General features: G+C 66.7%; 207 protein-coding genes and 3 pseudogenes (1 of these 210 cut by a window edge). 118 read left to right on the top strand and 92 right to left on the bottom strand.

What is annotated here, in order from left to right; all coding sequences use genetic code 11:
• Positions 1-3: 3 nt before the first annotated feature.
• Entirely contained in the window at positions 4-2,181 is a 2,178-nt protein-coding gene (gene purL / locus HL658_RS03730; protein WP_180280818.1) for a phosphoribosylformylglycinamidine synthase subunit PurL, read from the top strand.
• A gap of 245 nt (positions 2,182-2,426) precedes the next feature.
• Here the strand turns inward: purL and HL658_RS03725 are convergent, their stop codons facing one another.
• Complete coding sequence (locus HL658_RS03725) at positions 2,427-3,176, bottom strand: hypothetical protein (RefSeq protein ID WP_180280521.1); 750 nt, start codon at positions 3,174-3,176, stop codon at positions 2,427-2,429.
• A gap of 291 nt (positions 3,177-3,467) precedes the next feature.
• Between HL658_RS03725 and HL658_RS03720 the strand changes: the two genes are divergently transcribed.
• From HL658_RS03720 to rarD, 5 genes are all read left to right on the top strand, one after another.
• A complete protein-coding gene (locus tag HL658_RS03720; RefSeq protein WP_180280520.1) occupies positions 3,468-3,707 on the top strand; it encodes a BolA/IbaG family iron-sulfur metabolism protein in 240 nt (79 codons plus the stop codon).
• A 36-nt stretch (positions 3,708-3,743) separates the two neighbouring features.
• The gene (gene grxD / locus HL658_RS03715) at positions 3,744-4,076 is read left to right on the top strand and encodes a Grx4 family monothiol glutaredoxin (protein WP_180280519.1); all 333 of its coding nucleotides are present in this window, start codon (positions 3,744-3,746) and stop codon (positions 4,074-4,076) included.
• A gap of 141 nt (positions 4,077-4,217) precedes the next feature.
• Positions 4,218-4,355: a hypothetical protein gene (locus tag HL658_RS03710; RefSeq protein ID WP_180280518.1), complete on the top strand. Its 138-nt coding sequence runs from the start codon at positions 4,218-4,220 to the stop codon at positions 4,353-4,355.
• A gap of 28 nt (positions 4,356-4,383) precedes the next feature.
• Positions 4,384-4,818, top strand: a complete 435-nt coding sequence (locus HL658_RS03705; RefSeq protein WP_180280517.1) for a hypothetical protein — start codon at positions 4,384-4,386, stop codon at positions 4,816-4,818.
• A gap of 95 nt (positions 4,819-4,913) precedes the next feature.
• On the top strand, positions 4,914-5,852 hold the full coding sequence (gene rarD, locus HL658_RS03700; protein ID WP_180280516.1) for an EamA family transporter RarD: 939 nt from the start codon (positions 4,914-4,916) through the stop codon (positions 5,850-5,852).
• Positions 5,853-5,894: 42 nt separating this feature from the next.
• On the opposite strand, the gene HL658_RS03695 is transcribed toward rarD, so the two are convergent.
• Together HL658_RS03695 and HL658_RS03690 are read right to left on the bottom strand one after the other, a co-directional pair.
• Positions 5,895-6,707, bottom strand: a complete 813-nt coding sequence (locus HL658_RS03695; RefSeq protein WP_180280515.1) for a superantigen-like protein SSL4 — start codon at positions 6,705-6,707, stop codon at positions 5,895-5,897.
• 144 nt (positions 6,708-6,851) lie between these two features.
• Positions 6,852-7,481: a TetR/AcrR family transcriptional regulator gene (locus HL658_RS03690; protein WP_343054993.1), complete on the bottom strand. Its 630-nt coding sequence runs from the start codon at positions 7,479-7,481 to the stop codon at positions 6,852-6,854.
• Between the two features lie 142 nt (positions 7,482-7,623).
• Between HL658_RS03690 and HL658_RS03685 the strand changes: the two genes are divergently transcribed.
• On the top strand, positions 7,624-8,742 hold the full coding sequence (locus HL658_RS03685) for an alkene reductase (RefSeq protein ID WP_180280514.1): 1,119 nt from the start codon (positions 7,624-7,626) through the stop codon (positions 8,740-8,742).
• 28 nt (positions 8,743-8,770) lie between these two features.
• Here the strand turns inward: HL658_RS03685 and HL658_RS03680 are convergent, their stop codons facing one another.
• Entirely contained in the window at positions 8,771-10,942 is a 2,172-nt protein-coding gene (locus HL658_RS03680; RefSeq protein WP_180280513.1) for a sensor histidine kinase, read from the bottom strand.
• Between the two features lie 245 nt (positions 10,943-11,187).
• Entirely contained in the window at positions 11,188-12,519 is a 1,332-nt protein-coding gene (locus HL658_RS03675) for an ATP-binding response regulator (protein WP_246337257.1), read from the bottom strand.
• A 224-nt stretch (positions 12,520-12,743) separates the two neighbouring features.
• Here HL658_RS03675 and HL658_RS03670 point away from each other — a divergent pair, with 224 nt between their 5' ends.
• The 3 genes from HL658_RS03670 to HL658_RS03660 are packed head-to-tail and all read left to right on the top strand — an operon-like array spanning position 12,744 to position 15,653.
• On the top strand, positions 12,744-13,247 hold the full coding sequence (locus HL658_RS03670; protein WP_180280511.1) for an MmcB family DNA repair protein: 504 nt from the start codon (positions 12,744-12,746) through the stop codon (positions 13,245-13,247).
• An 18-nt stretch (positions 13,248-13,265) separates the two neighbouring features.
• On the top strand, positions 13,266-13,742 hold the full coding sequence (locus HL658_RS03665; RefSeq protein ID WP_180280510.1) for a GNAT family N-acetyltransferase: 477 nt from the start codon (positions 13,266-13,268) through the stop codon (positions 13,740-13,742).
• 33 nt (positions 13,743-13,775) lie between these two features.
• Positions 13,776-15,653 (top strand): response regulator, encoded by a 1,878-nt coding sequence (locus HL658_RS03660; protein WP_180280509.1) that lies wholly within the window; start codon positions 13,776-13,778, stop codon positions 15,651-15,653.
• Positions 15,654-15,675: 22 nt separating this feature from the next.
• On the opposite strand, the gene HL658_RS03655 is transcribed toward HL658_RS03660, so the two are convergent.
• Positions 15,676-16,965 (bottom strand): D-alanyl-D-alanine carboxypeptidase, encoded by a 1,290-nt coding sequence (locus tag HL658_RS03655; protein WP_180280508.1) that lies wholly within the window; start codon positions 16,963-16,965, stop codon positions 15,676-15,678.
• A gap of 227 nt (positions 16,966-17,192) precedes the next feature.
• Here HL658_RS03655 and HL658_RS03650 point away from each other — a divergent pair, with 227 nt between their 5' ends.
• Positions 17,193-17,930 (top strand): hypothetical protein, encoded by a 738-nt coding sequence (locus tag HL658_RS03650; RefSeq protein ID WP_246337256.1) that lies wholly within the window; start codon positions 17,193-17,195, stop codon positions 17,928-17,930.
• Here HL658_RS03650 and HL658_RS03645 read toward each other — a convergent pair.
• Complete coding sequence (locus tag HL658_RS03645) at positions 17,911-18,672, bottom strand: proteasome-type protease (RefSeq protein WP_180280507.1); 762 nt, start codon at positions 18,670-18,672, stop codon at positions 17,911-17,913. The two genes, HL658_RS03650 and HL658_RS03645, sit on opposite strands and share 20 nt — an antisense overlap.
• 311 nt (positions 18,673-18,983) lie before the next feature.
• Here HL658_RS03645 and HL658_RS03640 point away from each other — a divergent pair, with 311 nt between their 5' ends.
• From HL658_RS03640 to clpA, 5 genes are all read left to right on the top strand, one after another.
• Complete coding sequence (locus HL658_RS03640) at positions 18,984-19,517, top strand: phasin family protein (RefSeq protein WP_180280506.1); 534 nt, start codon at positions 18,984-18,986, stop codon at positions 19,515-19,517.
• 299 nt (positions 19,518-19,816) lie between these two features.
• Positions 19,817-20,293, top strand: coding sequence for a phasin family protein (locus HL658_RS03635; RefSeq protein ID WP_180280505.1), 477 nt, complete (start codon positions 19,817-19,819; stop codon positions 20,291-20,293).
• Positions 20,294-20,518: 225 nt separating this feature from the next.
• The gene (locus HL658_RS03630) at positions 20,519-22,210 is read left to right on the top strand and encodes a methyl-accepting chemotaxis protein (protein ID WP_180280504.1); all 1,692 of its coding nucleotides are present in this window, start codon (positions 20,519-20,521) and stop codon (positions 22,208-22,210) included.
• A gap of 318 nt (positions 22,211-22,528) precedes the next feature.
• Positions 22,529-22,855, top strand: a complete 327-nt coding sequence (gene clpS, locus HL658_RS03625; RefSeq protein ID WP_180280503.1) for an ATP-dependent Clp protease adapter ClpS — start codon at positions 22,529-22,531, stop codon at positions 22,853-22,855.
• A 9-nt stretch (positions 22,856-22,864) separates the two neighbouring features.
• Positions 22,865-25,186, top strand: coding sequence for an ATP-dependent Clp protease ATP-binding subunit ClpA (gene clpA / locus HL658_RS03620; RefSeq protein WP_180280502.1), 2,322 nt, complete (start codon positions 22,865-22,867; stop codon positions 25,184-25,186).
• A gap of 161 nt (positions 25,187-25,347) precedes the next feature.
• Here clpA and HL658_RS03615 read toward each other — a convergent pair whose 3' ends face one another.
• The 3 genes from HL658_RS03615 to HL658_RS03605 all read right to left on the bottom strand — a co-directional run bounded on the left by HL658_RS03615 (position 25,348) and on the right by HL658_RS03605 (position 28,434).
• The gene (locus HL658_RS03615; protein ID WP_246337298.1) at positions 25,348-26,529 is read right to left on the bottom strand and encodes a pentapeptide repeat-containing protein; all 1,182 of its coding nucleotides are present in this window, start codon (positions 26,527-26,529) and stop codon (positions 25,348-25,350) included.
• Positions 26,530-26,723: 194 nt separating this feature from the next.
• Positions 26,724-27,896, bottom strand: a complete 1,173-nt coding sequence (locus tag HL658_RS03610; protein ID WP_180280500.1) for a GNAT family N-acetyltransferase — start codon at positions 27,894-27,896, stop codon at positions 26,724-26,726.
• 70 nt (positions 27,897-27,966) lie between these two features.
• The gene (locus tag HL658_RS03605) at positions 27,967-28,434 is read right to left on the bottom strand and encodes a RidA family protein (RefSeq protein WP_180280499.1); all 468 of its coding nucleotides are present in this window, start codon (positions 28,432-28,434) and stop codon (positions 27,967-27,969) included.
• Between the two features lie 326 nt (positions 28,435-28,760).
• On the opposite strand from HL658_RS03605, the gene HL658_RS03600 reads away from it, so the two are divergent.
• Positions 28,761-30,626, top strand: coding sequence for a flagellin N-terminal helical domain-containing protein (locus HL658_RS03600; RefSeq protein WP_180280498.1), 1,866 nt, complete (start codon positions 28,761-28,763; stop codon positions 30,624-30,626).
• 81 nt (positions 30,627-30,707) lie between these two features.
• On the opposite strand, the gene HL658_RS03595 is transcribed toward HL658_RS03600, so the two are convergent.
• A complete protein-coding gene (locus HL658_RS03595; protein WP_180280497.1) occupies positions 30,708-30,878 on the bottom strand; it encodes a hypothetical protein in 171 nt (56 codons plus the stop codon).
• A gap of 1,670 nt (positions 30,879-32,548) precedes the next feature.
• Here HL658_RS03595 and HL658_RS03590 point away from each other — a divergent pair.
• From HL658_RS03590 to HL658_RS03565, 6 genes are all read left to right on the top strand, one after another.
• The gene (locus HL658_RS03590; protein WP_180280496.1) at positions 32,549-33,049 is read left to right on the top strand and encodes a hypothetical protein; all 501 of its coding nucleotides are present in this window, start codon (positions 32,549-32,551) and stop codon (positions 33,047-33,049) included.
• A 239-nt stretch (positions 33,050-33,288) separates the two neighbouring features.
• The gene (locus HL658_RS03585) at positions 33,289-33,603 is read left to right on the top strand and encodes a hypothetical protein (protein ID WP_180280495.1); all 315 of its coding nucleotides are present in this window, start codon (positions 33,289-33,291) and stop codon (positions 33,601-33,603) included.
• Positions 33,604-34,315: 712 nt separating this feature from the next.
• Positions 34,316-34,954, top strand: a complete 639-nt coding sequence (locus tag HL658_RS03580; RefSeq protein ID WP_180280494.1) for a hypothetical protein — start codon at positions 34,316-34,318, stop codon at positions 34,952-34,954.
• A 946-nt stretch (positions 34,955-35,900) separates the two neighbouring features.
• Positions 35,901-38,735 (top strand): DEAD/DEAH box helicase, encoded by a 2,835-nt coding sequence (locus tag HL658_RS03575; RefSeq protein ID WP_180280493.1) that lies wholly within the window; start codon positions 35,901-35,903, stop codon positions 38,733-38,735.
• Between the two features lie 345 nt (positions 38,736-39,080).
• Complete coding sequence (locus HL658_RS03570; RefSeq protein WP_180280492.1) at positions 39,081-39,503, top strand: hypothetical protein; 423 nt, start codon at positions 39,081-39,083, stop codon at positions 39,501-39,503.
• Between the two features lie 171 nt (positions 39,504-39,674).
• Positions 39,675-40,037: a helix-turn-helix transcriptional regulator gene (locus HL658_RS03565; RefSeq protein ID WP_180280491.1), complete on the top strand. Its 363-nt coding sequence runs from the start codon at positions 39,675-39,677 to the stop codon at positions 40,035-40,037.
• A 115-nt stretch (positions 40,038-40,152) separates the two neighbouring features.
• Here the strand turns inward: HL658_RS03565 and HL658_RS03560 are convergent, their stop codons facing one another.
• On the bottom strand, positions 40,153-40,986 hold the full coding sequence (locus HL658_RS03560) for a phage Gp37/Gp68 family protein (RefSeq protein WP_180280490.1): 834 nt from the start codon (positions 40,984-40,986) through the stop codon (positions 40,153-40,155).
• An 860-nt stretch (positions 40,987-41,846) separates the two neighbouring features.
• On the opposite strand from HL658_RS03560, the gene HL658_RS03555 reads away from it, so the two are divergent.
• The gene (locus tag HL658_RS03555) at positions 41,847-44,225 is read left to right on the top strand and encodes a flagellin N-terminal helical domain-containing protein (protein ID WP_180280489.1); all 2,379 of its coding nucleotides are present in this window, start codon (positions 41,847-41,849) and stop codon (positions 44,223-44,225) included.
• 868 nt (positions 44,226-45,093) lie between these two features.
• On the opposite strand, the gene HL658_RS03550 is transcribed toward HL658_RS03555, so the two are convergent.
• Both HL658_RS03550 and HL658_RS38140 read right to left on the bottom strand, forming a co-directional pair.
• Entirely contained in the window at positions 45,094-45,465 is a 372-nt protein-coding gene (locus HL658_RS03550) for a hypothetical protein (RefSeq protein WP_180280488.1), read from the bottom strand.
• A 1-nt stretch (position 45,466) separates the two neighbouring features.
• Positions 45,467-45,655 (bottom strand): hypothetical protein, encoded by a 189-nt coding sequence (locus HL658_RS38140; protein ID WP_425485316.1) that lies wholly within the window; start codon positions 45,653-45,655, stop codon positions 45,467-45,469.
• Positions 45,656-46,509: 854 nt separating this feature from the next.
• On the opposite strand from HL658_RS38140, the gene HL658_RS03545 reads away from it, so the two are divergent.
• A complete protein-coding gene (locus tag HL658_RS03545) occupies positions 46,510-46,938 on the top strand; it encodes a hypothetical protein (RefSeq protein ID WP_211109642.1) in 429 nt (142 codons plus the stop codon).
• A 16-nt stretch (positions 46,939-46,954) separates the two neighbouring features.
• Here HL658_RS03545 and HL658_RS03540 read toward each other — a convergent pair whose 3' ends face one another.
• From HL658_RS03540 to HL658_RS03525, 4 genes are read right to left on the bottom strand one after another with little or no spacing between them, the layout of a single operon-like run.
• The gene (locus HL658_RS03540; RefSeq protein ID WP_180280486.1) at positions 46,955-47,887 is read right to left on the bottom strand and encodes a hypothetical protein; all 933 of its coding nucleotides are present in this window, start codon (positions 47,885-47,887) and stop codon (positions 46,955-46,957) included.
• Positions 47,884-49,128 (bottom strand): MBL fold metallo-hydrolase, encoded by a 1,245-nt coding sequence (locus tag HL658_RS03535; protein WP_180280485.1) that lies wholly within the window; start codon positions 49,126-49,128, stop codon positions 47,884-47,886. Before HL658_RS03535 ends, HL658_RS03540 begins: the two co-directional genes overlap by 4 nt.
• Entirely contained in the window at positions 49,125-49,907 is a 783-nt protein-coding gene (locus HL658_RS03530) for a uracil-DNA glycosylase family protein (RefSeq protein WP_180280484.1), read from the bottom strand. Before HL658_RS03530 ends, HL658_RS03535 begins: the two co-directional genes overlap by 4 nt.
• Positions 49,904-50,629 carry a hypothetical protein gene (locus HL658_RS03525; protein ID WP_180280483.1) on the bottom strand — a complete coding sequence of 242 codons (726 nt, stop codon included), beginning with the start codon at positions 50,627-50,629 and terminating at the stop codon, positions 49,904-49,906. Before HL658_RS03525 ends, HL658_RS03530 begins: the two co-directional genes overlap by 4 nt.
• Before the next feature lie 237 nt (positions 50,630-50,866).
• On the opposite strand from HL658_RS03525, the gene HL658_RS03520 reads away from it, so the two are divergent.
• Positions 50,867-51,199, top strand: a complete 333-nt coding sequence (locus HL658_RS03520; RefSeq protein WP_180280482.1) for a hypothetical protein — start codon at positions 50,867-50,869, stop codon at positions 51,197-51,199.
• A gap of 128 nt (positions 51,200-51,327) precedes the next feature.
• On the opposite strand, the gene HL658_RS03515 is transcribed toward HL658_RS03520, so the two are convergent.
• Positions 51,328-52,425 carry a BrxR family helix-turn-helix transcriptional regulator gene (locus HL658_RS03515; RefSeq protein WP_180280481.1) on the bottom strand — a complete coding sequence of 366 codons (1,098 nt, stop codon included), beginning with the start codon at positions 52,423-52,425 and terminating at the stop codon, positions 51,328-51,330.
• Between the two features lie 392 nt (positions 52,426-52,817).
• Here HL658_RS03515 and HL658_RS03510 point away from each other — a divergent pair, with 392 nt between their 5' ends.
• Together HL658_RS03510 and HL658_RS03505 are read left to right on the top strand one after the other, a co-directional pair.
• Positions 52,818-53,615 carry a hypothetical protein gene (locus tag HL658_RS03510; RefSeq protein ID WP_180280480.1) on the top strand — a complete coding sequence of 266 codons (798 nt, stop codon included), beginning with the start codon at positions 52,818-52,820 and terminating at the stop codon, positions 53,613-53,615.
• 501 nt (positions 53,616-54,116) lie between these two features.
• On the top strand, positions 54,117-54,290 hold the full coding sequence (locus HL658_RS03505) for a hypothetical protein (protein ID WP_180280479.1): 174 nt from the start codon (positions 54,117-54,119) through the stop codon (positions 54,288-54,290).
• Between the two features lie 366 nt (positions 54,291-54,656).
• Here HL658_RS03505 and HL658_RS03500 read toward each other — a convergent pair whose 3' ends face one another.
• Positions 54,657-55,229, bottom strand: coding sequence for a recombinase family protein (locus HL658_RS03500; protein WP_180280478.1), 573 nt, complete (start codon positions 55,227-55,229; stop codon positions 54,657-54,659).
• Positions 55,230-55,527: 298 nt separating this feature from the next.
• Between HL658_RS03500 and HL658_RS03495 the strand changes: the two genes are divergently transcribed.
• Complete coding sequence (locus HL658_RS03495; protein ID WP_180280477.1) at positions 55,528-56,859, top strand: ATP-binding protein; 1,332 nt, start codon at positions 55,528-55,530, stop codon at positions 56,857-56,859.
• 149 nt (positions 56,860-57,008) lie between these two features.
• A complete protein-coding gene (locus HL658_RS03490) occupies positions 57,009-57,524 on the top strand; it encodes a hypothetical protein (protein ID WP_180280476.1) in 516 nt (171 codons plus the stop codon).
• A gap of 60 nt (positions 57,525-57,584) precedes the next feature.
• Here HL658_RS03490 and HL658_RS03485 read toward each other — a convergent pair whose 3' ends face one another.
• The 7 genes from HL658_RS03485 to HL658_RS03455 all read right to left on the bottom strand — a co-directional run bounded on the left by HL658_RS03485 (position 57,585) and on the right by HL658_RS03455 (position 66,642).
• Positions 57,585-58,325, bottom strand: coding sequence for a M48 family metallopeptidase (locus tag HL658_RS03485; RefSeq protein WP_180280475.1), 741 nt, complete (start codon positions 58,323-58,325; stop codon positions 57,585-57,587).
• 4 nt (positions 58,326-58,329) lie between these two features.
• A complete protein-coding gene (locus tag HL658_RS03480) occupies positions 58,330-61,374 on the bottom strand; it encodes an HsdR family type I site-specific deoxyribonuclease (protein WP_180280474.1) in 3,045 nt (1,014 codons plus the stop codon).
• A 24-nt stretch (positions 61,375-61,398) separates the two neighbouring features.
• Positions 61,399-62,622, bottom strand: coding sequence for a restriction endonuclease subunit S (locus HL658_RS03475; RefSeq protein WP_180280473.1), 1,224 nt, complete (start codon positions 62,620-62,622; stop codon positions 61,399-61,401).
• The gene (locus HL658_RS03470) at positions 62,612-64,102 is read right to left on the bottom strand and encodes a type I restriction-modification system subunit M (RefSeq protein ID WP_180280472.1); all 1,491 of its coding nucleotides are present in this window, start codon (positions 64,100-64,102) and stop codon (positions 62,612-62,614) included. Before HL658_RS03470 ends, HL658_RS03475 begins: the two co-directional genes overlap by 11 nt.
• 109 nt (positions 64,103-64,211) lie before the next feature.
• Positions 64,212-64,673 carry an IS1096 element passenger TnpR family protein gene (locus HL658_RS03465; protein ID WP_180280471.1) on the bottom strand — a complete coding sequence of 154 codons (462 nt, stop codon included), beginning with the start codon at positions 64,671-64,673 and terminating at the stop codon, positions 64,212-64,214.
• Between the two features lie 36 nt (positions 64,674-64,709).
• Positions 64,710-65,585: a hypothetical protein gene (locus HL658_RS03460; RefSeq protein WP_180280470.1), complete on the bottom strand. Its 876-nt coding sequence runs from the start codon at positions 65,583-65,585 to the stop codon at positions 64,710-64,712.
• A gap of 31 nt (positions 65,586-65,616) precedes the next feature.
• Positions 65,617-66,642 (bottom strand): DMT family transporter, encoded by a 1,026-nt coding sequence (locus tag HL658_RS03455; protein WP_425485313.1) that lies wholly within the window; start codon positions 66,640-66,642, stop codon positions 65,617-65,619.
• A 226-nt stretch (positions 66,643-66,868) separates the two neighbouring features.
• On the opposite strand from HL658_RS03455, the gene HL658_RS03450 reads away from it, so the two are divergent.
• The 5 genes from HL658_RS03450 (at position 66,869) to HL658_RS03430 (ending at position 69,310) form a co-directional block, all read left to right on the top strand.
• Positions 66,869-67,024 carry a hypothetical protein gene (locus HL658_RS03450; RefSeq protein WP_180280468.1) on the top strand — a complete coding sequence of 52 codons (156 nt, stop codon included), beginning with the start codon at positions 66,869-66,871 and terminating at the stop codon, positions 67,022-67,024.
• A 147-nt stretch (positions 67,025-67,171) separates the two neighbouring features.
• The gene (locus HL658_RS03445; protein WP_180280467.1) at positions 67,172-67,372 is read left to right on the top strand and encodes a hypothetical protein; all 201 of its coding nucleotides are present in this window, start codon (positions 67,172-67,174) and stop codon (positions 67,370-67,372) included.
• A gap of 44 nt (positions 67,373-67,416) precedes the next feature.
• Complete coding sequence (locus HL658_RS03440; RefSeq protein ID WP_180280466.1) at positions 67,417-68,295, top strand: MvdC/MvdD family ATP grasp protein; 879 nt, start codon at positions 67,417-67,419, stop codon at positions 68,293-68,295.
• Positions 68,296-68,383: 88 nt separating this feature from the next.
• On the top strand, positions 68,384-68,998 hold the full coding sequence (locus HL658_RS03435; RefSeq protein ID WP_180280465.1) for a recombinase family protein: 615 nt from the start codon (positions 68,384-68,386) through the stop codon (positions 68,996-68,998).
• An 81-nt stretch (positions 68,999-69,079) separates the two neighbouring features.
• The gene (locus HL658_RS03430; protein WP_180280464.1) at positions 69,080-69,310 is read left to right on the top strand and encodes a hypothetical protein; all 231 of its coding nucleotides are present in this window, start codon (positions 69,080-69,082) and stop codon (positions 69,308-69,310) included.
• A 259-nt stretch (positions 69,311-69,569) separates the two neighbouring features.
• Here HL658_RS03430 and HL658_RS03425 read toward each other — a convergent pair whose 3' ends face one another.
• Positions 69,570-71,102: a VapE domain-containing protein gene (locus HL658_RS03425; protein ID WP_180280463.1), complete on the bottom strand. Its 1,533-nt coding sequence runs from the start codon at positions 71,100-71,102 to the stop codon at positions 69,570-69,572.
• A 244-nt stretch (positions 71,103-71,346) separates the two neighbouring features.
• Here HL658_RS03425 and HL658_RS37940 point away from each other — a divergent pair, with 244 nt between their 5' ends.
• Positions 71,347-71,913 carry a DUF6538 domain-containing protein gene (locus HL658_RS37940; RefSeq protein ID WP_343054991.1) on the top strand — a complete coding sequence of 189 codons (567 nt, stop codon included), beginning with the start codon at positions 71,347-71,349 and terminating at the stop codon, positions 71,911-71,913.
• A gap of 17 nt (positions 71,914-71,930) precedes the next feature.
• Here HL658_RS37940 and HL658_RS03415 read toward each other — a convergent pair whose 3' ends face one another.
• The 6 genes and pseudogenes from HL658_RS03415 to HL658_RS03390 all read right to left on the bottom strand — a co-directional run bounded on the left by HL658_RS03415 (position 71,931) and on the right by HL658_RS03390 (position 78,678).
• Complete coding sequence (locus HL658_RS03415; RefSeq protein ID WP_211109641.1) at positions 71,931-73,070, bottom strand: nucleotidyltransferase family protein; 1,140 nt, start codon at positions 73,068-73,070, stop codon at positions 71,931-71,933.
• A 341-nt stretch (positions 73,071-73,411) separates the two neighbouring features.
• Positions 73,412-74,545: a hypothetical protein gene (locus HL658_RS03410; RefSeq protein WP_180280461.1), complete on the bottom strand. Its 1,134-nt coding sequence runs from the start codon at positions 74,543-74,545 to the stop codon at positions 73,412-73,414.
• Between the two features lie 8 nt (positions 74,546-74,553).
• The gene (locus tag HL658_RS03405; RefSeq protein WP_180280460.1) at positions 74,554-75,234 is read right to left on the bottom strand and encodes a hypothetical protein; all 681 of its coding nucleotides are present in this window, start codon (positions 75,232-75,234) and stop codon (positions 74,554-74,556) included.
• Positions 75,235-75,557: 323 nt separating this feature from the next.
• Positions 75,558-75,662 (bottom strand): annotated as a pseudogene (locus HL658_RS03400) (transposase); the annotation flags it as partial.
• 112 nt (positions 75,663-75,774) lie between these two features.
• On the bottom strand, positions 75,775-76,947 hold the full coding sequence (locus HL658_RS03395) for a tyrosine-type recombinase/integrase (protein ID WP_180280459.1): 1,173 nt from the start codon (positions 76,945-76,947) through the stop codon (positions 75,775-75,777).
• A gap of 183 nt (positions 76,948-77,130) precedes the next feature.
• Positions 77,131-78,678 carry a S10 family peptidase gene (locus tag HL658_RS03390; protein WP_180280458.1) on the bottom strand — a complete coding sequence of 516 codons (1,548 nt, stop codon included), beginning with the start codon at positions 78,676-78,678 and terminating at the stop codon, positions 77,131-77,133.
• 106 nt (positions 78,679-78,784) lie between these two features.
• Between HL658_RS03390 and guaD the strand changes: the two genes are divergently transcribed.
• Positions 78,785-80,134, top strand: coding sequence for a guanine deaminase (gene guaD / locus HL658_RS03385; protein ID WP_180280457.1), 1,350 nt, complete (start codon positions 78,785-78,787; stop codon positions 80,132-80,134).
• A gap of 16 nt (positions 80,135-80,150) precedes the next feature.
• Here the strand turns inward: guaD and HL658_RS03380 are convergent, their stop codons facing one another.
• From HL658_RS03380 to HL658_RS03365, 4 genes are read right to left on the bottom strand one after another with little or no spacing between them, the layout of a single operon-like run.
• Positions 80,151-80,621, bottom strand: coding sequence for a DUF3833 family protein (locus HL658_RS03380; protein ID WP_246337255.1), 471 nt, complete (start codon positions 80,619-80,621; stop codon positions 80,151-80,153).
• An 11-nt stretch (positions 80,622-80,632) separates the two neighbouring features.
• Positions 80,633-81,868: an SAM-dependent methyltransferase gene (locus HL658_RS03375; protein WP_180280455.1), complete on the bottom strand. Its 1,236-nt coding sequence runs from the start codon at positions 81,866-81,868 to the stop codon at positions 80,633-80,635.
• Positions 81,865-82,659 (bottom strand): DUF1365 domain-containing protein, encoded by a 795-nt coding sequence (locus HL658_RS03370; protein ID WP_180280814.1) that lies wholly within the window; start codon positions 82,657-82,659, stop codon positions 81,865-81,867. The genes HL658_RS03375 and HL658_RS03370 overlap by 4 nt, the downstream gene beginning before the upstream one ends.
• Positions 82,659-84,026, bottom strand: a complete 1,368-nt coding sequence (locus HL658_RS03365; RefSeq protein ID WP_180280454.1) for an NAD(P)/FAD-dependent oxidoreductase — start codon at positions 84,024-84,026, stop codon at positions 82,659-82,661. Before HL658_RS03365 ends, HL658_RS03370 begins: the two co-directional genes overlap by 1 nt.
• 148 nt (positions 84,027-84,174) lie before the next feature.
• Here HL658_RS03365 and HL658_RS03360 point away from each other — a divergent pair, with 148 nt between their 5' ends.
• Positions 84,175-84,828, top strand: a complete 654-nt coding sequence (locus HL658_RS03360) for a ChrR family anti-sigma-E factor (RefSeq protein ID WP_180280453.1) — start codon at positions 84,175-84,177, stop codon at positions 84,826-84,828.
• 64 nt (positions 84,829-84,892) lie between these two features.
• Positions 84,893-86,101 carry a winged helix-turn-helix domain-containing protein gene (locus tag HL658_RS03355; protein ID WP_196242059.1) on the top strand — a complete coding sequence of 403 codons (1,209 nt, stop codon included), beginning with the start codon at positions 84,893-84,895 and terminating at the stop codon, positions 86,099-86,101.
• 30 nt (positions 86,102-86,131) lie between these two features.
• Here HL658_RS03355 and HL658_RS03350 read toward each other — a convergent pair whose 3' ends face one another.
• From HL658_RS03350 to HL658_RS03325, 6 genes are all read right to left on the bottom strand, one after another.
• Positions 86,132-87,754, bottom strand: a complete 1,623-nt coding sequence (locus HL658_RS03350; RefSeq protein ID WP_343054990.1) for a long-chain-fatty-acid--CoA ligase — start codon at positions 87,752-87,754, stop codon at positions 86,132-86,134.
• Positions 87,755-87,824: 70 nt separating this feature from the next.
• A complete protein-coding gene (locus HL658_RS03345; RefSeq protein ID WP_180280451.1) occupies positions 87,825-88,010 on the bottom strand; it encodes a DUF2783 domain-containing protein in 186 nt (61 codons plus the stop codon).
• Complete coding sequence (locus HL658_RS03340; protein WP_180280450.1) at positions 88,007-89,677, bottom strand: FAD-dependent oxidoreductase; 1,671 nt, start codon at positions 89,675-89,677, stop codon at positions 88,007-88,009. Before HL658_RS03340 ends, HL658_RS03345 begins: the two co-directional genes overlap by 4 nt.
• A 64-nt stretch (positions 89,678-89,741) precedes the next feature.
• Entirely contained in the window at positions 89,742-90,692 is a 951-nt protein-coding gene (locus HL658_RS03335; RefSeq protein ID WP_180280449.1) for an MBL fold metallo-hydrolase, read from the bottom strand.
• 24 nt (positions 90,693-90,716) lie between these two features.
• Positions 90,717-91,736 carry a fumarylacetoacetate hydrolase family protein gene (locus HL658_RS03330; RefSeq protein WP_180280448.1) on the bottom strand — a complete coding sequence of 340 codons (1,020 nt, stop codon included), beginning with the start codon at positions 91,734-91,736 and terminating at the stop codon, positions 90,717-90,719.
• Positions 91,737-91,764: 28 nt separating this feature from the next.
• The gene (locus tag HL658_RS03325; protein WP_343054989.1) at positions 91,765-92,907 is read right to left on the bottom strand and encodes a homogentisate 1,2-dioxygenase; all 1,143 of its coding nucleotides are present in this window, start codon (positions 92,905-92,907) and stop codon (positions 91,765-91,767) included.
• Between the two features lie 124 nt (positions 92,908-93,031).
• On the opposite strand from HL658_RS03325, the gene HL658_RS03320 reads away from it, so the two are divergent.
• From HL658_RS03320 to maiA, 5 genes are all read left to right on the top strand, one after another.
• On the top strand, positions 93,032-93,535 hold the full coding sequence (locus tag HL658_RS03320; protein ID WP_180280447.1) for a MarR family winged helix-turn-helix transcriptional regulator: 504 nt from the start codon (positions 93,032-93,034) through the stop codon (positions 93,533-93,535).
• 164 nt (positions 93,536-93,699) lie between these two features.
• Positions 93,700-94,755, top strand: a complete 1,056-nt coding sequence (locus HL658_RS03315) for a TRAP transporter substrate-binding protein (protein ID WP_180280446.1) — start codon at positions 93,700-93,702, stop codon at positions 94,753-94,755.
• Positions 94,752-95,276, top strand: a complete 525-nt coding sequence (locus HL658_RS03310) for a TRAP transporter small permease (RefSeq protein WP_180280445.1) — start codon at positions 94,752-94,754, stop codon at positions 95,274-95,276. Before HL658_RS03315 ends, HL658_RS03310 begins: the two co-directional genes overlap by 4 nt.
• Positions 95,277-95,295: 19 nt before the next feature.
• Entirely contained in the window at positions 95,296-96,603 is a 1,308-nt protein-coding gene (locus HL658_RS03305) for a TRAP transporter large permease (protein WP_180280444.1), read from the top strand.
• A gap of 10 nt (positions 96,604-96,613) precedes the next feature.
• Positions 96,614-97,252, top strand: a complete 639-nt coding sequence (maiA, locus tag HL658_RS03300; RefSeq protein WP_180280443.1) for a maleylacetoacetate isomerase — start codon at positions 96,614-96,616, stop codon at positions 97,250-97,252.
• Between the two features lie 10 nt (positions 97,253-97,262).
• Here the strand turns inward: maiA and HL658_RS03295 are convergent, their stop codons facing one another.
• From HL658_RS03295 to HL658_RS03275, 5 genes are all read right to left on the bottom strand, one after another.
• Entirely contained in the window at positions 97,263-98,567 is a 1,305-nt protein-coding gene (locus HL658_RS03295) for a GGDEF domain-containing response regulator (RefSeq protein WP_180280442.1), read from the bottom strand.
• A gap of 24 nt (positions 98,568-98,591) precedes the next feature.
• A complete protein-coding gene (locus HL658_RS03290) occupies positions 98,592-99,035 on the bottom strand; it encodes a response regulator (protein ID WP_180280441.1) in 444 nt (147 codons plus the stop codon).
• Entirely contained in the window at positions 99,032-100,675 is a 1,644-nt protein-coding gene (locus tag HL658_RS03285; RefSeq protein WP_180280440.1) for a sensor histidine kinase, read from the bottom strand. Before HL658_RS03285 ends, HL658_RS03290 begins: the two co-directional genes overlap by 4 nt.
• Positions 100,672-103,743, bottom strand: coding sequence for a PAS domain-containing protein (locus tag HL658_RS03280; protein ID WP_180280439.1), 3,072 nt, complete (start codon positions 103,741-103,743; stop codon positions 100,672-100,674). Before HL658_RS03280 ends, HL658_RS03285 begins: the two co-directional genes overlap by 4 nt.
• 159 nt (positions 103,744-103,902) lie before the next feature.
• Entirely contained in the window at positions 103,903-104,421 is a 519-nt protein-coding gene (locus tag HL658_RS03275) for a GNAT family N-acetyltransferase (RefSeq protein ID WP_180280438.1), read from the bottom strand.
• Between the two features lie 96 nt (positions 104,422-104,517).
• On the opposite strand from HL658_RS03275, the gene cysQ reads away from it, so the two are divergent.
• From cysQ to treZ, 5 genes are all read left to right on the top strand, one after another.
• Complete coding sequence (gene cysQ, locus HL658_RS03270) at positions 104,518-105,303, top strand: 3'(2'),5'-bisphosphate nucleotidase CysQ (protein ID WP_246337254.1); 786 nt, start codon at positions 104,518-104,520, stop codon at positions 105,301-105,303.
• A 16-nt stretch (positions 105,304-105,319) separates the two neighbouring features.
• Positions 105,320-106,120, top strand: a complete 801-nt coding sequence (locus HL658_RS03265; protein ID WP_180280437.1) for a ferritin-like domain-containing protein — start codon at positions 105,320-105,322, stop codon at positions 106,118-106,120.
• Positions 106,121-106,221: 101 nt separating this feature from the next.
• On the top strand, positions 106,222-106,611 hold the full coding sequence (locus HL658_RS03260) for a hypothetical protein (RefSeq protein ID WP_180280436.1): 390 nt from the start codon (positions 106,222-106,224) through the stop codon (positions 106,609-106,611).
• Between the two features lie 98 nt (positions 106,612-106,709).
• The gene (locus tag HL658_RS03255; protein WP_180280435.1) at positions 106,710-106,919 is read left to right on the top strand and encodes a hypothetical protein; all 210 of its coding nucleotides are present in this window, start codon (positions 106,710-106,712) and stop codon (positions 106,917-106,919) included.
• Positions 106,920-107,084: 165 nt separating this feature from the next.
• Complete coding sequence (gene treZ / locus HL658_RS03250) at positions 107,085-112,649, top strand: malto-oligosyltrehalose trehalohydrolase (RefSeq protein ID WP_343054988.1); 5,565 nt, start codon at positions 107,085-107,087, stop codon at positions 112,647-112,649.
• Here treZ and HL658_RS03245 read toward each other — a convergent pair.
• The 3 genes from HL658_RS03245 to HL658_RS03235 all read right to left on the bottom strand — a co-directional run bounded on the left by HL658_RS03245 (position 112,609) and on the right by HL658_RS03235 (position 116,074).
• Positions 112,609-114,087, bottom strand: coding sequence for a DUF294 nucleotidyltransferase-like domain-containing protein (locus tag HL658_RS03245; RefSeq protein ID WP_180280434.1), 1,479 nt, complete (start codon positions 114,085-114,087; stop codon positions 112,609-112,611). The genes treZ and HL658_RS03245 overlap by 41 nt on opposite strands.
• Positions 114,088-114,108: 21 nt before the next feature.
• Entirely contained in the window at positions 114,109-115,377 is a 1,269-nt protein-coding gene (locus HL658_RS03240; protein ID WP_180280433.1) for a PAS domain-containing protein, read from the bottom strand.
• 67 nt (positions 115,378-115,444) lie between these two features.
• The gene (locus HL658_RS03235) at positions 115,445-116,074 is read right to left on the bottom strand and encodes a hypothetical protein (protein WP_180280432.1); all 630 of its coding nucleotides are present in this window, start codon (positions 116,072-116,074) and stop codon (positions 115,445-115,447) included.
• Positions 116,075-116,306: 232 nt separating this feature from the next.
• Here HL658_RS03235 and HL658_RS03230 point away from each other — a divergent pair, with 232 nt between their 5' ends.
• From HL658_RS03230 to HL658_RS03205, 6 genes are all read left to right on the top strand, one after another.
• A complete protein-coding gene (locus HL658_RS03230; protein WP_180280431.1) occupies positions 116,307-116,576 on the top strand; it encodes a DUF4212 domain-containing protein in 270 nt (89 codons plus the stop codon).
• Between the two features lie 13 nt (positions 116,577-116,589).
• The gene (locus HL658_RS03225) at positions 116,590-118,449 is read left to right on the top strand and encodes a sodium:solute symporter family protein (protein WP_180280430.1); all 1,860 of its coding nucleotides are present in this window, start codon (positions 116,590-116,592) and stop codon (positions 118,447-118,449) included.
• A gap of 89 nt (positions 118,450-118,538) precedes the next feature.
• Positions 118,539-118,868, top strand: a complete 330-nt coding sequence (locus tag HL658_RS03220) for a hypothetical protein (protein WP_180280429.1) — start codon at positions 118,539-118,541, stop codon at positions 118,866-118,868.
• Position 118,869: 1 nt separating this feature from the next.
• Positions 118,870-119,187 (top strand): hypothetical protein, encoded by a 318-nt coding sequence (locus HL658_RS03215; RefSeq protein ID WP_180280428.1) that lies wholly within the window; start codon positions 118,870-118,872, stop codon positions 119,185-119,187.
• Positions 119,188-119,252: 65 nt separating this feature from the next.
• The gene (locus tag HL658_RS03210) at positions 119,253-119,618 is read left to right on the top strand and encodes a hypothetical protein (RefSeq protein WP_180280427.1); all 366 of its coding nucleotides are present in this window, start codon (positions 119,253-119,255) and stop codon (positions 119,616-119,618) included.
• 226 nt (positions 119,619-119,844) lie between these two features.
• Positions 119,845-120,312, top strand: a complete 468-nt coding sequence (locus HL658_RS03205) for a pilus assembly protein TadG-related protein (RefSeq protein WP_180280426.1) — start codon at positions 119,845-119,847, stop codon at positions 120,310-120,312.
• A 9-nt stretch (positions 120,313-120,321) separates the two neighbouring features.
• Here the strand turns inward: HL658_RS03205 and HL658_RS03200 are convergent, their stop codons facing one another.
• The 3 genes from HL658_RS03200 to HL658_RS03190 form a co-directional block, all read right to left on the bottom strand.
• On the bottom strand, positions 120,322-121,455 hold the full coding sequence (locus HL658_RS03200; RefSeq protein ID WP_180280425.1) for a carboxylate-amine ligase: 1,134 nt from the start codon (positions 121,453-121,455) through the stop codon (positions 120,322-120,324).
• A gap of 26 nt (positions 121,456-121,481) precedes the next feature.
• A complete protein-coding gene (locus tag HL658_RS03195) occupies positions 121,482-122,240 on the bottom strand; it encodes an N-formylglutamate amidohydrolase (protein ID WP_343054987.1) in 759 nt (252 codons plus the stop codon).
• A 483-nt stretch (positions 122,241-122,723) separates the two neighbouring features.
• A complete protein-coding gene (locus HL658_RS03190; RefSeq protein ID WP_180280423.1) occupies positions 122,724-123,938 on the bottom strand; it encodes a YoaK family protein in 1,215 nt (404 codons plus the stop codon).
• Between the two features lie 189 nt (positions 123,939-124,127).
• Between HL658_RS03190 and HL658_RS03185 the strand changes: the two genes are divergently transcribed.
• The 4 genes from HL658_RS03185 to pyk all read left to right on the top strand — a co-directional run bounded on the left by HL658_RS03185 (position 124,128) and on the right by pyk (position 127,941).
• Positions 124,128-124,553, top strand: a complete 426-nt coding sequence (locus HL658_RS03185) for a hypothetical protein (RefSeq protein WP_180280422.1) — start codon at positions 124,128-124,130, stop codon at positions 124,551-124,553.
• A gap of 45 nt (positions 124,554-124,598) precedes the next feature.
• A complete protein-coding gene (locus tag HL658_RS03180; RefSeq protein WP_180280421.1) occupies positions 124,599-125,519 on the top strand; it encodes a DMT family transporter in 921 nt (306 codons plus the stop codon).
• A gap of 124 nt (positions 125,520-125,643) precedes the next feature.
• On the top strand, positions 125,644-126,369 hold the full coding sequence (locus HL658_RS03175) for a FadR/GntR family transcriptional regulator (protein ID WP_343054986.1): 726 nt from the start codon (positions 125,644-125,646) through the stop codon (positions 126,367-126,369).
• Between the two features lie 129 nt (positions 126,370-126,498).
• On the top strand, positions 126,499-127,941 hold the full coding sequence (gene pyk, locus HL658_RS03170) for a pyruvate kinase (RefSeq protein WP_180280419.1): 1,443 nt from the start codon (positions 126,499-126,501) through the stop codon (positions 127,939-127,941).
• A 49-nt stretch (positions 127,942-127,990) separates the two neighbouring features.
• On the opposite strand, the gene HL658_RS03165 is transcribed toward pyk, so the two are convergent.
• Entirely contained in the window at positions 127,991-128,539 is a 549-nt protein-coding gene (locus HL658_RS03165; RefSeq protein ID WP_180280418.1) for a tetratricopeptide repeat protein, read from the bottom strand.
• Positions 128,540-128,754: 215 nt separating this feature from the next.
• Between HL658_RS03165 and HL658_RS03160 the strand changes: the two genes are divergently transcribed.
• On the top strand, positions 128,755-129,519 hold the full coding sequence (locus tag HL658_RS03160) for a histidine phosphatase family protein (RefSeq protein ID WP_180280417.1): 765 nt from the start codon (positions 128,755-128,757) through the stop codon (positions 129,517-129,519).
• An 8-nt stretch (positions 129,520-129,527) separates the two neighbouring features.
• Positions 129,528-130,442 (top strand): NAD(P)H-hydrate dehydratase, encoded by a 915-nt coding sequence (locus HL658_RS03155; protein ID WP_246337252.1) that lies wholly within the window; start codon positions 129,528-129,530, stop codon positions 130,440-130,442.
• On the opposite strand, the gene HL658_RS03150 is transcribed toward HL658_RS03155, so the two are convergent.
• Positions 130,420-132,216 carry an FHA domain-containing protein gene (locus HL658_RS03150; protein WP_246337251.1) on the bottom strand — a complete coding sequence of 599 codons (1,797 nt, stop codon included), beginning with the start codon at positions 132,214-132,216 and terminating at the stop codon, positions 130,420-130,422. The genes HL658_RS03155 and HL658_RS03150 overlap by 23 nt on opposite strands.
• Positions 132,217-132,369: 153 nt before the next feature.
• On the opposite strand from HL658_RS03150, the gene dacB reads away from it, so the two are divergent.
• From dacB to HL658_RS03130, 4 genes are all read left to right on the top strand, one after another.
• Positions 132,370-133,779 (top strand): D-alanyl-D-alanine carboxypeptidase/D-alanyl-D-alanine endopeptidase, encoded by a 1,410-nt coding sequence (gene dacB / locus HL658_RS03145; protein ID WP_180280414.1) that lies wholly within the window; start codon positions 132,370-132,372, stop codon positions 133,777-133,779.
• 94 nt (positions 133,780-133,873) lie between these two features.
• Complete coding sequence (locus HL658_RS03140) at positions 133,874-134,485, top strand: chemotaxis protein (protein ID WP_246337250.1); 612 nt, start codon at positions 133,874-133,876, stop codon at positions 134,483-134,485.
• Between the two features lie 28 nt (positions 134,486-134,513).
• Positions 134,514-135,290 carry a class I SAM-dependent methyltransferase gene (locus HL658_RS37610; protein WP_180280412.1) on the top strand — a complete coding sequence of 259 codons (777 nt, stop codon included), beginning with the start codon at positions 134,514-134,516 and terminating at the stop codon, positions 135,288-135,290.
• A 3-nt stretch (positions 135,291-135,293) separates the two neighbouring features.
• Complete coding sequence (locus HL658_RS03130) at positions 135,294-136,277, top strand: endonuclease/exonuclease/phosphatase family protein (protein WP_180280411.1); 984 nt, start codon at positions 135,294-135,296, stop codon at positions 136,275-136,277.
• A gap of 21 nt (positions 136,278-136,298) precedes the next feature.
• Here the strand turns inward: HL658_RS03130 and HL658_RS03125 are convergent, their stop codons facing one another.
• From HL658_RS03125 to HL658_RS03115, 3 genes are all read right to left on the bottom strand, one after another.
• The gene (locus tag HL658_RS03125) at positions 136,299-137,276 is read right to left on the bottom strand and encodes an anti-sigma factor family protein (RefSeq protein WP_180280410.1); all 978 of its coding nucleotides are present in this window, start codon (positions 137,274-137,276) and stop codon (positions 136,299-136,301) included.
• Positions 137,276-137,815 carry a sigma-70 family RNA polymerase sigma factor gene (locus HL658_RS03120; protein WP_425485312.1) on the bottom strand — a complete coding sequence of 180 codons (540 nt, stop codon included), beginning with the start codon at positions 137,813-137,815 and terminating at the stop codon, positions 137,276-137,278. The genes HL658_RS03125 and HL658_RS03120 overlap by 1 nt, the downstream gene beginning before the upstream one ends.
• 236 nt (positions 137,816-138,051) lie before the next feature.
• Positions 138,052-139,980: a propionyl-CoA synthetase gene (locus HL658_RS03115; RefSeq protein ID WP_180280409.1), complete on the bottom strand. Its 1,929-nt coding sequence runs from the start codon at positions 139,978-139,980 to the stop codon at positions 138,052-138,054.
• Between the two features lie 210 nt (positions 139,981-140,190).
• Here HL658_RS03115 and HL658_RS03110 point away from each other — a divergent pair, with 210 nt between their 5' ends.
• Positions 140,191-140,742, top strand: a complete 552-nt coding sequence (locus HL658_RS03110; protein WP_180280408.1) for a Uma2 family endonuclease — start codon at positions 140,191-140,193, stop codon at positions 140,740-140,742.
• Positions 140,743-140,745: 3 nt separating this feature from the next.
• Here HL658_RS03110 and HL658_RS03105 read toward each other — a convergent pair whose 3' ends face one another.
• Positions 140,746-141,471, bottom strand: coding sequence for a transporter substrate-binding domain-containing protein (locus HL658_RS03105; protein ID WP_180280407.1), 726 nt, complete (start codon positions 141,469-141,471; stop codon positions 140,746-140,748).
• Positions 141,472-141,586: 115 nt separating this feature from the next.
• Here HL658_RS03105 and HL658_RS03100 point away from each other — a divergent pair, with 115 nt between their 5' ends.
• The gene (locus HL658_RS03100) at positions 141,587-143,236 is read left to right on the top strand and encodes an acyl-CoA synthetase (protein WP_180280406.1); all 1,650 of its coding nucleotides are present in this window, start codon (positions 141,587-141,589) and stop codon (positions 143,234-143,236) included.
• Positions 143,237-143,255: 19 nt separating this feature from the next.
• Here HL658_RS03100 and HL658_RS03095 read toward each other — a convergent pair whose 3' ends face one another.
• From HL658_RS03095 to HL658_RS03075, 5 genes are read right to left on the bottom strand one after another with little or no spacing between them, the layout of a single operon-like run.
• Entirely contained in the window at positions 143,256-143,756 is a 501-nt protein-coding gene (locus HL658_RS03095) for a DUF934 domain-containing protein (protein ID WP_180280405.1), read from the bottom strand.
• Positions 143,740-145,425 (bottom strand): nitrite/sulfite reductase, encoded by a 1,686-nt coding sequence (locus tag HL658_RS03090; RefSeq protein WP_180280404.1) that lies wholly within the window; start codon positions 145,423-145,425, stop codon positions 143,740-143,742. The genes HL658_RS03095 and HL658_RS03090 overlap by 17 nt, the downstream gene beginning before the upstream one ends.
• 29 nt (positions 145,426-145,454) lie before the next feature.
• Positions 145,455-145,763, bottom strand: a complete 309-nt coding sequence (locus tag HL658_RS03085) for a DUF2849 domain-containing protein (protein WP_180280403.1) — start codon at positions 145,761-145,763, stop codon at positions 145,455-145,457.
• A 32-nt stretch (positions 145,764-145,795) separates the two neighbouring features.
• Positions 145,796-146,632, bottom strand: coding sequence for a uroporphyrinogen-III C-methyltransferase (cobA, locus tag HL658_RS03080; RefSeq protein ID WP_180280402.1), 837 nt, complete (start codon positions 146,630-146,632; stop codon positions 145,796-145,798).
• Positions 146,629-147,186 carry a precorrin-2 dehydrogenase/sirohydrochlorin ferrochelatase family protein gene (locus HL658_RS03075; RefSeq protein ID WP_180280401.1) on the bottom strand — a complete coding sequence of 186 codons (558 nt, stop codon included), beginning with the start codon at positions 147,184-147,186 and terminating at the stop codon, positions 146,629-146,631. The genes cobA and HL658_RS03075 overlap by 4 nt, the downstream gene beginning before the upstream one ends.
• A 218-nt stretch (positions 147,187-147,404) precedes the next feature.
• Here HL658_RS03075 and HL658_RS03070 point away from each other — a divergent pair, with 218 nt between their 5' ends.
• The 7 genes from HL658_RS03070 (at position 147,405) to HL658_RS03040 (ending at position 154,758) form a co-directional block, all read left to right on the top strand.
• Positions 147,405-148,136 (top strand): phosphoadenylyl-sulfate reductase, encoded by a 732-nt coding sequence (locus HL658_RS03070; protein ID WP_180280400.1) that lies wholly within the window; start codon positions 147,405-147,407, stop codon positions 148,134-148,136.
• On the top strand, positions 148,133-148,927 hold the full coding sequence (gene cysD, locus HL658_RS03065) for a sulfate adenylyltransferase subunit CysD (RefSeq protein ID WP_180280399.1): 795 nt from the start codon (positions 148,133-148,135) through the stop codon (positions 148,925-148,927). The genes HL658_RS03070 and cysD overlap by 4 nt, the downstream gene beginning before the upstream one ends.
• Before the next feature lies 1 nt (position 148,928).
• Positions 148,929-150,797: an adenylyl-sulfate kinase gene (gene cysC / locus HL658_RS03060; RefSeq protein ID WP_180280398.1), complete on the top strand. Its 1,869-nt coding sequence runs from the start codon at positions 148,929-148,931 to the stop codon at positions 150,795-150,797.
• Positions 150,798-150,978: 181 nt separating this feature from the next.
• Positions 150,979-151,995 (top strand): sulfate ABC transporter substrate-binding protein, encoded by a 1,017-nt coding sequence (locus HL658_RS03055; protein WP_180280397.1) that lies wholly within the window; start codon positions 150,979-150,981, stop codon positions 151,993-151,995.
• A 42-nt stretch (positions 151,996-152,037) separates the two neighbouring features.
• Positions 152,038-152,877 carry a sulfate ABC transporter permease subunit CysT gene (gene cysT / locus HL658_RS03050; protein ID WP_180280396.1) on the top strand — a complete coding sequence of 280 codons (840 nt, stop codon included), beginning with the start codon at positions 152,038-152,040 and terminating at the stop codon, positions 152,875-152,877.
• The gene (gene cysW / locus HL658_RS03045; RefSeq protein ID WP_180280395.1) at positions 152,867-153,712 is read left to right on the top strand and encodes a sulfate ABC transporter permease subunit CysW; all 846 of its coding nucleotides are present in this window, start codon (positions 152,867-152,869) and stop codon (positions 153,710-153,712) included. The genes cysT and cysW overlap by 11 nt, the downstream gene beginning before the upstream one ends.
• A 17-nt stretch (positions 153,713-153,729) precedes the next feature.
• Positions 153,730-154,758: a sulfate/molybdate ABC transporter ATP-binding protein gene (locus HL658_RS03040; protein ID WP_180280394.1), complete on the top strand. Its 1,029-nt coding sequence runs from the start codon at positions 153,730-153,732 to the stop codon at positions 154,756-154,758.
• 77 nt (positions 154,759-154,835) lie between these two features.
• Here the strand turns inward: HL658_RS03040 and HL658_RS03035 are convergent, their stop codons facing one another.
• Positions 154,836-155,930 carry a LysR family transcriptional regulator gene (locus tag HL658_RS03035; RefSeq protein WP_343054985.1) on the bottom strand — a complete coding sequence of 365 codons (1,095 nt, stop codon included), beginning with the start codon at positions 155,928-155,930 and terminating at the stop codon, positions 154,836-154,838.
• On the opposite strand from HL658_RS03035, the gene HL658_RS03030 reads away from it, so the two are divergent.
• Positions 155,917-156,909 (top strand): MBL fold metallo-hydrolase, encoded by a 993-nt coding sequence (locus tag HL658_RS03030; RefSeq protein WP_180280393.1) that lies wholly within the window; start codon positions 155,917-155,919, stop codon positions 156,907-156,909. The two genes, HL658_RS03035 and HL658_RS03030, sit on opposite strands and share 14 nt — an antisense overlap.
• 127 nt (positions 156,910-157,036) lie before the next feature.
• Here HL658_RS03030 and fghA read toward each other — a convergent pair whose 3' ends face one another.
• The 3 genes from fghA to HL658_RS37605 form a co-directional block, all read right to left on the bottom strand.
• Positions 157,037-157,891 carry an S-formylglutathione hydrolase gene (gene fghA, locus HL658_RS03025; RefSeq protein WP_281378653.1) on the bottom strand — a complete coding sequence of 285 codons (855 nt, stop codon included), beginning with the start codon at positions 157,889-157,891 and terminating at the stop codon, positions 157,037-157,039.
• Positions 157,891-159,000, bottom strand: coding sequence for an S-(hydroxymethyl)glutathione dehydrogenase/class III alcohol dehydrogenase (locus HL658_RS03020; protein WP_180280392.1), 1,110 nt, complete (start codon positions 158,998-159,000; stop codon positions 157,891-157,893). The genes fghA and HL658_RS03020 overlap by 1 nt, the downstream gene beginning before the upstream one ends.
• Before the next feature lie 115 nt (positions 159,001-159,115).
• On the bottom strand, positions 159,116-160,579 hold the full coding sequence (locus HL658_RS37605) for a methyl-accepting chemotaxis protein (RefSeq protein WP_180280391.1): 1,464 nt from the start codon (positions 160,577-160,579) through the stop codon (positions 159,116-159,118).
• Positions 160,580-160,899: 320 nt separating this feature from the next.
• Here HL658_RS37605 and rodA point away from each other — a divergent pair.
• Positions 160,900-162,057: pseudogene (gene rodA, locus HL658_RS03010) on the top strand (rod shape-determining protein RodA); the annotation flags it as partial.
• Between the two features lie 32 nt (positions 162,058-162,089).
• On the opposite strand, the gene HL658_RS03005 reads toward rodA, so the two are convergent.
• Entirely contained in the window at positions 162,090-162,980 is an 891-nt protein-coding gene (locus HL658_RS03005; RefSeq protein ID WP_180280390.1) for a prephenate/arogenate dehydrogenase family protein, read from the bottom strand.
• A 176-nt stretch (positions 162,981-163,156) separates the two neighbouring features.
• Between HL658_RS03005 and HL658_RS03000 the strand changes: the two genes are divergently transcribed.
• Positions 163,157-164,353, top strand: coding sequence for a JmjC domain-containing protein (locus HL658_RS03000; RefSeq protein WP_180280389.1), 1,197 nt, complete (start codon positions 163,157-163,159; stop codon positions 164,351-164,353).
• Positions 164,354-164,370: 17 nt separating this feature from the next.
• Here the strand turns inward: HL658_RS03000 and hisC are convergent, their stop codons facing one another.
• The gene (gene hisC, locus HL658_RS02995; protein ID WP_180280388.1) at positions 164,371-165,462 is read right to left on the bottom strand and encodes a histidinol-phosphate transaminase; all 1,092 of its coding nucleotides are present in this window, start codon (positions 165,460-165,462) and stop codon (positions 164,371-164,373) included.
• Between the two features lie 39 nt (positions 165,463-165,501).
• A complete protein-coding gene (locus HL658_RS02990) occupies positions 165,502-166,377 on the bottom strand; it encodes a chorismate mutase (protein ID WP_180280387.1) in 876 nt (291 codons plus the stop codon).
• A 211-nt stretch (positions 166,378-166,588) separates the two neighbouring features.
• Here HL658_RS02990 and HL658_RS02985 point away from each other — a divergent pair, with 211 nt between their 5' ends.
• Entirely contained in the window at positions 166,589-167,035 is a 447-nt protein-coding gene (locus tag HL658_RS02985) for a PRC-barrel domain-containing protein (RefSeq protein ID WP_180280386.1), read from the top strand.
• A gap of 22 nt (positions 167,036-167,057) precedes the next feature.
• Here the strand turns inward: HL658_RS02985 and HL658_RS02980 are convergent, their stop codons facing one another.
• Positions 167,058-167,828, bottom strand: a complete 771-nt coding sequence (locus HL658_RS02980) for a class I SAM-dependent methyltransferase (protein WP_180280385.1) — start codon at positions 167,826-167,828, stop codon at positions 167,058-167,060.
• Positions 167,829-167,873: 45 nt separating this feature from the next.
• On the opposite strand from HL658_RS02980, the gene gloB reads away from it, so the two are divergent.
• The 3 genes from gloB to HL658_RS02965 all read left to right on the top strand — a co-directional run bounded on the left by gloB (position 167,874) and on the right by HL658_RS02965 (position 169,808).
• On the top strand, positions 167,874-168,638 hold the full coding sequence (gene gloB, locus HL658_RS02975) for a hydroxyacylglutathione hydrolase (RefSeq protein WP_180280384.1): 765 nt from the start codon (positions 167,874-167,876) through the stop codon (positions 168,636-168,638).
• A 116-nt stretch (positions 168,639-168,754) separates the two neighbouring features.
• On the top strand, positions 168,755-169,357 hold the full coding sequence (locus HL658_RS02970; RefSeq protein ID WP_180280383.1) for a glutathione S-transferase C-terminal domain-containing protein: 603 nt from the start codon (positions 168,755-168,757) through the stop codon (positions 169,355-169,357).
• Between the two features lie 16 nt (positions 169,358-169,373).
• Positions 169,374-169,808, top strand: a complete 435-nt coding sequence (locus tag HL658_RS02965) for a cupin domain-containing protein (RefSeq protein ID WP_180280382.1) — start codon at positions 169,374-169,376, stop codon at positions 169,806-169,808.
• Between the two features lie 3 nt (positions 169,809-169,811).
• Here HL658_RS02965 and HL658_RS02960 read toward each other — a convergent pair whose 3' ends face one another.
• Genes HL658_RS02960 through HL658_RS02945 form a run of 4 tightly spaced genes read right to left on the bottom strand, consistent with a single transcriptional unit; the run spans position 169,812 to position 174,525 of the window.
• Positions 169,812-171,560, bottom strand: coding sequence for an ABC transporter ATP-binding protein/permease (locus HL658_RS02960; RefSeq protein WP_180280381.1), 1,749 nt, complete (start codon positions 171,558-171,560; stop codon positions 169,812-169,814).
• A 52-nt stretch (positions 171,561-171,612) separates the two neighbouring features.
• A complete protein-coding gene (yddG, locus tag HL658_RS02955; RefSeq protein WP_180280380.1) occupies positions 171,613-172,521 on the bottom strand; it encodes an aromatic amino acid exporter YddG in 909 nt (302 codons plus the stop codon).
• Between the two features lie 59 nt (positions 172,522-172,580).
• The gene (locus tag HL658_RS02950) at positions 172,581-173,696 is read right to left on the bottom strand and encodes a Kelch repeat-containing protein (protein WP_180280379.1); all 1,116 of its coding nucleotides are present in this window, start codon (positions 173,694-173,696) and stop codon (positions 172,581-172,583) included.
• 52 nt (positions 173,697-173,748) lie between these two features.
• The gene (locus HL658_RS02945; RefSeq protein ID WP_180280378.1) at positions 173,749-174,525 is read right to left on the bottom strand and encodes an FCD domain-containing protein; all 777 of its coding nucleotides are present in this window, start codon (positions 174,523-174,525) and stop codon (positions 173,749-173,751) included.
• A gap of 219 nt (positions 174,526-174,744) precedes the next feature.
• On the opposite strand from HL658_RS02945, the gene HL658_RS02940 reads away from it, so the two are divergent.
• From HL658_RS02940 to HL658_RS02925, 4 genes are all read left to right on the top strand, one after another.
• Entirely contained in the window at positions 174,745-176,424 is a 1,680-nt protein-coding gene (locus HL658_RS02940; protein ID WP_180280377.1) for an L-lactate permease, read from the top strand.
• Positions 176,425-176,503: 79 nt separating this feature from the next.
• The gene (locus HL658_RS02935; protein WP_180280376.1) at positions 176,504-177,247 is read left to right on the top strand and encodes a (Fe-S)-binding protein; all 744 of its coding nucleotides are present in this window, start codon (positions 176,504-176,506) and stop codon (positions 177,245-177,247) included.
• Complete coding sequence (locus HL658_RS02930; protein ID WP_180280375.1) at positions 177,240-178,676, top strand: LutB/LldF family L-lactate oxidation iron-sulfur protein; 1,437 nt, start codon at positions 177,240-177,242, stop codon at positions 178,674-178,676. Before HL658_RS02935 ends, HL658_RS02930 begins: the two co-directional genes overlap by 8 nt.
• Positions 178,669-179,325 carry a LutC/YkgG family protein gene (locus tag HL658_RS02925; RefSeq protein ID WP_180280374.1) on the top strand — a complete coding sequence of 219 codons (657 nt, stop codon included), beginning with the start codon at positions 178,669-178,671 and terminating at the stop codon, positions 179,323-179,325. Before HL658_RS02930 ends, HL658_RS02925 begins: the two co-directional genes overlap by 8 nt.
• A 4-nt stretch (positions 179,326-179,329) precedes the next feature.
• Here HL658_RS02925 and HL658_RS36850 read toward each other — a convergent pair whose 3' ends face one another.
• Complete coding sequence (locus HL658_RS36850; RefSeq protein ID WP_246337248.1) at positions 179,330-181,381, bottom strand: methyl-accepting chemotaxis protein; 2,052 nt, start codon at positions 181,379-181,381, stop codon at positions 179,330-179,332.
• A 607-nt stretch (positions 181,382-181,988) separates the two neighbouring features.
• Positions 181,989-182,507, bottom strand: a complete 519-nt coding sequence (locus HL658_RS02915) for a hypothetical protein (RefSeq protein WP_180280373.1) — start codon at positions 182,505-182,507, stop codon at positions 181,989-181,991.
• Positions 182,508-182,704: 197 nt separating this feature from the next.
• Here HL658_RS02915 and HL658_RS02910 point away from each other — a divergent pair, with 197 nt between their 5' ends.
• The 5 genes from HL658_RS02910 to HL658_RS02890 all read left to right on the top strand — a co-directional run bounded on the left by HL658_RS02910 (position 182,705) and on the right by HL658_RS02890 (position 187,223).
• Positions 182,705-183,814 (top strand): hypothetical protein, encoded by a 1,110-nt coding sequence (locus HL658_RS02910; RefSeq protein ID WP_180280372.1) that lies wholly within the window; start codon positions 182,705-182,707, stop codon positions 183,812-183,814.
• Between the two features lie 98 nt (positions 183,815-183,912).
• On the top strand, positions 183,913-185,010 hold the full coding sequence (locus HL658_RS02905) for a CaiB/BaiF CoA transferase family protein (RefSeq protein WP_180280371.1): 1,098 nt from the start codon (positions 183,913-183,915) through the stop codon (positions 185,008-185,010).
• Between the two features lie 55 nt (positions 185,011-185,065).
• The gene (locus tag HL658_RS02900) at positions 185,066-185,557 is read left to right on the top strand and encodes a thioesterase family protein (protein ID WP_180280370.1); all 492 of its coding nucleotides are present in this window, start codon (positions 185,066-185,068) and stop codon (positions 185,555-185,557) included.
• Positions 185,558-185,606: 49 nt separating this feature from the next.
• The gene (locus tag HL658_RS02895; protein ID WP_180280369.1) at positions 185,607-186,104 is read left to right on the top strand and encodes a pentapeptide repeat-containing protein; all 498 of its coding nucleotides are present in this window, start codon (positions 185,607-185,609) and stop codon (positions 186,102-186,104) included.
• 93 nt (positions 186,105-186,197) lie between these two features.
• Positions 186,198-187,223 carry a diguanylate cyclase gene (locus tag HL658_RS02890; RefSeq protein WP_180280368.1) on the top strand — a complete coding sequence of 342 codons (1,026 nt, stop codon included), beginning with the start codon at positions 186,198-186,200 and terminating at the stop codon, positions 187,221-187,223.
• 5 nt (positions 187,224-187,228) lie between these two features.
• Here HL658_RS02890 and HL658_RS02885 read toward each other — a convergent pair whose 3' ends face one another.
• Positions 187,229-187,408: a hypothetical protein gene (locus HL658_RS02885; protein WP_180280367.1), complete on the bottom strand. Its 180-nt coding sequence runs from the start codon at positions 187,406-187,408 to the stop codon at positions 187,229-187,231.
• 270 nt (positions 187,409-187,678) lie between these two features.
• On the opposite strand from HL658_RS02885, the gene HL658_RS02880 reads away from it, so the two are divergent.
• From HL658_RS02880 to HL658_RS02865, 4 genes are all read left to right on the top strand, one after another.
• Positions 187,679-189,673, top strand: coding sequence for a PhoX family protein (locus tag HL658_RS02880; protein ID WP_246337247.1), 1,995 nt, complete (start codon positions 187,679-187,681; stop codon positions 189,671-189,673).
• A 113-nt stretch (positions 189,674-189,786) separates the two neighbouring features.
• Positions 189,787-190,275: a Fur family transcriptional regulator gene (locus HL658_RS02875; RefSeq protein ID WP_180280366.1), complete on the top strand. Its 489-nt coding sequence runs from the start codon at positions 189,787-189,789 to the stop codon at positions 190,273-190,275.
• The gene (locus HL658_RS02870; protein WP_180280365.1) at positions 190,272-191,459 is read left to right on the top strand and encodes a CobW family GTP-binding protein; all 1,188 of its coding nucleotides are present in this window, start codon (positions 190,272-190,274) and stop codon (positions 191,457-191,459) included. Before HL658_RS02875 ends, HL658_RS02870 begins: the two co-directional genes overlap by 4 nt.
• Before the next feature lie 77 nt (positions 191,460-191,536).
• Positions 191,537-192,238, top strand: coding sequence for a hypothetical protein (locus HL658_RS02865; protein ID WP_180280364.1), 702 nt, complete (start codon positions 191,537-191,539; stop codon positions 192,236-192,238).
• 45 nt (positions 192,239-192,283) lie between these two features.
• On the opposite strand, the gene dksA is transcribed toward HL658_RS02865, so the two are convergent.
• Together dksA and HL658_RS02855 are read right to left on the bottom strand one after the other, a co-directional pair.
• A complete protein-coding gene (gene dksA / locus HL658_RS02860) occupies positions 192,284-192,700 on the bottom strand; it encodes an RNA polymerase-binding protein DksA (protein ID WP_180280363.1) in 417 nt (138 codons plus the stop codon).
• A gap of 147 nt (positions 192,701-192,847) precedes the next feature.
• Entirely contained in the window at positions 192,848-193,264 is a 417-nt protein-coding gene (locus HL658_RS02855) for a flagellar assembly protein FliX (protein ID WP_180280362.1), read from the bottom strand.
• Positions 193,265-193,517: 253 nt separating this feature from the next.
• Between HL658_RS02855 and HL658_RS02850 the strand changes: the two genes are divergently transcribed.
• The 7 genes from HL658_RS02850 (at position 193,518) to HL658_RS02820 (ending at position 199,378) form a co-directional block, all read left to right on the top strand.
• Positions 193,518-194,651 (top strand): flagellar basal body P-ring protein FlgI, encoded by a 1,134-nt coding sequence (locus HL658_RS02850; protein ID WP_180280361.1) that lies wholly within the window; start codon positions 193,518-193,520, stop codon positions 194,649-194,651.
• Complete coding sequence (locus HL658_RS02845; RefSeq protein ID WP_180280360.1) at positions 194,651-195,016, top strand: rod-binding protein; 366 nt, start codon at positions 194,651-194,653, stop codon at positions 195,014-195,016. The genes HL658_RS02850 and HL658_RS02845 overlap by 1 nt, the downstream gene beginning before the upstream one ends.
• Positions 195,009-195,527, top strand: a complete 519-nt coding sequence (locus tag HL658_RS02840; RefSeq protein WP_180280359.1) for a flagellar basal-body protein — start codon at positions 195,009-195,011, stop codon at positions 195,525-195,527. Before HL658_RS02845 ends, HL658_RS02840 begins: the two co-directional genes overlap by 8 nt.
• A gap of 37 nt (positions 195,528-195,564) precedes the next feature.
• Positions 195,565-197,568 carry a flagellar hook-length control protein FliK gene (locus HL658_RS02835; RefSeq protein WP_180280358.1) on the top strand — a complete coding sequence of 668 codons (2,004 nt, stop codon included), beginning with the start codon at positions 195,565-195,567 and terminating at the stop codon, positions 197,566-197,568.
• A gap of 30 nt (positions 197,569-197,598) precedes the next feature.
• Positions 197,599-198,345 carry a flagellar hook assembly protein FlgD gene (locus HL658_RS02830; RefSeq protein WP_180280357.1) on the top strand — a complete coding sequence of 249 codons (747 nt, stop codon included), beginning with the start codon at positions 197,599-197,601 and terminating at the stop codon, positions 198,343-198,345.
• Positions 198,346-198,489: 144 nt separating this feature from the next.
• Positions 198,490-198,822 carry a CtrA inhibitor SciP gene (sciP, locus tag HL658_RS02825; RefSeq protein ID WP_180280356.1) on the top strand — a complete coding sequence of 111 codons (333 nt, stop codon included), beginning with the start codon at positions 198,490-198,492 and terminating at the stop codon, positions 198,820-198,822.
• A gap of 106 nt (positions 198,823-198,928) precedes the next feature.
• Positions 198,929-199,378 carry a MaoC family dehydratase gene (locus HL658_RS02820; RefSeq protein WP_180280355.1) on the top strand — a complete coding sequence of 150 codons (450 nt, stop codon included), beginning with the start codon at positions 198,929-198,931 and terminating at the stop codon, positions 199,376-199,378.
• Between the two features lie 5 nt (positions 199,379-199,383).
• Here HL658_RS02820 and HL658_RS02815 read toward each other — a convergent pair whose 3' ends face one another.
• Positions 199,384-199,911 (bottom strand): hypothetical protein, encoded by a 528-nt coding sequence (locus tag HL658_RS02815; protein ID WP_180280354.1) that lies wholly within the window; start codon positions 199,909-199,911, stop codon positions 199,384-199,386.
• A 394-nt stretch (positions 199,912-200,305) separates the two neighbouring features.
• Here HL658_RS02815 and HL658_RS02810 point away from each other — a divergent pair, with 394 nt between their 5' ends.
• Positions 200,306-200,956, top strand: coding sequence for a TetR/AcrR family transcriptional regulator (locus HL658_RS02810; RefSeq protein ID WP_180280353.1), 651 nt, complete (start codon positions 200,306-200,308; stop codon positions 200,954-200,956).
• Here HL658_RS02810 and mmsB read toward each other — a convergent pair.
• Positions 200,928-201,836: pseudogene (mmsB, locus tag HL658_RS02805) on the bottom strand (3-hydroxyisobutyrate dehydrogenase); the annotation flags it as partial. The gene HL658_RS02810 and the pseudogene mmsB overlap by 29 nt on opposite strands.
• 54 nt (positions 201,837-201,890) lie before the next feature.
• Positions 201,891-203,390, bottom strand: a complete 1,500-nt coding sequence (locus HL658_RS02800) for a CoA-acylating methylmalonate-semialdehyde dehydrogenase (protein ID WP_180280351.1) — start codon at positions 203,388-203,390, stop codon at positions 201,891-201,893.
• Between the two features lie 96 nt (positions 203,391-203,486).
• Here HL658_RS02800 and HL658_RS02795 point away from each other — a divergent pair, with 96 nt between their 5' ends.
• Both HL658_RS02795 and HL658_RS02790 read left to right on the top strand, forming a co-directional pair.
• Positions 203,487-204,404, top strand: coding sequence for a LysR family transcriptional regulator (locus HL658_RS02795; protein ID WP_180280350.1), 918 nt, complete (start codon positions 203,487-203,489; stop codon positions 204,402-204,404).
• 103 nt (positions 204,405-204,507) lie between these two features.
• Positions 204,508-204,858: a hypothetical protein gene (locus tag HL658_RS02790; protein WP_180280349.1), complete on the top strand. Its 351-nt coding sequence runs from the start codon at positions 204,508-204,510 to the stop codon at positions 204,856-204,858.
• 473 nt (positions 204,859-205,331) lie between these two features.
• On the opposite strand, the gene HL658_RS02785 is transcribed toward HL658_RS02790, so the two are convergent.
• Both HL658_RS02785 and HL658_RS02780 read right to left on the bottom strand, forming a co-directional pair.
• Entirely contained in the window at positions 205,332-206,009 is a 678-nt protein-coding gene (locus tag HL658_RS02785) for a LuxR C-terminal-related transcriptional regulator (RefSeq protein WP_180280348.1), read from the bottom strand.
• A gap of 223 nt (positions 206,010-206,232) precedes the next feature.
• Positions 206,233-210,747, bottom strand: a complete 4,515-nt coding sequence (locus HL658_RS02780; protein WP_343054984.1) for a chemotaxis protein CheB — start codon at positions 210,745-210,747, stop codon at positions 206,233-206,235.
• 609 nt (positions 210,748-211,356) lie between these two features.
• Between HL658_RS02780 and HL658_RS02775 the strand changes: the two genes are divergently transcribed.
• Positions 211,357-211,572 carry a hypothetical protein gene (locus tag HL658_RS02775; protein ID WP_180280346.1) on the top strand — a complete coding sequence of 72 codons (216 nt, stop codon included), beginning with the start codon at positions 211,357-211,359 and terminating at the stop codon, positions 211,570-211,572.
• 99 nt (positions 211,573-211,671) lie between these two features.
• Here HL658_RS02775 and trhA read toward each other — a convergent pair whose 3' ends face one another.
• Together trhA and HL658_RS02765 are read right to left on the bottom strand one after the other, a co-directional pair.
• A complete protein-coding gene (trhA, locus tag HL658_RS02770) occupies positions 211,672-212,352 on the bottom strand; it encodes a PAQR family membrane homeostasis protein TrhA (protein ID WP_180280345.1) in 681 nt (226 codons plus the stop codon).
• Positions 212,349-213,554, bottom strand: a complete 1,206-nt coding sequence (locus HL658_RS02765) for a histidine kinase dimerization/phosphoacceptor domain -containing protein (RefSeq protein ID WP_180280344.1) — start codon at positions 213,552-213,554, stop codon at positions 212,349-212,351. The genes trhA and HL658_RS02765 overlap by 4 nt, the downstream gene beginning before the upstream one ends.
• 356 nt (positions 213,555-213,910) lie before the next feature.
• On the opposite strand from HL658_RS02765, the gene HL658_RS02760 reads away from it, so the two are divergent.
• The 11 genes from HL658_RS02760 (at position 213,911) to HL658_RS02710 (ending at position 223,304) form a co-directional block, all read left to right on the top strand.
• Positions 213,911-214,537 carry an alpha/beta fold hydrolase gene (locus HL658_RS02760; protein WP_180280343.1) on the top strand — a complete coding sequence of 209 codons (627 nt, stop codon included), beginning with the start codon at positions 213,911-213,913 and terminating at the stop codon, positions 214,535-214,537.
• Between the two features lie 132 nt (positions 214,538-214,669).
• Positions 214,670-215,716, top strand: coding sequence for a zinc-binding metallopeptidase family protein (locus HL658_RS02755; RefSeq protein ID WP_180280342.1), 1,047 nt, complete (start codon positions 214,670-214,672; stop codon positions 215,714-215,716).
• Positions 215,717-215,738: 22 nt separating this feature from the next.
• Positions 215,739-217,568 (top strand): cation:proton antiporter domain-containing protein, encoded by a 1,830-nt coding sequence (locus tag HL658_RS02750; protein WP_180280341.1) that lies wholly within the window; start codon positions 215,739-215,741, stop codon positions 217,566-217,568.
• A gap of 510 nt (positions 217,569-218,078) precedes the next feature.
• Positions 218,079-218,234, top strand: a complete 156-nt coding sequence (locus HL658_RS02745; protein ID WP_180280340.1) for a hypothetical protein — start codon at positions 218,079-218,081, stop codon at positions 218,232-218,234.
• Between the two features lie 321 nt (positions 218,235-218,555).
• Positions 218,556-220,343, top strand: coding sequence for an SLC13 family permease (locus HL658_RS02740; RefSeq protein WP_343054983.1), 1,788 nt, complete (start codon positions 218,556-218,558; stop codon positions 220,341-220,343).
• A 220-nt stretch (positions 220,344-220,563) separates the two neighbouring features.
• Positions 220,564-220,815: a hypothetical protein gene (locus HL658_RS02735; RefSeq protein ID WP_246337246.1), complete on the top strand. Its 252-nt coding sequence runs from the start codon at positions 220,564-220,566 to the stop codon at positions 220,813-220,815.
• Positions 220,812-220,958, top strand: a complete 147-nt coding sequence (locus HL658_RS02730) for a hypothetical protein (protein WP_180280338.1) — start codon at positions 220,812-220,814, stop codon at positions 220,956-220,958. The genes HL658_RS02735 and HL658_RS02730 overlap by 4 nt, the downstream gene beginning before the upstream one ends.
• 51 nt (positions 220,959-221,009) lie before the next feature.
• Positions 221,010-221,210 (top strand): hypothetical protein, encoded by a 201-nt coding sequence (locus HL658_RS02725; RefSeq protein WP_180280337.1) that lies wholly within the window; start codon positions 221,010-221,012, stop codon positions 221,208-221,210.
• 274 nt (positions 221,211-221,484) lie between these two features.
• Complete coding sequence (locus HL658_RS02720) at positions 221,485-222,078, top strand: hypothetical protein (RefSeq protein WP_180280336.1); 594 nt, start codon at positions 221,485-221,487, stop codon at positions 222,076-222,078.
• Positions 222,079-222,147: 69 nt separating this feature from the next.
• On the top strand, positions 222,148-222,549 hold the full coding sequence (locus HL658_RS02715) for a YsnF/AvaK domain-containing protein (protein ID WP_343054982.1): 402 nt from the start codon (positions 222,148-222,150) through the stop codon (positions 222,547-222,549).
• Between the two features lie 35 nt (positions 222,550-222,584).
• Positions 222,585-223,304, top strand: coding sequence for a YsnF/AvaK domain-containing protein (locus HL658_RS02710; protein ID WP_180280335.1), 720 nt, complete (start codon positions 222,585-222,587; stop codon positions 223,302-223,304).
• A gap of 322 nt (positions 223,305-223,626) precedes the next feature.
• Here HL658_RS02710 and HL658_RS02705 read toward each other — a convergent pair whose 3' ends face one another.
• Complete coding sequence (locus tag HL658_RS02705) at positions 223,627-225,006, bottom strand: sensor histidine kinase (protein WP_180280334.1); 1,380 nt, start codon at positions 225,004-225,006, stop codon at positions 223,627-223,629.
• A gap of 2 nt (positions 225,007-225,008) precedes the next feature.
• Positions 225,009-225,668, bottom strand: a complete 660-nt coding sequence (locus HL658_RS02700; protein ID WP_180280333.1) for a response regulator transcription factor — start codon at positions 225,666-225,668, stop codon at positions 225,009-225,011.
• Between the two features lie 202 nt (positions 225,669-225,870).
• Between HL658_RS02700 and HL658_RS02695 the strand changes: the two genes are divergently transcribed.
• Entirely contained in the window at positions 225,871-226,650 is a 780-nt protein-coding gene (locus HL658_RS02695) for a MipA/OmpV family protein (RefSeq protein ID WP_180280332.1), read from the top strand.
• 31 nt (positions 226,651-226,681) lie between these two features.
• Positions 226,682-227,571 carry the 5' portion of an efflux RND transporter periplasmic adaptor subunit gene (locus tag HL658_RS02690; protein WP_211109639.1) on the top strand. The gene runs 277 nt beyond the window's last position, so 890 of the gene's 1,167 nt are visible here — the first part of the coding sequence; the start codon lies at positions 226,682-226,684; the stop codon falls past the right edge of the window.

Raw genomic sequence — 227,571 nt, 5'->3', positions numbered from 1 at the left:
GAAATGGCCGCCGAGCACGGCCTGTCGCCCGCCGAATACCAGCGGGTGCTGGAGATCCTCGGCCGCACCCCGACCTTCACGGAGCTGGGCATCGTCTCCGTCATGTGGTCGGAGCACTGCTCCTACAAGTCGTCCAAGGTCTGGCTGTCGAAGCTGCCGACCAAGGGTCCGCGCGTCATCTGCGGCCCCGGCGAGAACGCCGGCGTGGTCGATTTCGGCGACGGCGACGCCATCATCTTCAAGATGGAAAGCCACAACCACCCCTCCTTCATCGAGCCCTACCAGGGTGCGGCGACGGGGGTGGGCGGCATCCTGCGCGACGTGTTCACCATGGGCGCCCGGCCCATCGCCAACATGAACGCGCTGCGCTTCGGCGACCCGTCGCACCCGAAGACCCGGCATCTGGTGGCCGGCGTGGTGGCGGGCATCGGCGGTTACGGCAACTGCGTCGGCGTGCCGACGGTGGGCGGGGAGACCAACTTCCACCCCGCCTACAACGGCAACATCCTGGTCAACGCCATGACCGTGGGCGTGGCGAAGGCCGACCGCATCTTCTATTCGGCGGCGGCCGGCGTCGGCAACCCGGTGGTCTATGTCGGCTCCAAGACCGGGCGCGACGGCATCCATGGCGCCACCATGGCATCCGCCGAGTTCTCCGAGGACAGCGAGGAGAAGCGCCCGACCGTGCAGGTCGGCGACCCCTTCACCGAGAAGCTGCTGATCGAGGCGTGCCTGGAGCTGATGGCGACCGAGGCCATCGTGGCGATCCAGGACATGGGTGCGGCCGGCCTCACCTCCTCCTCGGTGGAGATGGCGGGCAAGGGCGGGCTCGGCATCCTGCTGGAGCTGGACGACGTGCCGATGCGCGAGACCGGCATGACCCCCTACGAGGTCATGCTGTCCGAAAGCCAGGAGCGCATGCTGATCGTGCTGAAGCCCGGCCACGAGGACGAGGCGCGCGCGATCTTCGAGAAGTGGGAGCTGGACTTCGCCGTCATCGGCCGGCTGACCGACGATGGCAAGCTGACCATCACCATGCACGGGCAGACCTGGTGCGACATGCCCATCGCCCCGGTCTCCAGCGCGTCCCCCGTCTACGAGCGCCCGTGGGAGCCGACCCCGCCGCGGGCCGAGCTGCCGGCCGATGTGCTGGCCGGCTGGGACGGCGACGTGGCGGCGGCGCTGACCAAGCTCGTCTCCTGCCCCGACCAGGCGTCCAAGCGCTGGCTGTGGGAGCAGTATGACAGCCTCGTCGGCGGCGACACCCGCTTCATGTCGGGTCAGGCCGACGCCGGCGTGGTGCGGCTTCCCGGCCAGGGCCGGAAGGGCGTGGCGGTCACCACCGACTGCACCCCGCGCTACTGCCTCGCCGACCCCGTGCGCGGCGGTGCCCAGGCGGTGGCGGAGGCGTGGCGCAACCTGACCGCCGTCGGCGCCCTGCCCATCGCCGTGACCGACAACATGAACTTCGGCAACCCCGAGAAGCCGCGGATCATGGGCCAGTTCGTCGGCGCCATCCAGGGCATGGCGGAAGCCTGCACCGCACTCGACTTCCCCGTCGTGTCCGGCAACGTCTCGCTCTACAACGAGACCAACGGCGAGGCCATCCTGCCCACCCCCGCCATCGGCGCGGTCGGGCTGCTGGACGATGTGATGACCGCCGTGGGACTGGCCTTCCGGGCGGAGGGCGAGTCGATCCTCTTGGTGGGCGACACCGCCGGGCATCTCGGCCAGTCCCTGTTCCTGCGCGAAATCCTCGGCCGCGAGGAGGGTCCGCCGCCGCCCGTCGATCTGGCGGTGGAGCGGCGCAATGGCGACTTCGTGCGCGGCCTGATCAAGGACGGCCTGCTCACCGCCTGCCACGACGTCTCCGACGGCGGGCTGCTGGTGGCGCTCGCCGACATGGCGATGGCCGGCGGCATCGGCGCCCACCTGCCGGGCCTGGACGGCCGCGACGCCGGCTTCCTCTTCGGCGAGGACCAGGGCCGCTATGTGCTGGTGCTGAAGCCGGAAAACGCCGCGACGGTCCAGAGCCGCGCCGCCGAGGCCGGCGTGCCGGTGACGCCGCTGGGCACGACGCGGGACACCGCGCTGACCGCCGACGGGCCGGGTGCCATCTCCGTGGAGGGGCTGCGCCGGGCGAACGAGGCATGGCTGCCGGGGTATATGAGCGGGAAGTGACCGGGTACCGCGGCATAGCAAATTCATTTTCTCCAGGGAAAATGAATTTGCTATAGTCCGGCCATGCGATCGTCTCCCTCGCAGAGCGCGCTGCGCTACCCCGTGAATGCCGATCACAGCAATTCAGGCAACGTGCGTCTGATGCGGGGGCTGTTTCGGCGTGACGCGGATGGCTGGACAACGGCGGCGCCTACCACCGCTCTGCCACGGACGTTTTGACGGTCATCGGTCCAGATGACTCAGCTTCACACCAAAATAAGTTGATTAGTTTCAAGCTGCGGCGCATCTTTGCGTGCAAGCGCAAGTCTTTTCTCAGAGTTGTTTCCTGCGGACGAACCAAAGTCATCGCCCGAATCAACCTGATGCAAGTAAGCGTCCGAGTAAAATTGAAGCGCTTTACCGAGTTGAAGCTTAATCCAGCGCTCTTCTGCTGAAAAATCATCCGATGAATAAGCGCGATCCTTATAGCAATCCAGCACGAGAATTTTTCTATTCTCAATAATATCTGATCTGACAAAATGCTTCAAGAAGCAAAGCAATACTCTCACTGCGTTGGTGCAAAGCGGCGGAGACTTGCGAAAATAGGCATAGAGCAATATCTCTTCATTGTCTTTCGCAAGTAGCGCATGAGGAACGACTTTTACGTTGATCCCATTAGTAGAAATTATAAAATCTGAAGCAGCATACTCTCGCTTATACCAGCCACACTCGCTGAGTTTTATCATGTAATTCGAGCAATTTTTCAGAGCCCCCGCCTCTCCATGACTGCGAACAATTGCAAACAGTTGCTCTGCTGTATCCAGCAAAGACACATTGGGATCGAATGCGAGTTCAATTAGACGCTGAATGAAGCTTCTTTTTGCTTGCGTTTGACTTGCCCTAAAAACTGAACGGGAAAATCGCTTGTGAGCGGCTGCTATCATCTGCCGATCGCTGAGCGGTGCAGAGCTAACAAGCTCAGACCAAGATACGAGATCAGATACCGAATCACCCATGCCGGCCTCCTAACGCTCGGTTGAAGATAGCGGCGCCAGATAGGCTTGTCAAGATTTTGGGTCGAAATTTTGGTAAACCACAAGGGATAGCCGAAGCCCCTTACCTTGGGTCAGCGCGCCTCTTCGTGCCCATATGTCGGCCACCGACGAGATATGGCCATAGAAGGCAAAGGCACGAGCAGATTACGATCAAGGTTCCTGCGCCCCGACCCCCACCACCCCTCGTGACAAACCGACCCCGCCCCCCTAAGTTATGGCGAACGAGGTCTGTGAAGCGTGGGGGATTCCGGCATGGCGATGGATGCGGCGGTCATCGAGAAGCTGATCAGGGAGGGCATCCCCGAAGCGGTGGTGCGGATCGAGGATCTGCGGGGGGATGGCGACCACTACGCGGCCTATGTCGAATCCCCGGCCTTCGCGGGCAAGTCGCGGGTGCAGCAGCACCAGATGGTGTACGCCGCACTCCAGGGTAAGATGGGCGGCGAACTGCACGCGCTGGCGCTGACCACCGCGGCGCCCAAGACCGCCTGAACCAAGACCACATCAGACGAGAAGGTTGGACGAGACATGGATCAGAACGTCGCCGAGCGCATCAAGCAGGACATCGGCCAGAACGACGTCGTGCTCTACATGAAGGGCACGCCCGTCTTCCCGCAGTGCGGCTTCTCCGCCGCCGTCGTCCAGGTGCTGAGCCACCTGGGCGTGAAGTTCAAGGGGGTGGACGTGCTGGCCGACCCGGGCATCCGCCAGGGCATCAAGGACTTCTCGCAGTGGCCGACCATCCCGCAGCTCTACGTGAAGGGTGAGTTCATCGGCGGCTGCGACATCGTGCGCGAGATGTACGAGTCCGGCGAACTGCAGCAGCTCTTCCAGGACAAGGGCGTGCAGAACGCGGCTTGAACGGCCGCCCGCAAGGGTCCGGCCAGCGAAAAGGGGGCGCCTCCGCGATGGGGGCGCCCCCTTTTCCGTTGGGGGGGAACCCCTTCCCCTGCCCTCCTGTTCGAAAGGCCGAAGTCATCAACCGGAGGGATGGAGGAAGGCATGGCGGTCCAGCATTTCGCACCGCGCCGGATGGGCGTCTACGAGGGCGGCGGCACCATGCGGTCGCAGTCCACCACGGTGATCGGGGTGGTCGCGGCGGTCATCGTGGTCGCGCTGATCGCGGTCCTGGTCATCTGAGGCCCCATCGCACAGAAGGGAGGAAACCATGGCGCGCAAGACCATCGTGGCGCTCTACGACACGCAGGCGCAGGCGGAAGCCGCCTGGCAGGCTCTGCGGGACGATGCGGTCAGCGACAGCAACCTGGAGGTCATCACGTCCGGCGGCTATGGCGCCGCCAGCGGGCACGGCGACCTGCAACCCAACCTGATCGGCTGGGGTGTTCCGCAGGCGGACGCCGATGCCTACGCCGCTGCGGTGCAGCAGGGCGGCGCGCTGCTCGTCGCCTCCTTCACCGACAGCGCGTCGGTGGAGCGCGCGGCGAACCTGCTGCGCAATGGTCGGCCTCTCGACGACGCCATGGTCGGCACGGGCCTGTCGGGCGCCGCCACCGCCATGCGGCAGGCCAATGTGGAGCCGGCACCGCGTCCCCATGCGACGCCGGTCGAGCCGGAGCCGCATCGCGTCCCGCCGCGCGAGTGAACGGTCGCGGGTGAAGAACGGCCATTCGCCGCGCGCACTGCGGGCATGCCCCGCGGATGCTCGCGGCGTCCGCGGCGCCGTGTTAGACGGCGTGCATGACCTCAGCCACCGCCACCTCCCCACGCAGCCCCCAGGTCGCCGGCTTCATCGCGGCGCTGGGCGCTTTCCTCGTCTGGGGTGTCGTCAATCCGCTCTACTTCAAGGCCGTGTCCTTTGTGGACCCGGTCGAGATCATGGCCCACCGGATCGTGTGGACGGTGGTCCTGCTCGGCGGGATCGTGCTGGTGACGCAGGGCTTCGGGGCAATTGTGCGCGCGGTCGGCAGTTGGCGCCGGCTCGGCATCCTGGCCGTGACGACGGTCCTGATCACCATCAACTGGAGCGTCTTCATCTACGCCGTGGTGAACAACCAGCTCGTCGCATCGAGCCTCGGCTACTACATCAACCCGCTTTTGAACGTCGTGCTGGGGGTGGCCTTCCTCGGCGAACGGCTGAGCCGGCGGCAATCGGCCGCGGTGGCGCTGGCGGCCGTCGGCGTGCTGAGCCTGATCGTGCTGCATGGCTCGCTGCCCTGGATCAGCCTGATCCTGCCCCTGTCCTTCGGGCTCTACGGGCTGATTCGCAAGAAAGCCACGATCGATCCGGTGATCGGGCTGCTGGTGGAGACGGCGCTGATCTTCCCGGTGTGTCTGGGCTATCTGCTGTGGCTGGGGTCGGATGGAATTTTCGCGACCGGCGGGCTCGGCACCGATCTGCTGCTGATGCTGTCCGGCCCGATCACCGGGGTTCCCATGGTGCTGTTCGTCTACAGCGCGCAGCGGCTGAACCTGTCGACCGTGGGCTTGCTCCAATACATCGGCCCGACCGGCCAGCTCCTGATGGGGGTTCTGCTGTTCGGCGAGAGCTTCACCACGGGGCATGCCATCGCCTTCGCCTGCATCTGGGTGGCGCTGGTGCTGTACAGCGCCGACACGCTGTCGCTGCACCGGGCCGACCAGCGCCGGCGGCGCGTGGCGGAGACGGCCAGCGAGTAGCGATCGTCAGCGACCATCAGCCCGCAATCTGACGGCGGTGCACTACGGCGTTGTGATGGTGATCCTGACCGACGGGTTCGCCGGGTCTCCGCTTTGTGTGACCGTGACGTTTGGCTTCGTCGGATTCTGACCCTGTTTGACAGTGACGTTTGGCTTTGTTGAATCCGGATTTCTGCTTGTCGTGGAGGTCGGATTCGTCGGGCGTGAATTTTGGTTCGTCGTCAAGAGCGCCAGACGCCCATCAACAGCCTCCAATTGTATCCGAATCACGTCTTTCGGAATAATGACTGTCGTGAAATTACCTTTACGGGAATAAAATCTTACAGCATATCCGGAATTTTGCCTATCTCTCAGAACTGAGTCCTTTACTTCAGCTCCAAATACTTCATATTGATACACAGTATTTGATGACGAATCGCACTTTCTTTCAGACTGAAAGATTTTGACGAATTGAAGATTGTTTCTATCTTCGTCAACCGCTTGAAACCAATTGCGCAGCGAACATCCCCTATATTCATTGAAAACATAGATCTGATGCGTCGGGCTACCTCCGCTTCTGTTAATCCAGCTTCTAATCATGGCAGCATTATCATCAAGTATAGCATCATAGTCTTCATAAAGGAATTTCGGACCCTCAAACGTCAGATGATTTTGAAACGGATCGTCGATGACTTTAACACTGGCGACTGTGGGAGCGCCGCCCCAACGCGATCCCAGCACGTAACCCTGTTTGGGCGGCGTCACGCATCCGGCCAACGCAAGGCTTGCGCAAAGCGCGATAATTGCCTTTTTCACTGCAATCCTCCGTCGCATCACGACCGTCTGCACGCCCTTGCAATCAAGGGCGATGCGCACGGCTCAACCGCTGCTAACGGCGATCGCACTGCGTTTATTCCGTAACCTGATAAAAATGACGCTATACCGTCGAAGAAATCCACCATGCCGTGCGGTGGCCGCCGATCCCGGTTGCCGATGGACCAAACCGGATCGGCCAACACCCTACCCGCGCGGCGCCAGCCCGCGAACCAGCGTGCGGACGAGGCTGCGCACGATGGGGCACAGCTTTTCCGGGTCCTTGCCGAACACCACCTGATCGACGAACCCCAGCCCGAAGCCCAGCGTGGCGATGCCGGCGGCGACGTTGGGCAGGTCGGCGCCGGGGTCGATGGCGCCCTGGTCGCGCAGCGCCTCCAGCCGGCCGAGCAGGCAGGGGATGCGGCTTTCCTGCAACGTGCGCGCCATCTCCGCCGCGATGTCGGCGTCAAGCAGCGCGCGGCCCAGCATCACCTTGGTGAAGTCGCGGCATTTCCAGGTGTGCTTGAGCTGGTGGTGCAGGAAGGCATCGAGATCGGCCTCCAGATTGCCGGTGGTCGGCGGCAGCGTGCAGCCGTGCGCCGTCTCCTCGCAGCCGAACCGTTCCACGACCGCCAGCAGAAGCCCGCTCTTGCCGCCGAAATAGCGCTGGATGAGCTGCTCGTTCACGCCCGCCCGCGCCGCCACGTCGCGCGTCGTGGCCGCGTCGAAGCCACGCTCGGCGAACACCATCTTGGCGGCGTCCAACAGGGCGGTCTCGGTCGCGGCGCGGTCGCGCCGGCGGGCCTGCGGTTCGATGTGGAGCGGCTCCGACACTGGACTTCCTCTCTGGCGCGGGGGCGGCGGTCCGGCGTGCCCCGCGTGCTTCGAAGATAAGGACGCGGACTGCCTCTTGACAAGTGGGCGTGGCTTCGTAAGTATGTACCCACATACATACATGGTCCGCCACACCACGGCAATGGAGCACACGGTGAGCACTCCCGACCTCTTCACCCCCGTCCGGCTCGGCCGTTTCGACCTGCCGAACCGCATCGTCATGGCGCCGATGACGCGCAGCCGCGCCGGTGCCGGCAATGTGCCGACGCCGCTGATGGCGACCTATTACGGCCAGCGCGCGACGGCCGGGCTGATCATCACCGAGGCGACGCAGGTCCGCGCCGACGCGCAGGGCTACCCCGACACCCCGGGCATCCACACCAACGAGCAGGCCGCCGGCTGGCGCCGGGTCGCCGACGCGGTGCACGAGCGCGGCGGGCGCATCTTCACTCAGATCTGGCACACCGGCCGCGTCTCCCACCCGCTGTTCCAGCCGGACGGCGGGCTGCCGGTGGCCCCTTCCGCGATCCCGCTGGCCGGGCAGGTCTACACGCACGAGGGCATGAAGGATTACGTCGTCCCCCGCGCCCTCGACGCGGAGGAGATTCCCGGCATCGTCCGCGCCTTCGCCGAGGCGGCCCGCCGCGCGGTGTTCGACGCCGGGCTGGACGGGGTGGAGATCCACGGCGCCAACGGCTACCTGATCGACCAGTTCCTGCGCGACGGCACCAACCAGCGCACCGACGGCTATGGCGGTTCGATCGCCAACCGCGCGCGCTTCCTGTTCGAGGTGACGGAGGCGGTGGCGGCCGCCATCGGCGCCGACCGCGTCGGCGTCCGCCTGTCGCCCACGGGCACCTTCAACAGCATGAGCGACAGCGACCCGCTCGCCACCTTCAGCCACGCGACGGAGGGGCTGAACCGCTTCGGGCTCGCCTACCTGCACATCATCGAGGGGCTGCCCGGCTCCGCCATGGCGAAGCCGGAGGATGCGCCGGCGGTGGCGCCAGCCTTGCGCCGCCTGTTCAACGGGCTGTTCATGATCAACGGCGGCTACGACCGGGCCACCGGCGACGCGGCGCTGGCCGAGAGGGCGGCCGACCTCGTCTCCTACGGCGCACCCTTCATCGCCAACCCCGACCTCCCTGCCCGCTTCCGCCAGGGCGCGCCGCTGGCGGTCGGCGACCGGGCGAGCTTCTACGGCGGCACGGAGGTCGGCTACACCGATTATCCGGCGCTCGACAGCGCGCTGGTCGCCTGACCAAGGACCGGAACCGGGCGAGGCGGCGCTATGTCTCCTCGTCCGGGTCGGCGAAGGGAACGGAGATGGCGAACATCGTTCCGCGCCCGACCCGCGAACGGACGACCACCGGGTGGTCCAGGATCTCCGACATGCGGCGGACGATGGCCAGCCCCAGGCCCAGCCCGACACCGCTGTCGCGGCGGTCCGTCTCGCCGCGATAGAATTCCTCGAAGATGCGCTCCAGCTGCTCCGTCGCGATGCCCGGCCCGGTGTCGATCACCTCGATGCGCAGTCGCCCCGCGCGCCGCCGGCAGCCCAGCAGGATTCCCCCGGCGCGGGTGTAACGCAGCGCGTTGACCAGCAGATTGCGGATCATCCGCTCCAGCAGCACCGGATCGCTGCGCACCGTTGCGGAAGTGACGGCCAGCCGGAAGGACAGGCCGCGGCTGTTCGCCTGGGCCCCGAATTCATTGCCGAGCCGGTCGATCAGGTTCTGGATGGGAAAAGCCGCCGGCTTCGGCTGGACGCTGCCGATCTCCAGCGTCGAGATGTCCAGGAGCGTGGCCAGCAGCGCGTTGCCGGCGGTCAGCGCTTCCCCCAGCTTGCCGGCGATCTCCCGCTGTTTCGGATCGCTCAGGGTCTCGGTAAGGATGTGGTGGAACAGGCTCATCGCCTGGAAGGGCTGGCGCAGGTCATGGCTGGCCGCCGCCAGGAAGCGGGACTTGGCGAAACTGGCGCGTTCCGCCGCGGCGCGGGCATCGGCCAGCGCCTCCCGGGTCCGCCAGAGCTCCGTGATGTCCATCGCCGCGCAGGTGACGCCGACGATCTCGCCATTGTCCTGGCGCAAGGGTTCGATGACGACGTCGAAGGCCCGCTCGGTGCCGAGGACACTGAGCCGCACCTGTTGCCGGCTGCCCAGACCCGTCTCTATCACCCGCCGCATGATGCGGTCCAGAACGGCGGCGTCCTGCGGCGGAAACAGGTCGCCGTTGCCGCGGCCCACCACATCGTCGCTCCATCGCATCGCCGGTGGATCGTAGTGCCAAGTGTAGCGCAGATCGCGATCCAGACTGGCCAGCACGACGCGCGCGTGACGAAGCGCCAGATGGATGCGCTCCTCGCTGGTGCGGAGCGCACGCGCCATGGCGGCGCGTGTCGATGCCTCGGTCCGGTAACGGGCCTTGTCCCGCCGCTCACGCCAGAGATGGCCCGCCATCAGGCTGGTGAAGGTGAGACCGATCGCCAGCACCGCGGACGGCGGCGCGACGGACGCGGACAGCCGCGTGCCCATGGAGCGCTGCACGAAGACACCCCATTGCCGATCGCCGACCTCGATCGAGTGCAGCCACCGCTCCGCCCCCAGGATCACCGCCTCGTCCGCCACGTCCGCCGCGCCGTGAACGGCCAGAAGCCTGCGTCCTGGCGGAGCGGACATGTCGAGCAGGCCCAGCGTGCCGACATTCCACGGGATCCGCCCGAACGCCGCCGCGGCGATCCGATCCGGCCACGCGGCCAGAACCATGATGCCGCGCACACCGTCGCAGGCTGAACGCTCCGACGATGCACCGCTCATCAAGGTCGTCTGGATGTCGGCGCGCTCCTCCATGGCCGCATGGACCGGCGCCAGAAGGACGACGCTGCGGCGGTCGGCCGGTGGTTCGGACGGACCCGCGGGGACCTCCACCAGTTCCCCGGTGACGATCCGGCCGGTCCGGCAGGCACGCTCGACCAGCTTGGGAAGTTCAGGGACACGCAGCGACGGGCCGGACAATGCCGCCCACCGGGGCAGGCCTCCCTGCGCCGCTTGAACATCATGGCTTATGATGCCGGACAGAGGTCGCTCATCGGCATGCGGTTCGGCGGGCGGTGCCGAGGCGAGCAGGTGCTGCGCGTCCTCCCGGTCGAGCCAGTCCATGCCGCGCAATCCGGCCAGCCGCTGCAGCAGGGGACCGGCATGTTCGAACGTCTCCACGGCACCGATGCGCGGCCGGGTGGCCAGATGCAGGCGCACCGCGTCCAACACCATCTCGTAGCGGTCGAGCTCATGGCGGATCTCGCGAGCATAGCCGGCGGCGGTCTGCTCGAGCCTCACATCCGTTGCGGTGTCCGTGACATTGAACAGCACCGCAGCCATCAGGATGGACAAGGCCGCGCCCGTTCCCACAAGCACGGCAGTCGCGAAACGGTCGGTGACCCCGCTGAGCACCCGCATCGCCATTCACTGCGCCTCTGTCCATTGTCGACATGATCCATGGCACGTACGGCAGGGTACACAGGCACCATTCAAGATTCCACAGGCGACTTTGAAATATTTTAACAATGCCACTAAAGTTTGACGATCGCTCGTCAATCCAACGACAAAGACTAGAACTCGCGATCTTTAACGGATTGATTTAAAAATTTCAATTTCCTACAATTTTGAAACAAGGATGGGAGCGCCAGTCCTGGCGTGGCACGCGGGATCTACACAGACAGCGTGGTCCGCCCGAGCAGGCGCGCCACCAAGGCCCGCAAGGCCAGCGGCGGGAAGGGCTTGTGCAGGATCGGGTAGCCGGACAGGCGCGCCTCGCGCAGCCGGATCGGGTCCGTTTCCCCCGTCAGGATCAGGCCGGGTACGTCCGTGCCCAGGCTGCGGGATATCTGCCGGATGGCAACGATGCCGTTCGCCGCCCCCTTCAGCCGGAGATCGGCGATGATGAGGTCCGGTGCGGCTTCGGCGCCGTTCAACCGTTCCGTCGCCTGATCGAAGGAGTCCGCGCCGGTCGTGACGCACCCCCATTGCCGCAGGAGCGTGTCGAGAGCTTCGAGGACCAGCCGGTCGTCTTCGATGATCAGGACATTCGCCCGCCCGACATACAGGTCGGCACCGCCGGACTCCGGCGCGATCTGCGTCGATGATCCGGTGTCGGCGACGCCGGGAAGCGTGATCGAGAAAACGGTGCCCTGCCCGGTCACAGACCGCACATCCAGCCTGTGCCCCAGACGGCGCGACAGGCCGGCCGCCAGGATCAGGCCGAGCCCCAGCCCGTCGCCGAACATGGGGACCGGCTGTGACAGCGCTTGGCGAAGCGCGGTCAGCCGCTCGGGGTCGAGCCCGCCGGCGGTGTCCCAGACCTCGATCCGGAGGGTTCCGGCCGACCGTCGGCAGCCGAGGATGACGCGCCCCTCTCCCGTGTGACGCAGGGCGTTCTCCAGCAACGCCGAGAGGATGCGCTCGAGCAGCGTCGGATCGGTGCGGACCAGGGTCGAGCTCGGCAGCACGGAAAAGCGCAGCCCCCGCGACTGGAACCGCGGGGAGAAATCGAGCGCCAGCCGCATGAGCACGCCGTTGACCGCGTGCAGCCCGACCTCCGTCTCCAGCAGACCGGCTTGAAGACGGGCCAGGTCCAGATGGCCGTCGATCTTCGCGCGCATCGATTGCAACGCCGCCGTCGCGGATGTCAGCAGGTCGCGGGCATCGCGGTCGCGCACCCGGTCGTCGAGCACGCCCATAAGGAGCGACAGCGCCGCCAGCGGTTGCCTCAGGTCGTGGCTCGCGGCGGCGAACAACCGGCCCGACGGCACCGGCGCCGGCCGTCCGGACTGGAACGCGCATACGGAGCCGCCGTCGGCGAGTGCCGTCTCGGCGACCACATGCCGATCGAACAGGGTGGCAAACGCCGCCCGCGGCATGCCGCGGACCAGTCCGGCGGGCGCCCCCTCGAGCCGCGGCACCTCGGCCGACCAGGACAGCAGGGTCCCGTCCCGATCGAAGACCAGCACAGCCCCCCACCCCACGTCATCGTTCGCAGTCAACGCCATCCCCAGATCGGCGGGCACCAGGTCGCGACAAGGGTATGCCGTTCCGCCATCGAATCAATTCGGCTTTCGGGCAGAGCCCGCCGGGCGGGGATGGGACGGCGGGCGGCATCGGAGAACGCGATTCCACTTGGCAGGCTTGCGACGGCGGTCCATTGTCGTAGGATCAAACCATGAACGACGCTGCCCCGTGAACGACGCTGCCCATGAACGACGCTGCGATGACCGAAATCGACACGGACCGGACCGCCGATGCGGCGATCGGTGCAGACGACCAGCCGCCGCCAGCCGGCGCGCCGGTAATCACCCGCGGTGTGCGGCGCGGGTTGGCCGAACGCGGGTTCGCCAGCCTGATGGAATTCAGCCTGCCGTGCAGCCGGCGCGCCGACGTGCTCGCCTTCGATCCGGCGGGAACCCTGATCATCGTCGAGGTGAAGAGCTCCGTCACCGATTTCCGCACCGACCGCAAATGGCCGGAATACCGGGACTGGTGCGATGCCTTCTATTTCGCGGTTGACGACCGATTCCCGACGGAGCTGATCCCCGACGACTGCGGCCTGATGGTTGCCGATGCCTTCGGAGCCGCGGTGCTGCGCGAGGCGCCGGTCGAACGGCTGGCCGCGGCCCGCCGCAAGAGCCTGATCCAGCGCGCGGCCCTGGTCGCCGCCGGCCGGCTGCACCGGATCGAGGACCCGCTGTTCACCGCCTCCGTGCCGAACTCCTGAACCGCCGAGGACAGCGCCGTGCACAGCCGCTGGTACCGTTTCGACGAACTCACCGCCGCAGCGCTCTATGAGATCCTGGCTTTCCGGCAGGGGATTCTGGTGGTGGAGCAGGCGTCGGCCTATCCCGATCTCGACTTCGTGGATCTGCGGGCGCTGCACCTGCTGGTGACCGACAGTCCCGAAGGACGGCTGGTCGGCTATCTGCGGACCATGGCACCGGCCGAAGCCGGCGGGCCCGCGTCCTTCGGCCGCATCGTGGTGGCGGCGGAGGCGCGCGGCCGCGGTCTCGGGGCGACGCTGGTGGCCGCGGCGCTCGACCGTCTGGAGCGGGAGCACCCGGCGGCCGAGGTGGTGATCGGCGCCCAGGCGCATCTGCGGGACTTCTACGGCCGCTTCGGTTTCACGCCGGAAGGCGCTCCCTACGACGACGGCGGCATCGAGCATATCCATATGCGCCTGCGGCACCCCTGGAACCGGACGGCGTTGACGCGGTAAGCAGTGCCGCCACGCAACGAACCGCCACGCCCGATGACCGCGACCGACCACACGGACATGACCGGAGAGGGGGGAGACGTCGGGTCGCCCTGGCCGCCGGGGCGACGGTTGACCGCGGTCGTGGGGGCCGCGCTCGTCGCCGGCCTTCTGGCGGGCGGTGCCACCGGACTGGCCGGGGTGGCCGGTTGGGCCATCGCGGACGGGAATGGCGGGACCGAGCCCATCCACAGCACGACGGGCGAACTCGCGGACGTCTCCGGACAGCTTGCCACCAGCATCGCGCTTTACGCCGCCGCCGGTCCATCCGGACGGGACCCGGCCCGCGCGCGTCTGGAACTGGACGCGGCCCGTATCGCCGCGCTTCTGTCACGGTTGCCACCGGACGGTTCCGACAGCACGACGGCCGCCACCATGCGCCGGCTGCTGGCGGGAATCGGCGCGGAGATCGAGGATTTGCGCCGGCTCGTCGCCCGCCACGACGAGGAGGTCCGGGCCCTGGACGCGATTGCCCGTCAGGTGCGGGAACGTCATCGGCTGTTCGAACGGAGCCTTGCCCTGCCGGGTGATGCGGCACGAGCCACACTGCCCGGTGATGACGCGGACGGCACCCGCCGGCACGAGGCGCGGAACGATCTGGACGAAACCGGGGACGAGTTGGCCTCCCATCTCTACGCGGCGCTTGCGACCGGCGATGCAGCCGATCTGGCCAAGCACCGCTCGGAGGCCGGCAGACTGGCCGATCGACTGCGTCGGACGCTGGAGTCCGAGCGCGTCGATGAAACGACGGTGCGGCGGATGGACGCCGCCCGACGGCTCGCGGCCCTGGGGGTGGACACGGACAACGTTTTCGAGCGCCGGGAGGCCCTGGCCGACCTGGCGGCCGCGGCCCTGGCCGCCGCGCACGGCGCCCGAGACCGCGCGGACGCGTTGGGTGCGCTGGCCCGGGCCACGTCGAACGGAGATACGCCGGGCTTTCGGCCGGTCGCCCCCGCGCTCGTCGCGGCGGCGCTGGCGTCCGGGCTGGTGACCGCCTTGGCCCTCGCCGCGTCTCTGCAATCGACCGGCGCCCGGCCGCCCAGGCCACCCACGGCAGCATCGGAGGGCGGCAACGCTCCAGTGCCGGCCGGAACGCTGCCGCCGCTGCGCATCGTGGTGGCGGACGACGAGCCGCTGAACCGGATGGTGGCCGCGGCGCTGCTCGGCCGGAACGGCCACAGCGTCACACTGGCCGAGGATGGGGCGGCGGCCGTCGAGAGCGTGGTGCGCGAGCCGGCCGACCTTGTGATCATGGATCTGCGCATGCCGAGGCTGGACGGGATCGGCGCGACGCGCGCGATCCGCGCGCTGCCGGACCCGCGGCGCGCTGGCACGCGTATCGTCGTGCTGACGGCAAGCGCCATTCCCGATGACGCGCGGGACGCCGAGGCGGCCGGGGCCGACGCGGTGCTGCCGAAGCCGCTGCGCTGGGACACTCTGGAGCCGCTGCTCCGCCGGCTGTTCACCAACGACGCCTCACCGCCGGAGCCTGCGCACGAGCCGGTCGCAGCCCCCGCCGGGGCGACCGACGTCGACGAGACCGCCATCCGCCAGATGCGGGAGATGCTGCCGGCGGAGCGGGTGAACGCCCTGATCGGAACGACGGAAGCCGCGCTGGCGGCACACCATGCGGCGCTGATGGCCGCCTGGACATCCGGCAACCGGGAGGAGGTGTCGGCGCTGGCGCACCGCATCGCGGGCGTGGCGGGTGTCTATGGCTGCACCGCCTTGCGCGCCGCGGCGCAAGCGGTGGAACAGGCCATCGACCGGGGAATCGAAGACCCTTCCGACCTCATCCGGACGGTGGACGGGAAGACCGGTCCCGCCCTCGCCTATCTCCGCTCGTTGCTCCCCGGTGGCCCGGAACGCGGTTGACCGCCCCCGGCCGGCTTTCGGCTCACAAACCTTCGCTGGGTGACACCGGCACGCAGCGAAGGCCGGCGCGGCGCAGCCGATCGCAGAGCGACCGCGCCACCTTCTCCTCCATCCCGACGAAGCGGGCGCGGTAGACGGTGCCCTTGCGGGTCGGCACCTGGGTGATTTCGCTCTTCACGCCGCGCGGCACTTTGCGCGACGCGTCGCTCAACGCCTTCTGGCCGGAGGCCTTGCTGGAGAAGGCGCCGACCTGGATGCCCCACTCCGCATCGTCGGCCGGCGGCGGCACGACCGCGGCGGCGAGCTGGCCGATCCCCCGCGCCGGGGCCGGCTTACGGTCGGGCTGCGCCGCTGGAATGCTCTTCGAGACCGCCGCGACGGTGACCGGCCGTTCGGTCGGCTCGGCACGCGCCACGACCGGAGCATCCGGATCGCTGCGGCGACCGCGCGAGAAGGCGTCGTCGAGCAGGGCGGCCATCCGGTTGTCGCGGGCCACCGCCGACTTGCCGCCCATGACCACGGCGACCAGCCGCCGCCCGTCGCGCACCGCCGATCCCACCAGATTGAAGCCGGAGGCGTTGATGTAGCCGGTCTTGATCCCGTCCATGCCGTCGTAGCGGCTCATCAGACGGTTGTGGTTGGGCAGGTTGCGGCCGCCGTAGGCGAAGGAGCGGCGGCTGAAGTAGGGGTAGTATTTCGGATGATCCTGCACCAGCGCCCGGCCCAGCATGGCAAAATCGCGGGCGGTGGTGACCTGTTCGTCGTTGGGCAGGCCCGACGCGTTGCGGAAGACGGTGCTGCGCATGCCGAGCTGGCGCGCCCGCCGCGTCATCATCTCGGCGAACTGCGACTCGGTGCCGCCGATCGCCTCCGCCAGCACCACGGCGGCGTCGTTGGCGGACTTGGTGACCAGCCCGAGGATCGCATGCTCGACGGCGAGCGTCTGGCCGACGCGCACACCGAGCTTGGTGGGGGCCATGCTCTCCGCGAAGGAGGAGACCGGCAACCGCTGGTCCAGGGTCAGCTTGCCGCTGTCCAGCGCCTCGAAGGTGAGGTAGAGCGTCATCATCTTGGTGAGCGACGCCGGATGGCGGATATCGTCGGCGTTGTCCTGGTGCAGGACCTCGCCCGTTCGCGCGTCCATCACGAAGGCGGCGTACTTCTCCGCCAGCGCGGGCACGGCGCCCAGGGTCAGCATACCGGCGAACAGGGCCGCCGCCACCTTCCGCGGGGCGGTGGAGGAGCTGCCGGCCCATGCCGAAAAGGCGTAGCCCAACAGACGTACGAACGCGACCCGCGGCGTAACGGTCATGATGCCCCCGGAAAAGACGACGTGCGCTCAATGAGGTCGATGGTAAATACCAATCGAATCAGTGTCTACCGGGAATTCGTTAATTTCTTGCTTCCGTTCCGGCCCGCAGGCTGTGACGAAATTGGGCTACCCCCCTGCCCTCCCCGCGCTTGCGGCGTTGACAAGAAGCGCCACATCCTGTGGGAAAGCGGGACTGTGGCAGGCCTCGGGACAGGACGGAGCGCCGGATGTCGATCGTTCGGTACGGGTGGGCGCTGATGGCGTGTGCCGCGCTCGCGGCGTGTGCATCCGCGGGGCCTGCGGGCAACCCGGTGGAGCGCAAGCTGACCTGGTTCAGCTATCTGAATGGCGACGACCTGAGGGTCGCCTGCGCGCAGGATGGGCCGGACCGCTTCCGCATGGTGTTCAATGCGGACTACAACGAGCACGTCCGCACCTACGACGTGACCGGCGATCCGGACGGCGGGGCCAGCGTGGCGGCGCGGGTGATCAAGGCTCCGGACCTCGCCCGCGTCGATCTGGCCGACCCCGTCGGCGCCTGGAAGGGGGACGAGGCACAGACCCGGCTCTCGCCCACCCAGTACGCCATGCTGGTGATCCGGCTGTACGAGAGCGGGGCGTTCCAGATGCTTCCGGAGCGGCTGCGCCTGCCATCCAACAGCTTCTACTGGCTGGTCAGCGGGTGCCGCGACGGGCAGTGGTTCTTCACCGCCTACCCCTACCCGTCCGACCGCTTCGCCGATATCCGCTTCGCGGAGCCGCTCGGCGCGATGGACCCGACAGGCGTCGCTCCGCCGCGCCTGCCATCCCCCGCCGACGCGCCGCGGAGCCTGCCGCCCGGCAGCCGCCAGCAGGACGGCGGCGTGTTCTTCGAGATCGAGGTGTCCGGCAAGGGGCTGGTGGGACCGCACCTCACGCTCGGCCCCTGGCCCTTCGCCGGCTGGTTCACACCGCGGAACCCTTAAGGTCGCGCGCGGGGATTGGGTTCTCGATCAGCGGATCGACCCACGGCCCGTCCGGCATGCGCCGGGCGAGTTCCGTGATGTTGCGGTTCCACCACTGGCGCTGCTCGACCAGATCGTCATAGTCGAAGTTCGCCATGCGCCAGGTGCGGCCGACCGGGTAGTAGGACACCATGTCGATGGGATAGCCGACGTCGGTGGACGAGAAACGCGTGCTGTCGAAGGACAGATAGGCGATCTTGGCCGCCGTCTGCATGTCGGTGTCGAACTTCAGCGCCCGGTCGAGGATCGGCTTGCCATAGGCGGTGGCCCCGATCGACAGGTAGGGCGTGCGCTCGTCCACCTCGATCCAGTTCCCCTCCGGATAGACCAGGAACATGTAGGGTTCCGGATCCTCGGCGAGCTGGCCGCCGATGATGGCGTGCAGGTTGAAGTGCAGCTTGGACGCCTCCAGCGACTCCCGGTCCTCGGTGGCGACCTGACGCAGGCACGCGGTGAAGGCCGTCACCGCGTCCAGCATCGTGCTGTAGACCTCGCCGCGGCGGCGGGCCATGTCGCGGCGCAGGTACGCCAGCGTCTTGTCGCGGACGCTGCGCAGGCCGGAGTTCATGATGAAGAAGCGGTCCCCGCCGGTCCCCATCATGGTCACCTTGCGCGCCGACGAAAGCTGCGAGCCGCTGGTGATGCGACCGTCCGACAGGCCGATGAGCCCGTCGCGGATCTTGATACCGAGGCAGTAGGTCATGAGCGCAATGGTTCCTGAAGATGATGCCGCCGCAGACGCGGCATTTTGCCGCACCCCCGGGGAGGCGGGCGAGCCGGTCGCGCGTGACTTGGCCAGATCCGCGGTAAAGCTTCCGTTAAGGCCGGACCTGATTGACGCGCATCGATTGTGTGCAGCGCAGCGAAGTTCGCTTGACTCCAGGTCTCCTTGCTCATAATTTGCTCATGTTGCAATGCAACAACGGCTTCGCTGGCGAGCCCGGCCGAGGCCCATGAAATCTGTGCATGCGGCTGCCGTCCGGCAGCCCGCCAACGAGGATGGGACGCGAAGACATGACCACCACCACCGCGAAGCCGAAACTCGCCGCCGCCAAGGTGATCGAGGACGCCACCGTGCAGGCGAAGGCCAACATCGAGAGCATCGTCCAGGCCAGCCAGGAGCAGGCCAAGAAGCACTTCGAGCAGACCATGGCCGCCACCAAGGACCAGGTGGAGAAGACCTCGGCCCAGGTGCTGAAGGGCTATGACGAGATGACCGCGCTGGCGAAGGAGAACGTCGACGCCGTGGTCCAGTCCGGCACCATCGTTGCCAAGGGCGTCGAGGAGATCGGCAAGGAAGTGGTCGCCTACAGCCAGGCGTCCTTCGACAAGTCGGTCGCCACCGGCAAGGCGCTGCTGTCGGCCAAGAGCCTGCGCGAGGTGGTGGACCTGCAGAACGACTACGCCAAGTCCTGCTTCGACGCCTTCGTCGCCGAGGCGAACCGCCTGTCGGAGATGTCCGTGAAGGTCGCCAACGAGGCGTTCGCCCCGCTGAGCGCCCGCGTGAACGTGGCCGTCGATAAGCTGTCGAAGCCGATCGCCGCCTGAGCGGCCACTCCGTTCCGGTGTGCCGCACACGGCCCGGTCCCTCCGCCATGGGGGGCCGGGCCGTTGCTGTTCCGGGCAGCGGGTGATCGATGCACGCCTTATTGTGCACTGCACAAAAAGCCTGTTGACGACGCCCGGCGCAATGCCTATAAATGCTCATGTTGCACCGCAGCATGGCTGGACCGGTTCCGATCGGAAAGGTTCCGCTGAATGCCGCGAGGCGCAAGCGCCGCGACCGATCGCCACTGGAACGGGATCGGCGCGCCGTCCCCGAAGACCGGAAACGCGAGGATCCCGACATGTCCGACAAGTTCGCCGCCGCCGCCAAGTCCATGGAAGACGCCGTCGCCCAGGCCAAGACCCAGATCGAGGGCTTGGTGAAGGCCCAGCAGGAGCAGTTCGAGAAGGCCTCGGCCCAGGTGCTGAAGAGCTACGACGAGATGACCGCGCTGGCGAAGGAGAATGTCGACGCCGTGGTCCAGTCCGGCACCATCGTCGCCAAGGGCGCCGAACAGGCCGGCAAGCAGGTTGCCGCCTTCACCCAGTCGTCCTTCGAGAAGAGCGTCGCCAGCAGCAAGGCGCTGTTCGCGGTGAAGTCGCTCAACGAGCTGATCGAGCTGCAGAGCGCCTACGCCAAGCAGACGCTCGACACCATCGTCGCCGAGAGCACCAAGCTCCAGGAGCTGTCGCTGAAGATCACGACCGACGCGATCGCCCCGATCAACGCCCGCGTCAACGCGACCGTCAGCGCGCTGTCGAAGCCGCTGGCCGCCTGACCGGCGCCGCAGCGCTGACGGACCCGAAGGGCCCGGCGGGATATCCCGCCGGGCCCTTTGCCGTTTCCGGAACCGGTCGCACACAATTATCTAAGATTGTTTTCTATGCATCGCTTGACAGAGCGGTGTCATGGATCGCAATTTTCCCGCATAGGAGGAATTTCTCCCACAACCACGGCCAACGAGCGCTGCTCGGCTTGACCACGCATCCGTATGGAGAAACAAATGAACGTTCTTGCGCGCTTTGGAATAGGTGCCAAGATCTACTCCGTCGTGGTTCTGCTCGGCGCGGTCACGGTCGGAATGCTGTGGTACATGAACGGGGTGCTGAGCTCGGTCGATACGAAATACTCCGCACTGATCGATCAAGACGTGCAGTTTTCCATCAAGTTGGAGCGGATGCGGGGCGATACCGCCAATCTCGGCCGTCAGGTGAACAACGTCCTGCTCCTGGCCGATCCGGCCGGGTTGCCGGCGCTGGTCAAGGCGATCTCCGACATCCAGTCCAGCATCGCCGTGACCGAAAAGGCGGTCGGCCGCTTGGCCATGCCGGAGCACAGGACCACGATCACCCGTATGAGCGACATGTTCGCGAAGATCAGGGAGGTCATGCCACGTGTCTACGCCGCAAAGGAGCGGGGCAACCATGACGAGGCTGCCGCGATCTACAGAGAGGACGGCCGCCCCTTGGTGGTCGGGGTTTTCGACATTGCCGCCAAACTGTCCGACGAGGTGAATGCCGACGTCGAGACAGCGTCGAAGGACGTGTCGGAAGCGACGAGGCAGGCGGAGTTCCGATCGTTCGTGGTCGTCGCCATCATGTTGGGGCTGGGCGCCGGCCTGTCGGTCGTGATCGCGGTGGTCGGAATCCGCCGCCCCCTCACCGCGCTGGGGGCCGTGATGGAGCGCCTCGCGCAGGGCGACGCCACAGTGGAGATCGCGGGGCGGGACCGTGGCGACGAGATCGGTTCGATGGCCCGGACGGTGGAGGTCTTCAAGGAGAACCTCCTCCACAACCGCCAGATGGAGCAGGAGGCGAAAGCAGCCGAGATCCGTGCCGAGGCCGAACGCAAGCGGCTCATGCATGACCTGGCCACTCAATTCGAAGCGACGGTGAAGGGTGTGGTCTCCCAGGTGTCCGCCGCGGCCGACCAGATGCAGGGCAGTTCGCAAACGCTCTCTTCGATGGCTGAGGAGGGGCGCGCCCAGGCCACCGCCGTGGCGGCCGCCACGGAACAGACCTCCGCCAATGTCCAGACGGTGGCCTCCTCGGCCGAGGAGATGGCCAGTTCGATCGGCGAGATCACCCGGCAGGTGAACGAATCGGCGACCATCGCCCGGCGCGCCGCCGACCATGCCCAGGCGACGAACACAACCATCCAGTCGTTGGCCGAGCAGGCGAAGAGCATCGGCGACGTGGTCCAGCTCATCAACTCCATCGCCAGCCAGACCAATCTGCTGGCACTGAACGCCACCATCGAGGCGGCACGCGCCGGGGAGGCGGGCAAGGGCTTCGCCGTCGTCGCCAGCGAGGTGAAGAATCTCGCCACCCAGACCGGCAAGGCCACAGAGGAGATTTCGGCGCAGATTTCCGCCATGCAGCAGGCAACCGGCAGCGCGGTTGGCGCGATTTCCGAGATCACGACGACCATCGGCGACATCAACCAGATCGCCACCGCCATCGCCGCCGCCATCGAGGAACAGGACGCCGCCACGCGGGAAATCGCCCGCAACGTCCAGCAGGCGGCGCGCGGCACCGAAGAGATCTCGTCCAACATCGCGAACGTGCAACGCGCCGCGGAGGGAACCGGCAAGGCCGCCGAGGAGGTCCTGGGGACCGCGCGGGAGCTCTTCCATGACTCCGAGAGGCTGTCGCAGGAGGTGGACCGGTTCATCCAGCAGGTGCGCGCCGCCTGACGGTCCCCGTTCCCGGAAAAGGCCCGGCGCCCCACGGCGCCGGGCCGTTTTGCTTTCCCTGCAGAGTCGACGCCACCCACCCCACCCCCGCAACGGAAGCCGAAATTGATACCCCAAAAAAAGTACAATCGCGCGCCAAACGGCAGTATCCGCGCTAAACCATTGGCGTCGCTCTCCAATTCGATCGGAGCGGGAGTTCGGCCGGGCGGACGGGAGCCGGCAAATCGCGGCGGGGCATCAAGCGGGCACTTCCCACCGCCACGGAACATCTCATATCATCGCTATGGAAGTGCATAGCGATCACCAGCCGATGGGGCCATGGCCGACTCCGACCGCAATGGGGATGAGGGCACGAATACGGGCGTGGTCATAAAGACCAAGCCCAAGACGAAAAAGCCCTCCATGTACAAGGTGCTGATGTTGAACGACGACTACACGCCGATGGAGTTCGTCGTCCATGTTCTCGAACGCTTTTTCAGCAAGTCGCGGGAGGAAGCGACGCGCATCATGCTTCACGTGCATCGACGTGGAGTCGGGGTGTGCGGTGTTTTTACCTACGAGGTGGCGGAGACCAAGGTAACGCAGGTGATGGACTTCGCGCGCCAGCACCAGCACCCGCTGCAATGCACGCTAGAGAAGGATTAGACCCTCACCATGCTGTCGCGCAACTTGGAACAGACGCTGCACCGCGCCCTGGCCCACGCCAACGAGCGCCGGCACGAATACGCGACGCTGGAGCATCTCCTGCTCGCGCTGACCGAGGATCCGGATGCTCTGGCGGTTCTCCGCGCCTGCGGGGTCGACCTTGACCGCCTGCGAACGGAGCTGTCGGATTACCTCGACAACGAGCTTGCGAACCTCATCACCAACAGACCGGATGATGCCAAGCCCACGGCTGGATTTCAGCGGGTTTTGCAGCGTGCGGCCATTCATGTCCAGTCGTCCGGACGTGAGGAGGTTACGGGAGCAAACGTCCTCGTTGCGTTGTTCTCTGAACGCGAGAGCCACGCGGTCTACTTCCTGCAGGAGCAGGAGATGACCAGGTTCGATGCGGTGAACTACATTTCTCACGGGATCGCGAAGGCCCCCGGCCGCTCCGACAACAAGCGGGTGTCCGGTGCCGACGACGACGCTGCGGCGGAGAAGGTCGTGAAGAAAGGCAGCGAGGCTCTTGAAGCCTATTGCGTCAACCTCAACAAGAAGGCGGCGAGCGGTAAGATCGACCCGCTCATCGGCCGGGAATCGGAGGTCGAACGGACCATCCAGATCCTGTGCCGGCGGTCGAAGAACAACCCGCTCTACGTCGGCGACCCCGGTGTCGGCAAGACCGCCATCGCCGAGGGGCTGGCCCGCCGCATCGTTCACGGCGAAGTCCCGGAAGTCCTGAAGAACGCGACGATCCACGCGCTCGACATGGGCTCGCTGCTGGCCGGCACGCGCTACCGCGGCGACTTCGAGGAACGGCTGAAGGCCGTGCTGTCGGAGCTGGAGGCGCATGAGGGCGCCATCCTGTTCATCGACGAGATCCACACGGTGATCGGTGCCGGTGCCACCTCCGGCGGGGCGATGGACGCGTCCAACCTGCTGAAGCCGGCGCTCGCCTCGGGCTCGCTGCGCTGCATCGGGTCCACCACCTACAAGGAATACCGGAACTATTTCGAGAAGGACCGGGCGCTCGTCCGGCGCTTCCAGAAGATCGACGTGAACGAGCCGTCGGTCGAGGACGCGATCAAGATCCTCCAGGGCCTGAAGCCCTATTACGAGAAGCACCACCGCGTCCGCTACACCAACGACGCCATCCGCGCGGCGGTGGACCTGTCGGCCAAGTACATCGGCGACCGCAAGCTGCCGGACAAAGCGATCGACATCATCGACGAGGTCGGTGCGGCGCAGATGCTGCTGCCCGAGAACCGGCGCAAGAAGACCATCCAGGTCAAGGACGTCGAGGCCGTGGTGGCCAAGATCGCCCGCATCCCGCCGAAATCGGTCAGCCGCGACGACAAGGAGGTGCTGCTGAACCTGGAGCGCGACCTGAAGACCATGGTCTTCGGCCAGGACAAGGCGATCGACGCGCTCGTCTCCGCCATCAAGCTGGCCCGTGCCGGCCTGCGCGAGCCGGAGAAGCCCATCGGCAACTACCTGTTCTCCGGCCCGACCGGCGTCGGCAAGACCGAGGTGGCCCGCCAGCTCGCCCACACGCTGGGGATCGAGCTGACCCGCTTCGACATGTCGGAGTACATGGAGCGCCACACCGTGTCGCGGCTGATCGGCGCCCCGCCGGGCTATGTCGGCTTCGACCAGGGCGGCCTGCTGACCGACGCCATCGACCAGCATCCGCACTGCGTGCTGCTGCTGGACGAGATCGAGAAGGCGCACCCGGACCTGTTCAACATCCTGCTGCAGGTGATGGACCACGGGAAGCTGACCGATCACAACGGCAAGACGGTCGATTTCCGCAACGTGATCCTGATCATGACCACCAACGCCGGCGCTTCGGACCTCGCAAAGCCCGCCATGGGCTTCGAGCGCGAAAAGCGGATGGGCGAGGACACCGAGGCCATCGAGCGGCTGTTCACCCCGGAGTTCCGCAACCGGCTGGACAGCATCATCCCCTTCTCGGCGCTGACGCCGGAGGTGATCGGCCGCGTGGTGGACAAGTTCGTGATGCAGCTCGAGGCCCAGCTCGACGACCGCGGCGTGTCGATCGAGCTGACTGAGGGTGCGCGCGAATGGCTGGGCAAGAAGGGCTACGACCCGCTCTACGGCGCCCGTCCGCTGGGCCGCGTGATCCAGGAGCACATCAAGAAGCCGCTCGCCGAGGAACTGCTGTTCGGCAAGCTCAGCAAAGGCGGTCTGGTCCGCGTCACCGTGGAGAACGACAAGCCGAAGTTCGAGTATGTCGAGGGCAACCGGCCCAAGCGCGGCGGGTCCGACGGCACGGACGAGGACGAGATGGTGCACGAACTGGCTGAGTGACGCCGCACCACAGGGCACCGCACGATGATCGAAGGGGGCTCCTCACGGAGCCCCTTTTGTCATTGGTGCATCCCGGACAACACCAGTCATGTTCACGGCGCACCACGACAGAAGGCGGCGCAGCGTGACCAACAGCGTTGACGATGGTCGGGCTCGCTCTCCTACGCCCTGGGCGGCAGCGCTCCACGACGAGCCCCGGTCAACACCGCGACCGTGAAATCGGCTGTCGACTCGGCGCATCCCCGCAGGTCGGCCGAAGCGAGGTTGGCGTGCCGGAACGCGGCTCCTTCCACCCGCGCGCTGGTCAGCCGGGCACCGCGCAGGTCGGCGTTGTTCAGGGTCGCGCCCGACAGATCGGTCGGCCAGTCGCGGCCCGTCAGGGTGCCTTCGGCGCTGCGCAATTCCATCGGGCCGAAGTCGCACTCCACAGCGACCGCACCGGTAAGGTCGGCCTCCGCCAGGTTGGCCCCGGCGAGGACCGCATGGTCCAGCCGGGCGCGTGTCAGATCGGCCCCGCGAAGATCGGCCATGGCGAGGCAGCTGCTGACCAGGTTCGTCCGCCCCAACTTCGCGGAGCGGAACACGGCACCGCTGAAATCGCAGGCCGACAGATCCATGCCGCTCAGGTCGGCGTCGGTGAAATCGGCACGTGATCCGCTCTTCCCGCCGGTGTTGATCCAAAGCGCGTGCGCATCGAGGGCCGCATTGATGTCCGACGGCAGGGTAGCCCGCCCCCGGTTGTACACGGCGCCCTGCAGATTGGCCCCGGCGGTGTTGGCGCGTGACAGATCCACGTTGCGCAGGATCGCTTCCCGCAGGTCGGCGTGGATCAGACAGGTTCCGGTCAGATCGGCCCCGCTGAGGATGGCGCGTTGCAGCTTCGCCTTCTGGAAATTGGCGTTGGTGAGGTCGGCCCCCGAGAGGTTGGCCGCGAACAGATTGGCCTCGGAAAAATTTCCACGGCGGGCCGTCGCCCGGATCAGGTCGGCATGGCTGAGATCGGCGCACCGGAAGCTGACCCCGTCCATCGCGGCGTCGGTCAACAGGGTGCGTTCACGGACCTCCTCGGTGTCGCCGACACGGAGTATCTGGCCGGGCCGCAGGTCGGCCTGATCGAAGTCGGTCCGCTGCAGGTTGGCCTTCATGAAGTTGGCGCCGCGCACGTCCGCCCGCACGAAGGACGATCCGCTCAGCACCGAGCGGGTGAAGTTCGAGCCGAACAGGTCGGCCATCGCGAAGTTCACCTCTTCAAGATACGCGTCGCTGCAATCGCACCGGATCAGAACCGCCGATTGCAGAACAAAGCCCTTGATGCGGATCCTTGCCAGATCCGCATCGCGCATCTGCAATCTTGCGCCTCCCGGTTGCGACTTTATGAAGAGGAGATGCTGCCGGACCTTGCTGAGGAATTCCTTTGGAGATTCGGCCACCGATGCACTCCTCCAGAACAAACGCGCCGCCAAGGATTCCCGTGGCAAACCGGTTCATTGTCAATCGACGAATTGCGGCGATATGAAGAGCGCAACGTGAACTTGCATCATTGGCTCGAATCATCGCCCTGGCGGTACGGGGACATGTCGGCAATGGCGCACAACTCATCCTCGACTGCCAACCGTTCTCCGGCCAAATGGCGGTCGAGCACCTCCCGGAAGCCCGGATCACGGACCCAATGGGCGCTGTAGGTGCGGACGGGCAGATAGCCGCGCTGGATCTTGTGCTCGCCCTGCGCCCCGGCCTCCACCCGCTTCAGCCCATGCGCGATGGCGAAGTCGAGCGCCCGGTAATAGCAGGCCTCGAAATGCAGGAACCGGTAGCGCCCGTCCGATCCCCAGTTGCGGCCATAGAGAGTGTCGGTTCCCAGCAGGTTCAGGGCGCCGGCCACCCACTCCCCGCCATCCTCGCACATCACCAGCACGACCCGGTCGGCCATGGTGGCGCCGATCCGATGGAAGAAGGACCGCTTCAGGTACCCCCCACCCCATTTGCGGTCGGCGGTGTCCATGTAGAAGCGGTGGAAGGCGTCCCAATGCTCCTGCTTGAGCTCGTCGCCGGTCAGGGTGTGCAGCCGTACACCACTCTCCGCCACCTCGCGGCGCTCCTTGCGGATCGCTTTGCGCTTGCGGGCGTTGAGGGCGCCGAGGAAGTCGTCGAAGGTCGCGTAGCCGTGGTTGTCCCAATGGTACTGGACACCGGTGCGCTGCAGCCACCCCTCCTCCCCCAGCAACCGCCATTCGGGCTCGGTGGGAAAGGTCACGTGGACGGACGACACGTCGAAACGCCGGGCCACCTCCTCCATGGCGCGGACCAGCGCGTGCCGCACCGGCACCGCCCCGTCTCCGGGCGGCACCAGCAGGCGCGGTCCGGGCACGGGGGTGAAGGGAACGGCGACCTGGAGCTTGGGGTAGTAGCGACCGCCGGCCCGCTCATAGGCGTTGGCCCAGGAATGGTCGAAGACGTATTCGCCATAGGAATGGCCCTTGGCGTACAGGGGCACGGCGCCCACCACGCGGCCATCCGGCGTCTCCGCCACAAGATGGGCCGGCTGCCAGCCGCTGCGGCCTCCGACCGATCCGGACTCTTCCAGAGCCAGCAGGAAGGCATGACACAGGAACGGGTTGTCCCCGCCGGCGCAGGCGTCCCACGCCGCCGGCTCCACCTCAGCGATGCCCGTAAGAACCTTGACGCTGATCGCCCCGCCGGCGTCCGGCATGCCCGTGTCTCCGCTATCCCGCATCGAAGGGACTTAGGACCGGTGCCGCGCCGCGGCAAGGCACCGCGGGTCAGGCAAGTTCGAAGACGCCTTCGACCTCGACCGCCACATTGAACGGCAGCGACGACGCCCCGACCGCGAAACGGGCGTGGCGGCCGGCATCGCCGAACACCTCCAGCATCAGCTCCGACGCGCCGTTGATCACCGCGGGATGGTCGTGGAATTCGGGGCCGGCGTTGACGAAGCCGCCCAGCTTCAGCACCCGCGCGATGCGGTCGAGGTCGCCGCCGCAGGCCGCACGCGCCTGCCCCAGAAGATTGAGCGCGCACAGCCGCGCCGCCTGCCGGCCCTCGTCGATGGAGAATTCCTGCCCGACCTTGCCGATGAAGCGCTTCTCGCCGTTCCACACCGTGATCTGGCCGGAGACGTAGAGCGTGTTTCCAGACTGGGTGAAGGGCACATAGGCGGCCAGCGGGGCCGCGGCCTGCGGAAGTTCGATGCCCAGTTCCTGAAGACGGCGTTCGATGCGTCCGGACATGCCGGCCCTCCCCTGTCCCGATTGCGTTGGACGGACGATAGCCGCGGGGCAAGGCCGGGTCAAACCGCCGCAGCCGCATGGCGCAGGAACAAATCTGCCGGGACTCCGGATCCACACCCGGCAAAGTTTTCCAGAAACCCCGGCAGAATCGTTCAGCTTGTCCCCGCGAACCCAGGGATTCGCCCGTCCATGGCACCGGATCACACGATAATCGGCATTTTAGGCGACTTGGCACGGCGTTTGAAAAGAGAGGTCCGAACGCATCAAAACGTTGCCTCGCCCGGTAAACCGGCCGCGAGGCCGGGACTCAGAAGGAGACTGGAGCCATGGCCGTCAACGATGTGCAACTCACCGCCGCCATGCGGTCGAACCTGTTGCAGCTGCAGAGCACCGACGCGAAGATTGCCCAGAAGCAGACGATCCTGTCCACGGGCAACAAGATCAATTCCGCCCTCGACGGTCCGACCTCGTTCTTTGCCGCCAAGGGGCTGAACCAGCGCGCCGGCGACCTGTCCTCGCTGAAGGACGCCATGGGCCAGGCGATCTCCACCATCAAGGCCGCCGACAAGGGCCTGACCAGCATCGAGAGCATGGTCGAGCAGGCCCGCGGTCTGACGACCGCCGCCTACAGCGCGCTGGGCAACGACGCCGGCTCGATCGCGACCCGCAAGTCGCTCGCCGCGCAGTTCAACTCGCTGAAGGAACAGATCGACAAGCTGGCCGGTGACAGCGGCTACGCCGGCAAGAACCTGCTGGTCGGCAACGGCCTGCGCCTGGACAGCACCAGCGAAAGCCGCACCAAGGTCAACTCCATCACCGGCATCGAGAACGCCCGCGTCACCAACGTCGTCGCGACGGACGCCTACACGGTGCGCGTGTCGGGTGACGGCTCGATCGAGGGCGACAGCAGCAACATCGCGGACGCCGAACTGGCCCACGGCCTGACCTCGCTGAAAATGTCCGGCACCGTCTCCTCTTCGCTCGGCAGCTTCAACGACATCCAGATCGAGGTCCGTGGCGCCGCCGGCCGTGAACGCACCTTCATCGTGACGGACGGCAACGAGTCGCGCACCGTCAAGTACTTCGACAACACGCAGGCGGTGGAAGCCAACCTGACGACCGCCGCCACCACCGGCGTCCCGCAGGCCAGCACGGTGGACATCAAGGGCACCGTCGAGGCCGGCGACAGCTTCACGATCAAGGTGGAAGGCCAGGTCTTCAAGTACACCGCGACCGACGGCGACGTCTCGATCGGCCAGGACGCCAAGACCAACGTCGCCGCGGCGCTGCGCACCTCGATCAGCAACGCCATCACCTCGGGCCGCCTGAGCGCCGCGAGCTTCGACGTGGCGAGCGCCGGTGGCACCGGAAGCCAGATCACGCTGACCGGCAAGACCGATACGACCACCAAGCGCGAGTTCAGCCTGTCGGCCGAATCCGAGAACGCGCTGAGCAAGACCATCTCCGAGAGCTTCGCGTCGGGCACCGTGGTGTCCTTCGTGGTCGATCGCAAGCTGATGGAGCAGGCGGCCAACGCCGGTTCGGGGGTGTCCACCATCGAGAAGATGGTCGATATCGAGATCGAGGTGACGAACCTCACCGGCACGTCGGTCACCCGCGACGGTATGAACAAGCGCGGCGAGGGCAAGCTGACGGACGGCGAGAACGCCTTCGCGTTCGACACCGGCACGGTGCGCTTCAAGGTCGATCAGGAGTCGATCAAGGCTGCGGCCTCGACCAGCGCTGCGGCGAACATCGTCACCACGCAGGTCACCGACGCCAACACGCAGAACGACCTGACCGTCCAGTTCAACGAGCGCAACACCAACTCCATCACCGTCAAGTCGGTGAACATATCGACCAGCGGCCAGGGCCTGCGGCTCGACTACGCGCAGAACGACTGGTCGGACCGTGCCGACATCGACAAGGCGGTGGAAGCCATCGACTTCGCGAAGCAGTCGCTACGCTCCGCATCGCAGAACCTGTCCACGAACCTGAACATCGTCACGACCCGCGAGACCTTCACCAAGGAATTCTCCGACGTGCTGGTCGAAGGTTCGAACAAGCTGACGCTGGCCGACCAGAACGAGGAAGGCGCCAACCTCCTCATGCTGCAGACCCGCCAGCAGCTCGGCACCATCGCGCTGTCGCTGGCCAACCAGTCGCAGCAGGCCATCCTCCGGCTGTTCTGATCGATCCGCCTGGCAGCAGGGTCCGTCACTCCAAGGGGCGCCCCATCCGGGGCGCCCCTTCGGCCGTCGGCCTTCCTTTTCCTACCGCGACGCCGCCTCCACCAGGGCGCGCGCGTCGGCGGCCAGTCGGGCGCGCTCCGGCGCGCGGGTGTACATCATGTGGACCGATTTTCCCGCAAGCCATTGTTTTTTAGAGAATTTTTTTATTTTGTGATCGACCTGTGGATCAGTACAGCCATAGTGCTGGATCATCCGGCGTTCAGTATTCCCGATGAAATCGTTGACCCCGCGGGGTCACGGACATATCTCGCCAGTTACCCGGCCGGATTGAGATCCGGTTTGGGCAGCCGTGGAAGCCCGCGGGGCGATCCGATTCGCCGCCGCTGACGGTACCGGCAGTTTTTTGGAAATGTGGGGTTTACGTCAACGGTGTCGGGGTCGGGTCATTCCAGCCGCACACGGATTGTGAGGTCCTGCTGAAGCTTCAAGCGATTAAGTCGGATCAGTTCGGTAAGCTGGGCCACCCACTGTTCAGGGGTGGCCCAGGGCTGGGGTGAGAGATCCGCCAGTATCATAGAGGCGGACAGCGTGCTGAGCCGGGACACCCGGTTCTCATGTCGCTCCAGCCGGTCCCTGAGGACCATGACGGCCTCTAGGGCGATGTACCGGGCACACCGGCTTCGGGCCAGTCCTGAGGGGCTCGAGCGGGTCCTGCTGGGCTTCCACAGTGGGCTCCTCCACCGCCTCATCCGCGGCAAACTCATCCTGGGCTTTCGGACCAGCAGGCTCCGGCGGTTGCGAATCGGCGGGAGCTTTCCGCGGCTGGACCTTTCGGCAGTATTTGTTCGTCAGGAGGTGCTTGGGCAGGATCAGTGCATACTTCCGGGTCCAACGCGTCGAGCGGAGTACCTCACGAAGGCCGTTCTTCCGCAACAGGGTAAGACCTTTTCTCACAGCCGCATTGTAAAGCCCAGTTTCCTCTCAAGGTCTTTACAGAGGGGAATAGCTCCCCCATCTTGCCACTTTAGAGCTTCCAAAGGTGCAGAGCCACAGTCAGAGCGGAAGGGACGGTGCGGACTTTATCGGTCGAGTGGACGAGTTCCAGCCAACGATCACGGCCGGCCGACCTTAAAATATATCCGGTATGAGACATCGATCCCTCTTTTGAGGGTCGCAAACCTCCACCCGTTGCCGCAGGTCACTGTTGACAAAAACCGCCTCAGCTTGGGATTCGGGCAGACGCCAATCTTGAACAGTATCTCAGGTTTGTAAGGGAGCGGGTTCGTGAACTTCGGCCTGCGGATCCCTTTGTCGTTTTGGCCACAGGCCATAGCGGAATCCCGCCCATCGGGCTTCCTGACCGTCGAGCCTGCCCTCCCGTCGAGAACCCACGCAAGTTTTTTTTTGGTGCCCTCCATCGAGGTGCTCCAACCGCTTAGCACGTCCGCTTCCTTCCGGATCAGCCCGCGGGGGTGCCGGCCATGGCCCGGATTCTGGTCTAAAGGATCTAAAGGAATATGATGCCACGAGCGTACCACCAGCATGACCGCTACGTACGTGGCCGCCACGGTGCTACGCTCGTGGCACCAGCCCTCCTCCTGCTGATCATCCTCGCCCGACCCAGGCCGCTGGCACACTCAGTGGCCTTCTCCATGCCCGAATACCCACAAAATAAGTGAGGCTATCCGCTTGACAAACTCGAAATCCATGAGACGATCTCAAATCACACCGCATCTCACGGTAATGAGATCACGGCAGTAAGACCTGGAGCGAGATCACGGTAGCTCCGCGGGATACTTCAGCCAGATGTGAGACAGATACGTCGTGGTATCCGCCGAGACCTATGACAAAAGAATCGTTGCTGATCTGATCAAGACGCAGCATCGTCTCGATAATTGGTGAACTGCAACGAACACATAGACATGATCAACCTGAATACCGTGCTGTCCCAAAAGGATCAGGTCGGCCTACTGGCCTTCGCCGCCATCTCGCGAGGGAAGCTCACGCCGGGCAAAGAAACCGTCCTGGAAATCGAGGGCATTGGTGAAATCGCCGTGTTCGCCGATCCGGTTTCTGATAAGAGTATTGGCAAGATATCGGTAGGATTCACGTTGCACCCGGAAGATGCCACGCTGATACTCGGCTGGTCTCCGGATCTTGTGCTTACATTCGACCCCGTGACCAAAGCGATATACCGCGGTAAGGGCATGACAATGTTCATGATATCTTCGCCGCTGGTTCCGGATATCTCCCGCCGGGTCAGCTTCATTGCCCAGTTGGGCATTGCCCAGGCGGCCCTTCTGGGTCAACAAACTGACCGGACTTTCCCGCTCTACGATCCCCAGGCAATTCTCGGGCCGCGGGAGGGTAACTCCCGCGTCAGTTCGGCCACCGGCGTCGAACGATCCCTCCTGCGACGCTGAACCGGCGTTGCAGTTCGTCAAGGTTTCGCGAGATTACGGTTGCAGTTCGCCAACGCTGAACGATCCTTGACGAACTGCAACGCTACCTTCGCACGTCCTTGGTAAACTGCAACGGACGCCAGATTGCCAAGCACAAAAGGTACTCGCCCTAGTCCCCGCTGGAACTCTCAACTAAGCGGGAGCTAAAGATCAGCCACGCAATGTACAAGATTAATTAGTAAAATAAAAAGAATGGGTATGTGATCACGAGGTCCTGGAAGAATATCGCGGAATTCGGAAATCCCTTGCGGGAGAAGGCATTCCCACGACAGGCCGATGACGGTGACGCGGCGTTGGGAAATATTTGGCAGGCGGAGGATTACGCGTGCTACGCTGCTCAATTCATCTGTGTTTACCTAGACGCCCTGTACAAAGGACCGGAATGGAAGGAGTTTCATTACCGGAAGCTGTATACGGTTCTGCACCAGTACCTCAGGATTTCAGATCCCGGCACGATGCACCGGCTGGTGAGGAGAATCATGCGGCTCCGGGCCGAAGGAAAACTCAATTGGTGAGGAGTAGCACCATGCATCACATTATGAATCTCGCGGCCTTCCTGGCAAAGCCGCAGAACTGGATCAGGTGGGCCAACTGGTCCACCAGCTTGCGAAACAGAGCGAGCCGGATCGGGACGGCATATACCTGTGTTTCGGATCTGAGATAGTCGGCATGAACTGGAACATCCAGGTCTATGAGGAACAGATCAGGCTCTATTAAAAGTACATCCGGGGTGTTTTCCGGATAACCGAGGGCCGAATTTGGCTGTAGTGCAATGATTTTGAAGTTCCCATGACTGTTTTGGATTGCAAACGCTTCCAAGGCAGGGATCAGGATTGGGCTTTATTGACATGGATACTATTTTTAATCAAAATTAATGAACGTCCTGCCTTCATTTCGACCTTCGTGGCCATTCCTGATGAAATCAGATAAGAAATTTTTTCTTGGCAGTAATATAAATTATCTCATTCTCAAGTTCTTTTATGAGATTATACAATACTAAGAAAGAGGATAGCGAGGTACCACTAAGGAGAACTCGACATCACCTGCTAAATTTGACATCATCGTCGTGTCACGCAGCAGGATGTCACTCAATTTCTGGACCATTTCGGTCTGAGGATAGAGTTTCTTTGCCAAATCCCGCTGGAGATGCGTGACGGCCTCAGCCCAGCGGAGCGGGGGGCGGCCAGAAATGGTCCACTCCCTCCAAACAGGATCCAGGAGGTTGTCGTGATCAGAGCTTTTCGCAACTGGAATGTTGAGGGTTCTTGGGGGAAGAAGCTGCATGATAGAACTTATACCGGTGAAGACTGGGACGAAGTGCTTGACAATGTCCAGTCCCAGCATGGCGGGTTCCCTCGCGTTGACCATTACGAGGAGAGTCGGCTAATTGAAGAATTTGGCGTCGACTGGTGGGTGGAGAGCCAGAATGCCGAAGACATCCTTGATGCTCATAAGAAGGTGGCTGTAGTCTGGATGAGCGGCAAGGAAAAGGCGTTTTTCACCCCAGATGTGAACTCCGAAAACATCGTTCGCGAGTTCTTTAACTCTGAAGCCTTCGGAAGCTCCTGCGGTGGGATTTTTCTGGAGGAGGAGATCGACTGGGCCGCATTGGACTCCCTTGCCAACGCAACCTCTAGCGAAGTAGTTCTCTCTGAACTGGAAGAGCTTTGGACGATTTGGAAGGGGACACAGGTTTGGGAAAAAATCAAAATGTACGTTGCAAGTCTGGAGGACAATTTTGTCGGCCATGTTGACTGGTCTGATTACGCCGATCACTTCGAAGCGATTTTCGTGACGCAGGACGGTACGTGTGTGGCGGAATTCGAAGGTGATCTAATTGAACGAAGCGTTTCTGTGAACATGTAGATCCCGGACCAGGAGACCCCGCAGGGGTATGATGGCAAGCCATACGCGTTACCTTTGCCGACGCCAATCACCACAATTGTGGTACAAAGCCGACATGGTTGTAGTGGTTCTTGAATAGGTCAAATCAGGACTTCGCTGTCCGGCTGGCCGCCCCCCTCTGTCTGACAAAGGACGAATATCCGAGAGTTCGAACGTGAAATTAAGACAGTCATGATTGAAAAGTACCGCCGGCTTCGGCAGAACGGTCTTACCGGTCGGATCTTTAATGCTGTCATGCAGAGGGATATCCATGACGTTACCTTTAGGGATCTCGACCGGGTCTACGCCGAGTATTTTGAGATTTGGATTGGGCGAGTCGGGAATACCGGGCAGTAGAGAGCCTCGGTGGTGGCCGAAAGCACTTCGCGGCCACCTACGCATCTAGGAACTTCATTAGCCATTCCCAAATAGGAGCGAGGCCGGTCTAATATAGTATAAGTCAAACGGAGTCAACAAGGAACGCTGACACTGGGAAAATTCCTTATAATAAATTTTCGGTAGCGTATGGATGACCCAGTTCCTTATAGGTACTGGTTCCTTTGCCGTTTCTTGGCCGAAATGTTTCGGTTTGCATCGAAGGAACCAGCCTGAAATTCCAGTGAGAACATGCTCCCCGAGGGGGCATGTTTCAGTACATTTCTCTTTACAAGGGTTAGCTGACTCGAAGGGCTGGGGGCCTCCCACGAATTCTACATTGAGTGGTTCCCATAAGCCTGACCACCGGGGTCCACCCATAACCGCCAACGCTGGAGCCTTCCGGCGGCTTTCCGCAAGCCATCCTCCTCATTAACCCTCCTTGGCTAGGCGATACCGCAGATCCGCGTGGTAATCCTTTTGGGAATATTGTTGAGCAATCCGCCGTGCCCTATGGAGGTCGTCTAAACCCGGTGAGCGGGTTATGGAGGGCATGGTGAGCGACCAAAAACGCCGGGAAGATCGGAAGACCAGAGCGAACCGTAAAGACGCAGGCTACGTCGAGGTGAAGGCCATTGTGCCGCCGTCGCTAGTCCAGATTATGGACGGCCAGCGGGGTGAGATACCCCGGAGCCAATGGCTCGTCCGGGCCGCCTTCCAGGTCGTGGGGCTGGAGCCCACCGACCTCCATCGCCGCCCTGGTCGCCCGCGGACCCGAAACGTCCAGTCCGCTCCGGTGCCGATGGAGGACCTGCGGTTCCGCATGACCTCCTGGTGGGACATCACCGCCCGATACCGCTCCGGCGACGATCTCCGTGGCTGCATCGGGCGACGGGACAGGGATGACGACCTGACTGAACTCCGTTGGACGTACAGTGCGACCTTCGGCGACTTCGACCCCTACAAAGCGGTGAAGAACATTAAGGGTAGACAATGGACCGGGCTGTATTGGCAGGTTCCCAGGGCCTCCGCCGACCGCCTGTGCGAGAAGGCCCAGGCGGCGGGGGCGGAGATTGTACCGATCGATCCCCCTACTGACTGGACAGGTATAGCGGTGGAGATCCGGCCGCTGATCAGGCTGACGGACGAGCAGCCCCAGTTCTGGACGGCGGAGATCGACTTTGACTACCTCCAGGAGTCGGTGCCCCCGCGAGTCCTGGCGGCGTTCGTCCGCGGATACTGGGGTGACGGTGGGGCCAAATGGGCCACCGTGATGGACGGCTTTCGGACGACCGCACGGGTGGTTACCGGGCCGCTGTCGGCCGCGACCGTGACCGCCATCCGCACCGAACTGGCGTCGCACAACGTCGAGGTGATCGACGGGCCGCCCTGTGGGATCACCGCCGAGCCGGTGGTGGCCGAGCGGGACGAACTCGGCCTCCTGGTGAACATCCGGGTCGATCCCCGAGACCGCCGCTCCTTTGCTCTGACGGACCATGATACCGCCACCGACTGGGATGGCCGCCGGGCGTTCTCCGCCAACCTGTGGCCCCACAACCGAGATCTCATTCTGCGGCAGGGATTCGGCCTGGAAGAACGCGGATGGGACGCCCGCGAGTTTCCCCGACTGGACTGGAGCCAGATCCCCGGCGGCGATCAGCCGGTGAACGGCCGGCGGCTCCGCGACTACCAGAGGGCCGGGGTGGAGTTCGTCCTGAGGCACCAAGGCCGGGCGGTGGTCGGTGACGAAATGGGCACCGGCAAAACCGCTCAGGTGATCGTCGCCCTGCGGGCAACAGGAGCCCGGCGGTTCTTGGTGATCGCCCCGAAGAACGCGGTGGGCGTTTGGATGCGGGAGATCCGGACCTGGATGCCCGATTACCAGGAGATCGTGGTGGTCCAGGGCTCGACTGAGGTGCCGGTGCTGCCGCAGGCCGGTTGGGTCATCGTCACGTACGACACGCTGACGCCGCGGACCGAGACAATCCCGCTCACCGGGTATTCAGCCGAGCAGATGAAGGACATCTGGTTGGCCTTCGTGGCCGCCGGAGCGGAGGACGCCCTGGAGGTCACCTGGGACAACATGACGACCAAGGAAGAGGTCAAGGGGCTCAAGGTTCGCCTCGACCCCGACCACGAAGATCTCCTGGACGCGGTCGAGCACCTGAACCCACCCACAGGGTTCAATCATGGCCAACGAATCGCCGATGCCCTTCAGCGAGCCCGCGGGGTGCTGCGGCAGGCCCTGCTGGACTGGACTCCCGACGCCGCCGCCATCGACGAGGCCCACCGGATCAAAAACCCGAGGGCGAACCGCACCCGCACGGTGCGGATGATCGTCCAGGACCCCCAGAGGGCCGCGGTGCTGCTGACTGGTACGCCGTTGCGGAACCGGGCGGAGGAAGGCCTGGACCTGCTTGAAGCCCTGGTGCCACTTCAGGAGTACCGGTGGATGGCGTCGAAGCACGGGGTGCGGCAGGTGGACCTTGCCCAGGCCCTTCTGGGCAAGTACATGATCCGCAGGACAAAAAAGGAGGTAAATCCCGAACTGCCGCAGAAGATCCGGCAGCGGCTCGACATCGAGGGCGGGTCGAGGGCTGCTGAGGTCCTCCAGGATTACCTGGACACAATGGCGTACGCCCAGGAGGTCTACACGAAGGAACTCCTGCTGAGCCGCGACCGCCAGAAGGCCGCCGAAGCCGCCATGGGGCTGTGGAGTAAGGCCCGCCGGCTGCTCGGCATCGCCAAGGTGGTGGACGGCGTGGTGGCCGACCTGATCTGCGACGTGGTGGACGAGCGGGGCTGCTGCATCGCCTTCGCCCACCACCGGGATGTGCTGGCCCTGCTGGAAGAACAACTGGACACGCTGGGGCTCACCGTCGCGGTGGTGCACGGCGGCACCTCCGCGGCCGAGCGGGCCGAGGCTGAGCGGGCCTTCCAGGCCGGAGAGGTCGATGTGTTCCTCGGCGGCGTCACGGCGGCGGGCGAATCCATCACGCTCACCAGGGCCGACACCTGCCTGTTCGCCGAACTCGCCTGGGTCCCGGCCGAACTCCTCCAGGCGGAGGATCGCGGCCACCGTGTCGGCCAGACGGCGAACGGATACCACATCTTGACCTGCATCGCCGGCTTGGGGCTCCCCCTGGCCGACAACATGGACGCTCTGATGTGGCACGCCCTGGTTAGGAAGCTTCGCGAGATCAACGAGATCCTGGGCGAGGATACCACTCTGGAGTTCGCGGAGTACCTGCCGGAGGGCGAAGTTAATGTTCGGGCTATGCTGGAGGCCAGGGCCTGGGCTAAGGCCGAGGAGCAATTCAGGAACGAAGGGATAGCGGACAAGGACCTGAACGAAATCCGCTCACCGGGTTTTAGCCGTAAGGTGTGATCATGACCCTTGGCCTGAAGCCGCTGGTACACCTGGAGCATGCCGTGCTGCACCAAAATCTGGTGGTTCCGGGACACCGCTGGACAGATCGCCCAAGCCTGAGTTTCCAAGGGTTCGGCGGGGCGGATTCCCGAGGGGGTTTCGGGACAGCCGACTACGGATAGGAAAAGGGAACAGGACGGTGCGGACAACCGGACAAAGGGCGGATGACCGACTCGCCGATTCTTCCGTCACCCTAGTCGAAACTGCTTCCAGAAGCGGTTCGGATGCCGATCTACCCTTCGGCAAAGTTGACAGATTTCGATTCCGTGGTACGGGACTGGAGTCACAGTAGGAGATCCCTATATGTCCACCTCCCTCCACCTCGACCGGTTGTTCGACAGGTACATCAACAAGCCGCACTCGATTGCCAGACTCATTTCGATCTCGGAGAGCCTCCCGGCACGATGGAACCCTGAGCAGGAGGCTCAATACCGCGAAGAGATCGTCTGCCTCCTGACCGCGTTTCTGAATATCGTCCTGGATCAGGAGATGGCGGAAAGGGCATCGGCGTTCAGGGGACGGTTTACGGAGGCGGATATCTGTGAGGTCAAACGTTTCGTCGTCTACGTTATTTTTCTTTCTCTGCCGAACGAAGATTGGCCGCAACCCGTCATCTGGGACTCCGCAGCGGGCCGCCCGATGGTCAACCACCTGGACAACACGCTGGAGTTTGCCGAGGAACTGGTGCTGACTCTGCTCGACCGTCGCCGCAGCGGCAAAGCATGACCGCTACCGGGAGAGAGCCCCTGCGGCTGCCCGATGGACTGGAATGTTGGTCGAACAGGCACTCCTGCATTCTAGTTTCCTTGTTCACGTGGGCAACTGACATCATGCTACCCTCATGGCGTCTACATCAAGGAAACCTGAACCTGCCCCGGCATATTATGGGGGCAAGGAATGGCTGGGGACCTCAAGACTCAGGTGGCAGCATTGATTCGGGCGAGCCGCACGGGACGTGGCCTGACGCAGGAAGACCTTGCTGACCGGGCGAACCTCAGTGTGCAGTCAATCTCCGCACTGGAGAATGCCAAGTACTTGCCAGCCCTCGACACTCTCGTGAATCTTGTTGAGATACTCGGCCTTGATATTGCCGATGTAATATCGACGTCTCACGTCCCTGAGCATCGCCTTATCCAGGAAACCAAAGCGAAGTTGCTCTTTCACCGCCTTGACGACGATCTTCTGTTGGTGGCTGTTCGCCAGCTTGAAGCCCTGGTCGAGCATGCCGAACGAACCGGCAAGTCACGAAAGAAGACGTGATTCAATTCCGACATCGTGCATTCTGGAGATATACGCTGAAGTCGTTTGATGCCGGTTCGGTGATCACTCGCTGACTGGATGCCAATGAGACCTGTGGATCAACGATGATTCGCGTTCAACGGACGGGCAAGTTGGCGTCGGCCGGGTACTCCCGCCACAACCGCCCATCCAGGAGTGCCCCGCCCTTCCCGTGCGGGTCCATCGTTTTGATGAAATCGGCCAACTTCGCGTCGGCCGGACACTGGCTGGCAAGAGGGTTGTTCGCCGGCTTTCCCCACTGCTTCATGAAAAACGCGGCCCCCTGACGCAGGCACTCGTCGCGAAGGTTCCGAACCCATTCAGGCTCACACGGACGAGCACCGGGGCCAGATTCGCCGCCGCCGATAACCCAATCGATACCGGAGAGGTCAATCGACCCAAGGGGTCCAAGGAGGGGTTCGGCGGAGACGAACTTGATTCTTCCGGGAAGACGCCTCAGAACATCGATCCGAAACAACCGCTTAGTGTCTTCAACCGACACACCAATCCATGCATTGTCAGGCCAAACAATATCAGTGTTGCTCCGAAAAAACTGCTCCGCCTCGACAGGTCGCTTCGTAAGAACCTGATAGGTGTGATGGGGCGTCCGGCACATGATTTCGATCACCTCTCGCACCCACTCAGGGGGGGCATTTTCATGAAACAGGTCGGACATCGAGTTCACAAACCACACGGTCGGCCGTCGCACCGACAGAGGTTCACGAAACTTGTGGTCAGGAGCCCGGTTGATCCGGCCGTTCCACACGGTATGGCCGTTAACTTTCTGCGTGGTGCCGATGTATTGTTCCTGGCCGAAAGCCGCACATCGGGCCGCCATTCTCATGGCATAGCAGTTCTTGCACCCAGGCGACACAATGGAGCAGCCAACAAAGGCGTTCCAGGTTCTTTCAGTCCATTCGATGCTAGACATTGTCGTTCTCTCCTTCGAAAGATTTAAAACTTTCCGAAAACTGTGGATTACGAGCATTGGGCTCGGGCAAGGCGATCTTCTGCCGTTTGAGACCACTGCCCCGCTGGACAACTTCACCGGATCGAATCCCGAGGGGGAGCGATCTGACTGGCAGTCACTTTACGGATTGGTTCACGCCCACGTCTGTAAAAACGGAGCACCTCTTGCTCCAGTCCCTACAGTATACGTGTCGTAATTCTGCGGAACTGATCGGGGATTTATTGATGAATCCGTTACCGCTCCGGGGCAATTAGCACCCTGAGTTCGCCTATTGTCTCGCTGTTACTTACATTGCCGTCGTGTTCGTGGGATGAACATAACGAGACTTTTCTGCTTTGAAAATATGAAAGCAGATATAGGTCGTGGCCAATTTGCATTTGCCAAATGCTTGACAGGCTCAAGATCTGTATAATAATGCTCGCCCTCGGAGCTTTATCTGAACTGAGGCATAGCCTTGGCGACTCGGGAGTTGGCCAACGAAGCGACGCCCATTCTGGAGCAGGCCATGCGTGCCGCATGGAGCCGGTGCGGAGTCATATACATCTCAGTTTATTCCTTCGGGCATGGCCTGGGCCGCGGATCATTCCGACGATGTGAGCGTGATGAGCACCACGGCCCCATTGATCTCGCTACCCCATCCCCCCACGCACCCCGGTAAAAACTTCCGCGACCAGGAACAAGCTGCCCGGTAGCCACCCTTCATACTGCCCTGCACGCACCTCCGCGTGGCAAACGCCATCGCAGTGGAAGGTTTTGCATGATGGCATCAAGTTTGCTTGATATAATAGACACTGACATCATGCAAACATGATATTGACGCAATGGCTTCATCCGACGTCCAGCTTTCCGCCGCAGTGCGGGCGAACGTGCTGACCCCCCAGGTGACGCAGCAAGGGCTGTCGGCTGCCCAGCAGCGATTCGCCACCGGATTGAAGGTCAATACCGCTCTGGACAACCCACCGGTCTACTTCTCCGCCAAGGCCCTGACGCAGCGGGCCGGGGATCTGACGGCCATGAAGGATGCCATCGGGCAGGCGATCTCCACGGCCAGAGCCGGGGACAAAGGGACAAAGCACATCGGGGATCTGCTGGCACAAGCCCGTGGGCTCACGACCGCAGCGTTGTCCAGCCTCGGAACCGACCCGGCGTCCATCCGGACCCGCCAGAGCCTCGCCGGCCAGTTCGACGGCATCCTGGACCAGATCAATGGGGTTGCCCGCGACAGCGGCTACGGCGGCAAGAACCTCCTGGTCGGTGACGGCTCGAAGATGGGGGCGACCACCGAGAGCAAACTCGACGTGCGGCGGATCGTCGGTGTCACGAACGCTCGCGTGACCGACATCACGTCCCCCGACACCTATGACATCCAGGTGGTCGGCAACGGCGAGATCTCGGGGGCTGCCGAGGGTATCGCTGACGCGGAGCGGCAACTCGGCCTTAAGGGCCTCTCGGTCAGCGGACTGATGAGTTCAACCCAGGGCAACTTCAACAACATCCAGATCACGGTCACTGGGAGTCCCGGCCGGGACAAGACCATCACCGTCTCGAATCCGCCCGAAGCGTATACTCGGAAGTTCACCGTTGACGAATGGAAGGTGGCAGATGCCGCCGGCCTTCCCCTATCGTTGGACCACGCTTTCGAGAGCGGCTCCCGCGTCCGATTTGACGTGGATTTCGACCTTATGGACGCGACTGCCGGGAACGGCAGCACCCGCTCGGTTGAGATCGAGAAGCACGCTGCCTTGGCCGTGCAGGTTACCAACAGGCAGGGGATTACAGTAACCCGCGACCTCATGAGCCCCCTTGGGCAAGGAAAGCTCGCCAACGGTGTCAATGATTTCGTTTTTCCGACCGGAACAGTCAGGATCGAGGTCGATGGGCAGCGGCTCTGCTCCAGAACAGACCCGTTCGCTCCCGGAACCAATTCCGTGTTCCAGATGGGCTTTTCCGCAGAACGCGGGACCTCCTTCTATCAACCTGTCGGCGTTCCTCCAGATCAAGCAAGTGAATATCTTCAGGTCCCACAATCAACATACTTTAGTTATTCTCTGGGACTACCAGATGGGAACTCCCCAGGATTCCGTGATCTATATATATGGGATGCAAGATATGATTCCGTAACGCATTCTGTAATTCCAAATGAAAAGCTGACTAAATTTCCCATCGTCCTGGGTGGAAATAATCCAAACTCAGGTGCCACGATATACTTGAACGTTGAGGCCCTCGATCTTCTGAATCCTTATGAGGAGGACATTGGCCTTTCTGAGCCGGTAAGCCAAGGGTCTCCTGGATGGTATGGCATCACCGATGATCAGCCACATGCTGACGGTTGGTTCGGAATTGCCACGAACTCGCCAATCCTTGATGGTCTGCCGAAATTTCCCTGGGTATTTGACAACAACATTGGCCCTTATAAAGTGTATCAAGGTGTTTACAACCTTAACCCGGAGAGCATCCAAGGGTTTATACCCGGCCGTTCCACTAACATTCGCGTCCAGGAAGGTCCCATAGACAGTGCTGGTCCTGGGGAGGCAACAATTTCGTTTACGGACGATTTCGGGCGTACGTTTGCATCGGTCGTACCGAATGCTGGTTATACGTACCTGAGTGTTAATTTTCCAGAGACGAATGAAGTTCCTGCGTCATCAATGCGAGTTGGCGTGGTATCTCGCCTCGGGACTGATCCTGATCAGACGCTCATCCCATTTTGGCAGGATCTGACCATAAGGTGGCCGGATGGAACGAGGTATTCAGCGTCACTCAAGACAACTATGACGCAGGAGGCAAGCCGATCGAATGATCTGTTTGCAGCCTTTGACCCGTCATATCGAAATGGTATCATAATGGAGAGTCAAAATCTCCAGGTAGAAGGCAAGGGCCTGCATGTCGATTATAGCCAGAATGGCTGGATGGACCGGGCGGACATAGAAAACGCCATCGCGGGTCTGGATACCGCCGAGCAGCGGGTTCGGACAGCGTCTCAGGTTCTGACCAATGGCTTGGCCATCATCACCACGCGGGAGGATTTTACAAAGGGATTCTCGAATATTCTTGAGGAAGGTGCGAACAAGCTCACGCTCATTGATCAGAATGAAGTTGGCTCCGAGATGCTGGCCCTTCAAACACGGCAGCAGTTGGCCACAACCACTCTGAGCATCGCCAACCAGAGCCAGCAGGCAATCCTGTCCTTGTTCGGATAGAACCCGGAGACATGACGCTGAACTCCGTGAAGTGACGGCGGGGAAAGCCGATGCTTGACGATTATGCACAGCATAAGCTTGCACTTAACAATACCTTCAAGGACGCTTTGCCCTTGGGTCCATAGGAGTTACTAAAGATGCTGAGAGGCCGGCGAACCCGCACGACTCGCCATTGCGGGTAACGACTTTGGTTGAATCGCCACGTTCTTGACACCCCCGTCCCACGGAGCATATCAGAACGAAACAGGAATTTTTCCGAAGGGCATCACGATGGATCAACGTGAGAACATCGCGGCCCTCCGGGACCGCATCCGAGCCTTGGAATGCCTGGGTTTGACCGAACGTCGTCCGCCGCTGAGCGTTGGTGTCCCCGCCATCGGCAGTCACCTGCCGGATTGCGGTTTGCGATCGGGAGCCGTCCACGAACTCCTGGGTGAGGATGATGACGCTGCCCGCATCGGCTTCGTCGCTGGATTGGCTGGGCGGCACGGCACCGGTCCCGTCTTCTGGCTGCGTTCAGGGTCAGCGGCCGATGGCCGAGCCCTGGACGGACTTGGCCTCGACCAGTTCGGTCTGCATCGGCACCGGATTGTGCTGAGTCGAACGCGGCGGACCAATGAGGGGCTGAGGATGCTGGAGAAGGCGTTCCGGTGCCGGGCCTTGCCGCGGTCATCGAGGGGGGCAATCGGACGCCGATCTACGTCCACCGACTCCATCTTGCCGCCGAGTCGGGCTTGGATCTGCGTCGTGCCCTCGGTCGCCCCCCTAAAAGTGGGATAGGGTACGATATAGGATACCACACCACCGAAGTGTTGCGGTGGCATGCCCCAGGAAGCAAGCTCGGCCTAGGAAGCAAACATCCCAGCCATCACCTTTGGACCAATGTGAATCTCTCATTGCCGAACATCCGAATTAGCTCAACAATAGATACCTCGTCACGCAAATAATCCTTATATTTCTCCCTAGCAATGTCTTCGCCCTCACCGATTCTTTCAGAGACAACATTAAACAGCAGTTCTCCGAAATACAAAAGGATGGATCTTCTGATAATCGGCGTAACTTTCACAACAACAACTTCAATCATTTCCCCGTCTATGTTAATCGACAATGGTTCAGAGACGCCGATTTTTGAAAATTCCGTTTTTGCGAGACGCTCGAACAGTTTTTCGGAGACAACGATATCCTCAACTTCGGAATCAATGTCATCTGTAAAGCTGGGATTGTAAAAAATGATTTCCATTTTACTCTCCTCTACCTTTTCGTTTTTCCATATGCTCTTTTATGGCATCCTTTGATATCGTAACGCACGCAACGCCCTGCTGCTCAAGGCTTTTCCTTGCTTGCTCGGTGAACCTATCTGTGGTAACAACAGCAATAGTTTCTGAGCCGCTACTAGATCTTACCCTATTAATTTCCTTAACAGTTGTCATATTGACTAGTGTTGTTTTTACCTCTATCGAGGGCGTTGAATTGCTACCCTCATTACCGTCCTTAGCCATTCCCCCCCCCAATGTCGTGGGTCATCAAAACGGTCTGCACTCTTTCGATGTCTCCGCGGTTAACTACCAGCACATCACCCTTGGGACTATTTCCTATTGTTCGCTTGTAAAGGATATCTTCTCTGGCAAGGATATCGCAAATGTATGTTACAGTATCCCTGTGCATCTCAAGCCGTGCAATCATGCGATCTTCATCAGTTTCGAAGTTCTGTTCCATAAACACCCTCCGATGCTAAAAACATACCCTGACTTACACAATGTCACGATTTGCTGAGATATCCCTAAGCGTCATACCCGCATGCCGGCTTAAATTTCTTCTCCACCTCTGACGTATTATGCCTAACCACCACCACACGCATGTTTCCAATATCGGATTTTTTATTACATTTCGCCCTAGAGAATATAGCAACATCATCAATCTCCTGCTCGTCTATCTCTGTAATATTGAGCATGTTGTTGTGACAGCACGCTCCCTTTGGAAAACGAAATTCAAGGGTCGACGCTGGCATTGCCCTAACCCTTCCTCAAAAACTAACATTATCCCAGTGCAGCGTGCAGTCCCATGTTGCCATGGTACGGCAGATCAAGCTAGTAAGGGAATACCAAAATTGACCCTTGGGTATCGTCAAACTTCAGATTTGGACTGTTGCGAACTGGTTTGATGTTCGCGATACACCGATTGCTACCAAGAATATAAAGGCGGTTGAGGCGATTTCTCAGTGGAGACCGACATACGTGAGTATGTTTTGGGAGCATACCTCAAGCCGGAGGAAGGGTGCGATGTGGTGGACTACAACGTCCGACCACCGGGCGGCGGCCTGGAGGGGCTCGGCGAACTTGATGTGGTCGGCTACGACTTCCGAAACGGTCGAGCCTTCCTCTGCGAGGTCACCACGCACATCAAGGGCCTTCAGATCGGCACGTACGAATCGACGGTGAGGAAGATCACTGAGAAGCACGCCCGGCAGCGGGCGTACGCGGCCAGTCACCTCCAGCGGTTCGACGAGATCCGTTTCCAGTTCTGGTCGCCACGGGTCCCCAAGGGTTACCTGACTGAGCGGCTGTCCCGGATCGATGGACTGGAGTTGGTGATCAACGGCCAGTATCGCGAATGCGTCGAGAGATTGCGGCTCCGGGCAAAGGTCGAAACCCAGGACGCGGTGAATCCATTCTTCCGCGTCCTCCAGATCCTCGAAGCCATGCAGAAGGAGTAGGTGGTGTCCTCGTCCCTTAAGGTGCCGAGATGCCGGTGGTGAACCCAACGCTGCTGCCACGGAGCAGAACCCGGTCTGCTCCCAGCAGATCCACAAGCTTGCCCCGGTGCTTGGCCCAAACCGCTCCCCGCTTCTGATCGTCGTCGAATCCGAACAGGACCAGCCGGGGGCGGTCGCAGATCACCACGGGCTTCTCCCCCGAGAGCACCTTCCGCAGCACCGCATCCCGCTCAGGGTGCCGGCCGACGACGCCCTTCACCGTCAGCAGGTTCGTAAACACCCGGTTGTAGGATCGCTCGACCTGCCCGTCATGCTGCCGCAGGAGGCTGGCGTACCGGCCGATCTGCTCCACCACTCTTGGCGGAGCGTCCCCGCCAGCCCTGGCTTCTGCGTTTGAGAACAGCTTCGCTTCGTAGAACACGAGCCGGACCTCGTTTGCCATCTCGTGGACGGCAGCAAAATCGACTCGGGGATTGCCGGCGTCGCCCTTCATCCCCGCGACCGCGAATGCCACCTCCACATCCACGATGTTCGGATTGCTCATCACGATGTTGTGGACGCCGATCTTCTCGGCTCCGGCGTACGGCTTGGCGGCTGCCTTCAGTGATTGCACGTCACCAATGTCCTGGGTGAGGAAGGACGCCGGGTCTGGAATGACGGCACGGCCATCCTTGACGCCAACGTACTCAGGAGTCCGATCTGGCCTAAGAAGGTACTTGTAGTGGACCCGCCCAACGAGCCGCCCTTTCTCGTGGGCTACCCGCAGCAGGCTGTTCCCACGCCAATAGACGTTCAGGTAGTTCGACCGGATGGCGACGACGAGATCTGTGTCGTCGGCCAGCCTCCTCCACCAACCGCCCTCGTCGTACGCCACATTCAACGCGGAGACGAACGCCTCGTCGATGCCACGGTCGAACACCGCCGGCGTGGTCGTGCCATCCAGCGTCATACCTCCCACCATTCCCCATCTCCCCGAATGTCCACGTTGTCGAAATAGTCAGAGTAACGGTCGGGGCTGAAGCTGTGCACCGGAACCAGACGCCGAGGCCGAATGGCGTCGGCCAGTCGCTTCAGGCCCCTTACCGACGCATGTCCGGAGGTGTGCACCTTCACCATCGGAAGGCAATGCCGGTCGAGCCACTTCAGAAATGGTTCCGAGCGTTCGTCCCGGAGGTACCCGCTCCACATCGAGTAGATGACCGACGCCCCTGCAAGGCAGTTTGCTCGATCCAGGTCCTCACACAGCGACGGGCGGAACAGGGCGGTGGTCGTCGAGGCCGCCGACGCAAGTTCTTCCGGGTCGATGCGGTTGGCCCGGTACCGAGGGACGAGGTCGAAGAGTTCGTTCCGCTTCGCCCACACACGCTGGCGGTGTGGGAGGAAAACCCGAACGCCACTCCACCAGCCTTGGGGTATTCGGTCATTGCCGGTGGCCCGCAGCACCTCGGCGGTGTAGAGGTCGATCACCAGTTGGCGGCCGGTCTTCCGGCACGCCCGGAACACCGTCACCAAACGGTCGATGTTCTGGCCGGAGGCGTACACCAGCACCGTGCCCTTCGTGGCGTGCATCGCGTCCACGAACTCGTGCTCCAGGTCGTCCTCGGTGGGAAAGCTGTCGTCCTCGTCGAGGCGGCCGATAGAGGAGCCTTCCATCAGGAGGACATCGACTCCGGCAGGCGGGTGCTCGATGAGCCGCTCAACCAGGGCCGCCTTCCGACCGTGTACCCGGAAATCGCCAGTGTAGAAGAGCCGCTTTCCGTCAGCCTCAGCAAGGAGCGAATAGGCGTCGTACGCCGAGTGATCGACCAGCAGAGGCAGGACACGAAACGGGCCGATCTCAACCACCCGTCGGTCACGCAACGGGATCAAGTTCTGGAACGAAACCCCTGATCGAATAAAGCATGCTGCCGCCTTGAGGATTCGGTCGGCCGCCCCGCCGATCATGATTGGCAGGTCGGGGCGGAGGTGCCGGGCAAGACCGTAATGGTCCTGGTGAGGATGGGAGATCACGACTGCCAGCAGGCTGTCGTCTGGGTCGCGAAAACCCGGCACTGCGGGCAGCATCGACGCGGTGTCGTCGGCGGCATCCAGCGGCAGGCAGATATCAAAAGCGATCCGCCGGCTGCCGGCTTCGATCTCGATGCAGGTGCCGCCGATCTGTTTGGCCCCACGATGGATGCAGACCCTCATCTCGAGTCGCCCGTCGTGTGAAAGATGATCTCCAGGCGGGAGAATACAGCGTGGAGATCACTGTACTCGACGAAGCGTTCGATGCGGTGACGACGACTCGCAGGGTGGGCAGCGAGGACAACGCTCATCCCCTGTTCAGTCAATTCCGTTTTCAACCAGCCCGCAAGCTCGCCGGCAAGCACGACATTCGGCGGAGCCGCAGCCAGGTCCGTGACGCTCCGGATAATGGCAAGGTTGAAGGGTTGCCACGCCTTGGCATCCTTGGCCACGTTGCAGCGGAGAATCGGCGTCGCGTTCAGCAGTAGAACGCCATTGGTGTAGAGGCGAGCAAAAAGGTCATTGACTGTATCCACCTTCCGGAGATTCGTCTCTACCTTCAGTCCACGGGCGATGTCGCGGCCCCTACGGTGGCCTTGTTGGATGATGCCTTCGGCACGCAACAGCATCCGGAGCAACGTCGCCAGCGACCCGTACCGGTTCACGTGGGCCGAAAACCCCTTCTTCGACCAGAGTTGCTCCTGGCCAGGATGGAACACCTGGCCGTTGGCTACGCCTGCCTGTGGATAGGGGCTTTCGGCTACAAAGATGACCGTTACGGCTGACGGCTTCACCTTTCGAAACGGTTCGAAGATCTGCTCGACTTTCGGCACGAGGCTTTTGGCCGTGGCGACCTCGCGTCGATACTCTAGGGGTATCTCCTCCCACGCGGCTGTCAGGATCGGAATCCAGGCGTCGTCGACACCGGACAGTGCCCGTTCGACAAAGGCTTCCGGCTTCATTGGCGACGGGCTCCCCACGCGTCCCCCGTGACACTGTTCAGCAGGTAGCGGAACGTGCCGTTGGTGCCGGGCACCACCGAGTAGTCACGCCATGCCGCGACATAGGAGCCCTTCAGCACAACCGCGTGCTCGCGGTTCCGCCTCGTTCCCGCCGCTGCCCGTTCGCCCCAAGCCAAGGAACCGGACAGCCGCCGCCCCTCTGGAAGGCGAAACGCGGCGTCGATGGTCCCGGCATCGGACCCGCCAAGCCAGCACGACCGAGTGTTTGTCAGCACCACGGCGTACCCCTCGATCAGGCTTTGCCCCCCAAAGGCTTCCACAACGCGTTCCAACCGTTCGATGTCTGCGACACAATCGTAGCGGCGAATGGGCAGAGCATTCTGGTTGGCGAGCCGGAACGTCTCGCCGTCCATGACCGCCTCCAGCTTCGACGTGAGGTACTTCAGTTCGACGGCCACGATCCGCTCCCCCAGTCGAAGCCAAATGTCTATCTCCGGCCGCGGCCCGGCGATTGCCGGCTTGTACTCCAACCGCACCCCAGCGGCCGGGTGGAGTTCCCGGACGGTCCAGGCGAAGGCGTGCTGGAAGTCGGCTTCCGAATGGAACACCGGCCGGCTGGTCGCCAGACGCCGCATGATCTCTTGGATGTCGGTGGCGGCCGAGGCGGTACCGGCGTGGACGGGCCTGCCGTTGGAGGCTTCATTGGTCGTGATGAACTCCATGCCGCCTCGATCCTTGCACCGCAGGCAGCTATTGTAATCTCCGTTCGGACGCTGCGATGCCACTTTTTTGCCAATGGGGCGGCGGTCCCGTCCGGTGATGCCGGAGATTCGGTCGTCGGTGATGATATCGACCACCGCCCAGCCAAGCCCGTCAGCAACCGCCTGGAGTTCGGGGAGTCGGTTCTCGACGTCTGCCCGTCGGTGCCGACTCTGCCGTAGATCGCGACCCCCTTGCTCATGACCCGCTTTCGTCAGGCGGCCGAGGACCAGCAGGACGCCACCATGGTGATGGACGCCACTGCGGTCACCGCGACGATCACCTCGGTCATGCCGCAGATCCGCGGGTTGGCAAGCCGCCGGGCTCCGCTCCAGAACGTGCTGACATGCCTTCGTGCGAAGACGACGCTGGTTGAGTTCGGGCGAAAGCTGTTCCCGACTGCCGAGCGATGCCGGAAGACAACCGAAGCCTTGCTGGCCCTGTTCGCCCTGTGGCCCGACGGATTTACCCGCCGGTGGAGGTTGCGATTCGATCCCGCGTCCTCCTTAACGACCTCCACTACGACAACCTAGCCAAACCGGTACCTAAAGTATCAAAACAGTAGAGACACAGATTTGCAGAACCTGGACCGGTGCTGTCGAACGCTGGTCAGAGGGAGTGCCAGACGAGGTCCGTGAATTTGACACGAACTTTTACAACTTTAATGTTCACCATCACTCACGAACCGATGTAGGGCATTGACGACAATTTCCAAATCCTGGACAGAATCAGGGACGGCCATTCTCTTCCTAGCCTGCCTGAGCAAGGGCGTTAGCGGGTCCAAGCGATCTCCGGGTGGCACACGCCAGTCTGGATTAATCTGCTTGGTAACCAATTCCCGATCCACCAGTGCAAGTGGTTGTTGGTGGGCACTCTTCCGAATACTATCCTCCTCGATCTGGTAGCGTTTAAGGAAGTATGATACGAAGCTCCGCTTCATTTGCCCGACCCAGATGCCGTCTGCCATGCCAGGGTACTGTGCGGCAATGTTCTGCTTCTGGTGCTCGGCAAGGCCAGCGTGTGGAGTCACGGCGATGGATACCGTTCTATCCTCTTGGTCTTCTGTCACGCCGCTTGCCTTCTTTTCGCGATGGGGTTTGCCTGCCTTACATATCCGTTCCAGCACGATGTCCCGCCATCCACCTTCCTGATGGCGAAAGGCTCGCACGTGCCATCTAAATCCATCATGGCCAAGAAAACGAGGAGTAATCGTAATCAACTTGGGCCGATCGTAGTCCGGTGATAGATACTCGACTTCTAGGCTCGTCTTCTCCTTAATCGCACTCAGGAGCTTTCGTACCACCTCAGCGTCTACGCCCCGTCGCTCTATTGTCGTGACGCGAACGATCCTGCTGACCGGCCGCCGGTCAAATCCGCTGTCGCCACCTGGATCTGCAACAGTTCGGGGTTTCCATGTAGCTCGCCAGCGGCCGTCGTAGAAGCTCATGTAATCGTCGAAATCCGGCTCGATTAGCCTCGGGACAAAGTCCGCAGTAGCCTGAACCCAATCTCCCTTCTTTCTCGGCTGTACATTGCCCACCACCCTGCCGGAGTCGAACCGTGCGGTGACCTCCTCGTATAGCCTCACATCGTTAGCCGCCTGTGGTGCGGAGACTGAGAAATATCGGCGGATATCGTCGAGGGCCAGCCGCTCTTCCCAGAAGAGGAGGAACTCAATGAACTCCAGCCGCTTGCGTATTTCCCATTTGCGGACCTTCTGCTGAAAGGCGGCGTCATCCTTGCACCACTGGACTTCCATGTCTCACACCAAACGCAAGAAACTTTCGGTCAGCCGGAGGCAGGCCATCACGAATGATGTCACCGTAGTCCTCGTGATCGCAAGGACTGTGAGGAAAATGTGCCAGCCTACGGCGTCACCGCCCATGCCTTAGAGCGTCAGCAACAACGGTCGATCTCCAGCGATGTGATACACCTACTGCTGAGATACGGCCGAAAGATCCGCCGAAATGGAGCTTGGATCTATTTTCTGGGCAGGAAAGAACGTCATCATGTTCTTTCAATACTTGGAAAGGAGGATTACAGGTTTGTAGAGAGGAAGCTCAATACCTACGTCGCAGTATCAGACAACTTCTGCGTCATTACGTGCGGACATCGCACCAAGCGGCTCCACAGCACTTAAAGGAGAAGCGTATGCAGGATAGGTACACCTTTGACGTTGGTGATTTTGGGAAATATGGACTCTTGCGAGCCATCTGCGGCAGCAAGCCGATTACACCAAATCTGTCCCTTGGCGTAGTGTGGTATCTTACGCCGGACGAGCAACACAATGCTGACGGCAAGCACCTAAGCTATCTTCTGGTCGAAAAGCCCGAGTACAGCCTTTGCGACCCAGGGCTATATTACGAGATGCGTCGACTGTTGATCAGTGAGGACGGCGGGCCTGTTCCAGAACGTCGCAGGGTAGCGACTGTGGAACAGTCGTCCATTCTCCCCTCCGGCACAGCGTTCTATGGTGAGCCGCTTTCCTTCTCTAATAATACAACTCCCGCCTTTCGACTTGCCGCCCGCAATGCCTGGGTGCAGCGAGCACTATCCGCAACTGCAGGATACGAAGTTGTCTTCCTTGATCCCGACAATGGTGTCGAGTGTTCCTCTGCGAGGCGAACCAATAACAATGGGACGAAGTACACCTTCTGGGATGAAGTTAAAGCTTTTTCCTCTCGCGGCCAGTCGGTCGTCGTCTATCATCACCTTAACAGGACCGCGGCGGTAAAGGTACAGGTTGCAACGCTTGCCACTGAATTCCGACGTCGAATGCCGGGATCAACTGACGTGTCTGCGTTGGTGTTTCGCCGAGGTACATGTCGGGCGTACTTCATTGTGGCTGTACCAGACCATCACGAACGAATTAGGAATCGTGTTCGACAGATGCTGACTGGGCCGTGGAGCCGCCATTTCGAACTTGCTGCGAGTCTGCCACCAGTCTGAGGCAGCGGTCAGGCTACCTGTTTCGCTTAACAACTGCTATTCATGAACCGCGTAGAGTACCGGTGGGTTCCAGGCCGCCTCGGAGGGGAAGCCGTTGTCCTCCCCGAGGCGGCCGAAGCAAAAGCCTTCCATCAGCGGTACATCAACTACCGGCACATATCAGGTGACATGCGGGCCAGTTCTCTAAGCGGCTACGGAACGCCGCCTTGCCGGTCGTGAAGAAGTAGAGGAAGAGCGGGTCTACGGCGGCTCCAATGGAGTCCATAAGGAGACCCGCTTGATTCAGAGGGTCGAGGTCATCACCGGTAAGGAACGGCGTCGGCGAGGCCACGGCGGTCTTCTACACGCTCTTCGAGACCGCCAAGAGCAACGACCGTAACCCGCGTCTCTGGCTGACTGCGTCCTGAACACCATAGGCTGCAATCGCGACCTCACCTACTACAATGCCCTATTGCCCTGGAGCATGCCGCTGGAGCCCAATCGTCTCTGAAGGGGAATCCCATGACCGCCAGCGAACTGCCTACGCGTGTGCAGGAAAAGCTGTTCCAGATAGTTAGGCTGCTGGCCCGTGTCGCCGCACAGGAAGCGATCCAACAGGCCAAAGTCCCCGAGCCTGATCCGTCAAAGCCAAAATCCAGTAACAGGAAATTACACAAGGACAATAGCCCCGCGTAGCTTCAGGGGCGTTTCCCGGCCGCTTACAGTTCTCTTAAGCTGTTGATGTGCCTCACCCATAGGCAGGTTTAGATCCGTGCTCTTAACTCCATGCGTCCTCAAGCTGTTTCGATATCTCAGCCGAACGACATCCGCACTGGACAGCGACCTGCTCACCGTGCTGATCGGCTTTGAGGATAACGATTTCCTCATTGCCATCGGAGAATGTCCGGAACCGATGCCAATCCAGCAGGTCGAGTCGCAGGTTGATGAGGTGGCAATGATCCTGTGTGGGTCGCGTCCTGGCAATATCTATGACCTTCATGTCCTCTCCTCGTTATTGCTGTCGCCAGTAACGGCATCCGAGGTATTTACCTGCCGGGACAATCAGGCTGTCACCTTGGCTTCCCGCAGAGCCCTGAACACCGACGACCGGCTAATCCCGAGCCGGGTGGCGATCTCGGAAGGCAGCATGCCAGTGCGGCGGAGTTCGATGACCTCCGGGAATCGCCGCCGGGCCGTCGGGGGTCGGCCCTGGTACTTGCCCTGGTACTTGCCCTGGCCCTTGGCTGCGGCAATGCCGACCCGCTGCCGCTCCAACAGGAGCCGCCGCTCGAAGCCGGCCACTGCTGCGACTACCTCGGCGACCATCCTGCCGGTCGCCGTGGCCGTGTCGATACCCAGGTCGAGAACCCGCAGCTTCACACCCTTATGTTCCAGACGCTCAAATATTTCACAAAAATGCTTTGTGGATCGTGCGAGCCGATCCAACCGGGTAACGATCATGACGTCACCATCCCGGACGAAATCCAGGGCAGCCTCCAACTGCGGCCGTGCTCCCACTGCGGAGACCTGCTCGAAGAAAATCCGCTCGGCCCCGAGCCGCTTGAGTTGCTCTACCTGATCCTCAAATCCGGCGATCTGATCAACGGTCGAGGTTCGGGCGTATCCGACCAACATTTCCGGCCTCAGTTCCACATGGTTCCTTAAGTCAGTGAACCACGAGTTCCATAATTGTCAACTGGACCCTAGAGGAACTTTGGCTGCGAGTTCCACATGAGTAGGGCCATGTGACACCGCCCGCTATACGCGATGGGGACTAAACACCCCCACGAAACCCTGCCGAAACCTGATGTCAACTTCACGCGACGACCCCAATGGATTTATATAGCCCCTTCGATACGTGGAGGTTGACTGCCGACATGACATATGGACGATAATGCCTGGAGCATAAGACGACCGCATATTGGAGTATGTTGTGAGCCCGAGCGAAGCCAACGCCATGGAGGCTGCTGATGAACTAGTAAAACCAGATATGCAAGCCGTCCTGTCGCGGACTCACCTGTCAACTAACCTCGAAAATTTTCTTTTGCCGGTGTTTGAGGCCGTCTCAAACGCAATGCACGGTATTAAAGCCTTGTACGATGGAGAGGCGGCCCGCCTAGGTGAGATTCGAATTCGTTTCACCAGCCCGAATGATCCTTCAAAGCTGAAGATCACCGTCACGGACAATGGCATCGGCCTTGATGACGAAAATTACCGGTCATTCAAGACACCATTTTCTGGGTACAAGCTGAGCCAACACGGAAGAGGTTTTGGCCGTTTCATTGCTTTCAAAGTGTTTGCACGGTCCATTTATAGCAGCCGATACAAATTTTTCGTTGATGAAAAAATAAGGTGCTTTCGGTTTGACATTTCACGAGCCAAAGAGTTTCATCATATAGCAGTGGAGCCGGAATTTTCTCACACTGGGGTTCGCGTTGAATATGACTATCCTTTGCTGAATTGGCATGACTTGGTCAGAGAACTCCGCGTAGACAACGTAGCCGACGCGATTGGCAGTCATTTTCTCCCAAATTTTCTTTACGGGTGGCTGCCAAATATCACCATACAGTTTGATGATGAGGAGCCAACAAGCGTAACGGGACACTTCAAATCGGTTTTCGTTCAGTCGAGTGCTGGAGAAGTGGGTTGCGATATTGATGGAACCGCTGAGATTCTCCGATATTCTTTGTCCAATATAACAAAAACTAGATCGTTTAAGAATCATTGTCTTTTGTTTTCGGCGGCAGATCGAATCGTTGGTTATCCGCGGGACTTGACAAATAAGCTCGGCGAGCCTCACTTCATTGATGAAGGAAATCAAAAATACATTGTTGTGGCTGTGGTAAGCAGTCCTGCTTTCGAAGCAAGGCTGAATGATTCCCGCACCGGCTTGAATCTTTCTCCAAAGACGATAGAGAGCATCGTTACTGAGATCAGTAATATTATTCAGAACACAGAAAGTGAGCAGATTCTCAAGATAAAGTATGGCCAGTCGACAGATCTCGACGTAGCTTTGCGTGAAAATCCGATACTACGGCTTGGACTTAAAGGAAAATCCATAAAAGATTACGTCGCATCGAAGCCAAACAATTGGAAGGCGGAGCAATTCGTGTCTGATCTGGCAATCGAACGATATCGTGCGTCCGTCGACCTATCCAAAGAAATCGCACTGGCTGCCAACAGCCCTGAGAACTACAAAGAGAGAATTCAGGAACTTGCTGGGAAGCTTGATGCAACAAAAAAGAAGCTCTGGCCGAATATGTAATTCATCGAAAAAGCGTCATTGAGCTTGTAGAAGCCGCTCGAAAATTTGGAACGAACGGTGAAAGAGCACCGGAGGACGTGATACACGAACTTATATTCAGGAGATTCAATGATAGCCTAACGACCAATTATTTCCAGCATAATTTGTGGATGATTGACGACGCGATTGCGTTTCTACCGTATATTTCGAGCGACCGCACAATGCATGGCGGCGGAAGGAGGAAGGGCGATAAGATCACTGACATTGCATTCTTCGACGATAGCTTGGTCTTGGGAGATAATGATGGCACGACAATCACGATTGTAGAATTTAAAAAGCCAAGGCGAGACGACTACCAATTTGGCAATACGAAGAATGATCCCGTTCTTCAGGTAATACAAACCCTGGAGAAAGCCACGGAGAGTGGCGGCATATGCAAAACCGATGGATCGCATTTTTCTTTTGTAGGTGCAGTGAGACGTTTCGCGTTTATCATCGCTGACCACACACCGACTTTGGTTAAAGTGCTACGCATGTATGATTTCAAGAATGATTGGAACCCGAAAATTTTCTTCCGGTACCGTGACCATGAAGAGATCATGATACAAGCTTTTGGTTATGACACACTGATCGAGAACGCTAAGAAGCGAAATCAAGCATTCTTTTCTGTACTTCTGGGGGAATAAAATTAAACGACGACGGTTTTCAGAACAGCAAAATTTGGAGTAGGAGTCGCCGTTTGGTCATCACGTCGGCTCCACACGTCGCAGCGTTAGGAAATGCTCGTTCTGGTCCAGCCATGCCTTCCTGGCCTCCCAGTCCGGCAGGATGGTTCCGACCAGCCCCCAGAAGGACCGGTCATGGGTGCGGTGCCGCAGGTGGCAGAGTTCATGGACCACCGCGTATTCCAGCACCGTCCGGGGGGCGAAGACCAACTGCCAGTTCAGGTTCACGACACGGTCGATCCCGCAGCTTCCCCAGACATGCTTCTGGTCCTTGACCCGGACATCCCTGGGCGTCAGCCCGTTCGGCTCGCCGTGCCGGCGGACGAGGTCGGCGACATCCTGGCGGAGCCGCTTCCTCAGCCACAGCCGCAAGGCCGACTCGATCAGGTCGTCGTGAGAGGCGGGAGCCAGGGACCGCGGGCAACCCACCAGGAAACCGTTGCGGTAGGCGACACTCACCAGCGTGTCGTCGCTCGGCTCCACCCGCAGCCGCATGAGCCGGCCGCGGTAGGGGATCTTGGCCCCACTGACGAACCTCCGGACGGCGTTGGAGCGGGCCATCCGCTCGGCCATGTGGCGGGTCTGCTCGTACAGCCATGCCCGGCGGCGATGGAGCACGCCGGCAATCTCATCCTCGGTGGCGGCGGAGGGCACGACCACCTCGACGCTGTCCGGCGTGACGGTGATGCGTGCCCGCGTCGCCGCGTCGGAGCGACGCAGGACATAGGGGATCTCGACGCTGCCGACCGTCAGCATGGGCATGGGATCAGACCTTGGCGAACTGCTTGAGGGCGAACTCCTCGACCTGCTCGGAGACCTCCTTGAGGTTCCCCAGGCCGAATTCGTGGGCCAAACCGCGGACCTGCTGCCGCAGCGACCGCCGCAGCCCCTCCTTCTCCTGCCACAGCCGCGGGGCGGTCGCATCATCCTCGTAGAGGGTGGCGATCCGCTCCGCCAGCCCGTCCGCTCCTTCACCGGCGTCGAAGGCCAGGAGGACCTGGAGGATGCCGTAGGCCCCCTGCGACATCCCGGCGTCCTCATGGGCGGTCGCCTCGGCCTCCAGGTCCTTGGCGAGGTCCTCCGCCATCTTCAGGGTGTCGGCCCAGGAAAGCTGGGCACCCTCCAACTTCTCCAGCAACTCCCGAAGCCGGTCGGAGAATTTGCCGTACTGGTGGGCGTTCTGGCCCAGCCGCTCGTAGACGACCTTGCGGAGTTCGGTGGTCTTGCGGATCGCCGCGGTCTTGAGGTCGTCCTCGGTCTTGCCCTCGACCTTGAAATCCTCCCAGAACTCCGGGTCGGTGATGTGGCGGAGCTTCACCGTCACGCTCAGCCCGGTGGCGTCGAGGTGGCGTTCCAGCATGTCGCGGATCTTGCGACTGTATGACCGCTGGTCGAACGCCTCCCGCTTCTCGATGACCTGGGTGGCGTACTGGAGGAACAGGGCCACCCATTTCAGGTCGGCGGTGAACTCCAGCACGCAAGGGTCCGGGCTAACGGCCTCGTACAGGCCGATGAACTCGCGGGCCTTGTTGCGGAACTCAATCCACTGGGTCTCGTCGGGTTTCAGCCGGGCGACAAGCTGGTCGAACTCGGCCTTCAGGCTGTCCTTGCCCGGCCGCCCACCGGCCCGCTTCACCCCCTTCATCATGTGGAGCACGGCGGCGTGGGCGGCTCGAAGCTGGTTGCGGAGGTCGTCCAGGTCCCGCATGGCGTTGCGGACATCGTCGGCCCGGTAGGAGGCCAGAGCCCTGTCCAGATGGGCCGACACGCCGATATAATCGACGATCAGCCCGTTCCGTTTGCGGGCATCGGCGACCCGGTTGGTGCGGGCGATGGCCTGGAGCAAGCCGTGCTCCTTCAGCGGCTTGTCGAGATACATGACGGATTCGGCGGGGGCGTCGAACCCGGTCAGCAGCTTGTCGCAGACGATCAGGAAGTCCGGCCGGACGCCCTTCCTGCCGAACGCCTTCTTCACAGCGATCTCGGCCTTGTCGTCCAGATAGTGGGCCACAAGGTCGTCGCGGATCGATTGGGTGTATGCGTCCTCGCTCGGCTTCCCGTCCTCCTGCGATGACGAGTAGACGCAGGCGGACATGTCCGCCGCCATCGCCTGGGCCTCCGCGGCGGACATGCCCCCGGCCGCCAGATCTTCATCGGCCAAATCAGCGGCGATGACGGCATCCAAGGCCCGTTTGTAGAGGATGACCGCCTCGCGGTCGAAAGCGACGACCTGGGCCTTGAAGCCGTCGGGGCGGGCGTATTCCTTGAAGTGGGCCCAGATGTCGTAGGCGATCAGGGCGATCCGCTTCGGGTGCTTGACCAGATCGGCGACCGTCACGCCCCGCTTCTTCAGTTCGGCCAGCTTGTCGTCCGGCAGGTCGGCGAACCACTGGTCGAACAGGATGTCGATCTTGGCCTCGTCGATGTGCCAGTCGGTCTTGCGGCCGGTGTAGTAGATCGGCACCGTCGCCCCGTCGGCCACAGCGTCGTCGATGCCGTACTTGTCGAGATAGCCTTCCCCGACCACGCCGAAGTTGGCGTAGGTATCCCGCTTGTCCGCATCTTTCTTGATCGGCGTGCCGGTGAAGCCGAAGAAGCGGGCGTCGGGCAGAGTCTTCCGCAGGAACACCCCGAGGCCCTTTTCCTGGGTGCGGTGGGCCTCGTCCACCATGACGATCCAATTGGCGGAGTTCGTAACCGGCTCGTCAGCCCCCTGGAACTTGAAGATGGTCGAGAGAGCCATCAACCCGTCGGTACGGCCGTCCATCAACGTCCGCAGATCGCGGATGCTCTCGACCGGCGTCGGGTTCGGCAGGCCGCAGGCGGTGAAGGTGCCGCTGATCTGGGTGTGAAGGTCCACCCGGTCGGTCAGCACCAGGATGTTGGGGTTGGTCAGTTCGGGCGACTCCACCGTCCGGTGGGTCTTCAGCTTCAGGGCGGCGAAGGCCATGGTCAGCGACTTGCCCGACCCCTGGGTGTGCCAGACCAGCCCCTGGCGGTGCCGGTTCTCCACCACCCTCTCGACGATCTTGTTGACCGCCCGGAACTGCTGGTAACGGCACATCTTTTTGACGACGCCCTCCTCGGTCTTCTCGAACACCACGAAGTGGGCGATCAGGTCGAGCAGGCGGGGCGGTTCCAGCAGGCACCACAGCCCCTTGGACAATTCGTCGGTGAAGTCGGACGCCAAACGGGGCCACGGGTCCCGCCACGCCGCGAAGAACTTCGAGGGGCTGCCGGTGGAGCCGTAGAGGCAGTTGGTGCCGTCGGTGACGATGTTGAAGACGTTGGACAGGAACAGCCGGGGGATGTCCCGCTCATACTGCCGGATCTGGTCGAACGCCTCGCCGGTCTTGTCCTTGTGGTTGATCGGGCTCTTGCACTCGATCACCACCACCGGGATGCCGTTCAGGTGGACCACCACGTCGGGAATCCGGGTCCGTTCGGCCTTGACGCGGAACTGGTGGGTGACGGTCAGCCGGTTGTTGGCCGGGTCGGCGAAATCGACCACCCGCAGGGTCCGCCGCGTCGCCTCCCCCTGCACCGGCCGGCTGAAGTCGCCGCGGAGGATCGCCAGCCACCGTTCGTTGTCGGTGACCGACAGGAGGTCGGCGTAGGCGGCCTGGGCGTCGGCCAGGGAGACGCCGTTGATCCGCTGGATGGCCTCGACAAGGCGGGGGCGGAACAGCACCTGATTCTCGCCGTCCCGCAGGGCGGCGTGCTCCTCCGGCGGGACGAAGCGGTAGCCCATGGCCTCAAGGCAGGCGATGGCGGGTTGCTCGGCGAGGTGCCATTCCATGCCCTGGGCCACGCTGCGTCTCCTTGCTCTGGTGTCCTACTCGGCGGCTAATTTGTTGATGAACACCCGCTTCCGACCAGTTAGGAGGTCAGGCATAAGAGCGGCCCTCATTGCTTCCAGGCGGATCAAGTAGTCCATAGACAAGCGTTCCGTTTCGAACATAGCGTCAAGGTGACGCACAATCTCCTCCTGCTCTGCTTGCGGAGGTACAGCAACCATCTGCTCCGTGATTTCTGATTTATGAACATGAAGCAGGCTCGCTTTGAAGCCATGAGCCTTTGCTTCAATGCGAGCAGTGACGAGCATCATTGCAAAATACAGCCAAAATTTGTTAACTTCAGAATGGGGGTGCACCTTGAAGATATGCTGATTGAGGACGCCACGAGGGCCGTCCCAAAGACGAGGACCAAAAGATACTCCACGGACTCCTGCCCAAGAAAAAAGGAGATCGCCGGGTTCAACTATCCATTTGTCCTTTGGATTTCCTGAGAAGTAGTTGAAATCACGAGATCCGTTCAAGTTTTGTATTCGGATAATTGGCAGACCGCGGTCCGTCCAATCTGATGGGCGAAATCCATTTCCATTTGTGAGTCTGCACAAATCCTTTATCGACTTCAATTTCCACGACTTTGGAACGCTCCCAATTTTTGTGCTTTTGAACTGAGTGTGCCCGATCCCATTGGACAGAAGACTTTCTACGGTGCTCTTCTTGACCTTGCGGGCCTGTTCAACGAACAACTTTGCGGACGCGATTGCCTCATCCACACTGGACAGGATCTCGACAATGCGGTGTTGCTCCAAGAGTGGAGGGATGGCAATGGACAGCTTGAGAAAATCTTTCGGACTGAGACGTGCTCGAGACGTCGTTCCTCGACAAAGCTGAACAGCCTTTTCTCGAAATTCGTCAATTTTCATGTAATACCGAGCGTACTCCGATATAATAGTTCTACTTTTTATTGTAAACGTCGGATATTCGCTCGTTGCGTAAAGTCCGTCATGCTCCTTCGGCACAACCGCAAAAGCAGATTTCGAAACCCACATTTTATTGTAGGTAATCTGCCCTGCCTTCACTTGATTCAGGCTGCTGGTGGCGAGTTTTTTTCCCTCCATCTCGGCGTGGAGATGTGTTCCGTTTCCATACCACCGAACTCCCATCAAACTATAGACGGTACTAGGGATAACCGGGACCTGATCATTGTCGTTCCGACATAGTTCACCTAGCTTGGCTTCTGTCCAGCCTTCAGGAAGCTCACGGGACATACCCAAGACCCTTCAAAAGCTTGAGCATTTTTGCCTCGGCGGCGTCCCGCTGCTCCCGCAGGTCCAGAAGCTTCTGGACCTCCTCGGCAACGTCCAGGTCCTCCTCCTCCTCGGTCAGGTGGACATAGCGGCTGATGTTAAGGTTGTGGTCGTTGCCGGCGATCTCCGCCATCGGCACCACGCGGGCCAACCGGTCCACGTCGGCGTAGTCGTGATACGCTTCAGCGAGTGTGGCGACGTTGGCGTCGGACAGGTGATTCTGGGCCTTGCCCTCGATGAACTGCTCGGCCCCGTTGACGAACAGCACCTTTCCCCGGCGGTCCTTCGGCTTGGATTTGCGGACGATCAGGATGCAAGCGGGAATCCCGGCCCCGTAGAACAGGTTGGGGGCGAGGCCGATGACCGCCTCGATCATGTCGTCCTTCAACAGGCCCTCGCGGATGCGGCCCTCGGACCCGCCGCGGAACAGGATGCCGTGGGGCAGGACCACACCCAGCATGCCGTCCTGCTTCAGACTGGCGACCATGTGCTGGACGAAGGCGAGGTCGGCGTAGGATCTGGGCGGGCAGCCGTAGCGGTCGCGGCCGAACTTGTCCCCCGTGCTCCAGACCTCATGACCCCAGGCTTTCAGGGAGAAGGGCGGGTTCGCCAACACCCGGTCGAAGGTGCGGATGGCCTTGGTGCTGCCGCCGGTCAGATGTTTCGGGTCGAGCAGCGTGTCGCCGCGAGCGATGTCAGCGTCGTCGATGTCGTGCAGGAACAGGTTCATCTGGGCGATGGCCCAGGTGTTCAGGTTCTTCTCCTGCCCGCACAGGGTCAGGCTGCGGGCGTTTTTGCCCTGCCGCTCCAGATGGTGGAAGGCTTCCAGCAGCATGCCGCCCGATCCGCAGGTCGGGTCGTAGATCGACATGCCCTCCTCGGGTCGCAGGCACTCCACCAGCAGCCGCACCACCATCTTCGGCGTGTAGAATTCGCCGCCCTTCTTGCCGGAATCGTCGGCGAACCGCTCGATCAGGTATTCGTACGCCTGCCCCAAAACGTCCGGCTCCACGTCGGCGTTGCGGAGGCGATGCTTCTCGAAATGCTGGAGCAGCTTCTCAAGCGATGCGTCGGGGAACCGTTCCTTGTTGTTGAAGTCCACGTCCTGGAAGACGCCTCGCAGGCGGTGATTGGCGTCTTCGACGGCGTGGAACGCGGCGTTCAGTTGTTCGCCGATGTTGGTCGTGTGCGTCCGCACATCCTTCCAGAACCGTCCCTCGGGGATGTGGAAGCGGTGCTCGTCCGGGTCGGCGGCCAGAGCGGCGTCGCCGTATTTGGCCAGCCGCTCTTCGTACTCCTCCTCCCACACGTCGCAGAGCCGCTTGTAGAACAGCAACCCAAAGATGTAGTGCTTGTAGTCCGACGAATCGATGGAACCCCGGAGAATATCGGCGGCCTTCCACAGATGGGATTCAAGCTGGTCCAGGGTCAGAACGGCCATCGCAAGCCCAACGTCTCTTCAAAAGTGTGCAACGCGGCGGCACTCTATCAGACCGGGTGCGGCAGGCAACGGCGTTGACCGGAGGCGGGGCTGCGGCAGGGCGGTCGGCTCACTCCTCCTCGTCGAAATCCTCGTCGAGGTCCGGGTACTGGGGCGGGGCCTTGCCGACCGACGCGACCACCCTGGGATAGCGTTTGCGTGGCTCCCGCTCGCCGAGGGCCAGAACCTCGACCCGGAACCGCCACTCGTCCCCATAGTCGAACACGAACGTCATCGCCTTCCCGACCTTCGGGAACGCCTGGGCCACCGTCGTCTTCTTGACGCTGAGGGAGTCGCCGCCCTCGCCCATGTCGGCCCCCATATCGGCGAAGAGTTCGTAGCGGGGCTTGGCGTCGTAGATGTGGCCGGTGAGCTTGGGGAAGAACCCGAAGGCGTGGTCCAGGTCGAAGGCGTAGGCCCGGACGATGGCCTCGGCGAGGTCGTAGAGGGAGCGGTCGCTCGGGATCTCGATGTCCCGGTAGAGCTTGGGCCGAAGAGCGGCCCGGACGATGTGGATGGCGGCTTCGGCCATGACGTTGCTCTCCTGTCGGTGCGGCGGCCCGCCGCGTCACGCCTGCGGCAGACTCTCCCGGATGTCGGGAACGCCGGCCAGGAAGATGGCGTCGGGCTGGTGATTGACGTAGGCGAGGAAGATGTACTCGTTCCAGTGATTGGCGGTCGGGCCGAATTTCAGTAGGGTGTCGGCGTCCACGGCCTTCCGGCCGCCGGCCGCGGTCATTCGGGCGACCTCGCGGCCGATGTAGTCCAGGAACCGCTGCTCCTTCCCGTCCAGCACCACGTAAGGCGTGGTGATGACCACATGGTGGCCGATGTTCGGGACCGGCGGCGGCAGCAGGCGGGTGTACCAGAGTTGGCCGGCTTCTCCCGCATACCCCGTCGCCGAATGGCATCGCAGGATCTGCCCGGTCACGATGTCCTTCAACAGTACCAGCGGGCCGTCCAGGCCCATGTGGACGTAGAACCCCATGCGGGACTCCTGCATCGGCTGGACGATGTCGGCGATCCACGCCGGCATGCCGGTGGTCTCCGCCACCCGCAGGATGCAGGTCCCCATGGTTTCCCGGCTGGCCCCGAACTGGAGGTCGAAGAAGGCCCACATGTTGAAATAGCTCGCCGTCAGCGGGCTGATCGGCGGCCCGTCCGGCACGTACTCATCCTCCGCCTTCGCCACCGCCTTGGCGTACCCCTTCGCCTCGGGCATGGCGGAGATCGCCTCGGCGAACATCGACGCCAGCGTCAGCCCCTGGGCGTAGAAGGCGAAGGCGGGGTCGTAACCCTGCTCGACAAGGTCCTTGAAGCGGCTGCCGTCAAGGCCCGCCTCAACGGCACGCTCCCGGCTCGCCCGAAACGCGGACAGGTCGATGACGTTCGACCGGATCTGGGTCGCCACCTTCCGGGCGATCTTGTCGGCGACGCTTCCCATCTGGGCTCCTGCTGTGGGTTTGGCCCACGCCTCAGTGCGTGTGGACGTGGTGGGCGTCGGGGAAGTGGGCGTGCCGGTGCCGTAGTCGTCCGTGACGATGCTTGTGGGTGTGCGGCTCGGTTACCGGGCCGTCGTAATGGTGCCGGTGGTGCTCGTCATGGACGTGCGGGTGATCGTGTTCGATCTCGTCGTGGACATGCTCATGGTCGTGGTCCTCGGTCAGGTGGAGCCAGACGCCAAGCCCCATCAGAACCGCCGCCGCGGCCAGCCCGACCGTTACAGGCTCTCCGAAGATCGCCAGGGAGGCGATGCCTCCGACGAAGGGAGCCGTCGAGAAATAGGCCCCGGTGCGGGCGGTGCCAATGTGCCGCAGGGCGATCACGAACAGCACGAGGCTGACGCCGTAGCCCAGCAGCCCGACCAGCATCGCCGCCGCTGCGGTTGGCACGGCGGGCAGGCCATCGCCAAGGGCTGAGGCGATGCCGACATTGACGCTGCCGGCAACCAACCCCTTGATGGTGGCGATGTCCACAGGATCTGCCAGCGAGACCTTGCGGGTCAGGTTGTTGTCCACCGCCCACATCAGGCAGGCGGCGACGACCGCGGCCGGCCCCCAACCACCGACAATGTCCACCGTTCCGCCCCAGGACAGCACCACTGCTCCCGCCACGATGGCGACCATTCCGGCAACGAGCCGCCGGTCGAAGCCTTCCTGGAAGACGAACCACGCCAGCAAAGCGGTAAACACCCCTTCCAGATTGAGCAGGAGCGAGGTGGTCGATGCCGATGTCGCCGTCAGGCCGAACATCAGCAGCACCGGCCCGGCGACACCACCGGCAAATACAGCGGCCAGCAACCAGAACCACTCGATGCCGTGGATGCTCCGCTCGTTCCGCTCCTGCGAGGCCGACAGCCCACGGGCCAGCCGAACCAACCCCAGGCCGATCCCGGAGCCGAGATACAGCAGGCCCGCCAGCATCCAGGGCGACAGGTCGTGGACCAAGAGCTTCGCCAGCGGCGTGCTGATGCCGAAGAGCACCGCGGCCAGAATGGCCATCGCCGAACCTGCTTGTGCCATAGGAACTTCGCCTGTCCGGTAGCTGGAAACGTCCGCCCGACTGAACCTGATGGAGATGCCCAACGCTGTCCAGCCCATCGATTGCCTACAAAATCCGGATTTGAAGGCAACTGGAGTGGCGGGCTCTCCGAGAAAGTCGGCCAGGGATGAATGACCCAGGACCAAGGCCGTCCGGGTGGATCAGGAGGAGTCGGATCAATCGGGGATGACCCTGGAGGAACTGGCGGATCGATTCGGCCAGAGCCTCCAGAGCGTATTGGCCATCGAGAATGCCAAGAACATCGTGGCTTTGGCCTCCACGGCAACCCTGGTCGAACACTCCGAGCGATTGGCCAGGAATCGGCAACCCCGAGAGGGGTGACACAACCCAGAGCAACAATCTGTCGGAACCGATCCATCCTGAAACTTAATGCTTGCATGATATCACAATCGCAATTCATAAAGTTTAGATGATGCCCGGTGGTTCCCTCGGGGTACCGAGCATCGTCCCACCCCAATGGAGTTCCCGATGCTCGAAGCGTTTCTCCTGACCCCGCTGTTGCTCGCTGCCGAGCCGGTTCGGCTCGATCTCGGGGAGCCCCGGTATTCCCATCAGACCCAGCAGAATGTCTGGAACTCCGGGGAGTTCCAGACGGCGGCCCAGAAGACCTTCAATGCCACCCAGACCTTTGACACAAAGGGCAAACCCAAGGACCGCGATAGCGACTGACGCGGCTGGGGCCGCCGAGCGGCCCCATTCTTCCGAGGTGTTCGATGATTCTCTTCATCACCACATCATACGACGCCACAGTCGATCTCCTGATCGACCACCTGGAAGACGGCCAGGGGTTCCGGCTCAACTACGACCTGTGGCAGGACTACAGCTTGGAATTTACGGCTCGGGGGTGGCGGGCTTGTGATCCCGTGGGACGCTCGATCACATCAGAAACCGTCACGGGTTGTTTCTGGTGGAAGGCGTTCCATGACCTGTTGTCGGGGACCGACCAATACGTCGTCGATGAGATCAAGTACCACCTCAGGGAGGTTTATGGGTGGTGTTTGGTTCGGGGGCTGACCGCAGGAAACCCGCCGGACTTCCACAACCGCATGGGCAAGCTGAACATCCTCCAGGTGGCGTCGAGGTATTTCCCAGTCCCACAGACTGTCTCGGGATGGAATCTCGCGGAGTTGGCGTTGGCCAGCCCGGTGGCGAAATCCCTGTCATCGACGCCAACGGAGGCCGGCCGGGTCATGTATGCCCAGGCCGTTCAGGCAGATCGGCTCGACCTCCAGTTCCCTTGGACCCTTCAGGAGCGGGTCGATGCCGAATTCGACGTGACCGTGTTCTTGTGCGGGGTCGAGCTATTCGCATTCCGGCGGTCCCGGCGGCATCTCCAAGGCCTGGACTGGCGTGTGGAGGTCTTCAACGATGCCGTGCCGTGGGTGCGGTTCGATTTGTCGGGGGCCGATTCCGAGGCACTCCTGGGCCTTTCTCGGGAACTGGGTGTCCGGTTCGGCCGCTATGATTTCCTGATGGGGGAAACCGGCTTGTCGTTTCTGGAATTCAACGCCAACGGCCAGTGGGGATTTCTAGATCCCGGAGGCGAGATCGGGCTGGCTCGCAAAGTCTTGAGTCTGATTAGGGCCGGATGAGAAAGATCTCCTGCCATCATCGCGAAATAGATCGATTTTGGGACCGGGTGGTCTTGACAGCTTTGCGATCCGTGAGATCGTGGACGGCATGAAGAAGGTCGCGATCTACGCCCGCGTGTCCACCGACCGGCACCAGACGGTCGAGAACCAGCTTCGCCAACTCCAGGCGGTCGGCGAGCGGCTGGGCTGGGTGGTGGTCGCGGTCCACACCGACGCCGGCATTTCAGGGGCCAAGGGGCGGGACGCGAGACCCGGCTTCGATGCCCTCCTGCGGGGCATCGCTCGCCGGGAGTTCGACATGGTGGCGGCGTGGTCGGTGGACCGGCTGGGCCGCTCCCTCCAGGACCTCGTCGGCTTCCTCGGCGACATCCAGGCCCGCGGGATCGACATCTACCTGCACCAGCAGGGCATCGATACCTCGACGCCGAGCGGGAGGATGATGTTCCAGATGCTCGGGGTGTTCGCGGAGTTCGAGCGGAGCATGATCCGGGAGCGGGTCATGGCCGGCCTCAACCGGGCTCGGGCGAAGGGCATCCGGATCGGCCGGCCGCCGATGGAGCCGAAGCTGGTCCGGCAGATCCAGGAGGCCCTGGCCGCCGGCACCGGCGTCCGGGCGGTCGCCCGGCAGACCGGGGCCAGTCCCACAACGGTGTCCCGGATCCGGCAGGACATGCTGCCCGAGCAGCCGGTCGCCGCCGGCTGAGCCCGGCGAGGGGCAGTCGGGGCTGCCCAGGCGGTAAATACCGGGACGCCACCTGGGCGTCATGGCAGCAAGGAACCCCTGATGAAGATGACCGATCTGTTCTGGAACCGCAGCCGGCGGTCCAACCGGCACCACGCCCACACCGTCGCCCTGATGCTGGACAGCCTGGATTGGGCTCGGTTCCGGTCCTTCGCCGAGGGCCACGCCGACGTGGTGATCCTCAACGCCAACCTGGATGCCGACCGGGTCGCCGTCCAGGTCGGCTGCCGGTCGGCCGAGGTCGCCCGCCGGCTGGAGGACGCCTGGGGCTGAGGCGAGGGGCAGGAGGCGTGTCGTCGCGTGAGGACACGGGAGCCTCCACGTCTAATACACGCCTTGCCCTAGACGGAGTCCAGTTCCTACACCTGACCCTACACCGCTGAATCCCTTATATCTCCTTATTTTTTCCTGTTTGGTGTAGGAATGTAGGAATGCAGGAAGAAGTCTGAGCCTTAGACTTCTTCCAGGCCAACCTGAAGCCGGACTTCTGGTTTGGCTCCTACACTTCCTGCATCCTACACCACCCGCGTTTTCAATCTGCCTCAGCCGGCAAGATCCGATACTTCACCCCTCGCTTGTCCCGCACCCGCTCGACCCGCGTCCCGGCTAAGGCCGCCAGCCGCGACATTTCAATGCCGAAGTTCCGCAGGTTGGTCGGCCGGCCTGGATTGACCTCCCGGTCGAACTCGGTGAACACTCGGAACATTTCATCGGCCGCCTGCCACTCACCGATCTGCTTGTTCGGATGGAACTGCCGGTCAACAGCGACCAGCCACTCCTCCACCGAACTCATAACCCGGTGGCTTTCCTGCTCGGCCGCGATGGCGTCCCGCATCGCGTCCAGCGGACTCGGGCCATAGGCGTCAACCGATGCCCAGAGCAGCCCCCACTGGATGTCGTTCACCACCTCCCAGTCCAGCCGGTCCTTGACAGTGATCGCGTAGAAACGCCGTGTTCCCGTCGTGTCTTGGATCGAGTGCCCGAGTGGCTGGTTGGAGCAACCAATGAACGATGCCAAATTCCTCACGGTCTTCGTCACGTTCGTATGCAGCGGGCGATAAGTGATCGACTCGGCGGTGATCTTCCGTTTGGTGACCTCAATGTCGGTGCGAGATGCGTAGGACATCTCATCAAGGAAGTGCACTGGGATATTGGCCAGAACCTCACTGTGGCGGTCGTCGGCCAGCTTAGCGAAGTCGCTGTCGATCCAGGCGTCGCCCAAGGGGGAAAGGAACCGTTTCACCATCTCGGTTTTGCCGCCCCCCTGACGCCCAATCAAGACGGGCATCATGTGGCCGCCCACCGGCAGGGTCCGGATCTTCCGCCCAACCAGCCAGATCAAATGGCTCAGCACTGCTCCAGCAAGGATGTGGTCCTTCTCATAGTCCAACAGAATGGCTCGAAGGAACCGATCCCATTCCTGCTCGGCAGCTTCCTGCCTTTCCACGTCAGCAAGGCCGCAGCCAACCGCATCGCAGAGCCAGAACAAGATCTCGCTTCGATGCCGGGTGAGCCATTCGCTCCAGGCTCGGTCGATACCAGCATCGGTGAATGACAGGCCGTGATCCTCACGGAACATCTTCATCCGGGCCAGAACGCGGTGCTCATCAATTTCCTTCGGGCTCCAGATCTCGGCAAACCGGTTCATGTACTCCTCTTCCTCACTAAACTCTTGGATTGGCATCACACGGCCGTCGTCGTCCGTATAGGAGGACCGCTTCGTAATTTTCACACTGTTCCGCAGGGTGGGCTTCAAACCAAACCGCTCCGCATAGGCTCGGATGAACTCCATCAGGTTGGTCGGATAGGTCCCGAGGGCTTCAGTGACCTTCGCCCGAGTGATCTTCCGCTTCACCAGTGCAACGTTGAGGCCGACCTCCTGCCGCAGGAAATCCGCAACGGCGTCGATATCGTCGGGGCCGAGGTCTTGGACTGGCAGTCGCCGCAGGACCGTTTCAGCGAAGCTATGAGGGTCCTTTCGATCCCGCTGGGTCATATCCAGTCGGGCCTCTTCTAAAATAGCCGGAACGTTTGTCCGGTCATTGCCATTAATCATCTTATCCATTGTGCTTCCTTGTCTTCGGACGGCCGGGCGGCCGCGTTGGAAGCATTCTGAAAAAATTTCACGCCCAGCGTCAAAATAGCGATTTTCCCTGAAATTTGGATTTTTGACTTGGTGTCCACGAGCCCGGTACCATGTCCGGGGCACCGGTATTCAGGCAGGCCCACAGGCGTGTTCGCTGCGTGCTCTCGACGCCTGCTGTCCGGTGGCAGACAATGTCACCGGACAGACCTGACCCGGTATCCACATGATCCTCCTCGGCTCCACCATTACTTGTGTTCCCATTGATTCGGCTGGGAAATCCGCCCCGAACAGGGCGTCGGACCCGGTGTGTGCCACAGCCCTGTCGCACACGACGTCGGCCGAATCGCCTTCATCCCCTTCAAAATCCGCCGTTTCAGCCCGTCCGGGGTGTCGCACTTCCCTGTCACCCAAGCGGCGTCCCATGGGGCTGTGGCTGCGGGGAGCCGTGTGGCAGTTCCGAACCCGCGTCCCGGCCGACCTCCAGGCGGTTCTGGGTCGGACGCACGTCAATCGCTCCCTCAGGACCAGCAGCTACCCCGACGCCATCCGGGTGGCCCGGAGGGTGAGCGTCGAGATCGAGGACATGTTCGAGGCGGCCCGCGGGGGCATCGGAAGAGATCCGGCCCACGCCGCGTGCGACAGGGCCTGCCGACCGCCCCCCGCCCCCTCGGTGACGGCCAACACCGTCCTGCCCGATCCCACTGGCCCAGCTATCCACATCGACCTGGACCTGCTGGCCAGCCGCATCGCCGAAAAACTCCAGGCCGCTCAGCGGGTCGCCGGGCAGTAACCGGCTCGATCAGGCGGCTAAGGGCCGCCGTCTTCTTGCGTTACGCGGGGTTCTCTGCCTTTTCCGAAGCCAACGTCGTCGGGTTTCTGCTTCTGGCTCCCACCGGCTCGCCGGATGGCGTTGGCCAGCATTTCCCATTGGGAGTCCGGCAGCCGGGACAAGCCGTCGGTCAAGGCTTCCCGCCACTTCGGCCCCCTCGACCACGCCTCGATCCAGGCGTCGGCAAGATCATGGTGATGCCTGCGGGCCATGGCTTCGATCAGAATCCCGGCTTGGGCCACGTCCTTGTCGGCTTTCAACCGGCCGTTCGGGTCGGCTCGCCGCCGTGCCGAGACGATCAGCTTATGCACGGCATACCGCTCCGGTGCCGGCACCCGGACCGGCACACCGCCAGCGTGAAGCAGAACCGACCGGACCGGGGTGTGGATCAGAAAGTCGAGGAACCGCAGGGGCTGGGCGGCGGCCCCGCCCAGGGCCGGCATGGCGGCGGGCTTGCCCTGATACTCATCCTTGCTGGTGTTGGGCACCAGGAATTCCACCAGGAAGCCTTTGCGGTTCCGGAACGCCGTGGCCTGCCGGGTGTCGGCCTGATGCGGCACCTCCTGGAAGCTCGCATCCACCTTCCGGAGCACGTCGAGAATGGGCGGCAGGCTGTCCTCGACGGAAATGGACACCGAGTGGAACTGGGCGATGTCCATGTCGCCGGTGCGGAGATGGGCTGCGGGCAGCCGGACCCCCAACAGCCCGGCGTAGCACTGGAACGCCAGCGTGCCGACCAGCACGCCACGCAGCCGGAACACGCCAGCCTGCCACAGGGCCTCGGCAAGGTCGCCGGTGAAGGCGTCCGGCGACGGCAGCCCGGCGGCTTTCAGAGCCGACACCATCCGCCGCCGTTCGGTGAAGTCCGCCTTCAGGTCACGGAACCGCTCGATGCGGGCGGCGATCTCCGGGTCCTCGGCGGGGCCGACGTAGCGGCTGTATCTGTGGCCGTCCTCATACCCCTGGAAGTACCAGTATCCCCGCCCCTTCCGCTCCTTCTTGGAGAAGCTGCCGGTGGCGGGAAATGCCGCGTCGAACTCGGCGTCCAGGCACCGCTGCTCCAGGTCGGCGAACATGGTCTGCATGGCCAGCCCGAGTTCCCGCACAAGCCCCTCCACTCCGGTTGCCTTCAAATCTTGATTTTACAGACAACCGACGGGCTGGACAATGTCGGGCGTCGCCATCAGGGTCGGTCGAGCGGTACCATCACGACGGCCCGATGACCGAACCGGACATCCACCGGCATCACCATCGGTGTCCGCTGCACCGTCAAGCCCACCTCCCCGATGTCATCGTCACGGAGGAACCGCAGAACGGCAGCCCGTTGAGCGTCCAGGCACAGACCGCTGCGACCTTGGTCCCGCGTGCTCACCCGGTAATACGCCACAAATCGCATGTTACAACTCTTTGAACCGTCGTTCGCTGAAGTTGAACATCCCACGGTTCGAAGATCTGTCAATCAAGGAGCAAGGGCCAAGCGGATCGCTTGGAGGGCCAATTCCCGTTTGAGCGGCTGGTCATGTTCGGCGTGGGATGCCCGTCCCGGTTCGCCATGGCACCAGTTGGGTACGATGCCCCCCTGTGCCTTGAAGTGCACGACGTGAATGAACGCCACAGTTCCGTCGGTGTAGGAGACGGCGTTGAGCTTCCGAACCCCTGGTCGGACACCGGCAATGGCTCGAAGGCAGCCGTCCACGTAGTCCACGTCGTTGCCGTATATGACGACCATCTTCAGCCTCGGCGGAAGGCAAGCAAGGTACCGCCGGGTGCAGTTGGAGATAACGTGGCCGATGGCACCTTCGCGAAGGCAGGAGCCCATGATGTCGCTCCCCGACATCACCCAACGACCACTCCTGCGATCCAGTTTCGACACCGAACACCGCACCAAAGACCCGAAAGCGATGTCGCCGTCGCGGTCGGCAATCAGTTCGTCGATAGACCGGTCGCTCGGCATCAGGCCGAGCGTGCCCAGGACGCTGGCGACGGCGTGCCGGCCGCCTCGGAAGGCCACTTCGGCATGGGGGCGGTTCAGGATACCGTCGTTCTGCGTGCCGCCCTTGCTGAAGCCGAGCACGAGCACACGAGGGTTCTGGCCACCCCAGGCCATGGGATTGTTGGTCAGCCGCCAGCCCGAGCCTTCCACCACTGAGACACCCCATTCTGCGGTGCCGCCGGGAAAGCAATCGGTACAGGCAACGCGGCCATGGGACGGCAACAGGCCGGAGGCCGGCGGCTTGAGGTCGGGGGGCAGTGACATGGCCATCGACGAGGTCGTCTTCACCCCACTCGTTGGCGAAGTTCGTGATGCCTTGGGTTCGGCAGATACCGCACCGGGGGCGTCGGTCATGATCTCGCTCGCGGCGATAAGGTTGACCTGCCCGGTTTCTTCGCCACGCATGCGGCAGAGATAACCCCGCCTGATGTAGGCGACGAGGTCCTCCTCGCTTACCACAGGGATCTGGTGTTCGGCGTGGTGCTTGACCTTGCCGAGTGTGGGATCGGCTACACGGAAATATCCGTCACGGTGCTGGTGCGGGACGAATCGCTCAAAGGTCCGGGGATGGAGACGCCAGATCTTTATCTTCGGTTCCAATTTAGCCTCTAGCGTTCGGCAATCCCGAGATATTCAAGGAACCGTCTACCCTGAGCCGTGAGTTCGTAAGAAACACGCCCCGTGTTGTAATCTTCGCTCTTAACGTCGAGCAAACCAAACGAACTGAGATGCCGCTCAAAGGCATCCTTGAGTTCTGCCTTCCCCCTATCCTTGTTGTTGGGACCGATCTCTCGACTGAATGGCCCCAGTACATCTCTGTGCTTTTTGTAGAATGCGACAGTCGATTCTTCACCAATTAGGCGGTATTTCAACTGATAGCTGCTTAGAATGATAATTTGTGCATCATCCAATTGATTTAGTATTCGGAGGCCATGGCGAGATTCCTGCCTTTCAGTCCCATTCGAATCCATTCCTTTGGAGACCAACTCCGCAATGTATTGCTTCCTTTCGTCTGAATATGCTCTAGCTGATTGCCACATTCCCTCTTCGAACACGTCGAGCCCATCAGCGGTTCTGAGCGAGTCGTTGAGCGTTTGTTCGTCCAGACGGCTTTGAAGATGGATCAGGTACGCTTCGATACGTTCCAGACGAACGTTCGGAATGGTCTCGCTCAAAGCCACTTGAATGAGCGGACCGACGCACGGCACGGCTCCAGCAAGCGTGGTGAGCGTGCGAGCAACGACATCTGATCGTGCCTCTCCCAGCGGCGGAGGATCTTGTTCAGGCATCTGGCTTCCCCTCCAACCCGAGTTGTTTCTCCCATCCGGAGCATACTTTGTTGCTTCCTCGTCGCCAAGTTCATGATGTTTACTGTCGCAACCGTCTGGCTCAGTGATGCTGGGCTGTCGCCCCACTGTTTGCCAAGCAGTTGGCCCTCAATAGCTCACGAATCTTTGACCATCTCCGACCACTTTCGGCTGTCCGAACGGCGTTCCCCACAACCGCTTGTCAACAAGCTCTCGGTCAGATCAGCGAGCAGCCGGCAGGTCGCCACCTCGAAATCCTCGCGGCGGCTGATCGGTTCGGCCAGCGTCAGCCGGGTGGACCATGCCGGCGGGAGCAGCGATTCGACCAACGCCCATTCCGCGTCCGTCAGGTCGCTCGGGTAACGAAGGTGATCGCGGTTGTACAGGGGGCGGTTCTCGGGTGTCCACATCGCGGTGGTCCAAACGGTGACCTCGCAGAGGGAATCACAGCCGTGTCAATGACTTCAACCCATTTCCCATCCCCTTGATCCGATTCATACCCTTCCCGGACGGACACTGAGATCAACGCCCTCTGCCCCGCCGCATCAATCCCTCCTGTTCCACGACCTTCAGCACCTTTGAATAGACCCGCTGCTGGATCTCAATCGTGTGCCCCATCCAACCGGCCAGTACAGCCGGGACCTGTCCCCTCAGGAGTTCTTGCGTCGCTCTGGTGTGCCGGAGCGAATACAATCGCCGCCGGTTCCCTTCTGCGTCATAATACAGTCCTTCCTTCAGGAGGAAGTACCGGAACCGCTCCGAGAGCCGTTTGACATCCGGAAATATCTGGCCAGTACGCCGGCCGTGGTGTGCCGCCATCCGTTCCACAATGGTTCGGACCACCGGCAGCACCGGAATGACGCGGTTCTTCCCCTTACCCCGGAGACGAAGCCTCACGCTCGGAGCCCCGCCGCGGGGCTTGTGAGGGATCACGTCTTCAAACCGCAAGTTACCGGCCTCGGTCGGTCGGCAACCGGTATGGTAAAGGAACAGAACCAGATTGCGAAGTACCGGGTCTTCGTGCCGGAGGGCATTCCGCAACCTTCGCATTTCTTCCGGTTCGAACCAGCTACTCTCGACCGTCACAGGATCAGCGTGCTTGACCGGAGCAACCAGAGGGATCTTCCGGTAGCCCCTTTCCATCCCGAACCTTGCCCAGTCCCTGAGGGTCGCCACGTCGGTGGCGACCGTGGACGGCTTTGCCCCCGATTTGAGACGCTCCCGCTGGAACTTCGCCGCGTCCTCAGTCGTCAAACTGGACAGGTGCCGATGCCCCAGCAGCGGCAAGATGTGGTTGACCGAGATGCTGCGGTGCCGGCGGATGCGGTTGTGCTCGAACTCCTTCTTGATCACCCGCTCCCGTTGCCAACGGATGAAAGCATCTAGCAAGTCTTTCATCAGTGGCTCCCCCAAGGGTTCCTCCCGGATGACCCGCCTGATAGCATCCCGGTACTTTTCTCGAGCCAATTCAATGGCCTTCTGGAGATCAGAAGTCTTTAGCGAGGTGGGCCGAGGGCACTCCACACCTTCGAGCATTAGCTCAATGTAATAATTTTTACTATCCCTCCTTTTGACTAGGCGGGCCTGTATCCCCTCCAGGGAAACCAGTTCCTCGTAGTAACCGAACCTCGCCAGGACCCGCACGTACCCCGGTCCATACTCCCGCCGAGTCCGGATCTCGATCTCATCGCTCATCACAACCTCTCACAGCCTGATCTGTGATTTCATAGAAAAGCATCAGATAGATCAGCCGGTTAGGCAAGTCAGCCGATGGGCCGAGGGCCGGATCACAGATCCTGGCTGTACGGCGTTGTGGCTAAATCCGACAGTTGGTTCTGATCACAGCCCGGTACTGCCGATGCGAAAGACCATCCTAAATCAATGAGTTGCTTCTTCGACCAGCGTCCGGGCGTGATCAAACAACAGTTTACGCTCGGGTGCCCGCGTGTACATCATGTGGCCGCCGTCCTGCACCGTCACCCGCACGCGGTCGCGGGTGCCGGGGGCAAGCTCCAGGTTGGTGGCGAGCCAGCGCGACGCCATGTAGGGCGTGACCAGATCGGTGCGCCCGTGCGCGATCAGCACCCGCATCCCCGGCGCCAGCGCCAGCACCCGCTGCAGCTCGTCCCGCGCGCTCGGCAGCGTCATGCGCGGCCATTCCCAGCCACGGTTGACCCGCTCGCTGAGCAGGCGGAAGGGCACATCCGTCTTCACCCCCAGCTCCCGCTGCACATAGCCCGCATAGGCGGTGGCGTAGGTGGGCTTGGTCCCGTCGAGAAAAGGATCGGACTGCACCCGCGCGGCCGAGGGATCGGGATCGATGCCGGTGAAGGTGGCGTCGTAGACGCTGACGATCCGACCGGCGCCGCGCAGGATCTCGCGCGCGAAGACACCGGCGGAAATGCGGCCGCGATGGCGTTCCACCAGCTCCGCCGGCAGACCGGTCATGCCGGCGAGCGCGCCGAACAGGTCCCGCGACGCCGCGATGTTCCCCGGATCGATCCCGGCCAGCCCCGGCAGGAAGGGGCCGAGCGCAAAGCGTTCCGCAGCAGCCGCGGCTTCCGCCGGCGTGCCCGGCGCCTTGCCGAGTGCGGCGGCGGCGGCGGCGAAGGACGGCAGGCGGAAAGCCCAGGGCAGCAGCATGGCGTCGCTGTCGCGGATGGTGGCGAAGTCCACCACCGGCGACACCATGATCAGCCCGTTGACCGACACCCCCGGTCCGTCGAACAGCGCGTCCGCCATCCGGGCGATGCGGTAGCCGCCGTAGCTTTCCCCGACGAGGAACTTCAGCGAGTCCCACCGGCCGTTGCGCACCAGCCAGAGGCGGACGATCTCCGCCATGGAGCGGGCGTCCGCGTCGGGGTTCCAGAAGCGCTTCTCCGCCTCCTCCTCCCCCTTGACCGCGCGGCTGTAGCCGGTGCCGACCGGGTCGATGAAGACGAGGTCGGTGAAGGCCAGCCAGCTGTCGGGGTTGTCCACCACCGGCGACGGCGGGCGCGGCAGCGATCCGTCCTCGTTGAAGGCCACCACCTTCGGCCCCAGCGCGCCCAGATGCAGGTAGGCCGAGGAGGCACCGGGGCCGCCGTTGAACACGAAGGCCACAGGCCGGCGGGCCGGCTCGGCCCCGTCCTGCGTGTAGGCGATGGTGAAGACGCGGGCCGCCACCTCCTCCTTTGCCCCCTCGCGCAGCGGCAGGAACTCCGCCGTGGCGGTGTAGGCGAGCGCGCCGGACGGCAGGTCGAGCCGGTGGCTGGTGGTCGTGCGCTGGGCGTCGAAAGGTTCCGGCCGCTCCGCCCGTGGGCCGTCGCCACGGTCCTGGGTCGCCTGGGCCTGGGCATGGGCGGGCGTTGCGGCGGGCGGCATGGCGGACAGCAGCCCCGCCGACAGAAGCGCCGCGCAGGCCGCTCGGAAAATCGCTTGGCTCATGGATAATCCCTGTTTGTGGAACCGGGCCGATGGCAGCATGTAGTCGGCGGCACGGGCGGGCGGCAAGCCTGCCGCCCTCACCATGCACCAGGATCGGGGAGAGATTATGGACGCCATCGACCGGACGGCCGCTGTGGGTGGGTCCCGCGTGGACGCGGTTCGCGGGCGCATCCTGTCCTTCACCCGCAGGCCGGAGGGGCCGGGAGACCACGCCGGCCTGCTGCACATCCAGGACGGCGCTGTGCGCATCGTCGACGGCCGCATCGCCGCGGTGGGCGAGGCTTCGACGATCCTCCCGACCCTGCCGCCGGGCGCCGTGATCGATCATCACCCGGACGCCATCGTCACCGCCGGCTTCATCGACACCCACATCCATTTCCCGCAGACGCAGGTGATCGCGTCCTACGGCACGCAGCTTCTCGACTGGCTGGAGCGCTACACCTTTGTGGAGGAGCAACGCTTCGCCGACGCCGGCCACGCCGCCCGCACCGCGCGCTTCTTCCTGGACGAGCTGCTGCGCAATGGCACCACGACGGCGGTCGTCTACGGCTCCGTCCACCCCGGCTCCGCCGACGCGCTGTTCGCGGAGGCCGAGCGACGCGGGGCCGGCATGATCGCCGGCAAGGTGATGATGGACCGCCACGCGCCCGACGCCCTGCGCGACCGGGCGGACACCGCCTATGCCGACAGCAAGGCGCTGATCGAACGCTGGCACGGGCGCGGGCGGCAGCGCTACGCCGTCACCCCGCGCTTTGCCATCACCTCGACCGAGGCGCAGTTGGAGGCGGCCGGCGCGCTGCTGCGCGAGCATCCCGGCGTCCACATGCAGACCCACCTGTCCGAGAACCCGGACGAGATCGCCACGGTGCGCCGGCTGTTCCCGGATGACGCCAGCTACACCGCGGTCTACGACCGGTTCGGCCTGCTGGGTCCGCGATCGTTGTTCGGTCACTGCATCCACCTCGACGAGGCGGAAATGCGGCTCTTGTCGGAGTCAGGCTCGGTCGCCTCCCTCTGCCCGACCTCCAACCTGTTCATGGGCAGCGGCCTGTTCGACCTGGAGCGGCTGGAGGACCCGGCGCGTCCGGTGCGCACGGCGCTCGCCACCGACGTCGGTGGCGGCACCAGCTACTCCATGCTGCGCACGGCGGCGGAGGCCTACAAGGTGATTCAGCTCCGCGGCCGCAACCTGCCGGCGCTGCGCGCCCTGCACTGGCTGACGCTGGGCAACGCCGAGGCACTGGGGCTGGCGGACGAGATCGGCAGTTTGGCCCCCGGCCGCTACGCCGACCTCGTGGTGCTGGACGCCCGCGCCACCCCGGCCATGGCACACCGCATGGAGACCATCGGCGACCGGCTGGAGGACGAGCTGTTCGTCCTCCTCACCCTCGGCGACGACCGCGCGGTCGCGGCGACCTATCTGCAAGGAACGCGCGCCCACTCACGGGGCGGGTGACGCGGGGACGACCGGTTCACGCCGCGATCGCCTGTGTCTCCCCCTCGACACGCCGGAAGGCGGCGCTGACACTGCCCAGCGTCACGCCCCAGCGGCTCATGTGCGCCCGGTTGAGCAGCACCCCGTCGGGCAGCAGGATCAGGTGGTCGTCGAAGCGGACACGCCAGACCGAGGAGCGAACCTTCAGGTCCATGGCATAGCGCCACCGGAAATGGTTGCCCATCACACGGCCGCGGGCGACGCCGACCACGTCGGTCGCCCGCCCCTCGTAAACGCCGTCGGCCAGGGGCAGGATGGTCCAGTCGCGGCGCCCGGTCTCCCCGTCGTCGTAGCGGAAACTCTCAGCCAGCGACAGCACACGCCCGTCCCACCGGCCGTCGAGGTCGATGACGAACTGGCGGCGCAAGGTGCCGAACCGGTCCTCGAACAGACCCCAGCAGCGGGTCCGGCCGGCGAAGAACTCCTCCAGGCGCAGGGCCGGGGTCATGGCGGCCTCCCTCATGGGCGAACGAAACGGTAAAGGCCGACGTCGATGGTGCCGGCCCGGAACCCGCCCTCGCAGTAGGCGAGGTAATAGTCCCACATCCGGCGGAACCGCTCGTCGAAGCCGAGCCGGGCGATCTCCGGCCAGGCGGCGTGGAAGCGGCGGCGCCACTCCGCGCAGGTCTGTGCGTAGGACGCCCCGAAGGTCTCCTCCCGCTCCAGCACCAGCCCCGCCGCCATGGCCTGCTCCCGCAGGATGGCTGGCGAAGGCAACATGCCACCGGGGAAGACATGGCGCTGGATGAAGTCCGGGTTGCGGCGGTATCGGTCGAACAGCCGGTCGTCGATGGTGATGGCCTGCACCACCGCGCTCCCACCCGGCAGCAGCCGGTCGCACAGGGTGGCGAAGTAGCGCGGCCAGTGCTCCCGGCCGACCGCCTCGATCATCTCGATGGAGACGACACGGTCGTAACGGCCGTCCACGTCGCGGTAGTCCTGCAACCGCAGCTCCGCCCGCCCGGCCAGCCGTTCGCTCGCCCACGCGAGCTGCTCGCGCGACAGGGTGATGCCGGTCACCCAGGCGCCGCGGGCAGCCAGATGCGCCGCCAAGCCGCCCCAGCCGCAGCCGATCTCCAGCACCCTATGGCCGGGTGCCACATCCATGAGCTCGGCCACACGCGCAAGCTTCGCGTCCTGCGCCGCCTCCAGCGTCATCCCGTCGCGCGCGTAGAGGGCCGACGAGTAGGACATGCCGGGATCGAGCCACAGCCGATAGAAGGCGTTGCCGAGGTCGTAGTGGAAGGCGATGTTGCGGCGGCTGCCGGCGCGGGTGTTGGCGTGCGCCCGGTGATGGAGCCACCGCAGCCAGCGCGGCGGCGCCATGCCGCCGGCGCGCGTGCCCACCAGCGCCAGGTTCCGCGCCGCGAACTCCAGCAGCGCCGGCAGGTCCCGGCTGGTCCAGTGACCGTCCACATACGCCTCGCCGAAGGCCACCGGGCCGCCGAGGAACAGGCGCCGCGCCGCCGCCGGATCGGCCAGCGCGATGTCGGCCTCATGCCCCGCCTCCCCATCCGTGCCGCGGAAGGCGAAGCGCCGACCATCCGGCGTGGTGACCGTCAGCCGGCCGGAACGGGCCTCGGCCGCCAGGGCCAGGAAGCCGCCGACCCACAGGTCGCCGCTGATGCCGAAGCGCCGCCACCAGGGCGGGCGGGTGGCCCGGTCCAGCGTTGCGACGGCGGCGGTCTCGGTCATGGGGCGGCTCCTTCGGCCGACGATGGGACGATGGTGACGGGAACGGCGGGCGCCGGCGGGCGTGGGCGCAGGCGCAGGCCCTTGCGCCAGAGCCGCAGCGCTTCCCAGTGGATGCCGGCGACGACCTTCAGCGTCATCAGCGGGTGGCGCAGCACCGCGGCGAGCAGCGTGGAGTCGGTCAGAGGCTCGCGCTCCGCGGTCAGCGAGGCGTGCAGCAGGTCGCCTTCGGCACCGGTCTGGTGGATGCCGACCGACAGGCGCTCGCCCGGCGGCCGGATGCGGAAATGGTAGCGGGTGTCCATGCCCATGAAGGGGGAGACGTAGAAGCCCTTGCCGCAGCTCTGCCTCACCACCCCGTCCTCTCCCGTCGCGGCGGGGATCAGATAGCTGTGGCGCTGGCCGAAGGTGTTGTTCACCTCGTACAGGGTCGCCGCCAGCGTGCCGTCGGGGCGGTGGCAGAAATAGACGGTCAGCGGGTTGAAGACGAAGCCCCACAGCCGCGGAAAGGCCAGAACCCGCACCGGTCCGCCAGCGGCGATCCCGGCGGCGGCAAGCTGCCCCTCCACCCACGGCTTGAGCGGCCGGCCGTCGCCCGGCCCATGGTCGCGGTCGTGGAAGGAGATGGGAGCCGCGCGGTTGTGGCCGAACAGCCGGAGCCGCCGGTCGAGCTCGGGCAGCTCGTCCAGGTCGAGGAGAAGGCTGAACACCCGGTAGGCCAGCCGGTGGCGCACCGGGCGCAGCCGGCGGTGCACCACCAGACCGCGGTAGAGGGCCGACACAGCACCGTCCATCACGCCGCCACCTTCGGCCGTGCGGCGGTGCCGAAGCCGGGGCCGAGCTGGATGCGCCCGCTCTCGTCCGCGACCGTCCACGGCCGCCGCACCCCGCCCAGCGCCTCCGCCACGGCGAGGCCGGCCTGCAACCCGTCCTCGTGAAAGCCGGAACCGAACCACGCGCCGCAGAACCAGGTGTTGCGCACGCCCTGGAGACGCCACAGCTCCCCCTGCGCCATGTCCGTGCCGAGGTCGAAGACGGGATGGTCGTAGACCTCGCTACGCAGGACAGCGCCCTCGCGCGGCGGCCGGTGCGGGTTGAGGGTCACGAACAGGTCGTGGGATGGATCGAGGTGGGGTTGCAGCCGGTTCATCCAATAGGTGACGCAGACCGCATCCTCCGCCGCTGCCTGCCCCCTTCGGGCCAGATAGTTCCAGGCGGACCACGCCGCCCGCCGCCGCGGCATCAGATCGGGATCGCTGTGCAGGACCGCCAGATTGCGCTGGTAGCGGAAGGCGCCGAGCAGCCGGCGCTCCTCTCCGGAAGGATCGACCAGCAGAGACAGCGCCTGATCGGCGTGCGTCGCGATCACAGCATGGTCGAAGCTGCGCACGCCACCGGCCCGGTCCTCCACCAGCACGCGGCCGGCGTCGCGTCGGATCGCCCGCACCCCGCTGCCGCGGCGCAAGCGCCGATCGCCGAGGGTGCCGGTCAAAAGGCGCACATACTCCCGGCTGCCACCCTCGACCGTGCGCCACGCCGGCCGGTCACGCAATTGCAGCAACCCGTGATTGGTGCAGAAGCGGACGAAAGCCCGAGCCGACTGCAGCCGCATCGACTCGGCCGGGCCGGACCAGATGGCTGCGGCCATGGGCAGCAGATGGTCGCGCACGAAGGCGTCGGAATAGCCGCCGTGATCCAGCAATTCGCCCAGCGTCATCGGATCGGAGCCGGCCGCCGCCACCGTCCGCGGCGCCTCCCGGTAGAAACGCAGAATGCCGGCCACCATCCTCCAGAACCGCGGCCGCAGCAGGTTGCGCCTCTGCGCGAACAGCCCGGCGAGCCCGCTGCCGGAGTATTCCAGCCGGCCGTCGTCGATGGACGCCGCGAAGGACATCACCGTCGGTCGTGTGACGACATCCAAATGCTGGAACAAAGCGACGAGGTTGGGGTAATTTCGTTCATTGTAGACGATGAATCCGGTATCAACCGGTCCCGCCGGACTGGAGACGGTGTTGGAGTGACCGCCGAACCGGTCGTCCTTCTCGAACAGGGTGACCCGATGCGTCCGCCCGAGCAGCCACGCCGCCGACAGGCCGGAAATGCCGGACCCGATCACGGCGATGTCGAGAACACCGGGTGGTCGGGAGAGGGAGTCGGGCATGGATGATCTTTTGGGCAATTTCGAAGCACCCCTGTTACGTGCGCCGAACCGGAGCGGATCACCTCCGGTGTGAGTGATCCGGCAACGGTTCGCCATCGTAGAGACCGGCATCGTGAAGTGCCGACAGCGCCGGAACATCGAGACACGGATGACCCCGACCCACCACCCGAGCGATGCCTTGTTGATATCCTACGCCTCCGGGAGTTTGGGAGCAGGGATGTCCATGGTCGTCGCATCCCATCTGACCCTGTGCCCGGACTGCCGCGGACGTGTGGCGACGGCGGAGGCGATGGGTGGTGCGCTGCTCGATTCCCTGGCGGCGGACGAGCTTGCCCCCGACGCGCTGGAACGCATGATGGCCAGGCTCGACGAGCCGGCACCGCCGCCCCGCCCCCGTCCGCCGGCACGCCGTGACGGGCTGGTGTTGCCGACCCCCCTCCTGGACGTCACCGGGCCGATCACCGACGGATCATGGCGCCGGCTCGCCCCCGGCATCCGGCAGATCGAGGTGGTGCCGCGCGACCGCCGTGGCGGTTCGGTGCGCCTGTTCCGCATCGCGCCCGGCAGCGTGATGCCCCACCACGGCCATCGCGGTATCGAGCTGACGCTGGTGCTGTCCGGCTCCTACACGGACGAGCTCGGGACTTTCGACCGCGGTGATTTCGCCGAGACCGACGGAGACACGCACCACCAGCCGGTTGCCGATGCGGGTGCGGAGTGCGTGTGCCTGATCGCCACCGAAGCGCCGCTGCGATTCCGCGACCTGATCCCCCGCCTCATGCAGCCGTTCTTCGGGATCTGATGTTCCGCATTTGATCACGTTTGCCGTTGCCCCCGCCCGGCCGGGATGTTAGGCAGACATCCGCATGCGAATCCGCGACACCCTCTCCCCCGCCGAAGCCCGCCGCATCGCGCTCGCCGCGCAGGGCTTCACCGAGCCTCGGCCGGACAGCCCGTGCGAGCGGCGTCACCTGCGCCGGCTGCTGGCGCGCATCGGGTTGTTGCAGATCGATTCGGTCAACGTTCTGGTGCGCTCGCACTATCTCCCGGCCTTTTCGCGGCTGGGCACCTACGCCCCGACCCTGCTGGAGGAGTCCGCCTGGGGTACCGGCAAGCGCGACCTGTTCGAATATTGGGGGCACGAGGCGTCGCTGATCCCGATCGCCATGCAGCCGCTGTTCCGCTGGCGCATGGCGCGCGCCGAGCGCGGCGAGGGCATCTACGGCGGCATTGCCCGGTTCGCGCGGGAACGCGCCGACTACATCGCCGCGGCCCTCGCCGAAGTGTCGGACCGCGGCCCCATGGGCGCGTCGGAATTCAGCCTTGCCGGCGCGTCGAGCGGCGGCTGGTGGGGATGGAGCGACGGCAAGATCGCGCTGGAATACCTGTTCTGGTGCGGCCGGGTGACGACCGCCGGGCGCCGCGGCTTCGAGCGGCTGTACGACCTTCCCGAACGCGTGCTGCCGCGCGCCGTGCTCGACAGCCCGACCCCACCGGAGGAGGAGGCGCACCGCGCCCTGACCCGCAGCGCCGCCCGCGCGCTGGGCATCGCCACCGAACGCGACCTGCGCGACTATTTCCGGCTCGACCCGGCCGACAGCAAGCGCGCCGTCGCGGCGCTGGTCGAGGCCGGGGAGTTGCTGCCGGTGACGGTCAAGGGCTGGGACCGGCCGGCCTATCTGCACCCCGACGCCCGTTGCCCGCGCCGGGTGGAGGCCGCCGCCCTGCTCTCCCCCTTCGACTCGCTGGTGTGGGAGCGCGACCGGACGGAGCGCATCTTCGGCTTCCGCTACCGGCTGGAGATCTACACCCCCGCCCACAAGCGGGAGCACGGCTATTACGTGCTGCCCTTCCTGCTGGGCGACCGCCTCGTCGCCCGCGTCGACCTGAAGTCCGACCGCGCCGGCGGTGCCCTTCTGGTCCACGCCGCCCATGGGGAGGCGGGGATGGACCCCGCCGTCGTGGCGCCGCCCCTGGCGGAGGAGTTGCGGCGGCTGGCCGGCTGGCTGGGGCTGGAACGCGTCGCCATCGGCGACCGGGGCGATCTGGCGGCGGCGTTGCGGTCGGACACATAAAGCCCCTCCCCCGCCCAGCCAGGGAGGGAGTCAGGTGAGCTTCCCCGCCTCCTCCCGCAGCACGAACTTCTGGATCTTACCCGTCGAGGTCTTCGGCAGGGGGCCGAAGACCACCGTGCGGGGGGCCTTGAAGTGGGCCATGTTGGCGCGGCAGAAGGCGATGATGTCGGCCTCCGTCACCGCCTCCTCCGACCCCGGCTTCAGGGTGACGAAGGCGCAGGGCGTCTCGCCCCACTTCTCGTCGGGACGGGCGACCACGGCGGCCTCCATCACGTGGGGATGGCGGTACAGCACCTCCTCCACCTCCAGACTGGCCACATTCTCGCCGCCGGTGATGATGATGTCCTTGGCCCGGTCCTTGATCTCCACATAGCCGTCCGGATGCATCACGGCGAGGTCGCCGGTGTGCAGCCAGCCGTCGCGCAGCGTCTCCTCCGTCGCCTTCGGGTTCTTCAGATAGCCCTTCATCACCGTGTTGCTGCGCAGGGCGAGCTCGCCGATGGTGGAGCCGTCGGCGGGCACAGGTTCGCCGGTGGCTGTGTCGAGCACGGTCTGGGCGGCCACGGTCACGTGGTTGACGCCCTGGCGGGCCATCAGCACCGCACGCTCCTCCAGCGGCAGCGCCCCCCACTCCTCCTGCCACGCGCAGATGGCCGAGGGGCCGTAGCACTCGGTCATGCCGTAGAGGTGGGTGAGGCGGAAGCCCATCCGCTCCATGCCCTCGATCACCGCGCTCGGCGGTGCCGCCCCGCCCGTGGCCACCTGCACCGGGCCATGGTCGAAGGCGATCCTGGCCTCCGCCGGGGCGTGGATCAGCATGGTCAGCACCACGGGGGCGGCGCAGAGGTGGGTGACCTTGTGCTCGGCGATCGCGCGGAACACGGTGGCGGCGTCGAACTGGCGCAGGCAGACATGCCGCCCGCCCACCGACGTCACCGCCCAGGGGTAGGTCCAGCCGTTGCAGTGGAACATCGGCAGCGTCCACAGATAGACGCTCTCCGGGTTCAGGCCGAAGGTCAGCGCGTTGCCCACCGCGTTCAGGAAGGCGCCGCGGTGATGGTAGACGACGCCCTTGGGGTTGCCGGTGGTGCCCGACGTGTAGTTCAGCGACAGCGAGTCCCACTCGTCGGCCACGCCGGCGACCGGCAGCGAGAGGTCGGCGGCGGCCAGGAAGGATTCGTAGTCCAACGCGTCCGGCGGCTCGCCGATAGCGGCGGGATCGTCGATCCAGACGACGGCCGGCTTGTGCGTCATGCCCGCCAGCGCCTTGGCAGCCAGCGACGCGAAGCCGCGGTCGACCAGCAGCAGCCTGCTTTCCGCGTGCTGCAGGATGAAGGCCACCGCCGGCGCGTCCAGGCGCATGTTGATGGCGTTGAGCACGGCCCCGGCCAGCGGCACGCCGTAATGCGCCTCCAGCATCGCCGGGGTGTTCGGCGCCAGGATCGACACCACGTCGCCGCGTCCGATCCCCATCGCGGTCAGCGCCGCGGCCAACGCCCGCGCGCGGCGCCACAGCTCGCCATAGGTGACACGGCGGTCCCCGTGCACCACCGCGATCTTCCCGGGATAGACGGCACCGGCTCGGCGCAGGAAGTCCACCGGCGTCAGCGGCACATGGTTGGCGGCGCGTTTGTCGAGTGCGGTCTCGTCCACGGCGGTTCCTTCCCCTCGGTCTTCCGGGGATGGTACGGGGCATGCCCCGGTTCCGGCAAGACCAGGGCCGTCACGCGACGGACGTCGTTTCCGCAACCCCGGCCCGCGCCTCGGCGATGCAGCGACGCCACACGGACTCGTCCGACACATGGCGGGACAGCAGCAGGATCAGGCGGCTGTTCACCAGCAGGCTCTGTTCGGCATCCAGCCCGCGGTGCATGGCGACCAGCGCCTCGTACAGGTCGTCGTGGGTCATGCGGCGGCTCCCTGCGCGAGAGTATCGGCCACGCGCTCGCCACGAGCGCAGGCGCGGTCGAGTGCCGCGGCCACGACGGCAGCGTCGAAGCGCCGCCAGCGCGCCGCGACGTGCTGGTCGGGGCGGATCAGGTGGACGCAGCCGGGCGTCGCGGCGTAGCGACGGACCGCCAGCCCGTCCGTATCGACCAGAAGCTCCACCTCCGCGGCGAAACCCGCGGCGTCGGGCGCCACCACCAGCGTGCGCACACCCGGAAGGCGCGGCACATCAGCCGACCCCTCGGCGAAGACCAGCAGCGCGAAATCGCCGCCGAGCCGGTCGAGAAGCCAGGCCGGGCGGTCGTCGGCGGTGCAGACGGGCGCGTCCGGGCAGACGCTGCCGGGCGGCGCCCCTCCCACCCACGGTTCGGCGTCGGCGGTCTGGAGCGCGAAGCCGGCCAGCGAGCAGGGCAGCGACAGCCGGCCGGAATTGACGAAGCGCCGCACCTCCGGGTCGGTGCCGGCCAGCGACAGCACCGCGTCGCGCAGCGCCTTCGCCCCCGGCCCCTTCGGCGTGATGAAGTCAGTGGAGCGGGTGGAGTTGCGGATGTTCTCGTCCGCCCCGTGGATGCGCTCCTCGTCGTACGAGTCCAGCAGCCGTTCGGGCGCCTCGCCACGCACCACCATCGCGAGCTTCCAGACGAGGTTGTCGGCATCCTGGATGCCGCCGTTGCCGCCGCGCGCGCCGAAGGGAGAGACCTGATGCGCGCTGTCGCCGACGAAGATCACCCGGCCGTGCCGGAACCGCGCCAGCCGCCGGCACTGGAACGTGTAGACGCTGACCCACTCAAGCTCGAACCGCGCGTCCTCCCCCAGCATGGCTTTCAGGCGCGGGATGACACGCTCGGGCTGCTTCTCCGCCTCCGGATCGGCGCTCCAGCCCAGTTGCAGGTCGATGCGCCAGACATCGTCCGCCTGCCGGTGCAAGAGCGCGCTCTGCCCGGGGTGGAAGGGCGGGTCGAACCAGAACCAGCGCTCGGTCGGGAAACCGGCCTTCATCCGCACGTCGGCGATCAGGAATCGGTCCTCGAACACCTGACCCTCGAAAGACAGGCCCATCATCCGGCGCACCGGGCTGCGCGCGCCATCGCAGGCGAGCACCCAGTCGGCGTCGATGCGGCAGGTGCCGTCCGGAGTCTCCACCGTCAGCGTCACCCCGTCCGCAGCCGGCGCGATCCCCACCACCTTGTGGCGCCAGCGCAGCTCCACCGACGGCATCGAGGCGATGCGATCGATCAGATACTCCTCGACGTAATATTGCTGGAGGTTGATGAAGGCCGGGTGCTTGTGCCCCTCCTCCGGCAACAGGTCGAAGCCATAGACCAGCCGGTCCTGGTGGAAGACCTTGCCGACCTTCCAGGTGATGCCCTTCGCCTCCATCGGTGCGGCGACGCCGAGCCGGTCGAGGATCTCGAGCGTGCGCTTCGACCAGCAGATGGCCCGGCTGCCCACCGACACCGTGTCGTCGTCGTCCAGCAGCAGCACGGGAATCCCGCGCTGCCCGAGGTCGATGGCAGCCGCCAGCCCCACCGGCCCCGCGCCGACCACCACCACCGGGCGCCGCGTGCCCGTCCCGTCCAGCTCCGGCGGGCGGCGGTACGGCAGGGTCACGCGCGGGGCGTCGGTCATGGCGGGTCCTCCGGTGGTTTCTTGGTTGGGTCGTCGGGGTGGGGGTCCGGACGCGCAAACGTCGTCAGTCGTTCAGCGCCGCCCACATCTCCACGTCGCGCTCGGCGGTCCAGATGCGGGGGTGGGTGATGCCGCTCATCTCGTCGAAGCAGCGGCTGACGTTGAAGGGCATGCAGTGCTGGAAGATCACCCAGTGCCCGTAGGCCGGCGACAGCCGCTCCATCGCCATGGCGTACACCCGTTTCAGGTCGTGCCCGGCGGCCACCCCCTCCTTCACCACGGCGGTGAGGTCGGTCAGGAAGGCGCGGGTCTGCGCCACCCCCTCGCCGATCTGGGCGGCGCTGGTCAACGCCTCGCCACGGCCGGGCACCATCTTGTCGGCGCCGAAGGGCAGCAGCCGGTCGAGCGTGGACGGCCAGTCGGTGAAGTAGGCGTCGCCGCAATAGGGAGTGGCGCCGTACTCCACCAGGTCGCCGGAGAACAGCACCTTCTCCTTGGGCAGCCAGACGACGCTGTCGCCCTTGGTGTGGCCACGGCCGGCGTGCACGATGTGCACCTCCCGTTTGCCCATCCACACGACCATGCGGTCGTGGAACACGATGCTGGGCCAGGTGAGGCCGGGGATGCTGGAGACGTCCTTGAACAGGCGCGGAAAGCGCTGGATCTCCGACGCCATGTCCTGGGCGCCGCGCTCCTTGATCAGGTCGTAGGTCTCGTCGCTGGCGATCACCTCGTCGGCGCCATAGCCCGAAGCCCCCAGCACGCGCACGGCGTGGTAGTGGGTCAGCACGACGTGGCGGACGGGTTTGTCGGTCACCGTGCGCACGTGGCGCATCAGGTCCCCGGCCATGGCCGGGGTGGCGCGCGCGTCGATCACCATCACCCCGTCGTCGCCGACGATGACGCCCGAATTCGGATCGCCTTGTGCGGTCAGGCAATAGACGCCGTCGGCCAGCTCGGTGAAGGTCTCGGTCTTCTCGTCCAGATCGGCCTGGGAGGCGAACGCCTTGGCCATGTCTCACTCCCTCTTCGTATGGATTCAGGCGCCCGCGTACGGGACGACCGTCTGCTCGATGGCGCCGAAAACGCTGGCGCCATCCGTCCCGAACATCTCGATCCGCACCCGGTCACCGTAGCGCAGGAAGGGCGTGGCGGGCGCGCCCTTCAGGATCGTCTCCACCGTGCGCAGCTCGGCGAGGCAGGAATAGCCGACCCCGCCCTCGTCAATCGGGCGGCCGGGCCCGCCGTCCAGCTTGTTGGACACGGTGCCGGAGCCGATGATCGCCCCGGCGCCCAGATGCCGGGTCTTCGCCGCGTGGGCGATCAGCGTCGGGAAATCGAAGGTCATGTCGGTGCCGGCGTCCGGCTTTCCGAACAGCCGGCCGTTGATGTGCGACACCAGCGGCCGGTGCACCCGCCCGCCGTCCCACGCGTCCCCCAACTCGTCCGGCGTGACCGCGACGGGGGAGAAGGCGGTCGCGGGCTTGGACTGGAAGAAGCCGAAGCCCTTCGCCAGCTCGTTGGGGATCAGCCCCCGCAAGGACACGTCGTTGACCAGCATCAGCAGCCGTATGTGCGCCCCCGCCCGCTCCGGCGTGACGGCCATCGGGACGTCGCCGGTGATCACCGCGACCTCCGCCTCCAGGTCGATGCCGTGCGCCTCCGAGATGGCCTCGATGGGATCGCACGGCCCCAGGAAGGCGTCGGAGCCGCCCTGGTACATCAGCGGGTCGGTCCAGAAGGAGGGCGGCATCTCCGCCCCCCGCGCGCGCCGCACCAGCTCCACATGGTTGACGTAGGCCGAACCGTCCGCCCACTGGTAGGCTCGCGGCAGCGGTGCGGCGCAGGCCGCCGGGTCGAAGGCGAAGGCTCCCTCGGTCCGTCCCATCTCCAGATCGGCCGAAAGGTCGCGCAGCCGCGGCGCCACCGTCTCCCAGTCGTCCAGCGCGGCCTGGAACGTACGCGCGATTCCGGTGGCGCGTACGGCGCGGGACAGGTCGCGGGAGACCACGCACAAGGTCCCGTCGCGCCCGCCCTCCTTCAAGGTCGCCAGTTTCATTGCCGTCTCCGAACCCCTGTTTCCTTGGTCACTCGGCCGCTTTCGCCACCGGCGTCTTCCAGCTATCGACGTAGCCACCCCATTCGACGGATGCCGCACCGGCGCCGACCTCAAGCGCGTCGCGTGTATCGACCATCACCGCGTACTCGTCGGTGGCCGGCTTGCGCGGCGTGAAGGCGGCCTGCAAAGCCTTCGGGTGCGGCCCATGCGTGAAGCCGCAGGGGTGGAAGGTCATCATCCCCGGATGGATGTTGTCGCGGCTGAAGAAGTCGCCGGCGTGGTAGAACAGCACTTCGTCGTAGTCGTCGTTGTTGTGGTAGAAGGGCACCTTCAACGCCCCCGGATCGCTCTCGAACGGGCGCGGGCAGAAGGTGCAGATGACGAAGCGGTCGGCGACGAAGGTGGTGTGCGCGCTGGGCGGCAGGTGGTAACGGTGGCTCATCAGTGGCCGTATGTCCTCCACATTGAGGCGTACGGGGGCAAGGTCGCCCTTCCACCCCACCGCGTCCAGCGGGTTGAACGGGTAGGTCACCGTGCTGATGGCGTTGCGGCGCTTAATCTCCAGCCGCCACTCCCGCTCGTCCTGCTGGGCGCGGAAGGCGTCGTCGATGGCGGGCACGTCCAGCACCGCCGGGTCGAAGATCGCGTGCGGACCCAGCATGCCCTTGTCCGGCAAACGGTAGGTGGAGCCGGTCGCCTCGATCAACAGCGCCATCACCGGCTCGTCGCACTCCACCCGCCACATGGTGGAGCGCGGCAGGACGATGTAGTCGCCGGCGCGGAACTCGAGATGCCCGTAATCGCAGAACAGGTGGCCGCGGCCGGTGTGGACGAACAGCAGCTCGTCGCCGTCGCCGTTGCGCGCCAGCCGCTCCATCCGCTTCGGCGCACGCCACAGCCGCATCCGCACATGGGCGTTGTGCAGCACGTCCGGCGCGTCCCACGGCGAGTCCTGCTCCCCGGCGAGCCGCGTCAGGTCGAAGGCGCGCGGCTTCAGAGGGCCGTCCCAGTCGGTCCAGCCGGTGGGCGGGTGGCGGTGGTACATGTGGCTGGCCGGGCCGAAGAAGCCCTCCTTGCCCATTTCCCGCTCATAGGTGTTGGCGGGCAGGTCGGCATGCGCCTGGCGCGTCGCCTGGCCTTCCACCCTGGGGAACGCGATGTATTGCTTCACCCTCTCCTCCCTTCGGCGCGGCGGCCCATGGCGTGGCAACACCGGGAGCCACGGCGCCGCGCATATCCGTTGACACCCAGTATCGTTTCAAACGAAACTATTTGCAAGCGTGATGAGTGACGGCATGACGATCAACAACACCGACGACCGGAACGACGAACCATCGGAGCTGGAGCTTTCCCGCTTCCTGCCCTACCGCCTGTCGGTGGTCAGCAACCTGGTATCGCGGGCCTTCGCCCGGCGCTACGAGACGGCGTTCGGGCTGAGCATCCCGGAATGGCGTGTGATGGCAGTGCTCGGCCGTTATGCCCCCGCCTCCTCCGCCGACATCTGCCAGCGCACAGCCATGGACAAGGCCAAGGTCAGCCGCGCCGTCACCCGGCTGGTCGCCGCCGGTTATGTCACCCGCAAGGACAACCCCATCGACCAGCGCCAGAACGTGCTTGGGCTGACGCGCGATGGGCGCCGCATCTACCGCCAGATCGTGCCGCTGGCTTTCGCCACAGAGCGCGAGGTGCTGGAGGGCCTGAACGCCGAGGAGGTGGCACAGCTCGACCAGCTCCTCACCAAGCTGCACGCCCGCGCCGCCACCCTCGCACCCGGCGAGGGTGGGGACGCGCCGGATTGACGGGGTTGCGGCGGGGAGAGTGCCGCACACCCATGGTCCGCTCCACGAACAAACCGGCTTGACAATCGTTTCGTCTGAAACGATACGATTGGTCCGCGGTCACGCCGAATGGGAGTGGACGCGAAGGACATCCCGAACCGGGGCATGAGGGGAGAGAGACGACCATGACCACGACCCTGTCGCGGCGCACGCTGATCCGCGCCGCCGGTGCCGGCGTCGCCATCGGGGCGGCCGGCACCGCGTGGCCGCGCCGCGCCGCGGCGGCGACCACGCTGACCTTCTCCTCCTGGCTGCCGCCGCGGCACCCGGTCGTCGTCAACGCCTTCGAGCCGTGGGCCGAGGACGTCAAGAAGGCGACCGACGGGCGCGTCTCCATCCGCATCTTCCCCAAGCCGCTGGGCGGGGCGCCGGCGCATTTCGACATGGCGCGCGACGGGGTGGCCGACATCACCTACGGCCTGCACAGCTTCACCCCCGGCGACCGCTTCCTGCTGAGCCGGCTGGCTGAATTCTCCTTCCTCGGCAACGACGCCGCCGACCTGTCGGTGGCCTACTGGAAGCAGTTCCAGGCGAAGCTCGACAAGGCCAAGCTGCACGAGGGGGTGCACACGCTGGGCGTCTTCACCCATGGCCCCGGCGTCATCCACAACAACCTTCGTCCGATCCGCACGGCGGCGGATTTGAAGGGGCTGCGGCTGCGGGTGCCCGGCGGCTATGTCAGCGACCTGATGAACAAGCTCGGCGCCTCCCCCCTGCTGGCCCCGTCGCCGGAGGTGTACGAGATCCTGTCCAAGAAGGTGATCGACGGCGTGACCTTCACGCTGGAGGCGGTCACCGCTTTCAAGCTGACCGACCATCTGAAGCACACCACCACCGTCCCCGGCGGCATCTACAACACCTCCTGGTTCTTCGTGATGAACCAGGGCAAGTGGAACGCGCTGGAGGACCGCGACAAGCAGGCCATCGCCGACCTGTCCGGCGAGGCCTTCGCCCGGCGCGTCGGCAAGGCGTGGATCGACGCCGACAACGCCGCGCTGGAGAAGATCAAGGCCGCCGGGATCGAGGTCATCCAGGCCGATCCGGCCTTCGTGAAGGATCTCGTCGTCCAGACCTCCGCTCTGGAGGAGGATTGGGCGAAGCTGGCCGACGGGCGCGGCGTGGACGGCCGTGCCGCGCTGAAGGAAATCCGCGCCGCGACCGGCATTGCACTGCCGTCATGACCGTGCAGGTCCACCCGGACGAAGAACGCCGCGTCGCCCCGCCGGCCCCCCTGCCCGCCCCCGGCCCCATGATCGGCCGCATCGTCGGGCGGGCGCTGGGGCTGGCCGCAGCGGCCCTGCTTGGCGGCATGGTGCTGGTGATCACCGGCGACGTGGTGGGCCGGACCCTGTTCGGGCTGCCGATCCCCGGCACCTACGAGCTGATGTCGATGATGCTGGCCTCCCTGATCTTCATCGGGCTGCCGCTGGCGACGGAGCGCGACGAGCACGTGGTGGTCGACCTGGTCGACCACCTGCTGCCGCGCGTGGTGTTGCGTGGGCTGGGGCTGGTGGTGACGCTGCTGTCGGCCGTGGCTTTGGCCGGCCTCGCCTGGGCGATGGCGCGGCAGGGGATGGACCAGCTCGCCGCCGGCGGCACCACCAGCCAGCTCCGCCTGCCGCTGGCCCCCGTGGCCTTCCTGATGAGCGGCGCCAGCCTGCTGTCCGCTCTGGCGCTGTTGGCGCGCGTGGCGCGGCGCTGAAGGGAAAGAGGACCCTGTCATGACCGAATCCCTGATCGGCGTCGGCGCGCTGTTCACGCTGATCCTGATGCGCATGCCCATCGGCGTGGCCATGGGCCTGGTGGGTGTCGTCGGCTTCGCGCTGCTGGTGGACTGGGGCCCGGCCCTTGCCATGCTGGGGCAGAACACCTTCGACGCCGGCTTCTCCTACACCCTGTCGGTGCTTCCGCTGTTCATCGTGATGGGCAATCTCGTCACCCGCGCCGGCATCTCCGGCGAGCTGTTCCAGGCCGCGCACGCCTTCCTGGGGCACCGGCGCGGCGGGCTGGCGATGGCGTCGGTGGCGGCCTGCGGCGGCTTCTCGGCGGTCTGCGGCTCGTCGCTGGCGACGGCGGCCACCATGTCCAAGGTCGCCATGCCGCCGATGCGGCGCTACGGTTACGCCGACAGCCTCGCCGCCGGGTCCATCGCCGCGGGTGGAACGCTGGGCATCCTGATCCCGCCGTCGGTGATCATGGTGATCTACGGGCTGCTGACGCAGGCCGACATCGGCAAGCTGTTCATCGCCGGCATCCTGCCGGGCGTCCTGGGGATCGCGCTCTACATCGCCGCGGTGGCCGTCGCGACCTGGCTGAAACCGGAGCTGGGCCCGCCGGCCGAGCCCATGCCGTGGGGCGAGCGGCTGCGCGCGCTGAAGGGCGTGTCAGGCATGCTGGTCCTTTTCGCGGTGATCATGGGCGGCATCTACGGTGGCATCTTCACCCCGACCGAGGCCGCGGGCATCGGCGCCTTCGTGGCCTTCCTGATGGCGTGGCTGCGCGGGCGGCTCACCGGGCCGGTGCTGCTGGAGCTGCTGGTGGACAGCGCGCGCACCACGGCGATGCTGTTCCTGGTGATCATCGGCGCCCTGCTCTTCGCCAACTTCGTCACCTTCGCCGGCTTCGCCGACGCGCTGAAGGACTGGGTGCAGGGGCTGGCACTGCCGCCGATGGCGGTGCTGCTGGCGATCATCGCCATCTACATCCTGCTCGGCTGCGTTCTGGAAAGCCTGTCGATGATCCTGCTGACAGTGCCGATCTTCTACCCCATCGTCACCGACCTGGATTTCGGCATGGACCCGGAGATGGTGCTGATCTGGTTCGCGGTCATCGTGGTGGTCGTGACCGAGATCAGCCTGATCACTCCGCCGGTGGGGATGAACGTGTTCGTGCTGCGCGGGGTGCTGCGCGACGTGCCGCTCTCCACCATCTTCCGTGGCGTGACGCCGTTCCTGATCTCGGACGTGATCCGGCTGGCGCTGCTGATCCTGTTCCCGTCCGTTTCCCTGTTGCTGCCGTCCCTGATGTGAGGCGGGTGCCATGAAGCTCTACGATTATTACCGGTCCTCCGCCGCCTACCGCGTGCGCATCGCGCTGAACCTGAAGGGGATCGCGGCGGAGCGGGCCTTCGTGCACCTCCGGCATGGCGAGCACACGCAGCCCGCCTACGCCGCCGTCAATCCGCAGAAGTTCGTGCCCACGTTGGAGGACGGCGCCCACCGGCTGACCCAGTCGGTCGCCATCCTGGAGTATCTGGAGGAAACCCACCCCGCGCCGCCGCTGCTGCCGGGAGATGCGGCGGGTCGGGCGCGGGTGCGGGCCCTGGCCCAGGTCATCGCCTGCGACATCCACCCGCTGAACAACCTGCGCGTCCTGCGCCATCTCGGCACGGCGCTGGGGCTGGACGAGGCAGCGCGCAACGGCTGGTACCGGCACTGGATCGCGGAGGGGTTCGCGGCGCTGGAGGCGATGCTGGCCGGCCACCCCGCGACCGGGCACCTGTGCCATGGCGACAAGCCGACGCTGGCCGACCTCTGCCTCGTGCCGCAGGTCTACAACGCCGAGCGCTTCGCCTGCGACCTCTCCCCCTACCCCACCATCCGCCGCATCGCGGAAGCGGCTCGTCGGATCCCGGCCTTTGCCGACGCTGCACCGGAGAAGCAGCCGGACGCGGAGTAGACGCGCCGCGTCACCCCGTGGCCTCCTCCGTTCCCACACGCACGCGGTTGCGGCCGGAGCGCTTGGCGTCGTAGAGCGCACGGTCGGCGCGCATCAGCGTCGCCTCGATCGACTCGTCGGTCGGCCGGCATTCCGCCACGCCGATGCTGACGGTGAAGCGGGCCACGCCGCTGCCCACGTCCACCGGGCTGTCGGCCAGACGCTGGCGCAGCCGCTCGGCCACCTCGACCCCGCCCTGCATCTCGGTTTCCGGCAGCAGCACCGCGAACTCCTCGCCACCCAGCCGACCGATCAGGTCGGCGGAGCGCAGGCTGTCGCGGCAGATCAAAGCGAAGGCGACCAGCACCAGGTCGCCCGCCGCGTGGCCGAGCCCGTCGTTGATCACCTTGAAGAAATCGATGTCGAGCATCAGCAGCGCCGCCGGCCGGTGGTAACGGCGCAGGCGTTGGAGCTCGACCGCCGCCGCCTCCAGGAAATGGCGGCGGTTGGCGACGCCGGTGAGCGGATCGGTGGTGGCGAGCCGGCGCAGCTCCTCCTCCGTGCGCTTGCGCTCGGAAATGTCGCGCAGCACCGCGGTGAAGAGACGGCCGCCGGGATGATCGACCTTGGAGATGGCGACCTCCGCCGGGAACTCGGTGCCATCGCTGCGGCGCGCCAGAAGCTCCGGCCGGTTGCCCATCATGCGCGCGGGGTCGGAGGCTTGGCCGAAGCCACGCACCATGTCGGCGTGCATGCCGCGCAGCCGTTCGGGCATCAGCATCTCCACAGGCCGGCCCAGCACCTCCTCCGCCCGGTAGCCGAAGGTGCGTTCGGCGGCCGGGTTGAACAGCGTCATCCGGCTGTCCTCGTCCATGACGATGATCGCGTCATGGGCGAGGTCGATGATGGCCTGGAGCCGCTGCTTGGCCAGCCGCAGCTCCTCCTCCATGCGCTTGCGGGCGACGGCGTGCTGGATGGAGCGCCACATCAGGGCGCCGTCGGCGTTGCCCTTGACCAGATAATCCTGGGTGCCGGCCTCCACCGCGCGCATGGCGAAGTCCTCGTCGTCGAAGCCGGTCAGGACGATCACCGCGATGTCCGGCGCCGCCTCGTGGATCTTGCGGATGGTGTCGAAGCCGAAGCTGTCGGGCAGCGACAAATCGAGCAGCACGACGTCGCAGGCATTCTCCTTCAACCACGCCTGCGCCTCCGCCATGGAGGCGCAGCGGCGCAGCCGGCACCGCTCCCAGTAAGGGCGCAGTTCCAGATCGACCAGACGCGCATCGGCCGGATCATCTTCAACCAAAAGGATAGACAGCGGAGAGGCCCTGTTCATGGCGAGGATACCCTTTCCTCCCCCTCACCCGCGCGGCAGCCGCACGACCGAGAACCAATAGCTTTCGATCCCGCGGATCACGGCGCAGAATTCATCCACGTCCATGGGCTTGGTCACGAAGCTGTTGGCACCGAGCGCATAGCTGGCGGCGATGTCGCGGTCGACATCCGACGTGGTCAGCACGACCACCGGTATGGTCTTCAGATCGGGGTCGCCCTTCATGGACCGCAGCACCTGCCGCCCGTCCATGCGCGGCATGTTGAGGTCCAGCAGCACCAGGTCGGGACGCGGCGCGGTGGTGAATTCCGGCGCCTTGCGGCGCAGGAAATCCAGCGCCTCGACCCCGTCGCGCACGTGGTGGACGACCGAAACCACCGCCGCCTCCCGGAGCGCGATCTGGGCCAGCCGCGCGTCAGCGGGATCGTCCTCGATCAGAAGGATCTGGAAGGCGGACGTTGCGGCGTTCATGCGGAACCTCGGCCTTGGGATCTCGGAAGGTGAAGGGTGAAGGTGCTGCCGACACCGGGCTCGGAGCTGAGAGCAATCCGCCCACCCAGCCTTTCCGCCATCTTGCGGGCGATGGCAAGCCCCATGCCGGTGCCCGAATCCCCGTCGCGCGGCTGCAGCCGCTTGAACACATCGAAGATCTGATCGGCGAAGCGCGGATCGATGCCGACACCGTTGTCGGTGACGCCGATCAGTGCCTCGTCGCCCTCCACCCGCCCGGTCACCCGCACCTCCGGCGGCCGGTCGGGATGGCCGTACTGAAGGGCGTTCGACAGCAGCACGGTCAGCATCTCCTTGAGACGGCGCTTGTCGGCCAGCACCGCCGGCAGCGGTTCGACCACGACCGTGGCCCGCATGCGCCGCTCGAGCTCGCCCAGTCCTTCGCGCACCTCGGCCATCACCTCGTCGGCGGCGATCGGTCCTGCGGGCAGCGGGATCTTCTCCTCCGACAGGAAGAGCTGGACGTCGCGCAGCAGCGCCTTCAGACGGCGCGCCGCGTCAACGGAATGCTGCACGTAGGAGCGCGCCTCCTCATCGAGCTGGTCGCCCAGCCGCTTCGCCAGAAGCTGGGTGAAGCTGGAGACGGCGCGCAGCGGCTCCTGCAGGTCGTGCGCCGCCACATAGGCGAAACGCTCCAGCTCGTCGGCGCGGCGGTCGGCCAGAAGCCGGGCGTCGGTCAGTTCCGCGGTGCGCTGCTCCACCAGCCGCTCCAGAGCACCGCGCCGCTCCACCAGCAGGAAGGCCACCAGCTCGACCAGCAGCGCGAAGGCCGCGAGGATCATGACGAAACGCGGATAGTCGTCGCTGCCGGTCACGGCGGCCGGCCAACCGCCCCTGGGAATCGCGGCGATCTGCCATTCGCCGTCCGGCATGCGGATGCGGTCGATGATCGGTTCGGCGGCGAACAGCGCGGGATTCCCCGCCACCAGCCGGCCCTCGTGGTCACGCAACGCGTATTGCAGGGTGTCGGAGGCGCCCAGCCGCGCCTCGTCGAACAGCCGTTCGAGGTCGAAGACCATGCCGACGGCACCCCAGGGCTCGCCGCGCTGGAACACGATGTCGCGGGCGATCACCCCCACCCCGCCCTGGAGCAGTCCGATCGGCGCGTGCACCGTGACGTCGCCCGTGCGGATCGCCCGCTGCACCGTCTCCGCGAAGCCCGGGCGCGGGTCCTTCAGCAGATCATTGCCCAGCGCCCGTTCGTTGCCGGCGACCGGGTAGACCATCCGCACCACGAAGTCCGGCGACACCGAGATGTTGCGGATTCCGGACGTGGCTTCGTTGAGCAGCGTGGCGAAGGCGGCGAACTCGTCCGGGGCGACCGTACCGTCGGCCCTGCCGATCTGCACGGAGACGAAGGCGGTCAGCCCGCGCACCAGGGCGATCCGTTCGTTCAGCGCGTTCGACAGCGCGCTGGCGGAGGATGCCGCCGTCACCGCCACCGCCGCACGCCGTTCCGCAAGCGCCTGGCGCATGTAGACGCCGTGGCCCCACACGGACAGTCCGGCCAGCAGCAGCGTCACCACGGCCATCGTGGTGAGTGTCCGGCGGTGGCGGCACCACCGGCCGGACCAGGGACCTGCGTCGGCCGGGCCGGTCATGCGGCGATCACGTCCCGGCGCGGCAGCGTGAAGACGAAGCGGCTGCCCGCCTCGGGTGCCGCATCGACCCAGATGCGCCCGCCGTGACGCTCGACGATCTTGCGGCAGACCGCCAGCCCGATCCCCGTCCCGTCGAAGGCCTCGCGCGAATGGAGGCGCTGGAAGATGCCGAACACCCGCTCGCGGTGTTCCGGCGCGATGCCGATGCCGTTGTCGGTGACGGCGAAGGTCCAGGCGCCGTCGGTCTCCGCGACGGTCAGGGTCACCCGCGGCGGCCGGTCCGGGGCGTGGTACTTGACCGCGTTGCCGATCAGGTTCTGGAGCAGCCGGACCAGTTCGTTCTCGTCGCCATCGACCGTGGGAAGACCGGAGCCGATCGTCACCTCCGCTCCGGATTCGGCGATCGCGATCTCCAGGTTGCCGACGGCGCGCCGGGCGATCTCGCCGAGCGCCACCGGGCGCGACGGCGCCGAGCGCCGCCCGACGCGGGAATACTCCAGCAGGTCGACGATCAGCCGGTCCATGCGCTGGGCACCGTCGCGCGCGAAGCCGATGAACTCCCGCCCCTCCGCGTCCAGCGTCGGCCCTAGGCGGCGTTCCAGCAGACCGAGGTAGGAGTTGACCACCCGCAGCGGCTGGCGCAGATCGTGGGAGGCGACGTAGGCGAAGGCCTCCAGCTCGCCGTTCGAGCGTTCCAGCTCCGCCGTCTTGCTGCGCAGGGTGAGTTCGGCGGCCTTGCGGGTGGTGATGTCATCGACGATCCACACGCAGCCCAGCTCCGGCCGCCCACGATCGACCATGCAGCCGGTGAGCGCGCACCAGAAGCTCGCCCCGTCGCTACGGCGGAGCTGGCGTTCGCCATGGAAGACGCCGCCCTCCTGGATCACCGGATAGGCGGCGGCGCCCAGCTCCTGGAACTCCGCCTCGTTGCGGTAGATCAGGCGGGCGGAGTGGCCGAGGAAGGTGCTGGGCGCCAGCCCGAAGAGCGAGCAGAAGCGCTCGTTCACCTGCTCGAACCGGCGTTCGCAGTCGAGGATGGCGATGCCCATCGGGGTGCTGGCGAGGATCGCCTGCTGCCGCGCCATCGAGGTGCGCAGCGCCTCCTCCGCCGTGCGGAGCGGCGTTATGTCGGCCATCGAGCCGATCAGTTCCGTGGGATGCCCGGCCTCGTCCCGCACCAGGAAGACCTTGTCAATCACCCAGATCCAGTCGCCGCGCGCGGTGCGGAACCGGTAGGAATGCTCCAGCGCGTCCTTCCGGTCGAGCAAGGCCAGCGCCGTCATCGCGCCGGGACGGTCGTCGGGGTGGATGCGGTCGGCCCACCAGTCGGGATTGGCCGTCGCCTCCTCCGGCGTGTAGCCCATCTCCCGGAGACCGGCGCTGATGAAGGTGGTCGTGTAGGGCGGGCACGGCTCGGCGGCGTAGATGACGGAGGGGCTGGCGTTCAGCAGGAAGTCCAGCCGGGTCCGCAGCCGGTCGGTCTCCTCGCGCAGCAGGCGCTCGTTGGTGATGTCCAGGATGATGCCGTTGAACAGCATGCCGCCGTTGGTCGGCATCGGCTTGGCGAGGCCCTTCCACCAGCGCATCGAGCCGTCCTTCAGCAGCAGACGGCCCTCGAACTCCCAGTCGATGCCGTGCTCCGTGGCGATCCGCAGGGACCGGCGCCACAGCTCGCGGTCGTCGGGGTGGATGGTGAAATAGTCGCAGTCGCGTTCGAGATCGGTGGGTTCCAGCCCGAACATCTCCCGCGCCTGGGGACTGACCCAGGTGAAGCCGTAGATGTCATCCTCCAGCTCCGCCCACTGGTAAACCATGCCGGGGACGGTGGCGACCAGATCGCGGAAGCGTTTCTCGTTGGCGCGCACACGCTCGTCCGCACGCCGGCGCTGCTCGATCTCGCGGCGCAGCGCCTCGGTCTGCTGGGCGACCATCGCCTCCGCCCCACGGCGGACGCGGTCGTTGGTCTGCAGCCGCAGCACCAGCGCGGCGAGCGCCGCGGCCACGCCCGCGGCGGCCAGCCCGCTGGTCAGGTAGAGCGCGGGAAAGTCGCGGTAGGACGGCAGCAGCGGTGGCGGCGTGTTGATCAGCCGGCTGCCATCGGGCAGCCGCGCCCCGTCCAGGCCGAAGCGGGCGAGCTGCCCATGGTCGAACATGTACGCCTTGGGCCCGTCCAGCACCGGGCCCACGGCGTCCGGGCGTTCGCCGCCGAGCAGCCGGGACACCAGTTCCGCCGCCACCTTTCCCTGTTCATGCCCCAGCAGAACCCGGCCACCCAGCAGCCCGGCGCCAAGCTGGTAGGCCCACAGGCCATAGACCGGCGCACCGCTGGCCCGCGCCACAGCCCGCGTGCTTTCCGCATCGCCCGGGACCAGCCCCGCCTCGTCGTGGCCGAGGGACAGCAACAGCACCGCGTCAGTGGCCGTCAGATTGGACAGGCGGCGCAGCAGATCGGGGTGGCCCAACGCCTCCCAGGCCTCCACCGCCAACCCCTCGAACGCGCCGGTTCCCTCGGCAACGGCGAAGGCGCGGCCAAGGCCCCGGCCGATGCCGATGTGCGGCTCTTCGTTGACCACCACGACCCGTCGCAGGCCCGGTTGGAGCAGTCGGGCCGCCTCCACCGTGCCGCGGATGTCCACATCGGCGACCACCCCGGTCAGCCAGCCCTGGCCACCGTGAACGGCGGGGTCGAAGAAGGTGGCACCCTGGAACACGGCGTTCGCCCGTGGGAACAGCCGGTCGTGCTGCGCCACCAGGAAGCGCACGGCGTCCTCGTCCATGGCGACCACGACCTGGGGCGGGCGGGCCGCGTATTTGCGCTCCATCATCAGGGCGAGCGCGTCGAGATGCCGCCCGTCCGGCAGCCGGCGCATGTCCATGAACTCGACGATCACGTCCACCCGGTCGCCGAGCGCGCCGCGCAGGCCGCGGATCTGCGCCTCCGTCCAGCGATCGTCCTCGCTGTACGAGGCGAGCGCCAGCACCGTCGGAGTCGCCGCGGCGAGCGCTGGGCACGAGACCACGGCCGCCAGCAGCAGCGGGATCAGACCGCGAAGAAAAGGACGGACCATGCACGACGCCTTCGACGACAGCGCGACCGGGTCAGGGCCGCGCGACCGCTCACCGTCTCCGCCCGATCCCCGCATCGCCCCGCGCCATCGATGGCCCGGTAGGGCGTTCTACGGCGGAATCCATGCCCCCGTTCATGCGCCACAGTGACGCGGCATGGTTTATTCCGGCGGGATGATTTCGCGCGACGGGCGGGTCATGTAGGCCAGACCATCGCCATAGGTGGCAAGCTTTACCTCCAGATCCCGGTCGTACGCAACCGGTGCGAAGCCATGCCGCAGCCAATAGGGGCGCGCCGACGGCGTGGCGATGAGCGCCAGCACGGCCAATCCGTTGCCCACCGCCACGGCGCGGATCCGTTCGAACGCCGCCTCGCCCAGGCGCCGTCCCTGCACGGCGGGGAGGATCGCCACATCGTGGAGGTACAGGCAGTCCGCCCCCGCCGGCAGCGCCCCCAGCAGCGTGTCGAGCCCCGGCGGCTCGCCGGTCACCGCCGGGTGGGTCACGGCGTAGCCGACCACGGCGTCGTCGGCCACCGCGACCAGGCAGCCGGCCGGGAACAGGGCCTGACGCTCCGCGAACACCTCCCGCCGCTCGGGGTAGGAGGGGTGGACCACCGCGGCGATCCCCATCACCGCATCAAGGTCGCCCGCCGCCATCGGCCGCCATCCCATCGTCATCCTCCCATTCGCTCCCGTATGCCACCGCCGGGCAGGCTTCCGGCCCGCACCGCCACGCGCTATCCTGGCTTTTTGGCCGCATGCCCCAAGGACACCATGACCCGCCCCCTGACCGACAGTTCGCCCGCGGCCCTTCTGCCCCATGTCCGCACCATCGCGCATGAGGCCGGTCAGGTGATCCTGCGCTTCTACAACGATCGCTGCGACGTATCCACCAAGGCCGACGGCAGCCCGGTCAGCCAGGCCGATCATGCCGCGGAGTCCGTGATCCTGCCGGCGCTGCGCCACCTGACGCCGGATCTGCCGATCGTGGCGGAGGAATCCTGCGCCACGCACGGCTTTCCGGAACTGTCCGGCCCGCGCTTCTGGCTGGTCGACCCGCTCGACGGCACCAAGGAGTTCATCAGTCGGAACGGGGAGTTCACGGTCAACATCGCGCTGATCGAGAACGGCGCACCGGTGCTGGGCGTGGTCTACGCCCCGGTCACCGGCGACCTCTACGCCGCCAGCGGTCCCGGCACCGCCGTCCACTGGCAGGAGGGGCGCCACGACCACGCCATCCGCACGCGCACCCCGCCCGAGGCCGGGTTGACGGTGGTCGCCAGCCGCAGCCATGGCTCGCCGGAACTCACCGACGCGTTCCTCGCGGGCTTTACCGTGGCCGAGCGCATCAGTTGCGGCAGCTCGTTGAAGTTCTGCGCGCTCGCCTGCGGCCGCGCCGACCTCTACCCGCGCTTCGGACCGACCATGGAGTGGGACACGGCCGCCGGCCACGCCGTGCTGTCCGCCGCCGGCGGCCGGGTGGAAACGCCGGAGGGGGCACCCCTGCTCTATGGCAAGGCGGATTTCCGCAACTCCTTCTTCATCGCCCATGCCCGCTGACACGGAATCCCACACGATGCCCGGAACGCTGAGCGCCGCGGCGGTGGCTGTGCTGACCACCGCCGCGCCGACCGACAAGGTGGCGTTGACCCGGCGCTTCGCCGCCGACTGGTCGGCGGGGCGGATCACGGCGCTGGGGGACACGGCACCACCCGACCGGCCGGCACGGCCGGAGCGACCGGAACTGCGGCTGCCCCGCGACATGCCCAAGCGCGGGCGCGGCGGCAGCGCGCAGAACCGCATCGCCCTGCTGCACGCGCTGGCCCACATCGAGCTGAACGCCATCGACCTCGCCTGGGACCTGTGCGCCCGCTTCGCCGGGGCCGCGCTGCCGCGCGGTTTCTTCGACGACTGGGTGCGCGTGGCCGACGACGAGGCGCGGCATTTCGACCTGCTGGAGCGGCGCATGAATGCGCTGGGAGCGGCCTATGGCGACCTGCCGGCCCATGACGGTCTCTGGCAGTCGGCGCAGGCCACCGCCCACGACCTCGCCGCCCGGCTGGCCGTGGTGCCGATGGTGCTGGAGGCGCGCGGGCTAGACGTGACGCCCGACACCGTCGCCCGCCTGCGCGGATTCGGCGACGCGGAGAGCGCCGGTATCCTGCGGCTCATCCACGACGACGAGATCGTCCATGTCGCCGCCGGCCGGCGCTGGTTCGAGCATGTCTGCGGCGAGCGCGGGGCCGAACCCGTTGCCCTGTGGCAAGAGCTCGTCCGCCGCTATTTCCGCGGGCAGGTGAAGCGGCCCTTCAACATCGACGGCCGCCTGCGCGCCGGCTTCGGTCCGGAATTCTATGAGCCTCTGGCGGCGGACTGACCCGCGGCGCTATCCTCCCGCGCGAGAGGTGCCCGCCCATGTCCACCTGTCCGCTCGCATTGATGCCGGGGCTGGCACGAAGTAGCGACGGAGTCCCTTCCTTGAACATCGTGCGCGGCTTCTGGCGGCTGTGGGCGGCGGCGTCCTTCGCCTGGATCGTGATCGCCGGCGGCCTGAACTGGATCACCATCCGGGAGGATGCGGCGGTGCTTCAGTCCAGGCTGGAGCGCGCCTTCCGCGAACCGGGAACGCCCACCATCGACACCCCCTTCGGCCGTTTCACCCCGAGTCCCGAGATGACCGACTTCATCCGCAGCGTTCAGCGGCTGGGCGAGGCGGAGGCGGAGCGCCGGATGGCCGAGCGCCAGTCTCTGGCGGCTTCGCGCCTGGGCGAGACGGCGGCGCTGGTGCTGGGTCCGCCGGTGGCGCTCGGCCTGCTGCTGTTCGGTGTCGGCTGGGTGGCGCGGGGGTTCCGGCCGGCGGGGCGCTGACACCCGCCTCTCGGCGGCCACCACCCCCGCGCCTTGCCGCGGCCAAGCCGGAGCCCCATAGTGTGGGGCGTCACCAAGCCCCCGCGCAAAGGCACATCATGGCCCAGCTTCACCACCTCCGCCCGCCGCCGCGCCGGCGGCAGCCTTTCCTGACCTGCAGCACGCTGGCGTGGCTCTGCCTGCTGGCCGGCGGGGTGGTGGCGTTCCTGGCGCTGCTGATGCCGGAGCTGCGCGGGCTGTCCACCCTGCTCGGGCTCGGCGTAGCCGTGGGCGGCTATCTCGCCCTCTACGACCGCTGCCGGGGCTGACCGGGCCGCCGCCCATACGGCTCCCCATACGGCTCCCCATACGGCTGGGGTATCCCGTTTTCGCATGGCCCCGAATTCCGGATGCGCCCGTTTCCGGAGCGCGTGACGTTACCGCCCTGGCGGTGTTGTCCGCTCCTCGGAACCCGCTTCGATGGGAAGACCGCCGTGTCCAGCGCCTTCAGCCGTCCCGCCCTTCCCGCCCCGATGGAAGGCGACGCCCTGCGTCTCCTTGAGGAGTCGATCCTCCCCGGCTATATCGCCGGCCGCCGCTGGTACGCCGCCAAGGACGCCGGCACCCCGCGCGTCCAGGTGCTGGATGCGATTCCGGTGGCGCTGCCCGACGGCGGGGCGCAGCTCTGCCTGCTGCGGGTGGAGCCGCCGGGGCGGACGCCCCAGCTCTATCTGCTGCCCCTGATCCTCGGTCGTCACGGCGATGGCGACGGCGCCGATGCCTTCCGCATCGCCGCGGCGGAGTCGGTGCCATGGGCCGGGCCACTGCGCGATGGCTTCGGCGACGACGGCTTCGTGCGCGCGCTGGTCGCCGGCATGCGCGACGGGCGCGACAGCCACGGCCTGAGCTTCGGGCACAGCTCCGCCTTCGCCGAGGTCGAGGCGGCGCTGGTGGACGATCCGCCGATCCGGCGCTCCTCGGCGGAGCAGTCCAACACCTCCATCCGCATCGGCGACACCGCCATCCTCAAGGGGTTCCGCAAGCTGGAGGCGGGCGTCCACCCGGAGCTGGAGGTCGGCCGCTTCCTGACCGAGGTCGCGCATTTCGCGGGCACGCCGCCGCTCCTCGGCTGGCTGGAGCACCGGACCGGCGAGGGGGAGCCGACCGCGCTGGCGGTGCTCCAGACGCAGATACCGGGCTGCGTGGACGGCTGGGCGCATGTCACCGGCCACCTTGTAGACCGTGTGGAGCGTTTCCGCGATGAGGACGCGGCCGGCGATCGGGCCTCGCTCGACCTGCTGCGCCGGCTGGGTGCCCGCACCGCGGAGTTGCACCGCGCCTTCGCCATCCCCTGCGACCAGGAAGCCTTCCGGCCGGAAACGGTGGACCGCGGGGTGCTCGACAGTTGGAAGGAGAGCGTGCGCGCTTTGGCCCGCCGCACGCTGGATTCGTTGGGATCCGCGGTCGATGGCCTGCCGGCCGACGTGGCCGCGCAGGCGCGATCGTTGCTCGCCTGCGAGCCGGCGATCCTGGCGCAGATCGACGCGCTGACCCCCACCGCCGCCGACATCCAGCGCACCCGCCTGCATGGCGACTTCCATCTGGGTCAGGTGCTGGTGGCCGACGGTGCGGTGTACATCATCGACTTCGAGGGCGAGCCCATGCGCCCGCTGGCCGAGCGGCGCGGCAAGCACTGCCCGCTTCGCGACGTGGCCGGCATGCTGCGCTCGGTCGCCTACGCAGCCGCCAGCGTCCGGCAGGCACACCCCGATCTCGACCCCGAACGGTCCTCCTGGCTTGCCTGGTGGGAAGGGGAAGCGGCCGGCGCCTTCCTCGACGGCTATCTGGGCGCCATCGCCGACTGCCCCTCCATCCCCGCCGATCCCCATGCGCGCACCGCGCTGCTGAAGCTTTTCCTGCTGGAGAAGGCGCTGTACGAGGTCGGGTACGAGCTGGCGAACCGGCCGGACTGGCTGGCGATCCCGGTGACCGGCGTGCTCGGCATCCTCGGCGCCGATGCCGGCGACGACGTGGCCGACCGCATGCCGGGGCGCATCGGCACCGCCGGGCCCGGCGCGGTCGCCACGGGCGAGGCGCGCGCCCACGACATGCCCTTCGGTGCGCAGGTGCTGCCCGACGGTGCCGTGCGCTTCCGTCTGTGGGCGCCGATGCATGACCGCATCGACCTGCGGCTGGAGGAGGACGGTGCGACGCTCGCCATGGAGAACCGCGGCGGCGGCTGGCATGAGCTGACCACCGCCCACGCCCAGGCCGGCAGCCGCTACCGCTTCGTGCTGCCCGACGGGCTGGCGGTGCCCGACCCCGCCTCGCGCTTCCAGCCTGAGGACGTGGCCGGCCCCAGCGAGGTCATCGACCCCACGCTGCACCGCTGGACCGACGGGGCCTGGACCGGCCGGCCGTGGCACGAGACGGTGCTGTACGAGCTGCATGTCGGCACCTTCACGCCCGAGGGGACGTTCCGCGCCGCCATCGACCGGCTGGATCATCTGGTCGATCTGGGCGTGACGGCCGTCGAGCTGCTTCCCATCGCCGATTTTCCCGGCCGCTGGAACTGGGGCTACGACGGTGTGCTGCCCTACGCGCCCGACAGCGCCTATGGCCGGCCCGATGATCTGCGGGCACTGGTGGAGGCGGCGCACGCCCGCGGGTTGATGGTGTTCCTCGATGTGGTCTACAACCACTTCGGACCGGAGGGGAACTACCTCAACGCCTACGCCGCCTCCGTCTTCACCGACCGCCACCACACCCCCTGGGGCTCGGCGATCAACATGGACGGGGCGGACAGCGGCCCGGTCCGCGATTTCTTCATCCACAACACACTCTATTGGATTGAGGAGTTCCATCTGGACGGCCTGCGCTTCGACGCGGTGCACGCCATCCTCGACGACAGCGACCGCCATTTCCTGGAGGAGCTGGGCTGGCGCGTGCGCGCGGTCGCCGGTGGGCGGCACGTGCATCTGGTGCTGGAGAACGACGCCAACCAGGCACGCTTCCTTACCCGCGACCGGCACGGGCTGCCGCGCTTCCACACCGCGCAGTGGAACGACGATTTGCACCACGCGCTGCACGCCGGGGCCAGTGGCGAGTCGGGCGGCTATTACACCGATTACGCCGGCGATGCCGCCAAGCTGGCGCGCTCGCTGGCGGAGGGCTTCGCCTACCAGGGTGACCCGTCGCCCTTCCGCAACGGCGAGCGGCGCGGCGAGCCGTCGGCCCACCTGCCGCCGACGGCCTTCGTGTCCTTCCTGCAGAACCATGACCAGATCGGCAACCGCGCCTTCGGGGAGCGGATCACCGCCTTCACCGACCCGGCGGCGGTGCGTGCGGCGGCGTGCCTCTACCTCCTCGGGCCACAGATCCCGATGCTGTTCATGGGGGAGGAATGGGCGTCAAAGCGCCCCTTCCCCTTCTTCTGCGACTTCCACGGGGAGCTTGCCGATGCCGTGCGCAACGGCCGGCGGGAGGAGTTCGCCTCCTTCCCCGAGTTCCAGGACCCGGAGGCGCGCGAGCGCATCCCCGATCCCATCGCCGCCTCAACGGTGGACTCGGCCAAGCTGGACTGGGACGCCCTGACGGACGCGGAGCACGCGGAGTGGCTGGACTGGTACAGCCGCGCTCTCGCGGTGCGGGCGCGGGAGATCGCGCCGCGGCTGGAGGGGGCGCCGGGCGGTGCCTCCCGCCACCATGTCGTCGGAACGGCCGGTGTCGTGGCCTGCTGGACCCTGGGTGACGGCAGCATCCTGCACCTGCACGCCAACCTGTCGGCCGAACCCGTCACCGGTTACGAGCAGGCCCCCGGCCGCATCCTCTGGACCGAGGGCGAAGGGCTGTCGGCCGGCACGCTTGCCCCCTGGAGCGTGCTGTGGTCGCTGGAGGAGGCTGGGCCGCTCGACCGTCTGGCGCGCCGTATGGGGATCGAGGCGGATTACATCAACGCCGCCGGCCAGACGGTGCGCACCCCCGCCGCCGTGACCTGCGCCCTGCTGACCGCCATGGCCGTCGATGCGGCGGATGGTGCGGCGGCGGAACGGTCCCTGTCGGCCATGGAGCGGCGGGATCTGGAACGGCCGCTGCCGCCGGTCGCCGTGCTGCGCGTGGACCAGCCGCCCTTCGGTGTCGCGCTCTCCCTGCCCGTCGGAACCGGTGCCGTCGCCTGGACCCTGACGGAGGAGGACGGTGGTGAACGGAGTGGCGAGATGGACTTCGCCGCCCTTCCCCTGCTCCGCCGTGCCACGCTCGACGGCGCGGCCGTGGAGGTGCGCCGGCTCGACCTTGGCGACGCACCGGCGGAGGGGTACCACCGGCTGCGGATCGACGCCGGAGGAACAACGGCGGAGTGCCCGGTGATCGCCGTTCCCGACCGCTGCCACCTGCCGGCCCCGCTGGCGATGGGGGAACGGATCTGGGGCTTGGCGGCCCAGCTCTACGCGGTGCGCAGCGCGACCGACTGGGGCATCGGCGATTTCGGCGACCTGGCCAGCCTTGCGGAGGTCGCCGCGGGGCATGGAGCGTCGGTCATCGGGCTGAACCCGCTGCACACGCTGTTCCTCGACCACCCGGACCAAGCCAGCCCCTACTCCCCCCTCAGCCGTCTGTTCCTCAACCCGCTCTACATCGATGTCACCGCGATACCGGAGCTGCCGGACTGCGCGGCGGTGCTGGAGCGGCTGGCCGACGACGCCTTCCGCCGCGCGCTCGAGACCGCTCGCGCCGCGACCCATGTGGACTACGCCGCGGTGGCGCGCCTGAAGCTGCCGCTTCTGGAGCGCCTGTTCGGGACATTCCGGCACTCGGCCACCGAAGTGCGTCGTTCCGCCTTCGCAATGTTCCGGCACCGTATGGGTCATTCGCTGGAGCGGCTGTGCCTGTTCCAGGCTCTGCGCGAACTGCATGGCCCCGATTGGCGCAACTGGCCGGAGGGGCTGCGCAGCCCCGACGGTGCGGACGCTGCCGCCTTCCGGCAGGAGAAAGCCGAGCGGATCGATTTCTTCGCGTGGCTGCAATGGGTGGCCGACGAGCAGCTCGGCGCCGCGGCGGAGCGGGCGGAGCAGCGCGGCATGGCTGTCGGCTTCTACCGCGATCTGGCGGTTGGCGCTGATAGTTCCGGTGCCGAAACATGGTCGGCGCCGGACGTCGTGGTGTCCGGCGCCCAGGTCGGCGCACCGCCCGACCTGTTCAACCCGGCCGGCCAGGACTGGGGCCTGCCGCCCCTGAACCCGGAGGCGTTGCGCGAGGCCGCCTACGCCCCCTTCATCGAGCTGGTGCGCGCCAACATGCGGCACGCCGGTGCCATCCGCATCGACCACGCCATGGCGCTCCAGCATGTCTACTGGATCCCGCGGGGTCGCCCGGCGAGCGAGGGTGCCTATGTCGGCTATCCCATGGAGGATCTGATCGGCATCCTGGCCCTGGAAAGCCGGCGCAACCGTTGCCTCGTGGTGGGCGAGGATCTGGGCACGGTGCCACCCGGCTTCCGTGAGCGGATGGCCGAGGCGGCGATCCTCAGCTACCGGGTCGTGTTCTTCGAATGGACGGCGGACGGCGGCTTCATCGGCCCGGAGGACTATCCCGCTCCCGCGCTGGCGACCGTCGGCAGCCATGACCTCGCCACGCTGCACGGCTGGTGGGAGGGGCACGACCTGCACCTCAAGCAGGAGCACGGGCTCTACCCGGCCAAGGGCGAGTACGGTCGGCAGCGCGAGCGCCGCGATGCGGAGAAGGAGCGGCTGGTCGAGGCCCTGCGCAACGCCGGCCTGCCATTGCCCGCGGGATTCGGTGCCGACTCCCCCTACGGCCCGGCGCTCGCCTTCGCGATGCACGCCTTTCTGGCGCGCACCGAGTCGGCGGTCGCCATGGTCCAGCTCGACGAGCTGACGGACGAGGTGGCGCAGGTCAACCTGCCCGGCACCGTGGACCAGTATCCCAACTGGCGCCGCAAGCTGTCGCAACCACTGGAGGCCTTGGCGGACGATGAGCGCGCGAGCGCCATCGCCTGCATCATGGCCGCGGCGCGACCGGCACCGCGTCGGACATCCTGACCGCGACCAGCCCGTCGCGCACCACATCCGCCAGCCGGCCGACGATGCGCAACGCATCGCACAGCCGGCGGCGGGTGGCGCGGTCGAGACGGGTCGGGTCGATGCGCGGGCTGGGCACCACACCGACCCGCGCGTCGGCGACCTGCTGGTCGAGCACCAACCGGGCGGCCATGGCGTAGAGACCCTGGAGGTCGGCGCGGTCGCCCTCCGCCAGCACGCCCAGACAGGCAAGCCGTTCCAGCCGCGCCATGGTGCCGGTGGCCGTCACGCCGTGACGCAGCGCCAGCACCCGCGCCGCCGCGGCCACCGGCCAAAGCGCGCCGAGCTTCAGGTCAACCCGCCCTTCCTCCGTCCGCAGCCGGCCCAGGATGGTCAGCGGCGGGCTGGCGGCATCGAGCTGGGCCCCCAGATTCTTCAGGAATCCCACGTCCCGCGCATGGGTGAGCGCGTCGCGTCGCAGCGATTCCGCAAAGTCCCGGTCGCCGTGCACCGGGTGCAGGTCGAAAAAGACATCCACCTCCAGCAAATCCTGGGGCCTGGCCGCATTGACCCAATGCTCCACGATCCCGCGCCACCCCGCCGCGGAATGGCGCCACGCCGGGTTGGACGCCATAACTCCGCCACGGCAGCGCGGCACGCCGCCCGCGTCCAGCAGGGCGACCATCCGCTCCGCCATGTCCGCGTACCAGGCATCGTCGGCATCGTCGCCGGCGTGGATCAGGGCGTTGTCCTGATCGAAGGCCAGCAGAGTCTCGCCCCGCCCGGCGGACCCGAGGACCAGCACGCACCATGGCGCCGGAGCCGGGCCGCGGGCCGCGGTGACCTCCCGTTCCGCCAATTCGGCGGCGCGGGCGGTCATGTCGCGCAGCAGTTCGGCGATCACCGCGGCGGTGTCGAGCGCCGGGACCCCCTCGGCTGCCAGGGCGGCGGCGAGGTCGGGCAGGCGGTTGCGCACCGCGGCGATGCCGGCGGCGTCCTCCGCCACCTGGATGCGGTCGCCGAGCGCCAGTGCCTCCCCCGCCCGCTGGCGCAGGAAACTGCGGGCGGTGACGATGCCGACCGGGCGACCGCGCCCGTCCGTCACCGCCAGATGCCGCACCCCCAGCCGGTCCATCCGGCCGAGCGCCTGATAGACGAAGCGGTCACCCGGCAGTCCCTGAACGGGACCACTCATGAACGCCGACAAGGGCTCCGCCAGCGCCGCGGCACCCCGGCGGGCGACGGCGCGCAACACGTCGCGTTCGGTGACGATGCCGGCAACCGCACCGGACACGGGGTCGGTCACCAGTAAGGAACTGATCGCCAGCCGGTCCATCAGTCCGGCGGCCTCCCCCAAGGACTGGTCACCGGGGGCGGTGACGACGGGAGCGGTCATCACCTCCGCAAGGCGATGGCGGTAGGGATAGGCGTCGATTCGCGCGAGCACCGGCATCTGCATGCGATCCTCCCCTCCAGGCGGTCAATCACCTTCGGCCGCGCGGGCGGCGGCGTGGGTGTCCACACCCTGCTCCACCAAGCGCCCGATCACGGTCGACGCCAGCTCCGCCAGCCGATAGGCGGGCGCGAAGGCGCCGTGCCGCCGGTCCTCCGGAATTCCGAGTGCGTCGGCCAGGGCGTCGGCGCCAAGGCCGGCCAGGGCCGGATCGACCGCCGCGGCGAGTCGTCCGACATCCAGAGCCGGCGGCGGCTCCCAGGCTTCCAGCCCCGCCAACTCCGCCTCCCGCGCCAGCGCCGCGACGGTGTCGGTCGCCGCCACAGCAACAACGACGGTGCCACGCAGCGCCTGCTGGATGACCGGCCACGCACCGGCAAATCCACGAGCACCCGGAGCCACCGCGGCGGAGCCTTCGGCGAGGACCGGTTCGCCAGGATCGATGGACAGTTCCAGCGATACGGTCGGGAACACGCGCAGCCCCGACAGCCGGACGGTTCCCACCGAGACGACCCGCTCGCCCCCCGCTGCGGTCGACGCCGTGGCCACCCAGAGGGCGGTCATCGGCAAGGTGACCAGCGGCTCGTCATCACCGGTGTGCGCCTGCACACCACGTCCGGCCGGCCCCGCCAGCGCGCGCGCGTCGACCGTTCCGGTCTGGAAAAGAACCAGCGCGCCGTTGTGCAGGCCAAGATCGGCAACGCGCGCCGTCACCTCCGCACCGTCGCCACGCCGCAGCGTCGCCACCACCGCCTCCCCGCTTTCCCGTGCCCGTTCGATGGCGCGGAACAGCTCCGGCCGGTGCAGAAGGTCGTACACATTGCGCCCCGGCTCCGCCCCGGTGCCCAGGATGCGGGCAGCGGGGCCGTTGATGGTGGCGATGCGCCCGGTCTCGGCCAGCACCAGGACCGGCTCCGCAAGCAGCGCCGCCACAGCGGCGAGATTGCCACCGCCGGCACCGCCGCTGCGCCGCTCGCGCCGGAGAAGGTCGGCGACGGCGCGCCCGATGGCACCCAACTCGTCGGTTCGTCCCTGCTCCCACTCCTCAAGGCGTTCATTTCGGTGGCGGATCGTTCCGATCGCGTCACGAAGCCGGCCGAGGTCCCGGACGTGGCGGGAGAGGCGGGCGAACACCACCCACAAAGCGATGACGCCGACGGCGAGCGCCCCCATATCCAGCGCGTAGGCCAGCGGATCGTCGCCAACCAGGCGCGCCGCCTCCAGCCCCAGCCACGCCAAGGCGGCACCCGCCCCCGCCAGCCCCAGCATCACCCCGATCCACATGCCGCCCGCCATGGGCGCGCCCCCGCCTGCCGCACATCCGCAGTGATCTTAACGCCCGGCGGGTCCGGATAGAAGGCAGCTAACCCGCCAGCCCGGTCCTGCGATCGGACAGCAGGTCGGCGGCCGTCGCGGCGGCGTCCACCTCGATCAGCATCGCGTCCCACGCCGAGACGATGTGGAAGCGGACGGCGCCGACGATCGCCTCCCGATCGGTGCGCCGATGGTTCTCGTGGATCGGCAGGGTCGCCAGCACCCGCCGGGCGGCGGCGCGCGCAACCTCCGCCGGGGGGCGGGGCGGATGACCGGCGGTTTCGGCCAGCCGCGACGCGATCGCGACCGTCACATCGTCCCACCCCTCCGGCCGGTGGGCCGGCGGGGGCTCGGCCGCGAGGATCGCCCGCCCGACCCCCGCCAGCCGCTCCGCCAGCACGGTCTCGTGCCCGGCGACATGCGGAGCGAGGTGGGTATGGGCGAGCACCAGCAGATCGGAAAGGACCGCCGCGAAACTCTCCCACCGACAGGCGGTGAGCGCGTCGCGGAAGCTCGCCTCGGCAAACAGCGCGTCCCGGTTCAGCCCGGCCTTGACCTCGCAATAATCCGTCACCGCCTTCTGCGCGGCAAAGGCCGCCCGGCGGGACAGGAACGTGCGCAGATCGTCCACGGTCGCCGCGCGCGGTGCGGAGGTCCACAGTGATTTCAGGGCGCTCAACACCGATCCATCCCCCTTCGCTCTCTTCACAAGCGATGCGTGCGAGTTCTTGCACCCAGCTTAGCAGAATGATATTTATTGAGAACCTAAACAATCAACCGCACGAGCGGTAAGGAAATTGGAGCATCGGACCAACCGATGCCCGAAAAGGAGTCCGGCGCTCGCTCCGGCACGGCAATGCCGCGCCGTCTGCAACTGTGTGAGGCAAGACTGCGATCATTGGGAGGTCATCATGAAAAATGCCGAAATCACACCCGAGAAGGCACAAGCCTATTGGGCCAAGACCTCGGCGCTGATGTGGACGATGCTGGGTATCTGGTTTGCCTTCAGCTTCCTGGTCCACGTATTCGCGCCGTCGCTGAACACCATACACGTCCTCGGCTTCCCCCTTGGTTTCTACATGGCGGCCCAGGGTTCCCTCATCGTCTTCGTCGTCGCGCTGTTCTGGTTTGCCCGCAAGCAGAACCAGATCGACGAGGATTTCGACGTCGCCGAAGAATGAAGGGGAAACGGATATGTCCGAGAAAGGCGATTTCATCAACAATCTTGGCAAGATCTACGGCATCTACACCGGCGGTTTCGCCACCTTCGTGGTGCTGCTGGCCATCCTCGAGCAGATGGGTGTGCCGAACCGCATCATCGGCTATCTCTTCGTCTTCCTGACGATCGGCGTCTACGCCTACATCGGCATCATTTCGCGGACGGCGCAGCTTTCCGAATATTATGTGGCCGGGCGACGCGTGCCAGCGCTGTACAACGGCATGGCCACCGGTTCGGACTGGATGAGCGCCGCGTCCTTCATCGGTATGGCCGGCTCGCTCTACGCGCTGGGTTACGACGGTCTGGCCTTCGTGCTCGGCTGGACCGGCGGCTATGTGCTGGTGGCGATCCTGCTGGCGCCCTACCTGCGCAAGTTCGGTCAGTACACGGTGCCGGACTTCCTGGGCGCGCGCTACGGCGGCAACTTCCCGCGGTTGCTGGGCGTCGTCGTGCTGATCACCGCATCCTTCGTCTATGTGGTGGCGCAGATCGTCGGCGTCGGCATCATCGCGTCGCGCTTCCTCGGCATCTCCTTCGAGATCGCGGTGTTCGTGGGTCTGGCCGGCATCCTCGTCTGCTCCATGCTGGGCGGCATGCGGGCGGTGACCTGGACGCAGGTGGCGCAGTACATCATCCTGATCATCGCCTATCTGATTCCGGTGGTCATGCTCTCGGCCAAGGTCACGGGCGTTCCCATCCCGCAGATCATGTATGGCCAAGCACTGGAAAAAATCCAGGTCCTGGAGCAGCAGCTCGGCATCGCCAAGGGCCACGCCACCGCCTTCGCCGACGCCAGGGGCAATTTCTCCTGGAACTCGGCGGTAAACTACTTCGCCTTGATCTTCTGCCTGATGATCGGCACGGCCTCGCTACCGCACATCCTCATGCGCTACTTCACGACCCCGTCGGTGCGCGACGCGCGCCAGTCGGTGGCCTGGAGCCTGTTCTTCATCTTCCTGCTGTATTTCACGGCCCCGGCCTACGCCGCCTTTGCCAAGCTGGAGGTCTACCAGAACGTCATCGGCCAATCGATCGCCACCCTGCCGGCCTGGGTCCAGGCCTGGGGCCAGATCGGCCTCGTCACCATCAAGGACCTCAACACCGACGGCATCCTGCAGCTCGCCGAGTTCAGCATCCATCCCGACGCCATCGTGCTGGCCACACCGGAGATCGCCGGCCTGCCCTATGTGATCGCCGGGCTGGTGGCGGCGGGTGGTCTCGCCGCGGCGCTGTCCACCGCGGACGGGCTGCTGCTCGCCATCGCCAACGCCCTCAGCCACGACGTCTACTTCCGCATGATCAATCAGAAGGCGGACACCAAGCGGCGCCTGGTCACCGCCCGCGTGCTTCTGATCGGCGTGGCATTGATCGCCGCCTGGGTCGCCAGCACCATCGGCGGCAACATCCTGTTCCTCGTGGCGTGGGCCTTCTCCATTGCCGCGGCGGGTCTCTTCGCCCCGCTGGTCATGGGTGTCTGGTACAAGCGGACGAGCAACGCCGGTGCCTGCGCCGGCATGATCGTGGGCTTCAGCGTGACCATGGGCTACCTGATCTGGACGGAGTTCTGGGGCCCCGGCTTCGCCTCCTTCTGGAACGGCCTGCTGGGCGACGGCAGCGCGGACATCGTGAAGGCACGCGGCCGCGACGTTGCGCGGCTGTGGGGGATCAACAACATCTCCGGCGGCATCTTCGGTGTCCCGCTGGCTTTCCTGGTGACCTATGTGGTGAGCCAGTTCACCCGCCAGCCGTCGCAGGCGATGCAGGACTTCATCGACTCCATCCGCGTTCCCCGCGGGTCGGTGAAGCTGGCCGACGCGCACGCCAAGACTGACTGAGGCGCGGCAATGCGCTAGACAGAGGCGGGGTTGCGAAGGCGGCCCCGCCCTTTTCCTGGCCGAATTCCTGGCCGACGCCGGACCCGACCATGCAGCAACCCGATTTCCTTCTCGGCCACCTTCCCTTCTGGATCGTCACCTACGCCTTGTCGGTGGTGGCGTGGAGTTGCGTCGGACGGTGGCTGCTGTCCATCTTCGTGCCGCCCGACTCGCCCAATTACATCTGGCGGGCCTTCCGGACCTTGACGGATTGGGCGGTGGCGGCGGTCGCCGTGATCACGCCTCGGGCGGTGCCCGGCGCCCTGCTGGTCCCGGTCACTGCGCTGTGGGTCTTCCTGATTCGCGGCGTGGTGTCGGTGGCGATGTTTGCTGCCGGTATGGTGCCGACCGTGGCCCCCGTCGCGGGCGGGGTCGGCTGACATGACGCCGCGCGGACTGTTCGCCGCCCTTGGGCTTGTGTGCCTGCTCAACGGGCTGTTCTCGCCCGCGGTGTGGCTGATGTGGCAGACGGCGCCCCTGTGGATGCCGGACTTTCTGTTGGTGGTTCCGGGCATGCTGTTCTTCGTCAGCCCGCTGGTGCTGGCGTTGCTGACGATGCTGGTGAGCGGCGTGCCCGCCGCCCTCTACGAGCGGGCGACGGGAGCCGCGGATACCGGGATGCGGAGCCTGTCCATCTGGCTCGGCACGGCGGTGCTGTTGAGTCTGCCGGCGGCCTGGACACTCGCCGGCATCCTGTGAGACGGATTGCCCATCGGGGTTGTTGCGGTTGCTGACCGGAGAACGAGCGGGAGGCGGTCGAGAGCATGCAGGAGATCGAGGCGCGCGCCGAGGAGACGGTCCGCCGGGCCTGCGGATTCGCGGCGTTCGGCATTTTTTCGATGATGATCGGGTTGAGCTTCGACCCGGCGATGGCAACCCAGGCCGGGGCCATCCTGTCGTCGCTGATGGTGGCCGTCCTGTTCCTCAAGGCCTGGGAGGCCCCGCACCGCCCCTACCGCCGGACCGAACTCTGGACCATCCTCGATGAACGGCACCGGCCGCCGCCCGGGCTGGCGCAGCGCATCCTGATGAGGACGCTGCAGGAAACCTACCTGCGATACGCGCGCGCCGTTGGCGTTCTCGCCGGTGGCCTGTGGGTGCTCAGCCTGATCCTGTCGCTGGCACTGTAGAGCTCGGGGATCATCTTCCGATCCGTCGCCCGGCAAAGCCTACGGCACCTCCATGTCTGTAACCATTTGGATTTTCCGAGAAATCATCGACAATCCAAAATGATTTTCGACGAATTCGGGCGGATTGCACGTTTTGTCACAAGGCCGCGCCGTTTATGAAACCCTCCTTTAATATTTGTGGAGATAATTGAATCCATCCACAGCGACGCAATAAGAGAGCACCGCGATGGTGATGTTGTACCAGCCCGCTCCCATGGTCACGCGTGATCCGCCGCGGTCCGGCCGGCTCGCCGGTCGGCTGGTGGCCGGTGCGGTGCTGATCGCGGTGGCGATGGCCGGTGCCTTCGCTTTCGACACACTGCGCAGCAGCATCGTCCGGGCCAAGCTGGCGCACGCGGTGGACTCCGCCGCGCTAGCCGGTGGTCGCGTCCTCTTCGACGAGCAGCGCGACGCCCACATGCGCCGCTTCTTCGAGGCGGCCTTCCCCGCCGGTTATCTCGGCGCCCGGCCAGGTCCGCTGTCGATTTCCGCCGATCCCCCCAACGGCCTGCTGACGGTCAGCGCGCGGGCGAGCATCCGCAGCCTGTTCCAGCGCATCTTCGACCGCGGCGAGATCGTGGTGCAGGCCGACTCGGTTGTGCGTCGCCAGGGGCGTGGCGCCGACCTCGTGCTCGCCCGTCGCGGCGAGCTGTGACGCAGCCGGTCACACCGGAACGCCCAGCACCGTCTCCTCGACCAGCCAGTCCACCACACGGTGCAGCGCCTCCCACCCGTCGGCCCCGGCTTCCAGCGAGTCGCGGTGGATCGCGACCTGACGGTGGGCGCTGGTGCCGCGGGCAAGGATCTCCCGCACCCGCGTCACCTCCTCCACACAGCCGAAATGCTCCGCGTCCTCGGCCGTGAGGTCCAGGATCTCCTCCAGCAGATCCGCGCAGGGCACGACGACCCCGCGCCCGAAATCCACCAGCCCGCTGTCCAGCCCGTAGCGCTGCGCCCGCCAGCGGTTTTCCTCGATCAGCAGGTTGCGGTAGGGCCGCCACGCGATGTTTCGGATGCGCAACCGCCACAGCATGCGCAGCAAACAGCGGAACAGCGCCGCCACGGTGATGGCGTCGTCCAGCCGCGTGCAGATGTCGGTGATCCGCATCTCCAGCGTGGGGAACCGCTGGGACGGGCGGATGTCCCACCACAGTTTGCTGGCATCCTCGATGATCCCGGCGCGCACGAGGATGTCCACATGCTGCTGGTACTCACCGAAGCTCTGGAAGGCGTCGGGCATGCCGGTGCGCGGCAACTCGTGCCACACGGACAGGCGGTAGCTCTTGCGCTCCATGTCGCGCCCCCGCCAGAAGGGCGAGGACGTCGTGAGCGCCAGCAGATGCGGCAGGAAGTAGCGGACCTGGTTCATCAGGTCGATGCGCAGATCGTCGTCCTCGATCCCCACATGCACGTGCATGCCGCAGATCATCAGCCGGCGCGCCGGCGCCCCCAGGTCGCGCGCCAGCATGTTGTAGCGATCGCGGTTGGTGTGGCGCTGCGGTTCCCACGCCGCGAAGGGATGTGTGGAGGCGGCGATCGGCGCCAGCCCGTAATCCCTGGCCACCCCTGCCACGGTGCCGCGCAGGCGCGCCAGCTCGTCGCGCGCCTCGGCCAGCGTGGCGCACACGCGGGTGCCCACCTCGATCTGGCAGCGCAGGAACTCCGGGTGGATCTGGCCGGGGGCGCGGGTCTGGCAGGTCTCCAGCATGGCGTCGGGCGGATCGCGCACGATGTCGCGCGTGTTCCGGTCGACCAGCAGATATTCTTCCTCGATGCCCAGCGTGAAGGATGGTTCCATGGTGTCCGTCCGGGATGGCGCGGGCGTCACACGCGCGGGAAGCGTTCGATCCGGTAGAGCGTGGGTTCGGCCAGGATGGGCTCCAGCGCGTCGGCGATCACCCCGGCCCAGCGCTCCACACCCTCCGCCGTGGCGATCAGATCCTGCCGGACCTCCAGCAGCACGTTCGGCAGGCCGGCCGGGGTCGCGTGGGTCTCCACGGTTCCGCCCGTGGTGGTGCGGCCGGAATAGGGTTCGTTGTCGCCGACCACCCAGCGCCCGTCGCTGCGCAGCCGGTCGATCAGCGGCACGGGGATGCGCGGGTCGCGGTCCCACAGCACGCCGATGTGCCAGGGCCGCGCCACGCCGCGCATCACCGGTGTGAAGCTGTGGACGGACACCACCGCCGGCACCACGCCGGCCTCCCGCTTGCGGGCGATCGCCGCGGCAACTGCGTCCTGGTAGGGGGTGAACAGCGCGTCGATCCGGCGCTGCGCTTCGGCCCGGTCGATGGCGCGGTTGGCCGGGATCACCACATCGTCGCTGACCACGGGGATCGCCGTCGGATCCTCCAGGTCGCGGTTGGGGTCGAGGATCAGCCGCGAATAGCCGGACAGCACCGCCATCGCGTCGAACCGCTCCGACAGCCGGTGCGTCAGGTCGGCGGCGCCGATGTCGTAGGCGATGTGGCGCCGGAACTGCGCCTCCTCGAGCCCGAGCCGGCCGAGCGATCGCGGCACCGCCGCCGAGGCATGGTCGCAGACGAGCAGGACCGGCGACCGCCCCTCCGGGTTCAGGACCGTCACGGGCGGCGGGTCGCCGGGGCCGAGCAACGGTGGCGGCGGCGCCGAGCGGCTCGGCATCGGTGCGGTGACAGGACGTTCGTGTTCGGCCGGGCGGCAGGGGGATCGGGACGACATCATGCCATCATGAACACGTGGTCGATCGGCTGGTTGCGCCACAGGGCGCCGACGACGCGACCCATCTCACGGCCGGGGCCGGATCGGTTTCCCGACCCGGCCCCGGTGTTTTGCTGGTGGACTGTGATTTGGTGGAGACGCCTCCTGGCATCACACTCCTGTTTCCCGTATCGACATTCTTACGCTCCTGTCTGACGAACAGCAGCAACGTCTGTCCGGCGCCTGTGTTCGACCAAAGCTTTATGCCTCACAAGCCAGGATATTGGACCGGAACCACCCCGGTTTCAAGCCCAAAGCGGCCGTCGGTCCTGTCGTCCGGCTCCTGCAAAGAAGAATAGCGGATATGTTAGAATAAACACTTAACGTCGCTCAGCACACCGGCACCGATTGCTGAGGCGCCGCGTCACGCTCCATCCGCGATGAGACCGGCGGCATCAGTATTATCTCGATGGCGTCATCGCTGGGCGTACAGTCGCTGAGCTGCGCCAACACCATTTCCTCATTCAGAAGAACCGCTTGCCGATGCGAGCCGGCCTTGCTGCTCCAGAGGAGCTCCGGCAGACAGTGAGTGGTGCAATTGTATTGCAATACAATTTTTATCTTTTCTGAGAAGTGGGCAGGACGATACTGCTGACTGCTGCCAGCCTTGACCATAAGGCTTTGTTTTATTTTAACTTTTACATTTCCACCTTTTGGAATACTGATGCTCCAGGCTTCGTTGATGCCCTTTTCATCGATGCGTACGCGGCCCCGCTCCTCCAGTTTGTTGACGCCACCGATGTCGACAGCTTCCAGCCATCCCATGGCGTCCATAGGGGGATCGAGCAGATCGTCCGGCTCGAACTCGATCATCAGTTTCAGCTTGTCCGGAACACTCACGTCTTGAATGAAATTACGATTGATCGATTCATGAGTGATGATCACGTCGTAGCATTTCCGCACCGGGTCATAAGAATTTACTGTGTATTTCCGCAATGTCTCCTGACAGTAATATCCTGTCTTTTGAATTTCCCTAGCTAGATATTCGATGGCATCGGGGTTATCGACACCAAACAAGTGGGCAACGCGTTGCTTGAAATGCTCCTTCGACGGATTATGAATCGAAATCACCAATCCGACGATCCCAAATATAAAAAATGCGGCTAGACCCGCTGTCCATGACTGGTAAAATCCATACCAGAATGACGCGCCTTCTCCTGTCGCCGTCCCGACGGCCACCTTCTGCGCAAAGAAATATGTCAGCCCGCAACCGAAAAGAATGGCCAGCACGATGAGGAGCACCTGCCAGCGGCCCAGCAGCGAATATTTGGCCCGCGGCAGCACGCGGAGGAATTCCCGCGCGGTTTTCATCTCATAGAACCGCGCCAGTACGGCTCCGACTCCAAACGCGAAAAAGGGCAGGAAAGCCCAGGCGACGAAAAAATCGGCATGCAGCCATGAGGTGACGTAGCCTCCCGAAACGGCGGCCACCGCAGCGATGGCGAGATAGAGGAAGGCTGTCGCCGCATCCACCGCCAAGCACAAATAGCCGAGCGCGAACATCGTCAAACCAAGGGCTGCAAAAATCGGAACCGCATCCACCATGGCTTCCAGCTCGCTCCATCATTCCGCCGGGAAAGGACGTATATTGCCAACACCACGCCGCAAAAGCCACATTGCCCGTTCGCGCTGATCGCTTGACGTGTTCAGCGTGCTGGAATACCCGGCGGAAACGACCGTTCATGTCGGCAATCGCTGTCCCGCCTTTCCCTTGCCGACGCGAGCGGATTTCCCATGCACGCCCCAACGCGCCCCCTCCTCGCGCTCGTCCTGCTGCTGACGGCCGGCTGCGGGCCGCTCTACAGCACCAGTTACGACCTGACCCCACCGACCTCGGTGGAGGGGCGGGGCTGTGCGGCGCAGTGCGAGACGGCGCGCCACGCCTGCGGGCGGAGCTGCCGGATGGAGGAGCGGCTGTGCCGGATCGAGGCGCGGCACGACGCCATCGAGGACTACCACGACTATGTGCGCGAGAGGACGCGCAAGGGGCGGGAGATCAAGCGCTCGCCGGAGTCCTTCGACAGGGGCTGGAGCTGCAACGCCTCCGCCTGCGAGTCGGACTGCGGCGGGCAGTTCCGCAACTGCTTCGCCGGCTGTGGCGGGCTGGTGGAGGAGCGGCGGGTCTGCGTCGCCTTCTGCGACGGTGCCGCCATGCGTTGACACCGGTGGTCGGCGCACCCGCATGACGGTATAACCGCGGTCATCATGACCGTCGCCCCCGCCGCCACCGCCGCCGCGCTCGCCGACCGCACGCAGAAGATCGCGCTCGCCGCGCTGATCGCCGGCGCCATCGGCATCGCCTTCTCCCCCATCTTCGTGCGGCTGTCGGAGGTCGGGCCGACCGCCACCGCCTTCTGGCGGGTGGCCTTCGCGGTGCCGGCGCTGTGGGTGTGGATGTCCATGCAGTCACCGGGGCAGCCGCAGGGCCGTGCCCGCAAGCCGCAGGGGCTGCGCGATGCGGTGCGGCTGTGCACGGCCGGGCTGTTCTTCGCCGGCGATCTGGTGGCCTGGCACTGGTCCATCGCCTTCACCTCGGTCGCCAATTCCACACTGCTGGCGAACTTCGCGCCGATCTTCGTCACGCTCGCCTGCTGGCTGCTGTTCAAGGAGACCTTCAGCCGCACCTTCGTGCTGGGGTTGGCACTCGCCCTCCTGGGTGCCGTGGTGCTGATGGGACAGAGCGTCAATCTCGGCATGAACCACCTGTTCGGCGACGGGCTGGGCATGCTCACCGCCGTCTTCTACGCCGGCTACATCCTGTCGGTGGGTCGGCTGCGCGCGGAATTCTCCACCGCCACCATCATGACCTGGTCGAGCCTGACGACCGCGGTCGCCGTGCTGCCGGCCGTGCTGGTCTCCGGCGAGAGCCTGATCCCCGCCAGCGCCTACGGCTGGGGCATCCTGCTCGGGCTGGCTCTGTTCAGCCACGTCGGCGGGCAGAGCCTGATCGCCTACGCCCTGGCGCATCTGCCGCCGGCCTTCTCGTCGGTCAGCCTGCTGGTGCAGCCGGCTGCCGCCGCGGTGATCGCCTGGGTGCTGCTGGGAGAGCCGCTGGGCCCCTGGCAGGCGGCGGGCGCCACCGTCATGCTCGCGGGCATCCTTTTCGCGCGACGCGGGTCGCGCTAGCATTGCGCACTCACCCGCTTCGATGCCATCGGAGCGGGCGACGCCGATCACCACGACATCGACCATCACGGCGGCGGCAGGGGACTGTCCCGAAACACCGCCCGCCAACCCGGAGGAACCGCCCGTGTCCGACATCCCACCGGCCCCCGGCCCGGATCCGACCCGGCGCATCTCCGATTGGGTGGCGGAACAGCTACTGGGGAAGATCGCCCGCGGCGAGATGGTGCCGGGCGAACGGCTGCCGGGCGAGCGCCAGTTGGCCGAGCAGCTTCACGTCAGCCGGGTGTCGGTGCGCGCCGCACTGCAGCGGCTGAAGACCCAGGGCTTCCTGACCGCGGTCCAGGGCGGCGGTACGCGGGTGGTGTCGTCGGCCGGGGCCATGGACGCGGCACTGACCGCCATGGTGCGCTCGCAGCTCGACAATCTGCTCGATCTGGTGGAAATCCGCATCGCTCTGGAAACCTGGGCCGCGCGCCGCGCCGCGGAGCGCGCCACGCCCGAGCAGGTCGCCGCCATGGGCAAGGTGCTGGCTGGCATGGCCGAACCGGCCGACCCGCGGCAGCGCGCCGCCGACGACATGGACTTCCATCTGGAGATCGCGCGCGCCGCCGGCAGCCCGGTCTACCTGCACATCCTGGCGACCATCCGCGACATCCTCGACCAGATGGTGGAGTTCCACCACAACGAGCCCTTCGCCCACGGGCAGGAGGCGCTGATGCTGGACCACCACCGCGCCATCTTCCGGGCGATCGAGCGACGCGACCCCGACGGGGCCGCCGCCGCGGTGTCCGCCCATCTGTCCTGGGTGCTCGGCTGGTACCAGAAAATACGCAGCCGCACGCCGGCGTGACCGAAAGCCGTCATCCACTGTTGGCGGGCGTGTCATCATCCGGTATCACCAATGGCGGTATGATGGTCAGGCCAATCTCGGCCCCGTCCCTGTGACCGCCCTGTTCAACGGCACCATGAAGGCCCCCCGATGAAACGCAAAGGCAGCTCGATCCGCCGCTTCCGCCTGACGAAGATCGTCGCCACGCTCGGGCCGGCCTCGAATTCCCCCGAGATGATCCGGGCGCTGTTCGAGGCGGGGGTTGATGTCTTCCGCTTCAACTTCTCCCACGGCAGCCACGCCGACCATGGCGAACGCCTGCGCTTCGTCCGCCAGCTCGAGGAGGAGGAGGGCCGCCCCATCGCGGTGATGGCCGATCTCCAGGGGCCGAAGCTGCGCATCGGCCGCTTCGCCGACGGCCCGATCAAGGTCGGCCCCGGCCACCGCATCCGGCTCGACCTGTCGACGGAGCCCGGCACCGAGACGCGCGTCGGCCTGCCCCACCCGGAAATCTTCGCGGCCATCAACGCCGGCACCGACCTTCTGGTCGATGACGGCCGGGTCCGTCTGCGCGTCGAATCCTGCAGCGCCGAGCACGCCGACACGGTGGTGGTCAGCGGCACCAAGCTGTCGGACCGCAAGGGCGTGAACGTGCCGGGTGTGGTGCTGCCGCTGTCGCCGCTGACGCCCAAGGACCGCGAGGATCTCGCCTTCGCGCTGGACGAGGGGGTGGACTGGGTGGCGCTCAGCTTCGTGCAGCGGCCGGAGGACGTGGCGGAGGCGCGGCGCCTGATCGCCGGACGCGCCGCCCTGCTCAGCAAGCTGGAGAAGCCGTCCGCCATCGAGCACCTGGAGCGCATCGTCGAGCTGTCGGACGGCATCATGGTCGCCCGCGGCGACCTGGGCGTCGAGATGCCGGCCGAGGACGTGCCTCCGATCCAGAAGCGGATCATCCGCGAGGCGCGGATCGAGGGCAAGCCGGTGATCGTCGCCACCCAGATGCTCGAGTCGATGGTCGGTGCCCCCGCCCCCACCCGCGCCGAGGCGTCGGACGTGGCGACCGCCGTCTATGACGGGGCCGACGCCGTCATGCTGTCGGCCGAGACCGCCGCCGGCGAATACCCGGTCGAGGCGGTGTCGATGATGGACCGCATCGCGCGGCGCGTGGAGCACGACCCGCTCTACCGCACCATCATGGACGCCCAGCACCCGAACCCGGAAGCGACGGCGGCCGACGCGATCACCGCCGCCGCCCATCAGGTGGCGGACACCATCCAGGCCGCGGCCATCGTCACTTACACCACGTCCGGCTCCACCACGCTGCGCGCGGCGCGGGAACGGCCGGCGGTGCCGATCCTCTGCCTGACCTCCAGCATCTTCACGGCGCGCCGGCTTCAGCTCGCCTTCGGCGTGCACGCGGTGAACACGTCGGACGTCTCCAACTTCTCTGAGATGGTGCAGAAGGCGACCCGCATCGCGCACGACGACGGCATCGCCGAGGACGGCCAGCGCCTCGTCATCACCGCCGGTGTGCCCTTCGGCACTCCCGGCAACACCAACATCCTGCGCATCGCCTGGGTGGAGGCGCCGTAACCGCGCGCCTCGGCGTCGGGTCCAACGTCCGGACCCGACGCCGACGCTCCTACATCGGCACGCCGGCCGTCTGGCGGCGGAGCTGGCTCACCTGATCGCGGATGCTTGACAGGTGGGGGTTGATGGCCAGCGCCGCCTCGAAGGCGCGGATGGCACCCTGTGGCTGGCCAATGGCGACATAGACGAGGCCGAGCCCGGCCAGAGCCGCGAAATGGCGCGGTTCCAGAGACAAGGTGCGGCGGATGTCGGCGACCGCCTCGTCGTACTCGCCGCGCAGATAGTGGGTGTTGGCCCGCTTGTTCCAACCCTCGGCATAGGCGGGATCGGCCTCGACCACCCGGTCGAAACAGTCCAGAGCCTCGTCCAGCGCGTCGGCCTGGAGGAGCTCGACCCCCTGGCGCATCAACGTCAGCACCTCGCGGCCGGGGTGATCCAGCCAGATCGTCCAGATCTCCGTCTCCACCGCGTCGGCCGCCCCGTCGCTGGGCGCCGTCCGCAACTGGTCGAAAAGATTGTCCAACCTCCGGTCCCCGGCGCAGGCCGGAGCGGAGAAGCCGATGATGGCGGCGAGGGCGAGGATGAGGCTACGGTATCGCATGCCACGAAGTTGGGGGCGTTTCCGCCACGCCGCCAGCGCATCTTAGGGAGTGTTCCTTCGGTGACAGGATTCAACCCTCCGGCGTCGTAGGGCATAGCCTCCCCTACCACTTTGCGGCAGAGCCGACGATCCGTGGCGGCGGAGGTGCCCGGTGAACTTCGCGGCCTCCCGCGGGTTATCGGAAGACGGATCGTGAAGCGGGAGGAGCGGACGCCATGCAGCAGCGCTGGCCGGAACGGCTGTGGATCGTGCGCCACGGTGAAAGCGCCGGCAACGTCGCGCGCGACGCCGCGCACGCCGCCGGTCTTGCCCGCATCGACATCGGCGAACGCGACGTGGATGTGCCGCTGAGCCCGCTGGGCGAACGGCAGTCGGACGCGCTGGGGCGCTGGTTCGCCGCCTTGCCGGAGGGGGAGCGGCCGGAGGTGGTGCTGACCTCCCCCTACCGCCGGGCCTTGCGCACCGCAGAACTGGTGGTGGGTGCCGGCCGGCTGCCGGTGGAGCAGCCGGACTTCGTGGTGGACGAACGCCTGCGGGAGAAGGAGTTCGGTGTGCTCGACCGCCTGACCCGCTCCGGCATCGTGGAGCTGCATCCGGACCAGGCGGAGTTCCGCCGCCTGCTCGGCAAGTTCTACCACCGCCCGCCGGGCGGGGAGAGCTGGTGCGACGTGATCCTGCGGCTGCGCAGCGCTCTCGACACCGTCAGCCTGCATCACGGCGGTCGCCGCGTGCTGATCATCGGGCATCAGGTGGTGGTGCTCTGCCTGCGCTACCTGCTGGAAGGGCTGACCGAGCCGGAGATCCTGGCGATCGACGCGGAGGGGGACGTGGCGAACTGCTCGGTCACCGAGTACGCCTTTGATCCGGAGGCCGGCAAGCAGGGCGGGCTGGTGCTGCGCCGCTACAACATGGTGGCGCCGCTGGAGCGCGCCGGGGCGCCGGTCACCTCCGAACCCGACGCCAATGTGGCCGCCCGATGAGCGGTGCCATGGACATCACCGAGGCGCTGCTGCGCGGCATGCCCCTGCCGCGGCCCGACGAGGACGGCGACAAGGACCGGCGCGGGCAGGTGATGGTGGTGGCCGGCAGCGTCGAGGTGCCTGGTGCCGCCCTGCTCGCCGGCATCGCCGCACTTCGCGCCGGGGCCGGCAAGCTCCAGATGGCGACGGCGCGCAGCGTCGCCGTGCCGCTCGGCCTCGCGGTGCCGGAAGCTCTGGTGATCGGGCTGCCAGAGACGCCCGATGGCGGCATCGCCCCGGAAGCCGGGGCGGAGCTGGCGCGGCGCGCGCGGCGCTGCGGCGCGGTGCTGGTCGGCCCCGGCATGACCAACGGAGCGGAGAGCGCCGCCCTCACCGGGGTCCTTCTCGACAGGCTGGATGGGCCCGCCCTGGTGCTCGACGCCGCCGCGCTGAGAGGCCTGACGGACAGTCGGGAGCGGCTGCACCGCCACGCCGGCCGCGCGGTGATCACGCCGCATGCGGGCGAGATGGCCTCACTGCTGGGGATCGAGCGCGAGGCGGTGGCCGCCGATCCCCGCGGGACCGCGCGCCGCGCCGCGGCCCTGCTCCAGGTCGTCGTGGTCATGAAGGGCCCCTGCACGGAGATCGTCACCCCGCAGGGGGAGGCGTGGCGCTACAGCGGCGGCACGGTCGGGCTGGCGACCTCCGGTTCCGGCGACACGCTGGCGGGGCTGGTCGCCGGGTTGCTGGCGCGCGGGGCGACGCCGCTCCAGGCCGCCGTATGGGCGGTCCACCTGCACGGGGAGGCGGGCAACCGGCTCACCCGCCGTCACGGGCCGCTCGGCTTCCTGGCCCGCGAGCTGCTGGCGGAGGTGCCGGGGATCATGGCGGCCCTCTCCGATCCGGTCGGAGGGGAAGCGGTCAGCTCAGAACCTCCCAGGTGATGCGGGCCGGCTCCTCACCGGTACTGCGGGAGCCGATCACGATCTCCCCCGTCCGTCCGAGCTGTATCTTGTCCCCCTTGTTGAGGACGCGCGGCTTCTGCTGTGCGGTGATCAGTTCCGTGCCGTTGCGGCTGAGGTCCTCCAGGACAAAGCCCTCCCGCTCCACCCGCACCACCGCGTGATGGCGCGACGCCGATGCAAGGTCGAGCAGGATGTGGCAGTCGTGGCTGCGCCCGATGACGATCTCGGTGCCTGCGTCGGGGATCACGCAGCGATGGCCGTGGTAGGACAGGGCGAGACGCGCCGGCACCCTCGGCCCGCCGATGTCCACCGTGTCCGCGGTCAGCACACCCTGCTTCGGCAGCGGCGGATGGCTGTTCATCATGGACATGCGTGCGACCAGGGCGTCGGCCAGTGCCCGCGGGACGCCGGCCTTGCGCAGGCGTTCGCCCATGCGGCGCCGCGCCTCCTCCGCCTCGACCCCGATCGGGGCGAGTTCCGACGCGGTCTGAGCCTGCTCGAAGATGCCGGCGACCAGCCCGATCACGTAGCTGATCCGGCGGCGCCCGACCGGCGACGCGCCGAGATCGAGCAGATAGCCCAACCGGGCCGCCGGGGTGCTGAACCGCCCGGACAAGCGGCTGACCGTCTCCTCGAACGGCAGGTCGTTCCCGTTCACCGCCAGGGCCAGCTTCGCCCGCCGCGTCAATGCGGACGCCATGTCCGCCCCGCCGCGGAATCCGTCCGCCGTCGCCAGACGGTCGGCGATCATGTGGAACGCCTTGGACTCCGCGGCCGGTCCCTGCTTGGAGAGCGGGTGACGGGCGTCGAGCGCCCCCGCGATCCGGTTCAGAATCGCCTGCTCCAGCTTGTCGAAGCCGCCGCCGGCCGAAGCCCGGGACAGCGCGAGCAGATCCTCGGTGTGCGGCAGCCGGTCGTCCAGATCGCCATGCACCACCGCGATCAGGCTGAGCAGGGCGGAGGCGAGATCGGGGGCATAGCCGATGAGCGCGCGCACCGGCTCGCGCCCGTCCATGATCTCGGCCACGAACTCGTCCACGACCCGCACGGACTCGCCGTCGTCCTCGTCATGGAAGCGAAGCACCGCCCGCAGCTTGGGTCCCCATTCGCGGTACGGCTCCAGGTGGGTGGAGAAGGCGTGGGTGACGATGCGGTCCCGCTCCTCCGCCGGCCGCGAGGCCGCCGCCGCCAGCAATCCGGCCGTGCCGCCGGTGGCCAGGGCGCGGTCGAAGCCGGCGAGGTCGGCCGCACCCTCCTGCGCCAGCTCCTTCAGCCGGACGAACCAGCGTGCCAGCTCGTCCTGCCGGTCGAACAGCTTCACGCCAAGCGCTTCCGACTGGAGGGTGGCGAGGCGCGACAGGGCCGGGTTGAACAGCGTCGCCTCACGCTCGAGGTAGCGGAGCTGCATATAACGGTGAAGCTGTTCCGCCGGGATCACCTGCTGGTCGTCCCAATAAGCGCGCAGCAGCCGAAGCAGAGTCATCCGGCTGTTGAAGCCGTAGACCTGGAGCACGTCGCGGCAGGGTGCGGCCTCTTCGATGTGGGATATGGTCGTGACCTTGCCGCCACCGGAGTAGGCCTTCTCGAAGACCGTTTCCTCTTTCCCCGCCTGGTTCGTGCGGACCACGCGGACGGCCGTGAAGCGCGCCTGGGCCAGCAGGAACTTGGCGCGGTCCATCGCCAGCGCCTCGTCATCGAACACACCGTCGATGCTCGGCCGGCCCTTGAGCTCGACCACCACCTCGTATTTCATGGGGCGGTGACGGGAAATCATCGCGCTGGTTGTACCCTTGGGGACTTCACCATTTTGAATCAAACCACAGCATCAGCGCCCCCGCAAGCGCCGGCACACCCCGGTCTGCGCAAAGACACGGAAGAAGGGGCATTCGACATGTATGGTGTCGGCATGCCTATCCGCCTTCTCATCGTCACCGTCGCCCTTGTGCTTTCCCTGTCCGGCTGTGCGGCGACTGCCGCCGCGCCTCAGACGGTCGAGCATGGGTTCCCGCCCGAGGCCGTCGGCGCCTTGCTGTTCGAGCTGGACAGCGGGCGGGCGCTGGAACAGTACCGCGCCGACTTCACCTTCGCCCCGGCGTCGGTCGCCAAGCTGGCCACGGCCACAGCGGCGCTGGCCGTTCTCGGTCCGGACCACCGCTTCGCCACCGCGCTGCACGCCACCGGTCCGGTGCGCGCGGGCGTGCTGGAGGGCGACCTGATCCTGCACGGCGGCGGCGACCCGGCGCTCGCCACCGAGGATCTGGCGGATCTCGCGCACGGTTTGGCGGCAAGGGGGGTGCGGCGGGTGGCCGGGCGCTTCCTGTACGACGCGACGGCGCTTCCGGAGTTTCCGGAGATCGATTCCACCCAGCCATGGGTGGCCGGTTACAACGCCGGGATCGGCGCCCTGTCGGTGAACTTCAACCGCTTCCTGCTGGCCTGGGAACGCCGGCCGGACGGCACGACGGACGCCGCCGCCTGGGCGGTGTCGGACGCCGGGCGCCACCGGCTGGACAGCGTGCGGGTGGACGTGCAGGCCGCCGGACCGCGCGCGCTCTACCCCGAGCCGGACAAGACGGGGGAGCGTTGGCGGCTGGTGCCCGCTCTGGCTCCTCCGGCTCGCAGCTTTTTGCCGGTGACAAAGCCCGGTGCGGCCACCGCCGCCCTGTTCCGCCGCGTCGCGGAGGAGTCGGGGATCCGCCTGCTCCGCCCGGCGGCCGGACGCCTACCGGCTGGCGCCACCCCGCTCGTCGTTCACCAGAGCCCACCCCTGCCCGAGCTGGTGGCCGGCCTGTTGCGCTGGTCCAACAACCCCACGGCGGAGTTGGTCGGGCTGGCGACCGCCCGGTGGCTGGCCCCGTCCGTCGCAACCATGGCGGAATCCTCCGCGATGGTGGACACGCGGCTGCGCGCCTTGGCGCCCGACGTGGATTGGAGCGGCTTCCGCCTGGCGAACCACTCCGGCCTGTCGTCGGAGTCGCGGGTGACCCCGCGGCAGATCGCCGCCGTGCTGCGGCTGGGAGGCCCGGCGCTCTGGGCACTGCTGCCCCCCAAGGGCGATGATTCCTCGGGGCCGGCCGCGATCCACGCCAAATCCGGGACCATGGCCTACGCGCGCGGCTTGGCCGGCGTCCTGCGTGCGGCATCCGGTCGCTCTCTGGGCTTCGTCGTCTTCGTCGGCGACCCCGCCGCCCGGCAGGCGCTGGACGCGACGATGGACCGCGGCAGCAACGCGATCCCCCCGGCCGCGCGTGACTGGTTGAATCGTGCACGGGCGCTGGAATCCGCCTTGATCAGCGACTGGATCAGGCACTACTGAACGCGAGGTAGTATCGACATCGTTGTATATCCCGCGCAAGTTAAGTAAAATGCCACTGACCACCGGACGGAGCGTTCGAACCAGCATGCCGCCCATGATGCAGAGACGTCCTCGTCCGCATGGGGAGCCGGACACCGCGGCCAACCGCTACCACGACACCGCGCTCGGCGCCGAGGTGGTGTCGATCGTGGTCGGCGGCTGCGTGGTCAGCGACGACCCGCGGGTGGTGATCACCACCACGCTGGGGTCCTGCGTGGCGGCCTGCCTGTTCGACCCGGTGGCTGGCATAGGCGGCATGAACCATTTCCTGCTTCCCGATTCCGGGGACGACCGGCTCTCGGCTTCCGCCCGTTACGGCAGTGCCGCCATGGAGCAGCTGATCAACCGGCTGCTGGCCGCCACCGGGCGGCGCGACCGCCTGCGGGCGAAGGTGTTCGGCGGGGCCAGGGTGAACAGCCTGCAAAGCTCCATCGGCGAGCGGAACGTCGAGTTCGTGATGAGCTATCTGGCGCACGAGGGCATCCCGACCATGAGCTGGGACGTCGGCGGCGCCTCGGCCCGCGCCGTCCGCTTCTACCCCACGACCGGCCGCTCGCAGCGCCGCCTGATCGGGGACGAGCCGTTGGACCACATCGCGCGGACGGAGGCGCGCTTCATGGAACGCCTGCGCACCAACCCGATCGACGGCGACATCGAACTGTTCTGACGGGCCGGGCTGGTCTACAACGGCGGCGATGCTGCACGGCCTGTCACGTCTGCTCTCCGACATCACCGGCCGCGGCCTTGACGAGGCGGCGGTCTACCGGCGGCCGGGCCTGTACACCGCGCCGCGGGCGCTGGTGCCGGCGCGGGGCATGCTGCACTGCCCGGTCTGCGGGCGGCGGGCCAGCCGGTTCCTCCCCTTCGGGCTCGGCGGGAGGCCCAACGCGCGCTGTCCCGATTGCGGCTCGCTGGAACGGCACCGCTTCCTCTGGCTGTTCCTGGACGACCGCACACCGCTGCTGCGCCGCAGGCTGCGGCTGCTTCACACGGCCCCGGAACCCTGCCTGGAGGCCCCGCTCCGGGCGCGATACGGGCGCGGCTACGTGACGGTGGACCGCTTCAACCCGCACGCCGACGTGCAGGCGGACCTGACCGACCTGCCCTTCCCCGACGCGTCCTTCGATGCCGTGCTGTCCAGCCATGTGCTGGAGCATGTGCCGGACGACCGGGCGGCGTTGCGCGAGCTGGCGCGGGTGCTGAAGCCGGGCGGCGTCGCCGTGCTGCTGTTCCCCTACGACCCGCGCGGGACCACGCGGGAGGACCCGGCCATGGACACGCCGGCCAAGCGGCTGGCCGCCTACGGCCACCCCTACCATTACCGCATCTACGGCACCGACACGCCGGTGCGGCTGGCGGCGGCCGGGCTGGAGAGCGTGACGGTCGACTCCCGCCGCCTGTTGTCGCCCCACCGGCGGCGGCGGCACCGTGTCAACCGCAACCACCTGTTCCTGTGCCGCCGGCGGAGCTGACCGATGGGCCGATCCTTCCGCATCGCCACGTTCAACCTGGAGAATCTGGACGATCGGGAGGGCGCGCCGCCCATCGTCGAGCGCGCCGCGATCCTCCGCCCGCAATTGCTGCGGCTGAATGCCGACATCCTCTGTCTGCAGGAGGTGAACGCCCAGCGTGCCGCCAAGGGCGAGCCGCGACGGCTGGCGGCGCTCGACCGGCTGCTGGAGGACACGCCCTACGCCGGCTTCCACCGCACCGCGGGCAACCCGCCGAAGCTGGCGGAACGGCACAACCTCGTCGTCGTCAGCCGCTGGCCCATCGCCGCGGCGCGGCTCTACCGACATGATCTGGTGCCGGCGCCCCTGGTCCGGCTCGCGACCTCCGACCCGCCGCGCACCGCTCCGGAACCGGTTCCCTGGGATCGTCCGGTGCTGCATGCGGAGGTGGAGCTGCCCGGCGGTCACCGGCTGCACGTGTTCGACCTGCATCTGCGGGCCCCCATCGCGTCACCGGTTCCCGGTCAGAAGGACGGGCCATTCACATGGCATAGCGTCGGAGGCTGGGCGGAAGGCTTCTATCTGGCGTCGATGAAGCGCGCGGGTCAGGCGCTGGAGACGCGGCTGGCGGTGGAGCGGGTGTTCGACGCCGATCCGGGTGCGCTGATCGTGGTGGCCGGCGACTGCAACGCCGACATGGAACAGACCCCGGTGCGCATCATCCGCGCCGATGTGGAGGAGACCGGCAACGGCCGCCTCGCCGCCCGGACGCTGGTGCCGGTGGAGCGGTCACTGCCGGAGGAACGCCGCTATTCCGTGCTTCACGGCGGGATGGCGGTGATGCTGGACCATCTGCTGGTCTCGCGCGCCCTGCTCGGCTGGTTCCGCGGGGCGGAAATCCACAACGAGGCCCTGAGCGACGAACTGGTCGCCCAGGCCATGTCCGCAGCCTCGCCGGAGAGCTACCACGCACCGGTCGTGGCGGACTTCGAGATGCCCGAGGGGTGACGGCGGTTCCGCACGTCCCGCTCAGCTCGGCTTGCTGTTGTGCTTGTCGCTGACCGGCTGCACCGGGTTCTGTTGCGGCTGCGGCTGCGGCTGCTGCTGTTGCTGTTCCTGCGTCGGCTGCTGGGCGGCCGGGGGCTGCTGCTCCTGCCGGCGCTGTTCACGCTGCTCGCGCTGCTTCGACCCGGCCTTCAGGTCGCTGTACACGGCCTTGGTGATGTCCATCAGTTCTTCGCGCGACAACCGGCCGATCAGCGCATAGGCGAGGGTGCCCTCGACCCAATAGAAGGTCGCCACGTCGCCCTGCTGGGCGAAGCTGAAGGACCCCTCCTGCGCCGGCTGCGCCGAGCCGGCGAACAGCGTGATCCGCTTCCCCTGCTCGTTTGCATACATGTACTGCGCGCCGGCGCCCTGGTCGATGGGCAGGGAACGGCCACCGATCAGGCGGTAACCGACCTTCGACAGGTCGGGCCCGAACACGTCGCGGCCGACGCGCTGCGACAGGAAGCTGTCCAGCGCGTAGGGGTCGTCGGCCCCCATCTCCACCTGGAAGCGCTCGTCGGAGGTGTAGAAACGATGGGCCTGTGCCGCCTCCGCCGCGAAGGTCTGGAGCGCCGGGCGCTGCTGCTGGACGACCTGCGCCGGCGGCGGTGCCACGCTGCCACGCCCGAACCAGCCGCCGGTGGCACCACCGACCACCAACACGATGGCCGCGGCCATGCGCACCCAGGCACGCGCGTGCCAGGGTGGCGCGTTGTCGTTGCCAGCCAGCCGGCCGTTGAGGCGGTGGGTCAGATCCACCACCTCCTGGCTCGGCTGCTCGCGCAGGACCGGATCGAACAGCTCGTGCAGAAGCGCGGCCTGCGCCCGGTAGTCCTCGACCCGCCTGGCCAGTTCCGCATCCTCGGCGAGACATCGCTCGACCGCGACCCGGCGCTCACCATGCAGGTGTCCGTCCACATAGGCGTGCAGGTCTTCGTCTCGTACCCGATGAGCTTCCATCACTTCACCCGTCGGAGGGTGACGCCACCCTCGTTGCTCAGCTTCGTCCGGACGGCCTCCCGCGCCCGTGAGAGGCGCGACATCACCGTACCGATGGGGACGCCGAGCGTCTCGGCGACCTCCTCGTACTTCATGCCCTCCAGCGCCACCAGCAGCAGCACCTGCCGCTGCTCGACCGGCAGGTCGTCGAGCGCGCGCGACATGTCGCGCAATTCGATCCGTTCCTCCTGCCGGGCCGGTGTGACCAGCCTGGACTCCACCGCCTCCACGGGCACCTCGTCGGGCCGGGAGGCGCGGGAGCGGACCTGATTGACGTGGACGTTGTGCAGGATGGTGAAGAGCCATGCCCGCAGGTTCGTCCCCGCCTTGAAGCTGTCGGCCCGCGAAACGGCACGGGTCAACGCCTCCTGAACCAGATCCTCGGCGTCCGCACTGTTGCGGAGCAACGAGCGCGCGTAGCGCCGAAGCGACGCTATGTGAACTTCCAGTTCGACCCCGAACTTGCTCAACCGCGCACCCTCGATTTCCGGGGGAGCCATGGTTGGAATGGCCCCACCATCAGGTAGGAATGCACGGCGTCCGTTCCCAGAGCGACCGGAGGATCCGGTATCACTGGAGCGAACGCGTGCCCCCTATCGTTTATTCCAATCCTTGTCAGCCGTGCATCAGAAAATCGGCGGCAAGATGGCGTGGCCCGACCGGGCACCCCCAAAATGACACCGCCGCGTCCCTTCGGAACGCGGCGGCGGCATCGAACGGACGTGGGTGGCAGTGATTACGCCGCGGCGCCCTCGTGGCTCTTGGCATAGCCCAGCGTCTTCAGGGCGTCGGCGATTTCCGGCAGGATTGCCGGATCGTCGATGGTGGCCGGCATCTTGTAGTCCTGGCAGTCGGCGATCTTCTGCATGGTGCCGCGCAGGATCTTGCCGGACCGCGTCTTCGGCAGGCGCTCCACGACCACCGCGCGCTTGAAGTCGGCGACCGGGCCGATCTGGTCACGCACGAGCTGGACGACCTCCTTCACGATCTCCGCGTCGGGCCTGTTGACGCCCATCTTCAGCACGACGAAGCCGAGCGGCACCTGCCCCTTCAGGTCGTCGGCGACACCGATGACCGCGCATTCCGCCACGTCCTTGTGGGAGGACAGCACCTCCTCCATGGCCCCGGTGGACAGGCGGTGGCCGGCGACGTTGATGATGTCGTCGGTGCGGGACATGATGTAGACGTAGCCGTCGTCATCGATGAAACCCGCGTCCCCCGTCTGGTAGTAGCCGGGATAGTCGGTCAGGTAGGACTTCAGGAAGCGCTCGTCTGCACCCCACAGGCTGGGCAGCGTGCCCGGCGGCAGCGGCAGCTTCACGCAGATGGCGCCGATGTCCCCGCGCGGCATCTCACTAAGGTCGGGCGCCAGCACCCGCACGTCCCACCCGGCCATCGGCCGCGTGGCCGAGCCGTACTTGATGGGGAAGAGATGCACGCCCAGTGGATTCCCGCTGATCGCCCAGCCCGTCTCCGTCTGCCACCAATGGTCGATGACGGGCACCTTCAGATGCTCCTCCGCCCACTGCAGCGTGTCGGGGTCCGACCTCTCGCCGGCCAGGAACAGGGCGCGGAAGCCGGTCAGGTCGAACTTGCCGATCCACTCGCCGTTCGGGTCCTCGCGCTTGATGGCGCGGAAGGCGGTGGGGGCGGTGAAGAGGGTCGTGACCTTGTGCCGCTCGATGGTGCGCCAGAAGGTGCCGGGGTCGGGCGTGCCGACCGGCTTGCCCTCGAACACGATGGTGGTGTTACCGTTCAGCAGGGGCGCGTAGACGATGTAGGAGTGGCCGACCACCCAGCCCACGTCCGACGCCGCCCAGTACACCTCGCCGGGCTTCACGTTGTAGATGTGCTTCATGGTCCACTTCAGCGCCACCGCGTGGCCGCCGTTGTCGCGGATCACGCCCTTGGGCTGGCCGGTGGTGCCGGAGGTGTAGAGGATGTAGAGCGGATCGGTCGCCTCCACCGGCACGCAGTCGGCGGGCACCGCGCCCTTCAGCGCGTCGTTCCAGTCCACGTCGCGGCCGGCGACCAGTTCCGCCGTCTCCTGCGGGCGCTGATAGACGATGCAGCGTTCCGGCTTGTGCTCCGCCTGCTCGATGGCGGCGTCCAGCATCGGCTTGTACTTCACGATGCGGTTCGGCTCGATGCCGCAGGAGGCGGACACGATCAGGCGCGGCTTGGCGTCGTTCAGGCGGGTCGCCAGCTCATGCGGGGCGAAGCCGCCGAACACCACGGAATGCACGGCGCCCAGCCGCGCGCAGGCGAGCATCGCCACCACCGCCTGGGGGATCATCGGCATGTAGAGGATGACGCGGTCGCCTTTCTCCACCCCCAGCCGTTTCATGGCGCCGGCGAACAGCGCCACCTGGTCGCGGAACTCCCGGTAGGTGATGGTCTCGACCGTGCCGGTGACCGGGCTGTCATAGATGATCGCCGGCTGGTCGCCGCGCCCCGCCTCGACATGGCGGTCGATGCAGTTGTAGGCGGTGTTCATCACGCCGCCCTTGAACCAGCGATAGAAGGGCGCCTTGGAATCGTCGAGCACCGTGTCCCAACGCTTGATCCAGGAGATTTCCTCGGCCGCCTCGCCCCAGAATCCCGCGGGATCGCTGAGGGAACGGGCGTGCATCTGGTTGTAGAGCTCCGCGGAAGATTGGGTCATCGGGGGCGTCCCATATAGTTCGTTAACTGCGCATTCCTCCGTACCACGCGCAATGATGGATCGCGCGCGGCGCATGGCTACTGTGCATCCACGCGTGCGCCGATGCAAAGAAGAAGCGGGGGTGCGGCGGGCTGCCGCAGGGGTGTGGTGGAACGGCTGGGCTTGATCGGGTATAGTCGAACAACGTACCGACGAACGGCGGAGAGCAGGATGGGCAAGGCATTGCGGAAGCCCTGGACGGTCGCGGAGTTCGTCGCCTGGGAAGAGCGGCAGGTCGAACGCTACGAGTTCGTGGACGGGATCGTGCGGATGATGACCGGCGGGACAGCGGCCCATTCGACGATCATCACCAACCTTGTCGTCGCCTTGAGATCGGCCATGCGCAATGGCCCCTGCCGCCCTCTCGTGGACACGCCCAAGGTGGTGACCGCCTTCGCCAGCCTCTACCCGGACGTCGCCATCGTCTGCCAACCGGTCGAGCCCGATCGCACGACGCTGGACGAGCCGACCGTCATCATCGAGGTCCTGTCCCCCAGCACCGAGGGCGAGGACCGCGGCGGCAAATGGGCGGCGTACCAGACGCTGCCGTCCTTGGCCCACTACCTGCTGGTCGTGCAGAACGAGGCGCGGGTCGAGCTGTTCACGCGCGACGGGGCCGGCTGGCGGTTCCAGGTCTTCACCGGGCTGAACGCGGTGGTCGAGCTGTCCACGGTCGGGGCCGCCCTGCCGCTGGCGGAGATCTACGACGGCGCGCTCGGCTGACCGTCAGGAGCGGCCGCCGTCCTTGTGCCCGGCGCGCACCCGGTCGAGCGAGGCGCGAACCCGCTGGACCAGCGCGTCCGGTGTGTCGGGGCTGAAGGCCATGTAGAGCGGGCCGGAAATGGCGTCGAGGCGCAGCACCGGCACCACCCGGTCGGGCGGCAGCCCGGCGAGCTTCAGGCGCTGCAGCATGGCCTGGCGGTCGGAGGGCATCAGGTCGATCCGTCCGCCGAGCAGCATGGCCAGCCCATTCGCCTCGTCGGAGTATGTGGTGACCGCCACGCCCTGCTCCTGGAGATGGGTGGTCTTCACATCCCGCAGCAGGCCGCCGATCTTCCAGCGCGCCGCATCCGCCAACCCGGCCGGAGCGATCTCCGTACGGTCCGCCCGGCGGTAGAGATGGACGTCGTAAGAGGCGACCTCGCCCACCCACTTGAACTGTGTCTCCCGCTCCGCCGTCCGGGCGATCTGGAAGATCAGGACCTGGGGCCCGCGCCGCGCCGTCTCGTAGGCCCTGGCCCAGGGAAAGACCTCGATCGGCGTGCGCACGCCGAGGTCGTCCAGAACGGCCTGCACGAGGTCGGCCGCGACACCGCGCACCCGGCCGTCCACCTCCACGCTGAAGGGCGGGAAGCTGGTGGTCACGACACGGAATTCCGGCTCCACCGTCTGCGCCCATGTGGGTGCCGCGGTCAGCAGTGCGAGGAGTATCCAGACCACCCGAGGCGTCACCGCTCGCGCTCCTTGACATCGGGCCGCGCACCGGCCCTTTCCCTTCGCCGGCACCCGTGGCAAGACTCGTCCCCACTGGTGCCATGCCGACGATCGGGGAACGGGGAGAACCGCCATGAGCGAGAGCCGTCGCAATCCATACGAAACGGATCTGGACCGCAACGCGGCCAACAACGTCCCGCTGACCCCCCTGTCCTTTCTGCGCCGAACGGCCTCAGTCTATCCCGAAAGGGTTGCGGTGATCCACGGGTCAATCCACCGCAGTTGGAAGGAGACCTATCAGCGCTGTGTGCGCCTGGCTTCAGCCCTACACCGCCGTGACATCGGAATCGGCGACACGGTGGCGGTGATGGCGCCCAACACGCCCGAAGCGTTCGAGGCGCATTTCGGCGTGCCGATGTGCGGGGCCGTGCTGAACGCGCTGAACATCCGGCTCGACGCCGAGGCGCTCGCCTTCATTCTGGAGCATGGCGAGGCGAAGGTTCTGCTGACCGACCGGGAATTCTCCGGCGTGATCGATCGGGCCGTGCGGATGATGCCGCCGGAGCGCCGCCCGCTGGTGATCGACATCGACGACCCGCTGGCCAAGGGCGGCACCCTGATCGGGGCCATGACCTACGAGGCGTTTCTGGAGACCGGCGATCCAGGCTGGGACTGGCCGATGCCGGCCGACGAGTGGCAGGCCATCGCCCTCAACTACACCTCCGGCACCACGGGCAACCCCAAGGGCGTGGTCTATCACCACCGCGGCGCCACGCTGAACGCCATGGGCAACGTGATGACCTGGGCGATGCCGCACCACCCGGTCTATCTGTGGACGCTGCCGATGTTCCACTGCAACGGCTGGTGCTTCCCCTGGACCATCGCCGCCATGGCCGGCACCAACGTGTGCCTGCGCACCATCACCGCCAAGGCCATCTACGACTCCATGGCCGACCATGGCGTCACCCATTTCTGCGGCGCGCCGATCATCATGGGGCTGATCTGCAACGCGCCGGCCGACCAGCGGCGCGAGCTGCCGCGCGGCATCCGCATGATGACCGCCGGGGCCGCCCCGCCCGCCGCGGTGATCGAGGCCATGGAGCGCCAGGGCTTCGAGATCGCCCATGTCTACGGCCTGACCGAGGTGTACGGTCCCGTCACCATCTGCGCCTGGCACGAGCAGTGGGACGTGCTGTCGCTGGAAGAGCGCGCCCGGCTGAAGGCCCGCCAGGGCGTCAATTACGTGACGCTGGAGGGCGTGATGGTGGCCGATCCCGTCACCCTCGCCCCCGTCCCCTGGGACGGGCAGACGATGGGCGAGATCTTCATGCGCGGCAACACAGTGATGAAGGGCTACCTGAAGAACCCGCGGGCGACCGAGGAGGCGTTCCAGGGCGGCTGGTTCCACACCGGGGATCTCGGCGTCCAGCACCCCGACGGCTACATCGAGCTGAAGGACCGCTCCAAGGACATCATCATCTCCGGTGGCGAGAACATCTCGACCATCGAGGTGGAGTCGGTGCTCTATCGCCACCCCGCGGTGCTGGAGGCCGCCGTCGTCGCCCGCCCCGACGAAAAATGGGGCGAGACCCCCTGCGCCTTCGTGACGCTGCGCGACGGGGCGGACGCCACCGAGGCCGACATCATCGCCTGGTGCCGTACCCACCTCGCCCACTTCAAGGCCCCGCGCACGGTGGTCTTCACCACCCTGCCGAAGACGTCGACGGGAAAGATCCAGAAGTTCGTGCTGCGCGAGCAGGCGCGGGCGTTGACCGGGGGGTGACGGGGGGCGATGCGCGCCCTCACGCCACCTTGAACCGCCGCAGCGACAGCGGCAGTTCCTCGCCGGCCACCGCCTTCTGGTAGGCGATGGTCAGCGTGCCGAGCGCCGCCTGCCACTGGTCCAGCTTGGCGGTGTCCGGCACCTGCACGGTGCTGACGCCGCAGCGGACCAGCAGCGGGAACTGGTCGGCGATGACGTGGCCGGTGGCGCGGATCTCGCCAGTGTAGCCGAAGCGCTCGCGCAGCTCGCGGGCGACGGTGAAGCCGCGGCCGTCGCGGAACTTCGGGAAGTCCAGGGCGATCAGGCCGAGGCGCTGGAGATCCGGGGCGACGTCCGACGCCAGCGCGCCGGACGGCAGCAGCACGCCCAGCGGCGCGTCGCGGCCGGCGAGCGTCTCGCGCTCCTCCCGCCAGCGTTTCAGGCTGACCACCACGGCGCCCCCGGCGGGCACCGGCCGGTCGTCGGGCAGGATGGTCCAGGCGTCGGCGACGGCCTCACCGGTCTCACGCAGCAGCGGCATAGAGGGTCTCCTTGAAGGGCTGGATGCCGATGCGGCCGAGCGTGTCGATGAAGCGCTCGCCATCCTTGCGGTAGTGGAGGTAGACGTTCACCAGCGCCTCGATGGCGGCGGGCACCTCCTCCGCCGGCAGGGCCGGGCCGACGATGTCGCCGATGGCGGCGTCGATGCCGGCGTTGCCACCGACGGTGATCTGGTAGAACTCCACGCCCTTCTTGTCCACGCCCAGGATGCCGATGTTGGCCACATGGTGATGGCCGCAGGCGTTGATGCAGCCGCTGATGTTGATGCTCAGGTCGCCGATGGCGAGCTGGCGGTCGAGGTCGGCGAAGCGCTCGGAAATCCCCTGCGCGATCGGGATGGCCCGCGCGTTGGCAAGCGCGCAGTAGTCCAGGCCGGGGCAGGCGATGATGTCGCTGACCAGCCCGATGTTGGGGGTGGCGAGGTCATGCGCCTTCAGCTCCGTCCACAGGGCGTGCAGCGCGTCCTTGCGGACATGGGCCAGCACCAGGTTCTGCTCGTGCGCCACGCGGATCTCGCCGAAGCTGTATCGGTCGGCGAGGTCGGCCACCGCCTCCATCTGCTCCGACGTGGCGTCGCCGGGGATGCCGCCGATGGGCTTCAGCGAGAGGGTGGCGCAGATGTAGCCCGGCGCCTTGTGGGCGACTGTGTTGGTCGCCACCCAGCGGGCGAAGGCCGGGTCGCTGGCCTTCGCCGCTTCGAACTCCGGACAGTGCCCGGGCAGGTCGGCCAGCGGGGGCGGCGCGAAGCGCGCCTGGATGGCCGCCACGAGCTCCGGATCGAGCGCGAACTTTGGCCCGCGGATGCGCGCGAACTCGGCGTCCACATGGGTCAGGAACTTCTCGATCCCCAGCTCGTGCACCAGGATCTTGATGCGCGCCTTGTACATGTTGTCGCGGCGGCCGAACTGGTTGTAGACGCGCAGGATGGCTTCCAGATAGGCCAGCCCGTCCGCCTCCGGCACCCAGTCGCGCGCCTTCTTGGCGACGAAGGGGGAGCGGCCGAGCCCGCCGCCGACCCACACCTCGAAGCCCACCTCGTCCTCGGCGTTCCGCTTCGCCAGCAGGCCGATGTCGTGCACCTTCACCGCCGCCCGGTCAGCCGGGCTGCCGGAGATGGCGATCTTGAACTTGCGCGGCAGGAAGGAGAATTCCGGGTGGTTGGTCGACCACTGCCGCAGGATCTCCGCGTACACCCGCGGGTCGATCACCTCGTCCGCCGCCGCACCGCAGAACTGGTCGGTGGTGACGTTGCGGATGCAGTTCCCGCTGGTCTGGATGGCGTGCATGTTCACGTCCGCCAGCTCGCCCAGGATGTCCGGCGTCTCGGCCAGCTTGATCCAGTTGAACTGCAGGTTCTGGCGGGTGGTGAAGTGGCCGTAGCCCTTGTCGTGCACGCGCCCGATGTGCGCCAGCCGGCGCATCTGGGTGGAGCTGAGCACGCCGTACGGCACGGCGATGCGCAGCATGTACGCGTGGAGCTGGAGGTACAGCCCGTTCATCAGCCGCAGCGGCTTGAACTCGTCCTCCGTCAGGTCACCCGCCAGCCGCCGTTCGACCTGGCCGCGGAACTGCTCGACCCGTTCGTGTACGAACTCGCGATCGACGGCGTCGTACTGGTAGAGGCCGACCGGCCCGGTGCTGGAGGTCATGACTGGGATCCGTTCAGAAACGCTGTGGGTCAGAACGCGTAGGCGAGCGCCGACGCCTGCTTGCCGAGATCCGTCCGCACGCTGGGGCCGTTCGCCCGCAGCCACTCGCGGTAGCGCAGGGGCACCGGCCGGCCCTCGGACAGCTTGACATCGATGGCGTACACGTCGACCACGATCTGATCAAGCAGACCCTGCTTCGCAAGGGCCAAAGCGCCGTCGATGGCGCCGGCCTCGTACACCGCGGCCCGGTCGACCGTATCGACCCACAGACCGTCCTTTCCATACCAGACAACCGAGCCGTCGCGCAGGCGGTTCGCGGTGATGGCCTTCGTGCTCATGGCTTCTTCTTCCTTCAGGTGGGCTTGGGCGGTCACGCGCTCAGCGCAGCGGCGGCGCGGCCGGATGGGATGGGGGTGGATTCGGTGGATTGCTGCCAGGCGCCGAGCCAGCCGCGCACCCGCACCACCTCGCCGACGGCGATGATGGCCGGGGCCTTGGCCTGGAAGCGCACGGCGTCGCGGCCGGCGTGGGCGAGGCAGGTCTCGACGACGGTCTGGGTCGCGGTGGTGGCGCTGGACACGATGGCGACGGGCGTCATCGGCGGCTTGCCCGCCTCGATCAGCCGGCGGGAAATCTCCGCGATGGTGCCGAGCGCCATGTAGAAGACGAGCGCACCCGGCAGCCGGGCGAGCGTCGCCCATTCCACGGCCTCCGGCAGCGCGCCGGACTTGTCGTGACCGGTGACGAAGGTCGCGGTGGTGGCAAGGCCGCGATGCGTCAGCGGAATGCCGGCGTAGGCCAGCCCACCGATGCCCGCGGTCACCCCCGGCACCACGCGGAAGCGGATGCCGGCCTCGGCCAGCGCCAGGCACTCCTCCCCGCCGCGGCCGAAGACGAAGGGATCGCCGCCCTTCAGCCGCAGCACGCGGTGGCCCTGCCGGGCCAAGGATACGAGCCGCTCGTTGATCTCCGCCTGCTTGGGCGACGGACGGCCGCCCCGCTTGCCGAGATCGACCAGCTCGGCCTGCGGCCCGGCGAGGTCGAGGATGTCGGCCGAGACGAGCGCGTCGTGCACGACCACGTCCGCCTCGTCCAGCGCCTTGGCGGCAAGCAGGGTCAGCAGACCCGGATCGCCGGGGCCGGCACCGGCCAGCCAGACGCTGCCCGGATCGAAGGCGGGAAGGCGGAGCTTCGCAAAGGGGGTCACGGCAGCCAACCCTCCTCGGTGGCGAGCAATTCGACCGCGCGGTTGATCGCCGCACCGTCGGCACCTTCGGCCCGCATCCGGTCGCGCAGATCCGCGGCGCGATCGAGCCGCTTGGCCCAGACGGCGGGGAACAGCCGCTCCAGCGCCAGCCGCAGGAGGCGCGAGAGGCCGGGGCTGCGCCCGCGGGTGGACACGGTCAGCAGCAGGTCGCCCCGCCGCACGATCGACGGGACATGGAAATCACACAGCGGGATCACGTCCTCGACGTTCACGAGAATGCCGAGCGCGCGCGCCTCGGCCGCCAGCGTCTCCCCCGCGTCGTCGGCCAGACCTGCCACGAACAGCACATGCACGCCGGCCAGATCGGCGGCGTCGGGCATGCGCGGCTGATAGGTCTCCCCCGCCAGCGCTTCCAGCGCGCCGTCGCCACCGGGCGCGAAAACCGCCGGGCCGGCCCCGCCGGCACGCAGCAGCTCCAGACGGCGCAGGGCCAGCGGCCCTGTGCCGACGAGCGCGATGCGCAGCTTTGCGGGATCGATGATCAGCGGGATCATGCTCGGGCTTTCACACTGTACGTGCCGTTGAATTTTCCAGCGGCGCTGTGGTTTCAACATATGTGTTTTACCGCCGCGCCGGTCAAGCAATCAACACATTTCACGCGCCGCCGGTTCCTATTGCACATATCTCGCATGCTAAAAATTAGGCCCTTGTCGCGAAGTTGAATATGTGGAATCGTGATGAAGCACAGTTCATTTGTGTGGATACAATAGACATGTTGGCCTCCTCCCACGATCCGGCACCGGTTGCGCTCGACCAGCGCGCCGCCCAGCTCAACCGGCGTTTCGCCCATCTCGCCGGGGTCGCGGTCATCGACGCCATCCAGCGGGACTGTCCCGGCCGGCTGGCGGTGGTGTCGTCCTTCGGCACGGAATCGGCGGTGCTGCTGGCCCTGGTGGCGGAGGTGGACCCGTCCATCCCGGTGATCGCCATCGACACCGGCAAGCTGTTCGGGGAAACGCACCGCTACCGCGACGATCTGGCGCACCGGCTGGGTCTGACCGACCTGCGGGTGGTGCGGCCGGACGCTGCGGCCGTGGCGGAGCGGGATGCCGACGGGCTGATGTTCACCCGCGACGCCGACGGCTGCTGCCACATCCGCAAGACCCTGCCGCTGGAGCGCGCGCTGCACGGGTTCGACGCCTGGATCACCGGGCGCAAGCGCTTCCAGTCGACCACCCGCGCCTCCCTGCCCCTGTTCGAGGCGCAGAACGGCCGCATCAAGGTCAACCCGCTGGCCAGTTGGACGCGCCAGCGCATCGAGGACGAGTTCACCCGGCGCGGCCTGCCGCGCCATCCGCTGGAGGCAGACGGCTTCCCGTCGGTCGGTTGCTACACCTGCACCGATCGTGTCGCCTCCGGCGCCGACCCGCGTTCCGGCCGGTGGGCCGGAACCGCCAAGACCGAATGCGGAATCCACACCGCCGGAACCGGAATCATCCCATGACCGATCTCGACCAGCTCGAAAGCCAGAGCGTCTACATCCTGCGCGAAGCCTACAACCGCATCGACAAGCTCGCCCTGCTCTGGTCGATCGGCAAGGACAGCAACGTCCTGCTCTGGCTGTGCCGCAAGGCCTTCTTCGGCCGGGTGCCCTTCCCCGTCGTGCAGCTCGACACCGCCATGGAACTGCCGGAGGTCTACGCCTTCCGCGACCGCATCGCGCGGGAATGGGAGTTGGACCTGAAGGTCGAGCAATGCCCGCCGGAAGAGGCGATGGACCCCACCCTGCCTCCGCTGACCCGCGCCGCCGCCCGCAAGACCGAAGGCCTGCGCAACCTGCTGCGCGACGGCGGCTACCAGGGGGTATTCGTCGGCATCCGCCGCGACGAGCAGGCGACCCGCGCCAAGGAACGCATCTTCAGCCCGCGCACACTCGACGGTGCCTGGGACGTGAAGGACCAGCCGGCGGAGTTCTGGGACCATTACAAGACCCGCTTCGCCGAGGGCACCCACGTGCGCATCCACCCGTTGCTGCACTGGACCGAGATCGACATATGGCGCTATTCCAAGCGCGAGGAAATCCCGATCGTGCCGCTGTATTTCGCGCGCGACGGCCAGCGTTACCGTTCGCTGGGAGAGAAGAACATCACCTTCCCGGTCGCCAGCCATGCCGCGACCATCGACGACATCATCGCCGAACTGGCCGTGACCCGCGTGCCCGAGCGCGCCGGCCGCGCCATGGACAACGAATCAGAAGACAGCTTCGAGCGGCTGCGCAGCGCGGGGTACATGTGAGATGGACACGCACAACACGAGCAAGGGGCAGCTCCGCATCGTCATCGTCGGCCATGTGGACCACGGCAAGTCCACCCTGATCGGCCGTCTGCTGCACGACACCGGCTCCCTGCCCGACGGCAAGGTGGCCCAGGTCCACGAGATGAGCCGCAAGCGCGGCATGCCCTTCGAATGGTCCTTCGTCATGGACGCGCTCCAGGCCGAACGCGACCAGGGCATCACCATCGACACCACGCAAATCCACTTCAAGACGGCGCAACGCCCCTACGTCATCATCGACGCGCCGGGCCACGCTGAGTTCCTGCGCAACATGGTCACCGGGGCCGCCGGGGCCGACGCGGCGCTGCTGGTCATCGACGTGCGCGAAGGTGCCCTGGAGCAGTCGCGCCGGCACGCCTACCTGCTGCACCTGCTGGGGGTGCGGCAGGTGGCGGTGGTCGTCAACAAGATGGACCAGGTCGGCTTCAACGCCTTCCGTTTCGACGGGGTGGCCGGGCAGATCACCCGCTACCTGGAGGAGCTGGGCATCCGCCCGACCGCGGTCATCCCGGTGTCCGCCCGGCACGGCGACTTCATCGTCAGCCGGACGGAGGAGGTGGACTGGTACAAGGGACCCACGGTGGTTGAGGCGGTGGACGCCTTCGAGCCCGCGCGGGCGCCGGTGGACCAGCCCCTGCGTTTCCCGGTGCAGGACGTGTACAAGCCCGACGACCGCCGCATCATCGCCGGCCGTATCGAGAGCGGGCGGCTGCGCGTCGGTGACACGCTGCGCTTCGCCCCCGACAACACCACGGCGCGCGTCGTCTCCATCGAGGGCTGGAGTGCGGCACCCGCCATCGCCGCCGCCGCCGGCCAGTCGATCGGCATCACGCTCGACAAGCGTGTGTTCGTGGAACGCGGCCATGTCGCCGTGCTCGACGGCACGCCCGTGGGTACGGCGTACCGGCTGACTGTACGCCTGTTCTGGCTGGCGCCTGGCACGCTCGCGGTGGGGCGTACGCTCACCCTCAAGCTCGCCACGGCCGAGCACCGGGTGACCGTCGAGGCCATCGAGTCCGTGGTCGACATCGAGGATCTGTCCACCGCCCCCGCCAAGGCCGTCCGCCGCAACGAGGTGGCGGAGGTGGTGCTGCGCAGCCGCTCGCCGGTGGTGCTCGACCGGGCGGACGTGCTGCCGCGCACCGGACGCGGCGTGCTGGTGGACGGCCATGACGTGGTCGGCGGCTGCATCGTTCTCGATTACGAGGACACGGGTGCCAACCTGCACGCGGTGGGGCACGCGGTGGCCCCGGCGGAGCGGGCCGCGGTCAACGGCCACGCCGGCGGCATACTGTGGCTGACCGGCCTGTCCGGGTCCGGCAAATCCACCCTGGCGCTCGGGCTGGAGCGGACGCTGTTCAAGCGCGGCTGGCAGGTCTTCGTGCTGGACGGCGACGGCATCCGCAAGGGGCTGGGCGCCGGGCTCGGCTTCTCCCCCGACGACCGCGCGGAGAACATCCGGCGGGTGGCCGAGACCGCGAAGCTGTTCGCCGACGCCGGCATGGTGGTGATCGCCTCCCTCGTGTCTCCCGCCCGTACCGACCGCGAGCGGGCGCGGATCATCGGAGGAGCGGCCTTCCACGAGGTGCATGTGGCCGCCGACCTTGCGATCTGCGAGGCGCGCGACCCCAAGGGCCTGTACAGCAAGGCGAGGGCCGGTGAGATCCCCGCCTTCACCGGTGTCTCCGCCCCTTACGAGGAGCCGGAAGCGCCGGAACTCTCCGTGGACACGGGCACCCTGTCGCAGGTCGAAGCACTGGACCGGCTGCTCGCCTACGCTGTGGGTGCGTTCGGGAACGGCGCTGTTTCGCGCGAAGACTTCGCGATCTGAGAACGCGCGGGCGTCGGTGGTCGCGCAGGCCACCGACACCCGTCCGGTCATATATAACAGATTGAATTTGCTGTATTGATTCAAAAATCCCTCTTTTCGCGCGGGAAAAATGCTGCCACGGTTTCCAATACGCAAACAAAATCGCGCAATTACCACCCCCAGATTCGTTCGGGAGAAATCCATGACGTTCCTCAACAAACGTCTGTCCGGTCTGGCGTTCGTGGCGGTGCTCGCCACGATGGGCGTCGGTTCCGCCTCGTCGCAGGACACGCTCCTCAACGTCTCCTACGACCCGACGCGCGAGTTCTACGTGGAATACAACACCGCCTTCGCGAAGACGTGGCAGGCGGAGACCGGGCAGACGGTCCGCGTGCGGCAGTCGCACGGCGGCTCCGGCAAGCAGGCGCGCTCGGTGATCGACGGGCTGGACGCCGACGTGGTGACGCTGGCGCTCGCCTACGACATCGACGCCATCGCCGACGCCGGACTGCTGGCCAGGAACTGGCAGACGCGGCTGCCGCAGAACAGCTCCCCCTACACCTCGACCATCGTGTTCCTGGTCCGCAAGGGCAACCCCAAGGGCATCAAGGACTGGGACGATCTGGTGAAGCCGGGCGTGCAGGTGATCACCCCCAACCCGAAGACCTCGGGCGGCGCCCGCTGGAACTATCTGGCCGCCTGGGCCTACGCCAAGGAGAAGAACGGCGGCGATGACGCGAAGGCCGAGGCCTTCGTGAAGGACCTGTTCAGGAACGTGCCGGTGCTGGACAGCGGGGCGCGGGGCTCCACCGTGACCTTCACCCAGCGCGGCATCGGCGACGTGCTGCTGGCCTGGGAGAACGAGGCCCACCTGTCGCTGAAGGAGTTCGGCCAGGACAAGCTGGAGATCGTCATCCCCTCCCTGTCGATCCTGGCCGAGCCGCCGGTGGCGGTGGTGGATTCGGTGGTCGACCGCAAGGGCACCCGCAAGCTGGCCGAAGCCTATCTCCAGTTCCTCTACACCCGCGAGGGGCAGGAGCTGGCGGCCAAGCATTTCTACCGCCCGCGCAACCCCGACCTCGCGCGGCAGTACGCCGACCGATTCGCCAATGTGAGGCTGGTGACGATCGACGACACCTTCGGCGGCTGGCGGGCGGCGCAGGCGCGTCATTTCAACGACGGCGGCGTGTTCGACCGCATCCTGCCGGGAGCGCGGTGAACCGTGGCGGTGGAGGCGACCCTGGACCGGCCCCGCGTTGGAATGGGTGCATCCCCCGCGAAGCCGCGGCGGATCATCCCCGGCTTCGGCATCACCCTGGGCTTCACCCTGGCCTATCTCGGCCTGATCGTGCTGATCCCGCTGGCGGCGCTGATCCTCAAGTCCTCCGGGATCGGGCTCTCCGGCTTCTGGAGCACGCTGAGCTCGCCGCGCGTGCTGGCGGCCTTCCGGGTGTCCTTCGGCATCGCGCTGGCCGCCGCCGCCATCAACGCGGTGTTCGGCATGCTGGTCGCCTGGGTGCTGGTGCGCTACCGCTTCCCCGGCAAGGGGCTGGTGGACGCGCTGGTGGACCTGCCCTTCGCCCTGCCGACCGCCGTGGCCGGCATCGCGCTGACCGCGCTTTACGCGCCCAATGGCTGGATCGGCAGCCTGCTGATGCAGTGGTTCGGGCTGAAGGTGGCTTTCACGCCGCTCGGCATCCTGGTGGCGATGACCTTCATCGGCCTGCCCTTCGTGGTGCGCACGGTGCAGCCGGTGCTGCAGGAACTGCCGCCGGAGGAGGAGGAGGCCTCGGCCTGCCTGGGCGCCAGCCGGGCCCAGACCATCGGCCGGGTGGTCCTTCCGGCGCTGCTGCCGGCTCTGGTGACGGGATTCGCGCTCGCCTTCGCCCGCGGGGTGGGGGAATACGGCTCGATCATCTTCATCGCCGGCAACATGCCGGGCGTGTCGGAGATCGTGCCCCTGATCATCGTCACCAAGCTGGAGCAGTACGACTATGCCGGGGCGGCGGCAGTCGGCACGATGATGCTGGCCGTGTCCTTCATCCTGCTGCTGGTCCTGAACGCCCTGCAACACTGGATGAGGGTGCGCCATGCGCGTTGACCGCTCCGCCCTCACCGACCCGGCCTGGGTCCGCGTGGCGCTGACCGCCACGGCGCTGCTGTTCCTGGCGCTGTTCCTGGTGCTGCCTTTGGCGAGCGTCTTCGTGGAGGCGTTCCGGCGGGGCTTCGACGCCTATTGGAAGGCGATCACCGAGCCGGACGCGGCGGCGGCGATCCGGCTGACGCTGCTGGTGGCGGTCATCGCGGTGCCGGCCAACCTGATTTTCGGCATCGCCGCCTCCTGGTGCATCGCCAAGTTCGACTTCCGCGGCAAGAACCTGCTGATCACCCTGATCGACATTCCCTTCTCGGTGTCGCCGGTGATCTCGGGTCTGGTCTATGTGCTGCTCTTCGGCCTGAACGGGCTGCTCGGCCCCGTCCTGCGCGAGCAGGGCATCCAGATCATCTTCGCCCTGCCCGGCCTTGTGCTCGCCACCATCTTCGTCACCTTCCCCTTCGTGGCGCGGGAGCTGATCCCGCTGATGCAGGAGCAGGGCACGGAGGAGGAGGAGGCGGCGCTGGTGCTGGGCGCCGGCGGCTGGCAGACCTTCCGGCGGGTGACCCTGCCCAACATCAAATGGGGCCTGCTCTACGGGGTCCTGCTGTGCAACGCCCGCGCGATGGGCGAGTTCGGGGCGGTGTCGGTGGTGTCCGGCCACATCCGGGGCGAGACGAACACCATGCCGCTCCATGTCGAAATCCTCTACAACGAATACAATTTCGTCGCGGCCTTCGCGGTCGCCTCGCTGCTCGCCTTCCTCGCCCTGGTCACGCTGGTGGCCAAGACGCTGCTGGAATGGCGCTTCGGGGCGGAGCTGGCGGCCACGCGGCGGTGAACGGGAGCATCGAGACCATGTCCATCGTCCTGAACGGCATCACCAAGCGCTTCGGCAACTTCCTTGCCCTCGACACTGTGGATCTGGAAGTGCGGGCGGGTGAGCTGCTGGCCCTGCTGGGGCCGTCCGGTTCCGGCAAGACGACCCTGCTGCGCATCATGGCGGGGCTGGAGTTTCCCGATGCCGGGACCCTGCGCATGGACGGCGAGGACGCCACCGACCGCAAGCCGCGCGACCGGCAGGTGGGCTTCGTGTTCCAGCACTACGCGCTGTTCCGCCACATGACGGTGTTCGACAACATCGCCTTCGGGCTGAAGGTGCGCCCGCGCGGCGAGCGCCCGTCCGCCACCGCGATCCGCGCCAAGGTCGAGCAGCTTCTGAGCCTCGTTCAACTCGAACAGTTCGCCGGCCGCTACCCGACGCAGCTCTCCGGTGGCCAGCGCCAGCGCGTGGCGCTCGCCCGCGCGCTCGCCATTGAGCCGAAGGTGCTGCTGCTCGACGAGCCCTTCGGCGCGCTCGACGCCAAGGTGCGCAAGGATCTGCGCCGCTGGCTGCGCGGCCTGCACGACGAGATCCACGTCACCAGCGTCTTCGTCACCCACGACCAGGAGGAGGCGCTGGAGCTCGCCGACCGCGTGGCCGTCATGGGTCATGGCCGCATCGAGCAGATCGGCACCCCGACCGAGGTCTACGACCGGCCGGCCAGCGCCTTCGTCTTCGACTTCCTCGGCAACGCCAACAAGCTGGAGGGGGTGGTGGAGGACGGCGTCGCCCGGCTTCCCGGCAACCTGTCCGTCGCCGTGCGGGGCCGCAAGCCCGGCCGCGCCCTGGCCTTCATCCGGCCGGACGACATCACGCTCGCCCACGCGCCGGACGGCCCCGCCCGCATCACCGCCATCCACGCCATCGGCCCGACCGCCCGTATCGACGTGGACCTGGACGGCACCGCCCTGGAGGTCGCCCTGCCCCGCACCGGGCTGGAAACGCTGGCGCTGCGCACGGGGGACCGCTGCCGGGTGTCGCTGGGGCAGGTGCACCTGTTCTGAGGCGCGGCGCGCCGGCCCCGGTGACCGACCGGAGCCGGTGCCGGAGCGGCGGGAGGTGGCGGCGCATCGGCGCGCCGCTACGTCCCGGACGGCCAGTTGTAGCCTTTCATGAAGTCGAGAAAAGCGCGCATCGCCGCGCTCGGCAGACGGCGGTTGGGGTAATACAGGAACCAGTGCGGCAACGTCGGGCTCCAATCCGCGAGAAGCTCCGACAACCGACCGGTCCGGATATGGGGCTTGGCATAGTCATCAAACACATGCGCGATGCCCCGGCCGGCCAGCGCCGCTTGCAGTTCGTTGTGCACCGAGCTGACGGTCAGCCGCCCCGTGGGGGTCACGTCGATCTCATCGTTCCCATCGGCAAACCGCCACGTCACGAGGGTGCCGCCAGGGAATCGACGCTTTATACAATCATGATTGACGAGATCTTGCGGGACCCGCGGCATCCCGCGCCGTTCGATGTAATCCGGGGAAGCCACGATCGCATATTTGAGGGCGGGCCCGAGCGGGACCGCGATCATGTCCTGCGCCAACTGTTTGCCGAACCTGACCCCGGCATCGAAACCCTGCTCGACGATGTCTATTACAGCCGCATCGCTGATGATTTCGAGATTCACGTCACGAAACCGATCCATGAAGTCGAAGGCCAGCGGGCAGAGAAGATGATCGACGGCCGGCGCCGGCGCATTGATCCGCAATGTCCCGGATGGGCTATCCCTCAACTCGTCGATCTCCGCGATCGCGTGCCGTATATCGCTCAGCGCCGGCGCCAGACGTTCAAGAAGGCGTTGTCCGGCTTCCGTCGGGGCGATGCTGCGCGTTGTACGATTGAGGAGCCTGATGCCGAGCGCGTTTTCCAAGGTGCTCATCGTCTGGCTCAAGGTCGATGAGGAGACGCCGCGCTCGAGCGCCGCCGCGCGGAAACCGCCACAGCGAACGATCGAGACGAACACATCGAAGCTGTCCAGACGAACCGGATTCATTGATTGGAAATCCTGATCAGGGTGATCGGCTTTGTACATATTATCAGCGCAATCCTCCCATGTCATGGTTGGCCCGGCGTCAACCGCCGCCTCCGCCGGCGGCTTTTCACCGGCCGAATCCGGCCGCTCGCGACCAAACGGCGCGAGAGAACGCCCAACCAGGAAGGGATGAGCGATGAGTGCCTTCACGCTGAACCGACGCGCCATCATGCTGTCCGCTGTGACGGGTGCCGCGGGCATGGTCGTCCCAGGCCTGGGTGGCTCCGGCAGCGCGAACGCCCAAGCCGTTTCCTCGGCGGGCGGCAACGCCGGTCACTACCGCTTCCGTGTCGGCGCGATCCACGCGACGGTCCTGAGCGATGGCGTCATCGGCGGTCCACCGCGGATCTACGCGAGCGACGCGCCCGAGGCCGCGTTGCAGGAGGTGCTGCGGCAAGCATTTCTTCCCACCGACCACCTGACGCTCAACTTGAACACGCTGCTGATCGAAACCGGTGAACGGCGGATTCTCATCGAGGCGGGCGCGGGCGCGACGATGGGTCCGAACGGCGGCCGCATCTTCGCGAACCTGGCCGCGATCGGCCTCGGTCCGGCAGACATCGACACGATCGTGATTTCACACACCCATCCCGATCATGTCGGCAACCTCAGGACCGCGGACGGCGGCAAGGCCTTCCCCCGCGCCACGGTTTTCGTGCCGAGGGCGGACTGGGATTTCTTCGTCCGCACCGATCCGGACCTCTCCTACATGCCTGTGCCGGAGGATTTCCGCCGGAGATTCGCGGCCGCGATCAAGAGCAGCCTCGGGCCGGTCATGAAGGATGTCGAACTCTATGAAGCCGGCGCCGAGATCGTGCCCGGCCTCACGACGCTCGCCGCCGCCGGCCATACGCCGGGCATGGCGACATTCCTCGTCCACTCCGGAAACGACCAGTTGCTGCTGACCGCCGACCTCGCCTATCACCCGGTTGTCAATATCGACAATCCCTGGCGTCCAGGCCCCGACCGCGACAAGGACACCGCCCTCGCGTCCCGCCGGCGCATCTTCGACAGGGCCGCCGCTGATCGCGTTCCGGTGCTCGGCTTCCACTTCCCGTTCCCCGGCCTCGGCAGGATGCTCAAGACCGACGGCGGCTACGCCTGGGTTCCCGCCAACTGGCAGTTCTGACCCGTCCGGAGACAGAACCGGAGATCGCCCGAACAGGCGGAACGGACCGGTAAGGCCCCTCGTCGGAATCTCCCGTGATGATCCCGACAAGGGGGCCGATACCGTCGGTCACGGCGAGACCCGTCCCCTACCCCCGCAGCGCCGCCGCGTGGTGGGCGAGGTGGTCGCCCATGAAGGACGCGATGAAGTAGTAGCTGTGGTCGTAGCCATCCTGGCGGCGCACCGTCAGCGGGATGCCGGCGGTGGCGCAGGCCGCTTCCAGAAGCTCGGGACGGAGCTGGCCGGCGAGGAACTCGTCGCCGGTGCCCTGGTCCACCAGCACCGGCTTCCGCCATGCGGTGGACGCCGCCAGCGCGGTGGCGTCGTAGGCCGCCCAGGCCGCCTCGTCCGGTCCGAGGTAGCCGGTGAAGGCATTCCGCCCCCATGGCACCTGCGACGGCGCCACGATGGGCGAGAAGGCGGACACCGACCGGTAGCGGTCGGGGTGGCGGAAGGCCGAGACCAGCGCCCCGTGGCCGCCCATGGAATGGCCCATGATCCCCTGCCGCGCCATGTCCAGCGGGAAGGCGCCGCCGACCAGCGCCGGCAGCTCCTCCGTCACGTAGCTGAACATGCGGTAGTTGGCCGACCACGGCTCGGCCGTGGCATCGACGTAGAAGCCGGCCCCCGAGCCGAAGTCGTAACGCTCGTGCTCGCCCGGCAGATCCAGCCCGCGCGGGCTGGTGTCGGGGAACAGCAGCGCCAGACCATGCTCCGCCGCGTAGCGCTGGGCGCCGGCCTTGGTGGTGGCGTTCTCCCACGTGCAGGTCAGGCCCGACAGGTAGGTGACCAGCGGCACCGGCCCCCGAGCCGCCTGCGGCGGCAGGTAGAGCGCGAACTCCATGGCGCAGCCGAGCACCGCGGAGCGGTGCCGGTGCACCTCCTGGACGCCGCCGAAGCAGACGTGCCGCTTCAGCCGTTCCAGTCCCTGTTCACCCGCCATCAGTAGAGCACCACCGAGCGGATCGACTTGCCCTCGTGCATCAGGTCGAAGCCCTCGTTGATTCGCTCCAGCGGCATGGTGTGGGTGATCAGGTCGTCGATGTTCAGCTTGCCGTCCATGTACCAATCGACGATCTTCGGCACGTCGGTGCGGCCGCGGGCACCGCCGAAGGCGCTGCCCTTCCACACGCGCCCCGTCACGAGCTGGAACGGCCGGGTGGAGATTTCCGCCCCCGACGGCGCCACCCCGATGATGACCGACTGGCCCCAGCCCTTGTGGCAGCATTCCAGCGCCTGGCGCATGGTGGTGGTGTTGCCGATGCATTCGAAGCTGTAGTCGGCGCCGCCCTTGGTCAGGTTGACCAGATAGGGGACGAGGTCGCCCTCGACCTCCTTGGGGTTCACGAAGTCGGTCATGCCGAATTTCTCGGCCAGTTCGCGACGCGCGGGGTTGAGATCGACGCCGACGATCTGGGCGCAGCCGACCATGCGCGCGGCCTGCACCACGTTCAGCCCGATGCCGCCCAGCCCGAACACCACCACGCGCGAGCCCGGCTCCACCTGGGCCGTGTAGACCACGGCGCCGACGCCGGTGGTGACGCCGCAGCCGATGTAGCAGACCTTGTCGAAGGGCGCGTCCTCGCGGATCTTCGCCACCGCGATCTCCGGCAGCACCGTGTACTGGGCGAAGGTGGAGGTGCCCATGTAGTGCCAGACCGGCTCGCCGTTGATGCTGAACCGGCTCTGCCCGTCCGGCATCACGCCGATGCCCTGGGTCGTGCGGATCGACTGGCACAGGTTGGTCTTGCGGCTGAGGCAGTATTCGCACTGCCGGCATTCCGGCGTGTAGAGCGGGATGACGTGGTCGCCCTTGCGAACGCTGGTCACGCCGGGACCGACGTCCACCACGATGCCGGCGCCCTCGTGCCCGAGGATGCAGGGGAAACGCCCCTCGCTGTCCAGGCCGGACAGGGTATAGGCGTCGGTGTGGCAGATACCGGTGGCCTTCAGCTCGACCAGCACCTCGCCGGCGCGCGGGCCGTCCAGAGTGACGGTCTCGATGCTGAGCGGCTTGCCGGCCTCGAAGGCGACCGCGGCTTTCACGTCCATACCCGTTCCCCTGATTGTTCGTTCGTGTTCGTCGGCACGCCCGTTGGCGTGCCAACGTTTATAGCGCGGGGGATCGGGCCGGGACACCCCTTATGCGGCCGGCACCACTTCCAGATCAGGCGCTGCGCACCTCCGTCAGGAACTGGGTGACCGCGCTGGACATCGCGAGCGACCGTTCCGTCAGCATGCGCGCCGTGTCGTGCACCGCCGACGCCGCCTGCTCCGACGCGTTGGACGACCGCAGCACGCCGTCGATGGTGTTGGCGACCTCCTGCGTCGCGGTCGCCTGCTGCTCGACAGCCGCCGCCACCGCGGCGGTGACGCCGTCGATGCGCTGGACGTCGGTCTCGATGCTCTGGATGGCGCCGACAGCCGCGCCCGTGGCACCATGCATCGCACGCACGAGTTCCTCGATCTCTCCCGTCGCCCGCTCGGTCTGCGCCGCCAGCGCCTTGACCTCACCGGCGACCACGGCGAATCCCTTGCCCGCCTCGCCGGCCCGCGCCGCCTCGATGGTGGCGTTCAGCGCCAGCAGCTTGGTCTGGGACGCCACGGCGACGACCAGACGGAAGACCTTCTCGATGCGCTGGGCGATCTCGGTCAGCCCGTTGATATGGACCAGCGACTCCTGGGCGCGCGACACGCTCGACCGGGTGGCCTGCGCGGCGTCGGCGATGCGGCCGGAGATTTCCCGGATCGACGCGCTGAGCTGCTCGCTGGCCGAGGAGATGACGGAGGCCTGGGTGTTGGTGGATTCCGCCAGCGAGGCCATCTCGTCGGCGGTGGCCTCCAGCCGGCGCGCCTCCTCCGTCAGGGTGCCGACGGCACCGCCGACGTTGGATTCGAAATCATCGGCCAGCTTCGCCTGACGGCTGACCACGGACCAGGTGAGCATGGCCGCGATATAGGTGCCGTCCTCTTCGCGGATCGCCGAGACCTTGAGGTCGAGGGTTTCACCGCCCAGGCGGATGCGGGTGCGCCAGGGAAGCCGGGACGGGTCGGCGAGAATCGCCCGCTGATGGGCGGGGTGGCGGTGGAACACGTCGATCGAGGTGCCGACGATGTTCGCCGGGTCGATGGGCAGCAGGTGGCGCAGACCCTGGAGCGTGTCCTTGCTCGACTGGTTGGCGTAGGTGATCGTCCCGGTCGCGGGATCGGCCACCAGCACCGCGACCGGCATCTCGTCCAGCATGCGCAGCAGGTGCCGGGTCCGGCGCTCCGCCTCGACCTCGCGGGTGACGAGCTGCCAGGACAGCATCAGCGACACCACACGGTCGCCGGAGCGCACGGCGCTGATGTGCAGATCCATCACCTGCCCGCCCAGGCTTATGCGGGCCTTGTGCGGCAGCCGCCCCGGATCGGCCAGCATCGTGCGCTGGCGCATCGGGGTCCGGTGGAAGATGTCGATCGACTGGCCGACCAGCTTGTCGGCTGGCACGGGCAGGACATCCTGGATCGTCTTCAGCGTCTCGACCGTCGCTTTGTTGACGTACGTGATCTCAAAGGTCTTCGGATCGCAAAGGATGATGTTGGCCGGCACCTGATCGGTCACCAGCTTGGCGGTTTGGAAAAGTCGCATCGCGTCCCCCGATTGCATGGTCCGATCCGGGGGCCGCGTGACACGTCCATCCCCGAACTCATACTTTGGTGCCTATTGACATCCAAAGCGCCTATTGACCATGCAGGCCTTGTGCCATATGTCAAATCACGTTGGGAAACCGTGCTTCAGCCCGAACCGCGAAGGCACGCGCCGCGCGATGGAGCGGGCATGCGCAGAATGCATCGCAAACTGCATCGCACGATGAAGCGCCGGCCTTCGAATCGCCCTTTCATCGCGGTGGAGGCTTGTGGCTCTATTCGCCCGGCGCGGCCCGCCCGCCGCGCGCCTTGGGAAAGCCGATGGTAGCACTGCTTCAAAGTCATGGCGGCGGTCTGTCGCCGCAGAGCCCGCAGCTCACGCTCGGGGCCAAGATCCGTATGATCAACTGGGGGCTCGTGCTCCTGGTCTGCCTCATCTCCGCCTTCGGCGTGGCGCTGCTCTATTCGGCGGCTGGCGGGCAATGGGACCCCTGGGCCAAGGCGCAGCTCATCCGCTTCATCCCCGGTTTCGTGGTGATGCTGGTGATCGCGCTGGTCGACGTGCGGCTGTGGCTGAAGTCCGCCTATTTCATCTATTGCGCGGTGCTGGCTCTGCTGGTGGCGGTGGAGATCATGGGCCACATCGGCATGGGCGCCCAGCGCTGGATCAACCTGGGCTTCTTCGTGCTGCAGCCGTCGGAGCTGATGAAGCCGGCGCTGACCCTGGCGCTGGCGCGCTATTTCCACGGGCTGACGCTGGACCAGATCGGCCGGCCGCTTCTGCTGATCCCACCCCTGACGCTGATCGTGCTGCCGGTCGGGCTGGTTCTGCTGCAACCGAACCTTGGCACGGCGCTGCTGCTGATCCTGGGCAGCGGCGCCATCTTCTTCGCGGCCGGCGTGCGGCTGTGGAAGTTCATCGTGGCGATCGGCGCCGGGCTGGGCGCCATCCCCATCGGGTGGGAGTTCCTGCACGACTATCAGCGTCAGCGCGTCTACACCTTCCTCGACCCGGAGACCGACCCGCTCGGGGCCGGCTACAACATCCTTCAGTCCAAGATCGCGCTCGGCTCCGGCGGCCTGTTCGGCAAGGGTTTCATGATGGGCTCGCAGAGCCAGCTCATGTTCCTGCCAGAAAAACACACCGACTTCATCTTCGTCGTGCTGGCGGAGGAGTTCGGGATGGCGGGGGCCGTGCTGCTGCTGTTCCTCTACATGCTGCTGCTGATCTATGGAGTGGTGATCACGCTGTCCTGCCGGAACCAGTTCGGCCGGCTGGTCGGCGTTGGGCTCACCACCTCCTTCTCGCTCTACATGTTCGTGAACGTCGCCATGGTGATGGGCCTGATCCCGGTGGTCGGCATCCCCCTGCCGCTGGTGTCCTACGGCGGCACGGCGATGATGACGCTGATGATCGGCGTCGGCCTGCTGCTCAGCGTTTCCGTGCACCGCGAGCTGCGGATCCCGCGCAGCGGTCTCGGGGAGTTATCGGCTCCCCGAGCGGCGTTTCCTCAGGCCTGCTTGGCGTCGATGATGCCGCGGCGGATGGCGCGGGTGCGGGTGAACAGCTCCTGCAACCGGTCGCCCTCGCCCCAGCGGATGGCGCGCTGGAGCGCGGTCAGGTCCTCGGTGAAGAGCTGGAGCGTTTCCAGCACCGCCTCGCGGTTGTTCAGGAACACGTCGCGCCACATCACCGGGTCGCTGGCGGCGATGCGGGTGAAGTCGCGGAAACCGCCGGCGGAGAATTTGATCACCTCCGACTTGGTGGTCTCCTCCAGGTCCGACGCCGTTCCAACGATGGTGTAGGCGATGAGGTGCGGCAGGTGCGAGGTGATGGCCAACACCCGGTCGTGATGGGCTGCGTCCATCGTCTCGACGTTGGAGCCGCAGCGGCGCCACAGCCCGGCCACCTTCTCCACCGCGTCCGCGTTGGCACCCGTCGGCGGGGTGAGGATGCACCAGCGCCCGTTGAACAGCGACGCGAAGCCGGCCTCCGGCCCGGAATGCTCGGTGCCGGCCACCGGGTGGCCGGGGATCAGGTGCACGCCGTCGGGCACATGCGGGCCGATGTCGCGCAGCACCGCCTGCTTCACCGAGCCGACGTCGGTCAGGATGGTGCCCGGCTTCAGGCGCGGCGCCAGCCGCTCCCCCATCTCGGCGAAGCTGCCCATGGGCGTGCAGAGGATGACGAGGTCGGCCCCATCGACGGCGGCCTCCAGGTCGGTCGTCGCCTCCGCCACGATGCCGAGTTCCAGCGCCTTGGCGCAGGCGGCCTCGCTGCGGTCGCCGCACACCACCGTACGCGCCAGCCCATAGGCCGGCACCGCGCGGGCGAGCGACGACCCGATGAGTCCGATGCCGATGATGGCGATGCGGTCGAAGAGCGGTGCGGTGGCGGTCATGATGGATCCCGGAGCCGGGTTACTCGTCGCCCGCTTTAAAGCACCAAGCCGCGCCAACCGCCAAGCGGAAGTTTCGGGACATGCCACATCATGCGACAAACCGGCAAAGCCGCTACGGTTGTCTTGCCCGGGAGAACGCGACTATCGTGACGTATCGTTAAGAGGTGCACGCCGCCATGATCGGAACTCTCGCGGACCTTCTCCATCCCCACAGCCCGGCCGAACTCGAGCGTGCCATTTTGGAGCATCGCCCCCTGTTCCTGCGGGGGGACCGCACACAGGAGTTCCAAGCCCTGGTGTCCTGGGAGGAGATCGCCGGCCTGCTCACCATCGACCATCTCCAGACCCATCGGGTCCGCGTGGTCCGACAGGGCCGCGACCTGCCCGTGGAGATGTTCACCCACCCCCCGACATTCACCGACACCCCGACAACGGCCAACGGCCGCAGGCTGGCGGCGGAACGCTTTCACGACCTGTGCCGGCAGGGCGTCAGCCTGGTCGTCAACCGCATCGAACAACGGCTGCCGCGCATCGCCGCCATGAACGCGGTGGTGGAACGCCATCTCCAGGCGCCGGTGATCACCAACGCCTATGCGAGCTTCGAGCGACAAAGCGCGTTCCCGATACACTGGGACGACCAGAATGTCCTGATCCTCCAGGTCCGGGGGCGCAAGCGATGGTCGCTGTTCGGCCAACCGCATCGGCTGCCCTCGAAGGACAGCCACGCCTTCCCGAGTCCGGGGCCGGTGGCGGCCGATGAGCCGGCATTGGACCGGGTGATGGAGCCGGGGGACATCCTGTACATCCCCCGTGGCGAGGTGCATCGGGCCGAAGCTGCGGGTCCGGATTCCCTCCATCTCACCGTCACCGTCATGCCCCCACGCGGCGACGACGCCGTTCGCTGGCTGCTCACGCAGGCCATGGACACCGAGGAGATATTGCGCCGCGACATCACACCACTGGCTGGCGCCGAGGCACTTCGGGAGCAGGAGGCCAGCCTGCGCGCAACCCTGCACCGGCTGCTCGACAGCCTCGATCTGGATCGATTCCTCACCTATGAGAACCGTAGACGCGAGCCGGCCCGCCCTCTGACCCTCGGCGTGTTCCCCCTTCAGGGGCAGGACGTCCAGGTGTCGCCGGCGCTGCTCCGGCCGGTCGCGCTGCCGGACGGGGACCACGCGGTGGTTCACGCGGGTTCCATTCGTCTCCAAATGTCCGCGGACGAGCGGACGGTGCTAGGCCTGCTGATGGAGCGCGGCGGCCTCTCACCCGCGGACATTGCGCAGTGCTTGCCGGGCCTCGCCCCGGCGGCATTGGAAACGGCGCTCGCCGCCCTGGCTCGCAAGTCGCTGGTTTTCGTGTTTCCCGACTGACCGGAGTATCGGCCCCGTCACCCCTTCAGAAACGCGTCCAGCGCATCCACAACGGCTGTCATCTCCTCGCCGGTGCCGATGGTGATGCGCAGGCAGTCGGGCAGCCCGTAGGCGTTCATCTGCCGCACCAGGATGCCGCGGCCCTTGAGGAACTGGCGGGCCGCCTCGGCGTCGTCCTTGCCGCCCGGCTGGCCCTTGAAGGAGACGAGCACGAAGTTGGCGATGCTCGGGTGCACGGTCAGGCCGAGCGCCTGCGCCTTCTCCACGAACCAGCCCCGCCACTCCTCATTGTGGGCGCGGCTGCGGTCCAGGAATTCCGGATCCTCGAGCGCCGCGACGCCGGCCGCCTGCGCCGCACCCGACACGTTGAAGGGGCCGCGCACGCGGTTAAGGATGTCGGCCACCCCGGCCGGGCAGTAGGCCCAGCCCAGCCGCATGGAGCCGAGCGCGAAGATCTTCGAGAAGGTCCGCGTCATCACCACATTGGGGAAGCGGTCCACCAGCTCCGCGCCGGCGCCGTAGTCGTTGCGGGTGACATATTCGGCGTAGGCCGCATCGATCACCAGCAGGACGTTGGCCGGCAGGCCGGCGTGCAGGCGCGCCATCTCCTCGGTGGTGAGGAAGCTGCCGGTCGGGTTGTTGGGGTTGGCGACGAAGACGATCTTGGTGCGCGGCGTCACCCGCGCCAGCAGCGCGTCGACATCGGTGGTCAGGTTGGTCTCCGGCGCCGCCACCGGTGTGGCGCCCACCGACTTGGCGGCGATCGGGTACATCAGGAAGCCGTGGGCGCTGTACAGCACCTCGTCACCCGGCCCGGCGTAGGCGCGGCACAGCAGCCCGATCAGCTCGTCCGAGCCGGCCCCGCAGACGATCCGCTCGGCGTCGAGACCGAAGCGGCGGGCCAGCGCATGGCGCAGCTCGGTCGAGCCGCCGTCGGGGTAGCGGTGGATCTGGCCGGCGAGGCGGGCGTAGGCCTCCATCGCCTTCGGGCTCGGCCCCAGCGCGCCCTCGTTGGACGCAAGGCGGATGGAGCCGGCGGCCTCGCCGCCGATGTAGGGAGCGATGTCGAGAATGCCGGGCCGGGGCACCGGAGCGGTCGGGGATGACATGGCCTGAACCTTGGAAGACGGAAGGAACGGAAGGGGTGCTCAGCCCTTGCGGCCGTCCTGCGGGAAGGACAGCGGCACAGCGTAGCCGCCCAGCGTGATGACCCGCACCGGCATATCGCTGAGCCGGGCGATCAGCGCCGCCACGCGCGGGTCGTCGGGAGCCACGAAATCGGCGATCTCCACCAGATGCACCGACGGGCCCTGCGGGTCGCGCGAATGCCAGGTGCAGAAGCTGGTGGGCGGCAGGCGGTTCGCCTCCAGCGCGTCCTTCAGCCGGCCGCGGCTGAGATCGGCGCCAAGCTCGATGCCCAGCAGCGTGCGGTCGTCGCCGGTCGGCTCGTGCGGGATGGGACCAATGGCAAGCGCGTCGCGATCCTCCCCCCGCGCGTTGCCGCGCCCACAAAAGGGAAGCCGCGCCACCACACGCGGCGTACGCCCGTCGGCGTTGACCAGGAAACGCCACCAGGGGTCGGCGTCATCCTCCGCCGGATAGGGGACGATGCCGACGGTGGCGTTCCCCTCCGCCACGGCGCGCAGGGCGGCGGCGGGCGAGTTCACGGCGGTCATCGGCACGGCGCTGCCGAAATGGTCGCGCGCAATGTCCCAATAGCCGCGCCGGTCCTCCGGCGCGAAGACGGCGATGGCGAAGGGCCCCTGGAGGCGGGTCAGCGCCGAGATCATCTCGCGCCACATCCGCACCATCACCTGTGGCGGGAAGGACCCGGCATGGCGCGCCATCAGCCGGCGGAGGATCACCGCCTCGCGGGCCGGGCGCAGGTTGATCCCGCCCTCGATCCCCTTCACGTGCCCAACCTGCTCCACGATCCGGGTGCGCCGCATCAGAAGATCGTGGATGGCGTCATCGATCTGATCGATCTCGCGCCGCAATTCGTCGAGTGAGGGTGTCGAGGACATCTTGGGGTTAATCCGGGGACCGATGACGGTTAGTAGTAGTCCGCAACCGCGCCGAAATCAAAGAAAACCGCGTCGGTTCCGTATCTTGCCGGTCCCGTAGGGTGGAGGCACCTGTACGGAGGGATTGCCACCGCCGGGTCGCGGCGGCGGTCGTAACCCGCGCGGCTTCCGCGTGTTCCTGCCTCAAGCAAGACACGCGGGGAGGCTCATCATGATCCGGTTCGTCATTCTTCTGTCCGTCGCGGTCGCGGTGCCGGCGCATGCCGCGGATCCGCCGCCGGTGCAGGAAGCCGTCGTGGAGCGGGTGGCGCCGCACGAACTCCGCCCGCTGGGCAGGGCGGAGGCGCAGGCGATGATCGGGCTTTCCGCCCGCACCACCGACGGCAAGCCCGCGGGCACCATTCACGATTTCGTGCTCGCCACGCCGAACGGGCCGGTGGAGCGGGTGGTGCTGTCATCCGGCGGGCTGTTCGGCATCGGCTCCACCATGGTCTCGGTGCCGGTGGACCGGCTGACGGTGGATGCGGCGAGCCAGTTCCGCAGCCCGATTACGGCCCCGCCGACCGCGGTCACCCTGCAACTCAGCGCCGACGAGCTCGCCCTGGCGCCCGGCTTCTCCTACACCCCGAACGAGGCGACGCTGAGCAGCCGCAAGTGACGATGACGCCGGATGCGAGTCGTCATTCGGTGCGCGGGGCGGTGCGCGGTGCGATGCGCCGTGCGGCGGGGGCGGCACCGCCCGGCAACGGCACGATCAGCCGGCGCTTGACCGGCTGGACCGTCCGCCGCGTGACCCCGGCGAAGATCTGCTTCGACGCCTCGATCATGGTGACGCCGGCGAAGGCCTTGAACCAGCGCTCCCCCACTTCCTCCCACGCCGGGGCTGTCGTCAGCAGGAAGCGCGAGCGCAGCGGCGGGATGAACAGCGCGTGCGCAGATCGCTCCGGCACGAACATGGTGTCGCGCAGCACCTGCTTGAGCTGGGAGGAGGAATAGGGAAAGCCGTGACCGAAAGGTGTCCAGTCCGCGCGCGCCCACAGCCCGCGGCGGTTGGGCACCACCACCAGCAGCCGGCCGCCGCCGGCCAGCACCCGCCAGATCTCCCGCATCATCGGACGGAGCTGCTCCGTCCCTTCCAGCCCGTGCACCAGGAGAACACGATCGACCGACATGTCGGCGAAGGGAAGATCGCCCTCCTCGGCCAGCGCCACCAGCCCCGGCCCCTCCTTCGGCCAGAAGGTAACCCCCTGCCCGGCCGGCATCACCGCCAGCACGCGGTCCGCCTCGGCGCGGAAGGGCCGCAGGAAGGGGGTGGCGTAACCAACGCCCAGCACGATCTGTCCACGCACATCGGGCCAGAGAAGGCGCAACCGCCGGCGGATCATCCGGCGGGCGACCTGCCCAAGGCTCGACTGGTAAAATTCCCTCAGATCGACGATGTCCGTGTGCATGATCGTCGCAGACTAGCATGAAATTCTCGGAAAGGGACCCGTGCCATGGAGATCCACCTGATTCCGGCCTTCAGTGACAATTACGTCTACCTCCTGCGCGATCCGGAATCGGATGCCGTGGGCGTGGTCGATCCCGGCGACGCGGCACCCGTGGTCGAGGCGCTGGAGCGGCGGGGCTGGCGCCTCACCCACATCCTCAACACCCACCATCACAACGACCACATCGGCGGCAACGCCGCGCTGAAGGCACGCTACGCCGCGACGGTGATCGGCGCCGCCGCCGACGCGCACCGCATCCCGGAGCTGGACGTGACGCTGGGCGACGGCGACACGGCAGCGTTCGGCGGCCAGACCGCGCGGGTGATCGACACCCCCGGCCACACGGTCGGGCACATCGCCTTCTGGTTCGAGGGCGCCGAGGCGCTGTTCTGCGGCGACACGCTGTTCGCGCTGGGCTGCGGCCGGCTGTTCGAGGGCACCGCGGCCCAGATGTGGGGCTCGCTGCGCGCCTTGCGCGCCCTGCCCGAGGCCACGCGCGTCTATTGCGGGCACGAATACACCCTGTCCAACGCCCGTTTCGCGGTGACGGTGGACCCTGAAAACGACGAACTGCAGCGGCGCTTCGCGGCGATCAAGGCGATGCGCGAACGTGGCGAGCCGACCATTCCCTCCACCATCGCCGAGGAACGGCGCACCAATCCCTTCCTGCGCGCCGACGACGCGCAAGTGCAGGCGGCCATCGACATGGCCGGCGCCGATCCTGGGCGGGTTTTCGCCGAACTGCGCCGCCGCAAGGACGGATTCCGCTGACGGCGATGGAGGCGGGAGGATGGTGCGTCCCGCGAACGGGTTGCCCGCCGCCGCCCATCCGCTACACTGCCGCGGCCCGCTTGGGGGCGGCACGGAGAGGTAGGAGACAGGGACCGATGAAACTTCGCTACAGCGCAACGTCACCCTATGTGCGCAAGGTGATGATGGTGGCGATCGAGTGCGGGCTGGAGTCGGCCATCGATAAGCAGCCGACCGACGCCTGGTCGCCGGAGACCGACCTGCCCAAGGACAACCCGCTGAGCAAGGTGCCGACGCTGATCCTGGCCGACGGCACCACCCTGTTCGACAGCCCGGTCATCTGCGAGTATCTGGACACCCTGCACGACGGCGCGCGGCTGTTCCCGGCGGTGGGCCCCGACCGCTGGAAGGCGCTGCGGCTCCAGGCGCTGGCCGACGGGCTGAACGACGCGGCGGTCGCGCTGCGGCTGGAAAGCGTGCGTCCGGACGGTGAGCGGTCGGAGAAGTGGATGAACCGCCAGCGCGCCGCCGTGCTCCGCTCGCTCGACGCGCTGGAAGCGGAAGCCGGCAGCCTCGGCGAAACGCCGACCATCGGCACCATCGCGGTGGCGGCGGCGCTCGGCTACATCGATTTCCGCTTCGCCGATCTCGGCTGGCGGGAGACGCGGCCGGCGCTGGCGCACTGGTTCGAGCCGGTCTCGGCCCGTGACAGCTACCGCCGCACCGCACCCCCGACCTGACAAGGGAGCGCACGGCATGACGGAACCGCTGACGCCCGAAGGCATCATCGCGACGCTTGGCATGAAGCCCCACCCGGAAGGCGGCCACTATGTGGAAACCTTCCGGGACATGCCGGCCTCCGGCGGCCGCGGGGCGAAGACGGCGATCTTCTTCCTGCTCCGGGCCGGCGAACGGTCGCACTGGCACAGCGTGGACGCGGTGGAGAGCTGGCACTGGCACGCCGGCGCTCCGCTGGAGCTGGCGATCTCGGAGGACGCGGCGACGATCGAGCGTCACGTCCTCGGCACCGACTTCGCCGCCGGCCAGCGCCCCCAGGCCACGGTTCCCGCCAACGCCTGGCAGTCCGCCCGCTCGCTGGGGGACTGGACGCTGGTCGGCTGCACGGTGGCTCCGGCCTTCGAGTTCGCCGGCTTCACCCTGGCGCCCGAAGGGTGGGAGCCGGGGACCTGACGCTTACGCCGCGGTCGCCGCCGGCACCAGCTCCCCCACCCCGCCCGCGTCGCGGCGGACGGTCAGCAGGCGGTCGTGGAAGGCGGTCAGGCTGGTGCGGTGGCCGATGCTGACGACGGTCGTGCCGGGCAGCCGCTCGCGCAGCAGGCCGTAGAGGCGCGCCTCCGTCTCCGGGTCGCAGGCCGAGGTGGCCTCGTCCATGAACAGCCAGGCGGGGCGGTGCAGCAGCACGCGGGCGAAGGCGATGCGCTGCTGCTCGCCGCCGGACAGGCGCTGCCCCCAATGGTCCTGCTCGTCGAGCCGGTCGGCCATGGCGCCCATCCCAACCGCGTCCAGTGCCGCGCGCACCGTCTCGGCCGGAACGGCGTCGGCGGAGTCGGGGTAGGTGACGGCGGCGGCCAGGCTGCCGATGGGCATGTAGGGCTTCTGCGGCAGGAACATCGCCGCACCGGACGCCGGCAGCCGCACCGTGCCGGCGCCGAAGGGCCAGATGCCGGCGATGGCGCGGAACAGCGTGCTCTTGCCCGACCCCGACGCGCCCGTCACCAGCACCCGCTCGCCGGGCGCGACCGTCAGATCGGCGTGCACCAGCGGCCGGCGGTCGAGCGGCAGCGTCAGCGTCAGTCCCTTCAGTTCCAGCTCCGGCCGCTCGCCGCGCACCCGCGCCACGCCAGCGTCGAAGCGGCTGGCCGCCTGCACCGCGGCGACGGCCCGGTGGAAGCCGATCAGCCGGTCCACCGTCGCCTTCCACTCGGTCAGGCTGACATAGGCGGAGATGAACCACGACAGGCTTTCCTGCACCTGCCCGAAGGTCGACGAGATCTGCATCAGCCCGCCAAGCTGGATTTGCCCCGCGAAATAGCGCGGCGCACCGACGACGAAGGGGAAGATGATCGCCACCTGCCCATAGCCGCTGGTGAACCAGGTCAGCCGCTTCTGCGTGCGCATGATCGACCACCAGTTGGCGACCACATGGCCGAAGCGCTCCGCGAAGCCGCGCTGTTCCTGCGCCTCGCCGCCATGCAGCGCCACGCCCTCCGCGTTCTCGCGCAGGCGGATCAGGGAGAAGCGGAAATCCGCCTCGTAGCGCTGCTGGTCGAAGTTCAGCCGCGCCAGCGGCCTTCCGATCAGGTGCGTCAGCACGCTGCCGGCCAGCGCGTAGATGACGGCGACCCAGACCATGTAGCCGGGGATCTCGACCTCGTGCCCGAACAGCGGCACCGCCAGCGGCCCCGACAGCGCCCACAGGATGCCGAGGAAGGAGACGAGGTTGACCGTGTTGGACAGGAAGCCCAGCGTCAGCGTCAGCGTGTAGGCCACGAAAAGGCGCAGGTCGTCGGCGATGCGCTGGTCGGGGTTGTCGGTCGTCTGCCCGGCGAATTGGAGCCGATAGTAGGTCTGCCCGGCCAGCCAGTCCTTCAGATAGCGGTCGGTCAGCCAACGCCGCCAGCGGATCTGGAGCATCTGGTTGAGATAGAGGTTGTACACCGCGACCGCGATGAAGATCGTCGCCAGAACCGTGAAGTAGAGAAGCTGACTGGAATACTCCGCCTCGTTCTTTTCCTGCAAGGCGTTGTAGAAGTCGTTGTTCCAGGCGTTGAACAGGACGTTCAGATAGACCTGCCCGAGATTCAGCAGGATGATCACGGCAAGCAGGCCGCGGGCGGCCCAGCGCTCCTCCGACGACCAGTAGGGACGGGTCAGCGTCCACAGATCCCGGAAGAACGCTCTGGTGGTGGCGATGCGGCTCATGCGGCGCGCTCCGGATTCCGGCTTACGACGAAGGAGTTATGAACCTCCGCGTTCAGCGCCGCAACACGTCCCGGCTGGCCAGCACGGCACCACCAATGATCAGCGCGCAGGCCACCCACACGCTCCACCCCCCGGCGCGGTCACCGAACAGGATCAGCAGGAAGGTGGACAGCAGCGGCGTGGCGTAGGACAGCGCGCCCAGCGCCCGGATGTCGCCGCGCTTGACCCCATGGTCCCACACGAAGAAGGCGGCCCCCACCGGGCCGATTCCCATCAGAATGACGATCAGCCACTCCGTCCCCGTCGGCACCGCCGTCGTCTCGAACAGCAGATGGCAGAGGCCCGAGAGGATGGAGGTGGCAAGGCAGAAACCGCCCACCGCCTCGGTCGGCACGTCGCCGAAGCGCCGCGACAGCACGGAATAGGCGGCCCAGGTGACGGCGCAGGTGGCCGCCGACAGGTAGCCCGGCAGGTTCGCCGCCTCCACGCTGACGCCACCGGTTCCGCGGCCCAGAACGATCAGCGCCGTGCCGGCGAGCCCGGCCAGCGCCCCCAGCACATGGCCGCGCCGCAGCCGCTCCCCCGGCAGCAGCGCCGAGAACAGCACGATCAGCAGCGGCCACAGGTAGTTCAGCAGATTGACCTCGACCGCCGCGCCAGGGGCGAGCTGGAAGGCCAGGAAATAGAAGAAGTGGTAGCCGAACAGCCCGCCCACCCCCAGCAGCCACACCGCCGGCGGCTGCCGCAGCGCCCCGACCACATCGCGGCCCAGCGCCGCCCCGGCCGCGGTGCCGACGACGAAGGCGATGCCGAAGGACATGGCGACGAGCTGGAACGGCGGAATCGCCGCCGCCAGCGTCGCGAACAGCGCCAGCGTGGACCACAGGACGATGGCGATACCGCCCACGGCGGTGGCGCGGCGGATCTCGGCGGGCGGGCGGGTCAGGGCATGGTCGGTCATGATGCCGCTGCTTAGCGCAGGCGCCGGGTTTCGTCCATCGGCGAACCTGCGCGCCCGGTTCAACCCAGCGTGAACGCCTCATGGATCGCCGATTGCGTGCTGCCGCCGACGATCGGACCGCCGCCCGCCACGTGGATCCAGTCGCCCAGCAGCGCCGCGCCCAGCCCGTGCCGCGGGGTGGACATGGGGGCGTGGCTCTGCCAGGTGTCGGCACCGGGGTCGTAGCTTTCCATCACGCCGAAGACACGGTCGGCGGCACGGCCGTCCACATAATCGCGCTGCTCCCCGCCCATGGCGTAGAAGCGCCCCTTCAGCACCACCAGCCCGTGACCGGAGCGCGGTGTCGGCAGCGGCGCGCGCAGCTCCCATGTGTCGCGGCCGGGCAGATACACATGGTGCAGGCCCGTGTTGTACTCGAAGGTGTTGAAGCGTCCACCGATCACATGGATGCGCCCGTCCCAGGCAACGGCGCCGGCGTGATCGCGGGCGGCCGGAAGGGGCTTGCGACGCTCCCACCGGTCACCGGCGATGTCGTAGGCTTCGTGCCATCCGACGCTCGCCCGCTCGTCGGTCGGGCCGGAGGCGCCGCCGATCAGATGGATGCGCCCGCCGAGCGCCACCGCCGACGCCGCGCCCCGTTCCCGCGGCAGCGGGGCGATGGCACGCCAGCGGTCCTCCCCGATCTCGTAGACATAGGCGTTGGCGTCGGGCGTGCGGTTCTGCTCGGTGAACCCGCCCAACGCGTAGAGCCGCCCGGCCTCCGCCACCACTGCCACATGGTTGGCCCCGCGCGGCAGGGGCGCCGCCTCGTGCCAGCGGTCGTCCTTGGGATCGTAGAGATGGTGATAGGCGCGGTTCACCCGCCCATCGCCATAGCCGCCGACCACATGCATGCGGTCCTGCCACGCTGTCGCCCAGGCCATCTCGCTGCGGGGAAGCGGAAGGCGTGCCCGTTCCTCCCAGCGGCCCGGCGGACCTTTCGGGGCGGGGCTCTCCACCACCCGCTGCCCAAGCTGCTGCTCGGTCAGCGCGTCCACCCTGTTCCCCTGGAGCGTCTGGAACGGAGCACCATGGTGCTGGTGCGACTGCGCCAGTGCCGTCCGCGCGGCCAGCGGCGTGGCGAGCGCAATGCCGATCGCGGCGCGGCGTGTCAACGTCGTGGGGCTGGTCGGCATGGCGTCGCTCCCTGCGATGTTCGTTGTCGCAGGAACATGGGGTCCGCCACGCCTATTTCGACGTCCCCTCGTCCACCAGCTCCGCCCGCCCGATCCGGCGCAGCGACACCTCGCGCCGCGCCTCCTCCGCGCGGATATCGCGCAGGGTGCCGGCGGTGAAGGTGATGTGGGCTTCCGAATGGGTGCGCGCCGCCGCGGCGTCACCAGCCAGGACGGCATCGGCGATGGCGAGGTGCTGGTCGAGCAGCAGGTCGCGCACGCCCGGCCGCACGAACAGCTCCGTCCGGTTGAAGAACACGTCCTGCCGCAGCATGTCGGACATCGCCCGCATCACGTGCAGGATCACCACGTTGTGCGCCGCCTCGTACAGGGCGAGGTGCAGGTCGGCGTCGCAGTCGGCCTCCTCCGTCGGGTCGCCCTTGGCGTGGGCGGCCCGCATGCGGGCGGCGATGGCGCGGATCGCGTCCCGGTCGAGGTCGTTGGCCCGTTCGGCGGCGAGGCCGGCGGCCAGCCCCTCCAGCGCCGTCCGGAACTCGAAATAGTCGAAGGTGGTTTCGGGCCGGGCGTGCAGGATGGCGGCCAGAGGGTCGGTGATGCCGGACAGGAAGCGGGCGACGTGGGTGCCACCACGCCCGGTCACCAGAAGCCCCCGCTCCTCCAGCTTGGCCAGCGCATCGCGCAGCGACGGGCGGGAGACGTCGAGCTTCAGCGCCAAGTCGCGCTCGGGCAGCAGCTTCTCGCCCGGGCGCAGCACGCCGTCGAGGATCAGCGCTTCCAGATGCTCCGCGATCGCGTCGGAGAGCTTGGCCGGTCGTATCGTTCCTGTCATGGCCCGTCAGATCCATCCCCACAGCGCAACCATAACCGTGGAGCACGGGTTCGTCCACAGACTGTCCGTGTGAAATATTTTTCCCGTTGCCAGTCTTGGTAAAATAATTTATCCAACCGCCATCCAATGAACATCGCCCGCGCCGACGCGGGATGCCCAACCTCCCGCAAGGGGGGCTGGCGGGGGTGTGTCGGCGACCGGGCGGACGGAGGAGATTGCATGGTCTGGTCGCAGATTTACGACCCGTTCAACAACATGTGGCTGTCGACCTTCATCGCCGCACTGCCGGTGCTGGTGATGCTGGGCGGGCTCGGCATCTTCCACATGAAGGCGCATCTGGCGGCCCTGCTGGGCCTTGCCGTGGCGCTCACCGCCGCGGTCGCCGCCTTCGGCATGCCGCTGGCGATGGCCAGCAAGACGGCGCTGTACGGCGCCGCCTACGGCCTCCTGCCGATCGGCTGGATCGTCCTCAACATCATCTTCCTGTATCACCTGACCGAGCAGAAGGGTCAGTTCAAGATCCTGCAGGAAAGCATCACCGGCATCACCAACGACCGGCGCCTCCAGCTGCTGCTCATCGCCTTCTGCTTCGGCGCCTTCTTCGAGGGTGCGGCGGGCTTCGGCACGCCGGTGGCGGTGACCGGCGCCATGCTGATCGGGCTGGGCTTCTCGCCGCTGGCGGCGTCCGGCCTGTCGCTGATCGCCAACACGGCACCCGTCGCCTACGGCGCGCTGGGCACGCCGGTGATCGCGCTGGCCGCGGTGACCGGGCTGCCGCTGCTCGACCTGTCGGCGATGATCGGGCGCCAGCTTCCGCTCTTCTCCATCGTCGTGCCGTTCTGGCTGATCGTGGCCTTCGTCGGCTTCCGCGGCGCGCTGCAGATCTGGCCGGCGATCCTGGTGGCCGGCGTCACCTTCGCGGTCCCGCAGTTCCTGGTGTCGAACTTCCACGGCCCCTGGCTGGTGGACGTGATCGCCGCCATCGTGTCGCTCGGTGCGCTGACCCTGTTCCTCAAGACCTGGAGCCCCGCCACCATCTGGACGTCGGTCGACGGCACCATGGCGGTGTCCGGCGGCAGCGTCGGCGCCGCGGTCAGCCCGCCGGAGGCCAAGGGGGCGCACGGCTACACCGCCGCCGAGGTGCGGCGCGCCTGGATGCCGTGGGTGATCCTCAGCGTGCTCGTCTTCATCTGGGGCATCCCGCAGGTGAAGACCTTCCTCGACGGGATCTGGATCTTCAAGTACCCCATCGACGGCCTGCACCAGATGATCCAGCGCGTGCCGCCGGTGGTGCCGAAGCCGCACGCCGAAGCCGCCGTCTACACGCTGAACCTGCTGTCGGCGACCGGCACCGGCATCTTCATCGCCGCCATCATCTCCGGCTTCCTGATGGGCTACACGCCGCTGGGCATGCTGAAGACCTATGGCCGCACGCTGTACGTCATCCGTTACTCGCTGCTGACCATCGCCGCCATGCTGGCGCTGGGCTTCACCACCCGCTACTCGGGGCTGGACACCACGCTCGGTCTCGCCTTCGCCAACACCGGTTTCCTCTACCCGTTCTTCGGCACCCTGCTGGGCTGGCTGGGCGTGGCGCTGACCGGGTCGGACACCGCGTCGAACGTGCTGTTCGGCAGCCTGCAGCGGGTGTCGGCGGAGCAGCTCGGCCTGAACCCGACGCTGATGGCCGCGGCCAACAGCTCGGGCGGTGTGATGGGCAAGATGATCGACGCGCAGAGCATCGTGGTGGCTGCCGTCGCCACCAAGTGGCACGGCCATGAGGGCACGATCCTGCGCTACGTCTTCTGGCACTCCATCGCGCTGGCCTGCCTGATCGGCGGTCTGGTGATGCTGCAAGCCTATGTGTGGCCCTTCACCGCCATGGTGGTCGGCAACTGAATGCCTATATCGTTGGTGTGACAGACGGTTCGGGCGGGGCAGCCCGCCCGGATCGCAGCGGGGAGGAAACGCGCGCGTCATGAGCCAAGAACGCCCGAGCACCGTCTATTACTTCGGCACCTGCCTGATCGACCTCTTCTACCCCGAGGCCGGCATGGCCGGCATCGAGCTGCTCCAGGGCCAGGGCGTGCGCGTCGTCTTCCCGCAGGGGCAGAGCTGCTGCGGCCAGCCGGCGTACAACTCCGGCTATCGCGACGAGGCGCGCAAGGTCGCGCGCGCCCAGCTCGCCCTGTTCACCGAGGACTGGCCGGTGGTGGTGCCGTCCGGTTCCTGCGCCGGTATGATGAAGAAGCACTGGCCCGAGCTGTTCCACGGCACGCCCGATCAGGCGCGGGCCGAGGCGGTGGCGGGCCGCGTGTGGGAGCTGACCCAGTTCCTCGTCAACGTCCTCGACATCCGGCTGGAGGACAAGGGCGAGCCGTTGCGGATCACCTGGCACGCCTCCTGCCACGCGCAGCGCGAGATGGGGGTGGTGGACGAGCCCAAGGCGCTGCTGCGCCAGCTCCGCAACGTGGAGCTGGTGGAACTCGCGCGCGAGAAGGAGTGCTGCGGTTTCGGCGGCACCTTCGCCGTGCGCCATCCCGAGATTTCCGCCGCCATGGTCGGCGACAAGATCGCCGACATCGAGAACACCGGGGCGAAGGCCGTCGTCTCCGGCGACTGCGGCTGCCTGCTGAACATCACCGGCGCCCTGGAGGCCGGCAAGCGCCCGGTGCGCGGCCAGCACATCGCCCAGTTCCTGAAGGAGCGGACCCATGGTTGACGCGGCGGCTCATACGACCATTGATTTCGCCAAGGCGTCGCGCACGGCGCTGGCCGACCAGCAGCTCCGCGGCAACTTCCGCCGCGCCATGGACGGGTTGATGAGCAAGCGCGCCGTGCAGTTCGCGGATAGCCGCGAATGGCACGCGATGCGGGCGCTGGGCGCGTCGGTGCGACTGCGCGCCCTGTCGAAGCTGCCGGAGCTTCTGGAAAAGCTGGAAGAGAACTGCACGCGCAACGGCATCCGCGTGCACTGGGCCTCCACCACGGCCGAGGCCAACGCCATCGTCCTGTCCATCATGCAGCGGGTGGACACCCGGCTGGTGGTCAAGGGCAAGTCGATGGTGTCGGAGGAGATGCACCTCAACGCCTTCCTGGAAGAGCACGGCATCGAGATCCTGGAAAGCGACCTCGGCGAATACATCGTCCAGCTTGATGAGGCGACGCCGTCGCACATCATCATGCCGGCGATCCACATGAACACGAAGCAGATCGCGCATCTGTTCCGGCAGAAGATCAAGGACGCCGAGTACACCGAGGACGTGGCCCGCCTGACCGACCTCGCCCGCCGGGTGCTGCGCGCCAAGTTCGCCGCCGCGGAGGTCGGCGTTTCCGGCGTCAACGCCGCGGTGGCGGAAACCGGCACGCTCTGCCTGGTGGAGAACGAAGGCAACGGGCGCATGTGCACCACCGTGCCGCCGGTCCACATCGCGGTGATGGGGCTGGAGAAGGTGGTGGAGAGGCTGGAGGACGTGCCGCCGGTGATCAGCCTGCTGACGCGCTCCGCCACCGGCCAGCCGATCACCACCTACGTCAACATGATCACGTCGCCCCGCAAAGACGGGGAGCGGGACGGCCCGCGCGAGGTTCATCTGGTGATCCTCGACAACGGCCGCTCCAACGTCTACGCCGACGCCGAGCTGCGCGACACGCTGCGATGCATCCGCTGCGGCGCCTGCATGAACCACTGTCCGGTCTACACCAAGGTCGGCGGCCACGCCTACGAGGCGCCCTATCCCGGCCCGATCGGCAAGATCCTGGTGCCGCAGATCGAGGGGCTCGACCGTCGGGGGGAGATGCCGCACGCCTGCACCATGTGCAACGCCTGCGTCGAGATCTGCCCGGTGAAAATCCCCATCGTCGGCATCATGGGCCGCCTGCGGGCCGAGGCCGTGCACCCGTCCAGCGCCGTGAAGGACGCCGGTGCCCGCGCCAGCCGCACCGAGGCGCTGGTGTGGAAGGGATGGGCCGCGGCCAACGCGTCGCCGCTCGCCTACCGCATCGCCAGCGGGCTGGCGGCACGGCTGGGCAACATGGCTCCATCCTCCCTGCCGCTCCTCAAGGACTGGACGAACGTGCGCACGAAGCCGCGCTTCGCCGGACGCACGCTGCACGAGATGGCCCGCGAGAAGGGGATCGCCGATGTCTGACGCACGCACTTCGATCCTCACCCGTCTGCGCGCCAGCCGCGACGCCCACCCGGTCACGGTGCCGCCATCCGATTTCGGCGTGCTCGCCGGCATGCGCTGGTCGCCGGAGGAACGGCTGGACCGCCTCCGCACCATGATGGAGGCCGTCCACACCGAGTTCCTGGACGCGACGGAGGCGGACTGGCCCGCGGTCGTCCGGGACTTCCTGCGCGCCGAAGGGGTGAAGACCCTGCTGCACGGCACGCCGATCGCCGCGGCGCTGGCCGCCGCCTGGACGCCCGGCGCGCCGGAGCGGATCGCTTACGACCAGCCGGTGGAAGGCTTCAAGGAGCGGCTGTTCACCGGCATCGACGCCGGCATCACCACCACACTCGGCGGCATCGCCCACACCGGCAGCCTGATCCTGTGGCCGACGCCGGAGGAGCCGCGACTAATGTCGCTGGTGCCACCGGTGCATGTGGCCCTGCTGCGCGCCGACCGGCTGTACGACACCTTCTGGCAGGCGATGACGGAGAACCGCTGGTCACAGGGCATGCCGACCAACGCCCTGCTGGTCTCCGGCCCATCGAAGACCGCCGACATCGAGCAGACGCTGGCCTATGGCGTGCACGGGCCGAAACGTCTGATCGTGGTGGTGGTGCGCGTCTGACCAGTCAGGCGGCTTCCAGCGCCGTCATGCCCCTGGTCGTCCGGGCGAAGAAATCGTCGTAGTCGGCGGCCGTGGCGGCGTCCGGCTCGAACTTGACGTGCAGACTGCCGCCGGCCGAGGATTTGATCACGCAGGGGATCGGACGCGCGAAACCGCGGACCTCGATGACGCAGCGCGCACCGGGCGCCAGCGCCGCGGCCGTCTCCAGCAGGGCGCCGCCAGCCGACAGATTGCGGACGACGGCCGTGGTGGCCGCTCCTCCTGCCGTCACGGTTCCCGGCAGGTCCACGTGGAAACGGGGTTTCTGACGGCGGTCCACCTCCGTGGTGGCGGTGCGCACGACGCGCACCAGTGTCTCCCGCAGCGCCTCGACACCCTGCGCCACGTCGACCGCCACGGTTTCCACCTCCGACGCGCCGGACCGGGTCAGGGTGGCCTCGTTCGACACCTTGGAGATGCGCGACGACACCTCCTGGGCGGCGCTGGTGGTCTGCATCACGTTGCGCGCGATCTCGGCGGTCGCCGCCTGCTGCTGCTCCACCGCCGACGCGATGGAGGCCGAAATGCTGTCCACCTCGTGGATCGTCTCGGCCACATCGGAGACGGTGCCGACGACCGCACTGGTCACGCCCTGCACCTGACCGATCAGCCGCGTGATCTCCTCCGTCGAGCGCGCCGTCTGGTTGGCGAGGTTCTTGACCTCCCCGGCCACCACGGCGAAGCCCTTGCCCGCCTCTCCCGCCCGCGCCGCCTCGATGGTCGCGTTGAGAGCGAGCAGGTTGGTCTGGCTGGCGATCGACTTGATGAGTTCCACCACCTCGCCGATGCGGCTGACGGCTCCGGCGAGCTCCTGGATGGTGGCCCGGGCGTCGCCGGCCTTCTGCACCGCCCGCTCGGTGATGGCCCCGGCGGTGCCGACCTGCTGCCCGATCTCGCGGATGCTGGCGGCCAGCTCCTCCGCGGCCGACGCCACCGTCTGGGCGTTGCTCAGGGCCTGCTCCGCCGCGGCGGCCACATTCTGCGAATCATCGCTGACCTTGATGGCGGAGTCGGCCATGTTGCGGGCGTTGGCGCTCATGCGGTCGGTGCGCTCGGCGATGCGGTCGACGGCGGTGCGGGTCTCCACCTCCACCCGGTCGGCCATGTGGAGCAGGGCGGCGCGGCGCGCCTCCTCCGCCTCCAGCCGCGCGCGCTCCTGCGCGTCGCGCAGATGCTGGTTCTCCTGCCCCGCCTGCTGGAAGACGACGACCGAGCGTGCCATGTCGCCCATCTCGTCACGGCGGGCGGTGAACTTCACCCGCACCGACAGGTCGCCCCCCGCCAGCTCGCCCATGATCCCGCGCAGTTCGCGCATGGGTCCGACCACCTGGGTCTGGAAATAGACGACGCAGGCCGATGCGATCACGACCATGATGATCGACGAGGCGACCACCGACCAGCCGACCTCCGCGTTCGCCATCCGGATCGACGTCACCGCAGCCGTGAGGCCGTCGGTGCGCCCGCGCATCTCGCCGGCGACCACCTCGGTCAGTTGCTCGAGGCTCTCGGTGAGCGATTCGGCGGCGCCGTCGAAACGCCCCATGAGCAGATTGCCCCGCTCAGGCCCACCGTCGATATACGCCTGCGCCATGCCGCGGCCGATCTCGTAGAAGGGAACGAACTCCCGCTGGACCGCATCGAGTGCGGCGACCGCGTCGGCAAGCCCGAGCTCCCGCGCGATGCCGGTCGCCTCCTTGATCCGCTCCTCGAACCGCTTGGCGAATTCGGCCGCCTTCTCCGGGCCGTCGTCCAGCCCGTCGAGGCCGCGTGTGGCGGAGATGTCGGTGAGCCACTGCTGCACCTGGGCGGTCGAATACCGGATGTCATCCACCGCGATCAGCAGCGGAAGGTCGCGGCCGATCATCGTCTCGGTGCTTGCCGCCAGCTCGTCCACACGCCGCGACTGCGCGTCGAGGTTCTGGTTCGCGAACGTCCAGGTGCCGAAGGCGGCCAGAAAGACCATGGCGGCGACGATCAGGACCTTCGCTCGGATGGACACGATGTTCAGGAAATCCATGGTATCACCAGGCAGGAACAGACGGAGTCGACAACGGCGATTGCCAAACCGCGCGATCCTGACCAAATCCACGGATCCGTTCAAACACAAACCCACCGCGTTGGACGCATGGCGGCAATCCAACGGCACGGTATTACATAGGGAAACTTCATTTCAAGGTTGTCGTTGTTAAATTGCCTTGCGGACAATCTTGCGATCAGCCCGGACCAGACTGCGCACCGGATGATCGTGCGCGGGCGTCGCAGCCGCCACCCGCCCTTTCCCGGAACGTACGGAGCAGATCGCATTCGTCGCAGGACAGGTAGGGACAGGCCGTGCACCGGATCTCGCAGCCCCCCACTCCCTGCCCCGCCCCATGCCCGGCAACGAGCCGCAGCACATCGATCGCGGTCGACTCCGAGCCGTTCCTGCGGTGCACGTCCAGCAGCATGGGCAGCGGATCGCGCCCCGCGCCGCAGCAGGCACGGGCATACCGGAAACTCCAGACCAGCAGCCGGTCGCCAGGGCCGAGCGCATCGAAACGCCGGGCAACGGCGGCCGACCCCGTGCACCCGGCACCACTCCGGTCATCCGGCAACGCCGCGCGTGTCGGTTCCATGACGGCCGATTAATGAGTCAGCCGCATGCCGCGGTCGGCCTGCGGCACCACCACACCCGGCGCCGGCGACAGCGTCGCCGGCGGGTGACCGGTGAGCGTCAGCCCGGCCTCCGCGAGCGCCATCGCCAGCCCGACAGCCGGCGGCAGGGCCAGACGCACCGCCGTCGGCGGCAACCAACCATCCAGGATCACGCCCGCCTCCGCGTGACGCCCCTGCTGGAGAAGGCTGACGGTGCCGAGGAGCCGGGCCTCGTCCTCGCCCAGCCGGGGGCAGCGCGGGCAACGCACATCCAGCGGCTGCCGCGCCGTCCCGAGCACCACCCTCATCAGCCGGTCGAAGGCCATCAGGCCGTCCTCCCCCACATCGGCCGCGAGAAGGCCGTTGTGCCAGTGGGGGTGCAGCCGGTCAGGCTCACGCAGGGGCGCCGCCCAGAGGCGGAGCACCGCCACGACCAGGAGTTCAGGCGTGCGCAGTTCGTCCAGTGGGCGTTCAGCCGCATAGATGCCGGACGGCGATTGCGCGTTCATGACGGGCTCCTCCTCGTGGGGTCGCACCAACCCTAGTGGGATCCGTCACTTTTTGCAAATCATTCTCATTCGCGAGCTTGCCGCGAAGGAACGCCAATTGACCGAATACGCCCGTAATCGTTTGACTTACCCACATTGCCCGTACTTAAACCAAAGGGCGCCGCCCGTCCGCCGCGACACCGCCAGACAGGACGATCATGCCCATCGACATCATCGACATCCCGCAGAGATACACACCGGAAGCCACGCTGGTGATCTGGGAGAATCGCGACGGCATCCGGGCGATGAAGCATCCGGGGCACGCGGCCCTGCTCCTGCGCCGCTTCAACTTCACCACGCTGAATGGGAACTGGGACCCGACGCGGGTGCGCTACGTCAGCTTCTTCCCCGGCGGCGGCCGGGAAAAGAGCTCCATGGCGCGCCCGGCGCAGTTCTCCGCGCATTATTTCTGGGACATGAAGTTCGAGATGTCCGACCGCGCGCAGGAGGGACTGCGCGCCAAGACCCTGCAACGCCGCCGCGGCCAGTACCTCATCCAGCACGATCTGTCACAGGACGACCCTGTCGAAATCTATGGACAGATGGCCGATGGCATCCTGCCGATGCCGGCCATGTCGCTGTCCGACCGGTACCGCTGGGGCATCGACCTCAACCGCATCGTCACGTGGGCGCTGAACTTCCGCACCAGCAAGGACTTCAACTACGAGTTCGTCAGCAAGAGCAACAACTGCGCCGGTGTGGCGATCCGCGCGCTGCGCGCCGGCGGCGGCGAGGCCTTCGCCTCGGTCGTCGGCGGTGCGCCGAACATGACCCTCTACGCGACACCGAAGGACTGTATCCAGATCGGCGATGCGGTGATGGAAGGCATCCGCCGTGCCAATCAGATGATGGCCTATCTGAACGGCGTCGTCGATCGCAAGTTCAACCTGCTCGGAGGCGTCCACGCCACCCGCGACCCGAGCGAGCTCTACACCGCCGCCGACTGGAAACGCGACAGCTACGTCGCCTTGAAGACCCGCGGCCTGATCCTGCGCAGCATCGACAGCGCCCTGGAGAAGTACCACCGGCTGACCTGGGACAACAATTACCCGGAGAAGCTGACCGCCTACATGGCTGTGCTCAAGGGCGTCTACGACCATTTCCAGGTCAGCACGAGCGGCAAGCGCGAACCGGCCTTCGTCGTTCTGGCGACCCAACTCCTGTTCACCTGGACCATCCTGGCCGCGGAGGCCGAGCTGGGCTGGGACGCGCGCTCCTACTACGGCACCCGCGATCCCTTCGCCAGCAAGTCGGACAAGAAGAAGTAGGCACGCCGAGACCGCGTCGCAGCGGTGCCGCATCGTGTGTCGCGTTTTCCTGCGCCCGCCCGTAGACTCCCGGCCAACCAAACCGGGGAGGAACGCGCATGGGACAGGGGGCGCTGACGGGATTGCGGGTGGTGGAGATGGCGGGGATCGGGCCGGGGCCCTTCTGCGCCATGATGCTGGCGGACCATGGCGCCGATGTGCTGCGCGTCGAACGGCCGGGGCAGAGCTGGCCCTTGCCCATCGGCCCCCGCATCGACCCGCTGAACCGCGGGCGCGCCGTGGTGACGCTCGACCTGCGGACCGACGCCGACCGCGACGCGCTCCTCCGCCTCATCGACCGCGCCGACGCGCTAATCGAGGGGTTCCGGCCGGGGGTCATGGAGAAGCTGGGCTTCGGCCCCGACGCGCTGCTGGCCCGCAACCCGCGCCTCGTCTACGGCCGCATGACCGGCTGGGGGCAGGACGGGCCGCTGGCCCGCACGGCCGGGCATGACCTCAACTACGCCGGCCTGACCGGGGCCATCGCCGCCATGGGTCCGGCCGATCGTCCGCCGCCGCCGCCGCTGAACCTCGTCGCCGATTTCGGCGGCGGCGCGATGATGCTGGCTTTCGGCATGCTGGCGGCGTTGCTGGAGGCGCGCACGTCCGGCCGCGGGCAGGTGGTGGACGCGGCCATGGTGGACGGCACGTCCCTGCTGATGACCATGTTCCACGGGCTGCGCGCGGTCGGCGGCTGGTCGGAGCGGCGGGACGACAACCTGCTGGACGGCGGTGCGCCCTTCTACGCCTGCTACCAGACCGCCGATGGAGGCCACCTGTCGGTCTGCCCGCTGGAGCCGCCCTTCTTCGCCGCCCTGCTCGACCGGCTCGGACTGGCCGACGATCCGGATTTCCAGGCGCAGTACGACCGCGGCACCTGGCCCGGCATGCGCGGGCGGCTTGCCGCCATCTTCCGCAGCCGGACGCGCGACGCGTGGGCGGAGCATTTCGCCGGCAGCGACGCCTGCGTCGCTCCGGTGCTGACCATGGAGGAAGCCCCCGCCCACCCCCAGGCCCATGACCGCGGCGGCTTTGTGGAGCGTGGCGGCATCCTGCAGCCGCAGGCGGCCCCCCGCCTGTCGCGCACTCCGGCCGCCGCCGGCGGGTCACCGGCCGAGATCGGCCGCGACGAGGCGCTGGCAGTGTGGGGTGCCTGACCGGCCAGGGTCGAAGAAAGTTTTCACAAGCTCAGGCTTCGCGTATCGTCCGGGGATGGATGCCAGCCCCTTCCTGCAGCTCCACCGCGAGACCGTCCGGCCGGAGTGGATCGACTACAACGGCCACATGAATGTGGCCTACCATCTGCTGGCGTTCGATCACGCCACCGACGCGGTGTTCGACCATTTCGGCATCGGCAAATCCTATGTGGAGGCGGCCCACCGGTCGCTGTTCGTGGTCGAGGCGCATCTGTCCTATGTCCGCGAGGTCACGGCGGGCGATGGGCTGCGCTTCGTCTCCCGCATTCTCGGCGCCGATGGCAAACGGCTGCACCTGTTCCACGAGATGCGCCACGACGGCGGCGGCTTCCTCGCCGCCACCGCCGAGTTCATGCTGGTGCATGTGGACATGGATCAGCGCCGGGCCACCCCCTTCCCGCCCGACGTGGCGGCACGCCTGGCCGAAACGGCGGTACGCCACGGCACCCATCCGCCGCCGCTTCAGGCCGGACGGGCAGTCAGGTCCGTGCGCCGTCCGCCGGATTGACGGGCATGGGCTGGCGCTCGCCGAATGTCCTCCTATTTAACGGGGCACCATGAGAGTATTTTTCATCGCATTCATCCTATCCGCCTCCACGCTCGCACCCCTGCCGGCCTGGGCCGATTGCTCCGACGCGGCGCAGCCCAAGGTCAACTGGCGCCGCTGCTTCTTCGATGGGCAGGACTTGTCCGGTGCCGACCTGAGCGATGCCATGCTGCGCGACGCCGCCTTCGGGCGTGCGACGCTCAATGGCGCCAAGCTCGCGGGCGCGGACGCCTATCGCGCCAGATTCGTGAGCGCTACCATGAAGGGCACCGTGCTGGACGGTGCCAGGCTGATCGAAGCGGACATGACCCGCGCCGATCTGACCGGCGCCTCCTTTCGGGAAGCCGACCTGCGCAACGCCAAGCTGGTGAACGCGACGCTGGTGAACGCCGACTTCACGGGCGCGCGGCTGGCGGGCACCGATCTGCGCCATTCCGACATGACCGGGGCCACCTGGGTGGACGGCAAACGCGTCTGCGGCGAAAATTCCATCGGCCAGTGCAACTGAGAAGTATCTTTACAAAGGTCATAGTCCCCCTTGCGGGATTCGGTATCGACGCGCTACCGTATTTCAAGGAACCATAAGGGGGGGCCGCACGCCGTGGCGTACGACGAGGACATCGAGCGCGCGGGTGCGTTGGCCGACAAGGCCATACAGCGGCTCCACGCGGAGCAGCTTCCGCCAAATCCCGAGAACTTCACGCTCTGGTACGCCCATTACAGCGGCCATTTCCCGGACCTTTCCCGCGCGATCGAGATGGCCCAGCGCGACGGGGGGCGGTTGACCCAGCTCCTGTGCGACGAGCTGTACAAGCGCTTCTTCACCCTGGACGCCGAATCCCAGGCGATCCGCGAGACTTCGGAACGGGCGCGGGCCTCGCTGGCGAAGATCATGGAGATGCTGGATTCCGTCGGCACCGAGACGAACCGCTACGGCACGGCGCTCGCCGGGCTCCAGGGCGAGTTGGACCAGCCGCTGGGCATGGAGGATCTGCGCGCCGTCGTGGCGGCCATCGCCGCGGAAACCTCGGCCATCATCGACCGGCAATCGCGGCTGCAGACGCAGCTTCTCGATTCCAGCCAGCAGCTCGCCGAGATGCGGGTGAGCCTGGACACCGCGCGGCGCGAGGCGATGACCGACGGCCTCACCGGCATCGCCAACCGCAAGGCGTTCGACCACACCATGGTCGAGGCGATGCAGACCGCGCAGCAGGAGGGGCTGCCGCTGTGCCTGCTGCTCATCGACATCGACCGCTTCAAGCTGTTCAACGACACCCACGGCCATCTGGTGGGCGACCATGTGCTGCGGCTGGTCGCCCGTGCCTTGACGGAGTGCATCAAGGGCCGCGACACCGCGGCCCGCTATGGCGGGGAGGAGTTCGCGATCGTGCTGCCGCAGACGTCGCTCCGGAACGCCGTCAAGGTGGCGGAGCAGGTCCGCACCACCGTCGGCTCCCGCCAGATCGTCAACCGCAGCCGCAGCGTGAATTACGGCACCGTCACCCTGTCCATCGGCGCCGCCGAGTACCGGCCGGGCGAGCCGTTGCCCGAGCTGGTCCGCCGCGCCGACTCGGCCCTCTACCGCGCCAAGAACACCGGCCGCAACCAGGTGTGCGCCGAAGGCTGAGCGCGTCAGCGCACCGGATCGCCGCCCGCCCGTCCGGTCACCGGCTCCAGATCCTGCTCCTTCACATACTTCTCCACGGTCCCGTCCGCGAACCGCACATCGTAGCGGGGGTCGCCGGCCAGCGTGCGCGCGACGACCAGCGCCTCGCGCCCGTTGATCTTCACCGGTGTGCCGAGCCGGAGCATGGCGGTTCTCCTCAGCCGATCGTTCCTTGACGTGACCATAGCCGCTCGCTCCCCACTTGTGGGTGTACGAAATAGAGGGATGGGCTTCGGTCGTAGCGGGCAGGACCGGCGTCGCGGCCGGGGAATTCACCGCGCCGTCACGCGGGCGCAAAGAAAGCGTCATACGGCCCGGCTATCGTGCCGCCCGCAGGGTCCGCTCCGGACCCGGCGGAATCAAAGACCCCCAAGATCGCGACCCCGGCGATTCCCGAAGAGGCGGAGGCAACAGCCATGGACACCCGCGACCCGCGGATGCTGCGCTCGGCGCAGTTCGAGGCCGACGAGGATATCGGCCGCAACACCAGCGCCAACCCGACGATGGGCGACATCATCGCCGCCCGCTTCGGCCGCCGCGACATGCTGCGCGGTGCGCTGGCGGTGTCCGCGATCACCGCCACGCTCGGCCCGGCGGCGCTCGCCGGTCTGAAGCCGGCCGCCGCCGCGGCCGCCGAGGGCAAGCCCAGCTTCGCCTTCACCGAGGTGGAGTTCGGAGTCGATGAGACCCACCATGTGGCCGCGGGCTACGACGCGGACATCCTCATCCGCTGGGGCGACCCGGTGCTGGCCGACGCCCCCGCCTTCGACCCGATGAAGCAGTCGGCCGCGGCGCAGGGGAAACAGTTCGGCTACAACAACGACTTCGTCGGCTTCGCGCCGCTGCCGCTCGGCTCCAACACCCCGGACCACGGCCTGCTCTGCGTGAACCACGAGTACACGGACGAGGAGGTCATGTTCCCCGGCCTGAACGGGGAGCAGCAGAAGGCCAAGTTCGCCGCCATGACCAAGGATCTGGCGGACATCGAGATCGCCGCCCACGGCGGCAGCGTGATCGAGATCCGCAAGGTCGCCGGCAAGTGGACCTACGACCCGAAGTCCAGCATGAACCGCCGGATCACCGGCGAGACGGAGTGTATCATCACCGGCCCGGCGGCCGGGCACGCGCTGATGAAGACCTCCTACGACCCGACCGGCACCAAGGTGCGCGGCATGCTGAACAACTGCGCCGGCGGCATGACGCCCTGGGGCACCTGGCTGTCGGCCGAGGAGAACTTCAACGGCTATTTCTGGCATCCGGACGAGAAGGCCAAGGGCGACCGCTACGGCGTGCCCGGCCGCTGGTACAACTGGGGCGCCTATCACGACCGCTTCGACGTGACCAAGGAGCCGAACGAGGCCAACCGCTTCGGCTGGATCGTCGAAATCGACCCCTACGATCCGACCTCGACCCCGCGCAAGCGCACCGCGCTGGGCCGCTTCAAGCACGAGGCCTGCTCGGTCGCCATCACCAAGGACAACTCGGTCGTCGCCTATTCCGGTGACGACGAGCGCTTCGACTATGTCTACAAGTTCGTCTCCGCCAAGAAATACGTGGCGGGCGACCGCGCCCACAACATGACCCTGCTCGACGAGGGCACGCTCTACGTCGGCAAGTTCAACACCGACGGCTCGCTGGAGTGGCTGCCGCTGGTGCACGGCCAGGGCAAGCTGACCGCCGAGAACGGCTTCCGCGATCAGGCGGAGCTGCTGATCAAGGCGCGTCTGGCCGGCGACGCGGTGGGCGCCACCAAGATGGACCGCCCGGAAGACATCGAGGTCAATCCGAAGACCAACGCGGTCTACGTGATGCTGACCAACAACTCCCGCCGCAAGGCCGACCAGCTCGACGCCGCCAACCCGCGCGCCGAGAACCTGTGGGGCCAGGTGGTGGAGATGCTGCCGCCGGACGGCGACCACACCGCGACGAAGTTCACCTGGAACATCCTGGTGAAGGGCGGAAACCCGCAGCTCGCCGAGGTCGGCGCCATGTTCCACGCCGACACCTCCAAGAACGGCTGGTTCTCCTGCCCCGACAATTGCGCGGTGGACAACCAGGGCCGGCTGTGGATCACCACCGACCAGGGCGAGGGTTGGGCCAAGGCGTCCGGCAAGGCGGACGGCGTCTACGCGATGGAGACCGCGGGCCCGCTGCGCGGCAAGTCGATGATGTTCTACCGCGTGCCGGTGGGTGCCGAGATGTGCGGCCCCTGCTTCGCGCCCGACGATCAGACCCTGTTCGTCGCCGTGCAGCACCCCGCCACCGACGGCACGGATCTGTACAAGCCGTTCGGCAAGCTCTCCACCTTCGAGGAGCCGGCCACCCGCTGGCCCGACTTCAAGCCCGGCATGCCGCCGCGCCCGTCGGTCGTCGCCATCACCAAGAAGGGCGGCGGCGTGATCGGGTCGTAAACGGACTTTTTCTGGCGCTGGGAAGACCGGGGCGGCTCCATTGGGGCCGCCCCGTCTTTTTCGGCCCCCCTCCCCGCTTCCCATCCGCTCCCGGCGGTCGTATATGCACAGGCATGGTTCCGCCGTCCGACGCCGCCACGCACGACCACGACCACTGCATCCACGACGCGCTGACGCGCGCGGAGGCGCTGTGCGCCAAGCGCGGGGCGAAACTGACGATCCTGCGCCGCCGGGTGCTGGAGCTGGTGTGGACCGGCCACAAGCCGCGCGGCGCCTACGCGATCCTCGAGGATCTGAGCCGGGCGGAGGGCAAGGCCACCGCCCCGCTGACCGTCTACCGCGCGCTGGAGTTCCTGGTCGAGCAGGGGCTGGTGCACCGCATCGAGTCCCTGAACGCCTACATCGGCTGTCCCGAGCCGGGGGCCGCCCATTCCGGGCAGTTCATGGTGTGCGAGCGCTGCGGCGACGCCATCGAGATCGACGATCCCCGCATCCGCGCGGCCATCGCCGCGTCGGCCGCGGAGCACGGGTTCCGCGTGATCCGCCCCACGGTGGAGGTGCGCGGGATCTGCCCCCATTGCCAACCGGAGACCGACCGTTGAGCGAACACGCCCCCGCCATCCGCCTGCCCGTCTCCGTCCTCACCGGTTTCCTGGGCAGCGGCAAGACCACCCTGCTCCAGGCGCTGCTGCGCCATCCCGGCATGGCGCGCACCGCGGTGGTGATCAACGAGTTCGGCGAGGTCGGGCTGGACCATCTGCTGGTCGCCAAGGCATCCGAGAACATGGTGGTGATGGACAGCGGCTGTGTCTGCTGCACCATGCGCGGCGATCTGGTGAACACACTGCGCGACCTGTTCCTGAAGCGGGTGCGCGGCGAGGTGCCGGAATTCGACCGGGTGATCGTGGAGACCACCGGACTGGCCGACCCGGCGCCGATCATCCACACCATGATCGCCGACCCGCTGCTGGCCGCCCGCTTCCGGCTGGACGGGGTGGTCAGTACGGTGGACGCCGCGCACGGCATGTCGCAGCTCGACCAGCATCCGGAAAGCGTGAAGCAGGCCGCGGTGGCCGACCGCATCGTGCTGACCAAGACCGACGTGGCGGTGCCGACGGCGACGCTGGCGCTGATGAAGCGGCTGGAGGCCATCAACCCCGCCGCCCCGGTGATCCCGGCGGCGCATGGGCAGGTCGATCCGGACGCGCTGTTCAACGCCGGCCTCTACAACCCCGCCACCAAAAGCCCTGACGTCGCCCGCTGGCTGAAGGAGGAGGCCTACCGCGACGAGCAGCAGCACGGGCACGGGCACGACCATCACCACCATGATCATGACCATGGGCACGAGCATGGCCATGAGCACGGTCACGATCACGATCACGATCATGACCATGATCACGAATACGGTGAGCATTGCGGCCCGGATTGCGGGCACGAGCACCATCACCACGACGCGAACCGCCACGACGACCACATCCGCGCCTTCTGCATGGTGGTGGACGAGCCCATCCGCTGGAACGGCTTCGTCGATTTCATGGAGGCGCTGATCACGCTGCGCGGGGCCGACATCCTGCGCATCAAGGGCATCCTGAACGTGGTGGAAAGCGAGATGCCGGTGGTGGTGCACGGCGTGCAGCACATGTTCCACCCGCCGGTGCGGCTGGAGGCGTGGCCGGACGACGACCACCGCTCCAAGCTGGTCTTCATCACCCGCGACGTCGGGCAGCCGGTGATCGAGCCGATGTTCCGCCAGTTCGTGCAGGGCGAGGGAAGCGCCACCGCCTGATCCGGCACACGTACGACTTGGCAAGACCCCCCGATCGAATCTAGCATCACGGGAAACTCCGCCGGAGGGAACCCGCGATGCGCGCTTCCACCTTAATTCTTTCCGCCTTCACCCTCGTTCTTACGGCGTGCGCGACGGCGCCGGTCAACGAGCGCTCCGCCTATGACCAGTCCATCCATCAGGCGGCGGTCTTCACACCGTCGGCGGTCAGGCCGCTGAAGCCTCTCACCTACCCGGTGAAGGCCGCGACCTACACCACCTACACGCAGTGGGCGGACGGGCGCGTCGGTCAGGCCGTCACGCTGAGTCGCGACACCTGGGTGACCATCGAGCCGGAGCTGGCGGACGCCTGCCGCAACTTCCCCAAAGCGGAGCTGATTCCGCGCCTGAACCAGTTCCTCGGCCTGCAACCGGCGAACGACAACGACCGCAAGCGCATGTTCGTGCGCCTGAGCATCGATCAGCGGCAGCCGGTCGGCCCCACCGGCCAGGGTATCTTCCGCCCCTGCGCCGACCCCGACCCCACCGCGACCAGCTGCGGCAACAGCCTGATCGGCACGCCCGCCTACACGCAGTGGTTCGCCGGCACTATGGTGTCGTCCTACGCCGTGGGGTCCGACATGAAGTCCACAGGCTTCCCCTGGACGCGGCTGGGCTACACCTACAACTGGGCGCCGGACGCAGCCGATCCGCGCGGCGCGCAGGAATACGTGATCCCCGCCGGCAGCACCGTCACGGTGGCCGCCATCGTCACGCCGGAGGCGTTCTGCGCGCCCTGAGCACTCCGCGACGACTGGACCCTTTCCCGAGGCACGGGAGAGGGTTCAGTCGTCGCGCTGGGTGCGCTCCATGCGCTCATGGCGTTCCTGCGCCTCGAGACTGAGCGTGGCGATGGGGCGGGCGTCGAGCCGGCGCACAGCGATCGGCTCCCCCGTCTCCTCACAGTAGCCGTAGCTGCCGTCGCGGATGCGTTCCACGGCCGCGTCGATCTTGGCGATCAGCTTGCGCTCGCGGTCGCGGGTGCGCAGCTCCAGCGCACGGTCGGTCTCGGCCGACGCACGGTCGGCGATGTCGGCTTCCTGGATGCCACCTTCCTGGAGGCTCTGAAGGGTTTCCTCCGACTCGGCGAGGAGTTCGGCTCTCCACTTCAGCAGCTTCTGCCGGAAATACTCCTTCATCAGGTCGTTCATGAAGGGCTCGTCGTCGGACGGCTGATAGTCGGGCGGCAGCTTCACTGTCATGCGCGGTCATCCAAACGCGGTGGGGGTAGCCGGGCGGCGCGGAGTATAGGTAGGCGCAGGGCCGCCCGCAACCCTGCGGATGATCCCGCAAAGCCGGACAAGCCCTTGGAGAATGGGAGGGAACACACGCCGCCGCGGGCGCTTGCGTCAGGAGGTGAGTTTTGCCAGTTCCACCTGGGCGCGCAGGTCGATCTCGTCGAGGATTTCGGCAAGCCGGGGATCGTCCACCTGCACCCGGCGCGACTGGACGACGCGGGCCAGTTCCACCAGCTTGGCACCCGGCAGCACCCCGGCCAGCAGGCCGTGGCGGATCTCCTCCAGCTTGTCGAGCATCTCCTGCGCGCGCATCTTTCCACGGGAGGCGCGCGCGGTGGCGTCGTCCACCTCCTGCATCGCCAGAACACCGGACAACGCGTTCAGCGGCGAGGCCGCGTTGACACCGGCCGCCGCCGGGGCATCGGCGGAAAGCTGCTTCGCGAAGCTGGCGCCCGAACCGCCTTCGGCCTTGCCGGTTCGACGAACCGACGCATTGCCGCGAAGTTTTCCGGGTCCTTCGACTTTCATGTTCGCGCAACCGGTGTTGGAGGAACTGGCTCATAACAGATGGAACAAGCTTAACATCCGGTCAAGGCATGCCGCAATCGGGCAAAATTTGCCGCCCTCCTGTGGCGAAAACTGGACATTCGGGCTCGCCGTCTGGAAGGGATTGCCGGCTGTTCTCCCGGAACGGGCATTGATCGGCGTTCCAACGGTTGGCACGGCCTCTGCATGGTTGGCGCAGCCCCGGTCAAAGGACCGTCGCCTGGAGTATCGCCGCATGAACGCCGCCCCCGTCACCCGCCTGTTGCTCGCCCTGGCCCTGCTGGCCGGCCTCGCCGCCGCCGTATTGCCGGGAACGGTGTTCGCCAACTCCGCCCGTATCAAGGATGTGGTCGATGTGGAGGGGGTGCGCGACAACATGCTGGTCGGATACGGGCTGGTGGTCGGTCTCAACGGCACCGGCGACAGCCTCAACAACTCGCCCTTCACCCAGCAGAGCCTGATCGGCATGCTGGAGCGGATGGGCGTCAACACCCGCGGGGCCAACCTGCGCACCAAGAACGTCGCCGCCGTGATGGTGACGTCCAACCTGCCGGCCTACGCCGCCCAGGGCACCCGCATCGACGTCAACGTCAGCGCCATGGGCGACGCCAAGAGCCTGCTGGGCGGCACGCTTCTCGTCACGCCGCTGATGGGCGCGGACGGCGAGGTCTATGCGGTGGCGCAGGGGCCGATCGCGGTGTCCGGCTTCTCCGCCCAGGGACAGGGGGCCAGCGTCACCCGCGGCGTGCCCACCGCCGGCCGCATCGCGTCCGGCGCCATTGTGGAACGTGAGATCGAGTTCTCGCTGGCCGAACTGCCGGTCATCCGGTTGTCGCTGCGCAACCCCGATTTCACCACCGCCCAGCGGGTGGCGACCGCCATCAACACCCAGCTCCGCCGCAACGCCGCCCAGGCCACCGACCCCGCATCGGTGCTGCTGACCGTGCCGGAGCCGCGACGCGGCGACGTGGTGGGCCTCGTCACCGAGATCGAGCAGCTCCGCATCACGCCGGACCAGGTGGCGCGCGTCGTCATCGACGAGAAGTCCGGCGTGATCGTGATGGGCGAGAATGTCCGGATCTCCACCGTCGCCATCGCCCAGGGCAACCTGACCATCCGCATCACCGAGACCCCGCAGGTCAGCCAGCCCGGCCCCTTCAGCCAGGGACAGACCGCCGTGGTGCCGCGCACCGACATCCAGGTGGACGAACAGTCCGACCGCCGCATGACCGTGATGCCCTCCGGCGTCACCCTGCAGGAGTTGGTACAAAGTTTGAATGCGCTGGGAGTGGGCCCGCGCGACATGATCAGCATCCTGCAATCGATCAAGGCCGCCGGTGCCCTGCAAGCCGAAATCGAGGTGATCTGATGGACGCCGCCCTCTCCCTTCCCACCCTCCCCACCCCGCGCGTCCACCCGCTGGTCGAACGCGCCGGGCTGGACCGTCCGGCCCTGCGCCGCGACATGGACGAGAGCAAGGTGGACCCCGCCACCCGCGCCAAGCTGCACAAGGCGGCGAACGAGTTCGAGGCGACCTTCGTCAGCCAGATGGTCAGCACCATGTTCGAGGGGCTGGAAGTCGATGAGACCTTCGGCGGCGGCCATGGCGAGGAGATGTTCCGGTCCCTGCTGGTGCAGGAATACGGCAAGTCGGTGACCCAGCGCGGCGGCTTCGGCCTTGCCGGCCCGGTCTATCAGGAACTGTTGAGGGCACAGGAGGCCGCCAATGGATAAGGTCGATGTCCGCTTCCCGCAGAAGCCCAAGCCCGCCGCCAACCTGCCGAAGAACGCGGAGGAACGGGCGGTGGCGCTGACCGACCTGATGGAGCGGCTGTCCGCCCATCTGACCCGCGAGACCGCCGCCATCCACGGCCGCCGGCACCAGGAACTGGCGGAACTGGTCAAGGCCAAGCAGCCGATGGTGCTGGTGTGCGAGGAGGTGTCGCGCATGCTGCGCATCGACCGCGACGGCATGGCCGCCCTGCCGGCCCCGCTGAAGACGCGGCTGAAGGCGGCCAACGACGCCCTCAACGCCGCCGTGCACGAGAACGCACTGGCGCTCCAGCGGATGACCGAAGGGCAGAAGCTGCTGGTCGATACGGTCGTCACCGCGGTCCGACAGGCGCAGCAGTGTCTGAAGCCGGCCTACGGCCCGGCCGCTGCCGGCTACCGCCGCACGACCTACGGGTCGGGGCTGGCCGCGCACGGCTCGATCGCCTCGGCCGCGCTGAACACCACTCTGTAGCCCGCTCCCGCCCGCCTTCTGCCAAGGAAACTCCCCGATGGACGTCCGGTCGATCTCCTCCCAGTCGCTTTTCGACGCGCTGACCTCCGGCCAGACGACCGGCGACAAGGACGACGCCTTCGCCCGCATGCTGGACCGGCTGACCCGCCCGCGGGAGGAGCCGGTCAGGGCTGCCACGTCCGAGCGGGAGCCGGTGCGACCCTCCATGCGCGACCGCAACCGGGCCATGGCCGATGCCGACGCCCAATCCCGGGCCGACGCCCAGGCGCGGACCGAGGCGCAACTCCGCGCGGATGCCCAGGCACGCGCCGACGAGCGCCGCGCCGACCGTGAGCGGGCGTGGGAGGAGAACGCCCCCCGGAACACGACCGATGCCCGCGCCCCGCAGCCGCGTGAAACCGCCGCTCCGGTCGACCGGCAGCCGCCACGGCCGGAGGCGAAGACAGCCACGCAACCGGCAGCGCCCGCGGCCGACCGATCGGGGCCGGCGGCCGGCACCGACACCGCGGCACGCCCCGGGCCGGCCGCCGCGGATGCCGCCGAAGCGCCACAGGACGCCTCCGCCATCGCCGAAGCGGGCCCCGATGACGAAGCGGCTGCGCTCGACGACGCACCGGACGAGCTTGTGGGCGCCGATGGCGCCCAGGCCACCGAGGTGACGATCGAAGCGACCGTGACGGTGACCGAAACCGTGATCACCCTGATCGGCCCCGGCCAGACGATCGAGCTGTCCAGCCTGCATTCGGACCTGGAGGTCGACGTCACGGTGGAGGACGGCGTCGAGCCGGCCGACGGAACGGCCCCGCTGCTGTCGGCGGACGCTGGCGATCCGACCCTGCCGCTGCAGGGCGGCCCCGGTGAGGATGCGCTGCCGGACGCGAATGCCCCGGATTCCGGCGTGATGATGCCCACCCCGCCGTTGGCCGCCGACCCGGCCCTGACCGCCGCGCCCACAGAGGCGGCGGAGGCCACGGCGGACACGCCGGCCACCGACGACGAAGCCGCGGTGCCGGCAGCGCCGGCCGCCGTGACCACCGACGCCGCCGACGCGGTGCCGGAGGAGGCGGTCGCCGCTGCCGTGGCGGCCCCGGCGGCAGCCCAAGCCCAGGCCCAGGCGTCCGACAGCTCCACGGAAAAGCTTGCCGCCGCCGCGGCAATTCCTGCCGACAAGGCGGCAGCCAATGCCGAAGCGGCTGAGCCGAAGACCGACGACGCCGCAGCGCCGCCGGCCGACGCCGCCGACATCCCGCGCTTCCAGGACGTCGCCGCCAACGACGCGGCGGGCCGCCGCGGCCACGGCAACGGCGAGGAGCGGCCCAGGGACGGGGCCGCCAAACCCACCGCCACAGCGGTGCCGGCCGACGGCGCCCAGAGCACCCAGCCACAGCCCACCGCCCCGGCCGCCACCCCGACAGACGCCACGGCATCGAAGCCGTCCATCGATCCCGCCACGGTCGCGCCGGCTCCGACCGCACACCCCGTCGCCGCGCTGGACGGTGCGTCGTCGTTCGATCACAGCACCACCCCCATCGCCATCCTGGAAGCCGCCCGCGGGCCGGCCGCGACCGATGCGGCATCCCCGATCATGACGCTGCGCGCCGGACGCGGGCCGCAGGCGCCGATGGGCGTGCACGATCAGATCGCCGTGCACATCCAGAAGAACGTCAAGGATGGCAACGACCAGTTCACCATCCAGCTCCGCCCGGACGAGCTGGGTCGCATCGACATCCGGCTGGAATTCGGCCAGGACGGCAAGGTCAGCGCCTCGGTGGCGGTGGAGCGTCCGCAGACTCTGGAGATGCTGCAGCGTGATTCCCGCGGGTTGGAACGGGCCTTGCAAGAAGCTGGACTGAACGCCGACTCCGACAGCCTGAGCTTCAGCCTGCGCGGGGAAGGCAATCCCTTCGAATCCCACGGCCAGGGCGCCCGAAACGCCGGCCGGGGGCGGCGTGGAGGCGGTGCGGCCGAACCGGACGAGGCCGCCGACCTCGCCGCCTACACGATGACCCTGGCCCCCGGCCGCGTCGATGTCCGTGTGTGACGTCGGCGCGCTCCGACAAGGAACACGACGATGGCGACCGACACGATTTCCGGCACAAACACGCTGCTGAACCAGTACGGCACGGTGAAGCAGACCGCGAACACCGACAACGTCAAGAAGGCCACCACCGACACGTCCGACTCGGGCAAGACGCAGACCGCTCTGCAGGGCCTCGGCGACAACTTCGATCAGTTCCTGAAGCTGCTGACCACCCAGATGCAGAACCAGGACCCGCTGAAGCCAATGGATACGAACGAGATGACCAACCAGCTCGTTCAGTTCGCCAACGTCGAGCAGAACATCGCCACCAACTCCCGCCTCGACAAGCTGGTCAAGCTGCAGGAGAACTACACGACCAGCGGCAACCTCTTCTATCTCAACCGCGCCGTCGAATACAAAGGCGACACCTTCCAGTACACCGAGGGGATGACGTCGATCGAGCTCGGCTACGAGCTGGACAAGAGCGCCAAGTCCGTGCGCGTCGATATCCTGGATTCGCAGGGCCGCCTCGTCAGCTCGACCAAGGGCGACACGAAGACCGGCTCGAAGCACGCCTTCGTCTGGGACTTCAAGGACGATCAGGGACGCGCCGTGCAGCCCGGCAGCTACCGCATCAACATCGCTCCCACCAGCGAGAACAAGGACGAGACCATCAAGACCACCACCTACACCAAGGGTCTGGTCACCGGCATCGATTACAGCAAGACCGGCGAGACGGTGCTGAAGACCAACAACGGCGTGAACGTCGAGATTCCCGACGTCGTGTCGGTGAGCTGAGGCGCCACCCAGGGCGCGCCCGTGTAGCGGGCATAACGCTTTGCACCCAAAGCATTACCCCAGGCGTTTAGGGTTTTGTTAAGCCGCTACCCCTAAAGTTTGCGTGCATTTGGGGAGCCTGAAAAGAAGGTGGAGCGGCAGGGAATGTCGTCGCGCGAGACAGATTTCGACGCCGATGGCTCAGACGGAGCGTTGGTCATCAGCCCGACGGGACGACCCATGACCGAGCACGATCTTCCGCCGCCGGACACCAAGCGCTGGGTGATGCGCCGCAAGGCGGAGGTGGTCGCCGGCGTGCGCTCGGGCCTGATCAGCCTGGAGGAGGCCTGCCGCCGCTACACGCTGTCGGTGGAGGAGTTCCTGTCCTGGCAGCGGCTCATCGACAGCCACGGCGTCCGAGGCCTGCGCGCCACGCGTCTCCAGGATTACCGCGGGGCCAGCCTGCTCCACGCCGGCGACAACCGCGCCGCCGAGTAGGCCCGCCGTCCGGCGCATTCCTCCCCCGCTTCCCCGACAGCCGTCACGCCACCCCCTTCCGTGATAGGAAGCGGCATGGCGACGCGGCGATGGACGGGAGTGGAGCATGCGATATCTGGATGACCTTTCGGTCGGCGATGTCTTCACCGGTGGACCGGTGACCGTGACGACGGAGTCGATCAAGGCCTTCGCATCCTCCTTCGATCCGCAACCCTTCCATCTCGATGAGACCGCGGCCGAGGCAAGCCTGTTCCGCGGTCTGGCCGCCAGCGGCTGGCACACCGCGGCCATGACCATGCGGATGATCGTGGATGGCGGAGCCGACCTAGCCACCGGCTATGTCGGACTCGGGATCGAGGAGATGTCCTGGCCCACGGCCGTCCGCCCGGGCGACACGCTGCGCATCGAGAGCGAGATCCTTGCGGTGCGCCCCTCCGCCACCAACCCGACCCGTGGCATTGTCCGCATGCGCACGACCACCTTCAACCAGGCGGGGGCGGTGGTGCAGCGCTTCACCGCCAACCTGCTGGTGCCGTGCCGCCCGTCGGAGTCGTGAGTGCCCTACCCCGTCGTCGCCGCGCGGAAATTCAGCAGGCTGGGCGCCTTGTCGATGATCTCCTCGAGGATCAGCGACGCGGTTTCCAGATCGCGGTCGAGATCGGCCCCCATCTTGCCGGCATAGTTCGGACGACGCAGCCTTTCGCTCGCGTCGTGCAGGCTGCGCAGTTCCTGCAGGAAGATCTCGCGGGCGCCCATGGGCAGGATCGGGTTGGCCGACAGCACGAAGAAGAACCGCATACTCGCGCGCACCAGCAGCGCCAGCATCACCATGTCCAGCCGCTCGAACTGGTCGCGCAAATCGTCGGACCTTGCGTCGGCCAGATTGCGCAGCCGCTGCTCGATGAGGATGACCAGGGCTTGGAATTCGCCGACCTTGTCGCGGAACTCCCGATAGGCGTGAAAGCTGTGCTTGGTGGCCTCCACTTCCGCCATTTTGGCGAGTTTGGCGGCCTCACGGCACTGCCGCTCGAGGGCTCCGAGCAGTTCCTTGACTTCGCCGCGGGTGTATTTGCGCTTTCCGTTGCTCATACCTGCGGTCCACGAGGCGATTGGTTCTCGTCCTGATACCACAGTATCGACCGCGAAGTCATGCCCGCGACCCGGTGCGGACGCAATGCCCACCGCACCCCGGTCCCGGTACTGAGCGGGGGAAGGGACCGAAGTGCGGCAGACAGTCGCAGCGAACCCGGCGGGGGACCGGGATCACACCCCGGCCGCCCGCCGATGGGGGGCGGCGAAACGGCCGGGAAGCTGGAACCGGGGCCGATCCGGATATCCGCATAGGGGGAACGGAAATTCGGACTGAACCGTACGGTTCAACGTTGCATCAGCATGCCGCATGGACCATGTTCGGTCAACATTGAACTGTACGGTTCAGTCCGTAGCATGGCGGACATTCCGGAAACGACGAGGACGTGGCTTCATGACCGGGCTGATGGCCCCCAACGCGCAACCGGGCAGCAAACCCGCCGTGATCCTGGACGCGGCGGTGCGGCTGTTCCTCGACAGTGGCTTCGGCAATGTCAGCATGGATATGGTGGCGCGCGCGGCCGGCGTGTCCAAGGCCACGCTCTACGCCCATTTCCGCAGCAAGGACGAGCTGTTCGCGGCGATGATGGCGCAGCGCTGCGACGGGCTGATGGACGGCATGGGGTGCGAGGCTCTGTGCGGCATGCCGGTCGCCGAGGCACTCACCGTGATCGCCCGCCGCTTCTTCACGCTGCTGCTGTCGCCCAAGACGTTGGCGGTCCACCGGGTGGTGCTGGCGGAATCCCACCGCTTCCCGGAGTTGGCCCGGGCCTTCTACGAATCGGGGCCGGCGGTGGCGATCGGCCGCCTGTCGGCCTTTCTGGCGGACGCCGACCGCCGGGGACGGTTGACCGTTCCCGACTCCGAACTGGCGGCCGAGCAATTCCTGGGCATGCTGAAGTCGCACCTGCACCTGCGCCTGCTGCTGGGCATGGAGCAGGTGCCGGACGAGGCCGAGATCGCCCGGTTCGTGAACGGGGCGGTCGGCCTCTTCACCCGCGGCTACGCGCCGGCGGTCAGCCCGCCTGCCCCTTCAGGAAGTTGATCACGCCGGAGAAATCGTCGCCGCCGTGGCCGGCCGCGTCGAACAGGGCGTAGATCTGGGCGGCGTGGGCGCCGAGCGGCGTGGCCGCCGCCACCTGCTGTGCCGCCGCCTGGGCCAGCCGCAGATCCTTCAGCATCAGGGCCGCAGCGAAGCCGGGCTTGTAGCCGTTGTTGGCCGGGCTGGCCGGCACCGGGCCGGGCACCGGGCAATAGCTGGTGATCGACCAGCACTGGCCGGACGAGGTGGAGGCCACGTCGTACAACGACTGGGTGGACAGCCCCAGCTTCTCGGCCAGCGCGAAGGCCTCGCACACCCCGATCATCGAGATGCCGAGGATCATGTTGTTGCAGATCTTGGCGGCCTGCCCGTTGCCGGCGTCGCCGCAATGGATCACCCGCTTGCCCATCGCTTCCAGAACCGGCCGCCCGCGCTCGAATGCGTCCGCACTGCCACCGACCATGAAGGTCAGGGTGGCCGCGGTGGCGCCGCCGACGCCGCCGGACACCGGGGCGTCCAGCGACAGCATGCCCGCGTCAGACGCCAGGGCGTGCGCCTTGCGGGCCGATTCCACGTCGCAGGTCGAGCAGTCGATGAACAGCGCCCCGGTGGCGGCCGCACCCAGCACGCCCGAGCCGTAGACGTCGAGCAGATGCTTGCCGCTCGGCAGCATGGTGATGACGACGTCCGCCCCGGCCGCCGCCTCGGACGGAGTTCCCGCCACCGACGCCCCGGCCGTCCGCGCGGCATCCAGCGCCGCCACCGACAGGTCGAAGCCCCGCACCGTGTGGCCGGCCTTCACGAGGTTGGCGGCCATCGGGCCGCCCATGTTGCCCAAGCCGATGAACGCGACCGTCGCCATGCGATTCTCCCGTGTTTCTTGGTCTTGTTTTGATTGCGGGGCCGGGACATGCCCGACCCCGCCGCGGCGTCCTTGTCAGCCCATGGTGGGGATGACGAAGCTCGCCCCTTCCTTGATGCCCGACGGCCAGCGCGAGGTGACCGTCTTGGTCTTGGTGTAGAAGCGCACCGAGTCGGGACCGTGCTGGTTCAGGTCGCCGAAGCCCGAGCGCTTCCAGCCGCCGAAGGTGTAGTAGGCGAGCGGCACCGGGATCGGCACGTTCACGCCGACCATGCCCACCTTGACGCGGCTGACGAAGTCGCGCGCGGCGTCGCCGTCGCGGGTGAAGATGGCGACGCCGTTGCCGTACTCGTGCTCGTTGGGCAGACGGATCGCGTCCTCGTAGGTGTCGGCGCGGACGACGGAGAGGACCGGACCGAAGATCTCCTCCTTGTAGATGCGCATGTCCGGCGTCACGTCGTCGAACAGGCACGGGCCGAGGTAGAAGCCGTTCTCGTAGCCCTGCATCTTGAAGTCGCGGCCATCGACCACGAGCTTGGCACCCTCCTGGATGCCCAGGTCGATGTAGCCGCGCACCTTTTCCAGAGCGGCCTTCGACACCACGGGGCCGTAATCGGCCGTCGGGTCGGTGGACAGGCCGACGCGCAGCGACTCGACCCGCGGCACCAGCCGCTCCATCAGCCGATCGGCGGTGGCCTTGCCCACCGGCACCGCGACCGAGATCGCCATGCAGCGCTCGCCGGCCGAACCGTAGCCGGCGCCGATCAGCGCATCGACCGTCTGGTCGAGGTCGGCGTCGGGCATGATGATCATGTGGTTCTTGGCGCCGCCGAAGCACTGCACCCGCTTACCCGAGGCGCAGCCGCGGGTGTAGATGTACTCGGCGATCGGGGTCGAGCCGACGAAGCCGATGGCCTGGATGTCGGGATCGTCGAGGATGGCGTCGACCGCGGTCTTGTCGCCGTTGACCACGTTCAGGATGCCCGGCGGCAGGCCGGCTTCCAGCATCAGCTCGGCCAGCTTCAGCGGCACCGAGGGGTTGCGCTCCGACGGCTTCAGGATGAAGGCGTTGCCGCAGGCGATGGCCGGCGCGAACTTCCACATCGGGATCATGGCCGGGAAGTTGAACGGCGTGATGCCGGCCACCACACCCAACGGCTGGCGCATGGAGTAGATGTCGATGCCGGGGCCGGCCCCCTCGGTGAACTCGCCCTTCAACAGGTGCGGGATGCCGACGGCGAACTCCGCCACCTCGACGCCGCGCTGGATATCGCCGCGGGCGTCGGGAACCGTCTTGCCGTGCTCGGTCGCCAGCATGGTGGCGAGCTCGTCGTAGTCGCGCTCGACCAGATCGATGAAGCGCTTGATCACGCGGGCGCGGCGCTGCGGGTTGGTCGCCGCCCAGGCCGGCTGCGCCGCCTTGGCGTTCTCGACCGCGGCGCGCACCTCGTCCACGCCGGCCAGCGGCACGCGGGACGACACTTCGCCGGTCATCGGCGTCAGCACGTCGCCGAAACGGCCGGAGCGGCCCTGAACCCGTTCGCCGCCAATGAAATGATACAGTTCGGTCGCCATAGGGCGTCTCCCCTCGGTAATTTTGCGGGACAATGCCATTGTTCCCGGCGCACAGCGATGCGAAGTTTCTCGCACCCGCTGTGCAGGAACAACAATATGGCGTCGATCCCCGGCCCCGTGAACTTCGATTGGAGCGACCTGCGCGCTTTTCTGGCGGTGGCGCGCACCGGCCGGTTGACCGCCGCCGCCCTGCGGCTGGGTGCGGACCACACCACGGTCAGCCGCCGCATCGCCCGGCTGGAGGAGGCGTTGCGCGCCCGCCTGTTCGAACGGCGCCCCGCCGGCTACAGCCTGACCACCCAGGGCGAGCGGCTGCTGCGAGCGGCGGAGGCGATGGAGAGCATCGCCATCGCCGCCCAGAACGACATCGCCAACACCGGCCTGTCGGTGTCGGGTGCGGTGCGCATCGGCGCGACGGAGGGGTTCGGCAGCTATTTCCTGGCGCCGCGCATCGGCGAGCTGTGCCGCCGCCACCCGGAACTGGAGGTGCAGCTCGTCGCCATGCCCACCCGCTTCAGCCTGTCCAAGCGCGAGGCGGACATCGCCATCAGCCTGACCCGCCCGCAGGAGGGGCGGCTGGTGGCCCGGCGGCTGACCGACTACCACCTGCGAGTCTATGCCGCTGCCGCCTATCTGGAGAGCCACCCGCCCATCGAGCGGCGGGACGATCTGCTGCGCCACGCCTTCATCGGCTACATCGACGACCTGATCTACACGCCGGAGCTGGATTATCTGGAGGCGGTCGGCCCCATCGCCCCCCAGGTCAAGAGCAGCAACCTGATCGCCCAGCTCCGCGCCACCGTCGCCGGCACCGGCCTGTGCATCCTGCCCAGCTTCATCGCTGCGACGGAGCCGACCCTGGTCCCCGTCCTGCCCGACGAGATCACCCTCACCCGCTCCTTCTGGCTGATCGTCCACGAGGATCTGCACCCTCTCGCCCGCATCACCACGACGGCCGAGTTCATCGCCGAGGTGGTGCGGCGGGAACGCGGGGTGTTCCTGCCGGAGTGCTGACGATCCGCGGCAAGCGGGGATTGGCCGCAGCCGTCCCCGCCCCTATCTCTTTCGCGGGTGCGAGAACGAGGGGTTCTCGCGATGCGGGCGGGAGACGATGCCGATGGGTGACGGAACGCGACGCCGCTGCGCGGCGGCCCTTGTCCTGCTCGCGGTGACGCTCGCCTCCCGGCCGGGGGTTGCGATGGAGTGGCCGTCACCCAAGACGACGTTCGTCAACACGGTGTTCTATGGAACGCTCTACGGCATGGCGGTGACCGCGGTGGGCGCCATCGGCCTCGGCATCAACGCGGTGGTGGCGCCCGCCTACGCCCCGGTCGCCCTCACCTTCGGCACCCCGGCCGTCATGGTGACGGTGATGTCCCGCGCCGTCCCCTGGGCCATCGCCACCGTCCCACCCTGGGCCGCGGACACCTACGACGGCTGGTTCGGCGAACCGCCGGAGGAGCCGTGATCCGGACGCCGGCGCTGTGCCGAACCCGCCGCCGATGACGGCAAATACCGCCCTCCGCCGACGCTATCTGTGAGGTCGCCGCAGCGAGGGTCGAAGGTGTTGGGATCGTCGACATGATCGAGGTAGCAGCCATCGGGACGTGGGTTATTCGGCACCACCCGGCGCCGCTGCTCCGGAGACGGATCCTCGACCCGGATCATGGCGGCGCGCATCACCTCGCAATCGTTGTAAGCGCTGGTTGCTGACCGCGAACTCCCCGCCAGCCGCTTTGAAAGTTGGCGAAGGACTTCTGGCGGATCACCCTTCGTCCGCTTGGCCCGATACCCGGCGACAGGGCCCGGTTCCATCACCATCGGCAGGCGCTCATTTTCGAGATTTTCCCCCGCGGCGCATTGTCCGGAGTCCCGGAGCGAACACGATCGACCTATGACCGGTTCATGGTGTCGGCGCCGACTTCGATGGACCCCACCACCCTACACCACCGCCGCGCGACGTCCTTGGCCCTCGGCGTCCGCAAAGCCGTTGTTGAGGCCCCATATGGCGGCCTGCGTGCGGTTCGACGCGTCGATCTTGCGCAGCAGGCTCTTGAGATGGACCTTCACCGTCGCCTCGGTGATCCTGAGGTGGTTGGCGATCACCTTGTTGGAATTGCCGTTCTGCAGACAACGCAGGATCTGCGCTTCGCGCTGCGACACCCCTTTGCGCGAGGTCGGCAGGTCGGCGGCGGCACCGTTCATCTTTCCGTTGATCAGCAGCGCGGCCAACGGGCTGGGGAATACCGTCTCCCCCATCATCACGAGCCGCAGCGATTGCGCCAGCGCCTCCAGCGATATGTCCTTCATCAGAAAGCCGTCCGCACCGGCCCTGATGGCCGTCGTCATCATACCGGCGTCCATCGTGCCGGTGAGCAGCACGACGCGCGCGTCCGGGCATGCGGCCTTCAATGATCGGACCAGGTCCGTGGAGTCGCTGATGCCGACGGGGTCGATCAGAATGATCTGCGGCGCGTCGGCCTCCAAGCCGACCTGGAGGGCCGCCTTGAGGGACGAGGCCTCCTTGACGATGTGGAAGCCCTGTTCCAGGAACAGCGCCTTCAGGCCCTGACGAAAAAGATTGTTCGTGTCTATCAAAGCCACCGAAACGGATGACATGGTTGGATGCTCCGGGAGGTGAATGAACCGAAATATCCTATTGTCAAAGAGGTGGGGCGGCGACTCACTCATTAGAGAACATCTTGCCATATTGGGCGGGTCATTCGGCGCCTGCGTTCGATCGAGACAGCGACTCCATAGGTTTCCAGGAATGGTCGAGGCCGTCGTCCGGCGCCGCGAAGGGCGGGATGCATGGCCTGCCGGCCTTCCATGGACAGCCTTTTCAGCCGGCGTCCGCATCGGTCGCCCCAGCCAACACCGCCAGAGCGCTACGCACGGCCGCGGAGAGTTCCGGCGGTGCCACAGGTTTGTGCAACAGCGAGAATCCGCTGCGGCTGGCGTCCCGGATCCGTTGGGGGGAGGTGTCGCCGGTCAGGATGATTCCGGGCAGGTCCATCCCGAACGCGCTCCGCAATTGCCGTATGGCGTCCGCTCCGTTCTCCTCGCCCCCCAGGCGGTAGTCGGCGATGACCAGATCCGGAGGTGCCCCGCGGGTGTGAATATTCAGCGCGGTGTCCCGATCCGTGGCGACATCCACATCGAATCCCAACTGTTCGAGGTAACGCCGGACGCTGTCGAGCACGACGGGATCGTCGTCGATCACCAGCACCCGCCGGCCCCGACCATCGACCGGCACCTCCGGGGACGGTTCGTCGATCGTGTCGATGCGGTCCGTTATGGGAACGGCCACCTCGAAGACGGAACCGCGGTCGGGTGTGGAGCGCACGCTGATCGGGTGGTCGAGCAGGGTGGCGAGCCGGTCCACGATCGACAGGCCGAGCCCGAGGCCCTGCCGCCGGTCGCGCCCGAGATTGCCGACCTGATGAAACTCCTCGAAGATCGCCGTGAGCTGCCCCGCGGGAATGCCGCGGCCGGTGTCCCAGACCTGGATGCGGACGGTGCCGCCGCTGCGGCGGCACCCGATCAGGACGCGCCCGCGATCGGTGTATTTCACCGCGTTCGCCAGGAGATTTTGCAGGATGCGGCCCAGCAGCTTGGGGTCGCTGCGCACGCTGATCGAGGTATCGACGCAGCGCAGCGTGAGCCCGGCGGCGCGGGCCAGCGGCTGGAACTCCTCCACCAGCCGGCCGATGAGCATACCCAGCCGGAACGACCTCGGCTGCACGTCCACCACGCCCGCGTCCAGGCGCGACACGTGCAGGATTTCATCCAGCATGGTGTGCAGCGCGGTCAGGGTGTTGCCGAGACTGGTCAGCAGCCGCGCCGCGTCCGGCGGCAGCTCCTGCGTGGAGAGCAGGTGATGGAACAGGACGGCCGCCTGCACCGGCTGGCGCAGGTCATGGCTGGCCGCCGCCAGGAACCGCGTCTTGCCGGCGCTCGCCTGCTCCGCGACCGCCTTGGCCGCGGCCAGCGCGCGCCGGGCGCGGAGGTGGCCGGTGACATCCTCGATGCCGACCAGGATCAGCCGCTCCGACCGGTTCAGGGGGCGCGCGTTGATCTGCAGCGTGCGCGGCCCCTCCTCGTCATGCCCGGCGTCGATCTCCAGCGCCTCGATGGTGGAGCCCTGCTCGATCATCGCCATCAGATGCCGGTCAAGGCCGGCGGTTCGGAACAGCCCGCCCGCCAGGCCGGCCAGGGAATGCCCGATCGTCGTCTCCGGCGTGGCCGCGAACATGCTGTAGTAGGCTTGGCTGGCGGAGGCCACCGTCAGCGCGGCGTCGAGCACCAGAAGCGGTTCGCGCACGGTATCGACGATCGCTTCCGCGAAATCCCGGGCGGCGCGCACCTTGTCCTGGATCGCCGCCCGCTCCACGGCAAGCCCCAGGATGTTCGCGACCGCCTGCACGAATTCCAGATCGTCGTCGCTGAAGCGGCCCGGTTGCCGGCTGTACAGCGCCAGGACCGACGGCCGGTTCGCGTCGTCCCCGCCGAAGGCGACCCCGATCCCGCTGGCGACGCCGGGCAACGGCGGGCCGCCGGGAACGCGACGGTCCGCCGCGAAATCGCCGACGACCAGGGGCTGCCGGGACCAGAAGACCTGTCCGACATGCGACGAGGGGTCGCCGGGCACGGGCCGGTCGGCACCGTCGGGCCGATCCCAGCCGAAGCCTTCCAGCAGCCTCATTTCCATGGCCTCGTCGGACGCCGTGAAGATCCCGACGGCGTCGGCTCCGAACGCCGTGGCGACGAGGGCCGGCACCGTGCTCAGCAGGACCTCCGCCCCCCCGTCCCCCAGCGCCTCGCGGCCGAGATCGGCGACCAGCTTCTGCTGCCGCGCCCGCTCCGCCAGGACGCCGGCCGTGCGTTTGAGCGCGGTGACGTCGCTGAGGGTGACGACGGTGCCCTCGATCCGGTTGTCCTGTGTGCGGTAGGGGTGGATGCGGCGCAGCAGCGTGACGCCGCCGTCCGCCTGCACCTCCCGCTCCATGGGCGACAGCGTGTCGAGGACGGACCGTATGTCCGCGATGAAGTCGGGGTCGCTGAAATGGCGGGACACGTCGGTGATCGGCCGCCCGACATCCGTCGGTATCAGGGAGAACAGGCGCGTCGCCGGTGCCGTGAAGCGCTTGATCCGCAGGTCGGGCGACAGGAAGAGCGTGGCGATGTCGGTGCTGGTCAGCAGGTTGGTGAGGTCGTTGGTCGTCACCTCCAGCTCTTCGACCTTCTCGTGAAGCTGGCTGTTGACCGTGCCGAGCTCCTCGTTCAGGGATTGCAGCTCCTCCTTCGAGGTCTCCATCTCCTCGCCCGAGGATTGCAGCTCCTCGTTGATCGACAGGATTTCCTCGTTGGCGGCGCGCAGGGCCTCGTTGGACGCCTCCAGCTCCTGGATGGTGGCGCTCAGGTCGTCGCGCGTCACCCGCAGTTCCTGCTCCAACTGCTCGATGACGGACGTTTCGGCGGTGGCCTGCGCGTCGTCCGCGGGATCGTCGCCGTCCGCCCGCGCCGCCTCCGCCCGCTCCTCGCGCTGGAAGGTGACCAGCACCAGCCGGTCGGTCGCCAGCGGCGGCCGTACCGGGACCACCGTGACGGTGACGGACGACAGGACCCCGGCCCGGCGCTGCCGCACCCCGGTGACGGTCACCCGGTGGTCGGACGACAGGGCCTCCTTCACCGCCGCGCGAACCTTCAGCCGAAGATCGCCGCGCATCATGGAGGTCAGGTCATGCGGCATTTCCCCGGTCGGCAGGTCGAGGAAATCGCCGGTCGGGCCGTGCAGGTACAGCAACCGGTGCTGCGCGTCGATCAGCACGGCGGCGGGAGCGAAGGCGACCAGCAGCGCCTGCCGCGTGATCTCCGCCGGGCTGGCGCGCGCAATGACCGGCGCCCTCTGGGCGACCCCGGCGGCGACGGCGGCCGAGCCCGGCAAGGGCGGGATGCGCCGGCGGCCGGTGCCCAGCTTGAGATACAGCCGCCACTTCTTCGACACCGGCATGAACAGGTCGGAACGCGACCCCGTGGTCTCCGCCGATCCCAGAAACAGGTGACCGCCATCGGCCAGGCTGAAATGGAACAAGTCCAGGATTGACCGCTGCACCGCCGTGTCGATGTAGATCAGGACGTTGCGGCAACTGATCAGGTCGAGGTTGGAGAAGGGCGGGTCGCTGATCATGTTCTGCGCGGCGAAGGTGACCGCCTCGCGCAATGGCCGGCTCACCTTGTAGCCGGTGGCCACCGGGACGAAGTAGCGGGCCAGCAGGGGTTCCGGCACGTCGACGGCGATGGTTTCGGGGTAGACGCCGGCCCGCGCGACGTCCAGCGCGTGGGTGTCGATGTCGCTGCCGAACACCTTGATGTCGCATTGGCTCTTCGCCGCCGCGCGGGCCTCCATCAGCAGGATCGCGATCGAATAGACCTCCTCCCCGGTGGCGCAGCCGGGGACCCAGACACGGATCGGCCGATCCGCCCCGCGACCGCGCAGCATGGGACCGACGATGGCCTCGTCCAGAATGGCGAACGCCTCCGGATCCCGGAAGAAGCGGGTGACGCTGATCAGGATGTCGCGGGCGAGTTGCTCGACCTCGCCCGGATGCGTTCCCAGGAAATCGCGGTAGCCGCGCATGCTGTCGATGTGATGGATGCCCATGCGCCGTTCGATGCGGCGGACCAGGGTGCGCGTCTTGTAGGCCCGGTAGTCGTGATGGTTGCGGGCCTGCATCAGCCGCAGGATGTGGTCGAGATCCTCGCCGTCGGGCAACGGCTCGTTCCCAGACGCCTCCGCGCGCAGATAGGGCTGCCGGATGTAGGCCACCAGCGCATCGGTCATGCGTTCCGGGCGCAGCACGTAATCGGCCATCCCGGTCGCGATCGCGCTTTGCGGCATGCTGTCGAACCCGGCCGTCGCCGGGTCCTGGACGACGACCAGACCGCCGGCCTCCTTGATCGCCTTCAGCCCGAGCGTGCCGTCGGCACCCGCACCGGACAGCACGACGCAGATGGCGCTCTGCCTGCGTTCGGCGGCCAGGGACCGGAAGAAGAGGTCGATCGGCAGGGACACGCGGTTCTCGGCCGGCCCGGTGACGGTGAAGCGATCCCCCGACATCAGCAGCACCTTGCCCCCCGGGGCGATGTAGATGTGGTCCGCCTCGACCGCCATGCCGTCCGCGGCGGTGTGGACCGGCAGGTCGGTGACCTTGGCCAGCAGATCCACCATCAGCGTTTCGTTGTTGGGCGTGCGGTGCTGTATGACCACGATCGCGAGTCCGCTCCGCTCCGGCATGGATTCGAGCAGGGCGATGATGGCCTTGAACCCGCCGGCCGACGCACCGATCCCGACCACGGCGACCGGTCCGCCCGGATGCCGTGAAGGGAAGGGTCGTGCCGGATCCGGCCGCGCGCCATCCAGGCCGGCGGAACCGTCGTCGTCGATCATTGTGCCCCCGAATCCGCCGACCGTCTTCCACACCAAGGCGTCGGCAGCGGTTTTTGCGGCTCGCGAACTGGGCCGTTCCGCAGTCTGCCATCATTATCGAGCCCGATGAAAACAAACCGCTCCCCATCGCCTCGATTTCCGATTGTGGTGATGCCGTCCATTACGGTTGATCGCACCCGCCGGAACCGCGAAATGCTGGCACGACAGGAGCCGCGGCATCGAATAAAGCCGGGGAAAGACTCCGGCCCTTGAGGAACAGGCATCGAAGACACACGTCCCCTCGCCACATCGGCCGCTTGGCTATGGGTGCCAACAGCGGCCCGCGCAAGCGGAAGATGGCCGCCATCGCCACATGAAGCGCCGATTACCCATTGTCCCCGTGCGGCAATGCTTCGCCGCCACCCCACCTTTCGAAGGCGGCACTCCCTGGGAAGGGACGGGGACTCCCCGCCGCGCCGCGCCGGAGAACCGGCAGCCGCGCCGGACGGTCGCGTCCAGCAACAGGGAGCATGGATCATGGCCACCCCATTCACGGCCTTCGACGGAGCCACCCCCGTCGGCGTCGACATCCTCACGGAGCGGGCACGCCGGGCGGCGGCCGAGCGGCGCTGGCAGCACCCGGCGGCGATGCCCTGGCGCGCCGACCCGGCCCCGTCCGCTTGCCGGGGGGCTTTGCAGGATGGGGCCCAGCTCACCCGCTTCGCCGATATGCACGCCGCACGCTCCCCGTAACACCAAGCCCCGTCTCAACGGACGCCGAACCGAAGGGCGGATCGTGATCGCCCCCGCCCCGCCCGGCCGGACGCGAGGGGTGAACGGAGGTCCCGATCGTCAGCTGGCCGTTTCCAGAACGACCGCCGCGAAATGGCAGCCCGCCGCCACCAGGACGAAGACGTGCCAGGCGGCGTTGTGGTAGGCGAGCCTGTGCGCCAGATGCACCACCGTACCCAGCGTGTAGAGCACGCCCCCGACGGCCAGCAGGACCATGGGCAGGGTTCCAACCGCACCCCACATCGGCATGCCCAGCACGAGCAGGGCCCAGCCCAGCCCCAGATAGAGCGCCAGCCCCAACCGTTCGAGCCTCCGCGGGAAGGCGAGCTTCAGACCTACGCCGGCCAGGGCCACGCCCCACACGATCCACAGGCTGGTGCCGATGCCCTCCGCGTGGTCCATGTGGTGGACCGCGAAGGGCGTGTAGGTGCCGGCGATCAGCGCATAGATCATCGCATGATCGATGCGGCGGAGAACCTCCTTGGCCCGTCCGATCCGGACGGCGTTGTAGGCGGAGGATGCGAACACCATGCCGCCGAGCGCCACCATGTAGGCGAACAGCGACAGGCGCCCGGTTTCGTCGGTGCAGCAGGAGCTGCCCCACACCAGCCAGGCGGTTCCGATCATGACGCCCAGGACGCAGAGCGCATGGACGATCAGATCGATGAAACGCTCATGGGACGTGTAGGCCGGAAACCGTCGGGGATCGGGCCGCCGCGTGCCGGGGCCGCGTCGGATCAATGGGCACCGACCCGTGGTTCGGGCGTGAAGGTGACGGCGACGAGGGTGCCCCCATCCGCTTCGATCGCGACCGAACCGTCGATCTGTCCGGCGAGCGCATGGATCAGTTCCAGCCCGATCGATCCGTTCCGGCGCATCGGGCCGATGCCCACACCGTCGTCCCGGATCGCGAGCCGATAGGACCGCTCCGACCGGCGGCGCAGGGCGATGGTCACGGCGCCGTGCCGGCCTGCGGGAAACGCGTGCTTCAAGGCGTTGCTGACGGCTTCGTTGACGATCAGGCCGAGCGGCAGCACGAGGTCCGGCCCCCACATCACCTCGTCCGCGTCGACCGAGAGCGTCACCCGGCTGGTGTCCTCCTGCCAGGACTCGACCAGCGAGGCCCCCAGGGACTTCAGGTAGCGGGCGACGTCGATGCTCTGATAGCCGCCGGCACCGTGCAGCAGCTCGTGAATCTCCGCCATCCGGACCAGCCGCTGTCCGGCGTCGTCGAGCGCGTCCCGCACCCGCTGGTCGCCGCAGCTCGTTGCCTGGACCGCGAGCAGCGCGCAGGCCCTTTGCAGCGTGTTCTTGACGCGGTGATTGACCTCCCGGACCAGGAACTCCTTTTCCGACAGGGCGTCGCGCAGGACGATCTCGGCCGCTTGCCGTCGGTCCACCTCCCGCCGGAGCCGGCGGTTGGCATCCTCCAGTTCCCTGGTCCGAAGCCTTACACGGCGATCGAGTTCCGCATGCGCGGTCCGGAGTTCGACTTCCATCCGCTTGCGTTCGCTGATGTCGAGGAACGAGGCGAAATGCTGGACGACCCGCCCGCTCCCGTCCATCACCGGGCTGACGAACTGGCTCGCCCAGAAGGATCGGCCGTCCTTCCGGTAGAACTGGATTTCGAGCGTGATGTCGTGACGGATGTTGATCGCCGTGTCGATCGCCCGCGCCGTCTCCGGATCGGTGTCAGGACCACTCAGGAAATGATAGGTCCGCCCCAGCACCTCCTCCCGCCCGTAGCCGCACAGGGTCAGGAAGGCGGCGTTGGCATAGACGATCGGATTGCCGGCGATGCACGCGTCGGTGATGACCATGGGCATGCGGGTGGCCTCCACCGCGGCGACGAACGGCCCGTCCGTCTGCCCGAAATAGCCCTCCGCCACCTCCCCATCCTGCCGTACCGGGGATGGGGGCGCGCAGAGTGTCGATACCATCATGGGCCTCCGCCGGGGAATGGTGATTTACCGCCGCGACGGCCATGATGCCGTTTCCAAGCTTGTCAAGGGCATCCCGAACTGCCTATTGCGGAAGTAGCGGACGTCGCCGCATGGTATTCACGCCGACATCATGTCAGGTTTCCGCCGACTGTGCAAAGATTCCGGGCGGCAGGACGCCCGGTACTCTCCATCAGGTCCATGCTTCTTTTTCCTTCAGGCATAGATCGGTCTCGGCACTTCGGAATAGACGAAAGCAGCGTTGAGCCGATTTCCAGGAACATCCGAGGTCCAGCGCCGTTGACGCTTTGATCATGCTGCATTGCAACATGACGGCCCCTCGGTCAGGAACCAATGGAATGATGCGGAACATCCTCTACATCCACGGGGCCTATGCCTCGGCGGCCAGCTTCAGCCACATGGTCGGGCGCCTCCCGGCGCACCGGGCGGTGTTCGCCGACTACGACTGCCGGACCAGCTCCGTCGATGCCACCGTCAGACGTCTGAAAGTGACCACGGCCGAACGGTTCGCGGACGAGCCCTACAGCATCGTCGCCCATTCCCTGGGGGGCGTCGTCGGGTTGCGCCTTGCGGCCGGTGGGGCGCCCGTCGAGCGCATGTTCACGATGTCGGCCCCCTTCGGCGGCAGCCGGGCGGCATCCCTCTTCAGCCTCGTCTTCGCGCTGACGCCGGTGTTCGCCGACATCGATCCCTACGGCCCCACGATCCGGAGCGTCCTCGACGGCGAAATCCGCTTCCCCATCCGGTCGATCGTATCGACCGCGGGCGGAAGCCCCATGATGCGGGAGGACAACGACGGGGTGGTCACCGTCGCGTCCCAGACCTGCCTCGTCGGACCGGACTACCACGCGGTCGCCGTCAACCATCACGAGGTGGTGCAGGCCGGGCCGGTCATCGATCTGGCGCAGGATTTCCTGTTCGGATCGGCGGTCGGAGCGATCCCCGAGCCGGCTTTGTCCGCTTGATCCGCGGCGCATGCCGAATGGTGGGCTGGCATCGCCGTGTGCCTGCCCCATGTCCGGATGGTCATTCCGACGCAGGCGTTTCGGCCTGCGCACCGTGGTGCACGACGTCGCTGCAGGACACGGAGGACGGCCATGAGGATCTTCCATTGCCAGCGTTGCGGCCAGATGCTGTTCTTCGCGAACACATCGTGCGAACGTTGCGGCCTCCGTCTGGGATATCTGCCCGACCGGACGGTGCTGAGCGCCCTGGTGCCGCTGGACGGGGACCGCTGGCGCCCGCTGGCGGATGCCGGCCGCCCGCACCGGTTCTGCGTCAACGCCGGGCACGACGCCTGCAACTGGCTGGTTCCCGCCGACGGTCCCGAGCGGTTCTGCCGGGCCTGCCGGCTCAACCGGACGATCCCCGACCTCGACCGGCCGCAGAACCACCAGCGCTGGCAGCGTCTGGAAACCGCCAAGCACCGGCTCGTCTATGGCCTGCTGCGGCTGGGTCTGCCGCTGACGAGCCGGTTCGACGATCCGCGGGCCGGGCTCGCCTTCGACTTTCTCGCCGATGCGCGGGTGCCGGTGACGACCGGCCACCGGGCCGGGGTGATCACCATCGACATCGCCGAGGCCGACGACGCCGAGCGGGAGCGCCACCGCCTGGACATGGCCGAAACCTACCGCACCCTGCTCGGGCATTTCCGACACGAGGTCGGACATTACTATTGGGACCGCCTGGTCCGCGACGGGCTGTGGCTGGAGGCGTTCCGCACGCTGTTCGGCGACGAGCGCCGGGACTACGCCGCCAGCGTCACCATGCATTACGAGACGGGTCCGCCCGCCGACTGGCGGCAGCGCTACATCAGCGGTTACGCCAGCGCGCATCCCTGGGAGGATTTCGCCGAGACCTGGGCGCATTACCTGCACATCGTGGACACGCTGGAGACGGCGCACGCGTTCGGGCTCCAGGTTCATCCCCAAGCCGGAAGCCACTCCCGGCCGAGCATGACGGCGATCGACTTCGATCCCTACCGGCAGGCCGACTTCGACCTGCTCATCCGCACGTGGCTGCCGTTGACCTATGCGGTCAACAGCCTCAATCACAGCATGGGCCTGCCCGACCTCTATGCCTTCGTCCTGGCGCCGACCGTCATGGGCAAGCTGCGCTTCGTCCATGGCCTGATCGGCCGCTGACCGGACACCGGCCGCGATACCCATGCCGCACGACACCACCCTCGTCGCCACCATCGTCATGGGGCTGGTCCTCGCCTTCGTGGGCGGCCTCCTCGCCAGCAAGCTCAAACTGCCGCCGCTGGTGGGCTATCTGCTGGCCGGCGTCGCGGTCGGGCCGTTCACCCCCGGCTTCGTGGCGGACGAGGGACTGGCCGGCCAACTCGCCGAGATCGGGATCATCCTGCTGATGTTCGGTGTCGGCCTGCATTTCTCGATCCGCGATCTTCTTGCCGTTCGCAACATCGCGATCCCCGGCGCCCTCGGCCAGATCGTCGTGGCAACGGCGCTGGGCGCCGGTGTCGCGCATCTCTGGGGCTGGCCGTTCGGCGCCGGGCTGGTGTTCGGGCTGGCGCTGTCGGTGGCCAGCACGGTGGTGCTGCTGCGTGCGCTGGAGGACCGGGGCGGCCTGGACTCGCCCAACGGCCGCATCGCCGTCGGCTGGCTCATCGTCGAGGATCTCGCGATGGTCCTTGCGCTGGTGCTGTTGCCGGCGTTGGCCGGGGTGCTCGGCGGTGGCGCCCCCGGCCGGCCGGAGCCCGCGGGCGGCGATCTCGCCGTGGCGCTGGCGCTGACGCTCGGCAAGGTCGGGCTGTTCCTGGTGCTGGTGACGGTGATCGGCACGCGGGCGATCCCGTGGCTCCTGGCGTGGGTGGCCCGCACCGGCTCGCGCGAGCTGTTCACGCTGTCGGTGCTCGCGACCGCGCTCGGCATCGCCTTCGGCTCGGCCGAGCTGTTCGGCGTCTCCTTCGCGCTCGGTGCCTTCTTCGCCGGGGTCGTCCTCAGCGAAAGCGACTTCAGCCACCAGGCCGCGGCGGACTCGCTGCCATTGAAGGACGCCTTCGCGGTGCTGTTCTTCGTCTCGGTCGGCATGCTCTTCGACCCGGCGGTCCTGCTCCGCGAGCCGCTCGCCGTGCTCGCGGTCGTTCTCGTCGTCGTCGTCGGCAAGTCGCTGGCGGCCTTCGCGATCGTGATGGCTTTCGGTTATCCGGCCTCGACGGCGCTCAGCGTGTCGGCGAGCTTGGCGCAGATCGGCGAGTTCTCCTTCATTCTGGCGGGGCTGGGGACGGCGCTCGGCCTTCTGCCGCCGGAGGGGCGCGATCTGATCCTCGCCGGGGCCCTGCTGTCGATCACCCTCAATCCGTTGCTGTTCGCCGGCTTCGACCGCCTTTCCGGTTGGCTGGGCACACGGCCGGGCATGCTGGGCGGGCTCGAGCGCCGGGGCAACGACGGGCTGTCGACGCTGCCGGTGGCCGACGGTCCGTGCGACCACGCGATCATCGTCGGCTATGGCCGGGTCGGGAGTGTCGTCGGCAAGGGCCTGAAGAGCCAGTGTCTGCCGATCGTCGTCATCGACCAGAACCGCCGCCGGATCGAAGCGTTGCGTGAACGCGGCGTGCCGGCCGTCTACGGCGACGCGACGACGCCGGGCATCCTGGAAGCCGCCGGCGTCGGGCGGGCGCGGGTGATCGTCGTCGCCACGCCCGAAGGCGACCAGACGCGCAGGATTCTGGAGCTCGCCCGCCGGATGAACCCCGGGATCGACACGGCGGTGCGCACCCACAGCGAATCCGAACTCGCCCACCTCGAACGGCAGGGAGTTGGCGTGGCGATCATGGGCGAGCGCGAACTCGCCTACGGGCTGATGGACCATGCCCTGCGCAGCCTCGGCACCCCCGACGAACAGGCGCAACGGGTGATCCAGGCTCTGCGGGTCGGCGGCGCCGGAGGAGTCTACGAGCGGCGGCACAGCGAACCCGCGCGCGGTGCGCCCGAGCTTCGCCAGCATCGCGACGTGACGCCGCCGTCCGTATGACCGAATTCGCCGGTGCGGGACCGGAGGAGACCCGCGGGCGCAGAGATGCAAAAACAAACTCGACATTCCAGGCAGCAAATTTGGTGAAATCTATCTTCTGAAGATTCGAGATTTCACCAGGAGCGCGATCTATTTTCCTCGGAACTTGTCATTATGTGATTGATCAGGACGAAATTGGGACGGCGTCATGGCGCTGCGGGCCGAATACACCCTGCACCAGTCCGATCTGGGCGAGTTCCTGGCCGCCCCGGTGGGGGAGGAGACGAACGGACGCGCGCCCAGCGCGCTCTCGGCGCTGGCGCGGCTCGACGTCGATCCATGGGCGGAGGCGGCCCGTTCGGCGGCGCTGCCGCGCGACGTGGCGGCATCGGCGCTTGGGGATGGTCGCCAAGGCCGAAGACCGGCATTTCGGGTATCCGCTCGACGGCCGGGCGGTCATCGACGCTTCAGTGATAGTAAACGTCAAAGAAGATGCCCATATCCTAATATAGACCTGAAAAGGATATCACGATGGACAACGGCTTTTCGCCAATTTCGAATTGGGTAGAATCCGAGCGCGCAGCCTGGGTTCTGTCCGCACCGAAATGGCAGCGGATGGCGCATGTCCTTTTGGGAATGGCCGTGGGTTTGATTGCGGGATTGGCGATCTCTCATTTCTCCGGCTGACGGAGCCGACCCGCGGTGTGCGGCATGGAGGAGACCGGCAATGTTCCACGGTGGACTGAAAGATCTGATGGTCCGCGCATCCACCCTCCTGGGCCTTTCCAACACGAGGGCAGGACCGGACGCCCCATCCGGTGACCGGGCCATGACGCATCGGGCCCGGGGGTTGGAGCCCGCCATTCACCGTCTCGAAACGGTCGTCGAGGAACGGCAGAAGCAACTTCGCTCGCATCGGCGACGTCGCGACGGCGCAATCGACCGATAGGAATGGGTCACGGGCGGCCGGGCCGATCACCGGTCCTGTCCGCCGTCCGTCCCCGCGGAGTGAGGCGCCTGACCGTCGACCAATCCATTGCCACCGCGATCATCATCGGCATCGTGGTGCTCTTCGTTTGGAACCGTCTGCGCTACGATCTGGTGGCGCTGCTGGGGCTGCTCGCAGCCATGGCGACGGGGATCGTCCCTTCCGCCCGTGCCTTCGCCGGCTTTGCCGACCCGGTGGTGATCATCATCGCATCGGCGCTGGTCGTCAGCGCGGGGGTGAGCAAGTCGGGGGTGATCGGGCGCATCATCCGACGGATGGAGCCGCGTCTGCGCACGAGCGGACGGCGCGTCGCCGCGCTCACCGGCAGCGTGATGGTCCTGTCCGCCTTCATGAAGAACATCGGCGCCCTGGCCATCTTCCTCCCGATCGCCGTTCAGGTCGCCCGGCGCGGCGGTTCGCCGGCTTCGGAACTGCTGATGCCGATGGCGTTCGGATCCCTGATCGGGGGGCTGGTGACCCTGGTCGGCACCTCGCCGAACATCCTCGTCTCGCGCGTCCGCACCGAGCTGGTCGGCGAGCCCTTCGCGATGTTCGACTTCGCACCGGTCGGGCTCGGCATCGTCGCGGTCGGCTTCGCCTTTCTCTCGGTCGGCTGGCGGCTGCTGCCGGCCGGACGCCGCACGCCCGCATCCGCGGCGGCCGCGTTCGACATCGAGCCGTACCTGTCGGAGGCCCGGCTGCCCGCAACCTCTCCCCTCGTCGGAAAGACGGTCGCCGATCTCGAAGCCATCGGAGACGGCAGCGTGACGGTGGCCGCGATCGTCCGCGAGAAGGAAAGGCGTTACACCCCGGCCGGCGATTGGACGCTGTTCGCCGACGACATCCTCGTTCTTCTCAGCGATCCCCACGCCTTGCGGGCGATCGTGACCGAGGCGAGGCTACAGCTCGGCGATACCGGCAGGACGGTGAAGCAGGGCTTGGCGGCCGGCGACATGGAGGTGGTCGAGGCCGTCGTGACGCCCCGCTCCACGCTTCTCGGCCGCTCCGCGTCGGAGCTCCGTCTGCGCCAGCGCTTCGGCCTGACCCTGATCGGGATCAGCCGCCATGGCGAACGAACCATGGCGCGGATCCGCAATGTCCGCTTCCGATCCGGTGATGTCCTCGTCCTGCGGGGGAGTGCCGCGGCCATGACCGACACCCTGCGCGATCTCGGCTGCCTGCCGCTGGTGGACCGGGCGACGGGGCTGGGGCGCGGGCGCCGCGATCATCTGCCGCTCATCCTCCTGGCGCTGGCAATGGGAGCGGTGGCGCTCGACCTCGTGCCGGTGGCCGCCGCCTTCTTCGGCGCCGCGGTTCTCATGGTGCTGTTCGGCATCCTGACGTTGAGGGAAGCCTACGACGCTCTCGAATTGCCGATCCTGGTGCTGCTCGCCTGCCTGATCCCCATCAGCGACGCCATTACCAGCACCGGGATGGCCGCCCTGATTGCCGGAGGTCTTGCAGCCGCCGCCGGCGCCCTGCCACCCGTAGGGACCGTCACGCTGGTTCTGGTGACCGCCATGGCGTTGACCCCCTTCCTCAACAACGCGGCCACGGCGCTGATCATGGCCCCGATCGCGGCGAACCTGGCGCAGAAGCTCGGTATGAACGCGGACCCGCTCCTGATGGCGGTGGCTGTCGGGTCCGCCTGCGACTTCCTGACCCCCATCGGGCACCAGTGCAACACGCTGGTGATGGGACCCGGCGGGTACCGTTTTGGCGATTATTGGCGGCTCGGCCTGCCGTTGTCGGTGCTCGTGGTGGTGGTCGGTTCGGTCCTCATCCCGGTGTTCTGGGGACTGCGATGACCGGTGCGCCATCGTGCGGGAACTATTCCGGGAGGTCCCGGGGCTCATCGGATCATGAGCCGGGGCTTTCCGGGGACAATGTCGGGCGATGCACCATGTGATGTCCTGAAGCGGCTTTCCCGTTCCTTTTTCAGGTCGCGCCCAGCCGCGACGCGGCCCGCGGCGAACGCATACGGAAGGCACCCCGATGACCAAGCGAACGACCGTCAGGACGGTCACCATGACCCGCCCCTTCACGGTGCAGGGCCTGGAAGAGAAGCAACCGCCGGGAACCTACGTCGTGGAGACCGACGAGGAACTGATCGAATCCCTGTCCTTCCCGGTGTACCGGCGCACCGCGACCTGGATCCGCCTGCCGCGACATCCGGGCAGTCCGGGGCTCGCGCAAACGGCCCTCGTCGATCCCGACGAATTGGACGAGGCGGTCGCACCGTCCAGCCTTTCCAACCAGACACCAGGAGCGAAGCCATGAACGTGTTCGACACCGCAACGCCGGTCCCGCCCACCACCTGGAAGACGGCCGTCACGGGGTATCTGGTGCCGCCCCTGCTGATTCCCGCGGCGATCGCGATCGTGGTGGGGCTGTTCGCCCTGATCCACGGCCCCGTGGTCTGACATGGATGTGCGCCGGACGTTCGTGCCATCGGCCGCACGGGGTGGACCGTCATGAGGCACGACGGGACGGGTGCGATGCCCAGCTATGTGGCCCGGTACGATTTCGATGGCTGGATGGTCATCGACGCCGCCCTGCGCGACGGCCAACCCGTCCAGGAGGCATTGCGACGCGGCTTGTCCTTTGCGGAGGCGGAACTCTCGGCCGCCTTCTTCAGTTGCGTGGGTGTGCGTCATCCCGCCAATAAGAACTGAACCGCTTCCCTGGTGCATCCAATTCGTTTTCGCAGTCATCGTATAGAAAAATAAATCCATACGATCAGGTGATCTGTCAATTCCGGCTAGGTGTTTGTAACTTTTCAGAACTCAATGAAATTCGAAGGTTTTTCTGACACCTCACACTGGATTTCGAAGTTTTATTTTGCAGCGGTGGTTGATATATTGCGGCGCAGCATAATATAGGCATAAGACGAGCCGGGCAGCGCCACCATCCAACCCCCGGCCACCTCACCCCACGAAGGAGACCACCATGGCCAACGGGATGCCCCCGGTGCGCGCGATCCGCAGCGCCAGTGACGAGGCGACGCCGAAGCCGGAGAGCCACAAGCCCCACACCATCACCAGCGCCAGCGACGAAAGGACGCCGAAGCCCGAGCGTAACGCCCTGACGCGGACCCATGAGCCTTTCCCCGGCCCCACCGCCGGCAACGCGCCGCAAGGCAGCCGCGACGCCGCCAGGGGGACGGCGGCCAGTGGGCCGGGGGATCGTCCGGACACGGCACACAGGCCCGGCGCTGCGGCGAACGGACGGTACGCGCAGCCCATCCATGCCGCCGCCACCCAGACCGTGGAGCGGGCCGGCGAGGTCGGCGGCATGCTGGCGTCGAACTACGGAGCGGCCTGTTCCGAGTTGATGTCGCAGATGCAGGGAGCGGCCCGGCGCCAGGGCGAGTTCATGAACGACATGCTGCAAGCGCGCAGCCCGGTCGATGTCATGGCCGCCGGCAACCGCTATCTGGTCGGCGGGCTGCAGGCCTTCTTCGAGGGCAGCGTCCGCATCGCCCAGGCGGCGTCGCACCGGGCGGAGGAGTCGCACCAGCGACGGGACCGGCACGCCGCCTGACGCGGCCCGCCTCGACGGAGGGCCGCCGCCCTGTGGCGGCGGCCCCGGCACAGCGGCAGGAGAAGCCCAGTGAACGAACCGCAGACCGAGCGCGAGACCATTCCGGTGGTCGAGGAGCGGGCGACCGTCCGGACGCGCGCACGCATCACCGGCACCCTTCGGGCGCGCACGGTCACCCATGAGCACGAGCAGGCGATCGACGCCGACCTGTCCGTCGAGACGCTCGATGTCCGGAGAGTGCCCATGGACCGGTTCGTCGACCACCCCATCCCCGACCGCCAGGAGGGGGACACGACCATCATCTCGGTCATCGAGGAGGTCGCCGTCCTGACGGTGCGGTTGAAACTGGTCGAGGAGGTGCGGATCACCCGCCACACCTCGACCCGCAAGGCAACGGAGCGGGTCACGCTCCGGCGCCAGGACGTCATCGTCGAACGGGGGGATTCCCCGTCCGATGCGGAGGCCTCATAGGCCCGCACCACCAACCAATTCCAATGGAGAGCATCATGAGCACCATCGTCGTCGGACTGTACAAGGAGCCCCGCGCCGCCAAGAAGGCCTTCCAGGCCCTCGTCGCCGCCGGTTGCCAGGAGAAGGATCTCGAAACCTTCGACGGAACGGGCAACGCCGACAAGGCGGCCGAACAGCTTGTGGCCCACGGCTTCGCCAGGGACGTCGCGGAGCGTTACGGCGCGGCCGTGAAGCAGGGCCATACCCTGGTCGCGGCCGACATCGCCGATAAGGATGCCGATGCGGCCGAGGCCATCTTCGACGAGGCCGGCGCGGTCGAACTGCCGGAATCCGGGAAGCGGCCACAGAAGGCGGCCGACGGCAAGGCCGTCGAGGAGGAGACCGTTCCGGTGGTCGAGGAGTCCGTCGCGATCGGCAAGCGGCGGGTGAGCAAGGGCGGCCTGCGGGTAACGACCGAGGTCACCGAGACACCGGTCAGCGAAACCGTCCGGCTTCACGAGGAGCAGGTGGACGTCGAGCGCCGCAAGACCGACCGCTCTCTCGGCCAACAGGAGGCGCAGGCCGCCTTCGAGGAGCGGACCGTCGAGATGACGGCGACCTCCGAGACGCCGGAGGTGACCAAGGAGGCCCGCGTGGTCGAGGAGGTCGTGCTGTCCAAGAACGCGACGGAACGCGACCAGACCGTCGAGGCCGTGGCCCGGCGCACCGACGTGAAGGTCGGGAAGACCGAGGACCGTCCCGCCGCCAAACGCTGATCGCAGGGGCCGACAACGGTCCGCACCGATCAGGAGGCGGGCCACGTCCGGCTGTGTGTATGCCCGGGAGTGCGTGTTGGCAGAGCTACGCCGCCGCGTTCTTCTGGGCAGAGGGCGCTCGTACATCGCGTGAAAGTTACGGCGTCGAGCATAACAGCGTGCATGCCGGGCACAGGATGCCGCCATGAACATCATGCTGTCGAAGCGGCGCGTCCGCTTTGAGGCCAGCGGCAGCCGATCATATGGCGCATTCACCCCGACGATATGGTGACCATTCGGGTCGCGCGTCAATCAATATGCAAGGGCGGTTGATCGGTCACGATCAACCATAGAAGGTGGTCCGGTGATCCGGGGGCAGCAACGGCGGCGCGCTTGGTAGCCGCATGCGGACATGCAGCCCACCGAGGGCCCCCGGTTCCAGCCGCTCCACCGGCACATGCATGCGTCGGCAGAGCTCGGCGACAATCGAGAGGCCGAGGCCGACCCCGTCGCCGCCGGTGCGCCCGAGCCGTTGGAACCGCTCGAACGCGCGTTCGAACGCATCCGCCGACAGGCCGGCGCCATCGTCCTCCACCACCAGTCTGGTACCGGCCGGCCCGTCGGCGGCAACCGTGACCGTCACCCGGCCCGGCGAGGCGGCGTACTTCACCGCATTCTCGACGATGTTGCGCAGCACGATCGCCAGCAGCTCCGGGTGGCCGATGACGGCGGCCGATCGGGACGATTCCAGCGTGATTTCCACGTCACGCCGATTGGCCGCCGGCACCAGCTCGGCGACGACGGACTGTGTGAGCTCGACAAGGTCGATCCGGCTGCCGGGGTGCCGCGTCAGGTCGAGCGACTGCGACCGTGTGACGTCCAGGAGCTGCGCGATCAGCCGGCCGGCCCGGTCCACGGCCTCCAGGATCTTGGTGAAACGTGGCCGGGCGCGCTCGGGCAGATCGTCGTCGAGGGCTTCCACCTGGGCACGGATCGCGGTGAGCGGCGTGCGCAACTCGTGGGCCGCGTTCGACACGAAGTCGCGGTCGCGGTCCAGCACCAGCCGCAGCCGTGCCATCAGATCGTTCAGCGCGTGGGCGACCACCCGCAGCTCGCTCGGCACCTCCACCTCGTCCAGCGGCGCGAGGTTCTCCTCGCTGCGATTCCCGACCTGATTGGCGAAGGCGTCGAGCGGTGCCAGGCCGGAGCGGATCCCGACCGTCAGGGCGCCCCCCGCCAGCACGGACGCGCACAGGACATAGCCCGCCACCACCCCGGCCACCTGGAGCGAGGACAGCAGCGGCTCCCACGCGTCGATGCCGATCACCACCCGTGTGCCGGTGCGCTCGTCCTCGAAGCCATGGAGGATGCGCAGGCCGTCGCCGATGTCGGCCTTGCCATCCATGGGCAGGGCCAGCAGCCGCTCCGGCGGCAGCGCCTCCGAAGCATAGAGCAGCTGCCCGTCCCGGCTGATCACCACCAGATAGTCGTCGAGTTCGAAGGCGGGGTCGTGCTGCTCCTGGAAGAGAGGCATCACGGTGGGTGACGCCGGCTGCGTCGCGGCGAAGGCCAGCATCAGCTGCGCCGTGTGGGCGGTCCGGCTGTGGAACGATTCCTTGTACTCCAGCGCCACCGCGCCGACGATCAGGAGTGAAGCCGGCACCCAGGCCGCAGCGATCAGCCAAGCCAGCCGGCGCCGCAGGCGCGCATGGATCGACGGCATGCTCACTCCTTCGGCAGCATGTAGCCGACGCCGCGGATCGTCTGGATCAGGTCGGCGCCCAGCTTGCGGCGGATTTGCGATACGAACACCTCCAGCGTGTTGCTCTCCGCCTCGCCGCTCCAGCCATAGAGATGGTTTTCGAGGGCGTTGCGGGTGAGGACCCGGCCCTGGTTCTCGACGAACAGCAGCAGCAGCGCGAACACCTTCGGGGTCAGCGCGATGCTGTCGGCGCCGCGCAGCACGGCGAGGGACGCGGGGTCGATCCGAAGGTCGCGGTAGTGCAGGATTCCCGGCCGGCCGTCGCCGCGGCGGCGGGCGAGCGCGCGGCAGCGCGCCATCAGTTCCTCCATGGCGAACGGCTTGACCAGATAGTCGTCGGCACCGAGGTCGAGGCCGCGCACCCGGCTGTCCAGCTCGTAGCGCGCGCTGAGGATCAGGATCGGCAGGCCGTGGCCGTCCGCCCGCTGCCGGTGCAGGATGTCGAGGCCGTCACAGTCGGGCAGGCCGAGATCGAGGACCATCAGATCGAAGGCGTCGAGCTCGGTGACACCGTCGAGGCTGGCGCCGTCCTCCAGCCAATCGACGGTCATCCCGGCCCGGGTCAGGCGGGTACGGATGGCGTCGCCGATCAGCGGGTCATCCTCGATGAGCAGAATGCGCATGCCTCACTCACGGGGTTGGGGCGGTTGGTCGGAAGGCAGGGATAGCAGGGAAACCTGAAGCGAAGCTGAGTCGATGCCCTGCCGCGACGCCCGCGCACGCAACCGCCGCACGCAATGGCCACGTTCAGGTCCGGTTCAGGCAGCGGTGTCAGGGTCCGCGCCGAACCTGACCCCGACATAAGGCGCAATCACGATGAGACACATGTTTCTGGCGGTATCCTTCTGCGTGGCGGTGGCCGGAGGGACCGCGGTTGCCCAGGAACGCCCCACGGCTGACTGGTCGTTCACGCTCGGTGCCGGCGCCCTGTACATGCCGGACTACGAGGGCTCCAACGACTACGAGGTGCTGCCGGTGCCGGTGGTGGAGCTGTCCTGGCGGGACCGGATATGGCTCACCACCCGGGGCGGCATGGGGATCTTTGGAACCCCGTTGAAAACCGACCGCCTGAGGCTCGACTTCGGCGTCCGCTACGACTTCGGCCGCGAAGAGGGCGACAACGACGCCTTGAAAGGTCTGGGGGATCTGGAGGGCGGCGCGGTGGCGGTCGTACGGCTCGGCTACGAGGCCGGTCCCGTGACCCTTGGCCTGGAGGTCGCCCGCGACCTGTCCGGCGACCGCGAGGGCCTCCAGGCCACCGCCGAGGCGGAGTATGAAATCGGTCTGTTCGCCGGCCGGGGCCGGTTCAGCGTGACCCCGCACGTCACCTGGGTCGACGACAAGTACATGGACAACAGCTTCGGCATCACCGCGGCCCAGGCCGCGCGTTCCGCCCGCCGCTACGCCCGCTACGACGCCGCAGCCGGATTCAAGGATGTGGGCATCACCGCCGGCCTCGGATATCGGGTGACCGACTCGATCATGGCGATGGGGCGGCTCGACTACACCCGGTTGCTCGGTGACGCCGCCGACAGCCCCCTGGTCAAGCGCGAGGGCAGCGCGGGCCAAGTCTCCGCCCTCGTCGGCCTGAGCTATCGCTGGTAGCGGGTGGGCGACGATGCTGCGGAGATTTCTTGTGCTGGGCGCCCGCGCGGCGTTGTCGCTCCTCACCAATTCGGGTGCCCTGGCAGAGGAGGAGGCAAAGCCGGACCCTCAGCCGATCCTGCCCTCGATCGTCGTCGTCGAGGCGGTGGAACGCAGGATCCGCGATCGCGTCCTGGCAACCGGTTCAATCGAGGCGGTGGAGGAGATCCATGTGTCCCCCCTGGTGGACGGGCTCTCCATCCGCGCCTTGACCGCCGAACGCGGCGACCGGGTCGAGCCGGGCAGCACGCTGGCCGTTCTCGACGACGACGCGTTGCTGCTGGAGAAAAGCCAACTCGCGGCCACGCTCGCCAAGACGGAGGCGGCACTCGCGCAATGGCAGGCGCAGCGCGCCGAGGCCAAGGCGAACGCCGACGAGGCGGCCCGCGTCGCCGGCCGCGCCGAGCGGCTTTCGGCGAACAAAACGGTGTCGACGGCCGAGGCCGACCGGCTGAAGGCACTCGCCGCCGCCGCGCAGGCGCGTCTCCGTTCGGCGGAGCAGGCCCTGGGCATCGCGGCGGCGGACATCAAGCTGGCTGGCGCGCGCCTCGCCGACGTCGACCTGCGCCTCGCCCGCACCGCCGTCACCGCACCGGTCGGCGGTGTGATCTCGGCCAGGAACGCCAAGGTCGGCGCCATCGCCAGCGGCAGCGCCAACGTCCTGCCGCTGTACACCATCATCCGCAACGGCGCGGTCGAGATGAAGGCCGACGTCGCCGAGGCCGATCTCCTCAAGCTCGCGGTCGGTCAGCCCGCAACGGTCCGGCTTGCCGGCAGCCGCATTTTTGTCACCGGGACGATCCGCCTGATCATGCCCACGGTCGATGCGCAGACGCGCCTCGGCACCGTCCGGATCGCCCTGGCCGATGCGACGGAGGCCCG

Origin of the sequence: Azospirillum oleiclasticum, assembly GCF_013423485.1 — a bacterium.
Taxonomy (GTDB): Bacteria; Pseudomonadota; Alphaproteobacteria; order Azospirillales; family Azospirillaceae; genus Azospirillum; species Azospirillum oleiclasticum.
This window is presented reverse-complemented; position numbering and strand designations above follow the sequence as displayed.

What these genes read in the sequence shown, in the direction of transcription:
- HL658_RS03265 (WP_180280437.1), top strand. Translation starts at nt 105,320, where the DNA reads ATGCCCGGAACGCTGAGCGCCGCGGCGGTGGCTGTGCTGACCACCGCC.
- HL658_RS02950 (WP_180280379.1), bottom strand. Translation starts at nt 173,696, where the DNA reads ATGCCGACCAGCCCCACGACGTTGACACGCCGCGCCGCGATCGGCATT.
- cysQ (WP_246337254.1), top strand. Translation starts at nt 104,518, where the DNA reads ATGACCCGCCCCCTGACCGACAGTTCGCCCGCGGCCCTTCTGCCCCAT.
- HL658_RS03150 (WP_246337251.1), bottom strand. Translation starts at nt 132,216, where the DNA reads ATGAAATACGAGGTGGTGGTCGAGCTCAAGGGCCGGCCGAGCATCGAC.
- HL658_RS03355 (WP_196242059.1), top strand. Translation starts at nt 84,893, where the DNA reads ATGCGAATCCGCGACACCCTCTCCCCCGCCGAAGCCCGCCGCATCGCG.
- HL658_RS02865 (WP_180280364.1), top strand. Translation starts at nt 191,537, where the DNA reads ATGCGCGCTTCCACCTTAATTCTTTCCGCCTTCACCCTCGTTCTTACG.
- HL658_RS02775 (WP_180280346.1), top strand. Translation starts at nt 211,357, where the DNA reads ATGGCCACCCCATTCACGGCCTTCGACGGAGCCACCCCCGTCGGCGTC.
- HL658_RS03555 (WP_180280489.1), top strand. Translation starts at nt 41,847, where the DNA reads ATGGCTTCATCCGACGTCCAGCTTTCCGCCGCAGTGCGGGCGAACGTG.
- HL658_RS03100 (WP_180280406.1), top strand. Translation starts at nt 141,587, where the DNA reads ATGAGCGAGAGCCGTCGCAATCCATACGAAACGGATCTGGACCGCAAC.
- HL658_RS03055 (WP_180280397.1), top strand. Translation starts at nt 150,979, where the DNA reads ATGACGTTCCTCAACAAACGTCTGTCCGGTCTGGCGTTCGTGGCGGTG.
- HL658_RS03515 (WP_180280481.1), bottom strand. Translation starts at nt 52,425, where the DNA reads ATGGAAGTCCAGTGGTGCAAGGATGACGCCGCCTTTCAGCAGAAGGTC.
- HL658_RS03165 (WP_180280418.1), bottom strand. Translation starts at nt 128,539, where the DNA reads ATGCGATACCGTAGCCTCATCCTCGCCCTCGCCGCCATCATCGGCTTC.
- HL658_RS03485 (WP_180280475.1), bottom strand. Translation starts at nt 58,325, where the DNA reads ATGCCCATGCTGACGGTCGGCAGCGTCGAGATCCCCTATGTCCTGCGT.
- HL658_RS03225 (WP_180280430.1), top strand. Translation starts at nt 116,590, where the DNA reads ATGTCCGAGAAAGGCGATTTCATCAACAATCTTGGCAAGATCTACGGC.
- grxD (WP_180280519.1), top strand. Translation starts at nt 3,744, where the DNA reads ATGGATCAGAACGTCGCCGAGCGCATCAAGCAGGACATCGGCCAGAAC.
- HL658_RS02710 (WP_180280335.1), top strand. Translation starts at nt 222,585, where the DNA reads ATGAGCACCATCGTCGTCGGACTGTACAAGGAGCCCCGCGCCGCCAAG.
- HL658_RS03510 (WP_180280480.1), top strand. Translation starts at nt 52,818, where the DNA reads ATGCAGGATAGGTACACCTTTGACGTTGGTGATTTTGGGAAATATGGA.
- HL658_RS03685 (WP_180280514.1), top strand. Translation starts at nt 7,624, where the DNA reads ATGGAGCACACGGTGAGCACTCCCGACCTCTTCACCCCCGTCCGGCTC.
- HL658_RS03125 (WP_180280410.1), bottom strand. Translation starts at nt 137,276, where the DNA reads ATGGAAGCTCATCGGGTACGAGACGAAGACCTGCACGCCTATGTGGAC.
- cysW (WP_180280395.1), top strand. Translation starts at nt 152,867, where the DNA reads ATGCGCGTTGACCGCTCCGCCCTCACCGACCCGGCCTGGGTCCGCGTG.
- HL658_RS02695 (WP_180280332.1), top strand. Translation starts at nt 225,871, where the DNA reads ATGTTTCTGGCGGTATCCTTCTGCGTGGCGGTGGCCGGAGGGACCGCG.
- HL658_RS36850 (WP_246337248.1), bottom strand. Translation starts at nt 181,381, where the DNA reads ATGGATTTCCTGAACATCGTGTCCATCCGAGCGAAGGTCCTGATCGTC.
- HL658_RS03500 (WP_180280478.1), bottom strand. Translation starts at nt 55,229, where the DNA reads ATGTTGGTCGGATACGCCCGAACCTCGACCGTTGATCAGATCGCCGGA.
- HL658_RS02725 (WP_180280337.1), top strand. Translation starts at nt 221,010, where the DNA reads ATGAGGCACGACGGGACGGGTGCGATGCCCAGCTATGTGGCCCGGTAC.
- HL658_RS03380 (WP_246337255.1), bottom strand. Translation starts at nt 80,621, where the DNA reads ATGACCCCGGCCCTGCGCCTGGAGGAGTTCTTCGCCGGCCGGACCCGC.
- HL658_RS02965 (WP_180280382.1), top strand. Translation starts at nt 169,374, where the DNA reads ATGACGGAACCGCTGACGCCCGAAGGCATCATCGCGACGCTTGGCATG.
- HL658_RS03525 (WP_180280483.1), bottom strand. Translation starts at nt 50,629, where the DNA reads ATGGAGTTCATCACGACCAATGAAGCCTCCAACGGCAGGCCCGTCCAC.
- HL658_RS03290 (WP_180280441.1), bottom strand. Translation starts at nt 99,035, where the DNA reads ATGAACGCCGCAACGTCCGCCTTCCAGATCCTTCTGATCGAGGACGAT.
- HL658_RS03070 (WP_180280400.1), top strand. Translation starts at nt 147,405, where the DNA reads ATGTTGGCCTCCTCCCACGATCCGGCACCGGTTGCGCTCGACCAGCGC.
- clpA (WP_180280502.1), top strand. Translation starts at nt 22,865, where the DNA reads ATGCTGTCGCGCAACTTGGAACAGACGCTGCACCGCGCCCTGGCCCAC.
- HL658_RS03140 (WP_246337250.1), top strand. Translation starts at nt 133,874, where the DNA reads ATGATGCAGAGACGTCCTCGTCCGCATGGGGAGCCGGACACCGCGGCC.
- HL658_RS02815 (WP_180280354.1), bottom strand. Translation starts at nt 199,911, where the DNA reads ATGAGCAACGGAAAGCGCAAATACACCCGCGGCGAAGTCAAGGAACTG.
- HL658_RS03445 (WP_180280467.1), top strand. Translation starts at nt 67,172, where the DNA reads ATGCTCGAAGCGTTTCTCCTGACCCCGCTGTTGCTCGCTGCCGAGCCG.
- HL658_RS02785 (WP_180280348.1), bottom strand. Translation starts at nt 206,009, where the DNA reads ATGTCATCCGTTTCGGTGGCTTTGATAGACACGAACAATCTTTTTCGT.
- HL658_RS03075 (WP_180280401.1), bottom strand. Translation starts at nt 147,186, where the DNA reads ATGATCCCGCTGATCATCGATCCCGCAAAGCTGCGCATCGCGCTCGTC.
- HL658_RS03345 (WP_180280451.1), bottom strand. Translation starts at nt 88,010, where the DNA reads ATGACCCACGACGACCTGTACGAGGCGCTGGTCGCCATGCACCGCGGG.
- HL658_RS37610 (WP_180280412.1), top strand. Translation starts at nt 134,514, where the DNA reads ATGCTGCACGGCCTGTCACGTCTGCTCTCCGACATCACCGGCCGCGGC.
- HL658_RS02835 (WP_180280358.1), top strand. Translation starts at nt 195,565, where the DNA reads ATGGACGTCCGGTCGATCTCCTCCCAGTCGCTTTTCGACGCGCTGACC.
- HL658_RS03215 (WP_180280428.1), top strand. Translation starts at nt 118,870, where the DNA reads ATGACGCCGCGCGGACTGTTCGCCGCCCTTGGGCTTGTGTGCCTGCTC.
- HL658_RS03295 (WP_180280442.1), bottom strand. Translation starts at nt 98,567, where the DNA reads ATGAACAGGGCCTCTCCGCTGTCTATCCTTTTGGTTGAAGATGATCCG.
- HL658_RS03680 (WP_180280513.1), bottom strand. Translation starts at nt 10,942, where the DNA reads ATGGCGATGCGGGTGCTCAGCGGGGTCACCGACCGTTTCGCGACTGCC.
- HL658_RS02945 (WP_180280378.1), bottom strand. Translation starts at nt 174,525, where the DNA reads ATGACAGGAACGATACGACCGGCCAAGCTCTCCGACGCGATCGCGGAG.
- HL658_RS03725 (WP_180280521.1), bottom strand. Translation starts at nt 3,176, where the DNA reads ATGGGTGATTCGGTATCTGATCTCGTATCTTGGTCTGAGCTTGTTAGC.
- HL658_RS03200 (WP_180280425.1), bottom strand. Translation starts at nt 121,455, where the DNA reads ATGGAACCATCCTTCACGCTGGGCATCGAGGAAGAATATCTGCTGGTC.
- HL658_RS02720 (WP_180280336.1), top strand. Translation starts at nt 221,485, where the DNA reads ATGGCCAACGGGATGCCCCCGGTGCGCGCGATCCGCAGCGCCAGTGAC.
- HL658_RS38140 (WP_425485316.1), bottom strand. Translation starts at nt 45,655, where the DNA reads ATGACAACTGTTAAGGAAATTAATAGGGTAAGATCTAGTAGCGGCTCA.
- HL658_RS03000 (WP_180280389.1), top strand. Translation starts at nt 163,157, where the DNA reads ATGATCGGAACTCTCGCGGACCTTCTCCATCCCCACAGCCCGGCCGAA.
- HL658_RS03390 (WP_180280458.1), bottom strand. Translation starts at nt 78,678, where the DNA reads ATGAGCCAAGCGATTTTCCGAGCGGCCTGCGCGGCGCTTCTGTCGGCG.
- HL658_RS02820 (WP_180280355.1), top strand. Translation starts at nt 198,929, where the DNA reads ATGCGATATCTGGATGACCTTTCGGTCGGCGATGTCTTCACCGGTGGA.
- HL658_RS03565 (WP_180280491.1), top strand. Translation starts at nt 39,675, where the DNA reads ATGGCTGGGGACCTCAAGACTCAGGTGGCAGCATTGATTCGGGCGAGC.
- HL658_RS03365 (WP_180280454.1), bottom strand. Translation starts at nt 84,026, where the DNA reads ATGCCCGACTCCCTCTCCCGACCACCCGGTGTTCTCGACATCGCCGTG.
- HL658_RS03490 (WP_180280476.1), top strand. Translation starts at nt 57,009, where the DNA reads ATGATTGACGACGCGATTGCGTTTCTACCGTATATTTCGAGCGACCGC.
- HL658_RS03550 (WP_180280488.1), bottom strand. Translation starts at nt 45,465, where the DNA reads ATGGAAATCATTTTTTACAATCCCAGCTTTACAGATGACATTGATTCC.
- HL658_RS02700 (WP_180280333.1), bottom strand. Translation starts at nt 225,668, where the DNA reads ATGCGCATTCTGCTCATCGAGGATGACCCGCTGATCGGCGACGCCATC.
- HL658_RS03470 (WP_180280472.1), bottom strand. Translation starts at nt 64,102, where the DNA reads ATGGCCGTTCTGACCCTGGACCAGCTTGAATCCCATCTGTGGAAGGCC.
- HL658_RS02895 (WP_180280369.1), top strand. Translation starts at nt 185,607, where the DNA reads ATGAGAGTATTTTTCATCGCATTCATCCTATCCGCCTCCACGCTCGCA.
- HL658_RS03305 (WP_180280444.1), top strand. Translation starts at nt 95,296, where the DNA reads ATGACCGAATCCCTGATCGGCGTCGGCGCGCTGTTCACGCTGATCCTG.
- HL658_RS03085 (WP_180280403.1), bottom strand. Translation starts at nt 145,763, where the DNA reads ATGAGCACGAAGGCCATCACCGCGAACCGCCTGCGCGACGGCTCGGTT.
- HL658_RS03650 (WP_246337256.1), top strand. Translation starts at nt 17,193, where the DNA reads ATGTCGATCGTTCGGTACGGGTGGGCGCTGATGGCGTGTGCCGCGCTC.
- HL658_RS02885 (WP_180280367.1), bottom strand. Translation starts at nt 187,408, where the DNA reads ATGCTCCGGCTCGGCACACCGGTGAAGATCAACGGGCGCGAGGCGCTG.
- HL658_RS03540 (WP_180280486.1), bottom strand. Translation starts at nt 47,887, where the DNA reads ATGACGCTGGATGGCACGACCACGCCGGCGGTGTTCGACCGTGGCATC.
- HL658_RS02850 (WP_180280361.1), top strand. Translation starts at nt 193,518, where the DNA reads ATGAACGCCGCCCCCGTCACCCGCCTGTTGCTCGCCCTGGCCCTGCTG.
- HL658_RS03395 (WP_180280459.1), bottom strand. Translation starts at nt 76,947, where the DNA reads ATGAGCGATGAGATCGAGATCCGGACTCGGCGGGAGTATGGACCGGGG.
- HL658_RS03475 (WP_180280473.1), bottom strand. Translation starts at nt 62,622, where the DNA reads ATGTCCCGTGAGCTTCCTGAAGGCTGGACAGAAGCCAAGCTAGGTGAA.
- HL658_RS03710 (WP_180280518.1), top strand. Translation starts at nt 4,218, where the DNA reads ATGGCGGTCCAGCATTTCGCACCGCGCCGGATGGGCGTCTACGAGGGC.
- HL658_RS03505 (WP_180280479.1), top strand. Translation starts at nt 54,117, where the DNA reads ATGACCGCCAGCGAACTGCCTACGCGTGTGCAGGAAAAGCTGTTCCAG.
- HL658_RS02875 (WP_180280366.1), top strand. Translation starts at nt 189,787, where the DNA reads ATGGTTCCGCCGTCCGACGCCGCCACGCACGACCACGACCACTGCATC.
- HL658_RS03570 (WP_180280492.1), top strand. Translation starts at nt 39,081, where the DNA reads ATGTCCACCTCCCTCCACCTCGACCGGTTGTTCGACAGGTACATCAAC.
- HL658_RS03220 (WP_180280429.1), top strand. Translation starts at nt 118,539, where the DNA reads ATGCAGCAACCCGATTTCCTTCTCGGCCACCTTCCCTTCTGGATCGTC.
- HL658_RS03375 (WP_180280455.1), bottom strand. Translation starts at nt 81,868, where the DNA reads ATGACCGAGACCGCCGCCGTCGCAACGCTGGACCGGGCCACCCGCCCG.
- HL658_RS02960 (WP_180280381.1), bottom strand. Translation starts at nt 171,560, where the DNA reads ATGAGCCGCATCGCCACCACCAGAGCGTTCTTCCGGGATCTGTGGACG.
- HL658_RS02980 (WP_180280385.1), bottom strand. Translation starts at nt 167,828, where the DNA reads ATGCACACGGACATCGTCGATCTGAGGGAATTTTACCAGTCGAGCCTT.
- clpS (WP_180280503.1), top strand. Translation starts at nt 22,529, where the DNA reads ATGGCCGACTCCGACCGCAATGGGGATGAGGGCACGAATACGGGCGTG.
- HL658_RS03645 (WP_180280507.1), bottom strand. Translation starts at nt 18,672, where the DNA reads ATGACCTACTGCCTCGGTATCAAGATCCGCGACGGGCTCATCGGCCTG.
- HL658_RS02840 (WP_180280359.1), top strand. Translation starts at nt 195,009, where the DNA reads ATGGATAAGGTCGATGTCCGCTTCCCGCAGAAGCCCAAGCCCGCCGCC.
- HL658_RS03245 (WP_180280434.1), bottom strand. Translation starts at nt 114,087, where the DNA reads ATGCAGATGCCGGTGCTCGCGCGAATCGACGCCTATCCCTACCGCCAT.
- HL658_RS03020 (WP_180280392.1), bottom strand. Translation starts at nt 159,000, where the DNA reads ATGGACGTGAAAGCCGCGGTCGCCTTCGAGGCCGGCAAGCCGCTCAGC.
- HL658_RS37605 (WP_180280391.1), bottom strand. Translation starts at nt 160,579, where the DNA reads ATGCGACTTTTCCAAACCGCCAAGCTGGTGACCGATCAGGTGCCGGCC.
- HL658_RS03635 (WP_180280505.1), top strand. Translation starts at nt 19,817, where the DNA reads ATGTCCGACAAGTTCGCCGCCGCCGCCAAGTCCATGGAAGACGCCGTC.
- HL658_RS03370 (WP_180280814.1), bottom strand. Translation starts at nt 82,659, where the DNA reads ATGGACGGTGCTGTGTCGGCCCTCTACCGCGGTCTGGTGGTGCACCGC.
- HL658_RS03660 (WP_180280509.1), top strand. Translation starts at nt 13,776, where the DNA reads ATGACCGCGACCGACCACACGGACATGACCGGAGAGGGGGGAGACGTC.
- HL658_RS03450 (WP_180280468.1), top strand. Translation starts at nt 66,869, where the DNA reads ATGACCCTGGAGGAACTGGCGGATCGATTCGGCCAGAGCCTCCAGAGC.
- HL658_RS03705 (WP_180280517.1), top strand. Translation starts at nt 4,384, where the DNA reads ATGGCGCGCAAGACCATCGTGGCGCTCTACGACACGCAGGCGCAGGCG.
- HL658_RS03575 (WP_180280493.1), top strand. Translation starts at nt 35,901, where the DNA reads ATGGTGAGCGACCAAAAACGCCGGGAAGATCGGAAGACCAGAGCGAAC.
- gloB (WP_180280384.1), top strand. Translation starts at nt 167,874, where the DNA reads ATGGAGATCCACCTGATTCCGGCCTTCAGTGACAATTACGTCTACCTC.
- HL658_RS02905 (WP_180280371.1), top strand. Translation starts at nt 183,913, where the DNA reads ATGGGACAGGGGGCGCTGACGGGATTGCGGGTGGTGGAGATGGCGGGG.
- HL658_RS03275 (WP_180280438.1), bottom strand. Translation starts at nt 104,421, where the DNA reads ATGACGATGGGATGGCGGCCGATGGCGGCGGGCGACCTTGATGCGGTG.
- HL658_RS03595 (WP_180280497.1), bottom strand. Translation starts at nt 30,878, where the DNA reads ATGATCCAGCACTATGGCTGTACTGATCCACAGGTCGATCACAAAATA.
- HL658_RS03030 (WP_180280393.1), top strand. Translation starts at nt 155,917, where the DNA reads ATGAGTGCCTTCACGCTGAACCGACGCGCCATCATGCTGTCCGCTGTG.
- HL658_RS03240 (WP_180280433.1), bottom strand. Translation starts at nt 115,377, where the DNA reads ATGGCGGGCGGCATGTGGATCGGGGTGATGCTGGGGCTGGCGGGGGCG.
- rarD (WP_180280516.1), top strand. Translation starts at nt 4,914, where the DNA reads ATGACCTCAGCCACCGCCACCTCCCCACGCAGCCCCCAGGTCGCCGGC.
- HL658_RS02730 (WP_180280338.1), top strand. Translation starts at nt 220,812, where the DNA reads ATGAACGTGTTCGACACCGCAACGCCGGTCCCGCCCACCACCTGGAAG.
- HL658_RS02750 (WP_180280341.1), top strand. Translation starts at nt 215,739, where the DNA reads ATGCCGCACGACACCACCCTCGTCGCCACCATCGTCATGGGGCTGGTC.
- HL658_RS03440 (WP_180280466.1), top strand. Translation starts at nt 67,417, where the DNA reads ATGATTCTCTTCATCACCACATCATACGACGCCACAGTCGATCTCCTG.
- HL658_RS03210 (WP_180280427.1), top strand. Translation starts at nt 119,253, where the DNA reads ATGCAGGAGATCGAGGCGCGCGCCGAGGAGACGGTCCGCCGGGCCTGC.
- HL658_RS02990 (WP_180280387.1), bottom strand. Translation starts at nt 166,377, where the DNA reads ATGTCCTCGACACCCTCACTCGACGAATTGCGGCGCGAGATCGATCAG.
- HL658_RS03130 (WP_180280411.1), top strand. Translation starts at nt 135,294, where the DNA reads ATGGGCCGATCCTTCCGCATCGCCACGTTCAACCTGGAGAATCTGGAC.
- maiA (WP_180280443.1), top strand. Translation starts at nt 96,614, where the DNA reads ATGAAGCTCTACGATTATTACCGGTCCTCCGCCGCCTACCGCGTGCGC.
- HL658_RS03670 (WP_180280511.1), top strand. Translation starts at nt 12,744, where the DNA reads ATGACCGAAATCGACACGGACCGGACCGCCGATGCGGCGATCGGTGCA.
- HL658_RS03230 (WP_180280431.1), top strand. Translation starts at nt 116,307, where the DNA reads ATGAAAAATGCCGAAATCACACCCGAGAAGGCACAAGCCTATTGGGCC.
- HL658_RS03205 (WP_180280426.1), top strand. Translation starts at nt 119,845, where the DNA reads ATGGTGATGTTGTACCAGCCCGCTCCCATGGTCACGCGTGATCCGCCG.
- HL658_RS03560 (WP_180280490.1), bottom strand. Translation starts at nt 40,986, where the DNA reads ATGTCTAGCATCGAATGGACTGAAAGAACCTGGAACGCCTTTGTTGGC.
- cysD (WP_180280399.1), top strand. Translation starts at nt 148,133, where the DNA reads ATGACCGATCTCGACCAGCTCGAAAGCCAGAGCGTCTACATCCTGCGC.
- HL658_RS03630 (WP_180280504.1), top strand. Translation starts at nt 20,519, where the DNA reads ATGAACGTTCTTGCGCGCTTTGGAATAGGTGCCAAGATCTACTCCGTC.
- HL658_RS03115 (WP_180280409.1), bottom strand. Translation starts at nt 139,980, where the DNA reads ATGACCCAATCTTCCGCGGAGCTCTACAACCAGATGCACGCCCGTTCC.
- HL658_RS02760 (WP_180280343.1), top strand. Translation starts at nt 213,911, where the DNA reads ATGATGCGGAACATCCTCTACATCCACGGGGCCTATGCCTCGGCGGCC.
- HL658_RS02900 (WP_180280370.1), top strand. Translation starts at nt 185,066, where the DNA reads ATGGATGCCAGCCCCTTCCTGCAGCTCCACCGCGAGACCGTCCGGCCG.
- guaD (WP_180280457.1), top strand. Translation starts at nt 78,785, where the DNA reads ATGGACGCCATCGACCGGACGGCCGCTGTGGGTGGGTCCCGCGTGGAC.
- HL658_RS03315 (WP_180280446.1), top strand. Translation starts at nt 93,700, where the DNA reads ATGACCACGACCCTGTCGCGGCGCACGCTGATCCGCGCCGCCGGTGCC.
- sciP (WP_180280356.1), top strand. Translation starts at nt 198,490, where the DNA reads ATGTCGTCGCGCGAGACAGATTTCGACGCCGATGGCTCAGACGGAGCG.
- HL658_RS03190 (WP_180280423.1), bottom strand. Translation starts at nt 123,938, where the DNA reads ATGGTGGATGCGGTTCCGATTTTTGCAGCCCTTGGTTTGACGATGTTC.
- HL658_RS03155 (WP_246337252.1), top strand. Translation starts at nt 129,528, where the DNA reads ATGGACATCACCGAGGCGCTGCTGCGCGGCATGCCCCTGCCGCGGCCC.
- HL658_RS02800 (WP_180280351.1), bottom strand. Translation starts at nt 203,390, where the DNA reads ATGGCGACCGAACTGTATCATTTCATTGGCGGCGAACGGGTTCAGGGC.
- HL658_RS03430 (WP_180280464.1), top strand. Translation starts at nt 69,080, where the DNA reads ATGAAGATGACCGATCTGTTCTGGAACCGCAGCCGGCGGTCCAACCGG.
- HL658_RS02810 (WP_180280353.1), top strand. Translation starts at nt 200,306, where the DNA reads ATGACCGGGCTGATGGCCCCCAACGCGCAACCGGGCAGCAAACCCGCC.
- HL658_RS02940 (WP_180280377.1), top strand. Translation starts at nt 174,745, where the DNA reads ATGGTCTGGTCGCAGATTTACGACCCGTTCAACAACATGTGGCTGTCG.
- HL658_RS03405 (WP_180280460.1), bottom strand. Translation starts at nt 75,234, where the DNA reads ATGCCTGAACAAGATCCTCCGCCGCTGGGAGAGGCACGATCAGATGTC.
- HL658_RS02930 (WP_180280375.1), top strand. Translation starts at nt 177,240, where the DNA reads ATGGTTGACGCGGCGGCTCATACGACCATTGATTTCGCCAAGGCGTCG.
- HL658_RS03640 (WP_180280506.1), top strand. Translation starts at nt 18,984, where the DNA reads ATGACCACCACCACCGCGAAGCCGAAACTCGCCGCCGCCAAGGTGATC.
- HL658_RS03435 (WP_180280465.1), top strand. Translation starts at nt 68,384, where the DNA reads ATGAAGAAGGTCGCGATCTACGCCCGCGTGTCCACCGACCGGCACCAG.
- HL658_RS03185 (WP_180280422.1), top strand. Translation starts at nt 124,128, where the DNA reads ATGCACGCCCCAACGCGCCCCCTCCTCGCGCTCGTCCTGCTGCTGACG.
- HL658_RS03095 (WP_180280405.1), bottom strand. Translation starts at nt 143,756, where the DNA reads ATGCCGCTGCTGCGTGAGACCGGTGAGGCCGTCGCCGACGCCTGGACC.
- fghA (WP_281378653.1), bottom strand. Translation starts at nt 157,891, where the DNA reads ATGGCGGGTGAACAGGGACTGGAACGGCTGAAGCGGCACGTCTGCTTC.
- HL658_RS02970 (WP_180280383.1), top strand. Translation starts at nt 168,755, where the DNA reads ATGAAACTTCGCTACAGCGCAACGTCACCCTATGTGCGCAAGGTGATG.
- dksA (WP_180280363.1), bottom strand. Translation starts at nt 192,700, where the DNA reads ATGACAGTGAAGCTGCCGCCCGACTATCAGCCGTCCGACGACGAGCCC.
- HL658_RS02765 (WP_180280344.1), bottom strand. Translation starts at nt 213,554, where the DNA reads ATGATGGTATCGACACTCTGCGCGCCCCCATCCCCGGTACGGCAGGAT.
- HL658_RS03590 (WP_180280496.1), top strand. Translation starts at nt 32,549, where the DNA reads ATGATCAACCTGAATACCGTGCTGTCCCAAAAGGATCAGGTCGGCCTA.
- purL (WP_180280818.1), top strand. Translation starts at nt 4, where the DNA reads ATGGCCGCCGAGCACGGCCTGTCGCCCGCCGAATACCAGCGGGTGCTG.
- HL658_RS02795 (WP_180280350.1), top strand. Translation starts at nt 203,487, where the DNA reads ATGGCGTCGATCCCCGGCCCCGTGAACTTCGATTGGAGCGACCTGCGC.
- HL658_RS02925 (WP_180280374.1), top strand. Translation starts at nt 178,669, where the DNA reads ATGTCTGACGCACGCACTTCGATCCTCACCCGTCTGCGCGCCAGCCGC.
- HL658_RS02830 (WP_180280357.1), top strand. Translation starts at nt 197,599, where the DNA reads ATGGCGACCGACACGATTTCCGGCACAAACACGCTGCTGAACCAGTAC.
- HL658_RS02735 (WP_246337246.1), top strand. Translation starts at nt 220,564, where the DNA reads ATGACCCGCCCCTTCACGGTGCAGGGCCTGGAAGAGAAGCAACCGCCG.
- HL658_RS03460 (WP_180280470.1), bottom strand. Translation starts at nt 65,585, where the DNA reads ATGGGAAGCGTCGCCGACAAGATCGCCCGGAAGGTGGCGACCCAGATC.
- HL658_RS03530 (WP_180280484.1), bottom strand. Translation starts at nt 49,907, where the DNA reads ATGAAGCCGGAAGCCTTTGTCGAACGGGCACTGTCCGGTGTCGACGAC.
- HL658_RS03285 (WP_180280440.1), bottom strand. Translation starts at nt 100,675, where the DNA reads ATGACCGGCCCGGCCGACGCAGGTCCCTGGTCCGGCCGGTGGTGCCGC.
- cysT (WP_180280396.1), top strand. Translation starts at nt 152,038, where the DNA reads ATGGGTGCATCCCCCGCGAAGCCGCGGCGGATCATCCCCGGCTTCGGC.
- HL658_RS03455 (WP_425485313.1), bottom strand. Translation starts at nt 66,642, where the DNA reads ATGGCCATTCTGGCCGCGGTGCTCTTCGGCATCAGCACGCCGCTGGCG.
- HL658_RS03280 (WP_180280439.1), bottom strand. Translation starts at nt 103,743, where the DNA reads ATGGTCCGTCCTTTTCTTCGCGGTCTGATCCCGCTGCTGCTGGCGGCC.
- pyk (WP_180280419.1), top strand. Translation starts at nt 126,499, where the DNA reads ATGAAACGCAAAGGCAGCTCGATCCGCCGCTTCCGCCTGACGAAGATC.
- HL658_RS03425 (WP_180280463.1), bottom strand. Translation starts at nt 71,102, where the DNA reads ATGGATAAGATGATTAATGGCAATGACCGGACAAACGTTCCGGCTATT.
- HL658_RS02745 (WP_180280340.1), top strand. Translation starts at nt 218,079, where the DNA reads ATGGACAACGGCTTTTCGCCAATTTCGAATTGGGTAGAATCCGAGCGC.
- HL658_RS02790 (WP_180280349.1), top strand. Translation starts at nt 204,508, where the DNA reads ATGGGTGACGGAACGCGACGCCGCTGCGCGGCGGCCCTTGTCCTGCTC.
- HL658_RS02705 (WP_180280334.1), bottom strand. Translation starts at nt 225,006, where the DNA reads ATGCCGTCGATCCATGCGCGCCTGCGGCGCCGGCTGGCTTGGCTGATC.
- HL658_RS02935 (WP_180280376.1), top strand. Translation starts at nt 176,504, where the DNA reads ATGAGCCAAGAACGCCCGAGCACCGTCTATTACTTCGGCACCTGCCTG.
- HL658_RS02880 (WP_246337247.1), top strand. Translation starts at nt 187,679, where the DNA reads ATGGACACCCGCGACCCGCGGATGCTGCGCTCGGCGCAGTTCGAGGCC.
- HL658_RS03335 (WP_180280449.1), bottom strand. Translation starts at nt 90,692, where the DNA reads ATGGCCAAGGCGTTCGCCTCCCAGGCCGATCTGGACGAGAAGACCGAG.
- HL658_RS03110 (WP_180280408.1), top strand. Translation starts at nt 140,191, where the DNA reads ATGGGCAAGGCATTGCGGAAGCCCTGGACGGTCGCGGAGTTCGTCGCC.
- HL658_RS03310 (WP_180280445.1), top strand. Translation starts at nt 94,752, where the DNA reads ATGACCGTGCAGGTCCACCCGGACGAAGAACGCCGCGTCGCCCCGCCG.
- HL658_RS03320 (WP_180280447.1), top strand. Translation starts at nt 93,032, where the DNA reads ATGACGATCAACAACACCGACGACCGGAACGACGAACCATCGGAGCTG.
- HL658_RS03040 (WP_180280394.1), top strand. Translation starts at nt 153,730, where the DNA reads ATGTCCATCGTCCTGAACGGCATCACCAAGCGCTTCGGCAACTTCCTT.
- cysC (WP_180280398.1), top strand. Translation starts at nt 148,929, where the DNA reads ATGGACACGCACAACACGAGCAAGGGGCAGCTCCGCATCGTCATCGTC.
- HL658_RS02910 (WP_180280372.1), top strand. Translation starts at nt 182,705, where the DNA reads ATGCCCATCGACATCATCGACATCCCGCAGAGATACACACCGGAAGCC.
- HL658_RS02855 (WP_180280362.1), bottom strand. Translation starts at nt 193,264, where the DNA reads ATGAAAGTCGAAGGACCCGGAAAACTTCGCGGCAATGCGTCGGTTCGT.
- HL658_RS03255 (WP_180280435.1), top strand. Translation starts at nt 106,710, where the DNA reads ATGGCCCAGCTTCACCACCTCCGCCCGCCGCCGCGCCGGCGGCAGCCT.
- HL658_RS37940 (WP_343054991.1), top strand. Translation starts at nt 71,347, where the DNA reads ATGATCCTCCTCGGCTCCACCATTACTTGTGTTCCCATTGATTCGGCT.
- HL658_RS03090 (WP_180280404.1), bottom strand. Translation starts at nt 145,425, where the DNA reads ATGACCTCCAGCACCGGGCCGGTCGGCCTCTACCAGTACGACGCCGTC.
- HL658_RS03340 (WP_180280450.1), bottom strand. Translation starts at nt 89,677, where the DNA reads ATGACCGACGCCCCGCGCGTGACCCTGCCGTACCGCCGCCCGCCGGAG.
- HL658_RS03005 (WP_180280390.1), bottom strand. Translation starts at nt 162,980, where the DNA reads ATGACCGCCACCGCACCGCTCTTCGACCGCATCGCCATCATCGGCATC.
- HL658_RS03615 (WP_246337298.1), bottom strand. Translation starts at nt 26,529, where the DNA reads ATGCGCGATGCGGATCTGGCAAGGATCCGCATCAAGGGCTTTGTTCTG.
- HL658_RS03605 (WP_180280499.1), bottom strand. Translation starts at nt 28,434, where the DNA reads ATGTCCGGACGCATCGAACGCCGTCTTCAGGAACTGGGCATCGAACTT.
- HL658_RS03655 (WP_180280508.1), bottom strand. Translation starts at nt 16,965, where the DNA reads ATGACCGTTACGCCGCGGGTCGCGTTCGTACGTCTGTTGGGCTACGCC.
- dacB (WP_180280414.1), top strand. Translation starts at nt 132,370, where the DNA reads ATGCCTATCCGCCTTCTCATCGTCACCGTCGCCCTTGTGCTTTCCCTG.
- HL658_RS03520 (WP_180280482.1), top strand. Translation starts at nt 50,867, where the DNA reads ATGACCCGCTTTCGTCAGGCGGCCGAGGACCAGCAGGACGCCACCATG.
- HL658_RS03330 (WP_180280448.1), bottom strand. Translation starts at nt 91,736, where the DNA reads ATGAAACTGGCGACCTTGAAGGAGGGCGGGCGCGACGGGACCTTGTGC.
- hisC (WP_180280388.1), bottom strand. Translation starts at nt 165,462, where the DNA reads ATGTCATCCCCGACCGCTCCGGTGCCCCGGCCCGGCATTCTCGACATC.
- yddG (WP_180280380.1), bottom strand. Translation starts at nt 172,521, where the DNA reads ATGACCGACCATGCCCTGACCCGCCCGCCCGCCGAGATCCGCCGCGCC.
- HL658_RS03160 (WP_180280417.1), top strand. Translation starts at nt 128,755, where the DNA reads ATGCAGCAGCGCTGGCCGGAACGGCTGTGGATCGTGCGCCACGGTGAA.
- HL658_RS03610 (WP_180280500.1), bottom strand. Translation starts at nt 27,896, where the DNA reads ATGCCGGACGCCGGCGGGGCGATCAGCGTCAAGGTTCTTACGGGCATC.
- HL658_RS02845 (WP_180280360.1), top strand. Translation starts at nt 194,651, where the DNA reads ATGGACGCCGCCCTCTCCCTTCCCACCCTCCCCACCCCGCGCGTCCAC.
- HL658_RS03600 (WP_180280498.1), top strand. Translation starts at nt 28,761, where the DNA reads ATGGCCGTCAACGATGTGCAACTCACCGCCGCCATGCGGTCGAACCTG.
- HL658_RS03180 (WP_180280421.1), top strand. Translation starts at nt 124,599, where the DNA reads ATGACCGTCGCCCCCGCCGCCACCGCCGCCGCGCTCGCCGACCGCACG.
- HL658_RS03120 (WP_425485312.1), bottom strand. Translation starts at nt 137,815, where the DNA reads ATGGCTCCCCCGGAAATCGAGGGTGCGCGGTTGAGCAAGTTCGGGGTC.
- HL658_RS02755 (WP_180280342.1), top strand. Translation starts at nt 214,670, where the DNA reads ATGAGGATCTTCCATTGCCAGCGTTGCGGCCAGATGCTGTTCTTCGCG.
- HL658_RS03360 (WP_180280453.1), top strand. Translation starts at nt 84,175, where the DNA reads ATGACCCCGACCCACCACCCGAGCGATGCCTTGTTGATATCCTACGCC.
- HL658_RS02915 (WP_180280373.1), bottom strand. Translation starts at nt 182,507, where the DNA reads ATGAACGCGCAATCGCCGTCCGGCATCTATGCGGCTGAACGCCCACTG.
- HL658_RS02985 (WP_180280386.1), top strand. Translation starts at nt 166,589, where the DNA reads ATGATCCGGTTCGTCATTCTTCTGTCCGTCGCGGTCGCGGTGCCGGCG.
- HL658_RS03535 (WP_180280485.1), bottom strand. Translation starts at nt 49,128, where the DNA reads ATGAGGGTCTGCATCCATCGTGGGGCCAAACAGATCGGCGGCACCTGC.
- HL658_RS03720 (WP_180280520.1), top strand. Translation starts at nt 3,468, where the DNA reads ATGGCGATGGATGCGGCGGTCATCGAGAAGCTGATCAGGGAGGGCATC.
- HL658_RS03465 (WP_180280471.1), bottom strand. Translation starts at nt 64,673, where the DNA reads ATGGCCGAAGCCGCCATCCACATCGTCCGGGCCGCTCTTCGGCCCAAG.